Raw genomic sequence first — 230686 nt, 5'->3', positions numbered from 1 at the left:
TTGCTGCGCGCGCTCGCGAGTGACGCGATTCGCGGCGCGCTGCAGCGGCACTTCGGAGTACGGCTGGCCTTCCAGAACTGCCACCGCGTGGCGGTGTTCCCGCTGGACCCGTCCGTGGACGACAGGTTGGCCCGCTTCACCTCGATCCGCGGCCAACTCCTCAATCAGTCCCCGGAACTCCGGGACTGCTGAGGGCATGACGCACTACGGCTTGCCGCTCCAACCGCGGGAGGTGCATCAGTAAGCGGGGCGGCAAGCTTCCCGCAAGGGCCCTGGGTACGGCTCAGCCGAGGTGAGGCAGCACCTCGGCACCGAGTCGTCGTACGTTCTCCTCCGTCGCCGTGAGGTCGCCGGAGCCCTCGACGAGCAGGGCGAAGCGGGAGATGCCCGTGCGCTCGCTCGTCGCCGCGAGCCGGTCGGCGCACAGCCGCGGAGTCCCCACCGGGTGCAGCCCGCAGAGCAGTTCGGTGTACGCGAGCGGGTCCCGCATGGCGCGGGCGCGGCCGTCCACGGTCACATGGGCGTCGAGGCCCTGCTTCAGCCAGCCCGGCATCGCCTTGGTGAGCGCCTCCACGGCGTCGGTGCGCCGGTCCGCGATCTGGCAGACGCCGGCCGACACATGGGCCGCGCCGGCGATCTCCTCCGGCGAACGGCCCGCGGCCCGGGCGGACTTGCGCCACATCGCCACCATCTCGGCCTTCTCCTCGTCCCCGACGTGCATCCCGAGCAGCATCGACAGACCGCGCTCGGCCGCCAGCCGTACGCTCGCCGGTGAGGTGCAGGCGACGACGACCTCGGGGCCGGGCGTCTCGTCCAGATCCTCCGAGGGCCTCGGTACGACGGGGACCTCACGGAAGCTGAATCGTTCCCCCGACGCCGACACCGAGGGTTCGCGGAGCCAGCGCATGAGCAGATCGAGTGATTCCGGGAACCCCTTCTCGTACGCCTCGAGGCCGGTGCCGAAGACCTCCAGATCGACCCAGGGGCCGCCGCGGCCGACGCCCAGCGAGAAGCGTCCGCCGGAGGTCACATGCAGCAGGGCGGCCTGTTCGCCCAGGGCCACGGGATGGACGGTGGGCAGCACGCTGACCGCCGTACCGACACGGATCCGCCGGGTGCGTCCCAGCAGTAACGCGGCGAGGGTGACCGCCGACGGGCATGTCCCGTACGGCACGAAATGGTGCTCGGCCAGCCAGACCGCGTCCAGACCGGCGGCTTCGGCCGCCTCCGCCGTCCGAACCGTCCGGTGGAGCGCCTCCCCATGGCCCTGGCCGGGGAACTGGGCTCCCAGTACAAATGTTCCTACGTGCATCGCACTTCCTGCTTCCTCGGCTCCGACTCGGGAGCTCCCCCACCCGGCATAACCGTCTGACACGTGCCCAAGACACGGCCTTGCGGCGAGATTTGCGGATTGTCTGCAGAATGGTGCGGGCGGGGGGCGATCTGAGGTGTTTGGTGATGTACGCGTACCCCCGTGGGGCCCGCGTAGGCTGGACACCAAGCCTGCTCCCTGTATAGCCCTGTGAGGTGTCCCGTGTCCCCGCGTCGCAACCGTCCCAAGGGCGATGGCTCGTCGGGTTCGTCAGGCCGGAGCGCCGAGGACGACCGCTCGGACCGGTACGGCGGTTGGCAGTCCAGCGAGCGCTGGCAGGGCGAGGAGTGGAACGTGCGCCATGTGGCGGGCGCGAGCGCGGTGGGCAAGACCTACCGCTGCCCGGGCTGCGACCAGATGATCCCCTCCGGTGTGCCGCACGTGGTCGCCTGGCCCGAGCACTCGGGCGTGGACGAACGCCGGCACTGGCACAAGGCCTGCTGGAACGCGAAGGACCGCCGCACCACGCGGGTGCAGCGGTCCCGTAACGCGCCGAGATTCTGAACCCCCGGTAACCCAGGCCCTGGTTACACGTCCCGCTTCTCCAACAGGGCGTACGCGCCGACGAACGTGGCCGCGACCATGGTGAGCATGATCCACAGCGGGTCCCAGCCGGACGGGCCGGCCGAGCCGAGCTCCGCGTTGTAGAAGACGCCGAGCTGGCTCGGGATCGAGTAGTTGAGCAGGAACTCCTGCACGTCCCGCAGCGACTCGGCGAACATGAAGATCGCGATGACCAGCGGCGCGAGGAACAGGCCGAGCATGATGGTGATCGCGCCCGCCGAGTGCCGGATCAGCGAGCCGACGAGCAGCGACAGCAGTCCGAACAGCGCGAGGAAGAGGCTGACGCCGACCGTCGCCTTGAACCACTCCTCACCGGTGGGCGTCGCCGTGTTGCTGCCCTCCAGGATCGTCACCTGGACGAAGCCGACGAACGCGGTGGTCACCAAGGTCACGGTGAACGCCAGCACGAAGTACACGAGGGCCTTCGCGATCAGCACCCGGCCGCGGCTCGGGCACGCGGTCATCGTGGTCCGGATCATGCCGGTGCCGTACTCGGAGGCGGTGGTCAGCACGCCGAGCGTGATGAGGCAGACGCTGCCGAGCATCAGCCCGAACATACCGAGCCCCAGCGGGGATTGACCCTGCATGTTCATCTCCGTGGAGGAGGCGACGAGGGCGAACAGCAGACCGAGGCTGATCAGGAGGAGGACGTAGACGCCGAGCGTCCACATCGTCGAACGGACGGACTTGATCTTCGTCCACTCGGAGGCGATCGCGTGCCCGAGATGGGTGCGCACCACCGGGATCGGCGAGGTGTACGAAATACCCGGCGCCCCCTGCCAGTTGGGGGCGGGCGGCTGCTGCTGGGCGAGTGGCGGCTGGGGCGTGCTCATCGGGCGTCCTCGGACTTCGTCAGGTCGGCGGCGGGCGCGGGGGCGGAAGGAGCGGCGGGCTGCGCGGGGGCCTGGGGCACGGCCTGGGCGTACGGGTTCGGCTGCGGCTGACCGGGGGCCGGTGCGGCGGCGGGAGCCGGAGCCCCGTACGGACCGGTCGGCCGGCCCTGCGGCGGTGCGAAGGGCTGTCCGCCCTGCTGCGGGGCCGGCGGGGCGTACCAGCCGGGCTGGCCCTGCCCCGGCACCGGCATCGGCGGCTGCGCGCCGGGCGGCAGGGGCTGCTGGAGCCCGGCCTTCTGGTCGATGGTCGAGCGGTAGTCGACGGCGCCCTGCGTCATCCGCATGTACGCCTCCTCCAGCGAGGCCTGGTGCGGCGACAGCTCCCACAGCCGTACGTCGGCGCCGTGCGCGAGGTCGCTGATGCGGGGCAGCGGCAGACCGGTGACGCGCAGCGCGCCGTCCTGCTCGGGCAGCACCTGGCCCCCGGCCTCGGTCAGCGCGGCGGTCAGCTTCTCGCGCGCCTGCGGCTCGGTGTCCGGCGTCCGTACGCGTGCGAAGTCGGCGGAGTTCGCCGAGATGAAGTCCTTCACGCTCATGTCGGAGAGCAGTTGCCCGCGCCCGATCACGATGAGGTGGTCGGCGGTCAGCGCCATCTCGCTCATCAGGTGCGAGGACACGAAGACCGTACGGCCCTCCGCGGCGAGCGCCTTCATCAGGTTGCGCACCCAGAGGATGCCCTCGGGGTCGAGGCCGTTGACCGGCTCGTCGAAGAGCAGCACCTGGGGGTCGCCGAGCAGGGCGGCGGCGATACCGAGCCGCTGGCCCATGCCGAGCGAGAAGCCCTTGGAGCGCTTCTTCGCCACGTCCTGGAGACCGACGACGCCGAGCACCTCGTCCACCCGGCGGGCCGGGATGCCCGACAGCTGCGCCAGGGACAGCAGATGGTTCCGGGCGTGCCGGCCGCCGTGCACGGCCTTGGCGTCGAGCAGGGCACCGACCTGGCGGGCCGCGTTCGGCAGCTTGCGGTACGGGTAGCCGCCGATCGTCACCTGCCCGGAGGTGGGGTTGTCCAGGCCGAGGATCATGCGCATCGTCGTCGACTTGCCCGAGCCGTTGGGCCCGAGGAAACCGGTGACGGCCCCCGGCCGCACCTGGAAGGAAAGGTTGTACACGGCCGTCTTGGCGCCGTAGCGCTTGGTCAGGCCGACTGCCTCGATCATGCTCCGCACCCATCGAACGTTTCAGAACGTCTGCGTCTCAGGACGTCGGGGCGCACGCCCCCGTAAGGATTAGGAGCTTATCGGGGCGTTGACGGTTCCGCCCAAGGGAAAGTAAGAGCGCGCAGGTCACGCGTCACGCCTTTTCAGGACCAGATAACCGCCGAGCAGCGCCGCCACCACCCACAGCGTCATGATCGCGAGACCGCCCCAGGGACCGTACGGGGTGTCGTCGTCCACCGGGGTGACCACCTGCATGATCCTGCTGCCGGCCTGGTCGGGCAGATAACGCCCGATCTTCTCGGTGGCGTCGACATTCCCCAGGATGTTGGAGATCAGGAAGAAGAACGGCATCAGGATGCCCAGCGACAGCATCGGCGAACGCAGCATCGCGGCGACACCCATCGAGAACATCGCGATGAGGGTCATATAGAGCCCGCCGCCCATGACCGCGCGCAGCACGCCCGGATCGCCGATCTCGGCCCGGTGCTCGCCGAGCATCGCCTGCCCCAGGAAGAACGCCGCGAAGCTGGTCACCAGCCCGACCACGAAGGCGAGCGCGGTGGCCACCGCGATCTTGCCGAACAGAAAGGTGCCCCGCTGGGGCACAGCGGCCAGCGACGTACGGATCATGCCGGTGCTGTACTCGTTCGACACGACCAGCACTCCGAACACGATCATCGCCAGCTGACCCAGGCTCATCCCGGCGAAGCTGATGAATGTCGGGTCGAAGGAGAGCCTGTCCTCGGCGCTCAGACTGTCGAACTCCTGCTTCGACAGCAGGGAGATCAGCACACCGAGCGCGACCGTGACGACCACGACCAGCGACAGCGTCCACACCGTGGACGCCACCGACCGGATCTTGGTCCACTCGGACCGGACGACCTGGGCAGCGGCCATCCTCAGCCCTCCCTCTTCCAGCCGTCGCCCCACTCGTTCGGCGGTGTCTCCGCATGCGCGTGGTACTCCACCGACTCGGCCGTCAGCCGCATGAACGCCTCCTCCAGCGAGGCCTGCCGCGGACTCAGTTCATGCAGCACGATCTGGTGCCGCGCCGCCAGCTCCCCGATCCGCTCCGGCTTCCCGCCGTCCACCTCGAGAGCCCCGCCGCCCGTCTCGACGACGGTGACGCCGGCCTCGTACAGCACGTCGAACAGCCGCTCGCGCTGCGGGGTACGAATCCGTACGTACGACCGTGAGTTCCGCTGGATGAAGTCGGCCATGGAGGTGTCGGCGAGGAGCCGCCCTTGCCCGATGACGACGAGATGATCGGCGGTCAGTGCCATCTCGCTCATCAGATGGGACGAGACGAACACGGTCCGCCCCTGGGCGGCGAGGGACTTCATCACATTGCGGATCCAATGGATCCCTTCAGGATCCAGCCCGTTCACCGGCTCGTCGAACATCAGGATCCGCGGATCCCCGAGCAACGCCCCCGCGATACCGAGCCGCTGCCCCATCCCCAGCGAGAACCCCTTGGCCTTCTTACGGGCGACCGGTGTCAGCCCGACAGTGTCCAGCACCTCGTGCACCCGGGCCTTGGGGATTCCATTGCTCTGAGCGAGGCAGAGAAGGTGATTGAAGGCGCTACGCCCCCCGTGCACGGCCGTGGCATCTAGCAGGGCCCCGATGTACTTCAACGGGTCCCTCAGCCCGTCGTAATGCATCCCATCGATCCGCACGTCCCCGGCCGTGGGCCGGTCCAGCCCCAGAATCATCCGCATCGTCGTCGACTTACCGGCCCCGTTCGGCCCGAGAAACCCGGTGACGATCCCCGGCCGCACGGCAAAACTCAGCTCATTGACCGCCACCTTCTCGCCATACCGCTTGGTAAGCCCCTCGACCTCGATCATGCGGCCACGCTAGGACGGGGGCGGAGTGCCTGCCACCCGGGCCCCGAAGGGGCGCGGGGAACTGCGCGAGCGACCACGAACAACCCGCAGTCGCCGTACCGCAGATGTTCCGAGCTGTCAGGCACTCAAAATCCCACCCGAACACGCCGAAGGGCCCGCACCCCCCGAAGGAGACGCGGGCCCTGAACAACCCTTGGCTGGTGCCGTCAGGCGGTCGTGTTACCGGGACTGCTGGGCCGGGACGCCACGAGAGATCGGCTCGTCGTCCGTGGCCGGGGTGCCGGCGGCGGCCACAGCGGCACCCGTCAGCGTCGCCAGCATCTCGCGGACGTTGGTCAGCTGGGCGTTGATGGAGTCGCGGCGGTTCGTGAGAGCCGCCAGCTCCCGCTCGGATTCCGAGCGGATCCGGTCCGCCTTGGCGTTCGCGTCCGCGACGATGTCCTCGGCCTGACGCTGCGCGGTCTCCACCGTCTGGCGGGCACGGCGCTCGGCGTCGGTGCGCAGCTTCTCCGCCTCCAGACGGAGCTGCTCCGCCCGGTGCTCGATCTCGGCGAGCCGCTTCTCGGCCTTCTGCTGACGCGAGGCCAGGTCGCGCTCGGACTGCTCGCGCCGCTTGGCGAGGTTCGTCTCGAAGTCGGCGGCGGCCTGCGCGGCCTTCGCGCGGGTCTCCTCGAAGAGGGCGTCCGCCTCCTCGCGCTTGGACTGCGCGTCCTTCTGCGCCTCGGCACGCAGCTGGGACGCGTCGCTCTTGGCCTTCTCGACGATCCGGACGCCCTCGTCCTCGGCCTTGGCCTTGCGCTCCGCCGCGAACGACTCGGCGTCGTTGCGGACCTGCTGGGCCGCGGACTCGGCGAGCTCGCGGTGCTGCTCGGCCGCGCGCCGGGCCTCCTCGCGCAGGTCCTTCGCCTCCTCCTCGGCGAGACGGAGGATCTTCTCGACGCGGGCACCGAGACCGGCGTAGGACGGCTCGGCGTCGGTGACCGCGGCCTGGGCGTTCTGCGTCTCGAGGTGGAGCTCCTCGATGCGCTTTTCGAGAGCGGTGATGCGGGAGAGAGCGGAGTCACGGTCGGAGACGAGCTTGGAGATACGTTCGTCCACCTGAGCGCGGTCGTATCCACGCCGCACAAGCTCGAAGCCGTAGGGGGAAGTGTCGCTCATGGGGTTCCTGTCGAATGAGACCGGTGAGGTGATAGGTGGAATCCTAGGGGGCGAAGCGGCGTGTCATCGAGCAGATGCACGTTTGATCTGGAGAATGACACCCCTTTTGGTGGCCGACCATCGGAATTGTTGCCAGAAACTTTGCAACAAGGCCCTGGCAAGCACAGGAAGAACACAAATTGGTGTCCATTGGTGTCTCTGGTGCCTACGGCGGCGCGGAAGGTACCCGCGACGCCTCGACTCCGCTAGCTGTCTGACGACTTGCCACCCGAACGAGTCGCACCCGCGGCGGCACCCGCCTTGACTCCACCGTCCTTGCCGCTCGACGGGGCCTCAAAAGACTCCAACGCCTCCAGGACGTCCTGGACACGGGAAATCTCCGCATTGATGTCCTCGCGGCGACGGACCAGCACCTCGAGTTCGCGCTTGCCCTCCTCGACCGTACGGCGGGCTTCACGGATCGCCTCGGCCTTGAGTTCCTCCGCCTCGCGGATGAGCGTGGACTTCTTCTGCTCGGCCTCCTTGAGGAGACCCTCGGCCTTCTTCACCGCCGCGATACGGACCTTGCCGGCCTCGGAGTTGGCCTCGGAAACGATCTCCTTGGCCTTTGCCTGCGCCTTCTGAAGCTGTTCCTCGGCGGCCTTGATGAGCGCGTCGCAGCGGTCGCCGGTCGACCTCATCGTCTCGGCGGCCTCACGGCGGGCCCGCTCGTGCAGTGCCTCGATCTCGGACGTGATCCGGTCGCGCAGCTCCTCCGCCCGCTCCCTTATGGCAGTGGCGTCCCGGCGCGCGCCGACCAGCAGCTCGTCGGCGTCCGTACGGGCCTTCTCCACCGTGGAGTTGCCCTCGACGGTCGCCTCGGAGACCAGCCGGTCGGCCTCCTTGCGGGCCGCGCCGACCATGGAGTCGGCCTGCGCCTCGGCGTCCGCGGTGGTCTTCTGGGCCTGCGACTGAGCCTCGGTGAGGAGCTTGTCGGCCTCGGCCGTCGTCTCCGTGATGAGCTTGTCGACCTGCTCGGCGGCCTCGGAGCGCCGCTTGTTGGCGTCCTTGCGGGCCTCGTCGAGGGTGCGGTCGGCCTCCTCACGGGCGTGCGACATGAGCCGGTCGGCCTCGGCCTCCGCCTCGGCCCGGGCCCGCTCTGCGTCGGCTCGTACCCGCTCGGCGTGCTGCTGCGCGGAGCCCACCGTCTCGGCGGCCTCGGCGCGCAGCCGCTCGGCGTCGTCGGTGGCCTCGGCGATCAGCTGGTCGGCCTTGGCGACGGACTCGGCCCGTACCCGCTCGGCCTCCTCGTTGGTCTCCCGCGTCAGCCGCTCGGCCTCGGCCGTGACCTCGGTGATGAGGGTGTCGGCCTGGGTGGCCGCGTCCGACCGGATGCGGTTGGCGTCCTCGCGGGCCTCGGCCCGGGTGCGCGACGCGTCCTGGTCGGCCCGCGCGATGGTGTCCGACGCCTCCGTACGCACCCGCTGGGCGTGCTCGGCGACGTCCGAACGGATCCGGTCCGCCTCGGCGAGGGCCTCCGCGACGGTGCGCTCCGCGAGCGCCTTGGCGGCGTCCGCCTCGTCCCGGGCCTCCCGGCGTACCCGGTTGGCGTCCTCGGTGGCCCGCTCCCGCTCCGCGTAGGCGTCGGCGCGGACCCGGTCCGCCTCCTCCTCGGCCTCCCGGCGCGTACGCTCCGCCGCGTGATCGGCGGCGTTGCGCAGCCCGGCGATCTCCTCCTGGGCCTGCTCGTGCAGCCCGGCCACGGAGTCCCGTACCTGCTGGGCGTGGAGCTCGGCGGCCGACACCATCTCCATGGCGCGCCGCTCGGCCTCCTCGACCAGGCGTACGGCCTCGGCCTGGGCCTCCTCCACGCGTGTACGCGCCGAGGCCAGCAGCTCCTCGCTCTGCTCGCGGGCCCGCTGCCGCTCCTGGCCGGCCTCCTGCCGGGCGGCGCCGAGAAGCTCCTCGGCCTCGCGGCGGCGCCGGGCCGCCTCCTCCTGCGCGGCGGCCAGCGCCTGAGAGGCCTCCGTGGCGAGCCGCTCGGCCGCGGCCTGCGCCTCCGCCCGTACCCGGTCGGCGGTGTCCTGCGCCTCCGACTTCAGCCGCTCGGCTTCGGAAGCGGCCTCCGACCGCAGCCGTACGGCGATGGCCTCGCCCTCGGCGCGGGACGCGGACGCGTCGGACGCGGCCTCGTCGCGCAGCCGCTGGGCCTCGGCCTCGGCCTGCGCCTGGAGCGTACGAATACGCTCGGCGGCCTCGGAACGCAGCCGGTCGGTCTCCTCGGTGGCCTCGCGGCGGATCCGCTCGGCCTCCCCACGGGCGTCGGCGAGCGCCTCCTCGGCGGAGGCGAGCCGTGCCTCGGCCTCGGTCTGCAGCCGGGACAGCTCCTCGGCGGCCTCCGCCTTGCGGGCCTCGACGCCGCGCTCGGTCTCCTCGCGCAGCTCGCGGGCGGCCCGCTCGGCCTCGGCCTTCAGCTCGTCCGACTGCTCGATGACCTCGGCGCGGTGCCGCTCCGCCTCCTTGCGGGTGCGCTCCAGGGTCTCCTCGGCCTGACGGCGCAGCGTCGAAGCACGTTCGATGGCCTCCGTGCGGACCTTCTCGCTGTCCGCCGTGGCCGTCTGGCGCAGCTCGTCGGCGTCCGTGCGCGCCTTGGCGAGCAGTTCCTCGGCGGTCTTGGCGCCTTCCTCGATCTGCTGGACGGCCTCGCGCCGGGCCTCGGCGCGGATCCGCTCGCCCTCGGCGACCGCGTCGGCCCGCAGCTGCTCGGCCTCGCCGCGCAGCCGGCGCGCCTCCTCCTGCAGCTCGACCGTCTTGGCGCGGTACTCCTCGGTGTCGTCCTTCGCCGCGCCCTTGAGCTGCTCGGCGAGGTCGTGCGCCTCGGCGCGCAACCGGTCCGCCTCGGCCTCCGCCTCCGCGCGGATCCGCTCGGCCTCCTCAGCGGCGGCCTTGGTGGTGTTCCGGGCGTCCTCGGACGCTTTGTTCAGCACGTCCTCGGCGGTCTTGGCCGTCTTGGCGAGCTGGGAGGCGGACTCCTCGGCGGTGATCGAGCGGGCCTTCTCGGAGGCCTCGGCGACGATCTTCTCGGCCTCCGCCTTGGCGTCCGCGACGGCTTCCTCGGCGGCCGCCTTGGTGGCCTCGGCCTCCTTCGTGGCCTCCTCGACCAGCCGGGCGACCTGCTCTTTCGCCGTACGGGTGCGCTGCTCGTTGGTCGACTCGGCGCTGGAGAGGGCCTTGGCCGCGCTCTCCTTCGCCTCGGTGACCAGCTTCTCGGCCTCCGTGCGGGCCTCGCGCAGCGCCGCCTCGGCCTCCGCGATGCGCTGCTCGGCGGCCCGGCTCAGCTCGGAGGCCTGGCGGCGGGCGGCGTCGGACTCGGTGGCGGAGGAGGAGCGCAGCTGCTCGGCGTGCTCGGTGGCCTCCTGAGCCTGCGTCGACGCCGCGTTGAGCAGCCGCTCGGCCTCGGCGCGGGCCCGGCGCAGAATCTGGTCGGCCTCGCCGCGCGCCGCGTCGGCGTCGCTCTGGAGCCGCTGCCTGGCCTCATTGACGAGCCGCTCGGCCTCGGCGCGGGCGGCGGCCAGCGCCTGCTCGGCCTCGGCACGCGACTCGTCGACGAGCCGGCGGGCCTGCTGCTCGGAGCGGGCGCGCAGCTGCTCGGCCCACGCCACGTTCTCGTTGACGTGTGACTCGACGGTCTGACGGCGCTCGGACAGCTCCTGGTCGAGCTGCTGGCGGCGGGTGACGGCCTCCTGGTGCAGCTCCGCCTGGAGGCGCGCGGCCTGCTCGGCGTGCTCCTGGAGGATCCGCTGGGTCTGCGCCCGGGCCTGGCTCAGCTCCCGCTCGGCGTCGGCGCGCAGCTGGTCGGCCTGCATCTGGGCCTGGCGGAGCATCTGCTCGGCCTGGTACCCGAGGTCGCCGCCGTCGTAGGCGGGCCGGGACATGAGGGTGCGGCGCGCCTCGTGCAGCTTGGCGCGCAGCACCTCGACCTGGTAGCCGAGGTCCTCGGCGTGCTGGATCGCCTTTTCCCGCTCGGTCTTCAGCCGCTCCATCTCGGCCTCGAACCGAGAGAGGTGGTCGACGTCAGCCGCCGGCTCTCGCTCCTGGCGTTCGTAGCCCCGCACTGCGCGGTCCCATCCGTCCCCTGGTCGCAACCTTCTCCAAACGAGCTCCGTCCATCCGCCGAACGGGGCCCCCGGGGAATGGTGTCAGATCAACGGCGGAGCACGGGCTGCCGCCCTAACCCTCGTCCCCCGAAACCTGGACCCCGGCCCTAGGATCCTGTTCGTCGGAAGGCGGCAGGACCCCGGCCGCCCCCGTGAAGGCGACGGCCGACCCCAACCCTACCGGCCCATATGTACGGGGGTCAGTGCTCAGGTGACTCATCTGGCGCCGAAGTGACCAGTTCTGTCAGTACTCCATGGCAATCCTTGGGGTGCAGAAACGTGATCCGTGACCCCATGGAACCGCGTCGCGGCTCCTCGTACAGGACGCGTACGCCCTTGTCCTTGATCGCGGCCGCCTCGCCGTCGACGTCCGCCGTGCCGAAGGCGATGTGGTGGACCCCCTCGCCGTTCTTGGCGAGCCATTTCGCGACGGTGGAGTCCTCGCGGGTCGGCTCCAGGAGCTGGAGGTACGAGGCGCCGCCGTCGTCGGTACTGTTGATCTTGAGCATGGCCTCGCGTACGCCCTGCTCCTCGTTGACCTCGGAGTGGAACACCTCGAAGCCGTAGGTGGCCCGGTAGAACTCGACGGTCTTGTCGAGGTCGAAGCAGGCGATCCCGATGTGGTCGATTCGCGTCAGCATGGTTTTAGTGCAGCGCTCCTTAGGTGGTTACGCAACGTGCCAGCGATCACACTGACAGCCCGGTGACGGCACGGAGTGCCACTCAGTACATTCGAAGTAAACCCTCGTTCACTCCTCGGCTGTGCAAGCTGGAAGGGGATCGCACCTCATGACTGGAACGAACGGCAGGACCTCGGTGATCGTCGCGGGCGCCCGTACGCCCATGGGACGGTTGCTCGGTTCGCTGAAGTCCTTCTCCGGAGCCGACCTCGGCGGCTTCGCGATCAAGGCCGCCATCGACCGTGCGGGGATCGGTGGTGACCAGGTGCAGTACGTGATCATGGGCCAGGTGCTCCAGGCGGGTGCTGGACAGATTCCGGCCCGCCAGGCGGCGGTCAAGGCGGGCATCCCCATGAACGTCCCGGCGCTCACGATCAACAAGGTCTGTCTGTCGGGCCTCGACGCCATCGCGCTCGCCGACCAGCTGATCCGCGCCGGTGAGTTCGACGTGATCGTGGCCGGTGGTCAGGAGTCCATGACCAACGCCCCCCATCTGCTGCCGAAGTCCCGTGAGGGCTACAAGTACGGCGCGATCCAGATGCTCGACGCGATGGCGCACGACGGTCTGACGGATTCGTTCGAAGGCATCGCCATGGGCGAGTCCACCGAGAAGCACAACACGCGTCTCGGCATCCTGCGTCCGGAACAGGACGAGATCGCTGCCCTGTCCCACCAGCGGGCCGCCGCCGCCCAGAAGAACGGCATCTTCGACGCCGAGATCACCCCCGTGGAGATCCCGCAGCGCAAGGGCGAGCCGGTTGTTTTCAGCCAGGACGAAGGCATCCGGGGCGAGACGACCGCCGAGTCGCTGGGCAAGCTGCGGCCGGCGTTCGCCAAGGACGGCACGATCACGGCTGGTTCGGCCTCGCAGATCTCCGACGGCGCGGCGGCCGTGGTCGTGATGAGCAAGGAGAAGGCGGAGGAGCTGGGCCTCGCGTGGCTCGCCGAGATCGGCGCCCACGGGAACGTCGCCGGGCCGGACAACTCCTTGCAGTCGCAGCCGTCGAACGCGATCGAGCACGCCCTGAAGAAGGACGGTCTGGAGGTGGCGGACCTGGACCTGATCGAGATCAACGAGGCCTTCGCCGCGGTCGCCGTCCAGTCAATGAAGGACCTCGGGGTGACCCCCGAAAAGGTGAACGTCAATGGTGGAGCGATCGCCCTCGGTCACCCCATCGGCATGTCGGGCGCCCGACTCGTACTGCACCTCGCGCTGGAGCTGAAGCGGCGCGGCGGCGGTGTCGGCGCGGCCGCGCTGTGCGGTGGCGGTGGACAGGGTGACGCACTGATCGTGCGGGTACCCAAGGCCTGAGACCTTCACTTCTCAGGTGTACGTGGCATACGTGGTGTATGTGGCGCACATGACTACTCGTCTCCTCGGAACAGTCGAAACGGTCGAAACGGTCGGAACGGAGCTGTGATGCAGGACGTCCCCACGCTGGTGGCACAGGCCAGGGAAGGGCGGCCGCGTGCCGTCGCCCGGCTGATCTCCCTGGTGGAGGGGGCGTCCCCGCAGCTGCGCGAGGTCATGGCGGCGCTGGCCCCGCTGACGGGCGGGGCGTACGTGGTGGGCCTGACCGGCTCGCCGGGCGTCGGCAAGTCCACGTCCACCTCCGCGCTGGTGACGGCGTACCGGCGGGCCGGGAAGCGGGTCGGCGTCCTGGCCGTCGACCCGTCGTCGCCGTTCAGCGGGGGCGCCCTGCTCGGCGACCGGGTCCGGATGTCGGAGCACGCCTCCGATCCCGGCGTGTACATCCGTTCGATGGCGACGCGGGGGCACCTGGGTGGCCTCGCCTGGGCGGCCCCGCAGGCGATCCGCGTCCTGGACGCGGCGGGGTGTGATGTCGTGCTGGTCGAGACGGTCGGCGTCGGCCAGTCCGAGGTGGAGATCGCCTCCCAGGCGGACACGTCGGTGGTGCTGCTGGCGCCCGGCATGGGCGACGGCATCCAGGCGGCCAAGGCCGGGATCCTGGAGATCGGTGACGTGTACGTCGTCAACAAGGCCGACCGCGATGGCGCGGACGCGACCGCGCGCGAGCTGAACCACATGCTGGGGTTGGGCGAGTCCCGTGGCCCCGGCGACTGGCGGCCGCCGATCGTCAAGACGGTCGCGGCGCGGGCGGAGGGTATCGACGAGGTCGTCGAGGCGCTGGAGAAGCACCGGGCGTGGATGGAGGAGCGGGGGGTGCTCGCGGAGCGCCGCCGGGTCCGGGCGGCCCATGAGGTCGAGACCATCGCGGTCACGGCCCTACGCCAACGGATCGGCGACCTCCACGGCGACCGCCGGTTGAGTGCGCTGGCCGAGCGGATCGTCGCGGGGGAGTTGGACCCGTATCGGGCGGCGGACGAGCTGGTGGCGGGGCTGACACGGGGCTGAGCCCGGGGCGGGATTTCGCCCCCGCCGCCCCTACCCGTCCCATTCCCAGGGGCTGTGCCCCTTCGACCCCCCCCTGCGCGGGGGAGCTCGGGGGTTGGGGTGCGTTGGCGGGTGCGGGTCGTTCGTGGTTGCTCGCGCAGTTCCCCGCGCCCCTTGAAGACTGGGCCACACCCCGTGCTTTTGAGGGGCGCGGGGAACTGCGCGAGCAACCCCCACAAGCCGCACCACGAACTCACCGAGGGAGCACGGAGGTCAGTCGTCCGTGCGGTCGATGGTGACCTTGGCGTTGGTGAGGTTCACGCGCCAGTCGTTGGCGGTGCCGTCGGGGGCGGTGGTGTTGATCTCCCAGGCCTTGTTCTTGGCGTCCTCGTCGAGGTCGACGGAGGTCACGGTGCCCTTGGTGGCGGCGGCTTCGGCGGCCTCCGCGGCGGTTATGGAGCTGTCCTTGAGGGTGGCGCGGATCCGCTCGGTCTCGGCGGCGTCGTCACCGTCGTCGTCACGGTCGGCATGGGAGCCGAGGACCTTGCCGGTGCCGGGGTCGATCTGCACGCTGTGCCAGGCGCCGCCATTGGTCAGGATGTCGACGTCCCAGACCAGGTTCGTGCCCTCGTCGTCCAGGTCGGCGGAGACGGCCGTACCGGACTTGTGCTTCAGCGCGGCGTTTATGGCGTCGGCGGCCGTGACCTGCGCGGCCTTGGCCTCGGAGGAGTCCTCGGCCTTGTCGTCCGCGATCTCGACGTCGTCACGCTCGTTGTCGTCGTCCGACACCTGCACGCTGGACCGCTTCACCTGCGCCTCGTCGTCGCCCGAGGCCGCGAGGGCGATCGCGGTGCCGCCGCCGATGAGGGCCGCGGCCGCGACGGTGGCGATGACGATGTTGCGCTTCATGGGGTTCCTCCCGATTACAGGCGACTGCAAGTGACTGTTGGCTGTCGTGTGCTTTCGACGGGAACGAATCTGCCCGACCGACTCTGAAGCCGACCTGAAGCACCCTGAAGCCGTCTTCAGGTTCGGTTTGCCAAGCTGGGCGCATGCGCCTGTTGATCGTGGAGGATGAGAAGCGTCTCGCTGTGTCGCTGGCCAAAGGGCTGACGGCCGAGGGGTACGCCGTGGACGTCGTCCACAACGGGATCGACGGCCTGCACCGGGCGAGTGAGGGCGCGTACGACCTCGTGATCCTCGACATCATGCTGCCCGGCATGAACGGCTACCGCGTGTGCGCCGCCCTGCGCGCCGCCGGCCACGACGTGCCGATCCTGATGCTCACCGCCAAGGACGGCGAGTACGACGAGGCCGAGGGCCTCGACACGGGCGCCGACGACTATCTGACCAAGCCGTTCTCGTACGTCGTTCTCGTCGCCCGTGTGAAGGCCCTGCTCCGGCGGCGCGGCCCGGCCGGCGGCGCCTCTCCCGTGCATGTCGTCGGTGAGCTGAAGCTCGACACCGCCGCCCGGCGCGTCTTCCTCGCCGAGGACGAAGTAGCCCTCACCACCAAGGAGTTCTCCGTCCTGGAGCAACTCGTCGTGCGCGCCGGGGAGGTCGTGTCCAAGGCCGACATCCTGGAGCACGTCTGGGACTTCGCGTACGACGGCGACCCGAACATCGTCGAGGTCTACATCAGCACCCTGCGCCGCAAGCTCGGCGCCGCCCGCATCAAGACCGTACGCGGCGCCGGTTACCGGTGGGAGGCGCGCCCATGAGACGCCGCCTCTTCGGCTCCGTACGCGCGCGTGCCACCGTCGCCGCGACACTGGTCGTCGCCGTCGCCCTGGTCGCGGCGGGCACGGCTGTGGTGCTGTCGCTGCGGTTCAGCCTGATCGGCCAGGCGACCACCCGGGCGGAGGCCGAGGCCCGCACGGTCGCCGCGAAACTGGCCGAGGGAGTCGCCTACGCGGACCTGGACCTGGACGACGGCGAGGACAGCCCCGTCCAGGTACTGGACCAGCGCGGAAAGGTGGTCGCGGCCGGTGAGGACGTGGAGGCCATGAGCGTCACCGCAGACTCCCGCACCGGGAGGGGCGGGACCCCGGTCGGCGTCCAGGACGACGCCGACGACGAAGACGCCGACGACAAGGACGACGCGGAAGCGGACGCGGAGGCGGACGCGGACGCGGACGACACGCTCGCCGCCGGTGAGGTCGCCGAGGACGCGACGATCAGCCAGGGCACCGCCACCATCGACGGCGACACCGAGGACTACCGCTTCGCCGCACTCGGCCTGACGACACCCCACGACGTCACCCTGACCGTCTACGCGGGCGGTCCCCTCTCCGTCGAACAGGACGCGGTCCGTACCGCGTTGACGACGATGCTGGTGGGTTTCCCGCTGCTCCTGCTCACGGTCGGCGGAGCGACCTACGTCGTCACCGGCCGGGCCCTGCGCCCCGTGGAGGGCATCCGCTCCGAGATGGCGGCCATCACCGCCTCCGAGGACCTCTCCCGGCGCGTCCCCCAGCCGGACACGCACGACGAGGTCGCGCGCCTCGCGCGTACGACGAACGAGACGCTCGCCGCCCTGGAGACCTCCGTGGAACGCCAGCGCGCGTTCGTCGCCGACGCCTCGCACGAACTGCGCAGCCCCATCGCATCCCTGCGCACCCAGCTCGAAGTGGGCGCCGCGCATCCGGAGCTGCTGGACCTGGACGGAGCGGTCGAGGACACCGTACGACTGCAGTCCCTGGCGGCCGACCTGCTCCTCCTCGCCCGCCTGGACGCCGGCGAGCGCCCCCCGCCGGACGCGTACTTCGACCTGGCGAAGCTGGTGAGGCAGGAGACCACCGGCCGGGACGGCATGACGGTCGAGTCCGTCGACTCGATGGAGGTACGCGGATCTCGCGGTCAGATCGCCCGCGTACTCGCCAACCTGCTGGACAACGCCCAGAGGCACGCCCGGGATCGGGTCGCCGTCAGCCTGCGCACCGACGGCGACTGGACGGTCCTCCAGGTCGCGGACGACGGCTCCGGCGTCCCCGAACCCGACCGCGCCCGCATCTTCGAACGCTTCGTCCGCCTGGACGAGTCAAGAGCGAGAGACGAAGGCGGCGCGGGCCTGGGTCTGGCGATCGCCAGAGACATCGCCATACGCCACGGAGGCACGCTCACAGTCACCGATGCTCCGAGCGGAGGTGCACTCTTCGAACTAAGGCTCCCTCAGAAGAGTTAGGGGCGCGGGCCGTATCGACAGGCGGCTCCGCCGCGTGGGCGCGACAAGCCACAACGGCCCCGCAGCCAGAAAACGACCCGCAGCCCCCTACGACTTGCCTCTATGGCTCCGCAAGTGCTCCGCGATCGGCGTCAACGACTTGTGCAGTTCCTCCAAGGCCTCCGGCGGCAGCAGGTCGATGAAGTGCCGCCGCACGGAGGCGACATGATGTGGCGCCACCTTCTCCATCGTCTCCAGGCCGTGCTCCGTGAGCACGGCGAACAGCCCGCGCCGGTCGGACTCGCAGTTCTCGCGGCGTACCAGGTTCGCGTTCTCCATCCGCGTGATCTGGTGCGAGAGACGGCTCTTGGACTGGAGGGTCGCGGCGGCGAGGTCGCTCATCCGCATCCGCAGGCCCTCCGACTCGGAGAGGTTCACCAGGATCTCGTAGTCGTTCATTGTCAGGCCGAACGGCTGCAGATCCCTTTCGAGCTGGTGCGTCAACAGCCTGTTGACGTCCAGGTGGGTGCGCCAGGCGCACTGCTCCGCATGGGTCAGCCAGCGCGTGGCCGTTTCGGTCTCCATGAATGAAGTCTACCTAAAATGTTGAAAGGCGAACTAGTGAGGGTTTCGGGTATTACGGGTTACGGCATGACAACGCGCACACGTTCGATGTCACACTCCGCAGACTACCGCTCACAGCCCGAAGCGACGCTGGAGGTCGCCCAGCTGTCCGGGAAGGCGCGGTGCGCCGGCCGGCGGTCCGCCGTTGCCAGGTGCCCCGCCGCCACCGGGTACGCCCGGCTCGTGCGGCACCATGCCCGTGGCCTGCTCGGCCATGAGGGTCTCGGAGGACTGGAGCAGTACCGTACCCGCCCCGACGAACTCGAACTGGTGCTCTTCTCCGGAGGCGCCGCCGATGCCCGTCATCGCACGTAGACCGCCCATCAGGCCCGTCATGTACCCGTGGTCGTAGTGGTGGCACGGCGAGGGGCAGTCCGCCCAGCCGACCAGCGCCTGCGGGTCGACCCGGATGGGGGGTTCCATGAACACCACCGGGCCGTTCGAGGCGGCCACGAACTTGCCGGTGCCGATGAGGGTCAGGAAGCCCGGAACGATCGACTGCTTGAGTGCGAGACTTGGCTGAAAAGCGAGAAGGTTGCCTGAGCGAATGGTCAGGTTGCCGTCGTCCAAGTCATACGAATTGACGTCGAAGGCCCGGTCGGCGAGGAGCATCTTGCCCGAGCCCTCCGCCACGACCCAGTCGCTCGCGTGCAGAGGCGAATGAAACGACGTACGGACAAGACGGTCGAGACGGCCGTGCCCGATGCCGTTGAACTCCATCTGGCCGTAGTACGCGATCATCTTGCCCTTCTGCAGGAACCACTGGCTCCCCTTGAGCTCCACGCAGAAGGTGTAGCTGTTGACGTTGTCGTCGCTCGGCAACGTCATCGGGTCGAAGACGGTCGGCCCGGCGACCGGGGCCCCGTACATGCTCACAGCTTCTCCTCCGAGGCCTGGACGTACACCGCACCACTGCCGCTGAGCTCCAGCTGGAACGCCTCGCCGGAGCCGCGGCCCACCATGTCGCGCCAGCCGAGCGCGGTGGACAGCTTGTTGCGTACGTCGCCGTGGTGCGCCACGTACGCCTGGGGATCCACGTGGACCGGGCGCTGGGGGGTGATCGGGACCTCGATCACACCGCCGTGCGCCATGACCGCGACGGCGCCGTGGCCCTGGAGGGTGGTCGTGAACAGGCCCTGGCCCGTCACCTGGCCCCGGACCATGCCCATGACGCCGCCCTGCGAGCCCATGAACATCGTGCCCTGCTGGAGGGTGCCGTCGAAGGCCAGGAGACGGTCGGCCTCGACGTACAGCGTGTCGCCGGTCAGGTTGATCACCTGGATGTGGTGGCCGCCGTGCCCGAACAGGACGGTGCCGCTGCCCTCGACGGTCATCAGCGGCGTCGCCTCGCCGGCCACCCGGCGGCCGATCATCGAGGCGATACCGCCTTGGCCGCCCTGGATGTTGGGTGTGAAGGACACCTCGCCCTTGTAGGCGAGCATCGCGCCGCGCTGGCTGAACAGCCGCTGGCCGGGCACGACCGTCGCCTCGATCATCTTCGAGTTGATCTCACGGAAGGCCATGTCACACGTCTCCCGCCACCGTGTTGCGCTCACTCGGCTGGACGTACACGAGCCCGTCGCCCTCGAAGCGGATCTGGAACGCCTCACCGCCGCCCTCACCGAGGAACGTGCGGAACGTCACACCGGACTGGAAGGACTGCTGAAGATTCCCCTGGTGCGCGATGTATGCGCCCGGGTCCACCGTCAGCGGGTACTGCCGGCTCACCCGCAGCACCACCGCCGGGCCGTCGGACATGATCGCCGCCTGGCCGTGGCCCTCTATGGTCGTCGTGAACAGGCCGTTGCCCTGCGAGGCGCCGCGCAGCCCCGTGAAGCTCGTGCCCGTACGCAGCCCGGAGTCCGTCGCGAGCAGATTGCTCGACTCCACGTACAGCTTGTCCCCCTGAAGATTCACGAGGTTGATCTCCGAGGCCCGGTCCGCGAACCAGCACGTCCCCTGCCCCGTCACCTCCATCAACGTCATCTGCTCACCGGTCAGGCGCCGCGTCACCATGCCGCGCAGACCCTCACCGCCGCCGCTCAGCTTCTTGAACGACATCTGACCGTCGTACGCGACCATCGAGCCGTTCTTCGCCTTGACGGCGTCCCCGGTCATGTCGACGGCGAGCACCTTGCTGCCTTGAAGTCGGAACATTGCCACGAGGTGACGGTAACCGGCGGGAAGCCGAATGAGACAGATCTTTGAGACGGATCTCGACCCTGAGGGAACCCCTAGGGCATTCGGGAGGTTGACGGATGCCAGAATGAGGAGCGCTTGTGCTTCCCTTCACAAAGACCGGCCGACCCCCACCGAAGGTGACCCGTGGACACAAAGACCGCCTCCGCCCTACGCCGCCTGCGCCTCGTCTCCACCCCCGAGGCCGTCTCCTTCCTGCTCCTGCTGGTCTGCTCGGTGCTGAAGCGGACCACGGAGTTCAACGCGGTGCCGGCGATGGGCATGATCCACGGCATACTCTTCATCCTGTACGTGATCTTCTGGGCCGACGCCTGGAACCGCGCCAAGTGGGGCCTCAAGACCGCCGCGCTCTACTTCATCCTCTCCATCCTGCCCACCGGCGGCTTCTTCGCCGACCGCAAGCTGCGCCGCGAGGCCGAGAACGCGGTGATCGCCTCCCGCGCCCGCAAGGAAAGGGTCGTGGGAGCGTAGGCCTCCGGCGTCGCGAGGCGCGCTGAGGGCTCGGTCCAGTCGGATCTGTTGGCGGGTGCGGGTTGGTTGTGGTTGCTCCCGCAGTTCCCCGCGCCCCTTAAAAGCCAGGGGGCTCCCCCGCATCCCCGCCCCCTACGCGCTCAACCCTCCAACCGAACGGACGCTTTCAGGTCGACAGGTCCCCGGAATCGCCCTTTTGTGTAGGTATCGACTCGTTCGATCACTGGAGGGCGCTGTGCGGTCGGAGGGCTATGACTACGACACCCACAGCCGCTTGGCGGGGCCGCTCACGGAGCCGGCCGGGGCGGCGTACCGGGTGCAGTACGCCAAGCTCCTCTCGAAAGAACCGCACCGAATACGCGCCGTCCTGCTGATGACGTTCGCGCCGCTGCTCACGGGCGCGCTGCTCGTCTACCTCGTCTGGCCCACGCACTGGGTGGAGCGCGAGGGCGCGGACGAGTGGCTGGTGGGACTCGATGTCACGATGCTGATAGCCATCGGGCTGATCGAACTGTTCATGGTCGTCAATGTGGTGTCGATCGCCCACGCGACGATGGTCGCCCGCGATCCGGTACCCGTCGTCCCGGAACCCGGGACGCGGGTCGCCTTCCTCACCACGTACGTTCCGGGTAAAGAACCACTTCCCATGGTCCGGGCCACTCTTGAGGGCGCCACCCGGATCGAGCACAGCGGCCACCTCGACGTCTGGCTCCTCGACGAGGGCGACGACGAGCAGGCCAAGGCCCTCTGCGCGGAACTCGGCGTGCGGCACTTCACCCGCCACGGCATCCCCGAGTGGAACCGGCCCAAGGGCGTCCACAAGGCCCGTACGAAGCACGGGAACTACAACGCCTGGATCGCGATGCACGGCGACGCATACGAGTTCTTCGCCTCGGTCGACACCGATCACGTGCCGCTCCCCAACTTCCTGCAGCGGATGCTCGGGTACTTCCGCGACCCGGACGTCGCCTTCGTCGTCGGACCCCAGGTCTACGGGAACTACACGAACCCCGTCACCAAGGCCGCCGAATCGCAGCAGTTCCTCTTCCACGCCCTCATCCAGCGCGCGGGCAACCGCTACCGCGCCCCCATGTTCGTCGGCACGAACAACGTCGTACGCGTCGCCGCCGTCAAGCAGATCGGCGGGCTGCACGACTCGATCACCGAGGACATGGCCACCGGCTTCGAACTGCACCGGCGGCGGAACCCGAAGACGCGCCGGTACTGGCGGTCCGTGTACACCCCGGACGTGCTGGCCGTCGGCGAGGGCCCGGCCTCCTGGACGGACTTCTTCACCCAGCAGACGCGCTGGTCGCGCGGGACGTACGAGACACTCTTCAAGCAGTACTGGAGGGCGCCGTTCACGATGCCCTGGGGCCGCCTCTTCTCGTACACGCTGATGCTCGTCTACTACCCGATGACGGCCGTCAACTGGCTTCTCGGCATTGTCAGTTGTGTGCTGTTCCTGTGGTTCGGGGCGTCAGGGACGCAGGTCAGCGCCTCCGTGTGGCTGATGCTGTACAGCGACGCGGCCGCCCTTCAGGTGGGGCTGTATCTGTGGAACCGCCGGCACAACGTCTCGCCGCACGAACCGGAGGGGTCGGGCGGGCTCGCGGGCATGGCGATGTCGGCGCTCTCCGCGCCCATCTACCTGAGGTCCCTCGGGGCCGCGCTGCTCCGGCTGCCCTGCCGCTTCGTCGTCACCCCGAAGGGCGATGACGCGAGCCCCGACCGGCTGCTGACCTTCCGGATCCATCTGTTCTGGACGGTGGTGCTGGCGTCGTCGCTGACCGCGTCGTGGGTGCTCGACCACAGCCATGCGGCCATGCGCACCTGGGCGTTCCTCGCCATGGCGATATCGCTCGCGCCGGTCGTTGTGTGGGCCTGCACCCGCCACCGGGAACGCCGGGCGAGCGTCGTGTACCGGGCGGAACGGCCGGTGGCCGCGGCCCGCCTCGCCGACGGCAAGGAAGCCGCGCTCGCCACCCAGCCCACCCCCGCCCCCTCGGTCTCCGGCACCACGACAGGAGGCAACTAGGCCATGGCACCCCAGCCCTCGAACTCGAACACGACCTCGAAGTCGAAGAAGACCAAGAAGACCGTGCTCGGCATCGGCGGCGTCGTGCTGGTGGCCGGTCTCAACGCCCCCGCCGCGCTCGGCTTCGCGCAGGAGCGCTACTACGAGTGGAAGATCGCCCAGCCCGGCTACCGGGCCAGGTACGGTTCCTGGACCCAGGTCGACATCCCTAAGGAGTACCGCACCAACGCCATCCACGCGGCCCTGCTGCACACGGGCAAGGTGCTGATCGTCGCCGGGTCGGGCAACGAGCAGAAGAAGTTCGACAAGGGCTCCTTCGACACCGTCCTGTGGGACCCGGTGAAGAACACGTACAAGAGGATCCCCACCCCCGTGGACTTCTTCTGCGCCGGACACGCCCAACTCCCCGACGGCCGTCTCCTGGTGGCCGGCGGCACCGCCCGCTACGAACTGCTGGACGGCGAGGTCGAACGGGCCGGCGGCGGAATGCGGGTCAAGAACGAGAACCCCGACAAGGCGGTCACCCTCAAGAAGGGCACACGGTTCCGCTCACCCTCCGGCGTCGAGTACGTCAGCCGCTTCGACGTCACCGTCCCCAAGGCCAAGCGCACCTTCGACATCACCTACAACGCGGCCGGCGTCATGCAGCCCTGGAAGACCAAGGTCACCGCGAGCGAGGCCCGGGTCTTCGTCGAGGCCGTGAAGAAGGGCCCGAAGTCCGTGATGCCCAGACAGGCCCAGTACGAGATCGTCGGGCTCAAGGGCAAGGCCGCCGCCAACACATACGGCCTCTCCGAGAAGATCACCCTCGACAAGCAGGACTTCCAGGGGATCAGGGCCGCGTACGAGTTCGACCCGAAGGCCGAGAAGTACGTGCCGGTCGCCCCGATGGCGAAGGCCCGCTGGTACCCGACCCTCGTCGGGCTGGCGGACGGGCGGATCCTCGCCGTCTCCGGGCTCGACGACGTGGGGGTCGTCGACCCCGGCGACAACGAGATCTACGACCCGAGCACCAAGAAGTGGAAGCCCGGCCCGAAGCGGTACTTCCCCACGTACCCCGCCCTCTTCCTCACCAAGGGCGGCAAGCTCTTCTACCCCGCCTCGAACGCGGGCTACGGCCCCGCAAACGTCGGCCGCGAGCCCGGCCTGTGGGACCTGAAGACCAACAAGTTCGAGAAGGTGCCGGGGCTGACGGACCTCGACCAGACGGAGACCTCGGCGTCCGTGCTGCTGCCGCCCGCCCAGGACCAGAAGGTGATGATCCTCGGCGGCGGAGGCGTCGGCGAGTCCAAGAAGGCGACCTCACGCACCGCGGTGATCGACCTGAAGGCGAAGAACCCGGTCTTCAAGGACGGGCCCGACCTCCCACAAGGCATCCGCTACCTCAACAGTGTGCTCATGCCCGACGACACCGTCTTCACCTCCAACGGCTCCCGGGACTACCGCGGCCGCAGCGCCAGCAACATCCTCAAGGCCCAGTTCTACGACCCGCGGTCCAACTCCTTCCGCGGCGCCGCCGCCCCCAAGGTCGGCCGCAACTACCACTCCGAGGCCCTGCTCCTGCCCGACGGCCGCGTCGCCACCTTCGGCTCCGACCCGCTCTTCGACGACCAGCAGAACACCAAGCTGGGCCACTTCGAGCAGCGCATGGAGATCTTCACGCCGCCGCAGCTCCACAAGTACGGCAAGAAGCGCCCCGTCCTCGGCGACGGCCCCCAGGAGGTCGACGGCAAGGGCCGCGCCACCTTCGCCACCGCCCACCCCGAACGCGTCGCCAAGGCCCGTCTGATGCGCCCGAGCGCGGTCACCCACAGCACGGACGTCGAACAGCGGTCCATCGCCCTGGAAGTGACGAAGACCCGCGACTCCGTCACCGTCGACGTGCCGTCGGACCGGACCCTGGTCCCACCGGGCTGGTACATGCTGTTCGTGACGGACGCCGAGGGGACGCCGTCGAAGGCCAAGTGGATTCAGGTGAGGTGACCGTTCACGCCTTGCTGTTGCGGGCCAGGCCCAGCGCGTAGTCCGGCCACCACTGGCCCGCCGCCGGTCCGCCCCGGCACTCCCCGTCCGACTCGCCGGGCCGCTTGATCCACAGATACGCGTCGAGGGCCGGCTCGCCCGTGTCGGTGGTCGGCGGGGTGCCGAGGGCGCGGCCGGGCGGGTTGCACCAGGCGGTGCCGCGCTCGCCGTTCAGAGGGCCGTTGCCGTTGCGGCTGGTATCGACGACGAAGTGCTTGCCGCCGAGGGCGTCGGACAGCCGCAGGCCGTACGCCTTGGTCGTGGCGTCGGTCTGGAAGTTGGAGACGTTGAGGGAGAAGCCGTCGGCGTCGGCGACACCGGCGCGGCGCAGCGGCTCGACGAGCTTGCCGGGGTCGTTGATCCAGGCCGGGTTGCCGGCGTCGAGGTACACCTTGGTGTTCGGCTGCCGCTTGAGCCGGTCGATGGCCTCGCCGAGCAGCTGTTCGCGCTCGTCGTGGTACTCGCCGGGGGTGCAGCCGTCCACGATGTGCGCGACCGCGTCGGGTTCGAGGACGACCACGGCGTCGCTGTCGCCGAGGGCGCCCGCGAAGGCGTCGATCCAGTCCCGGTAGGCGGCCGAGTCGGGGGCGCCGCCGGCGGAGTGCTGGCCGCAGTCGCGGTGCGGGATGTTGTACGCGACGAAGACCGCCGTACGGTTCTCCCGCCCCGCCGCCCGGGTGGCCTCCTTGATCATCGGTACGGGGTCGTCCCCGGCGGGCCACAGCGCGGCGGGCCGGTCGGCGATCCGGCGCAGCAGCTCGGCGTCCTTCTCGCGGCCCTGGCGCTCCCAGGCGTCGATCTGCCGGGCGGCGGGACTGGACGGGTCGACCCAGAAGGGGGACCCGGAGGCGGGTCGTACGGCCTCCCCGGCCGGCTTCTCGGTGGCGCCGCCGATGACGGAGGCCTCGCCGGCCCCGGACGGGGACCCGGCGGAACAGCCCACCGCGAGTCCGAGTGCCGAGAGTGCCGCGAGGGTGTGGATCAGCCGGGACATGCCGCTCCCCTGTACTCCCTGGATGGTGACGTTCAGTAATGATTTATCACTAATCGTTCCATGCGGCGACAGATCGACTTGGCTACGACACCGGCGCGGAGCCGCGCGCGAGGACACCGCATGCCGACCGAAAGGCGAGACGGGGCTGACCGGCATGTGACCGGCCGGTAAGGTCGGTGCCGTGCCGAAGCCGCTCAGCCTCTCCTTCGATCCCATCTCTCGCGCCGACGAGCACTGGAAGCAGCGCTGGGGAAACGTCCCGTCCATGGCCGCGATCACCTCGATCATGCGCGCCCAGCAGATTCTGCTGGCGGAGGTCGACGCCGTCGTCAAGCCGTACGGGCTGACCTTCGCGCGCTACGAGGCCCTGGTGCTGCTCACCTTCTCCCAGAAGGGTGAGCTGCCGATGTCCAAGATCGGCGAGCGTCTGATGGTCCACCCCACGTCGGTCACGAACACGGTGGACCGCCTGGTGAAGTCCGGCCTGGTCGACAAACGCCCCAACCCCAACGACGGCCGCGGCACCCTCGCCTCCATCACCGACAAGGGCCGCGAAGTCTGCGACGCCGCCACCCGCGACCTCATGGCCATGGACTTCGGCCTCTCCGTCTACGACGCCGAGGAATGCGCCGAGATCTTCGCCATGCTCCGCCCGCTGAGAGTGGCGGCGGGGGACTTCGAGGAGAGCTGAGCGCTCGCCCAGGGGCGCTCGAAGATCGTTCAAAACCGGTGGTTACGCTCGTACGCATGAAAAAGAGCGTGCTGACCCGCTATCGCGTCCTGGCCTATGTCACCGGTGTTCTGCTGATTCTGCTGACCCTCGGCATGATCGGGAAGTACGTGCTCGACCTGGACGGGGCCGCGGACTTCACATACGTCGTCAGCCTCGCGCACGGCTGGCTGTACGTCCTCTACCTGGTCTTCGCCTTCGATCTCGGCTCCAAGGCGAAGTGGCGGGTCAAGAAGCAGCTGTGGGTGCTGCTGGCGGGCACCATCCCGACGGCAGCCTTCTTCGTGGAGCGCAAGGTCAGCCGCGAGGTGGAGGCGAAGATCGCGGACAGCTCGTTCGCGACCGCCAAGGCGTAGCGCCTACCGCCGTACGGACACGCGTGCGGCGGTCTGCCGTCGACATTTACTTGGACGTCCAAGTAAATTGGTGGCATGGACGCTGACGCCATCGAAGAGGGTCGCCGACGCTGGCAGGCCCGGTACGACGCCGCGCGGAAGCGCGAGGGGGACTTCACCACGCTGTCCGGGGATCCTGTGGAGCCGGTGTACGGGCCGCGGGCCGGGGATGTGTACGAGGGGTTCGAGCGGATCGGGTGGCCGGGGGAGTTTCCGTTCACGCGGGGGCTCTATCCGACCGGGTATCGGGGGCGGACGTGGACCATTCGGCAGTTCGCGGGCTTCGGGAACGCCGAGCAGACGAACGAGCGGTACAAGATGATCCTCGCCCAAGGGGGCGGGGGGCTGTCCGTCGCGTTCGACATGCCGACGCTCATGGGGCGGGACTCCGATGATCCCCGGTCCCTGGGGGAGGTCGGGCACTGTGGGGTGGCCATCGACTCCGCCGCCGACATGGAGGTCCTGTTCCGGGACATTCCGCTGGGGGACGTCACCACGTCCATGACGATCAGCGGGCCGGCTGTGCCTGTCTTCTGCATGTATCTCGTCGCCGCCGAGCGGCAGGGTGTCGATCCGGCCGTGCTGAACGGGACGCTGCAGACCGACATCTTCAAGGAGTACATCGCGCAGAAGGAATGGCTCTTCCAGCCCGAGCCGCATCTGCGGCTCATCGGCGATCTGATGGAGCACTGCGCGGCCGAGATCCCGGCGTACAAGCCGCTGTCCGTGTCCGGGTACCACATTCGGGAGGCGGGGGCCACGGCCGCGCAGGAGCTGGCGTACACGCTCGCGGACGGGTTCGGGTATCTGGAGCTGGGGCTCAGCCGTGGGCTGGACGTGGATGTGTTCGCGCCGGGGCTGTCCTTCTTCTTCGACGCGCATGTCGATTTCTTCGAGGAGATCGCCAAGTTCCGTGCGGCGCGCAGGATTTGGGCGCGGTGGATGCGGGATGTGTATGGGGCGCGCTCCGAGAAGGCGCAGTGGCTGCGGTTCCATACGCAGACCGCGGGTGTCTCACTGACCGCGCAGCAGCCGTACAACAACGTGGTGCGTACGGCGGTGGAGGCGCTCTCCGCGGTGCTCGGGGGGACCAACTCCCTGCACACCAACGCCCTGGACGAGACCCTCGCGCTGCCGAGTGAGCAGGCCGCCGAGATCGCGCTGCGTACGCAGCAGGTACTCATGGAGGAGACCGGGGTCGCCAATGTCGCGGATCCGCTGGGGGGTTCGTGGTACGTGGAGCAGTTGACCGATCGGATCGAGGCCGACGCGGAGAGGATCTTCGAGCAGATCAAGGAGCGGGGGCTGCGGGCGCATCCCGATGGGCGGCATCCGATCGGGCCTGTCACGTCCGGGATTCTGCGGGGGATCGAGGACGGGTGGTTCACCGGGGAGATCGCGGAGTCGGCGTTCCGGTATCAGCAGGCTCTGGAGAAGGGGTCGAAGCGGGTGGTGGGCGTGAATGTCCATCACGGGTCTGTGACCGGGGATCTGGAGATTCTTCGGGTGAGTCATGAGGTGGAGCGGGAGCAGGTGCGGGTGCTTGCGGGGCGGAAGGGTGGGCGGGACGACGCGGCTGTGCGCCGCGCGCTGGATGCCATGCTGGTTGCCGCGCGCGGTGGGGCCAACATGATCGGGCCGATGTTGGACGCGGTGCGGGCCGAGGCGACGTTGGGGGAGATTTGTGGGGTGTTGCGGGAGGAGTGGGGGGTGTATACGGAGCCGGCTGGGTTCTAGGGGTTGGGTCGGGGTGGTTGGGCGGGTGCGGGTGGGTCGTGGCTTGTCGCGCAGTTCCCCCCGCCCCTGAAGGGACGCGGCTCTAACGGGGCGATCCCTTCAAGCCCTCCAGCAACAGCGCCGTGAAGGCCTTTGCCCAGGCTTCGTCCGCTGGTTGTGTGCTGACCAATGTGCGGTGGACTACCGCGCCCGCTACTACGTCGAAGATCAGGTCGGCCGTGTGGGCGGCGGTGGTGGGGTTCTGTTCCGGGGGGAGTTCGCCTCGGGACTGGGCTCGGGTGCGGCCTTCCAGGACCAGGCGTTTTTGGCGGTCGACGATGGAGGTGCGGATGCGTTCGCGCAGGGCCTCGTCGCGGGTGGCTTCGGCTACGACCGCCATCAGGCCGCTTTTGGCTTCCGGGCGGGCCAGGATCGTCGCGAACTGGAGGACCACGCCCTCGATGTCGGCGGCCAGGCTGCCGCGGTCGGGGAGGCGGAGTTCGTCGAAGAGGGCGGCGACGGCGTCCACGACCAGTTCGTTCTTGCCCGCCCAGCGGCGGTAGAGGGTCGTTTTCGCGACTCCGGCCCGTGCCGCCACGTCGCCAAGTGTCAGCTTGGACCAGCCGAGTTCGACCAGGGCCTCGCGGGTCGCCGCCAGGATCGCGGTGTCCGCGGCGGCGCTGCGCGGGCGGCCGGTGGCGCGTGGGGCGGGGCTGCGGCTCTGCATCCGCCGACCATATCCGGCCGTTCCCGGGGGCTTCGGCATGTCTTGTGTGTTGCCGTGAGGCAGATCACCGGGGGGTGGGTATATAGGAGTCGCCAGTGCAGTTACGCTACGACACGTATCGAAAGGCTGTCGCTTTTCACGCGTGCGCTCTGAGGGGGGAGGATGTACTCATGCAGCCACGGAACATGTCCATGAGCGGAGTCGTCGACCTCGCCGCGGTGAAGGCGGCCCAGGAGGCCAAGGCGAAGGCGGAGCAGGCGCGCGCCGAAGCGGCCAGGCAGGGCGGGGGAGGGGCGGTCTCTCCGGCCGACCTGGTCATCGATGTCGATGAGGCCGGGTTCGAGAGCGAGGTTCTGCAGCGGTCCACCGAGGTGCCCGTCGTCATCGACTTCTGGGCCGAGTGGTGCCAGCCCTGCAAGCAGCTCAGCCCGGTGCTGGAGCGGCTGGCCGTCGAGTACAACGGCAAGTTCGTCCTCGCCAAGATCGATGTCGACGCCAACCAGATGTTGATGCAGCAGTTCGGGATCCAAGGGATTCCGGCGGTCTTCGCTGTGGTGGCCGGGCAGGCGCTGCCCCTCTTCCAGGGCGCCGCCCCCGAGCAGCAGATCCGCGCCACCCTCGACCAGCTCGTGCAGGTCGCCGAGCAGCGCTTCGGTCTCACCGGCCTCGTGGTGGACCCGGACGCCGAGCCCGGCGCCGCCACCGAGGAGGCCCCGCAGACCCCGGCGGGCCCCTACGACCACCTGCTCGAAGCCGCCGTACACGCGCTGGACGCGGGCGACTTCGGCGGTGCGGTGCAGGCGTACAAGAACGTGCTGATCGACGACCCGGGCAACAGCGAGGCCAAACTGGGCCTCGCGCAGGCCGAGTTGCTGCAGCGGGTGCAGGGCGCCGACCCGCAGGAGGTGCGCAAGGCGGCCGCCGAGAACCCCGCTGACGCCCAGGCACAGATCGCGGCGGCGGACCTCGACCTCGTCGGCGGACATGTGGACGACGCGTTCGGTCGACTCATCGACACGGTGCGGCGCACGGCCGGGGAGGACCGGGATGCCGTACGGCTGCGGCTGCTTGAGCTGTTCGAGGTGGTCGGGTCCGACGATCCGCGGGTGACCGCGGCGCGGCGGGCGTTGGCGCGGGCCCTGTTCTGATCGATCGTCATCGATCGCCATCGATCGCCCGCGCGCGACCCCGTGGGGCGGGGTTGTGCGCGCCCCGGCCCGAAGTGCCGTGGCGCGTGAGGCGTGGGTGAAAGATTTGCCGACACAGCGACACTGCGGCCGCGCTTTACCAAATCTTGGTAATCGCGGCCGCTGTTACTGGCAGTAAGAGAATGTCGTCATTCTGTCGGAGTCTGTCCGAGTGTTCACCGATGTGCCGCCTCACTCGGGGCCACCCTGGGTTGTTGACCGATGCCGATGGGTCGTTGTTCGGTTATCCGTCCGTTACTAGCCAGTAACGAACCCCCTTGCGGGGGCGGCGAGAATGCACCACGATCGGCGACGCTCGGTCCATTCCCGTACCCCGCCGGCCAGTCGGGTCAACGGGTTTTCTGGGTCCCCACCGAGTAGAGCCGGCGACAGTGGCGCCGGCTCTTGGACAGGGGGGTCTCTGCTCAACGGCAGAGCCTGTCCAGCAGGTTGTGCGTGATGCGTGTCAGGCGCGACCAGTGGTTGTCGCTCGGGGGTGATCGCCGGTGATTCGGGCGCTGTACGCGCCGTCGAGCGCGGGCGCTCTCCTTACCGAGGACGTAGCACTTCTCCCATCCCTGCCCGGCCGAGCCGCCGTTCCACGGGGCGAGCCGGTCAGGAGATGTACGTCCGAGAAGGAGGAAATATGGAGTCCCAGGTGCGTGGCGGGACCAGATGGAAGCGGTTCGCTGTGGTCATGGTGCCCAGCGTCGCCGCGACGGCAGCGATAGGTGTCGCCCTCGCGCAGGGTGCTCTCGCCGCGTCGTTCAGCGTGTCGGGCCAGTCGTTCAAGGTGACGGCTGACCGGCTCGACGGTACGGGCTTCTCGCAGTACGGGGCGCTCGACGAGGGCTACACCCTCAAGGGCGAGAAGACGATTCACCCCGTCGCCGTCTCCGCGTTCAAGAACGCGGAGATCTCCAACATGTGCCAGTCGGTCGTCACCCCGAACGTCCCGATCCTCGGTAGCGTCAGCCTCAAGCTGACCGCCGGTACCGGTGGCAAGAAGGTCGAGGCCGAGAACCTCTACATCGACGTCGAGGACCTCTCGGCGGATGCCACCTTCCGTGGCATCGACATCGGTGTGGCGGCCAAGGACGCCAACAAGGGTCCGGGCATGAAGGGCGGCAAGGAGCAGGCCAACCCCTACGGGTTCGCCCAGCAGGCCGACTCGGCCACGCTGACCGATGTGAAGCAGACGGCGTGGGCGACCACTGCCGGAACCTTCAAGCTGAGCAACTTGAAGATGTCGCTCCACAAGGGCGTCGTGGAGTGCTACTGAGCACTCCGTGGGCGGGCGAGGGGGCCCAGCTTCTTCGCCCGCCCGTCTTTCTCGCCGTGCGCGAACGCCGCGTACGCGAGTTCCGTACGTGAAATCAGTACGCGCGCCTCGTACGCGGCGTACGTGAACTTCTCACAGCAACACCGTTCCAGGGAGCTGTTGTCCATGAGCGCCGAGTCAACGGGGCAGAACGAAGACTATCTCCACGCCTTTCGGCGGCGCTTCCGCGACTGGAGGGGCAGTCGCCCCTTCTGGGCGGGCCTGTTGGTACTGCTCGGCGGTTTCCCGATCATGTACCTGCCGTACGCGAACCTGCAGATCGGTCATCTGACGCTCGCCATGGCGACGACCGGTGGTGCCGGATCCCTCATCATCGGCGTGCTGCTGGTGGTGCTCGGGGTCAGCCTGTGGTTCCAGCGGCACGTACGCACCTTCGCCGGTACCGCGGCGATCCTCCTGGCGCTGGTGTCGATCCCGGTCTCCAACCTCGGTGGCTTCGGTGTCGGCTTCCTGCTCTCGTTGGTCGGTGGCGCGATGGCCATCGCCTGGGCGCCGGGCCGCGAGGAGGCGGCGGTGCCGTCCACGTACAGCATGCCGACGCGCCAGGACACGGCTCCCCAGGCTGCGGCTCCCCAAGGCATGGCACAGCAAGGTCAGGTCGACCTCCACAAGGGCGACGCCCCGGAACCCGCCGCAGCGGGCTCGGTGAACGGGGCGGCGAACGGCGAGGGTGACGACCTGTCAGGTACCACCCCCACGAACGGGACGAACGGGAGGCACAGTGCCGGCTGACGAGGTGACCCACGGGACTTCGGTGGGAGAGTCCCGTGCGAGATCCGGACCGCGGCACGCGGCGCCCAAGAAGCCCCTTCTCACCCGGCTCAAGATGCCGGCGGGCAAGGCGATAGCCCTGGCGGCGATGCCGACGGCGGTCCTCATGGGTACGGGCTTCACGCCCACGCTCACGCTCGCCCGCGCCGAGGACCCGGCGTCGCAGAGCCTGACGGCCGACGAGTACAAGGACTGCGTGGAGGCCCTGGAGGCCGCCGAGGACGGCGACGACGCCACGGCCTCGCCCACGCCCTCCCCGTCCGCCTCGGAGAGCGACGGCACGGCGGACGACGGCACGGCGACGGACGATGACACGCCGACGGACTCGGACACGGGCTCCTCGGACGACTCGGCGTCGGACGACACGTCCTCCGACGGCTCCTCTTCGTCGGATTCAGGTTCCGGCGACAAGGAGACGTCCGACACGGGCGAGTCCACGACCGAGGACACCGCCGGGAAGGAGGCCGCGGGCGCCACGGCCACGCCGTCGCCGTCCGCCCCCGAGACCGGTGGCAACGTCCTGGACGACATCGGCACCGCGCTCGAGGACCTGTTCACGCCGGACGACAAGGAGACGTCGGCCGGCGCCACGCCCTCGGCCACGCCGTCCCCCTCGGCCACGGACGACACCTCCGGCTCGTCCGGGAACACGGACTCGTCCGACGCCTCCAAGGACGCGAAGGACACCGCCGACGACGCCGCGGACAAGGTCGAGGACACCGCGAAGGACGTCACCGACACCGCCGAGGACACGACCGACGACACGGCTGACGACACCGCCGACGACGAGACCGTGTCCCCGAGCCCGTCCCCGAGCGACGGGGTGAACGCGGAGGACTGCCCGGCCGCAACGGACGACGAGAGCGGCATCGAGCAGGGCATCCCGCCGCTGCCCGACGACCCGTGGTACCTGAACGCCAGCTCGCTGCTGCTGAAGGGCGCCTCCTACAAGGGCGTCGTCAAGGTGAAGACCGCCAACGGCTCGGTCAAGGAGGTCCTGAAGTACGTCGTCTCCGACGGCTCGGACATCGGCGACCTGCACCAGACGGTCGAGGACAAGCAGGCCGGCGTCACCTACCACGTGCAGGCCGGCAAGGGCACCACGTCCACCATCCGCGACGGCACGACGGTCATGTACACGGAGAGCATCTCCGGCAACCTGCTCGGCCTGATCCCGGTGACCTTCGACCCGAGGCACCCGCCGCCGCTGGACATCCCGCTGATCTACTTCACCAAGGTGAAGGTCGTCCAGGCGGGCCAGTTCGGCGGAACGCTGACCGTGCCGGGCATGCACCAGTTCATGACCGACTGAGCAGTCGCACAGGACCCGTTCGGGAGCCGCACAACACAGTGAGGGCGCCCCCTGTCCGCAGGGGGCGCCCTCACTGTCGTACGTACGGCCTGTAGGGCCTCGGCGTCGCGTCAGTCGCGTGCGCCGCCGCCCAGGTGGTGCACCCGGACCATGTTCGTGGTGCCCGGGACACCGGGGGGCGAACCGGCGGTGATGACGGCGATGTCGCCCACGTTGAAACGGTTGAGCTTGACCATCTCGTGGTCGACCAGGTCGACCATCTCGTCGGTGCTGTTCACGAACGGCACGACATGCGACTCGACACCCCAGCTGAGCGCCAGCTGGTTACGGGTGGATTCGTCGGTGGTGTAGGCGATGATCGGCTGCGACGCGCGATAGCGGGACAGCCGGCGGGCGGTGTCACCGGACTGCGTGAAGGCCACCAGGGCCCGGCCACCGAGGAAGTCGGCGATCTCGCAGGCGGCACGGGCGATCGAACCACCCTGCGTCCGCGGCTTCTTGCCCGGCACCAGCGGCTGGAGGCCCTTGGAGAGCAGTTCCTCCTCGGCCGCCGCGACGATCTTCGACATCGTACGGACCGTCTCCAGCGGGTACGCGCCCACGCTGGACTCCGCCGACAGCATGACCGCGTCCGCGCCGTCCAGGATCGCGTTGGCGACGTCGGACGCCTCGGCGCGCGTGGGGCGGGAGTTGGTGATCATCGACTCCATCATCTGGGTCGCCACGATCACCGGCTTGGCGTTGCGGCGGCACAGCTCGATGAGCCGCTTCTGCACCATGGGGACCTTCTCGAGCGGGTACTCGACGGCCAGGTCGCCACGGGCGACCATCACGCCGTCGAACGCCATCACGACGTCCTCCATGTTCTCGACCGCCTGCGGCTTCTCCACCTTGGCGATGACGGGGACCCGGCGGCCCACCTCGTCCATCACCTTGTGGACGTCCCGCACATCGCCCGCGTCCCGGACGAAGGAGAGCGCCACCAGGTCGCAGCCCATCCGCAGCGCGAACCGCAGGTCCTCGACGTCCTTCTCGGACAGCGCGGGCACGTTCACGGCCGCGCCGGGCAGGTTGATGCCCTTGTGGTCCGAGATGACACCGCCCTCGATGACCTCCGTGCGCACCCGCGGACCGTCGACCTCGAGGACCTTCAGCTCGACGTTGCCGTCGTTGATGAGGACCTGGTCGCCGGGGGCGACGTCACCGGGCAGCCCCTTGTACGTCGTACCGCAGATCTGCTTGTCGCCCGGCACGTCCTCGGCAGTGATGGTGAACTCGTCACCGCGCACCAGCTCCACCGGACCCTCGGCGAAGGTCTCCAGACGGATCTTCGGGCCCTGCAGGTCGGCGAGGACACCGATGGCCTTGCCGGTCTCGGCGCACGCGGCGCGGAGGCGGTCGTAGCGGCCCTGGTGCTCGGCGTGGCTGCCGTGGCTGAAATTGAAGCGGGCCACGTTCATGCCGGCCTCGATCAGCGCGACAAGCTGCTCATGGGAGTCGACCGCGGGGCCGAGAGTACAAACGATTTTCGAACGGCGCATGGGGCGATCCTATCGGTTTGTTTCGCTACGGAATATTCCGTCTGATGGAAAACACAAAAGGGCGGAATGCCGCTCAGTTGAGGGCCCGTGCGAACCCTCCCAGTTACCTATGGGTAGGCCTTTTCAGGCCTCCACGAGGGCGTATGTCTGTGTCGCGATCTCCAGTTCCTCGTCCGTCGGCACCACCGCGACCGCCACCCGAGCGCCGGCCGGTGAGATCAGCCGCGGCTCGTCACTCCGTACGGCGTTGAGCTCGTCGTCCACGGCCAGGCCCAGTTGCTCCAGGCCCGCCACGGCGGCCTTCCGCACGGGCGCCGAGTTCTCGCCGACCCCCGCTGTGAACGCGATCGCGTCCACCCGGCCGAGGACCGCGTAGTAGGCACCGATGTACTTCTTCAACCGGTGAATGTAGATGTCGAACGCCAGCTTCGCGCGTTCGTCGCCCTCGTCGATACGACGGCGTATTTCCCGCATGTCGTTGTCGCCGCACAGACCGATCAGACCGCTCTTCTTGTTGAGGAGAGTGTCGATCTCGTCCGTGGACATTCCGCCAACGCGCATCAAATGAAAGATGACGGCAGGGTCCATGTCACCGGACCGCGTACCCATCACCAGCCCCTCCAAAGGCGTCAGCCCCATCGAGGTGTCCACGCACTCCCCGCCGCGTACGGCGGAGGCGGACGCCCCGTTGCCGAGGTGCAGCACGATGACGTTCACGTCCTCCGGGGACCTGCCCAGCAGCTCGGCCGTCGCCCGGGAGACGTACGCGTGTGAGGTGCCGTGGAAGCCGTAGCGCCGGATGCGGTGCGTGTCGGCGGTCTCCACGTCGATCGCGTAGCGGGCGGCCGACTCCGGCATCGTCGTGTGGAAGGCCGTGTCGAAGACGGCGACCTGCGGGAGGTCGGGGCGCAGCGCCCGGGCCGTACGGATACCCGTCAGGTTGGCCGGGTTGTGCAGCGGCGCCACCGGGATCAGCCGCTCGATCTCGGCGAGCACGGCGTCGTTCACGACCGTGGGCTCGGTGAAGCTCTGCCCTCCGTGCACGACGCGGTGCCCGATGGCGGCCAGTTCGGGCGAGTCGAGGCCGAGCCCGTCCTTCGCCAGTTCCTCGGCGACGGCCTGGAGGGCGGCCGCGTGGTCGGCGATCGACTCCGTGCGCTCGCGGGAGGCGCCGCCGTCGTTGAGTGGGGTGTGCTTCAGCCGGGAGCTCTCCTCGCCGATCCGCTCGACCAGGCCCACGGCCAGCCGGCTGCTGTCGCGCATGTCGAGCAGCTGGTACTTCACCGAGGAGGAGCCGGAGTTGAGGACGAGGACGCGGGTGGCGGTCACGGTGTGCTTTCTGTAGGCGTTCACTGGGCAGCGGGCGGGGTGGTGGGCGTCTGGGCCTGGATCGCGGTGATGGCGACCGTGGTGACGATGTCCTGGACCAGGGCGCCGCGGGACAGGTCGTTGACCGGCTTGCGCAGCCCCTGGAGGACCGGCCCGACGGCGAGAGCGCCGGCCGAGCGCTGCACGGCCTTGTAGGTGTTGTTGCCGGTGTTGAGGTCCGGGAAGATCAACACGGTTGCCTGGCCGGCGACTTCGGAGTCGGGCAGCTTGGTGGCGGCGACACTCGGCTCGACGGCGGCGTCGTACTGGATCGGCCCCTCGATCTTCAGATCGGGCCGCCGGGACCGTACGATCTCCGTTGCCTCCCGCACCTTGTCGACGTCGGCGCCCGAGCCGGACGTACCGGTGGAGTACGACAGCATCGCGATCCGCGGCTCCACCCCGAACTGCCGGGCGGTGGCGGCGGACTGGATGGCGATGTCGGCGAGCTGCTCGGCGTTCGGGTCGGGGTTCACGGCGCAGTCGCCGTAGACGAGCACCTTGTCGGCGAGGCACATGAAGAAGACGGACGAGACGATGCCGGCGTCCGGCCTTGTCTTGATGATCTCGAAAGCGGGCCGGATGGTGGCGGCCGTGGAGTGCACCGACCCCGACACCATGCCGTCGGCGAGCCCCTCCTGGACCATGAGCGTGCCGAAGTAGTTCACGTCGGACACGACGTCGTACGCCAGCTCCATGCTCACGTTCTTGTGGGCCCGGTACTGGGCGTACTTCTCGGCGAAGGTGTCCCGGATCTCGGAGGTCTGCGGGTCGATGAGCTGACAGCCGCCGAGGTCGATGCCCAGGTCGGCGGCCTTCTTGCGGATCTGGTCGACGGGCCCGAGGAGCGTGAGGTCGCAGACACCCCGGCGCAGGAGCACCTCGGCCGCGTGCAGCACGCGCTCCTCGGTGCCCTCGGGGAGGACCACGCGGCGCCGGTCGGAGCGGGCCTGTTCGAGCAGGGTGTGCTCGAACATCATCGGCGTGATCCGGTCGCTGCTGGGCGCCGAGACCCGGGTGCGCAGCTCGGCCGTGTCGACGTACCGCTCGAAGAGCCCGAGCGCCGTCTCCGCCTTGCGCGGCGTCACCGCGCTCAACTTCCCCTCCATGGAGAAGAGTTCGGACGCGGTGAGGAAGGACCCGCTCTCGACGGCGACCACCGGGGTGCCGGGCGCGAGCCGGGCGGCGAGGGTGAGGACCTCGTCGCTGGGCCGCTCGTTGAGGGTGAGCAGCACACCGGCGATGGGCGGCGTGCCCGCGCTGTGAGCGGCGAGGGCCCCGACGACGAGGTCCGCCCGGTCGCCCGGGGTGACGACCAGACAGCCCGGGGTCAGGGCGTTGAGGAAGTTCGGCAGCATGGCCCCGCCGAAGACGAAGTTCAGCGCGTCACGCGCCAGCCCCGAGTCGTCGCCGAGAAGCACCTTGCCGCCGAGGGCGTGGGTGATCTGGGCGACGGTGGGCGCGGCGAGCGCGGGCTCGTCGGGCAGGACGTAGGAGGGGACGGGGAGCGGCAGCCGGGAGTCCTGGAGCCGCTCGGCTATCTCGGCCCGGTCGCCGGGCGCGACCCGGTTCACGACCATGGCGAGGACGTCGCAGCCGAGCCCCGCGTAGGCCCGGTACGCGTTGTGCGTCTCGGCGGCAACGGACTCGGCGGTCTGCTTCCGCCCGCCGACGACGGAGATGACGGAGGCGCCGAACTCGTTCGCGAGCCGGGCGTTGAGGGCCAGCTCGTCGGGGAACTGGGTGTCGGCGAAATCCGTACCCAGGACGAGGACGACGTCGTAGTCACGGGCGACGGCGTGGAACCGGTCGACGAGGGTCGAGACGAGCTCGTCGATACCGTGCTCGGCCTGGAGCGTGGACGCCTCGTGGTAGTCCATGCCGTACACGGTCGCCGGGTCCTGGGAGAGCCGATAACGGGCGCGCAGCAGTTCGAAGAGCCGGTCCGGGCCGTGGTGCAGCAGTGGCCGGAACACCCCCACCCGGTCGACCTGGCGGGTCAGGAGCTCCATGATCCCCAGCTCGACGACCTGACGGCCGTCGCCGCGGTCGATCCCGGTCACGTACACGCTGCGCGTCACGTGTGCTCTCCGTTTCGTGTGATGGTTGAGTTTGTGTGATTGCCGTGGGTGAAAATGACCGCTGCGGCGGACGGAAACCCTCTTGACAATACCCTTGTCGATGGATAAGGCGCCCGTCAGTTCGCGGCTCGGGCGGGTAGGTGCTACGGGCACGGCAGCCCCCTGTGAGCCGTGAAACAATCGGACTGGCTCACAAGTACCAGCACCGAGCACGACGATCAGGACGATCAGGAGACACAGGACGATGCGTATCGGAGTTCTGACCGCAGGCGGCGACTGTCCGGGCCTGAACGCGGTGATCCGGTCGGTCGTGCACCGAGCGGTCGCCCACTACGGCGACGAGGTCATCGGCTTCGAGGACGGCTACGCCGGTCTCCTCGACGGCCGCTACCGCAGCCTCGACCTGGAGTCCGTCAGCGGCATCCTCGCCCGCGGCGGCACGATCCTGGGCTCGTCACGTCTCCAGCGGGACCGCCTCCGCGAGGCCTGCGAGAACGCGCAGGACATGGCGCATCAGTTCGGCATCGACGTACTCATCCCCATCGGCGGCGAGGGCACGCTGACGGCCGCGCGGATGCTGAGCGACGCCGGTCTGCCGGTGGTCGGTGTCCCGAAGACGATCGACAACGACATCTCGTCGACGGACCGGACCTTCGGTTTCGACACGGCGGTCGGGGTCGCCACGGAGGCGATGGACCGTCTGAAGACGACCGCCGAGTCACACCAGCGCGTGATGGTGGTGGAGGTCATGGGCCGCCACGCCGGATGGATCGCGCTGGAGTCCGGGATGGCGGCGGGTGCGCACGGTATTTGCCTGCCGGAGCGTGCGTTCGACCCCGCTGACCTGGTGAAGATGGTCGAGGAGCGCTTCGCGAGGGGCAAGAAGTTCGCCGTTGTCTGTGTGGCCGAGGGCGCGCATCCCGCCGAGGGCACGATGGACTACGGCCACGGCGAGATCGACCAGTTCGGGCATGAGCGTTTCCAGGGCATCGGCGCCGCCCTCGCGTACGAGCTGGAGCGGCGCCTCGGCAAGGAGGCCAAGCCGGTCATTCTGGGCCACATCCAGCGGGGCGGCACCCCGACCGCGTACGACAGGGTGCTCGCCACGCGCTTCGGCTGGCACGCGGTCGAGGCCGCGCATCACGGGGAGTACGGGCGGATGACCGCGCTGCGCGGGACGGACATCGTGATGGTGCCGCTCGCGGAGGCGGTGACCGAGTTGAAGACGGTGCCGAAGGATCGGATGGATGAGGCGGAGTCGGTGTTCTAGGGGTTCATAGGGGTCCTAGGGGTCCTAGGGGTTCGTAGGGGTTCTGGGGCCCTAGGGGTTCGTAGGGGTTCTGGGGCTTCCTGGGACGAGCTAGTACGAAGTTCGCTGGACCAGTGTCCAGAAGTGGTCGACGATCCGGTCCAGGTACTCGCGGCCGGCGGTCGTTCGGTCCTGGTAGTCGGTGTGCATCTCCTGGAGGACGTCTTGCAGGAGGCGTTTGTCGAGGAGCAGGAGTTTCGCCGTCGGCCGTACGTATGCCTGCCAGCGTGTGGTGACCGCGTTGTGGAGCAGCTCGACCAACTTCGGCTCGCGTCCCGTGACGGCGACGAGGTCGGGGAGCGCGAGGTCGAGTACGTCGGCGAGGGCGGCGGACTGGCGGTCCGTGCCGCGCCATTCGTCGGTCTCCTCCATGCGCAGGTAGAGGGAGAGATCGATGCCGACCGCGTGCGCGACGTCCTCGGCGGCGAGCCCACGCGCCGCGCGGTGCTCTCGTAACGTCCGGGGTGTGCCGATGAGTTCATCCGGCGAGCACCACAACATGCCCGCGAGTGCGGTGAGTTCGAGGCTCGTCGGCGCCAACATGCCGTGTTCCCAGGCGTTGACCATGTCCGGGGTGACGTAGGGGAGCCCGTACGAGGTGCGCATCCCGTAGGCGACGTGCTCGGGTCCCATGCCGAGGGCCATACGGAGTTTTCGAGCTGCCGGGGCGTTGAAGGGCGGGGCGGCTGCCTGGGCGTCCGGCTGCGGGTGTGGGGGCGGGGGTGGGGGTGGGTGGGGGGTCGGGTGCTGGGGCTGCCGTTCATGGGCTGAGCGTCGGTGCACGCGCACAACGTAGGGGTGTGGGGCTGCGGTGACTACGGGCTGTTCAGCCATAATCACGGATTGTAGGAAACTACGGTTCCTGTGGCATGTGTTGTGGAAGTGGCCTGAGTGCGGATCCCTGGGGACCTCTGGGTAGAGGTGACCGTATGACGAAGCTGGACGGGCACATACGTGGGCGCCTTCTCGCGCCGAACTTCTGGCACTTGGCGACGGTCGGGCCGGACGGGGCGCCTCAGGTGTCACCCATGTGGGTGGACATCGAGAGGGATGGCGAGAGTGAGTACGTCATGGTCAACACGTCGGTGGGGCGCGTGAAGGAGGAGAACCTCCGGCGCAACCCGAGCGTCTCCCTGTCCCACATCGATTCCGGGAATCCGTACGACCGGGCCGAGATCCGGGGGCGGGTGGTGCGGTTCGTCGAGGGGGAGGAGGCGGAACGGGCCATGGATCGGCTGACGCGGAAGTACATCGGGGAGGAGCGGTATCCGTGGCTCCTGCCCGGGGAGCGGCGCCTGATGATTCTGATCGAGCCGGTGCGGGTGCGGAGGGTTGTGGGGGTGGAGCCGTTCCGGCCGGGGAAGCTGGGTTAGCGCGGGTGGTCAGAGCAGGTGGTCGGCCTTGCCTGCCTTGATGTCGCGGATGAGGGTGCGGAGGGCTTCGCGGGTGTCGGTGAGGTAGGTGTCCTCGTGGCCGGCTATGGCTATGTAGGCGTTGCCGGTGGGGTCGGTGCCGAGGCGGAAGCAGTTGTTGCCCTCGGAGCAGAAGGGTTCTTCCCAGGTGATGTCCGGCATGGCGGTTCCCTCTCGGGTTGTCGAGGTCAGAGCTGGCGGGCGATGGAGTGGATGAGGTCGCGTGAGTCCTGAGGGCTGAGCGTGCGGGCGTGCCACCACTCCATGTGCGATCGGTACTTGGCGAGCTGCGCCTCGGAGTGAGTGAACTCGCCGCCGTGCGCGGAGTCCAGTTGCACGGTGTCGAGTTGGGGCACGGCACCGTCGGCGTAGAGGACGGCGTGCCCGGCGCCGGGGAAGGCTCCGGCCTCGACGGGAAGGACGCGTACGTCGACGTTGTCGCGCTCGGAGGACTCGCACAGGTGGCCGAGCTGCTCGCGCATGGCCCGTCGGCCGCCGAACTGCATGCGCAGGGCCCACTCGTGGATGTATGCGGTGTAGCGCGGGGGCTCGGGCTGCTCACGGTCGAGCAGCTGTTGCCGCCGCAGGCGTTGTACGACGCGAAGTTCGACCTCTGACTTGGGCAGGGGCGGGAGCGCGGCGGTGAAGATGGCACGGGCGTACTCGCCGAGCTGGAGCAGCCCCGGGATGTGCACGGTCTGGTAGCTGCGCAGCCGCGCGGCGAACCACTCCAACTCGGCGACGTCCAGTAGTCCTTGGGGCAGCGTGCCCCGGTACTGCTGCCACCACCCCCGCTTCCGTGCGTCGGCCATGGCGACCAGGGCGTCGATGTATGCCTTGTCGGCGCAGTCGTAGTTGCTGGCCAGTATCCGGATGCGCTCGGGCGAGATGGCCCGGACGCCCGCCTCCATGTTGGACACCTTCGTCCGGTCCAGACCGAGCAGCCCGGCGGCGTACTCCGTGGTCTGCCCGGTGGCCAGCCGCATCCTGCGCAGCTCGGCCCCGAGACGCTTCTGACGTTCCGTCGGCGCGGGCCTTGTTGGCATGGGTCCCCTTCTGGTGGGTCGTCGGGGTCAGTTTGCACTGGGCGCGGGGTGATGGTCCAACTCCATGGAGGCAATGTGTGTGAGTAAGTGGCACACGTTCCCCTGCTTGCCCTACAGTCGGTGACCAGTTGCTCACGGCCTGCGTGGTGGGAAGGCGTAGCCGTGTCGTCGGCCTGAAATCGCCCTGCTGAAAAGGGAGTTGCCTATGTCCGCACAGCTTGCCGTCCTGAAGTGCCCCGTGTTCGGAGACGTTCCGGAGGTCGTGCCGCCGTCGCATCCCGAGGACCTGGACTATCGCCTCACCATGTCCCTCGGGCCGCTGTCGCCCGGGATCGCCAGGGCGTACACCCGGGTCGTGCTCCAGACGTACGGGATGCGGGACATCGTCGACCCAGCGGTTCAGGTGGTGGGTGAACTCGTCGCCTGCGCCTGGAAGTTCACGCCGGACACGGAGGCGTATCTGTCGCTGCGTTACCGCAACAGTGACTTGGAGGTGGTCCTCTACGACGGGCATCGGCGGCACGGCCATCCGAAGCTGGAGGCGGCTTGCGATGCGCGGAGGAGAGGTGCGCTGTGGGTGTTGGGGTGCGTGGTGCGGGCGTGTAAGGGGGAGTGGGGGTTTGGGGAGGCTCGGGAGCCTGGGGGTGGGACGCGGATGTGGGTGGTGCTGCCGAGGTGGGCGGCTCGGGGGTATTCGGAAGTGAGGTGAGGATGGGCGCTATTCGAGGTTCTCCGCGTCCGCGCGGGATTGCGCGGCTTGGTCCGGGGCGTTGGCGCGGGTGAACGCGTCGGCGGCCCGGAGATGGTGGGCGCGAGCTTCGGCGGTGCGGGCGGCCTCCTCGTGGGCGAGTGCCAGGTTGTGGAGCGTCTGGCCTGTCTCGTACCAGTCCTCGAACTCCTGGAAGATCTCCAGGGCCCTGCTGCACGCCTCGATTGCCTCCTCCCACTCCTCGTTTGGCAGAGCGCAGCCGAGGTTGTTCCAGGCCACGGCCTCGCCGTGGCGATCCTGGGTGACCCGGTACAGGTCGCGGGCGCGGGTGTGGCCTTTAATCGCCTCTTCCGTCCGGTCCGCCTTCTTTAGGGCGCTGCCGAGGTTGTTCCACGCATCGGCCTCGCCCTGGCGGTTCCCGGTGACTTGGTGCAGGTCGCGGGCGCGGGTGAGCGCGTTGATCGCTTCCTCCACCCGGTCCGCTTCCAGGAAGGCGTTGCCGAGGTTGTTCCACGCATCAGCCTCGCCGGGTCGGTCCTTGGCGGCCTGGCACAGATCGCGGTCGCAGGTGTGGGCGTCGATGGCTTCGTCCCTCCGGCCCACCTTGCGTAGGGCGATACCCAGGTTGTTCCATGCCATGGACTCGCCCAAGACATTCCCGGCACGGTGGGTGGCCTCCCGCGCGGCCCGCATGGTCGTGATCAAGTCGTCGAAGTACCGCCGCCAGTCGAGATACTGAGCCAGGCATCCGGCCAGCCGCACTGCTGTGTCCGTGAAGCGCTCCTCGCGCGCCCACAGCACAGCTGCCACCAGTCCCGCCCGCTCCCCGTCAAGCCACTCCAATGCCTCCTTCCGGCCCGTGAACCGTTCCGGTTCCACCGCCCCCGGCAGCCACCGCAACCGGTCATCAGCCGCATCCGCCCATCGGTAGTAGAACGTCAACACCCGCTCCCGCGCTGTCTCCCCCTCCTTCCGTAGACCCTGATCCCTTGCCACCACACTCACCGCGAACGCACGTACCAGGTCATGCAACTGCCACCGCAGCACCGAAGCCGACCCCTCCCCACTCTGGACCGGCGCTACCAAATGGGTGGCGGCCAAGTTCTCCAACAAAGACAGCGACGCGGCCTCCGTGCCCAGGTCGGCCAGGGCAGTCACCGCCTCCGTGGTTGTCTCCGAGCCGGGGGCGAGGGATAGCAGGCGCAGCAACCGGGCTTGGGCAGGTGGCAGTCGGCGGTACGAGGTCTCCAAGACAGGCCGGAGGACGAGTGAGCGGCCGTACAGGTCTGTGCCAGGACTGCCGTTGTCGAGCACGATGGTCGGGTCCTCGGCCTCCTTGATCTCGGCCACGAGTGAGGAGATGGAGCGGTGCCGACGCTGGCGGAGCATGGCGGCGGCGATTTGGAGAGCAAGCGGCAAGTGGCCGCAGAGGGCAGTGAGTTCGCGTAGGGAGTCCAGTTCGCGGGACGGGCGTTCGTCGCGTTCGTCAGCGTCGTGTAGAGCGCAGGTCACTAGGGCGACGGACTCGTCCGGCACGAGGGCTTCGAGGTCGATGATGCGTATGGGGAGGGCGTTCGGGCTGTCTCGGGAGGTGATCAGTACGCGGTGTTGGTCCGTGCCGGGCAGCAGGGGGAGGTACTGGGACGGGTCCGAGGCGTTGTCCAGGATCAGCAGCATGCGCTCGTGTCGCGCCGTGAGGAGCGTGCGGTACGCGTCGTATTGCCGTTCGGTCCTCTCCGGCAGGTCGGCGTCGCGTACACCAAGCGCGTCGAGCAGGGCCAGGACCGCCTGGTCCGCCGTAACCGGGTTGTCGTCGTAGCCGCGCAGGTCGACGAAGAGGGTGCCGCCGGGGAACCAGCCCTTCGCGCGGGCCTGGTGCGCCGCCTCCACAGCCAGCGCCGTCTTGCCGATGCCGCCCATGCCGGTGACGGCGGAGATGAGGAGGGGGAGCGCGGCCGTGTCGCCGTTCGGGGCGGGGGCGAGGCGGGGTAGCAGACGGTCCAGTTCTGCGGATCGGCCTGTGAAGCCGAGGGGGCGGGGTGGGAGGGTGCTGCTCGCTACTGGCACCGGGCCGTGGACCTGGTGGGCGTTACCGCACGTCCCGCCCGTCCGACTTGGCTGTGAAGGGCCCGTTGAACGTGCTGCCCCGGAAATCGAAGTGGTCTCCGCCGTAGACGGTGTTCTCGGTGCTGTTGTCGCTGCGAAAGGGACCCTCCCGAGGGTCGGAGGCCACCGTGGGCCTCGGCTCCAGCTCCCGCAGTACCGCCACGGCGGCCGCGGCGGCGTTCACGGCCGCCCGAGGCTGGGAGCCCTTGCCGTCCTCGGTGGTCTTGTCCGAGTTTGCCTTGTCGCTGATGCCCCGAATGATCAGGGCGCCTGCCTCGCCGGCGAGGTGGACGGCGTGGGCGACGCCCGAACTCTCCATCTCAATCGCAACGGCGTCGTTGTACGTGCGCTTGATGCGGGCGGTGAGTTCGGAGTCGGCGTCCGCCAGGACGACATCCCCAACCGCGATCGGCTTGAAGTGCGCCCTGCCGCGTAGCGCCTCCTTGGCCGCCTGTTCCAGGCGGTGCGAGGCGCGCCATGCCTCCGGGCGGTCCAGGAAACCGTCGGGGGTCTGCTTGCCGCCGTGGATGGCGTACACCTTGGTCGCGACGACGACGTCGCCGATCTCGATGTCGTCCTTGAGTCCGCCCGCGACCCCGACGAACAGCACCGCCTCGGGCTCCAGCCACGACAGCACGCGCTCCGTGAGCGTGGCCGCGGTGAGGGTGCCCTCGCCCATGTCGACCAGCGCGATGCGCCACGGAGTGCCGGGGAGCCTGCCCCGCCTGGCCCTCGTGCCGTAGCGCGGGTGGGTGAGCTTCTCGACGTCCGTGAGGTGGTCCAGTACGGCGCCGTATTCGAGCGACAGCGCGGTGAGGACCGCCACGGTGGGCATGGGGCGCGTGGTGGGTTTTGTCTCCGGCACGGTATTTACGGTACTGCCAAGTGGGTTGTTCCGGACCGGCGTTGGGTGGGGTCGTGCGGCGTACGGTAGGGGCATTGCCTGCGTGATGCTTGCGGGTGGTGGGTTCGGTGCGGGGGACGGCGGGCGAGATGACGACTAGGTATGGCGGGAACCACCTCGACTTCCAGGGCGGGGAGTTCAACGGTCCGTTCACAGTTAACGCGGGGTACCACGACCATGGGCCCGCGCCCACCGCGCTGGACGCCCTGCCCGCGCCGGCCGTGGGCTTCACCGGGCGCGAAGACGAATTGCGTACGCTGCTCGACGCGCTCGATCCCAGGGCCAGTAGCGAGCCAGAGATGGTCTTGGTGGCCGCTTTGTCCGGGCTCGGTGGCATCGGCAAGACCGCGCTCGCGGTGGAGGCAGCGCACGAGGCGTGTGGGAAGGGCTGGTTTCCGGGCGGGACGCTCTTCCTGGATCTGCATGGGTACGACGACGATCCGGTGAGCGGAGAGCAGGCGCTGGAGGCGTTGCTGCGGGCGTTGGGTGTGGAGCCGGAGCATATTCCGGTGCGGGCGGATGAGCGGGCGGCGCTCTACCGGTCGGTGCTGGCCGAGCGAGGGCGGGAGCGGGGTGCGGTGCTGATTTGTGCCGACAACGCGTCCTCACCGGAGCAGGTGCGGCCGTTGCTGCCGGGTGACGTACGGCATCGGTTGCTCGTCACCTCGCGCAGTAAGTTGCCCCAGCTGGGGGCGAGGCTGTTGCCGTTGGACGAGCTCACGCCGCAGGAGGCGTACGAGCTTCTCGAACGGGCTCTGCGGATCGCCGATCCGGCCGACAGTCGTGTCGTAGACGAGACCGGGCCGGCGGCCGAACTTGCTGCCTTCTGCGGGCATCTGCCGCTGGCCCTCCAGATCGCGGCGGCGTTGCTTGTGCTGGATCGGGATAAGCCTGTGGCCGAACTCGCTGCCGAACTCTCCGAGTTCCACGACCGTCTCGTCCACCTCGACGACGGCGAGCGCAGTGTCCGCGCCGCCTTCGACCTGTCATACCGGCGGCTGCCGCCCGACCAGGCTCGGCTGCTGCGGCTGCTTTCGCTTGCTCCGGGGGCCGAGGTGACCACCGAAGTCGTCACCGCCTTGACGGGGGCGGACACGCCGCCGATCCGCACGTTGGACGCGCTGGCCCGTGCGCACCTCGTCGAGCGGGGGAGTGGGCGTGGGCGGTGGCGGTTGCATGACTTGGTGCGGGCGTTCGGGGTGGGTGTGGTGGCGGGGGATGTGGGGTTGCGGGAGGAGGGGGAGGCTGCGCGGCAGCGGATGTTGGAGTTTTACTGCCGGTGGGCGGATGCGGCGGACGACCGGTTGCAGTGGCTGCCGGGGAAACCGGAGCCTGAGCGGTTCAGCGATCGGGAGGAGGCGTTGGCGTGGTTCGACGGGGAGCGGGCCGGGCTGGTGGCTGCGGTGTCGTGGGGGAAGGAGGAGCGGTTCGCGGACGCGGCGGGGAGGTTAGCCGCATGCCTGGGGGTGTATCTCCACTGGCGGCGGTACTTCGATGACTTGATCACGGTCTGCCGGGCTGCGCGGGAGACCGCCCACCACACCGGGGATAACGTCCGCGAGGCCATTGCGTGGAACAACCTCGGCGGCGCCCTGCAAGCGGCAGGCCTTGCGGAGGAGGCGATCGAGGCTCACACCCGCGCCCGCGACCTATACCAAGCCGTCGGGGACCGCCACCGGGAGGCCAGCGCGTGGAACAACCTTGGCGGGGCCTTGCGGGCGACGGGCCTTGTGGAGGAGGCGATCGAGGCTCACACCCGCGCCCGCGACCTATACCAAGCCGCCGGGGACCGTCGCAGCGAGGCCATCGCGTGGAACAACGTCGGGCGTGCCCTGGGACAGGCAGGCCTTGCGGAGGAGGCGATCGAGGCTCTCACCCGTGCCCGCGACCTATACCAAGCCGCCAGGCACCCCCACGCCGAGGCCGTGACGTGGAACAACCTCGGCACCGTCCTGCGGAACACGGGCCGGACGGAGGAAGCGATCGAGGCGCACGGCAGGGCTCTGGAGATCTACCAGCAGTTCGAGGACTGGTACCGCGCAGGCACCACCCTGCAAAACCTGGCCTTCGCTCATAAGGACGCGCACCGCCCCGCCGAAGCCCGCGCTCACTACCTCCAGGCCGCCGACGCCTACACCCGCGCCAACGCCCCCACCGAAGCAGCCGCCGCGCGCACTGCGGCGAATGAAATCCTCACCCCTTGACCGCCCCACCCAAAGCAAACCCCCCACCCAACCGCCTCGCCACCCCCACATACAACAAAATCACCGGCGTCGAATAAATAACCGAGAACGCCGCCAGCTGCCCATAAACCACCGTCCCCCGATTCCCGAAGAACTCATTGATGCTCACGGCCGCCGGCATCTGATCCGGTGTGAGCAGCAGCATGAACGGGACGAAGAAGTTCCCCCACATCATCACGAACGAGAAGACCGTCACCACCGCGACGCCCGGCCCCATCAGCGGCAGCACGACCCGCACCAGGGATTGAAACGACGACGCGCCGTCCGTCCACGCCGCCTCCTCCAACTCCTTCGGTACGCCGTCCATGAAGTTCTTCATCAGCCAAATAGCAAACGGCAGTTGGGACGCGGCGAAGAAGAAGATCGTGCCTTGCATGGTGTCGATCAAGTTCACCTGAACGAACAACGCGTACACCGGGACCATGATCGCCGTAATCGGCAGGCTCGTCGCGAAGAGGATCGTCAGGAGGAACGGGCGGTTGAGGCGGGAACGGAACCGTGAGAGCGGGTAGGCGGCGAGGGCCGCGCACGCCACCGTCAGAGCCGTTCCGCCGCCGCACAGCAGCAGGCTGTTCAGCAGGGGCGTGAAGGTGATGTCCGGTGTCAGGACGGCGTCGAAGTTGTCGAAGGTGAGGCCGTCAGGGAGCTTGACCCTCAGGTCCGCTTGCGCGTCCAGGGACGACAGGACCACCCACGCCAGCGGGAGTACGAACGCGGCCGCCACCACCAGCAGACCGGCGTCGGCGGCCAGGCGGTGGCGGACGGCCCGGCGGGAGGCGGGAGTTCGGGTTCTCGGGGGCAAAGGGGCGACAGGGGTCACAGGGGTCACGGGGGTCACGGGGGTCACAGGGGTCACAGGGGGTCACACCTCCGTTCGCAGCAGCCGTAGGTACAGGACCGAGAAGAGGGAGCCGACCACCAGGAGCAGCAGAGCAACCGCCGTGCCGTAGCCGATCATGCTTTTCTGGAAGGCCTCCTCGTACATGAAGAGAGGGAGGGTTTGGCTTTTGCCGCCGGGGCCGCCTCTTGTCATCACCCAGATCAGGCCGAAGACGGAGAGGGTCTGGAGGGTGATGAGCATCAGGTTGGTGCCGATGGAGCGGCGGATCATCGGGAGGGTGATGTGCCACATGCGGCGCCAGCCGCCCGCGCCGTCGACCTCCGCCGCTTCCGTGATTTCCTTCGGGATTTCGTTCAGGGCCGCCGAATAGACCAGCATCGAGAAGGCCGTTCCGCGCCAGACGTTCGCGAAGGACACCGCCAGTATCGGGAGCGTGTAGAGCCAGTTCTGGGTGGGGAGATGGAGCCAGTCCAGGATGGCGTTCAGGGTGCCTTCTCGGCGGAAGAAGGCGTAGAGGAGGAAACCTGCCACCACCTCCGGGAGTACCCAGGCTGTTACGACGATGCCGCCGACGAGCGTGCGGACGGGTTTTGAGGCGCGTTGCATGAGGGCGGCGAGGGCCAGGCCCAGGGTGTTCTGGCCGAGCAGGGCCGAGATGACCGTGAAGACGAGCGTCAGCCAGACCGCGTTGAGGAATGCCTCGTCGCCGAATGCCGTGCGGAAGTTCTCGAAGCCGATGAAGGAGTCCTCGGCCTGGCCGGTGAGTTGGAGGTCGGTGAAGGCGATGTAGGCGCAGTAGGCGATCGGGCCGGCGAGGAAAAGGAGAAGGAGGATGACGGCGGGGGTGAGGGGGAGGGCACGGGGGAGTGCTCGGGTGAGGGAGCGGGTGGACGAGCGGGCGCTCACCCTTCCGTCACCTGGTCGTCCGTCGCCGTCTTCAGGTCCTCGTCGTATTGCTTCGCCGCGTCCTCGACCGATACGTCACCCGTCGTTACGCCCTCCATGGCCTCCTGAATTGCCGTCGAGACCTTGGGATACGCCGGGTACGCGGGGCGGTAGTGCGTGCTCGGGACGAGGTCCGTGAAGAACTTGATTCCGGGTTGCGCCTTTACGTAGGCGGGGTCGGCCGCCACGTCCTTCCGCACCGCGATGCCGGAATTGGAGATGTACCACTTCTGGGCGTTCTCCTTCGTCTGCATCGCCTTGATGAACTCGAAGGCCAGGTCCGGGTTCGCCGACTTCGACGGGATCGCCCAGGTCCAGCCGCCGGACATGCTCACCTTGCCGGGGGCTTGGCCGTGTTGGGTGGGCATGTACGCGAGGCCGAGCTTCTCCGACCACTCCGGCCATTCGTGGCCGCTTCCCTCCAGCCAGTCCTGCGGGAGCCAGGAGCCGTCGAGGTTGATGGCGAGTTTGCCCTCGGGGAGGAGTTCGCCGCGGACTCGGGTGGCGATGTTCGGGTCCAGGGCGTCGGAGACTTCCGGGCCCAGTTTTTCCTTGAAGACCGTTTCCACGAACGTCAGGGCGTCCTTGAAGCCTTGGGTTCCGGTCTTCCACTTCTTGGACTTCTCGTCGTACAGGGGGTCGGAGGCGGAGGCGGATGCCGTCGCGGCTTCCGTGCCGTAGAGGAGCATTTCGAAGCCCTGCATGGTGGCGGCCTCACCTGCGGGTTTGCCCGTGTAGACGTTCAGGGGGATGACGCCGGGGACTTTCTCTTTGACCGTGCGGGCGGCGGTCAGGATGTCGTCCCATGTCTTCGGCTGCCAGTCTGCGGGCAGGCCGGCCTTCTCGAAGATCGCCTTGTCGAACCACAGGCCCCGGGTGTCCGTGCCGTCCGGAATGCCGTACGTCTTGCCGTCCTCGGCCTTCGCCGCCGTCTTGGCCGTGTCGATGAACTGGTCCCAGTCCTTCCAGTCGGCCAGGTAGTCGTCGAGGGGTTTCAGGTATCCGCTCGTGATGTCGGAGTTGATCAGGAACGTGTCCTCGTAGACCAGGTCGGGGGCCGTCTTGGGCGACCGGAGCATTTGCTGGACCTTTGTGTAGTACTCCGAGTCCGGGGCCTTGATCGGAACCAGTTCTATCTTCTTGCCCGGGTTCGCCTTCTCGAACTGCTTCTTGATGTCGGCGAGGAAGGTGTCCAGGACGCGGATCGAGTTGTCCGTGGACTGCTTGTAGGAGACCTTCACCGTGTCCGGGTCGCTGCCGGAGCCGCTGCCGCAGGCGGTGAGTGTGGTCGCCGCGGTGGCCGTGAGGGCGAGGAGGAGAGGGACGCGGGGGAGTCGGGTGATTCGGCGGGGGAGAGGTGCGGTGGGGCGCACGGGCACGACCTCCTGCTGGCTACGTCGCTGTGGCCTTGGGTGGTGCCCGGTGACGGTAAGGGCGGTGGTCTAGTCAGGTCAATGCATCTGCGGCTGCTTGGCCGAGGGTGGCTTCGGGCGGTCCCTGTCGGTACTCGGCAACTGGCAGATTTGTTCCGGCGACATGCCCTGAGCGCCGTGTGCTGCCGGGACAAATCTGCCAATCGGTGCCTGCTTTAAGGTACTTCCAGGGGACGTGCAGGGGACGTGCAGGGGATGGGGGGCACAGTGGCGCAGGAGCCGGACGGCGGCGACGTCAGTGTCGGGCAGTTGTTGCTCGCCGAATACCAGGTCGTCAAGGACGAGCAGAAGACCCGTATCGGCTTCCGGGACAACCTCCTCTACGTCACCCTCACCGTCGTCGCCGCCGTCATCGCCGCGACGGCCCAGGCCAAGCAGCCCGCCATGCTGCTCGCCCTCCCGCCCGTGTGTGTCGTGCTCGGCTGGACCTACCTCGTCAACGACGAGAAGATCTCCGCGATAGGGGCGTATGTGCGGGGCGATCTCGGGCCTCGGGTCGCTCAGATCGCCCAACTCCCGGCCGCCGACAAGGTCTTCGCCTGGGAGACCGCCCACCGTTCCGACGCCCGTCGTCGCTCCCGCAAGGCGATCCAGTGCGGTATCGATCTGCTCGCCTTCTGCGTCGTTCCGCTCGCGAGCCTCATCGTCTACTGGGCGAGCGGCAAGACCAGCCCCGGCCTCGTCGGTCTCTCCGTCGTCGAGGCGCTCACGGTTGTCGGGCTGGGCGTCCAAGTCGTCGTCTACGCTCGGCCGTTCAGCTGACCAAGCACGGTTATCCCGGCTGTCCCTTCACCCACCTGTACTGCAGCTCCGGCCGCCCCACCTGCCCGTACTGCGGACTCCGTGCCGCCCGCCCGGCGTCCACCAGGTGCTCCAGGTACCGCCGAGCCGTGATCCGTGAGATGCCGACCGCCTCGGCGATGCCCGCCGCCGTCAGGCCCTCGGCCGCGTCCCGCAGAGCCACCGTCACCCGCTCCAGCGTCGGCGCGCTCAAGCCCTTCGGCAACGCCGCCGGGCCGGGCGCCCGCAGCGTCGCCAGCGCCCGGTCCACCTCGTCCTGACCGCTCGCCTCGCCCGCCGCCGCGTGGAACTCGGCGTACCTCACCAGCCGGTCCCGTAGCGTCGCGAACGTGAACGGTTTCAGGACGTACTGGACGACGCCCAGTGAGACGCCCTCCCGGACGACGGTCAGGTCGCGGGCCGACGTCACCGCTATCACGTCCGCGTGGTAGCCGGCCGCGCGGAGGGAGCGGGCCAGTTGCAGGCCGTGGACGTCGGGGAGGTGGAGGTCCAGCAGCAGCAGGTCAACCGGGGTGCGGTCCAGGGCCCGGCGGGCTTCCGCGCCCGTGTGGGCCTTGCCCACCGCCGTGAAGCCGGGGACGCGGCCGACGTACATCATGTGGGCGTCGGCGGCGACCGGGTCGTCCTCCACGACCAGGACTCTGATGGGGTCCGACTGAGTCATGAGCGGTCGCCTCCAGGCGCGGCGGACGGAACAGCGGATCGATCTGTGGGCTGAGCAGCCGCCCCGGCGGAGTCATTTCCCGTACGCAACGGCAAACACACCTCGAACTCCGCCCCACCCCCGGCCGCCTCCGACACGGTCAGCGTGCCCTCATGGCGGCGTACGACCTGCCGGACGAGCGCGAGGCCCAGGCCCCGCCCGTTCGGGCCCGACGGCTTCGTCGTGAAGCCTCGTTCGAAGACCAACTCTGCGTGGGCGGGGTCCACGCCGGCGCCCGTGTCGGCGACCTTCAGGACGAGTACGGAGTCGTCGGTGTGCGCCATCACCGTCACCCGCGCCCCTACCGATCCTTGAGCCGCGTCCACCGCGTTGTCGATCAGGTTGCCGAGGACCGTCACCAGGTCCCTCGCCGGCAGGGACTCGGGGAGGAGCCCGTCGTCGATGCGGCTGTCGTCCGAGACCACCAGTTCCACGCCGCGCTCGTTCGCCTGGGCCGCCTTGCCCAGGAGCAGGGCGGCCAGGACCGGCTCGCTCACCGCTGCCACCACCTGGTCCGTCAGGGCTTGCGCCAGCTCCAGCTCCGCCGTCGCGAAGTCCACCGCCTCGTCCGCCCTGCCCAGTTCGATCAGGGAGACGACCGTGTGGAGGCGGTTCGCGGCCTCGTGGGCCTGGGAGCGGAGGGCTTGCGTGAAGCCTCGCTCGGAGTTCAGTTCACCCATCAGGGACTGGAGTTCCGTCACATCCCGCAGGGTGACCACCGTGCCGCGGCGCTGGCCGCCCGAGACCGGGGAGGTGTTGACCACCAGGACCCGTTCGGCGGTCAGGAGTACCTCGTCGACCCTGGGCTCGGACGACAGCAGCGCTCCCGTCAGAGGAGTGGGCAGGCCCAGGTCGGCCACGGACCGGCCGACCACCTCCTCCGTCACCCCGAGCAGCTCCCGCGCCCCGTCGTTGATCAACGCCACCCGGTACTGGCCGTCGAGCATCAGCAGGCCCTCGCGTACGGCGTGGAGGGCTGCCTGGTGATAGTCGTGCATGTTGCTGAGCTCGGCGGCGTTCATGTTGTGGGTGTGGCGGCGGAGGCGGGCGTTGACGACATACGTGCCGACGCCGCCCAGGGCGAGGGCGCCGGCGGCCACGCCGACCAGGGCCGTCAGCTGGTCCTGGACGCGGTCGCTGATCGCCTGGACCTTGATGCCGGCGCTGACGAGGCCGATGACCTCGCCGTTCTCCATGATCGGCGTGACCGCGCGGACGGAGGGGCCGAGGGTGCCCGTGTAGGTCTCGGTGATGGTGCGGCCCTGCTGCGCCGCCTCGATGTGGCCGACGAACTTCCGGCCTACCTGCTCGGGGGAAGGGTGCGTCCAGCGGATGCCGTGGTAGTTCATGATCGTCACGAAGTCGACGCCCGCGTGGTTCTGCACCTCGGTGGCGTACGGCTGGAGCCGCTTCGTCGGCTTGGGGGTGTGGATCGCCTCCCGTACGGAGGGGGAGTCGGCGACCGTGACGGCGACGGCCAGGGCCTGGCGGGTCGCCGCCTCCTCCGCCTGGCTGCGGTCGCTGACGTACGTGAACAGCGCGTACCCGGCGACGACGGCCGCGATCAGCACCGCCTGTACGGCGAAGAGCTGGCCGGCCAGGCTGCGGGGGCGGAGGAGGGGCGGGACGAGCATGCCAACAGTCTGCATCGGCGCGTCAGTGTGAACTAAATGAACGGAAGGGTGACCGCCCTCACACGGCGGGCCATAGTCACCTCATCGACATGGCCAGCACCTGGACATCGACAGGGAGTACGACTCCCGACGCGGGACCCCACACCCGAGCCGCCGGGAGCCCGTCTCTCACCCGCTGAGAGCCGGTTTTCCCACCCACCGGAGCCGGATCCCCACACCGGAGCCGGTTCCCAACCACTGGGAGCACGTCTCTCACCCACCGGGAGCTCCCCCAAGCTCCCGCCTCCGGAAGCCCTCGGCTTCCACCGCCGGGAGACCGGCTCCCACACCCCCCGGGAGTCCCCCACTCCCAGCGCCGGGAGCCCGGTCTCCCGTACGGGAGACCCCGAGCTCCCACCCGGGAGTCCGCTCCCAAACATGCACGGTCTCCCACCCCTGGGAGACCGTCTCCCGAATTCCCCCGGACGTGAGCCGCACGCCGGAACAGCGAGCCGACGACGTCGTCGACGAGGAGGGCAGCCGTGGCCAGCACCACAGATACGGCACCTACCGCACCCGCCAAGCGGGACCGCACCCACTACCTGTACATCGCCGTGATCGTGGCCGTGGCCCTCGGTATCGCCGTGGGTCTGATCGCCCCCGACTTCGCGGTCGAACTGAAGCCCATCGGTACCGGCTTCGTGAACCTGATCAAGATGATGATCTCGCCGATCATCTTCTGCACCATCGTGCTGGGCATCGGCTCCGTACGGAAGGCCGCGAAGGTAGGTGCGGTCGGTGGTATCGCACTCGGCTACTTCATGGTGATGTCGCTGGTCGCGCTCAGCATCGGCCTCGTCGTCGGCAACATCGTGGACCCGGGCACGGGTCTCGTGGTGAACGACGCGATCAAGGAGACCGGTCAGGCCCAGGTGTCGGACGAGGCGCTGCCGCCGGTCGAGTTCATCCTCTCCATCATCCCCACCACGATGGTCTCCGCCTTCACTGGGAAGGAGGTCCTGCAGACCCTGCTGGTCGCCCTGCTCGCCGGCTTCGCGCTGCAGTCCATGGGCTCGGCGGGCCAGCCGATCCTGCGCGGTATCGAGCACATCCAGCGGCTCGTCTTCCGCATCCTCGCCATGGTCATGTGGGCCGCCCCGATCGGTGCCTTCGGCGCCATCGCCGCCGTCACCGGTTCCGCGGGCCTCGACGCGCTGAAGAGCCTGGCCGTGCTGATGCTCGGCTTCTACGTCACCTGCTTCCTCTTCGTCTTCATCGTCCTCGCCGCGCTGCTGCGCCTGGTCGCGGGACTGAACATCCTCACGCTCTTCAAGTACCTGGGCCGTGAGTTCCTGCTGATCCTGTCCACCTCCTCCTCCGAGTCGGCGCTGCCGCGCCTCATCGCGAAGATGGAGCACATGGGCGTCAGCAAGCCCGTCGTCGGCATCACCGTCCCGACCGGCTACTCCTTCAACCTCGACGGCACCATGATCTACATGACCATGGCGTCCCTGTTCGTCGCCGACGCCATGGGTACGCCGATGTCGATCGGCGAGCAGATCCCGCTGCTGCTCTTCCTGCTGGTCGCCTCGAAGGGCGCGGCCGGTGTGACGGGTGCGGGTCTCGCCACCCTCGCCGGTGGCCTTCAGTCCCACAAGCCCGCCCTCGTGGACGGCGTCGGTCTCATCGTCGGCATCGACCGCTTCATGAGCGAGGCCCGCGCCCTCACCAACTTCGCGGGCAACGCCGTCGCCACCGTCCTGATCGGCACCTGGACGAAGGAGATCGACAAGGAGCGCGTCGAGCAGGTCCTCGCCGGCCAGATCCCGTTCGACGAGGCGACGCTCCAGGACGACCACGTCTCCGGCGCCCCTGCCGACGCCCCCGAGCAGGACGGGCAGAAGGAGCTGGCGAAGGCCTGAACCCCCGGGCCCTGAGCTCCGGACACGGCCTGGGGGGAACCCCCGGGCCGTGTCCGGTTCCACCGACTCCGGGCCGTGTCCGGGCCCGGTCGTCACTGACTCCGGGCGGCTGAGGCGCTCCCCCGTCGCTCAGCCGCCCGGTCGGCACAACCACAGAGCGATCAACTGCTCAGTCCCGCCACCACTCCGGTGGCCAGGGAGGAGGGCACGCCCGCCTCCTCCACTGTCGGCAGACCGTCGTTCACCGCTTCCGCCAGCGTGATCAGTATCTGCTCGTGCACACATGCCGGCGCCGGGGCCGACCGCGGTGAGGTGAAGACGCCCTCGTCCGACCGCGCTGCAGCAGCCGTATGCTCTCCCGGCGGACGGGGAAGCGAGCCGTTCCCGGATGCCCTGCACGGTGACCGCGTGCCGGGCGAGCACGACCAGCAGCCGGTAGCGGTCGGCGACGCCCCATACCGCCAGCACCGAGCAGGCCACCGCCTCCGCCGGATCCCCGACTCCCTCGCGGCCCGCCTCGTGCGGCCGCCACCTTCCCGCGTGCCGAACGCGCCAAGACGATCAGCCCTGTGGACCGCCACGGCCGGGCTCGCCATCGCCGTCGGCCGACTGGTGGCGATGGCGCTGCTGGAGAACCACGGCTGGTCGTCGACCCTCGTGGTTCGAGGGTGACGCCGGGATCGTCCTGGACCTTCGCCGGACGAATCCGGTGTCGCGTTCTTGATGCACGTGAACGAGAGCCCCGGCTGCGGACCGGAGGCCGCTGCGCGGTTCGCCCATGGCAAGGTTGGCCGGAGCGCGCGTCGTCCGGCTCACGTCCGGCTCACGTCCGGCCCAGGCGGGCCAGTACACGGCCGCTACCTCACTACACGAAGATTACTTCGCCGAAAAACCTCATCGCGATTCCCCGCGTGAGCGAATGTGGCGCCATCCAAAGTAGAGCACTCCCAGTGCTCCTCCAACAGCACCAGCGCCACACATAACTGTCGCCCATTGGGCCATGTCTCGTGTGATCCACAGCAAGCTCACTACGACCAGCGCTATGGAGAGCAGGAATCGCTCTCCATAGCTCGGGCCGCGGCGACCGGTTAGTCCCCGATGGCGCTGCACTTATATGTTACGCCCTTCATTTTGATGTCCCGGAACCCTACCTTCACCGTCACGTCAGCGGGGGCGATATCGCCACCGCCGCCACCGCCGCTGTTCTTTTTCCGGCAAGAATAACCGAGCGCCTCGAGCTTCTTGAGATCGCTCTTTGCCTGGTACTCCCTGTACGACTTGGTCATGGCTGCTCGTTTTTGCTCAGGCGTAGCGTTCTTCGCTTGCGAGTACAGGTAGCACCCGACGCTGGCGCCGATACCTACCACCGACGCTCCCTTGGCCAGTGCCTTGGTAAGGCCTGCCGCGCCGCTGCCGATCCCCATGACTGTGCAGATTTCATCAGCTCCGGCGCGAACGTCCGCCGGAGCTGCATATGCCGCCTGCGTGCCAATACCGAACATTGCGCCGGTCATGGCGAAGGCGATCGCGGTCGAAATCCCTTTGCTTCGTATGCTCACGAAGTCAATCCCCCATGTTCTGAAATTGCTTGGTCATTGCGAGGGTGACGCTATCAGTGAGGGTATGTGTATGCAATCGTATTTCGGTCGGATAGGGTTTTCCCTGACGAGGTCGACTCCGTGGAATCGGATGAATCCTATTCAATTCCACAGGCCGGGCATCTTGAGATGGCTGAGCGGGGCGGCCGGTCCCCGCGCGCGGCGATCAGCCGGGAGATCCGGTGCAACCGCTCGCCACCGACATCGCGTGGACGCGCGGGCGGGGCGAGGAGGCCAGCGGCCCCGTCGGGGCGCTGCTGCTCCTTTTGACGGGCCGGACGTACGCGGCGGTCCCGCACCTCCCCGGGCCTGTACCGGCCGGGAACTGAGTGGCCCCCTCGGCGGTCGTTGCCCTGACGTCGACGTCAAGGCATACCGTCGGCGTATGCGGATCGGAGAGCTGGCGGCGCGGGCCGGGACCACTACTCGGACGTTGCGGTACTACGAGGCGCGGGGGTTGTTGCCCGCGCGGCGGAGCGATGGGGGCACCTCCCGCTCGAGCGAAGCCGAGAGTGGGGGAGGGTATCGGTCGTACGACGAGGAGGGATCTGCGGCTGTTGCGGCAGATCCGGACGTTGCAGGACTTCGGGTTCGGCCTGGAGGAGACGCGGCCCTTGGTGGAGTGTCTGCGGGCCGGGCACCCGGAGGGTGACTCGTGCCCGGCGTCGCTCGCGGTCTATCGGCGCAAGTTGGTCGAGCTGGACGAGTTGATCGGGCAGCTGCAGTCCGTGCGGGCGCAGGTCGGGGCGCAGTTGGCGAGTGCGATGGGGGTCCCCCCGCTCGAGCGAAGTCGAGAGGGGGGAGGGCCCGGGAACAGCTGGCGGCCGGGGCGGAGGTTCCGGGTGGGCCGGAACCGGGGTGTGAACCGGGAGGGATCCACGGATGATCAGGGCAGCGGGTGTGGCCGAGGTGACCGACGCGGACTTCGCGGCGGAGGTGATCGGGGCGGAGCTGCCGGTGCTCGTGGAGTTCACCGCCGACTGGTGCCCGCCTTGCCGGCAGATGGGGCCGGTGCTGAGCGCTCTGGCCGCCGAGGAGGGCGAGCGGCTCAAGGTGGTGCAGCTGGACGTGGACACCAGTCCGATGACGACGAACGCGTACAAGGTGCTGTCCATGCCGACGTTCATGGTGTTCCGCGGCGGTGAGCCGGTGAAGGCGATGGTGGGGGCCTGGCCGAAGCGGAGGCTGTTGGAGGAGCTCGCCGAGGTTTTGTAATCCGCCCCCCGCTAACAAGAAATCCCCCGAGCAATTGCGCTCGGGGGATTTCCCTGCGTATATTTGATGGTTCGCGACTTCAAGGGGATTGAGTCGCGAGGAAGTTCAATGAGCACAGTATATCCGGGCGGGAGTGGAATTGTCAAACACCGACTTTCCAGATCGTGAAATGCGGCGTGAGCAGGAATTCGTCGACGGGTTGTACGCGCGTGTGGACGCGTTGCGCGGTGACGTCGAGACCTCCGTCACGGACGCGCTCGCCCAGGGCAACACGCCCATGCAGGCGCGGCTGGAGCGGGACATCCTGGTCGCCGAGCGCTCGGGGCTGCTGGCCGCGCTGAACGCCGTCGACGGCTCGCTGTGTTTCGGGCGGCTCGACCTCGCCGACGGGGCCGCGCATCACATCGGCCGGATCGGGCTGCGGGAGGACGACGCCGAGCGCACCCCGATCCTCATCGACTGGCGGGCCGACGTCGCCCGTCCCTTCTATCTGGCCACCGGCCACACCCCGATGGGGCTGCGCCGCCGTCGGCACATCACCACCTCGGGCCGCCGGGTCACCGCCCTGCACGACGAGATCCTCGACCTCGGCGACGAGACCCGCACCGGATACGAGGACCCCACCGGCGACGCCGTGCTGCTGGCCGCGCTCAACTCCGCCCGCACGGGCCGGATGGGCGACATCGTGCAGACCATCCAGGCCGAGCAGGACCGCATCATCCGCGCGCCACACCAGGGTGTGCTGGTCGTGGAGGGCGGCCCGGGCACCGGCAAGACGGCCGTCGCGCTGCACCGGGCCGCGTATCTGCTGTACGAGCAGCGGGAGTTGCTCGCCAAGCGCGCCGTCCTCATCGTCGGCCCCAACCCCGCCTTCCTCGGCTACATCGGCGAGGTGCTGCCCTCGCTGGGTGAGACGGGCGTGCTGCTCTCGACGGTCGGCGAGCTGTTCCCCGGCGTACGCGCCACTGCGACCGACACCCCGGAGGCCGCCCGGGTGAAGGGGCGCGCCGACATGGCCGAGGTGCTCGCCGCCGTCGTACGGGACCGGCAGGCGCTGCCCGACCCGGTGATCACGATCGAGCACGACCGGGAGGTCCTGATGCTCGACGACGACCTCGTACGGGTCGCCCGCGAGCGCACCCGCGAGGCGCGGCTCCCGCACAACGTGGCCCGCGAGCACTTCGAGGGCTACATCCTCAACACCCTCACCGACATGGTCGCCGAGCGCATCGGCACCGACCCCTATGACGGCTCCAATCTCCTCGACGCCTCCGACATCACCCAGATCCGCGACGAGCTGGCCGAGAACCCCGAGGTCTGGTCCGCGATCGACCAGTTGTGGCCGCGGATCACGCCGCGCCGGCTGATCGCCGACTTCCTCGCCGAGCCGGACGCGTATCTGCCTCAGGAGGACGCCGACGCCGTACGCCGTCCCGTCACGCGCGCGTGGACCGTCGCCGACGTGCCCCTCCTCGACGAGGCCGCCGAACTCCTTGGCGAGGACGACCGGCTCGCGCGGGCCCGAGTGGAACGGGAGCGGGAGACGCAGATCGCCTACGCGCAGGGCGTGCTGGACGTGTCGTACGCCTCCCGGACGTACGAGTTCGAGGACCGGGAGGGCAGTGATCCCGACGGCGACGGCTCCGAGGTGCTGTCCGCGCACGACATCATCGACGCCGAGCGGTTCGCCGAACGGCACGAGGAGGATGACCACCGCAGCGCGGCCGAGCGGGCGGCGGCCGACCGGACCTGGGCGTTCGGGCACATCATCGTCGACGAGGCACAGGAACTCTCGCCGATGGCCTGGCGGCTGCTGATGCGGCGCTCGCCGACCCGCTCGATGACCCTCGTCGGAGACCCGGCCCAGACGGCGGAGGCCGCGGGCGTCGGCTCGTGGGCCGACATCCTCGCCCCGTACGTCGAGGACCGCTGGGAGCACACCCGGCTCGGCGTCAACTACCGCACCCCCGCCGAGATCATGGAGGTCGCGGCCGGTGTCGTACGCGCCGAGGTGCCGGACTTCGAACCGCCGAGCTCGGTGCGGTCGACGGGCGTACGGCCCTGGGCACGGCACGCGGCCGCCCGGGAGCTGCCCGCCGAGGTCGCCAAGGCGGTAGCCGAACTCACCCCGGCCGAAGGGCGGCTCGCGGTCATCGCGCCGCGCGCACTGCACCGGGCGCTCGCCGCACGGCTGGACGGGGTGACGGCCGGGGCGGAGCCCGATCTGACCAGGACCGTCGTGCTCCTCGACCCCCGGCAGGCCAAGGGACTGGAGTTCGACTCGGTGCTCGTCGTCGAGCCGGGGCGCTTCGGTACGAGCGACCTGTACGTGGCGCTCACGCGGGCGACGCAGGCGCTGGGCGTCGTACACGCGGAGGGGCTGCCGCCGGCGTTGGGGGAGTCGTTGACGGTGACCTGATACCGAGTGCGGTGGGGAGCCGGCCGCGTCACCGTCACCACAGGTGCATCAGGGATCACCAAGCCGTAACAGTTCACGTCATCGTCACTGCTCGTGTATGTGTGATGCGGTATGCGTGTCGGTCATGGAAACTCATCCGTTCGCGGCCGCTCCGGCAGGCAGCCCCACGCTGGAATCACTGCCTGTCGAGCCGTTGCTGACCTCGGAGTTCGATGTGAACCCGGGCAGCGTCTACGAGCGACTGCGGAGTATGTACGGCCCGGTGGCGCCGGTGGGGCTGATGGGCGTGCCGGTGTGGCTGGTCCTCGACTACCGCGAGGTGCTGGAGGTCCTGCGCAACGACAGTGTCTGGCGGCGGGACGTACGGCACTGGCGGGCCCGGGCGGAGGGGCGACTGCCGCAGGACTGGCCGCTGCTCGCCGGGTACGAGGTCCGGCAGACCATGTTCTTCGACGACGACGAACACCGGCACGCCCGGCTGGCGTACCACTCGGCGATGCGGCCCTTCCAGGACGGGCACAGCCCCGAGGGGTGGGAGCTGCGGGCCGCCGTCGCGAAGTACGCCGACGAACTCATCGCCATGCTCGCGGCGGAGTCCGGCACGAGTGGCTTCGCCGATCTCGCGGCGCAGTACACCCGGCCGTTGCTCCTCATGGTCACGACCAAGCTGTTCGGGTGCCCCGTCGAACTGGGGGACGAGATGGTCATGGAAATGTGGCGGATGCTGGACGGCGGGCCGGACGCGGGCCCGGCGACCGAGCGGGCGCTGGGGGCCATGACCCGGCTGGCGGCGCATCGGCGCTTCCGTCCCGGGGAGGACCTGACCTCGTACATGCTGCTGGCCGACCCCTCGCTGAGCGATGAGCAGTTGGGCCGTGAGCTGTTCATGAACGCGGTCTATCTCAACGACATCACCGGGAACATGGTCTGCAACACCCTGCTGGAAGTGCTGCGCGGCAACGCGACCGTCCGGCGGAGTCTGTCGGCCGGGCAGATCGGCGAAACGGTCAACCGGGCGGCGCTGGTCAATCCGCCCACCGCCAACCTGTGCTTCCGGTTCGCGGCGCGTGATGTACGGCTGGGGAACTTCTGGATCAGGGGTGGGGACATCGTGTCGCCGTCCGTCGCGGCCGCGCACCGTGATCTGATCACCGCCGGGACCTCCCACCTCGTCGACTCCGCGGTCAGCACGCGGGCGCATCTCGCGTGGGGGGCCGGTCCGCATCAGTGTCCCAGTGCGGCGCGGGAGTTGGCGGGGACGATCGTGTCTACCGCGGTGGGGCGGGTGTTCGAGCACTTCGCCCGTGCGGAGCTCACTCTGCCGCTGGATCAGTTGCCCTGGCGGGCGGGGCCTGTGGTGCGTGGGCTGCGGCTGCTGCCGGTGCGGTATGAGTTGAGCGCGCATAGTCAGGCGGTGCGTGTGCCGCCCGCGCGGGGGAGCGATAACGCGGTGACCCCGGTCGCCCTCGCGGAGGCGGTGCCCTCGCGGCAGCCGAGTCGGTTGCTGGGGGCCTTGCGGAGGCTGATGTTCGGGGGGCGGAAGGCCGACTGACGGCTGCCGGGCACCTTTTCCGCCCCCGCCGCCCCTACCCGTCCCACCCCCAGGGGCGCTGCCCCTTCGACCCCGATCTGCGGCTGGGTGGGGGCTTGTCGCGCAGTTCCCCGCGCCCCTAAAAGGGGCGCGGGGAACTGCGCGAGCAACCACAAACAGCCCGCAGCCGCCAACCAACCCCATCTACCCGAGCTCTGATGCGGGGGTCGAAGGGGCGCAGCCCCTGGGGATGGGACGGGTAGGGGCGACGGGGGCGAGGAAACCTAGGCCGGGCGGAGCCAGGTCGTGGCCAGAGGGGGCAGGGTCAGGCGGATGCTGGCGGGGTGGGCGTGGTGGGGGTGGGGGTCCGGTTTTACCGTGTCGGGGGTGGTCACGTCGCTGCCTCCGTAGCGGGCGGCGTCCGTGTTGAGGATTTCCTGCCAGGCGGGGACGTCGTCGGGGACGCCGAGGCGGTAGTCCTGGCGGACGACGGGGCTGAAGTTGGAGACGGCGAGCAGAGGCGTGCCGTCGGCGTCGTAGCGGAGGAACGCCAGGATGTTGTCGTCCCCGGAGTCACCCGTGATCCATGAGAAGCCCGAGGGCTGGGTGTCCCGTTGCCAGAGGGCGGGGGTGCGGCGGTAGGTGGTGTTCAAGTCGCGGACCAGGTCGCGTACGCCCCGGTGGTCCGCCTCCGCACCGTACGCGGGATCGAGGAGCCACCAGTCCGGGCCGTGCGCCTCCGACCACTCCGCGCCCTGGGCGAACTCCTGGCCCATGAAGAGGAGTTGCTTGCCGGGGTGGGCCCACATGAAGCCCAGGTAGGCGCGGTGGTTGGCCCGCTGCTGCCACCAGTCGCCGGGCATCTTCGACACCAGGGACCGCTTACCGTGGACCACCTCGTCGTGGGAGATGGGCAGGACGTAGTTCTCGCTGTACGCGTACACCATCGAGAACGTCATCTCGTTGTGGTGGTACTTGCGGTGCACCGGCTCGCGCTGCATATAGCCCAGCGAGTCGTGCATCCAGCCCATGTTCCACTTCAGGCCGAAGCCCAGGCCCCCGAAGCCGCCCGGGCCCGCCACGTGCGTCGGGCGGGTCACGCCGTCCCAGGCCGTGGACTCCTCGGCGATCGTCACGACGCCCGGCACCCGCCGGTACACGGTCGCGTTCATCTCCTGCAGGAAGGCCACCGCGTCCAGGTTCTCCCGGCCGCCGTGCTCGTTCGGCGTCCACTGACCCGGCTCGCGCGAGTAGTCGAGGTAGAGCATGGAGGCCACGGCGTCCACCCTCAACCCGTCGATGTGGTACTCCTCGCACCAGTAAAGGGCGTTCGCCACAAGGAAGTTGCGCACCTCACGGCGCCCGTAGTCGAACTCCAGCGTTCCCCAGTCGGGGTGCGCGGCCCGCGCCGGGTCCTCGTGCTCGTACAGCGGACGCCCGTCGAACTCGGCCAGCGCCCAGTCGTCACGTGGGAAGTGGGCCGGCACCCAGTCCATGAGCACCCCGATCCCGGCCCGGTGCAGGGCGTCGATCAGGTACTTGAAGTCGTCGGGGGTGCCCAGACGGGCGGTGGGCGCGTAGAAGCCGGTGACCTGGTAGCCCCAGGAGCCGCCGAACGGGTGCTCGGCGACGGGCAGCAGTTCGACATGGGTGAAGCCGAGGTCGGAGACGTACGCCGGTAGCTGTTCGGCGAGTTGGCGGTAGGTCAGTCCCGGTCGCCAGGACGGCAGATGGACCTCGTAGACGGAGAACGGCGCCTCGTGCGCGGGGATCTCCGCCCGCCTCGTCATCCACTCCGCGTCGCCCCACTCGTACGTCGAGGTGTGGATGACGGAGGAGGTGTTGGGCGGAGCCTCCGTGCGGCGGGCCAGCGGGTCGGCCCGTAGGGTCTTCGAGCCGTCCGGCCGGGTGATCTCGAACTTGTACAGCTCGCCCTCGCCGATCCCGGGCACGAACAGCTCCCACACCCCGGACGAACCGAGCGCCCGCATCGGGAACCCGGAGCCGTCCCAGAAGTTGAAGGTCCCGGCCAGCCGTACGCCGCGCGCGTTCGGCGCCCACACGGTGAAGCGGGTGCCGGTCACCCCCTGGTGGGTCATCGGCTCGGCCCCGAGCGCCCGCCACAGCTCCTCGTGGCGCCCCTCGTTGATCAGATGCAGGTCCAGTTCCCCGAGCGCGGGCAGGAAACGGTACGCGTCCTCGGTCTCCTGCTCGCTCCCCTCGTACGAGATCAGCAGCCGGTACGACGCCGGCACCTCCCGCAACGGCAGCAACGCCGAGAAGAACCCGCCCCCGTCATCGTGCAACTCGGCCCGCAACGTCCCCACCACCACGCTCACCGCGAGCGCGTACGGCCGGAACGCCCGGAACACCACACCCCCGGGCGCCGGATGCGCCCCGAGCACGGCATGCGGCGCGTGATGCGTACCGGCAACGAGTCGCTCGCGATCATCGCCGTCCATGGCGGGGGAGAAGGCGGGTTCGGGGAGCGGTGACTCGTTGGCCGGGGGCTCGGGAACGGGCGGCTCGCCGCTTCGGGGTTGGGGAACCGTGCGCTCGGCGTCGGCCGGTGCCGGGACCACCGGGTCGGTTCCGGTCGTTCCGGAAGCAGGTGGGGCCGGTGGGGCCGGTGGGGCCGGTGGGGCCGGTGGGGCCGGTGGGACGGTCGGGGCCAGGGTCGCCTTCTCCGTCACCTTGCGCGGCTTCACCACCTTCGCCGTCTTCTTCGCGGCGGTCTTCTTGACCGTGCTCTTCTTGGCCACGGCCTTCTTGGCCACCGTCTTCTTGGTGGCCGCCGTCTTCGCCACGGTCTTCTCCGCGGCAGTCTTCTTGGCCACAGCCTTCTCCGCGGCAGCCTTCTTGGCAGGAGCCTTCTTGGCGGCGGCCTTCTTCACCGCGCCCGCGCCCTCGGCCACCTTCTTCGCCACGGCTTTGCCCGCTGTGGCTTTCTTCGCTGTTGCCGTGCCCCCGTCGGCCTTCTGCGCCGTCCTCGCCGTCTCGGCCGGCGTTGTCTTCTTCGCCGTTGTCTTCTTCGCCGTCGTCTTTTTCGCCGTCGCTTTCTTCGTCGCGGTTTTCGTCGCGGCCGTCTTCCTTGCGGCCGTCTTCTGCGCGGCCGTCTTCTTCGCCGGGGCGGGCCCCTCGGCGGCGGTGCTGCTGTTCTGCGTGCTGTCGTCGGACGGCGGGACGGGAGTCACAGGGACGGCCTCCTCGGCGGTACGGGGGATGTGCGACAGGTGGTCAGGGGATGTCGGTGCAGGGGTCGGTGGCGAGGCGGTGGACGGCGGCCAGCGGTACCGGTAGCCAGTCGGGGCGGTGACGGGCCTCGTAGACGACCTCGTACACCGCCTTGTCGGTCTCGTAGGCGCGCAGCAGTACGGGATCGGTGCGCGGATCGGTCCCGGCGACGTCCGCGTAGCCGGAGCAGTACGCGGCGCGGCAGGTGGAGGCCCAGTCGGTGGCGGGCGGTTGGAGGGAGTGGGCGGCGTAGTCGAAGGAGCGGAGCATCCCGGCGATGTCGCGGACGACGGGCTGCGGCATCCGGCGCTCGGCCAGCGGTTTCGACGGCTCGCCCTCGAAATCTATGAGCGACCACTCCCCGGAGGGGGAGCGCAGACACTGCCCGAGGTGCAGGTCGCCGTGGATGCGCTGGGCCGACCAGGTACGGCCCTCGGCGGCCAGGTCCGACAGCGCCTCGAACGCCGAGCGCAGGCCGGGCGCGTACGGACGGAGGGCGGGCACGGCCTGGGTGGCCGCCTCCAGCCGTTCCGTCATCCCCTCGACCAGCAGCTCCAGTTGGGGCCGCCCCAGCGTGGCCGTGGGCAGGGCCCGGGTCAGCGCGGTGTGCACCTCGGCGGTCGCCCGCCCCAGCGCCCGCGCCTCGGCGGCGAAGTCCTCGCCCTTGGCCAGCATGCTCAGCGCCAGCTCCCAGCCGTCCGCCGCGCCCTGGAGGAACGGTTGGAGCACCCCGAGGACATGCGTGCCGGGGTTGGCGTCCGAACCCAGGTCCGCCACCATCCAGGCCGCCGGCGCCGGCACCCGGGGGCACCCCTCGCGCGACAGCATCAGCGGCAGTTCGAGGTCGGGGTTGGCGCCGGACACGACTCGCCGGAACAGCTTGAGGATGAACGTATCGCCGTAGACGATCGAGGAGTTGGACTGTTCCGAGGTCACCAGACGCGGGACCAGGCCTTCCTGTATGTCGTGCCGCATGTCCCGTGAGAAGCGGAGATCGCCTATGCGCGTCTGCGACCGCAGGGCCTCCAGGAGCACGTCCGCGAGGCGCGGGTCGTGCAGCGCTTCGTACACCGTCCGCCCGGCCAGCGGCCCCTCGGCCACATGACCGATCAGGGCGGGTGCGAGCCGGGGCGGCAGGGCCGCGCGTACGCCGAGCAGAAGCTGGTAGCAGTCGCCGGGGCCGGGGTGGGCGGCGGCGCCCTGGGACGGCAGCAGCGGCTGGTGGGCGCGTACGAGGAGATGCAGCAGCCCCGCCTTCGCGCCGCTGCCCATCGGCAGCAGTTCCGTCCCCGCCACCAGACTGAACCCGGTGACGGGCCGCCCCTTCCCCGCGAACCAGCGCTGCCGCGGCAGCCACTCCCGCAGGAGCGGCTCCAGCGAGTGGAGCAGCCCGGGAGTCGGCTCCATGGCGGGCGGTGGAGCAGGACTTGTCGCAGTGGAGTGCGTGGCGGCTTCCGACATGGCGTCGCGTCCTTTCCCCGAGGGCGGGGGTTCCTGATTGCGTGCCCCGGGTGGGCCGGGAGAAACCGGCCCGGCCCACCCGGGGTTCCGGTGGGCTACACGGCGTCCTTCCGCAGGCGGAACCAGTAGAAGCCGTGGCCCGCGAGGGTGAGGAGATAGGGCAGCTCGCCGATGGCCGGGAAGCGCACGCCGCCGATGAGTTCGACGGGGTGGCGTCCTTCGTAGGCGCGCAGGTCGAGTTCGGTGGGCTGGGCGAAACGGGAGAAGTTGTTCACGCACAGCACCAGGTCGTCCTTGCACTCGCGGAGGAAGGCGAGGACGGCCGGGTTCGACGACGGGAGTTCGGTGTACGAGCCCAGGCCGAACGCCGGGTTCTGCTTGCGGATCTCGATCATGCGGCGGGTCCAGTGCAGCAGCGACGAGGGCGAGGACATCGACGCCTCGACGTTCGTCACCTGATAGCCGTAGACCGGGTCCATGATCGTCGGCAGGGACAGCCGTCCCGGATCGCAGGAGGAGAAGCCGGCGTTGCGGTCCGGGGTCCACTGCATGGGGGTGCGTACGGCGTCGCGGTCGCCGAGCCAGATGTTGTCGCCCATGCCGATCTCGTCGCCGTAGTAGAGGATCGGCGAGCCGGGAAGGGAGAGCAGGAGAGCCGTGAAGAGTTCGATCTGGTTGCGGTCGTTGTCGAGGAGTGGGGCGAGGCGGCGGCGGATGCCGATGTTGGCGCGCATACGCCGCAGGGGCCGTGTCTTTCAGGGGCGCGGGGCTGTATCGATATGCGGCTCCGCCGCGGGGCGCGACCAGCCACAACCCACCCGCACCCGCCCTACAACCCCACCCCCCGAGCTCTCCCGCGGCTCACTCACCCCGCACCCGCAGAATCACCTTGTTCACCGCCCACAAGCCGACCCCGATGGCCAAGAGAACCCCGGCACGGATGTACACGTCGGCCGGGCGGTCGGCGAGGGGGCTGGCCAGGGTCAGGGCCGTTACCGCGCCGAGGATCGGCAACACCGTCGGCGTCCGGAAGTGGGCGTGGTCGACGCGGTCCCGGCGCAGGACGAGGACCGCGATGTTGACGACGGCGAAGACGCAGAGAAGGAGGAACGCGGTGGTGTCGCCGAGGCCCTCGATCTCGCCGGTGGAGACCAGGCCGATGGCGAGGATGGTGACGAAGACGATGCCGACGACGGGGGTGCGGCGGCGGGGGAGCACGCGGGCCATGCCACGCGGCAGGATGCGCTCGTTGGCCATGCCGTAGCAGAGCCGCGAGGCCATCATGATGTTGATGAGCGCGGAGTTGGTGACCGCGAAGAGGGCGATGAGGGCGAAGAGCTTGTGCGGGAAGTCCACCCCGCCGGCCTTCACCACTTCGAGGAGCGGCCCGCTGGAACCCTCCAGGGTCCTGTGGTCGACGAGGAGGGACGAGACCAGGGCGACCAGGACGTAGATCGTGCCGGTCACCGCCACGCCGATGAAGATCGCGCGGGGGAACGTCCTGACGGGGTCCTTCGTCTCCTCGGCCATGTTCACCGAGTCCTCGAAGCCGACGAAGGCGAAGAAGCCGAGGGCCGTGGCGCCCAGGACGCTGGTGATCAGCGCGTACCCCGTGCCGCTCGCCTCGAACTCGGTGAGCCGGGACGGCTCCCCGTCGCCGCTGAGGACCGCCCACGCCCCGATCGCGAGGATGATCACCAGGCCGGTCAGCTCGACAAGGGTCAGGACCACGTTCGTCTTGACCGACTCGGAGACACCCCGCAGGTTCAGCGCGGCGAGCAGCACGATGAAGGAGATGGCGATGAGGGTGGGCGGCAGCGCGTCGTTCGTCAGCTCGCTCAGGTAGTCGCCGCTGAAGGCCCGTGCCGCGGCGCTCGCCGACGACAGGCCCGAGCACATCACCATGAAGGCGACGATGAACGTCAGGAACGGCAGCTTGAAGGCCTTCTGGGTGTAGAGGGCCGCCCCGGCCGCCTTCGGGTACTTGCCGACCAGTTCCACGTACGAGGCCGCCGTCAGGATCGCCACGACGAAGCCGATGACGAAGGGGAGCCACAGGGCTCCGCCGACCTTCCCGGCGACCTTGCCCGTCGTCGCGTAGATACCGGTGCCGAGGATGTCGCCGATCACGAAGAGGATCAGCAGCTTGGGGCCGAGCACGCGTTTGAGGCCGGTCTCCTCGGCGGGCGTCGGCGCTCCGGCGGTCGTTTCGGTGGTGGACATCAGAACCTCCCCCGATCGGTGATCCGACGGTGATCCGTCCGGGGGAGTTCTGCCCGGTCCCGGTCCGTGGATGCGTGGGCAACCGATTCTCAGAGCTTCACCAGAGGTTCGGAGGCACGGGCACGGCTCATGAGGCGCGGGAGGGGCTCGCGGGGCTCATGTGGTGCGTCGCAGGGCGCGGCGATCACGTGGTGCGTAGGGGGCGGGGCTCATGTGGTGCGTAGGGGGCGGGGCTCATGTGGTGCGCAGGGTCCGCTTGGCGAGTTCGTACGCCGGGAGCATCGCCTCGTGTTCGGCCGTGTCGAAGCCGCCGAGATGGACGACGACGGGGCCCGCGGGGGTGACGGCGATGAAGGCCCGCTCCTTCTTGGTCTCCTCCAGGACCTCGCTGGTGTAGAGGTACTGGACCTCGGCGCCGGAGACGTCGGAGTCCGAGGAGAAGTCGCTGTACCGCGCCTTGCTCGTGTTGCCCTCGGCCGCCACGAACTCCTTGAGCAGCGCCTCCGCGTCCTTCTCTGTCGCTCCGGCCTCGCCGGTCCAGACGCGGATGAAGCCGATGTTCCCGGCGGGCTTGGCGTCGATCTCGCACGCGGCGGTGAAGGGGCCCTGGTGGAGCAGACCTTCGGCCAGCTCCTCGGCGATCTCGTTCCCGCTCTCCACGGGCGCGGTATCGATGGCCTCCGGCTTCCACTTCGCGGCCGTGTCGAACGTGACCGGCAGTTCGCAGGCGGAACCGGCCGGGCCGACGGTGCCGCCGCTCTCGACGGCCTCGGTCGCTTCGGCCTGCCTGGCCGACTCGGAGGCGTTCACCGAGGGCGAGGACTCCGCGTCGCCCACCGTCGATTCCGAGCAGCCCGTCAGCAGCCCGGCCAGCAGGACCACCTGGGCCGGCACCCACCCTCTCACCGCTCTTCGCACAGCCGCCGTCTCCCTCTCTCCGTTCCGGCGGGACACGGTAGCGGAGGACCGGCCGAGGGTGATCGTACGGTTGTGCGGTTGCGGGCGGCGCCCCCGAGATGGGGGTGCGCCGCCCGATGGACGTCAGACCTCCAGTTCCGCCTCGATCTTCTTCAACTGGTGCCTGGCCATGGCCAGGTTGGCCCGCTTGGAGTCGAGGACCAGGTAGAGGAAGAGGCCGTTGCCGCCGCGGCCGGTGAGCAGCCGGAGCAGGTGGTACTGGTCGGACAGGGTGATCAGGATGTCCTCGATCTCGCCCTTGAGGCCGAGGTGTTCCATGGTGCGCAGTTTGGCGCGTACGACATCGGTGTTGCCGGCGGCGGCGACGGTGAGGTCGAAGCTCTTGCTGCCGCCGATCGTGCCCAGTGCCATGCCGCTGGTGTAGTCGACGAGGGCGGCGCCGGTCGCGCCCTCGATGGACGCGAGGGCCTCTTTCAACGCGGTCTCGGTGTTGGCCATGGTGTGCTGTTTCCTCTCAACTCTCACTGGTGGTACGTGCGTTGGCGTTGGGTGTGGTTCGTGGTGCGGTGCGGGGGGTGGGGGGACGGGGAGTGCGGCGGGGTGGGGTGGACCTGACCGTGGCCTTGGCCGGGGTCAGGGCCGTGGGGGTGGACATGGTGGTCGCCGAGCGGTCGGCGGGGCGTGGTGCCGCGGCCACGAGTTCGCCGATGCGGTGGCCGGCGCGGCGGCCCTCCAGGTGCAGTCGGCCCACGTTGACGCGGTCCTGGGCCAGCAGCGTCAGCACGGCGGAGGGGCCCGCCGCGTACGTCGCCACGTAGCCGTGTTCGCCACGCAGGAGCAGCTCGCGGAGGTCGCCGCTGCCGGTCGCGTCGGTCATGCGTACGGCGACACCCAGCGCGGCGGCGGTGAGGGCCGCCACGCTCTCCGCTTCCACGCCCGGGGTGTCGTGGGCGAGGACGAGCCCGTCCACGCTGGCCGCGAGCGCGCCGGTCAACTGGGGTATACGGGTCCTCAACCGGTGCAGTTCGTCCAGGACTTCGGCCTCCGCGGCCATGAGCGGTCTCCTCTCGGCGGGACGCTCCCGCTGCCGCTCAAAGGGCCTCCAGCGCATCCCTGAGCCTTTGCAGTAGGGCGATGTCGGGGTCGGTGACGGTGAGCGGCCAATGGTGGGTGGGGGCTGGTGCTTCGTCGCCGGGTGCGGGTTCGGCGGTATTCGATGGCGCGGTCGATATCAGCCCCGCTGCCGCCAAGCGGCGTATGTCCACCAGGGTGTGGAAGGTGGGGCGGCCCAGGGTCAGGGAGATGTCGGCTGCCGTGCGGAAGCCGTTGACCTGGCCGAGTACGGCTTCCTGGCGGGCCGGGACCGGTGGGACGGCGAGGCCGACCGTTCTGATCAGCGGGGCGTCGTCCGTCGCCGGGTCGGGCCAGATGCGGTGCAGCAGGTCGCGGCGGCGCAGCGCCTCACGCTCCACCGTGGCCACCGGCACCGGGCGGATCGGCCCGAGCCAGTGGGCGGCCCCGTACCGGAAGCTGGCCGGAGCGCTGCTCGGGCCGAGCACGAAGTACGCGGCGTCGAACAACGCCCCCGAGTGGCACAGCTCCAGCGCGCCGCGGGCGACCCGGCCGCTGTCGACGAGGAACCGCCCGACCCGCAGCCCGGCCCCGGCCGTGTCGACCGCCTCGCGCCAGCCCTCGGAGTCGAGGATGCCGCCGGTGGTGAGCAGCACGTCGAGGCCCGGGGACCGGGGGCTCTCGGCGTGCACGACCTCGCCGTCGGACAGATACAGCGAGCCGCACTCCCGCAGGAGTACGCCGGTGGCACGCTCGGCGGCGAGCCGCTTCAGCATGGGCGAGACGGCGTGGCGTGCCTGGGCCCCACGCATGGGCAGCTGGGGCGCGGGTGTGGTGATCACGCTCATGTCAGCACCAGCCGTCCCGCCATCTCGCCGAGCCGGATCCGGGCCAGCGCGAGGTTGCCGTCGGTACGGGCCAGCCACAGATGCAGGAACACACTGCTGTCGAACGTCGTCCGCACGAACCGCAGCACGTGGTACGTGTCCCGGTTGCTGACGATCAGGTCCTCGACCGGCAGGCCGGCCCCGGACCAGTCGGAACCCTCCTCCGGCGCGAACGCCCGGTGCTCCGCCGCGAGCCGGGCCAGTTCCGCGGCCTCGGCCGCCGTCGTCTCATGGTCACCGCCGGGTGCCTCCCCGACCGTGCCCAGTGCCAGTCCGCTGGTCCAGTCGACCACCGCGGCGCCCAGGGCACCGGGCAGCCTCATGGCCTCCACCAGACACTCGTCGATTCCGGGCACCGTGGCTCCCCTCCTGCCTGCGGTTCGGCTGAGTGACACAGACGCTACGCAACGTGTGCGCGAGGAGTGAGGAATCTGGCATTTTCCAGCGGAACATGCCGACGCATGACTAAGGTGGGTCGACTTGACTGGTTTTCAGGCGGGTTGAGGCCCGCATAAAGTGCCGACGCGCTGAGGTGGGGATATGCGGTCGAACCGCATGGCGGCGGTCGGACGCGACGCCGACCCTCACCCATTCTGGGGGGCTTGAGGGGCGCGCAAATGAGAGCGCTTGGCACTCCCGAGTGCCCCCATCACCTAGGGACGCGGGGAACTGCGCGACAAGCCACGAACAACACACAGGCCGCCACGCGACAGTCCCCCCGAGCTCTGAGGCGCCCGTCAAAGCCCCAGAAGCCCCGACATCTCCCCTCCGCCCGCCTCCGCCACGATCTCCTCCGCGGTCTGCGGCGCCCGTACCATCGCGAACCGCATCTCCCCCTCGCCGGGGGCGTACCCATAAATCCCGGGCCGAGGCAGAGAGTTGTACGCATAGTGATGCGCGAAGTAGTACGCGCCGGTGTCCAACGCGGCCGCGTAATCCCCCGGCTCGAACAGCGGCAACGCCCGCTCCTCCGCCAGCAGATCCCCCGCGAAGCAGGCGGGCCCGGCCACGTCCTGCACCACCGGCGGCCCCTCCTTGGCGCGCCCCTTCCCGTCGTACGCGACGATCCGCAGCGGCCACGACCCCGGCGCGTACACCGTCCGCGTCGCCACCTGCACGCCCGCGTGGGTGACCGCGATGGGCCGTCCGCCGGAGCGCTTCGTGTACTCCACCCGCGCGAGAACCGTCCCGTGCTTCGCGAGCAACGACCGCCCGAACTCGGTGACCAGCCCGTACCGCCCGTCGAACAGCCCCGGCACCGCCTCCGCCAGCAGCCCCGCGTACTGCGCGTACGTCGGTGTCGCCGCCTCCGACGCGAAGTTCACCGGCAGCCCGCCGCCGATGTCGATCGTGTCGATCTGTTGCCGCCCGATCCGCCGGTTGATCTCCTCGGCCAGCTCGTACGTCTCGGTGATCCCCCGCGTCATCAGTGAGAGCGGCATGCCCTGCGAGCCGGTGTGCGCGTGCAGCCGGCTCAGCCAGGGCCGGTCCAGATACGCCCGTACGACCCACTCCCGGGCGCCCTCGTCCCGTAGCGCGATCCCGAACTTCGACGTGGCCGTCGCCGTGGACAGCGCGTCGATCGTGCCGCCGCCGACCTGCGGGTTCACCCGGATGCCGAGCGGGGAGCGGGTGGTGGCCGACCGTACGAGCGCGTCGATGCGGTCCAGCTCCTGCGGATTGTCCGCGTTGACCGCGATACCCAGCGCCAGCGCCTCCCGCAGCTCGGCCGGGGTCTTGGCGGGGGAGTCGAGCACCGTCTGTTTCGGTGACACCCCGGCCGCCCGCGCCAGGGCCAGCTCCCCGGCGCTCGCCACCTCCGCGCCGATCCCCGCCTCGCGCAGCAGCCGCAGTACCGGTACCAGCGGCGTCGCCTTCACCGCGAACGCGTGCAGTACGGGCGTGCCGGGCGCCGTCACCGCGTCGAACGCCCTCCGCAACGCCGCCGCCGAGGCCCGGATCCCGGTGACGTCCAGCAGGCCGACGACCGGGCTGCCGGGGCCGACCAGCCCCTGCTCCACGGCCGCCCGCACGGCGTCGTCCCGCCGGGTGGCGCGGCCCTCGTCGGTGTCGAACAACCGGTCTCCCATCTCGTCCCCCGTGGTCGTGTCGTTCCCAAAGCCGGTACGGCCAGTGTGTCCAGCCAAACACCCGAGGCGCGCCGTCGCGGGCCGTACGGCCGTATTGACTAGCTCTATTCATCAAGTCAGGATGTGAATAGTTGCTGTAAAGCGAGGAGGCAGACCCGTGTCAGGACCCCGCCCCGTCCAAGCGCCGCGCGGTACGGAACTGAGTGCCCTGGGCTGGCAGCAGGAAGCCGCCCTGCGCATGCTGCAGAACAACCTCGATCCCGAGGTCGCCGAGCACCCCGACAAGCTCGTCGTCTACGGCGGCACGGGCAAGGCCGCCCGTGACTGGCGCTCCTTCGACGCGATGGTCCGTACGCTGCGGACGCTGAAGCAGGACGAGACGATGCTGGTCCAGTCGGGCCGGCCGGTCGGTGTCATGCAGACCCACGAGTGGGCCCCGCGCGTCCTCATCGCCAACTCCAACCTCGTCGGCGACTGGGCGAACTGGGAGGAGTTCCGCCGCCTGGAACAGCTCGGCCTCACCATGTACGGGCAGATGACCGCCGGCTCCTGGATCTACATCGGCACCCAGGGCATCCTCCAGGGCACGTACGAGACGTTCGCCGCCGTCGCCGCCAAGAAGTTCGACGGCACACTCGCCGGGACGATCACCCTCACCGCCGGCCTCGGCGGCATGGGCGGCGCCCAGCCGCTCGCCGTGACGATGAACGACGGTGTCGCGATCTGCGTCGACTGCGACCCGCGGGCGATCGAGCGCCGTATCGAGCACCGGTACCTCGATGTGAAGGCCGACTCGCTGGACCACGCCCTCCAGCTGGCGGTGGAGGCGCGTGACGCCCGCCGTCCGCTCTCCATCGGCGTCCTCGGCAACGCCGCCGAACTCGTCCCGCAGCTCCTCGCGATGGGCGCCCCCATCGACATCGTCACCGACCAGACCTCCGCCCACGACCCGCTGTCGTACCTGCCGTTGGGGGTGGACTTCGACGACATGGCGTCCTACGCGGCGAAGGACCCCGCCGGGTTCACCACCCGGGCCCGGGAGTCCATGGCCAAGCACGTCGAGGCCATGGTCGGCTTCCTGGACGCCGGTGCCGAGGTCTTCGACTACGGCAACTCCATCCGGGGCGAGGCCCAACTCGCCGGATACGAGCGGGCGTTCGCTTTCCCCGGCTTCGTCCCGGCATACATCCGGCCGCTGTTCTGCGAAGGCAAGGGGCCCTTCAGGTGGGCGGCCCTTTCCGGCGACCCCGCCGACATCGCCAAGACCGACCGGGCGATCCTCGACCTCTTCCCCGAGAACGAATCCCTTCACCGGTGGATCAAGATGGCCGGCGAGCGGGTGCACTTCCAGGGGCTTCCGGCGCGTATCTGCTGGCTCGGGTACGGGGAGCGGGACAAGGCGGGCGAGCGGTTCAACGACATGGTGGCTAGCGGTGAGCTGGCCGCGCCGCTGGCGATCGGGCGCGACCACCTCGACTGCGGGTCCGTCGCCTCTCCCTACCGTGAGACCGAGGCCATGCTCGACGGCTCCGACGCGATCGCCGACTGGCCGCTGCTGAACGCGATGGTCAACGTGGCGTCGGGGGCGTCCTGGGTCTCCCTCCACCATGGGGGTGGCGTGGGCATGGGGCGGTCCATCCACGCCGGTCAGGTGACTGTCGCCGACGGCACGAAGCTGGGCGGGGAGAAGATCCGGCGGGTGCTCACCAATGACCCCGGGATGGGTGTGATCCGGCATGTCGACGCCGGGTACGACATCGCGGAGTCCGTGGCCGACGAGCGGGGGGTTCGGGTGCCGATGCGTGAAGGTGACCCGGCGTGACCCAGGACGGCAACTCTCCGGTGAGGGGCGACGTCTCGTCGCCGACTGCGGGCCCGGCTGTGCCCACCCTCCCCCACCCTCAACTTCGTTCGAGCGGGGGGACCCCCATCGCCCCGCGGAACGACTGCCCACAGCCTGAAGAACGGGGCGATGGTTCTGGCGGTGCCTCCTTTCATGAGATGTGGCGGGAGCTTCGGCCCGTAGGGCGGCACCCCGAATCCGGTGGTTATCGGCGGTTCGCCTGGACCGGGGCCGATGCCGAGTGTCGGGCCTGGTTCGAGCAGCAGGCCCGGAGCCGGGGGCTGGGCTATGAGGTGGACCGGAACGGGAATCAGTGGGCCTGGCTCGGGGATCCGGAGCAAGGGGATGCGGTTGTCACCGGGTCGCACCTCGACTCCGTTCCCGATGGCGGTGCCTTTGACGGGCCCCTCGGTGTCGTGTCCTCCTTCGCCGCGGTTGATGAACTGCGGGCCAGGGGTGCCCGGCTCGACAAGCCGCTCGCCGTCGTCAACTTCGGGGATGAGGAAGGCGCGCGGTTCGGGCTGGCCTGCGTGGGCTCGCGGCTCAGCGCCGGGCGGCTCACCGTCGAGCAGGCGTGGCGGCTGACCGACGGGGACGGGGTGACGCTGCCGCAGGCCATGGAGGCCGCCGGTTACGACCCGGAGGGCATCGGGGCCGACCCGGAGCGACTCGCGCGGATCGGCGCGTTCGTCGAGCTGCACGTCGAGCAGGGGCGGGCGCTGGATCTGTCCGGGGACGCAGTCGGGATCGCCAGTGCCATCTGGCCGCACGGGCGGTGGCGGTTCGACTTCCGGGGTGAGGCGAACCACGCCGGAACGACCCGGCTCGTCGACCGGCGGGACCCCATGCTGTCGTACGCGGAGACCGTCCTCGCGGCCCGGCGCGAGGCGAGGCTCGCCGGGGCCGTCGCCACCTTCGGCAAGATCTCCGTCGAGCCGAACGGCGTCAACGCCATACCCTCCCTCGTCCGCGGCTGGCTCGACTCCCGCGCCGAGGACCAGGAGACGCTGGACGTCGTTGTCGGCGCCATCGAGGAAGCGGCCCGTGAGCATGCCCGGGCCAACGGGGTCGAACTCGATGTCGTCCGCGAGTCCTTCACCCCCGTCGTCGAGTTCGAGCACGCCCTGCGGGACGAGATCGCCCGCATCCTGGGCCGGGAAGCCGACCTGAAGGTGCCGGTTCTCGGGACCGGGGCCGGACACGACGCCGGGATCCTCTCCGGACGCGTCCCGACCGCCATGCTGTTCGTGCGCAACCCCACGGGCGTCTCGCACTCCCCGGCCGAGCACGCCGCAGAGGACGACTGCCTGGCCGGGGTGACCGCGCTCGCCGACGTACTGGAAGGGCTGGCCCGCAGGTGACGGAGACGACCTACTGGCTCGAACACGCCTGGCTCGGCACGCATGTCGAGCCAGGCGTGACCCTGACTGTGGCCACCGAGGGCAGCGACCACGCCGGCCGCATCACCGCCGTGCACACCGACACCCCCACCCCGCCGCCCGGCGCGGAAGTCCTGCGCGGGCTCACGATCCCCGGACTCGCCAACGCCCACAGTCACGCCTTCCACCGGGCCCTGCGCGGCACCGTCCAGGTCGGCTCCGGCACCTTCTGGACCTGGCGCGAGGTCATGTACCAGGTCGCGGACCGGCTGACCCCGGACACGTACCACGCCCTCGCCCGCGCGGTGTACGCCGAGATGGCCCTCGCCGGCATCACCTCCGTAGGCGAGTTCCACTATGTGCACCACGCCCCCGGCGGCACCCCCTACGCCGACCCCAACGCCATGGGTGAGGCGCTCATCGAGGCCGCCGCCGAGGCCGGGATCCGGATCACCCTCCTCGACACGGCCTACCTCTCCGCCGGCTTCGGACCGGCACCCGATCAGCACCAGGCGCCCAACCACCACCAGCTCCGCTTCTCCGACGGCACGGCGGAGGCGTGGGCGGAACGCTGTTCAGTTCTCAAGGACCGGGATCACGCGCGGATCGGTGCGGCCGTCCACTCCGTACGGGCCGTGCCAGCCGGGCAGTTGGCGACGGTGGCGCGGTGGGCTCAGGAGCGGCGGGCCCCGCTGCATGTGCACCTCTCGGAGCAGACGGCGGAGAACGACGCCTGCCAGGCGGCACATGGCTGCACACCCACCCAACTCCTCGCCGAACACGGGGTGTTGGGGCCGAAGACGACGGGCGTGCACAACACCCACCTCACCGACACCGACATCGCCCTCCTCGGCGACAGCGGCACCGGCACCTGTATGTGCCCCACCACCGAACGCGACCTCGCCGACGGCATCGGTCCCGCCGTAGCCCTGCAACGGGCGGGCTCGCCGCTCTGCCTCGGCTCCGACAGCCACGCCGTCGTCGACCTCCTCGAAGAGGCGCGCGCGATGGAGCTGAACGAGCGGCTGCGCACCCGTACACGGGGTCACTGGCCGGCGGCGGCCCTTCTGCGGGCGGCCTCGGCCGACGGCCACGCGGCCCTCGGCTGGGACGAGGCGGGCACGCTGGAACCGGGCGCGCTCGCCGACTTCACGACGATCGCGCTCGACTCGGTCAGGACGGCAGGCCCGCTTCCACGGCTCGGCGCGGAGACGGCTGTATTCGCCGCGTCGGCAGCAGACGTGCGCCATACGGTCGTGGGCGGTCGACACGTCGTATGGGACGGGGCGCACGCCCTCGTACCGGATGTGCCGAAAGCCCTCGCGGACGCCGTCGCGGCACTGCGCGGATGACCTCACCCCTGTCGCCCCCCGACCCGGACCCGGACCCGGACCCGGACCCGGACCCGGACCCGGATCCCGCCCCCACCGCCGACCAGGCCACCAAGGACGCCATGAGCAGCCCGACGACCGTCAGCCCCGCCAACTCCGCGAGCACCGCCAGCACGCTCATCACCAACATCGCTGCCCTGGTCACGAACGACCCCTCCCTCGGCGACAGATCCCCCCTCGGACTGATCCAGGACGCGGCCGTCGTCATCGACGGTGAACGCATCGCGTGGACCGGTGATCAAAGCAAAGCACCCGCCACTGACAATCGGGTCGACGCCGGTGGCCGGGCGGTGATCCCGGGCTTCGTGGACTCCCACTCCCACCTCGTCTTCGCGGGCGACCGGACCGCCGAGTTCAACGCCCGCATGTCCGGCCGCCCTTACAGCGCCGGCGGCATCCGCACCACGGTCGCCGCCACCCGTGCCGCGAGCGACGACGAACTGGAGGCGAACCTCACCCGTTACCTCCGCGAGGCCCTCCGCCAGGGCACCACCACCTTCGAGACGAAGTCCGGCTACGGCCTGACCGTCGAGGACGAGGCCCGGGCTCTGCGCATCGCCGCCCGGCACACGGACGAGGTGACCTACCTCGGCGCCCACATCGTGTCCCCCGACTACACCGACGACCCCGCCGCCTACGTGGCCCTGGTCACCGGCGAGATGCTCGACGCCTGTGCCCCGTACGCCCGTTGGGTCGACGTCTTCTGTGAGAAGGGCGCCTTCGACGGCGACCAGGCCCGCGCGATCCTCACGGCCGGCAAGGCGAAGGGCCTGCACCCGCGCGTTCACGCCAACCAGCTGTCGTACGGGCCGGGCGTGCAACTCGCCGTCGAGCTGGACGCCGCGAGCGCGGACCACTGCACCCACCTCACCGACGCCGACGTGGAGGCCCTCGCCGGCAGTCGTACGGTCGCCACGCTGCTGCCCGGCGCAGAGTTCTCCACCCGCGCCGAGTGGCCGAACGCCCGCCGGTTGCTCGACGCGGGCGTGACCGTCGCCCTCTCGACCGACTGCAATCCGGGGTCGTCCTTCACCTCGTCCGTCCCGTTCTGCGTCGCGCTCGCGGTGCGGGACATGGGGATGACCCCGGACGAGGCGGTCTGGTCGGCGACGGCCGGGGGCGCGCGGGCGCTCCGCCGCGACGACATCGGCCGCCTCACGCCGGGCGCGTACGCCGACCTGCTGCTCCTGGACGCGCCCAGCCACGTCCATCTCGCCTACCGGCCGGGAGTTCCCCTGGTCACGGGCGTGTGGCGGCGCGGGGCGCGCGTGGTCTGATCAGGGGAACCTGGAGCTCCAGGGGATCCAGGGGATCCAGGAGATCAGGGCGCTCCGGCGCGCCACCGCTGGCCCGCGTGCCCGGTCGCCTCGGCCAGGAAGACCGAGCCCAGCTTGTCCGGTGTCACCGCGTGGTCCGGGGCGATGGCCGGGCGGATCTGCCCCTGGGAGTCGACCGTGAACCGGAGGTTCTTGCCGTTCTCGTCGTCGAGCGAGTCGCACTCCCACACGCCCACGCCGTCGTCGGTCGCCCCACGGCTGTCGAGGCACAGGTCGGGGTCGGCGAAGGACTGGAGGGCGTTCCGGTGCGAGTCGACGCGCCAGCGCTGGGTGTCACGGGAGGAGCAGGTGGCGGTGACGACGTCGGTACCGTTCTCCAGCTCACCCCGGATGTCCAGGCACAGGCCCGTGGCGATGTTCACCACCTGGGCGTAGGCGCCGTTCAGCGGGGGCCCCGACGGCAGCGCCGGGGTCCGGCGGTCGGTGTTCGACGGGCTCGGACTCTTCGTCGCCTTGGGCGGCTTCGTGGGCTTCGGGGACTCCGAAGGGCGCTCGCCGCTCGAAGCGGACGGGGAAGGGGACGGAGTCGGGCTCGACGGGACCGGTGACGTCACGCTCCCCGGCGGCGGGTTCGTCGGCGTACCGACGGAATCGGCCGCGTCAGGGGAGGAGGAGCCGCCCGAGTACACCAGGAAGACCAGCAGCGGCGCCAGGGCCACCCCCAGGACCACCGAACTCACGACGAGTCGGCGGGAAGCCGGCCGGGCCCTCGCGCCCGCCCCCGCGTCCGTAGTACGCGCATCCGCCGTCCTCGGATCCGGCGTCCCTATCTCCGTCGTCGTAGCCGTAGCCGTAGCCGTGGCCGTATCCGCCCCGGCCTCCGACCAGTTGGTGATCGTGGCCGTCACCGGTTCCGCCGCCCCGGCTGCCGTCGCGGGCGCGGCCGCCGTCTCCGCCGTCGTCCCCCATGGACGACGGCGAGGCGTATCCGCCGCCTCCCCGCGCGCGTACGCCGTACCGCCCCACGGCAGCAGCCCCTCCGCCAGGGTCGCGCGCGGGGCGTCCCGCAGGGTGCACAGCTCCTCGTACGCGCCGGTGCAGTGCGGGCAGTGCGCCATGTGGGACTGCAGATCCGTGCTGTGACGGGGCGTGTCCGGGCGTACGGACTCCTCGATCAGCCGGCGGAAGTCCTGGCAGCGCGGGTCCTCGGAGGCGGAGAGGCGGACCTTGAGACAGGCCTGGCGCAGAAGGTGGAGCGCGGGCTGCTGCTTGTACGCCACCTCGTCGGGGACGAGACCGAGGAACAGGGCCGTACGGTCGTCGGGTTCACGCTCCACGACGCCGTACCAGATGAGGCCCTGGGCACGGGGCGGCAGGGACTCGAACGCCGCGAGCAGGGGCGGCACCGGGCCGTCGGGGCCGGCCGTGCGCAGGGTGTGGAGCAGGGTCGAATCGAGGCCGGTCGCGTGGTCGTCCCGGGCCCAGGCGGCGGCCGACCGGCCGGCCAGGAGCAGCAGTTGGTGCCGCCACGGGACGCTCGGCTCCCTGCCGCGCGCCGTCTCCCGGGTCGCGAGGGAGAACACCTGCGCCGCCAACTGCAGGGCTGCGGACTCGCTCGCCGCGCACAGGCGTGCGTAGGCGAGGAGCGACGGGTGGTGACGTTCGCGGAGTTCGCGCAGGGCCGGGTACGCGAGGGGCGTATCGGCGCGTAACAGCGTGGTGAGGCGCGCGTCGGACGCGTCCGCGCACGCGGTGCCGGACGCGCCGCCCGTGCCGCCGCCCGTGCCGGCACCCGTGCCGTCATCGGTGCCGGCACCGGTGTCGGCGTCGGGGCGCTCGCCATGAGCCCGAGCCATCCTCGTGCCTCCTCGTACCCCCGTGTCCGCCCGTCGGCCTCCTTGCGTACCGAACAGTCTGGTGGTTGACCATAGTGAAGGAAGGTGACTCGTGAGAAAAAGTGTTCCCCGCGGTAAGGGAACGGCGGAATGACGGGACCGGAATCGACTCGGCCGGATACCGAAGGAGCGTTACAACTCCCCCCGTATCCGGCCGGGTCGGGTCACAGTGGCCCTGTGGTCACTCCTCGACCGTCAGCCCCTTGCGTAGCCGTACCAACGTCCGTGACAGCAGCCGGGAGACGTGCATCTGGGAGATACCCAGTTCGTCCCCGATCTCGGACTGCGTCATATTGGCGACGAACCGCAGGGAGAGGATCTTCCGGTCGCGCGACGGCAGTTCGGCGATCAGCGGCTTCAGGGACTCGACGTACTCGATGCCTTCGATCCCGTGGTCCTCGTAGCCGATCCGGTCCGCCAGCGCGCCTTCGGAGTCGTCCTCCTCCGGTTGGGCGTCGAGCGACGAGGCCGTGTACGCGTTCGACGCGGCCATCCCCTCGACGACCTCGTCGTTCGTGAGGCCGAGGCGCTCCGCCAACTCTCCCACTGTCGGAGCGCGGTCGAGCTTCTGGGCGAGTTCGTCACCGGCCTTGGCCAGGTCGAGCCGGAGTTCCTGAAGGCGGCGCGGGACCCGCACGGACCAACTCGTGTCGCGGAAGAAACGCTTGATCTCGCCGACGATCGTCGGCATCGCGAAGGTGGGGAACTCGACGCCCCGGCTCAGTTCGAAGCGGTCGATCGCCTTGATCAGGCCGATCGTGCCGACCTGGATGATGTCCTCCATCGGCTCGCTGCGGGAGCGGAAGCGGGAGGCGGCGAACTTGACCAGAGCGAGGTTGAGTTCGACCAGGGTGTTGCGGACGTACGAGTACTCGTGGGTGCCTTCTTCGAGGGACTCCAGCCGCTCGAAGAGCGTCTTGGACAAGGCCCGGGCATCCACCGGCCCCACCTCGTCGTACGGGGGGATCTCCGGGAGCCCGGCGAGCGCGTCGCCCTGATCGTGGGCGAGGTCGTCCAGCGTGTCTTCCGGAGAGGGTGCCGACGTCGCCCTCTGGGTATGCGATTCGTCGAGCCGGGGTGACATGATGTCCTCCATCGTTCTCGGCGTATGGCCGCCGATGCCAATTCGTGCACTGCGGTGTGCGGCGCCTCCAAAGCCGGCCGTGTCGATTGGTGTCCCTACTAGCCCTACCCGGTTTCCCGAGGCCGTCGCAAGTGCCTACTGTGGCGAAATGTCCATCTGCGGGCGATTGTTCGGGTGTTGAAGGGTGTGGAGAAGGCGTAGTGTTCGAGGGCGAGTCAGCAGCCACGACGGGTCGGGAGAGAGACGGCATGGACCGTGGGACGGTCGGCAGCGCACAGTCGGGCCGACTACGGGTCGAGGTGTGGGAAGAGGGCGCCAGCGCCGTCGTGACCCCGGCGGGTGAGCTCGATCACCACACCGCCGATCTGTTGCGTGAGCCACTCGAGGGCTGCCTGGACAAAGGATTCACGCGCCTGGTCGTGGACTGCTCGCGGCTGGAGTTCTGCGACTCCACCGGGCTCAACGTCCTGCTGGGTGTCCGGCTGAAGGCGGATGCCGCGGGCGGCGGGGTCCATCTGGCGGCGATGCTGCCGGCTGTCGCCCGGGTCTTCGCGATCACCGGGGCGGACGCGGTCTTCACCGTCCACGACACGCTCGACGCGGCGCTGGCCGAGTAGACCGTGTGAGTCGCGCCACGGGGTCGGCGGACAGTCGCGACGGACCGCTGCGACGGATCGCTGCGACGGATCGCCGTGGCGGGCAGATCGATCCGAACGCACCGCTGCGACGGATCGCCGCGAGGGGCAGATCGATCCGAACGCACCGCCTCCGGCGAACCGCGTCCCGGACCGCACGTCCCTCCGTGGCCAGTGGGTTACCCGCGTCACAGGTTCTGTGCCGAAAACGTGGGTGTTCTGACGGTTCGCTCGGGCAGGAGACATCCTGAACGGGTCGGTAGTCGCGGCGGAAGCGCGGAAGTACGGATGGCACTACGGATGACAGCACGGAACGGCACGTGCCGCGGGACTTTGTCCCGCACCCTTGATGAGTCCTGAATCGTGAACTGGTGAATCGGTGAGGTGAAGCGCTGATGAGCACCACCCGGCCTTTCTCGCCGGGCGACCGCGGCCCGGAACCGGGTGCCGGCGGCGCTTCCGGGGCGCCCGAAGAGGACCCGTCGGCGCCCTCCGCCGGTGCCGCAACGGGCGGCAGGTCCCGACGGCTCGGCTTCGACGGCGAGAGTGGGGTGGTGCCGCTCGCCCGTGACTTCACCCGCCAGGCGCTCCACGCGTGGGGGTGGTTGCCCGCGGCCACCGCCGATCAGCGGGCCGCGGCGGAGGATGTGCTGCTGGTGGTCTCCGAGTTGGTCACCAACGCGTGTCTCCATGCCGAGGGCCCGGCCGAGTTGTGGATCGGGTGCGACAACAAGGTGCTGCGGATCGAGGTGTCCGACCGGGGGGCGGGGTATCCGGCGCCGCGGACGCCGCATCGGGCGGGGCGGCCGGGTGGGCATGGGATGTTCATCGTGCAGCGGCTTTGTCTTGACTGGGGGGTTGTACGGACTCCCGGTACTGCCGGGAAGACTGTTTGGGCGGAGTTGGGGGCGCCGGCGTAGGCGCTCCGCTGGGAGAACCGGGTACCGCCGTGGGTTCGCGGGCCGTCGTCGGGCTGTCAGTCGATTGTGGTTGCTCGCGCCCACGCGGCGGAGCCGCATATGGATACAGCCCCACGCCTCTTCGGGGCGCTGCACATCGCCACATTTCCAACACGCCCTTTGTCTTCCTTCTCCAAGACCCCCGGCGTACCTTGAGCGGCCGATCTGATGTTCCGTCAGAATGTGGGGTGCCGAGGTGTCGTACCGGACGTACCAGAAACGAACCGCCGCGCTCGCGTCTCTCGCGGCCCTGGCCGGCTCGGCGGTGCTGATGGCCGCCCCGGTGGCCCATGCCGAGGTCGTGGACGTCGAGTACAACTGCAAGACGCCGATCGGTGACAAGTCCGCCGTGTCGCCCATCGACATCAAGGGTGTCAAGGAAGGCGGCGGCTACAAGATCACCATGTCCTGGCAGAAGGGCGTCTCGTCCAGCCCGGTCGAACTGGGCAAGGGCGCGATGAGTCCGAGTGCCACGATCAAGCTGAGCGGCGCCGAGAGCGGCACGCTCACGGTGACGGGGCCGGCCAACCAGGAGGCGATTCCGGCCAACACCCCGATCAGGATCAACGATCTGAGCGGGACGTACACCCCGAAGGAGTCCGGCAAGGTCGACTTCACCGCGGGTGTGCTCACTATCAAGGCCCTCGGCACGGTGACGACCTGCACGCCCGGCAACAACCCCGGCCCGTCCCTGAGCCTCGACGTCACGGCGGCGGAGGGCGGGAGCGCGACGGGCGGCGGAACGGGCGGCTCGGCCTCGGGCGGCTCGGCCTCGGGCGGTACGGACGGTGCAGGCGGCGAGCTTCCGCAGACCGGTCCCCTGGACTCGGCGGTCGCCCTCGGCACGCTCGGCGGCACGGTGCTGCTCGCGGGCACGGCGGGCGTGTTGTGGGTGACCCGCAGGAACCAGGCCGTACGTCGCTGAGCTGGGTGTCGAGGTGACGGGAGCGGTGACGTGGTGAAGGGACGGATGTCCGGGCCGGCGGTGGTGTGCGCGCTCGTGGCCGCCGTGCTGTTCGCCGTGCTGCCCGTCGTGCCGTTCACGGGCGCACCCGCCCTGGCGGCGGAGAAGCCCACCGTGACGCTGTCCAAGTCGCAGGCCGGGACCGGCGGTTCCATCACCGTGACCGGCAGCGGATGGCGGTCCGAGGCGCTGCTCATGATCCTGATCTGCGGTCAGGCCGAGCCGTCGCGGGGCGTGCCCGGGGGCACCGACTCCTGTGCCAACGCCGACGGCCGGGCCGTGACCGCCGACGACAAGGGCGACTTCAGCCGGAAGCTGCCGGTGGCCGAGCCGCCGGTGCCCTGTCCTTGTGTCGTGCACGTCGCCACCATCACCGGCGAGAAGGCGGAGGCGTTCGCCGTCTTCCAGGTCGCCGGGCACTCGGTGGAGCCGTTGCCCCAGGAGGCGACCGGCGGGCGGCTGTCGGTCCTGACGGACACCCGGTTGAACGGTTCGAGTGGGCTGCTGACCTGGTTCGGGGCGCCGCCCGCCCGCGAACTGGTCTTCACCGTCGGCAACGTCGGCAGCTCACCCGTCGAGGACCCGGTCTTCCAAGTCGGCACCTCCCACGGGGTGTTCGCCCCGCAGTGGCAGGAATACCAGTGGAACGGCACGATCCAGCCGGGCCGCAAGGCACGCATCACCCTGCCGGTGGAACTCGCCGCCGGGGCCCACGGCGACTACAGCGTCTCCCTCACCTACGGCGGCAAGGTCCTCGCCGAACAGCCCTGGGGCGTGGGCCGACCCTGGGGCGTCACCCTCTTCTGGCTGATGCTCTGTGTGGTCGTACCGGCCGCGCTGTTCCGCATCGGCATGGCGGTGGTGGACCGGGTACGGCCGACACGTACGACGCCGCCCCGCCGTGGCGGCCGACGGCTCACCGAACTCGCCTTCCGCCTCCCCCTGTTGGGCACGTCCAACGGCGCCCACTCCCGCACGACACCCAGTGCGAACGCTTCTACGACCCCGACCCTGCCGTGGTTCACGCCGGACACCGATCCGGGGGCGACGGCGACGGGGCCGGTCTCCGCACCGCAACACCCACAAGAGGGACACCCAGCGACTCCAACGACTCCAACGACTCCGACGACTGAGACGGGTCAGACGACCGAGACGGGTCAGACGACTGAGACGGGTCAGACGACTGAGACGAGTCAGACGACTGAGACGAGTCAGACGATCGAGACGAGTCAGACGAGTCGGACCAGGAAGGGAAGTGCGTGAGAACCGTGAGAGCACAGCGAAGAGCGAGTGCCCTCGGGGTCGCGTTGCTGCTCGGCGGGGCCGGGACCCTGCTCGGCGCGACCGCGGTGCCGGCGTACGCGGTGGAGGTGGCGTTCGCGACGAAGTGCGTGCCGCCGGCGGCCTCGGGGCTGCCGCCCGTCGAGGGGACCACCAAGGTGGAGATCACCGCCCCGGACACGGCGAAGGTCGGCGACGAGGTCGAGGTGGTGTGGAAGTTCGTCCAGGCCGCCTCCAAGAACCCCGACCTCATCGACCTGCCCGCCAACTCCGTCCAGCCGAGCGGCACACTCAAGGCCGCCGGGGCACAGACCGCCGACATCGCCATGCTGGGGCCGCGCGAGAACCCCGCCATCCCCAAGGGCGGCGCCATGGTGCTGTCCACCATGAAGGGCACCCTGAAGCTGACGACGCCCGGCGCGGTGACGCTGACGCCGGACGCGTACACCATCGACGTCTTCACCACCAAGACCGAGTGCGCGCCGACCGCTGCGGTGACTGCCGCGGCCACCATCAACGTGACCGCGAGCGACGGCAGTTCGGGCGGTGGCGCGGGTGGCGCGGGCGGCGCGGGCGGTGCCGGTGGTTCGAACAGTACGGGCGGGAACTCGACGGGCGGGAACAGCCAGGGCGGGACAACCACGGGCACGAACTCCGGAGGTACGAACTCCGGAGGTACGAACACCGGCGGTACGAACACCGGCGGTACGAACTCCGGAGGCGCGGACGGCGGCACCGACACCGGCGGTGGTGGCGACGACAGCGGCGGTGGTGGCGACGACAGCGGCGGCGGATCGGGCGGCGGCGGGCAGACCGACTTCCCCGGCAAGGAGGTCCAGGTCCCGTACGACTGCAAGACGCCCATCGGCGACAAGAGTGTGACCTCGCCGGTGCAGATCGACGCGAAGAAGGACGGGGAGAGCTACGACCTCACCGTCCAGTTCAAGAAGTCGGTGATGGACAGCCCGGCCAACATTCCCAAGGACTCGGTGAAGCCCTCCATGGAGGTCGTCCTCGGCGGTGCCGACAAGGGGTCGGTCCAGGTCGTGGGCCCGACCAACGCCGAGGACATCAAGGCGGGCGACCCCATGGAGATCCCCGACCTCACCGGCACCTACAAGCCGGGCGCAACGGGTGAGTCCACGCTGGCCCCGGGTGTCCTGACCATCACCGCACTCGGCACGACCACGACATGCACCCCGGCCGAGTCGCTGGTCTCCCTCACCCTCGACACCACCGAGCAGCCGGGCGGCGCCTCGGGCGGTTCGTCGTCGTCAGGGTCGGCCGGGTCGTCCGGCACCGCCGCCGGTACGCCGGGTACGTCGAGCACCGGCTCCGGCGGCACCACCGGAGGTCTCGCGGACACGGGCTCGGACGGCAGGGGCACGCTCAAGGCCCTGGCCCTCTTCGCGGGCACGACGGCCCTGCTGGGCGGCGCGATCTTCACCTTCATGCCGCGCCCTCGTCGGGGCTGAGCGGCTGAGTATCAATTGGCAGCTATGTCTCAGCGGCACGCCTCAAACAGGGCGTGCCGCTGAGACATAGCTGCCAATCGCTACGTGCCTACTGGTCGTGAGCCGTCCTTAGGTGCGCCCGCAGCATGACGGTTCCGTCGGACACCGCGCTGTAGTCGAACTCGGCCCGTGCGGCCTCCCGCTTCGCGGTGATCTTCTGGCAGGCCGCGCAATCGCTCAGAGGGACGGGCTGGCTGTTCACGTCGTACGGCGACGACGTCTTCGGACGCGTCGGCTCAGTCATGCCGCCCACTCCACGAGCGCCGCCTCCATCGCACGCAGCATCGCGGGGGTCGGCCGGGGCCAGCCACCGGGCGGGGTCCAGGGGGAGGAGACGGTACGGGTGCGGCGGGGGAGACGGGGGAGGGGGGTCGTGTTCATGAGGCCAACTCCTGGGTCTGTTGGGTCACTGGTCCTTGACATACGCCTGCGCAGAGCGAAGTCACTGAACTACGGTGCGTGTTCAGTGGTACGAGCATGCCGGGTGCGCGCGGCGGAAACAGCGCTGAGGAGCGCAAATGCAACACCCGGCCCGCCAAATGCAACAAATGCAACAGCCGCCGAAGGAGGCGCAGGGGTGCCGCAGCGAAGGACGGTCACGGGCCGCAGCCAGGAGCCGCGCAAGCGATTCGCGGAAGAGGTACGGGCGTTGCGCGAGCGCAGCGGGCAGAGCCTGCGGGAGCTTGCGGAGCAAGTGGGCTGGGACGCTTCGCAGTTCAGCAGGCTGGAGAACGGGCTCACGCTCGGCGGTCCGGAGATCGTCGAGGCGTTGGATCAGCACTACGGGACGCCAGGGCTGTTGCTGACGTTGTGGGAGCTGGCAGTGGCGGATCCGACGCAGTTCAAGGAGCAGTACCGGCAGTACATGTTGTTGGAGGCCGAGGCGGTGAGCCTGTGGCACTATGCCGTGGCCGTCCTGCCTGGGGTGCTCCAACATGAGTACTACGCACGTGAGTTGCTCAGGGCGGGTGGGCTGGACGGGGGCGAACTCGATGCACAGGTCGAGGCGCGGATGGGGCGCCGCGAGCTGCTGTTGGCGGACACCACACGTCGGTTTCGCACGGTCCTGTCCGAGGTGGTGCTGCACAGCCCGCTGAGCGACCCCGAGGAGTGGCGGGGGCAACTGGAGCACCTGCTGATGATGGGGCACCGCGTGAACGTCACCGTCCAGGTGCTGCCGCTATCAGCGGGGCTCCACGGGCTGTCGAACACCGACACGATGTTCCTGCGGGGTGTCGACGGCCGGACCGTGGCGTGGGTGGAGACCGGGTACTCGGGCGAACTTGTCCAGGAAACGACAGCGGTCGAACAACTGCAGCTCCGATACGATTTGGTACGTGACTCGGCACTGTCCCCGGATGAGTCGCGGCAGTTCATCGAGCGGATGCTGAAGGAGGCGTCGTGAGAGCTGTGGACCTGAGCCGTGCGTCGTGGCGTAAGAGCAGCTACAGCAACCAGGACGGCGGCCAGTGCATCGAGGTCTCCGATGACTTCCTCACCACCGCCCCCTGGCGCAAGAGCAGCTACAGCAACACCGACGGCGGCCAGTGCCTCGAAGTAGCCGCCCCCCTCCCCATCCCTCTCGTCCCCGTCCGCGACTCCAAGAACCCCACCGGCCCCGCCCTCATACTCCCGGCGGCGGCCTGGCGAGCCTTCGTCACAGCCGTACGTCACGACGAACTGCACGCGGCCTGACGCCTACGGCTCAGTCGTCCTCATCATCATCGACGGGCTCGGGTTCGCGGATGTAGGCGAGGTCGAGAACGTAGCGTTCGGTGACGGGGCAGTTGTTCCAGGCCTCGGTGAGGTAGTCCTCGGGAGAGTCGTCGGTGAGCTGGTCGAGGGTGGCCCAGTAGTAGTCGTAGGCTGCCTGCCGATTGATCCACCAAGCGTGGCCCTCGTACACGCCCGGCCGGGGCAGAGTGACGTCGTCGTCGGCGGGGCCGCGATCGAGCTGGCCGATGACGAGGGTGCCGGTCTCGGACTCGATGCTGACCGGAACGTGGCCTTCTGCGTCGGCGGGTGGGGGCGGGGCCGTGTCCCAGATGCGGATGGTCACCTGCACGCCCATGTCGGGTTGCAGGCTGAGGAGATACAGGTGGTAGCCGTTGCCGGCCACGACCTGCGCATGCGCGGCGTCCAGAGCCGCATCGTCGACGAGGTAGGCGTCGGCGTCGTACACCTCCAGCACGCGACGGCCGGGAGTGGCCGTGACGTTGTGCTCGGCGAGAAGAACCATGACCGGTGGGCACCTTCCTGCTGGTTGGCCTGCGCTTCCGGGCTGGGTGGGATGCCTGGTCCGGATGGTGGAGTGGTGCGGGTTTTATGGTTCCGTGGAGGGTTGGTCAGTGGGCGCGTGGGGGTGGTGTACGCCACGTCCCGGCCGGCTGGTGGGCGGCTTGGGCTGGGCGGACCGAGGCGAACACAGTGGCGAGCTGGTCGTGGAGAGACGCTGCGCAGGGGTGGGCATCGTGGCGCGGTGTGATCGTGTAGATGCCGCGGGCCGGGGGATTCACCAGGCCGACGGTGGTGACATCGGCCCGCAGTGCGCGCGTCAGCGCTCCGGGGATCAGCGCGATGGCGTGACCGGTGGCGACCAGGGCCAGCTTGCCGGGCAGATCGGCCGCGGTGAGGTCGATGCGGGCGCTGACTCCGGCGCGGGCGGCGTGCTGGCGCAGGAGCGCCGCCGAGCCGTCGTTGTCCTCGACCCAGGTCTGGTCGGCCAGCGCCTCAACGCGCACCGGCCCGCGCCCGGCCTGCGGATGGCCGGAGGGCAGTACGACGACCATCTCGTCCAGCCCGAGGAACCTCCGGTCGACCCCCGGGGCGACGGTCAGCCCCGGCGGAGCGTCGGTGACGACGGCGATGTCGAGATCGCCGGCGATCACGCGGCCGTGCAACTGTGCGCTCAGAGCCGGGAGCAGGCTCCATCGGATGGAACCGGCCTGTTCCAGCAGGCCCCGGACGGCCTCAGGGACGATCCCCGCGGCGAGAGACGGCGTCGCTCCGATGGCCAGGGGTCGATCACACACTCCGTCGCGCACGTCTCGTACAGCGCGAACGGCGCGGTCGGCCTCGTTGAGCGTGGCCAGGGCATGGCGCCGGAACACCTCACCGGCCGGTGTCGGGCGCACACCCCGCGCATGGCGCTCCACCAGAGGCACGCCGAACTGCCGCTCCAGCCCGGCGATCTGCCGGGAAACCGCCGACTGCGTGTGATTGAGCTCGGCTGCCGCCGCCGACAGCGATCCGACCCGGCACACGGTCACGAAGGCCCGCCACACAGTCAGATCCATGGCGGCAGTATGCCCAGTCGGTATGCGAGTCGCGCAGGGCGGGCATGCGAAATCTGCGCTTGTCGCATCCATCGCGGTGCACCACTGTGGCGCGCATGACCACACCCCACACGATCGCCGTCCTCGGCCTGGGACGCATGGGCAGCGCGATGGCGACACGACTGGCTGCCCAGGACTGGGACGTCGTCGGCTGGACCCGCTCAGGGCGTACATCAGGCACCGTCAAGCTGACCGACGACCCGAACGAGGCCGTGGCCCAGGCCGACCTCGTACTCCTGGCACTGTTCGACGGCCCGGCCTGCCAGCAGGTCCTCGACGACGTCCGTGACGCGCTGCGAACGGACACGATCGTGCTCAACACCAGCACCATCGCCCCCGCCGAAGCATCGAGGCTGGCCCGGCAACTCGGCCAGTCCTACGTCCACGCGCCGCTGCTCGGCTCGGTGCCGTCCGTTGCCGCCGGAGCCCTGCAGATCCTCGCCGCCGCCGACCAGAACGCACTCGACCGAGTCCGACCGGTTCTGGAAACGCTGGGCACCGTCCGGCCCGTGGACGACGCCTCCACCGCCGCCGCACTCAAGCTGATCGCCAACAACAGCCTCGCCGGAGCCGTCCTCGCGCTGCGTGACTCACTGCGGCAAGGCGACGCGCTCGGCCTGCCCCGTGCCCAGGTACTGGACGTCCTCGAACTCGGCCAGCTCGGCGGGTTGGTGGCCCGCAAGCGACCCTTCCTCCTCGGCGAGTCGCCCGCTGCCACGGCCGAATTCACGATCGATGCGCTGACCAAGGACATGGCTTTGCTGGCCGCCGTGTCGGACACCCCCTTGCGCAGCGCGGCCGGCGTGGCCGACACTCCTGCCGCTCCCGAGGCCGATATCGCCATCGCCGCCACGGTCTCCGCCGTGGAGGACACCGTGCTCGAACCGCTCCGCGCCTACATCCGCGGACACGCCACCGGCGATCCCACCCACTTCCGCGACGCGTTCCTTGCCACCGCCCACATCGAAGGGATCCGGGACGGCGCATTCGTCTCCTGGCGCCTGGACGAGTACTGCGCTCTCTTCCAGGGCCGGCCGGCACCGGACGAACCGATCCGTTCGCGCCGTATCGACGCGATCGACGTCCACGGCAACGTCGCGACCGCGACCATGACGCTCTCGCACGGCGCGGACACGTTCACCGACATCTTCCTGTTGGTCCGCGCCGACGACAGCTGGCGCATCGCCAACAAGGCCTACCACCGGCACTCCTGAGCCACTGCTCAGTCGCCGGGCAGTCTCAGTGGACGTCGCCCGTGAGGGCCCTGACTTTCCTGCGGTACATGTGGACCGCGAAACCCGCGAGGACGGCGAGGGTGGCCTCGACGGCGACCATGCCGGTGCCGCTGAGGTCGAAACCACCGACGGCGGAGTTGGAGAGCAGCCCCGTGACCGAGTCGCCCGCTGTGACCGCGAGGAACCACACGCCCATCATCTGGCTGGCGTACTTGGCGGGAGCCATCTTCGTCGTCACCGACAGACCGACCGGCGACAGGCACAGCTCACCCACGGTCTGGATGAAGTAGATGCCCACCAGCCACATGGGGCCGGCCAGGGTGCCGTCCGCCGCCATCTGCAACGGGATCAGGAAGAAGAAGAACGAGACGCCGATGAGCACCAGCGCCATCGCGAACTTCACGGCGGTGCTTGGCTCCTTGCCCTTGCGGTTCAGCCACAGCCAGAGCCAGGCGAAGACCGGGGCCAGCGCCATGATGAACAGCGGGTTCAGCGACTGGTACCAGGAGGTCGGGAACTCGAAGCCGAGCAGCGAGCCCGCCACCTTCTCCTTGTTCGAGCCGAACGCCTGGACGGTGGACGCGCCCTGGTCGTAGATCATCCAGAACACGGCGGCGGCGACGAAGAACCAGATGTAGCCCGTCATCTTCGACTGCTCGGCGGTCGTCAGCTCCTTGTCCCGCTTGATGCGCAGCAGCACACCGGCCGGGACGATCAGACCGATGACCGTGAGCGGGATCATCGCCCAGTTCAGGGTGAAGTGGCCGGTCAGGCCCACGGCGCCGTAGAAGACGACGGCGACCGACAGCCAGAGCAGGCCCTTGCGCAGCCACGAGGCGCGCTCCTCGGCGGCGAGCGGCTTGGGGACGAGGTCGCTCTTCGGGCTCAGGGTCCGGGTGCCGGCGAGGAAGGCCGCGAGACCGATGGCCATGCCGACGGCGGCCAGACCGAAGCCGAGGTGCCAGTTGACCTCCTGGCCGACGGTGCCGATGGCCAGCGGGGCGAAGAAGGCACCCGCGTTGATGCCCATGTAGAAGATCGTGAAGCCGCCGTCGCGCCGCGGGTCCTCCGGGCCGTCGTACAGGTGGCCCACCATGGTGGAGATGTTGGCCTTCAGCAGACCGGAACCGGCCGCGACCAGCGCGAGTCCCGCGAAGAACGGGGCCTGACCGCCGGGCAGCGCCAGCACCAGATGCCCGCACATGATCGTGACCGCGGCGATCGTCACCGTCTTGCGGGGGCCCCAGACGCGGTCGCCGAGCCAGCCGCCGGGCATCGCCAGCAGGTACACCATCGCCGAGTAGACGGCGACGATCGTGGTGGTGGTGGCCAGGTCCATGGCCAGGCCGCCGCCCATGCTCCCCTTGCCGGCGTCGGGGCCGCCGGCGAGCAGGTAGACGGTGAGCAGGGCCTTCATGCCGTAATAGGAGAACCTCTCCCACATCTCGGTCATGAAGAGAGTGGCCAGTCCGCGGGGGTGGCCGAAGAAGGTGGGCTCGGCGCCGGGGGTTCCCCCGCCGGCCGAGTCCTTCGTCAGGCTGGACGCCATGGTCGTTCCTTGCAGGTCGGGACGCTGCACGTGGGGGTGCGCGCCCGGTGGTGGGGGCGGGGCAGTCGGCACCGGGCTGTCTACGCGCGTTGACGCGGCAGTGCGTCTCGCGGACTCGGGGCCCGGCCGGTGATACACCATACGCCAGAACGCTTAAGCGGATGGAGAGGATTGAGGTGTGAATCACAGGTAAGAAGGGGACTGCGATCGCACATTCGAAGGCCATTCGTGGGATCGCATTGCCTGGCTGTGCAGGAATTCCTCTGGATCTTCACCAGTCCCGCTCCGGAGCGCCGCCGAATTCGATCATGCCCGGTGGAGGTAAGAAAAGCGCCGGAGAACGGTGTGAAGCGTGCTTGCCGATCACCCTCCACCTGCGGTTCTCGGCGGACTACCATCACTGCATGACCCGTGTACTGCTCGCCGAGGACGACGCGTCCATCTCGGAGCCGCTGGCTCGCGCACTGCGCCGGGAGGGGTACGAGGTGGAGGTCCGCGAGGACGGCCCCACCGCGCTGGACGCCGGAATGCAGGGTGGTGTCGACCTGGTCGTCCTGGACCTGGGGCTGCCCGGTATGGACGGCCTGGAGGTGGCCCGCCGACTGCGTGCCGAGGGCCACACCATCCCGATCCTCATCCTGACCGCGCGCGCCGACGAGGTGGACACCGTCGTCGGCCTCGACGCGGGCGCCGACGACTACGTCACCAAGCCCTTCCGGCTGGCCGAGCTGCTGGCCCGCGTCCGGGCCCTGCTCCGGCGCGGCGCCGCCGAGCCCCAGCAGCCGCCCGCCACGCACGGCGTCCGCATCGACGTCGAGTCCCACCGCGCCTGGATGGGCGAGGAGGAACTCCAGCTCACGGCCAAGGAGTTCGACCTCCTGCGGGTGCTGGTGCGCGACGCGGGCCGGGTCGTCACCCGCGACCAGCTGATGCGCGAGGTCTGGGACACGACGTGGTGGTCGTCGACGAAGACCTTGGACATGCACATCTCCTGGCTCCGCAAGAAACTGGGCGACGACGCGGCGAACCCCCGCTACATCGCGACGGTACGAGGAGTGGGCTTCCGCTTCGAGAAGAACTGAGGCGCGGCCGGGGGCGGCGAACGGTCTTGGCTGCGGGCAGTCGCGCCGCTGAGGCGGCTGCCCACCCTGTCGTCATGGCTACGGGCAATCGTGCCGCTGGGGCGATAGGGGCACCTCCCGCTCATGGGGCACCTCCCGCTCATGGGGCACCTCCCGCTCGAGCGAAGCCGAGAGTGGGGGAGAAGCCGAGAGTGGGGGAGGGTGGGCGCAGCGGCACCCTGCACGCGCCGGTAAGCGGTACCCACCCCCGCCCGACCCCGACCGCCGGGTGCCGCACAATCGAAGGTCCAGGAACACCCCGCCCGCCCGGAGGGCAACCGTGCGTCGCCGCCTCATCCAGTCCACCCTCGCCGTGGTCCTCGTCGTCATCGCGGTCTTCGGCGTCTCCCTCGTCATCGTCGAGACCCGCACGATCAGCAACAGCGCCCAGAAACAGGTCGAATCCGAAGCGGTGCAGCTGGCGAGCATCGTGGACAGCCGCATCATCGGCGACGAGCGCATCACGGCCAAGGTCCTCCGCGACCAGGTCGGCGACGAGCGCTACGCCCGGATCGAGATCCCCGGCCAGCCCCCGATCGAGATCGGCGAGAAGCCCACCGGCGACGTCATCCGCCACCGAGCCAAGGGCGAGAAGAACGAGATCGTCACGGTCGAGGAGTCCCGCTCGGCGGTGAGCCGCGAAGTCGGCCGTACGCTGCTGATCATCGCGGCGGTCGCCCTGCTCGCCGTCGTCGCCGCCGTCCTCCTCGCCGTACGCCAGGCCAACCGCCTCGCCTCCCCCCTCACCGACCTCGCCGAGACCGCCGAACGCCTCGGCTCCGGCGACCCGCGCCCCCGCCACAAGCGGTACGGCGTCCCGGAGCTGGACCGGGTCGCGGATGTGCTGGACTCCTCCGCCGAGCGCATCGGCCGCATGCTGACCGCCGAGCGGCGCCTCGCGGCGGACGCCTCCCATCAGCTGCGTACGCCGTTGACCGCGCTGTCCATGCGGCTGGAGGAGATCACCCTCACCGACGATCCGGCCACGGTGAAGGAGGAGGCGCACATCGCGCTGACCCAGGTGGAACGGCTGACGGACGTCGTGGAGCGGCTCCTCACCAACTCCCGTGATCCGCGCAACGGTTCGGCCGTCTCCTTCGAGCTCGACGAGGTCATCAAGCAGCAACTGGAGGAGTGGCGCCCGGCCTACCGCAGCGCCGGCCGGGCCGTCGTCAGCTCCGGCAAGCGGCACCTTCAGGCCGTGGGCACGCCGGGCGCGGTGGCGCAGGTGCTGGCCGCGTTGATCGAGAACTCGCTCATGCACGGTGGCGGCACGGTGGCGTTGCGTACGCGCGTGACCGGGAACCAGGCGGTGATCGAGGTCACCGACGAGGGGCCCGGCGTTCCCGCCGACCTCGGGGCGCGGATCTTCGAGCGGGCGATCAGCGGGCGCAACTCCACGGGGATCGGTCTCGCCGTCGCCCGCGACCTCGCGGAGGCCGACGGGGGCCGCCTGGAGATGCTCCAGGCGAAGCCGCCGGTGTTCGCGTTGTTCCTGTCGCGCACGCCGAAGATGCCGTCGGGCGTGGAGGAACGGCCGGTTCGCTGAGGGTTCGCGGCCTCAGGCCCTGTCGTCGAACTCCCGTCTGCCGCGCGACGCCATGCACGCTCCCCCCTCTCGACTTCTCCCCCACTCTCGGCTTCGCTCGAGCGGGAGGGGCCCCATGAGCGGGAGGGCCCCCACCGCCGCACCGGGCGAAAGCCCAAGTACATCCAGTGCATCTACGGGGCCTTCCGCCCGGCACGCTGAGAGCACGCACCTACGCGGACATCAGCCGCTGCCGCGGCGGGCGCGAGGCCGCCCTCCGGACGACGACGGGAGTTTGACGACAGGACCTAGCGTCTAGCGGGGCGGTCGCTTCACCGCACCCCCGGTAAGGGCAGGCGGATGGGCGGCCCCCGCTTCGAGGAACGATTCGGCGCTGGCGACCGCCGCTCGCGCGGGCAGCGCGCGGAACACCCATGTGCGATACGACCAGAACCGGAAGAGGGTCGCGATGCCGATGCCGAGGAACTTGAAGATGTTGCTCTGCAACGGGCTGTCCCAGTCGAAGCCGTACGTCGCCGTGTACAGCACGCCGTTCTCGATCACCAGGCCGACCGCGCTGAACAGCAGGAAGAGGGTCATCTCCTTCGTACGGCCGCTCTTGTCGCGGTCCCGGTACGTGAAGTAGCGGAAGCCGACGTAGTTGAAGGCGATGGCGACGACCGTGGCGATGACGCTGGCCCGCACGACCTGGAGGTCGGTGGTGTGCCGTACGAGGTTGAACACGGCGAGATTCACCAGCAGCCCCGCACCGCCAACCGCCCCGAACTTGACGACCTCACGTACGAACTGGTCGATCCGTCGGCGCAGGACGCCGCGGGGCTTCGCATGAGGCCCCGAGGTGGTACTTCCCATCGTGTGCGGCCCCCGTCGCTCGGTCCGGTCTGTTATGTCCGAAATGGATGGATCGTCGGTCGAAAATCACTGGTTCAGCCATGCTAACCAGCACCCCTTGGCAATGCCTGTGGGGCAGCTCACAGCCCGCGCCCAGGGCGCAAAAGGCAGGGGAAATCGGACGCCCGGGAGTGGCCGATTCCGTGGCCGATACCCTGGGGGTGTGACGTTCCCGGTAGTCGGCATGGTCGGCGGGGGTCAGCTCGCTCGTATGACACACGAGGCGGGCATCCCGCTCGGCATCAGGTTCAAGCTTCTCAGTGACACCCCTCAGGATTCCGCGGCGCAGGTGGTGAGCGATGTCGTCATCGGCGACTATCGCGACCTCGACACGCTCCGCGAGTTCGCGCAGGGCTGCGACGTGATCACCTTTGATCACGAACACGTACCCACCGAGCATCTACGGGCCCTGGAGGCGGACGGCATCCCCGTACGCCCGGGCCCGGACGCTCTGCAGCACGCCCAGGACAAGGGCGTGATGCGGGCGAAGCTCGACGCGATCGGCGTCCCGTGCCCCCGGCACCGGATCGTCGCCGATCCGGCGGATGTGGCGGCCTTCGCCGCCGAGGGGCTTCCTGAAGGGGCCGAGGATGACGGTTTTCCGGTCATCCTCAAGACCGTCCGCGGCGGCTACGACGGCAAGGGCGTGTGGGTCGTCCGCTCGGTCGAGGACGCCGCCGAACCGTTCCGCGCCGGCGTCCCCGTCCTCGCCGAGGAGAAGGTCGACTTCGTACGGGAGTTGGCCGCGAACGTCGTACGGTCGCCGCACGGTCAGGCCGTCGCGTACCCGGTCGTCGAGTCGCAGCAGGTGAACGGCGTCTGTGACACGGTCATCGCACCCGCCCCCGACCTGGACGAGGCGCTCGCCCTCCGGGCCGAGGAGATGGCCCTGCGGATCGCGAAGGAACTGGACGTCGTCGGCCATCTCGCCGTCGAACTCTTCCAGACGCGCGACGGACGCATCCTCGTCAACGAGTTGGCGATGCGCCCCCACAACTCGGGCCACTGGACCCAGGACGGCGCGATCACCAGCCAGTTCGCCAACCATGTACGGGCCGTCCTCGACCTGCCGCTGGGCGACCCGCGCCCGCGTGCGCCGTGGACCGTCATGGTCAACGTCCTCGGCGGTGACTACCCCGACATGTACTCGGCCTACCTGCACTGCATGGCCCGCGACCCCCGGCTCAAGATCCACATGTACGGCAAGGACGTGAAGCCCGGCCGCAAGGTCGGCCACGTCAACACCTACGGCGACGACCTCGACGACGCGCTGGACCGCGCCCGTCACGCCGCCGGATACCTGAGAGGCACGATCACCGAATGAGCCCTGTCGTAGGCATTGTCATGGGGTCGGACTCCGACTGGCCCGTCATGGAGGCCGCCGCTCAGGCCCTCGACGAGTTCGAGATCGAGTTCGAGGTCGATGTCGTCTCCGCGCACCGGATGCCGCGCGAGATGGTCGCGTACGGCGAGGAGGCCGCGGACCGGGGGATCAAGGTGATCATCGCGGGTGCGGGCGGCGCCGCCCATCTGCCCGGAATGCTCGCCTCCGTCACCCCGCTCCCGGTCATCGGCGTCCCCGTGCCGCTGAAGTACCTCGACGGCATGGACTCCCTGCTGTCGATCGTGCAGATGCCGGCCGGTGTGCCCGTCGCGACCGTCTCCGTCGCCGGCGCCCGCAACGCCGGTCTGCTCGCCGCCCGCATCCTGGCCACCCAGGACGAGGAACTTCTCGGCCGTATGCGGGAGTTCCAACAGGAGCTGAACGACCAGGCCACCGAGAAGGGCAAGCGCCTGCGCGCCAAGGTCGAGGGCTCCGACAGCGGCTTCGGCTTCGGGAAGTAGACGCAGCTCCGCCTTCGGGAAGTAGACGTGGCACCGCCTTCGGGAAGTGGACGTGACGGAATGACGGGGACGACCGGGACGATGGGCACCATGGGGGAGACGGGTATGACATCACTGGACCGGGCGCGGGAACTGCTGCGGGAGTTCCCCGTCGCCGACGGGCACAACGACCTGCCCTGGGCGCTGCGCGAGCAGGTCCGCTACGACCTGGACGCCCGCGACATCGCCACCGACCAGAGCGCCCATCTGCACACCGACCTGGCCCGGCTGCGCGCGGGCGGCGTCGGGGCGCAGTTCTGGTCGGTGTACGTGCCCTCACATGCAGCAGCCCGGCCGGGGGCCGTGCCCGCGACCCTCGAACAGATCGACTGCGTACGGCAGTTGATCGACCGCTATCCGGCGGCGCTGCGGGCCGCGCTGACCGCCGCCGACATGGAGGCGGCCCGCGCCGAGGGCCGCGTCGCCTCCCTGATGGGAGCCGAGGGCGGCCACTCCATCGACAACTCCCTCGCCACCCTGCGGGCGTTGTACGCGCTGGGCGTCCGCTACATGACGCTCACCCACAACGACAACATCGCCTGGGCGGACTCGGCGACCGACGACCCGGCGGTCGGCGGCCTCACGGCCTTCGGCCGCGCGGTCGTCAGGGAGATGAACCGCGAGGGCATGCTCGTCGACCTCTCCCATGTGGCGGCGACGACGATGCGCGACGCGCTCGACACCTCCGTCGCCCCGGTGATCTTCTCCCACTCCTCGTCGAGGGCCGTCTGCGACCATCCCCGCAACATCCCGGACGACGTCCTGGAACGCCTCCCCGCGAACGGGGGAGTGGCGATGGTGACCTTCGTGCCGAAGTTCGTGCTCCAGGCCGCCGTCGACTGGACGGCCGCCGCCGACGAGAACCTGCGCGCCCACGGCTTGCACCACCTCGACACCACCCCCGAGGCCATGGCGATCCACCGCGCCTTCGAGGAGCGGAACCCACGCCCGATCGCCACGGTGTCCACGGTCGCGGACCATCTCGACCACATGCGCGAGGTCGCCGGCATCGACCACCTCGGCATCGGCGGCGACTACGACGGCACGGCCTTCACCCCGGACGGCCTCGACGACGTCTCCGGCTACCCGAACCTGATCGCCGAACTCCTCGACCGCGGCTGGTCCCGGACCGACCTGACCAAGCTGACCTGGCAGAACGCTGTACGTGTGCTGGGCGCGGCCGAGGACGTGGCCAGTGACCTGCGGTCCCGTACGGCCCCGTCGAACGCGACGCTGGAGCAGCTCGACGGGTGACACCCGGGCCGGTTACCCCGAACGCCCCACCCACCAGGAAGGCGGGCGGCCGCCGTGCCACGGTGACGGTAACTGCGTTCACCGACCGGCTACGGAGGTCCGCCATGGCAGACCTGCAGGACGAACTCGAAGCGACAGCGGCAGCGGGCGCGCTCGACTCGCCGCCCCGCGCCGAGGCGCCCCAGGCCGCCCCCGAAGGGCTGGAGGACCTGAAGGACCTGAAGGACCTGGAGGTCCTGGAGGATGAGCAGGACCTGGAGGACCCGGACGGGCTGGCGGAGGCGCACGACTTCCTCGCCGCCCACCCCGTGGCCGACGGTTACAGCGGACTGCCCTGGGTGCTGCGCCATTTCCCCTCGTACGACCTCGAACTGGGCGAGGGCGGCGTGGACACCGATGTGCCGCGGATGCGCAAGGGCCACATCGGCGCGCTGTTCTGGTCGCTGCACCTGTCGGACGGGCTGACGGGCGAGCGCGCCGTCGGCGCCACCCTCGAACAGCTGGACCTGGTCCGGACGGTGGTCCACGCCCACCCCGAGGGCCTGCGGCTCGTGCACAGCGCGGGGGAGACCACCGACGCCCGTAACTGCGGCCGCGTCGCCATTCTGCTCGGCCCGGCCGGGGCCCCCTCCCTCGGCGACTCCCTCGGCATCCTCCGCGCCCTGCACGCCCTCGGCGTGAAGGCCGTCACCCTCGCCGGCGCCTCCTGGGCGGGCGAGGCCGGGCTGAGCCGGTTCGGCGAGGAAGTGGTCCGCGAGATGAACCGCGTCGGCGTCCTCGCCGACGTCTCCGGCGCCTCCGAGCGCACCATCCGCCGGGCCCTGGCGGTCTCGCGCTCCCCTGTCCTCTGCACCCGCTCGGCGGCCCAGGCCCTGCGCCCCCACCCCATGAACCTCCCCGACGACCTTCTCGCCGCACTCGGCGAGGCCCACGGCCTGTGCATGGTCCCGCTCACCGCCGAACAGATCGGCCCGTCCATCGGCGACGTCGCCGACCACCTCGACCACGTCCGGGCGATCGCCGGCCCCGAGTGCGTGGGCCTCTCCGGCACGTACGACTCCGGCGCGGCCCACCCCCAGAACCTGGCCGACGCCTCCTGCTACCCCCGCCTGGTGGCCGAGCTGCTGCACAGAGGCTGGTCCCAGGACGACCTGGCCCTCCTGACCTGGGGCAACGTCCAACGAGTCCTTCGCACGGCCGACTTCACGGCCAGAGCCGCCCAGGACCGCAGAGAGGCCTCGACGGCGAAGATCGCAGACCTGGACGGCCGAGCAGGGGGATCACCGGGAATCTCCGTCAGAAGCGCCTAGCACCGGCAGAGGCAGAACGGATGCCCCGCCGGGTCCGCGTACACCCGGAAGCTCCGCTCACGATCCTCCACCTCCAACGGCCGCGCCCCCAACGCCAGCACCTCCTTCTCCGCGGCATCGATGTCCTCCACGGTCAGATCCAGATGAAACTGCTGCGAGTGGTCCGGCGCGGGCCACTCCGGCGGCACAAACCCCGGCGCGGCCTGGAACGCCAACGAGACCCCACCCCCCGGCAGCTTCAGATCGACCCAGTCCGCATCCTCGACGACCGTCCCCCCGAGCACCCCGGCATAGAACCCGGCGAGCGCGACCGGGTCGGGACAGTCCAGTACGACGACATCCAGCTTGGCGATGGCCATGGCCTTCTCTCCTCAGCTGCGAGATTCGGTTACCTGTGCAAGCGGGTAATCGGTAACGGTTACTCCATGCTGCCGCACAGGGGGTAACATCGCAAGCATGAGCGAGAGAGCGCCCGCCCCCGGTGGCCTGGCCCTCATCGAGAGCCTGGTGAACACGCTGGACCTGGAGTCGGGCACCGACGCCCTGGAGACACCGGAAGGCCGGGCGCGTCTCGACCTCGCGGAGGGTGAGGACCTGTCCGGCATACGGGAGCTGCGCGAATCCCTACGGGTGGCACTGCTGGCCCACGCCGGCCACCCACCGCACCGCCCGGTGACCCCGCTCGGCGCACTCCTGACCGCCGCGCCCCTCGTCGTCGCGATCTCCGCCGAGGACGGCTCGGCGTCCCTGCGCCCCGCCACCGACCCGGCCCCACTGGTCTCCCGTGTGGCGGCGGCCGTGGCCGAGGCCCTCGCCGCCGGCACCTGGCAACGACTCAAGGCCTGCGAGGCCGCCGACTGCCACTGGGCGTACTACGACCGCAGCCCGGCCGGCCGCGGCCGCTGGTGCTCGATGCAGGTGTGCGGGGCACGCGCGAAGATGCGCAGATACCGCGCGAAGTGACCGCGTACTGATCGCTAAGCCACGAAGCGCGGGCCATGAAGCGCGAAGCTGTGAAGCGCGAAGCTGTGAAGCGCGGGCCATGAAGCGCGAAGCTGTGAAGCGCGAAGCCATGAACCGCGAAGCCATGAACCGCGAAGCTGTGAAGAAGGCGCTTCGCGCCCCACCCGCCACCCAGACCATGGACAATAGGAGAAGACGCCGTTCCGGCCGACTGAGCCTCGGCCGGAACGGCGTCACCTTCATGCCCGGCCCCGTGGGCCCCTACGCCGTAGGCCGCCCCATCGCCCGGTACGTCCACCCGGCCTTGCGCCACAGCGCCGGGTCCAGCGCGTTGCGGCCGTCCAGCAGCAGCCGCTTCGACGCCACCTCGCCCAGCGCCGCCGGGTCCAGCTCGCGGAACTCGCGCCACTCGGTCAGATGCAGCACGATGTCGGCGCCCCGTACGGCGTCGAGCGCGGTCTCGGCGTACCCGAGGGTCGGGAAGACCCGCCGGGCGTTGTCCATGCCCTTGGGGTCGTACACCGTGACCTGGCCGCCCTGGAGGTGGATCTGCCCGGCGACGTTCAGGGCGGGTGAGTCGCGTACGTCGTCCGAGTCGGGCTTGAAGGTGGCGCCGAGGACGGCCACGCGCTTGCCCAGGAAGGGGCCGCCGCCCAGCGCCTGTCGCGCCAGTTCGACCATCTGCCCGCGCTGGCGCATGTTGATGGAGTCGATCTCGCGCAGGAACGTCAGTGCCTGGTCGGCCCCCAGCTCACCGGCGCGCGCCATGAACGCCCGGATGTCCTTCGGCAGACAGCCGCCGCCGAAGCCGATGCCGGCCCGCAGGAACTTCTTGCCGATCCGGTCGTCGTGCCCGATGGCCTCCGCCAGCTTGGCGACATCGCCCCCGGAGGCCTCGCACATCTCGGCCATGGCGTTGATGAACGAGATCTTGGTGGCGAGGAAGGAGTTCGCGGAGGTCTTCACCAGCTCGGCGGTCGGGAAGTCGGTGACGACGAAGGGCGAGCCCTCGGCGATGGGTGTGGCGTACACCTCCCGCAACAGCTTCTCGGCGCGCTCACTCCTCACCCCCACCACGATCCGGTCGGGGTGCAGTGTGTCGTTCACGGCGAAGCCCTCGCGCAGGAACTCCGGGTTCCAGGCCAGCTCGGCGTCCTCCCCGACGGGCGCGTGCTCGGCGAGGTAGGCGGCCAGCCGGTCGGCGGATCCGACGGGCACGGTGGACTTGCCGACGACCAGCGCCGGGCCCGTCAGATGCGGGGCGAGCGCGGCGAAGGCGGCGTCGACGTACGACATGTCGCAGGCGTACTCGCCGTGCCGCTGCGGGGTGTTCACGCACACGAAGTGGATGTCACCGAAGGCCGCGACCTCGGCGTAGTCGGTCGTGAAGCGCAACCGCCCGGTGGACCCCTCGATCCCGGCGACATGCCTGCGCAACAGCTCCTCGAGCCCCGGCTCGTACATCGGGACCTCGGCCCTGCGGAGCATGTCGATCTTCTCTTCGACGACATCGAGCCCGAGCACCTCGAAACCCAGCTCGGCCATGGCGGCGGCGTGCGTGGCGCCGAGATAGCCGGTACCGATCACAGTGATCTTGAGGGCCATGGAGTGCTCCTGGGATATGCGGCCGTGAGTGCGCTGCACGAGCATAGTCGGGGCGTGTTCGGCCCCCTCACAGGGCAGTTTCTCCTTGTCGTTCTTCCTGTCGCCAAGCTCACGTATCACTCGCGTGCGCGGGCCCCTAAACTTTGCGTTACTTAACGGTAGTTAGCGTCAGGAGCGTGAGAGACCGTGGCCGGATCGGCTGATTTCGACCTGTACCGCCCGTCCGAGGAGCACGACATGCTCCGCGACGCGATCCGTTCCCTCACCGAGGCGAAGATCGCCCCGTACGCCGCCGCGGTGGACGAGGAGGCCCGCTTCCCCAGGGAGGCGCTTCAGGCGCTGGTCGCGAACGACCTGCACGCCGTCCACGTACCCGAGGAGTACGGCGGCGCCGGTGCCGACGCGCTCGCCACGGTCATCGTGATCGAGGAGGTGGCCCGCGCCTGCGTTTCCTCCTCCCTCATCCCGGCCGTCAACAAGCTCGGCTCGCTCCCGGTGATCCTCTCCGGCTCCGAGGAGCTGAAGAAGAAGTACCTGGGCCCGCTCGCCAAGGGCGACGCGATGTTCTCGTACTGCCTCTCCGAGCCGGACGCGGGCTCCGACGCGGCCGGCATGAAGACGAAGGCGGTCCGCGACGGCGACCACTGGATCCTCAACGGCGTGAAGCGCTGGATCACCAACGCCGGCGAGTCCGAGTACTACACGGTCATGGCGGTCACCGACCCCGAGAAGCGCAGCAAGGGCATCTCCGCCTTCGTCGTCGAGAAGTCCGACGAGGGCGTCTCCTTCGGCGCCCCGGAGAAGAAGCTCGGCATCAAGGGCTCCCCGACCCGCGAGGTCTACCTCGACAACGTCCGCATCCCCGCCGACCGCATGATCGGCGAGGAGGGCACGGGCTTCGCCACCGCGATGAAGACCCTGGACCACACCCGCATCACCATCGCCGCCCAGGCCCTCGGCGTCGCCCAGGGCGCCCTCGACTACGCCAAGGGCTACGTCCAGGAACGCAAGCAGTTCGGCAAGCCGATCGCCGACTTCCAGGGCATCCAGTTCATGCTCGCCGACATGGCCATGAAGGTCACCGCCGCCCGCGCCCTGACCTACCAGGCCGCCGCCGCCTCCGAGCGCGGCGACAGCGACCTCACCTTCCAGGGCGCCGCCGCCAAGTGCTTCGCCTCCGACATCGCCATGGAGGTCACCACGGACGCCGTCCAACTCCTCGGCGGCTACGGCTACACCCGCGACTACCCGGTCGAACGCATGATGCGCGACGCCAAGATCACCCAGATATACGAGGGCACCAACCAGGTCCAGCGCATCGTCATGGCCCGCAACCTGCCGTAAGGCGCGCCTTCCCGGGCCGACCGTGGCCCTCCGTCCTCGCCGGCGGAGGGCCACGCGTGTTTCCCGGCGACGGTCGTTGCCCAACTGCGCCCCTTTACCGCGTAGACCGGGGTCTTGTCACATCTCGGGACGGGTCCCGGCGCCCTGGCCTACTGTCTGTGCTCCTCGGTCACGCGTCGGATGCGTGTGAACTCACGGGGTATGGAGGCAGTTCGTTCCGACGAGCGTCAACTCACCCCGTGTGCCGCCAGGTTGCGTAAGGGGGTGGGGCATGCCTACGGGTGCCCTGATGGACCGCCAAGAGGTCGCTCAGAGCATCGAGGACCTGGCCGAACGGTCGGCGCTCGGGACCCGGAAGGAAGAGCTGACCGCCCTCGCGGACGCGCTTCGGGCCCAGGACGCCTCCGCGCTCGAACCCTGGTCCGAACTCGATCTCCTCGCCGCCTACGCGCGACCGGAGAGCCTCCACGCGGCCCAGGACCAGGTGGCGGAGCACAAGGCCTGGGTCTATGCCGAAGGCGTGCTCGGTTCGCTGGTCTTCGTGCCGCTGCTCCTCACCTGGTACGGCCTGACCCAGGCCTCCAGCGCGTACGAAGCGCTGACGGGAGCGGACCCGAAAGCCGCCTCCCGGCCGTTCCTGCAACTCTGGCAGTCAGGTTTCGAGGGGCACCTCACCGGCGCCTTCACCTTCGGCCACGTGGCGATGAGCGCCACGGCGGCCATCGCGCTGCTCTTCACCCTGATCCTCGTGCACGGTCTGCGCCGGTCCGCCGTGACCCACCGGGAGGAAGCCGCGGAGCGGGCCTGCGAAGAGCTGATGGCGCAGCTCGTACCGGCACTGACCTGTGCCCAGCTGGTGGTCAACCAGCAGCGGCACGCCTCACCGCAGCGCTTCGCCGCCGAGCTGTCCTCGGCGGCCTCGACCCTCAACAAGCTGGGCAGCAACGCCCTTCGCCTCCAGAAGGACCTGACGTCGGCGGCATCGGTCGTGGGCGATGCGCTGGAGGCGGCAGAGCGACGGCTGGCCGGGGTGGACACCTCCATCCGGCCCCTGGAGGCCGCGGCGGGCCGCATCGAGGCCGCCGTCAGCGACAGCGGAGTGCAGGTCCGCAAGGCGCTCGACGACGTCCGCGACGCCAGCAGCGGGGTGCGGCTCGCCGTGGAGGGCGCCGGCGGCCGCGTCGAGGAGTCGGTCACCGTACTGGCCGCGGCCCAGCGCGCCCACACCACGGGCATGGAGGTCGCCTCCGACGTTTCCGCCCAACTGCTGGGCAGGATCGGCGAGATCACCGAGGACACGGCCCGTGCGGTCGAGGAGTCCCAGCAGGCGGTGCGCGAGCTGGGTGCCCACACGGAGGCGTTGCGCGCGGCGGCCGAGGGATTCGCGCGCCTCGCCGACGCACTGCGGACGGACCCGTCGGTGCGACTGGTGCGGGTGACCGACGTCCAGGACCAGGACCAGGACCAGGTCCAGGACCATCAGGACCCCGGACAGCCGACCCCCGCGGACCGGAGCCCCGAGACCCCGCAACCGCCTACGGCGCTCCCGGTCGAGGCCCGACCCCGCGGGAAGGGACTGTGGGGGCTGTGGGGATGAAACGGGCGACGAGTCCGAAGGGCCGCCGGAGGTTCGAGCCGCTGCACCTGGCGGGGTGGCTGTTCGCGGACATGCTGCTCGTCCTCGCCCTGGTGGCCATGGGCGACCAGGCCGATCCGCTCGCCGCGAAGCCCGACAGACCCTCGGCCTCGCCCTCGCCGTCCCCATCGCCCTCGGCGACGCCCAAGAAGCCCAAGCCCAAGCCCAAGCCCAAGGGCCCGCGGGCCGTCGTGCGGACGCCGGTCAAGGTGGCCATCAACGCCAGAGCCGGGGACAAGGACGCCATTCTGCGCGGCCTGCGCAGGGTGACGGAACGGTACGCGGGGCGGCAGGCCGCCTTCGTGCTGACCTTCGGCCGCCACCCCGACCCGGGGGGCGGAGGGGCCTACGCGCACGACGTCAACGCCCTGCTGGAGAAGGCCCGTCCGGACATGTTCCGCGGCGCCACCACACGCGACTTCTGGAAGGGCGGAGCCTCCTCGGGCCACGCCGACATCGAGATCTACTTCTACACCTACTGAGCCACGTCCCGGAGGTACCGACCTTGCAGATCCTGCCCTTCTACCTGCTCTGTGACGAGTCGGGGTCGATGATCGGCGAGTCGATCGATGCCATCAACCGCGCTCTCCCGGACCTTCACCACGAGATCAGCACCAACCCCACCGTCGCCGACAAGACGCGCTTCTGCCTCATCGGGTTCTCGGACACAGCCACCGTGCTGCAGCCGCTCGTCGACCTCAGCGACATCGACGAGGTGCCGGCGCTGGCGGCCGGCGGGCTCACCTCCTACGGTGACGCGTTCCGCACACTGCTGCGCTGCGTCGAGGCCGACGTGGCCGCGCTCAAGGCGGAGGGCCACGAGGTGTACCGCCCGGTGGTCTTCTTCCTGTCCGACGGCATCCCCACCGACGAGGACTGGGAGCAGGCGTACAAGGAGCTCACCGAGTCCCGGTTCTGCCCCAAGATCATCTCCTTCGGCATCGGCGAGGCGCAGGAGGCCACGATCGCGCACGTCGCGAACTTCCGGGCGTTCATGCAGAAGGACAGCGCGGTGTCACCGGCCCAGGCGCTGCGCGAGTTCGCGTCCAGCCTCACACGGTCGATCGTCCGCTCGGCCGGGAGCATCGCGGCGGACGGCGGCGACGGGTTCACCCTGGCCGTGGACGACACCGTGCCGGGGTTCTCCACCGTTTCCCTCGACAAGCTGTGAGGCCGTACCGATGGGAGAGGACAGAAACGCCGCACGCATGAACGCCGGACCGTCCCACGCCGCCCTGGAGCCGTCCCACGCCGCCCTGGAGCCGTCCGATCCGCTGGAGGAGACGTGGCGGACCGTCGACCAGGTCTTCTCCGAACCCCTGCAGCGGCCCGCCCCACCCGCCACCACCGTCACCGAGGCCACGCCGCCGTCTCCACCCCCATCGGACGGCACCGCGCCGCACATCCCTGTTCTCGGCGTCCCGCGGCACTCCGGCCCGAAGCCGCCCCTGTATCCGGCGGAACCCCGTCGCATCCCGGCGGTCCGCCGTGACCCGACCGCGGCCCTGATCCCGGACATCGTGGTGGACGGGGCCGCCTATGGCTCCCTGACCGTGCGAGCCGCCTCCGTACGCGGCGACTCGCACCGCTACCAGAGCGAGCCGCGCCAGGACTCCCTCGCGCTGACCCGCATCGGAGAGCCCGGCCGTGACGAACTGCTGCTGCTCGCCGTGGCGGACGGCGTGGGGTCGGCCGCCCGTTCCCACGTGGGCTCACAGGAGGCCTGCCGGCTGGCCGCGCTGCACCTCGACGCCGCCTCCGCCGAGCTCACCGAGGCGCTCCGCGCGGGCGACCAGGGCCGCTTCGCCTCGCTGGTGGAGACCCAGATGCAGCGAGTCGGAACGCTCCTGACCCACCACGCCCACGAGCGGGGAGACGATCCGGCCGCGTACGCCACCACCCTGCGCTGCCTGCTCGTACCCCAGGACCCGGAGATCCGCACCCGCGGATTCCTGGCCGTCGGCGACGGCGGCACCGCGCTGCTGCGCGCCGCGGAGTGGCACCTGGCCCTGACGGATCCGGAGCAGGGTGACGACGGGATGATCGACACCCGCACCGCGGCGTTGCCGCACGACCACGGCGTACGCGCGCGCCTCCTCGGCCCGGCCCTCCCCGGCGACGTACTCGTCCTGTGCACCGACGGCCTGTCCGCACCGCTCGCCGGGGACGGCGGGATGCGCGACTTCCTGCGCTCCGCCTGGGGCTCCGGGACCGCGCCCGCGCCGGCCGACTTCCTGTGGCAGCTGCAGTACCGGGTGAAGTCGTACGACGACGACCGCACCGCGGTCGTCCTGTGGGAGGGCACGCCATGAGCCCCGTCGACGGAGCCGATGTCACCCTGCACACCCTGGCCCTGGGTGACCGCATCGGCGACGGCGGCCAGGGCGAGGTCTTCGACGTCACCGGACCGGGACGGCTGCTGTACAAGAGCTACCGCGAGCCGCACAAGGTCGACGGCAAGGAACTCGCCGCTCTCGTCGCCCTCCGCCAGGGCCTCGCCCCCGCCGACCGGGACCGTCTGGACCGGGAGACCGCCTGGCCGCTGTGCCGGGTCGTGGACGGCGGCCGGGTGACCGGCTTCCTCATGCACCGTGCGCCGGACAGCATGACGTGGCGGACCTCGCGCGGCGACACCCGGCTGAACGAGCTGTCGTACCTGCTCCGGGCCCCCAAAGCCGCATGGCAGGCCGTCGCGCAGCCGACACCGGCGGAACGCCACGCCCTGGTCGTGGCCGCCGTGGAGCTGTTCCAGTGGCTGCACGCGCTGGGCCTGGTCGTGGGTGACGTGTCACAGGCGAACGTGCTGTGGACCGTACGGCCGGGGCCCGCCGTACACCTCCTGGACTGCGACGGCGTACGGCTCGTGGGACGGCCGCCGGTCCTGGAGCAGGCGGACACACCGGACTGGCACGACCCGCTGGCCGTGCCCGGGACGGTCACCGTCGACAGCGACCGCTACAAGGTGGCCCTGCTGGTGGGCCGTGTGCTGAGTCAGGACGCGTACAGTGCCCCCGGCCGGCGGCTGGAACCGCTGCCCGGTGTGCTCGACGACCGGCGCGAGCACGCGGTCAGGGCTCTGTGGGACCAGGCGGCCGAGCCGCGTGGTGGCAGACCGCACCTCGGTCAGTGGCGTATCGCACTGGCCGGCCGCGAGACGATCAGGCTCGCCGCCGCCGAGCCGGCCGTGAGGCCGCCCGTGGACCGCACGAAGGTCGACGGCCCGCGCAGACGCGGGCGGATCAGTCTGCGGGACTGACCCCCCCGTGAGGGATATGTCATGGATTGCTCGGGTCCGTCCCATGGCGCGGAGCGCCGGGCAGGCGTAGGACGGAAGTGCACGGGGCCCGCCCGGGTCCCCCGCTCCCACCATCTCCAGGAGGAGCCATGAAGCAGCAGGCCGGAACGATGACCGCGATGAGCAAGGAGATGCAGGACTGCGTCGACACCTGCATGACGTGCCACAGCGTGTGCGAGGAGACCATGAGCTCCTGCATGCAGGCCGGCGGCCAGGACCGGATGCAGATCATGCGCGCGCTGATGGACTGCGCCGAGATGACCCGCATGTGCGCGGACATGATGATGCGGCGCTCGCCGCTGTCCACCGAGATGTGCGCGATGTGCGCCCGCGCCTGTGACATGTGTGCCGAGGCGTGTATGGCCATGCCGGACGACCAGCAGATGACGCGCTGCGCCGAGGCGTGTCGCCGCTGCTCCGAGACGTGCCGGTCGATGGCGGGCGCGACCGCCTGACCACGCCGCCGCACGACGGAGGGGCACCCCCCAGGGGATGCCCCTCTCTCAGGTGGTCCGGGTCAGTTGCCCGACACCGTCACCGTCTCGTCGTTCTTCAACTGCTCCACCAGCTGCTTCACCTTCGTGGTGTCCCACTGGAGGTTGCCGTTGGCGGAGTTGCCCGAGATCGGGATGTTCATGGACTTGCCGTCGCCGCCCGTCACGCCCTTCATCGCCCAGAACATGTCGGCCAGGTCGTACAGGCTCATGTCCTTGTCGACGATCAGGGTGTCCAGACCCGCGCTCATCGTCGGGTACAGCTTGAACGGGTTCAGCACCGTGCTCGGCGTCGCCGTCTGGTTGGCGAGGGCCGCGAGGAACTTCTGCTGGTTCTTCGTACGGTCCAGGTCGCTGCCCGCGAGGGCGTAGCGGGTCCGGACGAAGGCGAGGGCCTGCTCGCCGTTCAGGGTCTGCGGGCCCGCCTCGAAGTTGGCACCGGACTTGGTGTCCTTCATGCCGCCCTTGGGGATCTCGATCTCCACGCCGCCGACCGCGTCGACGATGTTCGCGAAGCCCGCGAAGCCGATCTCGACGTAGTGGTCGATGTGCAGGCCCGTGTTGGCCTCGACGGTGCGGACCAGCAGCTCCGGGCCGTCCTCCGCGTACGCCGCGTTCAGCTTCACCTGGCGGCCGGTGCCCGGGAAGGTCTTGCCGGACTCGGAGCCGACGAAGGTCGGGATCTCGACGTTCGAGTCACGGGGGAGGGATATGAGGGTGGGCCCGTTGGAGCCGGTGTGCAGGATCATCATCGAGTCCGTGCGCTTGCCGTCGGCGGACCCGGTGTGGAGTTCCTTCTTCTGCTCGTCGGACAGACCCTCACGGCTGTCGGAGCCGACGATCAGGTAGTTGGTGCCCTCGCCCGCCTCAGGTCGTTCGATGACCTTGGAGAGGTCGACCTCACGGTTCAGCTTGGAGTCGGCCCAGAAGTACGTGCCTATCGTCGTCGCCAGCAGGACGACGGTGGCCGTGATCGCCGTCACCTTGATACGGCGGCGCCAGTCCGGCGCGGGGCGGTCACCGCGGCCGCCGTGGCCACCGGGGGCGCCCGGGCCGCCGGCGCCGTACACCTGGCCGGTGTTGTAGTCGCTGTTGTGGCCGCCGCCGTACTGGTCGGGGCCGTTGCCGTAACCGTCACCGTACGGGTCGTTGTACGAGTCGCCGTACGACGGCTGTTGTGGCACGCCGCCCTGCGGGGGTGCCGACGGGCCGCGACGGACCTGGCGCATCACGCGCGCCCCGTCGGGCTGTGCGCTCGCGCTTCCGTGTCCGTAGCCGCCGCGGTTGTTGCCGGACCATCCCTCGGGCCAATCGTTCATGCGCCCCAGTGTGCAGTGCCGAGCTGTGTTGTTTACAAGGGCCGATGAAAAACAAAGGCAGGGCTGTTGCCAAGCTGACACAAATCGCACGCATGTGTAGAGGGCCGGGCACCCCGCAGGTCGGAGGTGCTCGCTATCGAACACTTGCCCAGTGCTCCACCCTTCAGGGTCGAGGTGCAGGGCATCCTGCCGGTAGTGACACGGAGGGACGCGGCGGCATGGCTAAGATCGCTTTGTCCGACAACGGAGTTGTGCTACCGCCGGACGGGCGGGAAGTCAGGCCTGCGGAGGCCGTGTAAGACCGACTCTCACCGGTCGGCGGTGGCCTGTGAAACAGGAACCCGCGGTGGTACCGCGTAGCGGTACGGACCGGAATCTCCTGCCCTCGGGCAGGAGAGGACGTCAAGGGGCGCACGACACCTCGTCGCCCCTCAGTACTTTGGCCTCCTCCCGCTGGGGATCCTCCACCCGTACCTTCCGCACCTGCTTGAAGTCCTTGCCCGCGATGACCTTCATGGTGGGGCCCTGGCCGCGCACCGTGCGGAGTTCCGCGCCGGGGAGGGCGGTGGCCAGGGACTTCGCCGAACGGTCCCAGCGGGGGTCGTAGAGGACGACGGTGCGGCGAACGTCACTTCGGGGGGCGTTCACGGGGGTCTTCGTGGTGCGGAAGCCGGTGGCCGCCAGCTGTCTGTCCATCGTCCTGCCGAGGCCGGCCACCGTCGTGCCGTTCGCCACCTGGACGCGGATCTGCTGGGGGGCCACGTCGACCGGGGCGTACTTGACGCGGCTCTTGTACGGGGCGAGGGGGCGGTCGTCGCGGAGAGCCCTGAAGATGCGGGCGGACTTGGTGCCGTCCCACTTGAGCGTCGAGCCGATGCCCTTCACGGGGTAGCCCATGCGATCGATGGGGACGGTGGTGAACTCGGAGGAGGCGGCGGTGAGGTTGCGCAGGGCGCGGCCGAGGTCGATCAGCTCGCCGGTGCCGAACCCCTTGTCGGCGCGGACGGAGCCGAGGACGGCCCGGGTGATGTCGCGGAACTTCATGGGGTTCAACAGCACCCCGGAGGACGTCGCCTGGGACATCAGGGACGCCATGAAGCGTTGCTGGCGCTTCATGCGGCCGAGGTCGGAGGAGCCGTCGGTGTGGCGGGAGCGGACGTACTGGAGGGCCTGGCCGCCGTCGAGTTCATGGGTGCCGACGGGGAGGTCGAGGCCGGTGTAGGAGTCCTTCAGTGGCTCGGCGGTGCAGATTTCGACGCCGCCGAGGACGTCCACGGTCCGCATGAAGCTGGTGAAGTCGACCTCCACATAGTGGTCGATCTTCACCTTGGTCATGTGCTCGACCGTGCGCACGGTGAGCTGCGGGCCGCCCTCCGCGTAGGCCGCGTTCAGCTTGATCGGGTGGGCCGGGTGGGCCTTCCCGGTGGTGTGGTCGGTGTGCGCGGGGGCCTCGGCGTACGAGTCGCGCGGCAGGCTCACGATGCTGGCCCGCTCACGGTCCTCCGCGATGTGGACGATCATCATCGTGTCCGTGCAGTGACAGGGGGCGCCGCCGAGGCGGTACTTGCGGCGCTCCTCCTCGCTGATCCGGTCTCGGCTGTCGGTGCCGACCAGCAGGACGTTCATGCCGTGGCCCGCCTCGGGGCGGTTCTTCATGTCCTTGAAGGGGTCGACCCGGTCGATCTCGCCGTCCAGGCGCGTGACCACCGCGTGCCCGATGCCCGCGGCGGCCAGCACCACCACCGACAGCGTGGTCGCCGCCCGCATGGCCCAGCTCGTCCTGCGTGGACGTACGGGCGGTCGGGGCTGCTGGGGCCGGGCGGGGTGGCGGGGCGGTGTGGGCACGGGAGATACCTCCGCGAGACCGGTCAGGGGAGTGGGGGATCCGTGAGCACCGTAGGCCCATACGATCTGCGGCCCGTCCCGGCGACCGGGCGGCGCGCGTCGGTGTCCCCCGTTCGCGGTAACGTGAGCCCCCTATGAACGCCAAGCCCGACGTGCAGCTCCCCGCCGTGTCCGTCATCATGCCCGTCCTCAACGAGGAGCGGCATCTGCGCGGCGCCGTCCAAGCGATCCTCGCGCAGGAGTACGCCGGTGAGATGGAGGTCGTGATCGCCCTCGGTCCGTCCACGGACCGCACGGACGAGATCGCGGCCCAGCTTGTCTCGGAAGACCTGCGCGTACACACCGTGCCCAACCCCACCGGTCGTACGCCCGCCGCGCTCAACGCCGCGATCAAGGCCTCCCGCCACCCGATCGTCGTCCGCGTCGACGGCCACGGGATGCTCTCGCCGAACTACATCGCCACCGCCGTACGGCTCCTGGAGGAGACCGGCGCGCAGAACGTCGGCGGGATCATGCACGCCGAGGGCGAGAACGACTGGGAGCACGCCGTCGCCGCCGCCATGACCTCGAAGATCGGGGTGGGGAACGCGGCGTTCCACACGGGTGGTGAGGCCGGTCCGGCCGAGACGGTCTACCTCGGCGTCTTCCGGCGCGAAGCCCTTGAACAGCAGGGCGGCTACAACGTGGAGTTCATCCGCGCCCAGGACTGGGAGCTGAACTTCCGGATCCGTGAGGCGGGCGGCCTCATCTGGTTCTCGCCCGAGCTGCGGGTGTCGTACCGGCCGCGGCCCAGCGTGAAGGCGCTCGCCAAGCAGTACAAGGACTACGGCCGTTGGCGCCACGTCGTCGCCCGCTACCACGAGGGCTCCATCAACCTGCGCTACCTCGCCCCGCCGACCGCGGTGTGCGCGATCGTGGCCGGGCTGCTGGTGGGCAGCCTGCTGACCCCGCTGGGTTTCGTCATCCCCGGCGGCTACCTCGCGGCGATCGTCGCGGGCTCGATACCGGCGGGCAAGGGGCTGCCGCTCAAGGCCCGCCTCCAGATCCCCGTCGCCCTCGCCACGATGCACATGTCCTGGGGCTTCGGCTTCCTCACCAGCCCCAAGTCGCTGGCGAAGAAGGTCATCGCCTCGCGCCGCCCCGCGGTGCTCATGGAGAGCTGAGCGCGAAGGACGTACGAGTCGGGCCCCTCTCGATCACGAGAGGGGCCCGATTCATGTACGGCTTCACGGCTTCCACGGCTTCTACCGCTTCCACGGCTACTACGGCTTCCGGGACGGCGGCTACCAGGTGAAGTCCGGGTCGACCTCCATACAGGCCTTCTTGTTCGCACCGTTCAGGACGTCCGCCGACTCCGGAGTCGTGTCGTCCGCCTTCTCGGCTGCGGCGGCCTTGTACTCCGTTCCCTCCCGCCAGTCGGCACCCACGACCAGCGTGACCCCGCTGACATTCGTGGACCTCTCCACCTGGCTCAGCGGGATGCCGAGGGCCTCGGCGACCGCCTGGGCGTCGCCTTCCAACTCGGCGCTCGGGTAGCGCACGACCGTCTTGTCCTCGGCGGTCGCGGTGGTCGCGTCGGACGAGGCCTTGGCGAAGCCCTCCTCGACGAGCAGCCCGGAGATGGTGCTCGCGCGCCCGCTCACCGGACCGAGCGTGGACGTCATGGTGCCGTTCTGCACGAGAACGCCGATCTCGCCCTTCTCCGCGGCCGGGTCGTGGGAGGTCTCGTCCGCGGTCGGCGCCGACGTCTTCTTCTTGTCCTTGCCGTCGAGCGCGATGTCCTCGCGCACCAGCCGGAACAGCTTCTCCGCGTCACCTTCCTTGGGCACCACACGCGCGCCCACATAGGTGTACGGCATCGTCGTCATCGTGATCCGGGCCGGCTCGACCTTGCGCAGCTCCGTGCTGAGGTCGTACAGCCTCGTCACCGTGCCGAGGCCCTCGTCGACGGTGAGCGCCTGCGTGGCCTCCTCGGCGAGCATGCGCAGCTTGTTCGGGTTGGTGATCGTGGCGTTCTCGCGCAGCTCGCGGACCATCGCGTTCATGTACATGTGCTGCGCCTTGGCGCGCGCGATGTCGCTGCCGTCCTCGAAGCCGTACCGGGTGCGCAGCCACTGCAGGGCCTGCTTGCCCTGGATGTACGTGGTGCCCTTCTCCAGCTTCAGCCCCGAGCCCTTGCCCGTGCTGGTGTGCGAGTAGATGTTGTCGGTCACACACACCGGCACGCCGCCGATCGCGTCGGCCATCGACACCACACCCGCGAAGTCGACCATCATGAAGTGGTCGATGTGGATCCCGGTCAGCTCCTGCCAGGTGGCGACCGTGCAGCCGGGGCCGCCGCGGCCCAGCGACTCGTTCGTCATGACCCGGCCGTGCGACGCCTCGTACACCTCACCGGTGTCGGGGTCCGTGCACTTGGGGATCTCCAGCAGGGTGTCGCGGGGCATGCTGATCACCGACATGTTGGAGCGGTCGGCCGACAGGTGCAGCAGCATCTGGACATCGGCGAGCGGGGTGGAGCCGAAGGTCTCCTTGGCGCCGCCGAGTTCCTGGTTCTCCTTGGTGTCCCGCGCGTCGGAGCCGATGAGGAGGATGTTCAGCGGGGTCTGACCGAAGGCGTTGGGGGTCGGCTCGGCGATCTTCGTGTCGCCGAGGTTCAGCTTCTCCTTCTTGATGTTGCTGTTGAGGTGCTCGTAGTAGAGATAGCCGGCCGCCGCCGTGCCGAGTATCACGACCGCCAGAACCATCGCCGACCAGCGCAGAACCCGCCGGCGGCGAGGCCGGCCGGGGGCACCGGCGCGCTTGTGCCCATCGCCGTCCCCGTCGCCGCCTTTTTTGTCGCCCTTCTCGTCGCCGTCCCGCCCGTGCTGCTCCGGGATTCTGGCGCCCGCGCCCTCGTCGTCGTTCGAGCCGCCCTCCCGGCCCGGACCCGCCTCGTCGGACGCGGACTCTTCGACGCGCGGCTGCCCCCCGTCCCCGCGCACGTCGCTCCGTACCATCTCCCTGCCCCTCCTCACCCTGCCGTGCCGACGGGACCGTCCCCGCCTCCTGTTGGACCTTCGAGACCCCAACTGGGATGTACTCATGTCCTGTTGAACTCGCCCCGTGTCCCGGTCGGCTGACATCCGCTGACATCCGCTGACATCCGCCACGGGCGCGCACCGGACCGGGCGGGCGCTTCCCGCGCCCGCCCGGTACCTCACTTCACTACTGCGTGCGTCCTGTCAGACGCGGTACGACCCCGTCAGGTCAGCACCCAGCCGTCAACTGGCGCACTTTTCCTTGTCCGCGGTGCTCTTGTCGACGTCCAGGTTCGCCGCCGACGATCCGCTCAGCGACACACCGGCGCCCTTGAAGTCCTTGCCCAGGGTCAGCACCATCGCGGACACCCCCTGGGAGGTCTCCTCGCTGTTGCCCTCGCCGGGCTTCAGCGCGGACGCGGACAGCCCCATCAGGTCGGCCAGCTTGCGCGCCTGGTCGGCCTGGTCGGGGTCGTACGCGAGGGTCGTCTTCGACAACGTCTTGTCGGCGTTGCCGAGCTGGCTCGACTTGGTCACGCCGACATCATTCTGCAGCCAGTTGAGCGTCTCCTGTGCGCTGCCCGCGGGTGCGCCACCGTTGTAGACGTTGACCCGCACCTCGGAGGCGTCGGCGCGCGTGCCCTTGAGCTTCGCTGCCTGCTTCTGCTTGGCCTGCTTCTTCACCTCGGTGAGGGAGATGTCGTTCTTGATGGTCTCGAAGAGCTGCTCGGCCTTGCCCGGCGTGGGCAGCACGGTCGCGCCGTCGGTGTTGTCGACCACCGGCACCGTCGTGAACGAGATGTTCTTCGTCTTGACCTTGCCGACCTCCTGGCCGAGCGAGGCCAGCTTCTTGATGTCGGAGATCTGGTCGTCGACGGACAGTGCGCTGGTGGCCGCCTCCGCGAGGTTCAGCACCTTCGTCGGGTCAGTGAGCGTGTCCTCGGACTTCATCTGGCGGATCATCGAGCTGAGGAACTGCTGCTGCAGCTCGATCCGGCTCAGGTCGCTGCCGAAGCCCACGCTGTAGCGGGTGCGCAGGAACGCCAGCGCCTGCTCGCCCTCGATGGTGTGCTTGCCCTTGGAGAGGTTCAGCTTGGACTTGCTGTCCTTGATGGGCTTCGCCAGACAGACCTCGACACCGCCGATGGCCGTGGAGAGCGTCTTCACCGCGTTGAAGTCCGCCACCATGAAGTGGTCGAGCTTGATCCCGGTCAGCTCGGTGACGGTCCGCATCGTGCAGCTCGGCGTACGGTCGTCCTGGCCGAGGCTCGTGTTGAACCGCACGTCGTCCGTGCCCTTGATGATCTTCGTGGAGCCGTCCTCCTGCTTGGTGGGACAGTCCGGGATGTCCACGACCATGTCGCGCGGGATGCTCATCGCGGTCGCGTTCGTACGGTCCTTGGAGACGTGCAGCAGGATCGTGGTGTCCGCGTGGCCGACGCTGCCGGAGTCGCCGTACTTCTCGTTGCCCTCACCGGTGCGCTTGTCGGTGCCGATCACCAGGAGGTTGATCGCGCGGTCCTTGCTGAAGCCGCCGGTGCCTGCCCCGTCGTTCGAGATCTTGTTGATGTTGCTGTTGAGGTGCTGGTAGTAGAGGTAGCCCGCCGCGCTCACCCCGACCAGCAGGAACGCCAGCGTGCCGCCGGTCCACACCAGTATGCGTTTGCCTGTGGACTTCTTGGGCTTCGTACGGCCCCGGCCGCCGCGCCGGCCCGGCAGCGGCTCCTCCTCCGCCGGGGCGCCCCGCCGACGGCGCGGCCCGGGGACCACGTCGGGGACGTCCCGGGTGCCCGGAAGCGTCGCGGCGCGAGCGGGCCGTCCTGCCGCTCTCGCGCCCGCCGTCGCGGGAGTGGCACTGCGCGGCCTCGGCACCCCCGATTGCGCTGCGGAAGGGGTCAGTCGCAGTTCGTATTCACCGGTGTTCGGGTTGAGTACCCACTGGTCTGCGGGGTCGATGTCGTCCGCCCGCCCACGGCCTTGCGCGTCCACGGTTGTCTATTCCTCCGTCGGGGCCACGCGGCGTCTTCCCCCTCAAAAGACGCTCGGGTCTCGCTGCAAGTGGTGCGTGACCGGGAAGGCCTGACACACCGGAGCGTTCACACTAGCCGCACGATCAGGCGTCAAGCGACGGCGGTGGCAAATTCCACATCCCTACAACTGGGCAATCTGCCCATTTCCTAGAGCATTTGTTCCTTGTGTTGACGTGCGCTTTACCTGCGGAGGCCCGCCTCGCTCATCCACAGGCATCATCGGCGGCCGTACTTCCGCGAAAAGTGGGCATCGGATCGGGAGTGACGGACGACATGAGAGAGGGCCCTCCCGCGAGCGCCTCCGATTGCCCCTCCGTCATCCCTTCCGCCATCCCCTCGGGCAGTTCCCGTGCCACCGCGACCGGGGCGTCGGAACGCAACCGGTCGAAAAGCATCTGCGCCGCCGGCTCCACGAGTTCATCCCGATTCACGTCATGTGTATACGACTTCCGGGGGACAGTAAGGAATTGCACCTTTTCCATGGGTATCGTGCGCATTCCACGTACGAGGTCGTAGAGCCCCCGCAGACTCGCCAGCCCCGGGTCCGTGGTGAGCGACGACGTGGCCGCGTCGAGCACCGGGTACAGCTTCACCGGGTTCAGCAGTACGTCGTTGCCGCGCACCTTCGTGGCCAGCGCCGCCAGGAACCGCTGCTGCCGGTCCATCCGCTCGGTGTCGCTGCCGTCGCCCAGTGACTTCCGGGCCCGTACATATCCGAGCGCCTGCTCGCCGTCGAGTTTCACCTTGCCCGCCGGCAGCCGCAGTTTTGCCGCCTTGTCGTGGATCGGCTCCGCCAGGCACACCTCCACGCCGTTCACGGCGTCGACCATCTCCTTGAAACCGCCGAAGTCCACGACCACGTGGTGATCGACGCGGATGTCGGTCAGTTTCTCGACCGTGCGGACGGTGCAGGCCGAACCCCCGTTCTGGAAGGCGCGGTTGAACATCGTGAACACGGGCTCGGTCCGGCTCCCGTCCGCCCGCCGGCAACTCGGCACGTCGACCATCAGATCCCGCGGCAACGACACGGCGGTCGCGCTCCGCCGATCGGCGGCCAGATGCAACAGGATGGTCGTGTCCGACCGTTCGGTACCGGAATCCCGCCCGTACTTGGCGTTCTCGTCGCCCGACCGCGAGTCCGACCCGATCAACAGGATGTTCTGGGCGTCCCGCACCAACGCCGTCGGCCGCTCCCGCTCGAACCGCGCCAGCTCGTCCGCCGCCGCCGTGTCCGACGTGATGTTCCCGTCCAGCTTCTCGTACGCGACCCACCCGACCCCCGCCGCCCCCACGACGAAGGTCACCACCCCCAATGCCGTCCACCACACCCACCGCCGCCGGCGACGACGTATGAGCCCGTGCCCGGTGGGAGAAGCTCCCGCACCGGGTCCGAGCACACGCGTCCTGCCTCCGACGTCGTCCACTTCCGGCCACCCCTCACGGCGTACGAGCGAGTCGTGCGTACGAGCGGGTCGTGCGTACGAGCGGGTCGTGCTCTTACGACGATGGCGCGGAGGGGGGCTGGGGGGTGGGTGGGGGTAGGCCGAATGGGGGACGCCCCGTAAGGGGCGCGGGGCAGCATCGATATGCGGCTCCGCCGCGTGGGCGAGAGCAACCACAACACAGCCGCAGTCGCCTTACGGCCTCACCCCTACTGCCTCACCGCGCGACAGCCGAAACCCGCTCACTCTCGATCCGCTTGGCCAGCGCATCCTCACCCAGCAGCCCAAGGTTCCGACACAACACCACGGACCCCCCGGTCGCGAGCGGCCCGTACAACCCCGCGGCCACCCCCTCCCACGTGTCGTACCCCAGCCCCGACAACAACCGCGACCCCGGCCCGGTCAGCCCGAGGCTGCCCGCCTCGTCCCGGGCCCGCTCGACAACCTCCGCCCCGCTGAACTCCCGCCCGGCCACGATCAGCGCGGCCCCCTCGGGATCGACCGGCGCGTACGGAACGAACCGGTCCCCCTGTGACGGCACCTCGACGGCGTAGTCGACGAACCCCGCCGGAGTCTGCGGGAACCGCCCCCCGAGCGGCCGCAACGCGAGAGCGACCCGCTCTCCGGAACACGCCCGCGCCGCCTCCAGCGTGTCCGGTCCACTCACCACGATGTCGGCGGCACCGGGATCCCCGGCGACATCGGCGACTACCCCCACCGAGGAACACGCGAGCAGCCACACCGCCGTCTGCCAGTGGGCGGGCAGCAGCAGCGCGACCCGGTCACCCGGCTCCGCGGACAGCTCGCCCTGGAGCAGATTCGCGGTCTTGGCCACCCAATTGGCGAAGGTGGCCACGGACAATTCGACACGTTCTCCCGTGGCGTCGTCGTAGAAGGTCACCAGAGGGCGCGCGGGATCCGCGGCGAGCGCGGATCGCAGCAGGTCGGCAGGGGTGCGGTCGGTGGCGTTCACCCGCGTAAGCGTACGCGGGGACGGGCCGCGGGCGGGCCCCCGGGCGGGCCGGACGGGCCACCGGTTCGGCGGAGCTGAGTCGACGCTTCGTCAATTCCGCGATGGACAGATATGTATGACTATGCCCAAGATCAGCCGTATGCGTAGTTCTCGATTCCTCGCTTCCTCGATCGGCGTCACCTGCGCGGCGGCCCTCGCCCTCCCGACGGCCCTGCCCGCCACGGCATCGGCGGCGCCCCAGGCATCCTCAGCGTCCTTGGCGTCCTCAGCGGACACGACCACAGAAAGAGCGATCACACCCGCACGAGCACCCGCCCTTCGGCCCGCTGCCCCGGCTCCGGCCCCCGCGTCCGGCAGCACCCAGTCGCTCCCCCTCGTCCCGCTCGGCTCCGAGCGCGGCTTCGACGGCTCAGCCGTCGAGCAGGGGCTCGGACGCCGGGACGTACGCTCGTTCTCGCTGGTCGGCATCGTCTGGGACGACCCGGACACCGAACTGCAGGGCCGCGTCCAGGTCCGTACGCGGGCGAAGGGCACCGCCCGCTGGTCCGGCTGGCAGGACGTCGAGACGCACAACCACGAGCACGCCGCCGACCCGGACACCGTCGAACGGGCCTCGGGCCGGGTGCGCGGCTCGACGGCCCCGCTGTGGGTCGGCGCATCGGACGGGGTCGAGGTGCGCGTACGCGCCGAGACCCCGGGCCGTACGGCCGCGCCCGGTGTCCAGCTGCTCCCGGACGGCCTACGCCTGGAACTGGTCGACCCCGGCTCCGGTAACCCGGAGGCCGCTGTCACGCAGGGCGCCGCGGGACCGGGCGCCGACACCCCGCCCATCGGCGCCCCCGTGGATGCCCCGCGGCTGGGCACGCTGACCGCCGAGGGGGCCGCCGCCTCCGCCGTCAACGCCGATCTCGCGCCGCTCGGCGCCACGGCGATCCCCGCACTGTCGCGCAAGGAGACGGAGGAGCAGCTGACGGCCCTGGAGCCGGGCGCGAAGCCGTACATCGGTCCGCGCCCGCGGATCGTCACGCGCCGCGGCTGGGGCGCCGACGAGAAGCTGCGTGAGCGCGAGTTCCTCTACACGAAGGGAGTCAAGGCGGCCTTCGTGCACCACACGGCCTCGGGCAACAACTACCGCTGTGCGGAGGCACCCACCGTCATCCGCAGTATCTACCGCTACCACGTGGTGAGCAGCGGCTGGCGCGACATCGGCTACAACTTCCTCATCGACAAGTGCGGAAACATCTACGAAGGCCGCGCGGGTGGTGTGGCGAAGCCCGTCATGGGTGCCCACACCCTCGGTTTCAACACCAACAGCATGGGGATCGCGGTTCTCGGCAGTTTCGGCTCCGCCAAGCCGCCCAAGGCGGCGGTGACGGCGATCTCTCAACTAACCGCCTGGAAACTCGGTCTTTACCGGGCGAACCCGAATGGCAAGACATACCTCACTTCCGGTGGTGGCAATCTCTACCCAAAGGGTAAGAAGGTACGACTGAACGTGATCTCCGGCCACCGGGACGGGTTCGCGACCGAGTGCCCGGGGGGGCGCCTTTACGGAAAGCTCGGCGCGGCACGCTCGGCGGCCGCCCGCTACCAAGGGCGGTAGCGCGGCGGCAGGTTGAAGGGGGGAACCGGGGCTTCGGCACCCGGGAGGAAACCGGTGACCGACCGGAGGCCATCTCACACTGTGACAGGCCGAGGGTACGCCCGCCGTGCCCTCGACGGACACCACCACTGACAGACGAAGTGTCAGGTCAGTGGCCATCCGCACGGCCACAAAGGCGCCATGGAACGGTCTGCATACACTGGCCGGCCGAATGACAGTTCGGCCGGTCCTGGCAGGAAGCAGAGACGACAGGTGACAGAAGCGATCCTCCTGGTCGGCGGCAGAGGCACCCGACTGCGTCCGCTCACGGTGCACACTCCGAAGCCCATGGTCCCGGCGGCCGGAGTCCCCTTTCTCACACACCAACTGGCCCGGGCGAAGGCGGCGGGAGTCGACCACATAGTCCTCGCCACCTCCTACCTCGCCGAGGTCTTCGAACCCCACTTCGGCGACGGCTCGGCCCTCGGCCTTCACCTCGAGTACGTCACCGAGGAGGAGCCCCTGGGCACGGGCGGCGCGATACGCAACGCCGCCTCGCACCTCCACTCCGCCCCCGAGGACCCCGTCCTGGTCTTCAACGGCGACATCCTGACCGGCCTCGACATCCGCCGCCTGGTCCACACCCACGAGACCACCGGCGCGGACGTCTCCCTCCACCTCACCCAGGTGACCGACCCGCGCGCGTACGGCCTGGTCCCGACGGACGAGACGGGCAAGGTCCTGGCCTTCCTGGAGAAACCCCAGACCCCCGAGGAGATCGTCACCGACCAGATCAACGCGGGGGCGTACGTCTTCCGCCGCTCGGTCATCGACACGATCCCCGCGGGCCGCCCGGTCTCGGTCGAACGCGAGACGTTCCCGGACCTGTTGGCGGCAGGTGCCCACCTCCAAGGCATGGTCGACTCGACGTACTGGCTGGACCTGGGCACCCCCGCGGCCTTCGTACGAGGCTCCGCGGACCTGGTGCTGGGCCGGGCCCCGTCCCCCGCCGTCCCCGGCCGCTGCGGCGACCGCCTCATCCTCCCCACCGCCCGGGTCGCGGGCGACGCCAAGCTGACCGGCGGCACGGTGGTCGGCGAGGGCGCCTTCGTCGGCGAGGGCGCACGCGTCTCGGGAAGTACGGTCCTCGCGGGCGCCGTCGTCGAACCCGGCGCCGTCATCACCGACTCCCTCATCGGCGCCCGCGCCCGCATCGGCGAACGCTCCATCCTCACCGGCACGGTCGTCGGCGACGGCGCGATCATCGGCGCCGACAACGAACTCCGCACCGGCGTCCGAGTCTGGTGCGACGCCCAAATCCCCACGGGAGCGCTCCGCTTCTCGTCGGACCAGTAACGCGAGAGCTCGGGGGTGGCGGTCGTGGGGCGACTGCGGCTGGTTCGTGGCTGTTCGCGCAGTTCCCCGCGCCCCTGAAGGGGCGCGGGGAACTGCGCGAACAACCCCCACTCGCCCACACCCACCTACCAACCCCCACCCACCCGAGCTCGAAGGCGAAACGGGGTGGAAGGGGCAGCGCCCCTGGATGGGGGAGGGACGGGTAGGGGCGGCGGGGCGAAAACCCCACAGGCGCCATCTCTACAGGCGCCCGATATCCACGCGAGGCATCCGCGGAGCGCGCCGCGCCGGCACCCGCCCCGACAACAAGATCAACCGAGCCGCCCGATGCCGCTGCCCCGCATACGGCTCCAACAACGACAACATCACCGAGTCATCCGCATCCCGATCCCCGGCCAGCGCATACCCCACGATCCCCGGCAGATGCAGATCCCCCACAGTCACCGCATCCGCCGCCCCATGACTCCGCTGCACAGTCTCCGCCGAGGTCCACGGCCCCACCCCCGACACCAACTCCAACCGAGCCCGCGCCTCCTCCGGCGACATCTCCACGGCCTCCTCCAGCCGCCCCGCCACCCGAACCGCCCGCAGAATCGTCGACGCCCGCTTGTTGTCGACCCCGGCCCGGTGCCACTCCCACGACGGAACCAACGCCCACTCCCGGGCCGCGGGCATCACGAACATCCCCGAAGGCGCCGGCCCCGGTGCCGGCTCCCCGTACTTCCGCACGAGCAGCCGCCAAGCCCGATACGCCTCACCCGTGGTGACCTTCTGCTCCAACACGGACGGAATCAACGACTCCAACACCAGCCCGGTCCGCGTCAACCGCAACCCGGGCCGCCGCCGCCAGGCCATGGCGACGACCCGATGCCGAGGCACGAAGACCTCGGGTTCATCCAGTGCCCCGAGCAACGAGGGAAGCCGGTCAAGCAGCCACTCGGCCCCCGCCCCCCAGGCCTCCCCCTCGATCACCCCACTCCGCGCCACAACCCGCAACGTCCCGGCCCCGACGGGCGTACGACAGGCCCGCCACACGGCCCCATCAGCCGTCACCCGAAACGTGGGATCCCCGGCCCCCCGCCGCAGCGGCCCAAGCACCAGCCCAAGATCGAGCGGCCCTTCCGGCACCCACTCCCGCCGCACCCCGGCCGCGACCGCCTGCCGAGGCACCCCACCCCGCACAGTCGTGCGAGTGGGTCGAGGAGTAAAACGTCCGGCCACGAGTGAGGTCCTAGGAGTAGCGATGCAGTGCCTTATGAGAGTAGAGGCACATTGATGCTTCTAAGGGGCGCGCGGCTGTACCGATATGCGGCTCCGCCGCGTGGGCGCGAGCAACCACAACCCACCCGCAGTCGCGCACCGAACACAAACCACCCCCGAACCGTAGGCGCGACGGCCCCCCGACCACCGTCACCGAACCTCGATGAACGCCCCCGCCTCCCGCCCCGCCCTGGCCGGAGGCTCTGCCGCCGCATGCCCCACCGCAACCGCCCCCATCGGATCCCACCCCTCCGGCAGCGCAAGAACCTCCCGCACGACATCCCGGCAGAACATCGTCGACGACACCCACGCGGACCCGAGCCGCTCCCCGGCCAGCGCGACGAGCAGGTTCTGCACCCCGGCCCCGGCGGCGACCACGAACATCTCCCGCTCCGCACCGTCCCGTCGCGCGTCCCCGTACGTGTGCGCCCCGTCCATCACCAGACACGGCACGACGAGATACGGCGCGTTGCGCAGCACATCCCCCCGCCGCACCCGCTTCGCGATGGACTCCTCGCTCTTGCCGTCCCGCCGCAGATCCGCGATCCATGCGTCCCGCATGGCGTCGAGCAGCCGTACCCGCGACTCCTCGGACTCCAGCAGCACGAACCGCCACGGCGTGGTGTGATGCGGCGCCGGCGCGGTCACGGCGGCGGCGACGGCTCGCCGCACGGCGCCCGGGTCGACCGGCTCGTCGGTGAACGCCCGCACCGTACGCCGCTGGGTCACCGCCAGCCGTACGGCCTCGGAGGTGCCCAGCCGGAACATGTCGTCCCTGGCCCCTCGCACCAAGGCCTTCGTCCCCTCCCCACCGTCATCGGCCACGACATGCCCCAGCCCCCGCACGACGGCGACCGGCAGCCCGGCGGCCTTCCCCTTCACCAGGTCACCCGCGGCGGCGAGCTCGTCGGCGGTCGCCACGACGGTCGCGCTGAGCGGATTGCCGTACGCGTCCGTCCCGCCCCGCAGATCGTCGAGCACACGCACGCCCGCCGCCCCGATGGCGACATCGGTCAGCCCGGCCCGCCAGGGCCGCCCGAAGGTGTCGGTGACGACGACCCCGACGTCGACCCCGAGCGCGTCCCTGATGCCGTCCCGGATCGCCCGCGCGGAGGCGTCGGGGTCCTCGGGCAGCAACAGCACGGTCCCGGAAGGGGTGTTGGAGGCGTCGACCCCGGCGGCGGCCATGACCAGCCCCTGCCGGTTCTCGACGATCCGCAGCGCCCCGCGCCGCGCCACGACCCGTACGGTCTCGGCGTCGATGGCGGCCTCCCGGTCGACTGCCTCCACGAGCCGCCCCTCGGCCTTGGACACGATCTTCGAGGTGACGAGCAGTACGTCCCCGTCGGCGAGGCCCGGCTCGGCCGCGGCGATCAGCTTCGCGAGGTCATCACCCTCCTGCACCTCGGGCACACCGGTCGGCGCCCAGACCCGGTAGCCGGGCCCCGCGAGCCCGTCTCCCACGCTCGTGCCGCTCACGCTCCCCGTACCTCCTCCGCCAGGCCCAGCGCCTCGCGGGCCATGGCCGCCGTGGCGTCCAGGTCCGTCATCATCAGCGGTACGGCCCGGCACCGTATCCCCGCGTTCTCGACGCGCTCCACGATGCCCGCGTCCACGGTGTCGACGAGCCAGCCGTCGAGCAGCCCGGATCCGTAGTGCTCGGCGACCGCGGCGGCGGTGGACTCGACGCCGACGGCGGCGAGGACCTTGTCGGCCATGCCCCGCACGGGCGCGTCCCCGACGATGGGGGAGAGGCCGACGACGGGCACCCCGGCCTCGGCGATCGCCTCCCGGATGCCGGGCACGGCGAGGATGGTGCCGACGGAGACGACGGGGTTGGACGGCGGGAAGAGGATCACGTCCGCCTCGGCGATGGCCTCCAGGACCCCGGGCGCGGGCTTCGCCTGCTCGGCGCCGACCGGCACGATCGCCTCGGCCGGCACGGAGGCCCGCAGCCGCACCCAGTACTCCTGGAAGTGGATCGCCTTGCGCTCCCCGTCCACCTCGACGGCGACATGGGTCTCGACGCGGTCGTCGGTCATCGGAATGAGCCGGACACCGGGCTTCCACCGGTCGCACAGCGCCTCGGTGACCGCGCTCAGCGGATAACCGGCGCCGATCATCTGGGTCCGCACGATGTGGGTTGCGAAGTCCCGGTCGCCGAGCCCGAACCACTCGGGCCCGACGCCGTACGCCGCGAGCTCCTCCTTGAGATGGAAGGTCTCGTCGGCCCGGCCCCAGCCCTGCTCCTCGTTGATGCCGCCGCCGAGCGTGTACATCACCGTGTCGAGGTCCGGGCAGACCTTCAGGCCGAAGAGATGGATGTCGTCCCCGGTGTTGCCGATGACCGTGATGTCCGCCTCCGGCGCGGCCTGCTTCAGACCGCGCAGAAACCGGGCACCGCCGATGCCACCTGCCAGAACCACAATGCGCATGGGAGCAAGTCTGGCAGGCGGGTACGACAACGGTCCGCCCGACCGCGACTACGGCCGGTTCTCACCCGGTTACGGCCACGGTCTCCCGCGCGCAGGTCTTCGTGTGTATCGGCATGTCCGTCAGGCCGGGGTAGTAGACGTGCAGGCTTATGGCCGGTTCCAGCGTGTCGTTGACGACATCGTGCACGTAACCCGGCGCGAAGACCCGCTGCGACCCGGCGCCCAACGCGCGCGTGCCCCGCTCGCTGTGTTCCGTCAGGGTGCCCTCCAGGACCGTCAGCACCCCCGACGAGCCCCCGTGGTCGTGCCGGCCCGTGCCCTGCCCCGGCACCCAGGACAGCAGCCACACCTCGTACCCCGGGCCGGTCCGCAGCCGGTGGTACCAGCGAGTCGTCGCGTCGTACTCGACGAGGTGCTCCCACTGGGAGCGGTCCTCGGCGATGGAGCGCGCCAGCCCGGCGAACTCGGCCACGGTGACCGGGTGTTGGCGCGGTGCCTGGAGGAGGTGCGGTACTTCGAGGATGTCGCCGGCGATCTGCAGGTCGCTGTCGCTGTTCATGGGGTGAGGGGTTCCTCGGCGGAGAGTGCGTGGGCGATGGCTGGGTGTCGCATGGGAACAGCAGCCGAGCCGAGAGAGGCTCAGTGGCAGCCGGAGCGCGTGGGGCTCAACAGCTGTGACAGCAACAGCTACAGCGAGCGCGGGCAGCACCGTGGGACCCGGCGGTGCGGGTCGAGGTGAGTGCCAAGTTCGCGAGCATGCCCACAAGGACATCGGTTCACACCTCCGCTGTCAACTTCACGCCGGTATGTGGATGCCGCTTCACCTCTTCCGGTGCATCCGCGCGGTGAAAGGTTTGTGCAGGGGGAGCCGGGGAGACATGGCGCACAACCGGGCACGCCCGGAGCGAGTCGGCTGCGAACGAGTCGGAACGAGATCGAACTCCTGGGCGTCTTCTTCCGTAAGGGAGGGAGACCCCGCCGCGGAACTTCGGAACTCCCGTCCGCCGTAAAGCTGCTGTCAGGTTTATGCCGATTTGAACACTTTCCGCATAGCCTTGGTTCCGCAGAGTGAATAAGGGGCCCAATAGCAGATCTCGGCTTGACTCGCCCGTAGCAGCACACTTGTAATTTCACTCGTGTCGTTCAGCCGAAATCGGTAACGGCCGCACGACGGGGACGCGAAAGACGGACGAGGGGCGCACATGACCGAGCTCGTGCAGCAACTGCTGGTCGACGACGCGGACGAGGAACTCGGCTGGCAGGAGCGCGCGCTGTGCGCCCAGACCGATCCCGAGTCCTTCTTCCCCGAGAAGGGCGGCTCGACCCGCGAGGCCAAGAAGGTCTGCCTCGCCTGCGAGGTCCGCTCCGAGTGCCTTGAATACGCCCTCGCCAACGACGAGCGGTTCGGCATCTGGGGCGGCCTGTCCGAGCGCGAGCGCCGCCGCCTCAAGAAGGCGGCCGTCTGAAGCCCCGTCCCGGAACGGTCGAACAGGAACAACCCAACATGTACGGCCCGTCGCAGGTGGGTTATCCACAGGCGGCGGGCCGCTGTTCTGCTCAGCCGTTAGTGTGGGCCCTCGTCCGAGACGTCCCGCTGTCCCCGCCGGACACAGACGTCCACCGCAGTCCATCGAACCGGGGCCCGTACCTCGATGTCCGTGCACAGCCACACCACAGCTCACCACGACGCTGCCACTCCTGAGTTCCCACGTCATGTGGTGACCGCGGTCCTCGTCGCGCACGACGGCGCCCGCTGGCTGCCCGACGCGCTCGCCGGGCTGCTCGGCCAGGAGCGCCCCGTCCAGAGCGCCATGGCCGCCGACACCGGCAGCGCGGACGACTCCGCCCAGCTCCTCGCCGACGCCCTCGGCCCCGACCGCGTCCTGCACCTCGCCCGACGCACCGGTTTCGGCCAGGCCGTGGAAGAGGCCAACCGCACCGCGGGCGTGCTCACCCAGGACGACCTGGCGTACCTCAGACGCCCCAGCGGCTGGGACCCCGTCACCCGCACCTGGCGCGACGACGCGTACGACATGCCGGAACTCCCACACGGCGAACCGGTCCAGTGGCTGTGGCTGCTCCACGACGACTGCGCCCCCGACCCCGACGCCCTCGCCCAGCTGCTGCGGGTCGTGGAGAACGAGCGTGAGCTCGGCCGCGACGACGTGGCCGTCGTCGGCCCCAAACTGCGCGGCTGGTACGACCGCCGCCAGCTGCTGGAGGTCGGCGTCACCATCGCCAACTCCGGCCGCCGCTGGACCGGCCTGGACCGCCGCGAACAGGACCAGGGCCAGCACGACCACGTCAAGCCCAGCCTCGCCGTCTCCACCGCCGGCATGCTGATCCGCCGCGACGTCTTCGAGGAGCTCGGCGGCTTCGACCGCCGACTGCCGCTGATGCGCGACGACGTCGACCTGTGCTGGCGCGCCACCGCCGCCGGGCACCGCGTCCTCGTCGCCCCCGAAGCGGTCGTACGGCACGCCGAGGCGTCCTCCCGCGAGCGCCGCACCGTCGACTGCGTGGGCCGCAACGCGGCCTCCCCGCACATGGTCGACAAGGCGGGCGCCGTCTACACCCTCCTGGTCAACTCCCGTACGGCACAGCTGCCCTGGGTGCTGCTGCGCGTCGTCCTCGGCACGCTTCTGAGAACCGTCGCCTATCTCGTCGGCAAGGTCCCCGGACAGGCCGTCGACGAGATCCGCGGTCTGCTGAGCGTGCTGCTGCGGCCCGAGCGGATCATCGCCGGGCGGCGCAGAAGAGGTGCCCCGCAGCTCGACAAGGGTGAGCTGAGGGCGCTGTTCCCGCCGCCCGGCGCGACCGTCCGGGCCACCGTCGAGCAGGCCGCGGGCGATCTGTTCGGCCGCTCCGACACCGAGACCTCCTCGGCCGGACGCCACGGCGGCGCCGTCGAGTCCGGGCCCGGCGACGAGGACGCCGACTTCCTTCAAGTCGAGCAGTTCGCCCGGCTCAAGCGCATCGCCCGCAAGCCCGGCCCGGTGCTCTTCGCCCTCCTGCTCCTCGCCTCGCTCGTCGCCTGCCGTGAACTGCTCGGCGGCGGCGCGCTCACGGGCGGCGCCCTGCTGCCCGCCCCCGCCGACTCAGCCGAGCTGTGGTCGCGCTACCTGGACGCCTGGCACCCGGTCGGTGCCGGCGGCGCCGAGGCCGCGCCGCCGTACCTGGCGATCGTCGCCATGCTCGCCTCCCTGCTGCTCGGCTCCACCGGACTCGCGGTCACCGTGCTCCTCGTGGCCTCCGTGCCCCTGGCCGGATTCACCGCGTACTTCGCCTCCCGGCCCCTGGTCCCGTCCCGGCTGCTGCGCGCGTGGGCGGCCGTCGTCTACGCCTTCCTGCCCGCCGTCACCGGCGCACTCGCGGGCGGGCGCATCGGCACCGCCGTCCTCGCGATCCTGCTGCCCCTGATCGCCCGCGCGGGCGCCGCCGCAGGAGGGCTCACGAACAGCACGGGGGCGCGCGGCAGCTGGCGCGCCACCTGGGCGTACGCGCTGCTGCTGACGATCACCACCGCGTTCACCCCGATCGTGTGGCCCATCGCGCTGATCCTCGGCCTCGCCCTGCTCGCCGTGCGCCGCCGCGAGATCACCGCCTACGGACCGCGCTTTCTCGCCCAGTTGGGCACCCCGCTGCTGATCCTCGCCCCCTGGTCGCTGACGCTGCTGCCGTTCGGCTTCTTCCAGGAAGCCGGCATGGAGTACGGCGCGAGCACCGCCTCCGCGACCGATCTGCTCGGCATCAGCCCCGGAGGGCCCGGCACGGTCGGCGGCCTGACGCTCATCGGCGTCGTCCTCGCCGCGCTCGCCGCCCTGCTGCGCTCGGAACGTCAGTTGGGAATCCGGACCGCCTGGACGACCGCCCTGGTGGCCCTCGTCTTCGCCGTCCTCTCAAACGGCTCCACCTGGGCCGGCCCCGCGACCCTCGTCTACGGCATCGCCCTCCTCGCCGCCGCCACCCTGGGCGCCGACGGGGCACGCGCGCGCGTGGCCGAGCAGAGCTTCGGCTGGCGCCAGCCGGTGGCCGCGCTCATCGCACTCGCCGCCGCCGTCGGCCCGCTGCTCGCCGCCGCCGGCTGGATGATCGGCGGCGCCGACGGCCCCCTGGAGCGCCGCGACCCCGTCCAGGTGCCCGCGTTCGTCGCCGAGGAGAGCGGCACCCGCGACCAGGCCCGCACCCTGGTCCTCGACAGCCCCTCCACCGCCGAGGTCCACTACACCCTGGTCCGCGGCTCCGGCGCCCGCCTCGGCGACGCCGAACTGACCGCGGCCGCCGGCGAGAACGACAAACTCGACAAGGTCGTCGCCAACCTCGTCGCGGGCTCCGGCGCCGACCAGGCCGACGAACTCGGCGGCTTCGCCGTGCGCTACGTCCTCGTCCGCCAGGGCGCGCCCCGCGAGGTCAGCCGCGTCCTGGACGCCACACCCGGCCTGAGCCGACTCAGCCAGCAGGACGGCAGCGCCCTGTGGCGCGTGGACCGCCAGGTCGCCCGTGTCACCATCGAGGCCTCCTCCGGCAACCCGCAGGCCGTCGCCGCGGGCCCCGTCGACGTGCACACCACCATCAAGGGAGGCACGTCGGGCCGCGTGCTGCGCCTCGCCGACACCGCCGACGAGTCCTGGACCGCCACCCTGGACGGCAAACCGCTCACCCCCACCACGGTCGACGGCTGGGCCCAGGGCTTCCAACTGCCCGTCGACGGCGGCAGGCTGGACGTCACCTACGACGCCCCGGTGAGCCACACCGGCTGGCTGTGGGCGCAGGGCTCGCTCGCTGTCGTCCTCGTCGTCCTCGCCCTGCCCGGCCGCCGCCGGGACGTCGACGACGACCTCCCCGACGAGCAGCCTGTCGCCGTGCCCGTCCAGGATGTCACCGGCGACGGCCGCCGCGCCCGCCGTCTGCGCGCCCAGGCGGAGGCCGAGGTCGAACAGTCCGCCGACGCCACCACACCTCCTCCTTCGGAGGAGGCCCTCGCCCCCACCGCCGTCCCGCAGCAGCAGCCGTACGCCGACTGGGAGACCCCGAGCCACGCGGGCGTCGGCGCGGCCGAATACGGCCAGTACGACCAGCAGTACCAGGCCACCCAGCAGTACCCGCCGGGCACGTACGACCAGCAGCACTACCAGGCCGACCCCTACCAGGGCGCCCAGTACGACCCGTACGCCTCCTACGGAGGCAACAACGCCTCGTACGACCAGACGTACACCCAGGGCTACGATGCGACGTACGACCCGTCGCACGGCACCGGCGCCGACAGTGAGCGCCCCGACGGGAGCCAGCAGTGAACCGCACGACCCTGTCCCTCATCGCCGGCACGACCGCCCTCGCCGCCGTCACCGGCTTCGCCGCGCTCACCGCGCCCGACACCTCAAGCGGCGACACCCCCACCGAGTCGGCAGCCCAACTGCCCGTGGCGCGCACGAGTCTGCTCTGCCCTCAGCCGAGCGCCTCGGACGTCGCGGAGACCGCGTACACGTCCTTCACAGCCGTCACCAAGGGCACCGCGAGCGACGGGAGCGCCGAACTGACGGCGGCGGGCGCGGAGTCGACCGAACCGTCGGAATCCCCGAATCCCTCGGAGTCCGCGGATTCTTCGGACACGAACGAGGACAAGGGCGAGGACAAGGGCGAGGACAAGGCGGCTGAAGAGACCGAGAAGACCGGCAAGCCGGTGTTCGAAGTCAAGGAAGCCGGCAGACCCGCCACCGGCAGCGCCGACGGCGGCGACGCGCCCGCGCTGCTCGGCACGGCCCAGGGGAAGTTCGCCCCGGGCTGGACCGTCCAGGAGACCACCGAGGTCACCGCCGGCACCGGCCGCGGCCTGCTCGGCGTCAACTGCACGGCCCCGGACACGGAGTTCTGGTTCCCGGGTGCCAGTACGGCCGCCGACCGCACGGACTACGTCCACCTCACCAACCCGGACGACTCGGCGGCCGTCGTCGACATCGAGCTCTACGGCAAGGACGGCGCCCTGGAGTCCACGGTGGGCGAGGGCATCACGGTGCAGCCCCGCTCCAGCGAACCGGTTCTGCTGTCGACGCTCGCGACGGAGAAGGAGACCGGCCTCACGGTCCACGTCAGCGTCCGCAGCGGCCGGGTCGCCGCTGCTGTCCAGGCCCTCGACAAGAAGCTGGGCGGCGACTGGCTCGCCGCCGCCACCGACCCGGCGGGCAGCCTGGTCCTCCCGGGCATCCCGAAGGACGCCACCTCCGTACAACTCGTCGCCTTCACCCCCGGCGAAACCGACGCCGACCTGAAGCTGCGGCTCGCCTCCCCCACGGGCCCGATCACCCCCGCGGGCAACGAGACCCTGCACGTCAAGGCGGGCATGACCGCCACCGCCGACCTCGGCGACGTCACCCGCGGCGAAGCCGGCTCCCTCCTCCTGACCCCCACGGACGAGTCGATCCCGATCGTGGCCGCCCTCCGCGTCGTCCGCGGCAAGGGCGACAACCAGGAAACGGCCTTCATCCCGGCGACCCGCCCCGTGGGCACCCGCGCAACAGCCGCCGACAACCGGGCCAAGGGCACGACCCTGTCCCTCACGGCTCCCACCAGCACGGCAAAAGTGAAGGTCACGGCATCGGCGGGCAGCACGGCGGGCGAGCCCGTGACAAAAACGTTCACGATCAAGGCGGGCACGACCCAGAACGTGGAAATGCCGGCCCCCACCGCCCTGAAGGGCATCTACGCCCTCACCATCGAGCCCATCTCCGGCGGCCCGGTCTACGCCTCCCGAACCCTGGAAGCCAAACAAGGCACGCTCCCCGCCTTCACCATCCAAACGCTCCCGGACGACAGAGGCACAGTGGCGGTCCCAGAAGCAGACCAGAACCTGTCGGTACTGCAGGCCCAGTAAGGGGCGCGGGGCTGTATCGATGTGCGGCTCCGCCGCGTGGGCGCGATCAACCCCCACTCACCCGCACCCGCGAAACACCCCACCACCCGAGCTCTGAGGCGTGACGGGGTCGAAGGGGCATCGCCCTGGGGACGGGACGGGACAGGACGGGTAGGGGCGGGTAGGGGCGGCGGGGGCGAAACCCTCCCCGGCCACCCCCGGCGGGTTCAGTCCTCCCCGTACCGAGGATCCACAGTCTCCGGATTCAGCCCCAACAACTCCGCCACCTGCTCCACCACCACCTCATGGACAAGCGCAGCCCGCTCATCCCGCCCCTTGGTCCGAATCTCGACCGGCCGCCGATACACGACAACCCGAGCCGCCCGCCCCTCCCGCGCAGGCACGATCCCCCCGAGCGGCACAGCCTCGTCGTTCCACGCCACATCTCCCGGCCCATCCAGCCGCGGCACCTCGAGCACCAGAAAGTCGACGTCCACCAGCTGCGGCCACCGCCGCTCCAGCCGCTCCACGGAGTCCTGCACAAGATCCGCGAACACTTCCGCGCGACTCGCCGCGAGCGGCACCTGAGGCGGCGCGATGGGCCCACGCATCCCCCTGCCGTGCCGATCTCGACGGCGGGGCCCGGGTGCGGAGGCGGTGCGGGGCGGTACGAGGTTGTCCATCACCTGGGAAGCGTAATCCCCAGGAGGTTCCCACGCCCGGCTCCACACTCCCGACCGGCGCGCGCCCGGCGTGCCCGCCCCGCACCGCTGACCTGCCGTGTCCGACGCCCTGTCCAACCGGCTCGCCGCACACCCGCCCCACGGCCCCCGCCGTAGGCAGTACGGCATGTCGCCAGATGACCATTCCAGCCAAGGTTGGGCTCGATTCCGCATCTCTCCGAGACCGACGAACTCACACTAATTGACCTGGTTTGTGTGGAAAGTTGACCGAACCGGAGATCGTTCGACATCCCGGACGACGAGTTACTCGCAGGTCAGCGCGGTGGGTTCAGAGGGGCGTGTGGGGCGTTTCACAGCACGACACGGTGGAGTGAGCTGATGGAGAGTCGTCGCGGCCCGCTCAAGAGTGCGGTACCGTCCAACCTCGTGAGCCCTGTACGTCGCTGTTCGCGCACCGCTTGCGGCCGTCCCGCCGTCGCGACACTGACGTACGTCTACGCCGACTCGACCGCGGTCCTCGGCCCCCTCGCCACCTACGCCGAACCCCACTGCTACGACCTGTGCGCCGAGCACTCCGAGCGCCTCACCGCCCCGCGCGGCTGGGAGGTCGTACGCCTGCTGGACGGCTCGGCTCCGGCGCGCCCCAGCGGTGACGACCTGGAAGCGCTTGCGAACGCCGTACGTGAGGCGGCCCGCCCTCAGCAGCGCGCCGCGGAGGCCGGCGGCGGCAGCGCCCGCACGGCGGACCCGATGGAGGTCGCTCGCCGAGGCCACCTCCGGGTACTGCGCTCACCCGACAACTGACGCCCCGCGCGGGGTGGTTGCCGTCCGCGCTTCTCCGTGGCTGTTTCCTTCCTCGTCGCCCTGGTCGGTGACGCACGCCTGTTGGCGCGATGTTGTTGCGGACACGACCATTCCGGGTACCCGTGAGAAACCGCTTTCCGCATCGCGGAATCCGGGGAGGTGCCCGTGTGCGTCCAGGTACTGGAACCCGTGGCCGGCTCGCTCAGCCTGTCCGCCCTCGTCGCGACCCTGCCCCTCGTCATCGTCCTGATCCTGCTCGGCGGCGTGCGTCTGAAGGCGCACCTCGCGGGGCTGATCGGCCTTCTGGCGGCCGTTCTCGTCGCCTGGCTCGCCTGCGGCATGCCACTCGGTCAGACGCTCTCCAGCGCCGCCCAGGGGGCCGTGTTCGGCCTCTTCCCGATCATGTGGATCGTCGTCAACGCCCTGTGGGTGTACCGGATGACCGTCCACACCCGGCACTTCGACATCCTGCGCCGCTCCTTCGGACGGCTCTCCGACGACCCACGCATCCAGGCACTCGTCGTCGCGTTCTGCTTCGGCGCGCTCCTGGAGGCCCTCGCCGGCTTCGGCGCACCGGTCGCCATCTGCGCGGTCATGCTCGTCGCCCTCGGCTTCGAACCGGTGAAGGCCGCCGTGGTCGCCCTGGTCGCCAACACCGCGCCCGTCGCCTTCGGCGCCATGGGCACACCCGTCGTGACGCTCGCCCAGGTCACCGAACTCCCCCTGGACACCGTCGCGTCCGTGGTCGGCCGCCAGACACCGCTGCTCGCACTCGTCGTGCCGCTCGTCCTCGTCGCCCTGGTCGACGGACGGCGCGGGCTGCGCGAGACCTGGGTGCCCGCCGTGGTGTGCGGATTCGCCTTCGCCGTCGGCCAGTTCGTCGCCTCCAACTACGTCTCCGCCAACTCGCCGACATCGGCGCCGCCTTGCTCGGCGCCGGCGCCCTCGTCCAAGGCGAAAGGCCGCCGTGCGATCAGGTAGGGTGCCTGCCGTGCGTTGCGAGAACCAAGCGCGCACACGGTGACGATCGGGAACCAAGACGGCACTGCCGAGCTTTGCTCAACAAACCGGGCAGGTTCCGTCCCGGCTGGTGTTGAGGGAGTAAGACCTTTCAGACCGCTGGTCTGTGGGCTTCCTGAGCCAGGAATCCCCTTGTCTTGGGTGGGGGAGGGTCCAACTGGCCGATCGTGTCCATCGGCGGCACTTTGGTGCTGCTCCCTGGCCTCTGCACGGCGCTCGTACTGAGGGTCCACGCGCGCGTGGACCCTCAGGGAGTGGGCCGCGACGGTCCACGAACTTCGGTTCGCGATCCTCACCGTGACCTCCGTCCTGGCCCTCGCCTACGTCATGAACCCTTCCGGACAGGCCGCCACCATCGGCCACTTCGTGGCGGCCGCCGGCGCCGGGCTCGCCTTCCTGTCCCCGGTCCTCGGCTGGTTCGGCGTCGCGGTCTCCGGCTCCGACACCTCCGCCAACGCCCTCTTCGGGGCCCTCCAGGTGAGCGCGGCCCGCGAGTCGGGCCTGTCACCCGAACTGCTCGCCGCCGCCAACAGCTCCGGCGGCGTCCTAGGCAAGATGATCTCCCCGCAGAACCTGACCATCGCCTGCGCGGCCGTAGGCCTCTCCGGCCGCGAGGGCGACCTGCTGCGCAAGGTGCTGCCATGGAGTCTCGGGCTGTTGCTGGTGATGTGCCTGATCGTGGTGGGACAGAGCGCACCCGTCCTGGAGTGGATGCTTCCGTGAGCGGCTCCCGCGAAGCTTTGCGGTGTCCTCGGAGGCCGCACAGCTGATTGTCACTTCGGGCGGGTAGTTTGGGGTGACCAGTGAGGACTTCAGGAGGGTTGGCCGTGACTGCTGATCTGTCGACGATCGTCAAGGCGTACGACGTACGCGGGGTGGTCCCGGACCAGTGGGACGAATCCCTGGCCGAACTCTTCGGGGCGGCCTTCGCCCAGGTGACCGGCGCGGACGCCATCGTGATCGGGCACGACATGCGGCCCTCCTCGCCCGGCCTGTCGCGTGCCTTCGCGCGCGGGGCGGCGGCCCGCGGGGTGGACGTCACCGAGATCGGCCTGTGCTCGACGGACCAGCTGTACTACGCGTCGGGCGCGCTGAACCTGCCCGGCGCGATGTTCACGGCCTCCCACAACCCCGCCCAGTACAACGGCATCAAGATGTGCCGCGCGGGCGCCGCCCCCGTCGGCCAGGACACGGGCCTCGCCGAGATCCGCGAACTGGTCGAGGGCTGGAGCGAGTCGGGCGCCCCCGAGCCGGCCGCGACGCCGGGAACGATCACCCAGCGGGACACGTTGGAGGATTACGCGGCGCACCTCCGCGGCCTCGTCGACCTGACCTCCATCCGTCCCCTGAAGGTCGTCGTCGACGCGGGCAACGGCATGGGCGGCCACACGGTGCCCACGGTCTTCGCCGGCCTGCCGCTGGACCTGGTCCCCATGTACTTCGAGCTGGACGGCACCTTCCCGAACCACGAGGCCAACCCCCTCGACCCGGCGAACATCGTCGACCTCCAGAAGCGCGTCCGCGAGGAGGGCGCCGACCTCGGCATCGCCTTCGACGGCGACGCCGACCGCTGCTTCGTCGTCGACCAGCAGGGCAACCCGGTCTCCCCGTCCGCGATCACCGCCCTGGTCGCCTCCCGAGAGCTCGCCAAGCACGGCGGCAAGGGCACGATCATCCACAACCTGATCACCTCCTGGTCCGTCCCCGAGGTGGTGAAGGAGAACGGCGGCACGCCGGTACGCACCCGCGTCGGCCACTCCTTCATCAAGGCCGAGATGGCCAGGACCGGCGCGATCTTCGGCGGCGAGCACTCCGCCCACTACTACTTCGCCGACTTCTGGAACGCCGACACGGGCATGCTGGCCGCCCTCCACGTCCTCGCCGCCCTCGGCGGCCAGGACGGCCCCCTCTCCGGCCTCGTCGCCCAGTACGACCGCTACGCCGGCTCGGGCGAGATCAACTCCACGGTCGCCGACCAGGCAGGCCGCCTGGAGGCGATCAAGGCGGCGTACCAGGACCGGGAGGGCGTGGAGCTGGACGACCTGGACGGCCTCACCGTCTCGTCCGCCGACTGGTGGTTCAACGTCCGCCCGTCCAACACGGAACCCCTCCTCCGCCTGAACGCGGAGGCCCGCGACGAAACGACGATGGCAAAGGTCCGGGACGAGGTACTGGCGATCATCAGGGGCTGAACCAGGACGGGGCTTGAGAGCAGAAGGGGCCCGCTCCCCTGAAGGGCCGCAGGCCCTGTAAGGGGCGCGGGGCTGTATCGATGTGCGGCTCCGCCGCGTGGGCGCGATCAACCCCCACTCACCCGCACCCGCGAAACAACCTCACAACCCGAGCTCTGAGGCGTGGCGGGGGCGAAGGGGCGGCAGCCCTTGGATGGGGGTCCCCCCGCTCGAGCGAAGCCGAGAGTGGGGGAGGGACGGGTAAGGGCGGCGGGGGCGAAACCATCCCGCGCCCGCCCACCCCCAAAGGCCCAGTCCAACCCCGGCGCCAACCCCCGCACGGCGGTACTCTGACCAGGCCGCACCGCACCGCACAACCCCGCCCCGAAGGGACCCCGACATGCCGCTCGAAGCCGGCCTCCTGGAGATCCTCGCCTGTCCGGCGTGCCACGCCCCCCTCACCGAGGAGGACACCGAGCTGACCTGCACGAGTCAGGACTGCGGCCTCGCCTACCCCATCCGGGACGGCATCCCCGTACTCCTCGTCGACGAGGCCCGCCGCCCGGCGTAACCCACGCGCGGAAGGCCCACGCACGGCGTAACCACGTACAGGCGCAGACAAACGCCCAGCACGGGTACAGGTACGGATAGGGAAAACCCGGCGAAACGGGCAACCCGGCGATCGGAGGCTGCCGCCCATGCTCGACGACTCGCTGCTAGACACCCCCGACGCCCTGTCGGAGGCAGACCGCCGCGGCCTGCTCCGCGGCGCCGCCGAGGCCGGCGCCCGGGTCCGCACGGCCATCCGCCTCGGCACCGAGGCCGGCATCCCCGACCTGAAACCCGACGGCCGCCCCCGCGCCCTGCTGATCGCGGGCCCCGGCATGGCCTCGGCGGGCGTCGCCGACCTGCTGGGCGCCCTCGCGGGCTCCAGCTGCCCCCTCACCCGCCTCCACCCCACCGGCGTGGCCCCCGCCGCGGGCGCCCTGCGCTGGGACCTCCCCGGCTGGGCCGGCCCGGTCGACCTCCTCCTGATCGCCACCGCCGACGGCACCGAACCCGGCCTCGCGATCCTCGTCGAGCAGGCCTACCGCCGAGGCTGCACGGTCGTCGCCGTCGCCCCGCCCCACACCCCCGTGGCCGAGGCACTGGCAAGCGCCCACGGCCTCTTCGTACCGATGGCGACCGCCCCGTACGAGCAAGAAGTACCCCTCGGCGCCTCCGCCCCCGGCATCCTGTGGGCCCTGCTCACCCCGATGCTCGCCCTCCTGGACCGCACCGGCCTGGTCACCGCCCCGCCGGACGCCCTGCACAAGGTCGCCGACCGCCTCGACCAGGTCGCCGAGCGCTGCGGCCCGGCCATCGCCACCTACAGCAACCCCGCCAAGACGCTCGCCGCCGAGCTCGCCGACGCGCTCCCGCTGCTCTGGACCGAAGGGCAGGCCGCAGGCCCCGTGGGCCGCCGCTTCGCCTCCGCGCTCGCCGAACTGGCCGGCCGCCCCGCCCTCGCCGCCCAGCTCCCCGAAGCCCTCGCCTCGCACACCGTGCTGCTGTCCGGCCCCCTCGCCGCGAGCGCCGACCCCGACGACTTCTTCCGGGACCGCGTGGAGGAGCTGCCCGCCCTGCACGCACGCGTGGTGCTCCTCCGCGACAGCCCGTCCAACGGCCTGAGCGCGGTCCCGGCAGCCCGCGAACTCGCCCTCGGCCACGACACCGCGATCAGCGAGCTGGAACCCGAGGAGGGCAGCGACCTGGAGACCCTCGCGGAGATGATCGCCATCACGGATTTCGCCGCCGTTTACCTGTCGCTCGCTTCCGGAGCCTGATCTTTACCGAGGCCCGATCCTGACCGGAGCCCCGACCCTCGAACGGAGCCCCGACCCCGACCAGGGGTCCCGCCCGGCTCCCCACATACGGAGAAACGCACACCATGGACCGCCTCGACAACACCATCCGCCCCTACGCCTGGGGCTCGACCACCGCCATCCCACACCTCCTCGGCGTGGCACCCACCGGCGAGCCGCAGGCGGAGATGTGGATGGGAGCCCACCCCGGCGCCCCCTCGCGCACCGAACGCGGGCCCCTCACCGAGGTGATCGACGAGGCACCGGAACGTGAGCTGGGATCTCAAACGGTCGCCAAGTTCGGCCCCCGACTCCCCTTCCTCCTGAAGATCCTCGCCGCCGGCGCCCCCCTCTCCCTCCAGGTCCACCCCGACCTCGAACAGGCCAGGGAGGGCTACGAGGACGAGGAGCGTCGCGGCGTCCCGATCGACGCGGGCCACCGCAACTACAAGGACGCCAACCACAAGCCCGAACTCATCTGCGCCCTCACCGAGTTCGACGGCCTCTGTGGCTTCCGCGACCCACTCAACTCCGCCGACCTGCTCGCCGCCCTCGACGTCGACTCCCTCAAGCCGTACGTCGACCTCCTGCACGCCCACCCCGAAGAGGCCGCCCTGCGCGAGGTGTTGACGGCCGTCCTGAGCGCCGACCCGGAAGAGATGGCCCGGACGGTCACCGAGGCCGCGGCCGCCTGCGCCCGCCTCGGCGGCGACCACGCCCCGTACGCCGACCTCGCCCACCACTACCCGGGCGACCCCGGCGTCATCGCCGCCATGCTGCTCAACCACGTCCGCCTCCAGCCCGGCGAGGCCCTGTACCTCGGCGCCGGCATCCCGCACGCGTACCTCAACGGCCTCGGCGTCGAGATCATGGCCAACTCCGACAACGTCCTGCGCTGCGGCCTCACCCCCAAGCACGTCGACGTCCCCGAACTCCTGCGCATCGTCCGCTTCGAGGCGACCGACGCCGGCGTCCTGCGCCCCGAGGCCACCCCCGACGGCGAGGAGATCTACGAGACCCCCATCGACGAGTTCCGCCTCTCCCGCTACGTCCTCCCCGAGGCCACCGCCCCGCACGACCTCACCCGTGCCACCCCACAGATCCTGCTCTGCACGGCCGGTTCCGTACACGCCGGCGAACACACGCTCGCCCCCGGCGAGTCCGTCTTCGTACCGGCGGGCGAAAAAGCCGAGGCGACCGGCCCGGGCACCGTGTTCCGCGCCACCGTCATCGCCTGAACACCGCCTCAACCAGGGGCAGACGCCGCCCGATCCGCAACCGGTCGGCACCTCATCCACAGCCTGTCGCACCCACACCGGACCGGGCTGCAACAATGCCCCCTGCAAAAGGCGGGCAAAGCCCGGCCGGTGACGGACAGCCGCGTGGGCCGAAGCACATGCCCACGCCCAGGACACATGCGTAGGCGAAGGGACACCCCGAACACATGAGCGCGTCAGGCGGCACCAAGGCGATCGTGGCGGCACTCGCCGCCAACCTCGCGATCGCGGCAGCGAAGTTCGTGGCATTCCTCTTCAGCCACTCGTCGTCGATGCTCGCCGAGTCCGTGCACTCGCTCGCCGACTCCGGCAACCAGGCCCTGCTCCTCCTCGGCGGCAAGAAGGCCCAGCGCGAGGCAACCCCCCAACACCCCTTCGGCTACGGCCGCGAGCGCTACATCTACGCCTTCCTCGTCTCCATCGTCCTCTTCTCGGTCGGCGGCATGTTCGCCCTCTACGAGGGCTACGAGAAGATCAAGCACCCACACGAGATCGAGGCCTGGTACTGGCCGGTCGGCGTCCTCGTCTTCGCGATCATCGCCGAGACGTTCTCCTTCCGCACCGCCATCAAGGAATCCAACGTCCTGCGCGGCAAGAAGTCCTGGACGGAGTTCGTCCGCCACGCCAAGGCTCCCGAGCTGCCCGTCGTCCTCCTCGAAGACCTCGGCGCCCTCGTCGGCCTGATCCTCGCCCTCGGCGGTGTCGGCCTCGCCCTCATCACCGGCGACGGCGTCTGGGACGGCATCGGCACCCTCTGCATCGGCGTCCTGCTCATCCTCATCGCGATCGTCCTCGCCGCCGAGACCAAGTCCCTGCTCCTCGGCGAGGCCGCAGGCTCCGAAGACGTCGAGAAGATCGCGGCGGCCGTCGTCGACGGCGACACCGTCACCCGCGTCATCCACATGCGCACCCTCCACCTCGGCCCCGAGGAACTCCTCGTCGCCGCCAAGATCGCCGTCCAGCACGACAACACCGCCACCGAGATTGCGAACGCCATCAACGCCGCCGAGGCCCGCATCCGCGAAGCCGTCCCCATCGCCCGCGTCATCTACCTCGAACCCGACATCTACAGCGAGGCCGAGGCGGCCAAGGGCCCCGACCGCGACGCCACCCCCGGTGGCCCGACCCCCACCGCCGACCACTGACCACCGCCACACCCGGGCCGCGTTCGGCTTGATCTGTACGGAGGCGGACTGGGGCCGCGAGGGCCGACCGGTGTAGCTTGGGACGGAGCCAGACGTCGCTGCTGATGGCGGTCGGGCGGTCCCAACGAGGACCGACCGAGGGAGAGAGGGCCTCCGACGGACTGCGCTGCGCGCACGCGGGCATGCCTGTGTCCTCTTCGGCACCCCTGTGTCCGCCGCCGCGCAGACCAGCCCTACCCACCCTCGACCCGACACCGAGGAGCAGCTCGCAATGACGACTGTCGAGAACCGACAGGACTTCAAGGTCGCCGACCTCTCCCTGGCCGACTTCGGCCGCAAGGAGATCACCCTCGCCGAGCACGAGATGCCCGGCCTGATGGCGATCCGCAAGGAGTACGCCGAGGCACAGCCCCTCGCCGGCGCCCGCGTCACCGGCTCCCTGCACATGACCGTGCAGACCGCCGTCCTCATCGAGACCCTGGTCGCCCTCGGCGCCGAGGTCCGCTGGGCCTCCTGCAACATCTTCTCCACCCAGGACCACGCCGCCGCCGCCATCGCCGTCGGCCCCAACGGCACTGTCGACAACCCGCAGGGCGTCCCGGTCTTCGCCTGGAAGGGCGAGACCCTGGAGGAGTACTGGTGGTGCACGGAGCAGGCGCTGACCTGGCCGAACAGCCCCACCGGCGGCCCCAACATGATCCTCGACGACGGCGGTGACGCCACCCTCCTCGTCCACAAGGGCGTCGAGTACGAGAAGGCCGGCAAGGTCCCCGCCGTCGACACCGCCGAGAACGACGAGCACCGCGTCATCCTCGAACTCCTGAACCGCACCATCACCGACGGCTCCCAGAAGTGGACCCAGCTCGCCTCGGAGATCCGCGGCGTCACCGAGGAGACCACCACCGGCGTCCACCGCCTGTACGAGATGCAGCGCGACGGCGACCTCGCGCAGCACGGTGTTGCGGTGAGTGAAGAGCCGCTCGGCGGTGCGCGTGGTGCTGCATTGCTCACGGAGGTAGGTGTCCAGGGGCTGGCGGGCCTTGCAGGAGTGACAGCGGCGTCACGATCGCCGCGCCGACACCCTGCACGGCGCGGGCGGCGATCAGCTCGCTCATGCCCGGAGCCAGCGCGGCGGCGGCCGAAGCTGCGGTGAAGATCCCGAGTCCGAGGACGAACAGTCTGCGGCGCCCGAAACGGTCTCCCAGAGAGGCACCGAACATCAGCAGCACCGCGAAAGTGAGGGTGTAGGCGCTCACCGTCCATTCGAGGTCTTCGATGGTGTTATGTGACCTGTACGGGTGTCTCAGACCTAGGGTGTCTCAGGCAGCGCTTCTTTGACGGGACTGGCCTTGGAGAACATCGGTACAGCCTTGGTGCTGAGATTGATCATGGTTCTGAGCTGAGATGGCCCACTGCGGACACCGAGTAGACGGTCTCGGCGTGACCGCCAACATCTCCGCGTGTGCGGAGACCTCACGCGGCTGTGCCCCCGGAAGAAGCCGCTTGGGTTCCACCGGTCGCCCGGTCGGCGGAACCCGCCTGTCATGGGCTGGGAGCAGGCGGTAAGGGACGGTGTCGGTGGTACTACTTGGTGCCGACTGCGCGCAGTGTGGCGAGCATCAGTGCCCGGGTGACGGTGACGATGTCGCTGACGTGGATCTGTTCCTGCGGGCCGTGCGCGAGGCGTACATCGCCGGGGCCGTACTGCAGCGTGGGGATACCCGTCCCCGAGTACAACCGCAGATCGCTGCCGTAGGGGGCGCCTCGCTCCGGCGGTCACGGGCCGCCGGTGACGTCGGCGTGCGCGTCGCCTACCAGGGCTGCGAGCTGGTGTCCGGCGGGCAGCCGTCCGCTGGCGAACTGGCCTCCGGGCCACGTCACCGTGGCGGGGTGAGAGCGCAGCCACGGGTCGTCCGCGCAGGCTTCGGCCACGCACGCCTCCAGTTCGGTGCGCGCCTGGGCCGGATCCTCGCCCAGCTGGACACCCAGTCTTCCCTCGGCCACCAGCAGGTCGGGCACGCTGCTGGCCCAGTCGCCGGCCCGGACGGTGCCCACGGACAGCGGGTAGGCAATGGGGCATTCGGTCATCAGGGGGTCTGTGCCGGTGTTGCGGCGGGCTTCGAGACGGGCGAGCGCGCGGTGGATGGGCAGGTATGCGTCGATGGCGCTCATGCCCGCGTACCGGGTGCTGCCGTGGGTGGCGCGGCCGGGTACCTTGATGCGGAAAGTCAGGGCGCCGGCGTTCGCGGTCATGAGGGTGCCGCTGGTCGGTTCCGTGATGATGCAGGCGGCACCGGTGTGGCCTCGTTCGAGGGTGCCGAACGCTCCTAGCCCTCCGTCCTCCTCGCTGACGACGAAGTGCGTGGCCACTTGGCCGCGCAGCTTCGCGTCCACGCTGCGTATCGCGGCCAGGGCTGCGAGGATCGCCACCACGCCGGCCTTCATGTCGCACGCTCCCCGGCCATGCACCACGTCTGCGCCGGCCCGAGGACGGAAGGGGTCTCCCTCCCATTGCGCCAAGTCCCCGGGAGGGACGACGTCGACATGGCCCTGAACAACCAGGATCGGCCCGTCGCCCTGCTGCTGCGTGCCTCCCACCAGGCCCCATGCCTCCGTGCGCGGGGCTTCGCCGCCCGGGAAGCGGGGGTGCGCACGCAGCTCGGGCAGGTTCATGGACCACAGGTCGACATCGAGATCCAACCGCTCCAGGTGCCGGGCCAGGATGTGCTGCAGCTCGGACTCCGCGGCACTCTGGCTTTACGATCGTACAGTCGCCTCTCCTGTCAGGATGGGTGTCCGGCCACTGCCAGCCGCAGCGCGAGGTGGGTCTCCAGGGTCCGTTCGGCGGCCGTCCGTCCCAGCAGTTCCTCGGCCCGGCGCAGCCGGTAGACCACCGTGTTGCGGTGGACGTGCAGCGCCTCGGCGGCCCGCACGAGGCTGCTGCCCCGGTCGAGGTAGGCGAGCAGGGTGGCGCGCAGGTCGGCCGTGGCGCGGTCAGGGGCGGCGAGGGCGCCCAGCTCCTCCGTGACGAACCAGGCGGCGCGTTCGGAGTCGGTGGATGAAAGGGAGATCAGGGCCACCTCGTCGTAACGGGTCACCGGCTCGGATGGGTGGGACCGAAGGGCCGCGCGCCGGGCGTCGAGCGCGGCGAGGTGTGTGCGCCGGAAACCGGCCGGGCCGCGGGCGCTGCGGCCGACCGCGAGCCGGACGCCGGTAGCGCCGTCGACGCACGCCATGGTCAGCGCGCCGGCGTCCAGCGGGCGGGGCGAAGTGGCCCACGCCCAGAGCGTGGTGGCGTCCGCCTCGACACTGAGCAGGTCGGCGGCATGCAGCGCCACGGCGGCGGAATGCAGGCCTTTTTCGAGCAGGTGCCGGGCGTCCTCGGGGCGCGCACCGGCCCGGGACGCCGGCTTTCCGAGCCAGGCCACCAGGCCCAGGTGGTGAGCCGTCAGGTCCTTCTCCAGGACCCGGCCGGCCGCGGCGGCGTCCACGCTCTCGCCGTCCAGCAGCGAGCGGATCACACCCCGCTGGTCGGCCAGCCTGCGGGCGAGGAGCCGCCGGCTCTGGCCGAGGTGCTCGACGGTGATCGCGTCGGTCGTCTTGTCGAAGAAGGCATTGACCACTTCGGTCAGTTCCCGTGTCACCGGCGCGCGACGCGAGGCCGGCAGCAGGGCCTCGGCCTCGTCCAGCAGGGCCCCCGTGCACACCCGCCGTACGATCCGCAGCCCTTCGACGATCCTCTCGTAGGAGATCCCCTCTCCCGCCAGGTAGGCGGTGATGGCCACCTCGCCCGCGTTGAGCGAGAAGGTCCTGGCCCGGCCGCCGAGGGTCAGCAGGAGTTCCAGCACCATGTTCTCGATCGCGGGCGCCAGCCGGGAGGCGAGCGGCATGCGCCGCTCCTCGGGAATGTTCGGGAGCACCTCGCCCATCGCCTGGCGGGCCAGTGCCACCGCCCACCGGACCGGTGCGGGTCCGAGCTCCGCCACCACCGGCTCGGTCACCGCCGCGTCGCAGGCAGGCTCGTCGCCCGGTGGTGCGGACAACCCGAGGACGAGCCCCGACAGGAATTGCGCTTTGGCCACCAACACAGTCGTGATTGTACGAAACATACACGGGCCTTCGCGTTTTTGGATTCCCGGCCCAGTGACCGGGCCGGTACCCGGCTCGACGATCGGGAGCGCACCGCAGACGTACGGAAGGCATCCCCCTGATGACGAGCACCGAACCGCAGCGCCCCACCGCCGGGGCCGGCTCCCAGCAGCCAGGCAACCAGTTCCTGAAGGGGCCGTTCGCCCCGGTTGACCAGGAGATCACCGTTCATGACCTGAAGGTGACGGGCACGATCCCGGCCGAGCTGAACGGCCGCCTGCTGAGGGTCGGCCCCAATCCGATCGACCCCGAGGACCCGGTGACGTACAACTGGTTCTCCGGCAACGGCATGGTGCACGGGGTCCGGCTCCGGGACGGTCGTGCCGAGTGGTACCGCAATCGCTTTGTACGCGACGACCAGGTCACCGCCAGCCGCGGCTGGCCGAAGACCCCCGGCCCGGAGGCCCCCGCCCCGGGCCCGGCCTATGTGGTGCGGCAGACGGCCAACACCAACGTCCTCTCCCAGGGCGGCCACACGTTCGCGTTCATGGAGGGCGGACAGCTCCCCTATGAGCTGACGTACGAGCTGGAGACGATCGCCCGCTCCAACTTCGAGAACACGTGGAACGGCGCCTGGACCGGTCACCCGCACCGCGACGCCACCACCGGCGAACTGCACGGTGTGGCCTACCGCTGGGACTGGAACTTCGCCCAGTACGTGGTGCTGGACATCGCCGGCCGGGTCCGCAGGACGGTGGACGTGCCGCTCGAAGGCCGTCCGATCATCCACGACATGGCGCTCAGCTCGCGCTACTGCGTCTTCTACAACGGCCCCGTCCAGGCCCATCCGGGCATGCTGGAGAAGGGCTACGACTTCCCCTACGCGTGGGACTTCGACCACCGTCCGGCCTGGGCCCTGCTGCCCCGGGAGGGCAGCGCCGACCAGGTCGTGTGGTGCGAGACGGAACCGGCCGCCGTCTTCCACATCCTCGGCGCCTTCGACCTGCCGGACGGACGGGTCGCGGTCGACGTGTGCAGCAACGAGCGTCTCTTCCACACCGACCCCACCGGTCCCACAGACACACCGTCCCGACTGGACCGCTACTTCCTCGACCCGGCCACCGGTCGCTGCACGGTCAGGCGGCTCGACGACACCCCGCAGGAGATGCCCCGCCTGGACGAGCGGCTCATCGGTGTGGGTGAACACCGCTACGGCTACTTCTCCTCGCGCGCCAAAAACGCCGACAGTGCCCTGCTCAAACAGGACCTGCTGCGCGGCACCTCCGAGTCGTACACCTACGGACCCGGCCGCTTCGGCATGGAGGCCGTCTTCGTGCCGCGGACCGCCGACTCGGCGGAGGACGACGGCTGGCTGATGACCTACGTCTCCGACCTCGCCAACGGCAACGCCGAGGTCCTGATCCTGCACTCCCAGGACCTGTCGGGCGGCCCGGTCGCCCGCATCCACATCCCGCAGCGCGTACCGCTGGGCTTCCACGGCAACTGGGTGCCCGACGAGGACCTGGAGGGCAAGTGACCACCCGTCATGAGGCGGTCATCCGGAGCACGCCCGCCGAGGTGACCCCGGAGCTGATCCAGGGCATGTGGGCATTGTTCGCGCGAGACCACCGGGAACGCGGCTACGAGGCACCGGTGGTCGTCACCGACGAGTCGTACGGCACTCATCCGAGGCAGCGGCTCGACGTCCATCGGGCGTTCGAGCCGCCGGCCGGCGCGCCGGTGCTGCTGTTCGCGCCCGGCGGCGGCTTCGTCGCCGGGGACAAGGACACCGCCGGTTTCCCGTTCTACCGCCATATCGGCCGCTGGGCGGCGGACCGCGGGCTCGTCGCCGTGACCATGAACTACCGGCTCGCCCCGGAGCACCGATGGCCCGCCGGGGCGCAGGACGTCGCCGACGCGGTGGCCTGGGTGCGGGCGAACATCGCGGAGCACGGGGGCGATCCGGAGCGGATCGTGCTCGTCGGGCACTCTGCGGGAGCCGCCCACGTGGCCGGATACCTGGCCTGCCACGGCGGTACGCGACCCCGGGTGGCCGCGGCCGGCCTGCTGTCGGGCATCTACGACCTGCGTGAGCTCCGGCAGAACGAACTGCTGCGCTCCTACTACGGCTCCGATCCCGCGGAACTCCCCGCCCGCGAGGCGCTGCCCGGGCTGCGTGACTGCGCCATCCCGCTGCTGGCCTGTGTGGCCGAGCTCGACCCCCCGGACTTCCATGCCCAGGCCGAGGCGGTACGGGACTTCGTCTCCTCCTTCGTGCACGTCACGGGCCACAACCACATCTCCGAGATCGTCGCCCTCGGCGTCGACGACGCCCCGCTCGGCGAGCCGCTGCTGCGGTTCATCGAGGAATACGCCGTGAGGAGCACCGCATGAGCGCGACCCGCGCATCCGTCCTGGTCGGCGGCGAGGAGGTCACCACCGGGTTCGCGCCGGTGCTCAATCCGGCGCGGATCAGCGAGGTCGTCGGCGAGTTCGCCCTGGGCGGGGCCGGGGAGATCGACCTCGCGGCCCGCGCGGCGGCGTCCGCCTTCCCCGGCTGGGCCGCGCTGAGCCCGGCCGAGCGTGCCGCGTACCTGGTGAAGGCCGCCGACGCGCTGGAGGCCGAGGTTCCCGAGCTGGCCGCGCTGCTCACCCGCGAGGTGGGCAAGGTGCTGCACGAGTCGTACGGCGACGCGGGCGGCGCGCCCCGGCTGCTGCGGTACTTCGCGGGGCTGGCCGAGGACATCGCCGCCGCCGAGGAACCGGCCGAACTCCCTTGGCCGGGCCGCGCGGTGACCCGGCATGTGCCGATGGGCCCGGTCGGGGTCATCGCGCCGTGGAACACCCCGGTGTTCCTGGCGTTCATGTCGATCGGCCCGGCCCTGATGGCGGGCAACCCGGTGATCGTCAAGCCGCCGGAGGAGGCTCCGCTGGCCCTGAGCCGGGCCGTCGCGGTACTCGCCGACGCCCTCCCGTCCGGAGTCGTCGGCCGCGTACCCGGGCTCGGCCCGGACGCGGGTGCCGCGCTGTCCGAACATCCCGCCGTGCGGCGGCTGATGTTCACCGGCTCGGTCGCGACCGGGTCCCGAGTGCTGGCGTCCGCCGCGCCGACCATCAAGAACGTCACGCTCGAACTCGGCGGAAACGACCCGGCGTTGGTTCTGCATGACGCGGTCATCGACGAGACGATGCTCCGCGAGCTGGTCGCCGGCGTGTTCGGCCTCAGCGGGCAGATCTGCTACAACGTTAAGCGGATCTACGTCCACCGCAGCCGCCTCGCCGAATTCACCGACGGGTTCACGGAGTTGGTCTCGCGGATCCGGGTGGGCGAGGGCAGCGACCCCCGGGCCACCATCGGGCCGGTCACCACCCGTGCCCAGTACCACCGCGTGCTCGCCCTGCGCGACGCCACCGCGGCCGCCGGCGCCAAGGTCACCGTCGTCGGCGAGCAGTTGGACCCCTTCGGCTGGAACGAGGGCTACTTCATCCTCCCGAGCGTCGTCACGGACATCGCTCCCGACGCGCCGCTGGTCACCGAGGAGCAGTTCGGGCCCATCGTGCCGATCCTGCCCTTCGACGACGAGGAGGAAGCCGTCCGGCTGGCCAACTCGACCGACTACGGCCTGGCCGCGTCCGTCTGGTCCGCCGACACCGACCGCGCCTGGGCACTGGCCCGCCGCCTGGAGGCCGGGACCGCCTTCGTCAACGTCCACCGCGTAGGCGCCTCGCCGATGTCCGTGCCGTTCGGCGGCATCAAGCACAGCGGCATCGGCCGCACCCACGGCCTGACCTCCGTCCTGGAGTGCATGGAACAGCAGGCCGTGGTCACCTACGACGACCCGTCGCTGCTGCCCGGCACCGACCACTGGAACACCCTGCTGCGCGCCGCGGAAGGAGCCGACGACCATGCCTGACTACGCACGCATCGCCACCGAGGAGGCGTTCGCTCCGCCGGAACTCCTCGATCTGTGGCGGGACATGATCAAGCGGAACGATCACGGCGACCCGGGATTCGACAGCCTGATGGGCTTCTACGTCAACCACCGAAGCGCACGCACCGACTTCATCCTCGAACGCCTCCCCGACCTCGGCGAGCGACGGCTGGCCGACATGGACGCCGCGGGCGTCGACCGCCAGGTCATCTCGCTCACCTCCCCCGGCACGCAGATCCTGCCGCGGTCCGAGGCGGTCGCCATCGCCGAACTCGCCAACAACCGGCTCGCCGAGGCGATCCGCAGCCACCCCGACCGCTTCAGCGGCCTCACCGCCGTCGCCCCACAGGACCCGGAGCACGCCGCCCGCGAGATCGAACGCGGCCATCGTGACCTGGGGCTGAAGGGCGTCATCATCAACTCGCACACCCGAGGCGAGTACTTGGACGACCCCAAGTTCTGGCCCATCTTCGAGGCGGCCGAGGCCCACGACACCCCGATCTACCTCCACCCCAACACGCCTTCCCCCGCGATGATCGGGCCACTGCTGGAAGCGGGTCTGGACGGCGCGATCTACGGCTTCGCCGTCGAGACCGGCATGCACCTGCTGCGCATCATCACTTCCGGCGTCTTCGACCGCTTCCCACGCCTCAAGATCGTCGTCGGACACCTCGGCGAAGCCCTTCCGTTCTGGCTCTACCGCCTGGACTACATGCACGAGGCCACCGTCCGCGCCAAGCGCTACCCCGTCATCAAGCCCCTCCAGCGCAAGGTCAGCGACTACCTGCGGGAGAACGTCTGGGTCACCACCAGCGGCATGCCCTGGGCCCCCGCGATCATGTTCTGCCGCGAAGTCCTCGGAGCCGGCCGGGTGCTGTACGCCATGGACTACCCGTACCAGTACGCCCCGGACGAGGTCACCGCCCAGGACGACCTCCCGCTCGGCACCGCCGGGCTGAAGGCCTTCTTCCAGACCACCGCCGAGAATCTCTTCCAGCTCCGCTGAGCCCAGAACGCCCAGAGCCCGCACCAATCCCAAGGGACGACATGAAATACACCGTCAGCAGCATGCGCACTCCACCGGAGGGCTACGCCTGGAGCCGGTTCGGACAGCCCGAGTACACCGACTGGCTCGACGAGAGCATGTCCTGGAAGGACGCCTGCTACATCGGGGACTGGTCGTTCCTGTGGCAGCACCGGATCACCGGCCCCGACGCGCTCACCATGCTCGGCGACATCACCGTCAACACCCTCGCGAACTTCGCCCTCGGCCAGTCCAAGCACGCCATCCACACCAACCAGGACGGCAAGGTCATCCACGAGGGCATCCTCACCCGCTTCGGCGACGAGGAGTTCATGCTGCACGGCCGCGGTGGCTTCTGGGTCCGCAACTACCTGGGCACGACCGACTACGACGTCAAGGTGGAGCGGGACGACTGGTTCATCCTCCAGGTCTCCGGCCCCAATTCGGTGAAGCTCCTCGAAAAGGTCTCGGGCTCATCGAACCTGCGCGAGACCAAGTTCATGTGGGTCAACTCCCTGAAGATCGCCGACCACGAGTTGTACGCGCTGCGGCAAGGCATGGCCGGGGAAATCGGCTTCGAGCTCCAGGGCCCCATGGCCGCCAAGCAGGACGTCTACGACGCCATCCTCGAGGCCGGCCAGGAGTTCGGGATCCGCAAGCTCGGTGCCCGCGCCACCATGATCAACCACCTGGAGGCGTGCTTCCCGACCATCGCCACCGACTACATCCCTGCCATCTTCGACGAGGACATGAAGAGCTACCGCGAGTTCTTCACCTCCTCCATGCCGTCCTTCGCGCAGCCGGCCTACATCGCCGGTTCCTACGACGGCGCCGAGATCAGCGACTACTACCGCAGCCCGGTGGAGCTGGGCTGGGCCCGCAACATCAACTTCGACCACGACTTCCTGGGCCGCGAGGCGCTGGAGGCGGAGAAGGCCGCGCCCCGGCGCGTCATGCGGACCCTGGTGTGGAACGGCAACGACGTGGCGGACGTCTTCGCGTCGATGTTCCGACCGGGCGAGCACTACCCGTTCATGGACATGCCCCGTGACCAGCGCGGCTTCATGTGGGCGGACAAGGTCACCGCCGGCGACGACCTCGTTGGGATCGCCACCTCCCGCGGCTACAGCTACTACTACCGGCAAATGCTCTCGCTATGCACTGTCGACGTCGCGCACAGCGAGCCGGGCACCCAGGTCACCGTCCACTGGGGAGAGCCCGGCGGACCGCAGAAGGCGATCCGGGCGACCGTCGCCGCCGCGCCCTACAAGCCCGACCGGCGCCGCGCCGACCTGCATCAAGCGTGACCCCGGAAAGGAACGGCGACCGTCATGTCCACCGCTTTCACTCTAAAGTTCGCCTGCGACGACCGGCCCGGCATCGTCAGCCGGGTCACCACGGGCCTCGCCGCGATCGGCTGCAACATCCAGGAGGCCAGCCACTTCAACGATCAGCTCACCGGCCGGTTCTTCTGCCGACTCGCCTTCACCGTCCCGGCCGGAGTGACCGAAACCACCGTCCGGGAGAACGTCTCCGACGGTCTCACCCAGCTGGCAGCCACTTGGTCGGTGACCGGGGACCGGTCCCGTATGCGGGTCCTCATCATGGCCTCGAAGCTCGATCACTGCCTCGCGGACCTGCTCTACCGGTGGCGTATCGGCGAGTTGCCGATGGATGTGGTCGGCGTGGTGTCCAACCATCCCCGCGAGGTCTACCAGCACATCGACCTGTCCGACGTCCCGTTCCATCACCTGCCGGTGACCAAGGAGAACAAGCCGGAGCAGGAAGCCAAACTGCTCGCGATCGTCGACGAGTATGAGGTCGACCTCGTGGTCCTCGCCCGCTACATGCAGATCCTGTCGGACGAGCTGTCCGCCAGCCTGGCAGGCCGCTGCATCAACATCCACCACTCGTTCCTGCCGGGCTTCAAGGGCGCCAAGCCCTACCACCAGGCGTACGAGCGCGGGGTGAAGCTGATCGGGGCGACAGCGCACTACGTCACCGGCGACCTAGATGAGGGCCCGATCATCGCCCAGGACGTCGAGCCCGTCACCCACCGGGACACGCCCGAGCAACTGGTCCGCAAGGGGCGGGACATCGAGCGGCGCGTGCTGGCCAGGGCTGTCCGCCATCATCTGGAGAGCCGAGTGCTCCTCAACGGACGTACGACCGTGGTCTTTCCGGACTGACGGTTCCGTTGCGGGCGCCGCCTGGAGCAGCGCCCGCAACAGTCCGTCCTGGCCTCCGAGCAACGGCAACGCGGTGCAGCCGTGCTCCTGGCAGAGGCGGTGGAAGGTCTCCTCCGTGCGACGTCGGCGACCATCCGCCTCGGGACGACATCGCCTTGCTGCTGGCCCGCACGGGCGCGGTGCCGCCGGAGAACGTCGCGACGTGGGAGTTCCCCGCGGACCCGGCCGTCGTGGCCGACGCCCGTGATGCGACCGCCTGCCAGCTCGCATCGTAGTGCGGGACACCGGGAGCATCCGAGCGAAACTGACGACTGCTGCGACGGTGACGACGACGTGCATCACCATCAAAGGCGGCACCCCAGGAGGCGCCGAGCCCGACGCGTCGAGAACTCCGGGGCTCCGCCATCGTGACGTTGCAGGTGAGGCGGGTGGCGTATTCACGCAGATCGCGGGCGGCTGCCGACGCTCTCGATCATCGGTCGTAAGTTGATCTCGAGGTGCGTCAGTACGAGGAGCGCGCGCAGGAGGTCGGTGGCGCGGGCGGGGTCGGTGCCGAGCTTGGTGAGCGTGTGACTCGCCTTGACGTCGGCGAAGCTGTGCTCGACGGGAGCGCGACCGGCGGCCAGGAGCCGGTTGGCGTCCTTCTGACCGTCGGTGAGCTTGCGCGCGCGGGTGGCCTTGTAGGCGGTGACGACGACCGGGGCGTCGGTGTTGTCGTCCAGGTCGAGGAAGCCGAGGTCGGGCAGGGCGCCGAGGCCAGCGGCCCGCAGGTGTTTGAGGATGGGGTCGAGGCGAGCGGCGGTGATGTCGTGGGTGTGTCCGGGGCGGGCCGCGAAGATCCAGTTCAGGCGGCCCTGCTCGTCGGTCAGCGCGAGGAAGTGCAGGCCGTGACGTCGGTGTTTTCCCGAGTAGTTGGGCCGGTTGTCGCGTCCGCTGCCGCGCACGGTGGCCACCAGGGTGCCGTCAATCAGGACAACCTCGCCGCCCCGCTTGGCGCTCGGGCAGTCGCCTATCAACCGGTTCGGACAGTCGGGACACCGAGGCCTTGGCGAACTCGGCGAGCACACTCACGGTGCAAGTCATCCGCGATATCCCGGTCCTCTAGAGCAGGCGGCAGACGGTGTCCGTGAAGTAGGGAGTGAAGCGGGTCATGACGTCAGGGTCGTGGCCGGCCACGACCCTGACGCCCTGCTGTTCCAGCTCCCGGATGCGGTCGTAGGCCCGGTACATCGCGGGCACGTCGGCCACGATCCCGAAGGGACGGTCCCGTTCGTACTCCTCGTACGTGTGGATCGCGTCGGAAGCCAGCGCCACGGTGCCGCCCGCCCCGCGCACCAGGACGACGAGCTGACCGGGAGTGTGTCCGCCGACCTCCAAAAGCTCGACGCCCGGAGCCAGTTGATACGTCTCCTCGACGAGGGTCAGCCTGCCCGTCGTGCGCAGACTCGAGAGATGGCGGAGTTCCGCGGTCTCCGTGGGGATCGCGAAGTGCCCCCGGACCGCGAACGGCCCCTGCCAGAACTCGTGTTCGCGGCGGCTCATCACCACCTCGGCGGAGGGGAAGCGGGCGAGGTTGCCGATGTGGTCGTAGTGGGCATGCGTCACGACCACCGTGCGCACCGTCGACGCGTCCACGCCGAGTCGGCCCAGCAGTTCCATCGGATCGGCCAGGACCTCGCGTCCCCGACGCCTGCCTACCTCGGGGGCGAAGCCGGTGTCGACCACGATGGTTCCGGCGGGGCCACGGATTACCCAGAAGTAGTAGTCCATCGTGACGTCGTCGTCGGGCTCGCCGTATCCGGCGTAGTTCAGGTAGAAGGCGCTCCGCCGCAGCCTGTGACGGCCGAAGCGGACGGCGAAGGCCTCCCAGGAGTCAGTCACCGACGTGCGAGGCGGCGCGGATGCTGACACCGTGACGTGCCTCCAGCGGGCGGACGATCTCTGTGTGGTCGGCATCGGGCGCCAGTTCGGCAGCCAGTTCGCGCCAGCGTGCCTGCACCGCCTCGGCGAGCGGCAGCTCGACGGCCAGGTCCTTGCCGAGCAGAGTGGCGATTCCGACGTCCTTCGCCATGAGCGCCGCGGTGAAGCCGGAGTCGAAGGTCCCGGTCAGCACGAACTTGGGAAACTTGGCCTCGGTGGAGCCGCTGCGACCACTCGCCGAGTTGACTACGGCGAGTGCGGTGGCCGGGTCCATGCCGAAGCGTGTCGCGACGGTCATGGCCTCTGCGGTGATGAGCATGCTGCACGCCGACATCAGGTTGTTCAGCGCCTTGATGGCGTGTCCGGCACCGACTGGGCCGACGTGCACGATCGACGAACCGAGCGGTTCGAGGAGCGGCCGGACCCGCTCGTACTGCTCCGCCGTCCCACCCACCATGAGGGTCAGCGTGCCGGCCACGGCACCGCCGACGCCGCCGGAGACCGGCGCGTCGACGAGTTCGATGCCCGACTCGGCCAGACGCGGGGCGAGTCGGCGTGTGCGGCCCGGCTCGGAGGAGCTCATGTCGATGATCCGCCTGCAGCGGGCGCCGGACCGCACGGCGGCGGCGATGCGCTCAGCGACCTGGTCCACGATGTCGCTGTTGGGCAGCATCAGGATGATGTCCTCGGCCGCGTCCGCCAGTTCGTCGACCGACGCCACCGGGGTCAGTCCGTCCGCCGCGAGAGCGACCCGGAGCCGTTCGTCGACGTCGTAGCCGTGGACGGCGTAGCCGGCCGAGACCAGGCGTCGGGCCATCGGGGCGCCCATCTTGCCGAGTCCGGCAAGGGCGGCGGCCCGCGTCTTCTCGGGCAACTCACTCATCTCCCAGCTCCGCGATGACCTGCTGCGCGGCGCGCGAGGCCTCCAGCGCGGCCGGGACCCCGCAGTAGATGGCCGCCTGGAGCAGCACTTCCTGGATCTGCTCCACGGCGCAGCCGTTGTTGAGCGCTCCGCGTACGTGCAGCCGCAGTTCGTCGGGCTTGCCCAGCGCCGTCAGCATCCCGATGTTGAGCAGGCTCCGGGTGGCCGGTTCGAGGCCGGGACGAGTCCAGACCGCTCCCCAGCAGTACTCGGTGACGAGGTCCTGGAGCGGCCGGCTGAAGGGGCTCGCGTTGGCGCGCGAGCGGTTGACGTGCTCGTCGCCGAGCACTTGACGCCGCATGGCGTCACCCGCGGCCAGCCGATCGGTCGTATCCATGTGAGCAGTCACGCCAGTGCCTTCCGGTCAGCGGTTCGATGGCAGCACGATAACCGAGATCTGGACTGAAAGCAGATAGCAGCTGTCAGACAAAGCGCGAAAGATGTCACCTAGCGGCTGTCGGACAGCTGTGGACCTCACGTATCCTCGGCGCATGACCGACATGCAGGTGCAACGACATGCCCCCATCCGCGAGCAGGTCGCGAACATCCTGCGGGACGCCATCGTCGATCAGCGGCTGACACCCGGGCAGCTGCTCGTCGAACGCGAGCTGTGCGAGATGACCTCGGCCAGCCGCGCCTCGGTGCGCGAGGCTCTACGGCAGTTGCAGGCCGAAGGGCTGGTCGAGTCGCACAACGGCCGCGGTACCAGCGTCACGGTCATCTCCACCGCGACCGCCCGGCACGTCTATCAGGTGCGGTCATCCCTCGAGGGACTGGCCGCCCGGCTCTTCGCCGAGCACGCGAGCGACCAGGACCGGGCCGCCTTCCGGGCGGCCGTCACCGAGCTGGCCGAGGAGACCGCGAAGGGTGCGGACGCCGCCGCTCTCCTGAAGGCCAAGTCCAGGGCGTACGACGTGTTGTTCCGGGGTTGCGGCAATCCCGTCCTGCACCAGACCGTGCAGACGCTCCAGCATCGCGTGACCCGGCTGAGGGCGCTGACTCTCGCCCAGGAAGGCCGGGCGGAGCGCAGCGCGGACGAGGTGACCGCGATCGCGGACGCCGTCGACGCACGCGACGGAGAGGCGGCCCAGGCCGCCGCCATGACTCATGTCGAGGAGGCCGCGCGCGTCATGCTCGCGGCCGCCGAGGGCCCGCCTTCGCACTGAGTCCGGAGCGGGGCCCTGTCGTGGCCCCTTGCACCCACCCATTGTCTGACAGCTGCTAGCTGTTCTATACATAGCCGAACGCATGAATCGTGAAGAAGGGTGCACCACATGACTTTCACAGTGGCGGGAATGCGCACTCCGCCGACGACCTACGCATGGAGCCGCTTCGGCGCCCCCGAGTACACCGACTGGCTCGACGAGTCGATGTCGTGGAAGGAGACCTGCTACATCGGCGACTGGTCGTTCCTGTGGCAGCACCGGATCAGCGGACCGGACGCGATCAGGCTGCTGGCGGACACCTCGGTGAACAGTTTCTCCGTGTTCCATCAGGGGCAGTCGAAGCACGCCATCCACACGAACCGCGACGGCAAGGTCATCCACGAGGGGATCGTCACCAAGTTCGGCGACGACGACTACGTCATGCACGGCCGCGGTGGCTTCTGGGTGAATTACCAGCTGTCCAAGGGTGGGTACGACGCGAAGATCACCCAGGAGGACTGGTTCATCTTCCAAGTGTCGGGTCCCAACGCGGTACGGGTGCTCGACCGGCTGGCCGGGGAGAACCAACTCCGGGACACCAAGTACATGCATGTCACCCCGCTCAGGATCGCGGGACACGACATTTGGGCCCTGCGCCAGGGCATGGCCGGGGAAATCGGTTTCGAGCTCCAGGGGCCCCGCGAATTCGGCGACAAGGTGCATGCCGCGGTAATGGAGGCGGGGCAGGAATTCGGTATTCGGCGGCTGGGCGCCCGCGTCACGATGATCAATCACCTGGAGGCCTGTTTTCCCACGATCGCCACGGATTACATTCCGGCGATCTTCGACGAGGACATGGCCGAGTACCTGGAAATCTTCCGGAGTTCGATGCCCGCTTACGCGCAGCCGGCATATATCGCGGGGAGTTTCGACGGCAGAGACATTTCGGAGTACTACCGCAGTCCTGTAGAGCTCGGCTGGGGCAGGAACATCAAGTTCGACCACGACTTCCTGGGGCGGGCCGCGCTCGAACCGGAGAAGGCGCAGCCGAGACGGGTCATACGCACGCTCGAATGGGACGCGGAGGACATCGAGGACGTCTATGCGTCACTGTTCCGGCCCGGCGCCAACTACCCGTTCATGGACATGCCCCGGGACCAGCGCGGGTTCATGTGGGCGGACAAAGTGACAGCAGACGGCGACCTCGTCGGCGTGGCCACCTCACGCGGTTACAGCTACTACTTCCGCAAGATGCTCTCGCTGGCCACGATCGAGGTGGCGCACGCGGACATCGGCACCTCGCTCACCGTGCACTGGGGCAATCCGGAGGGACCTCAGAAGCCCATCCGCGCCACCGTCGCACCGGCTCCCTACAAGCAGGACCGGAGCCGGATCGATCTGCATTCCGCCTGAGCCCAGACAGCCATTGCGCCGCCAAGGCCCACCCTGCCCCGGGTGGGCCTTCGTCGTTGCGTCCGTCCGCCGTACCCGTCCGCGCCGCGGAAACGCGGCGGAAACAGGTAGCCGGATCAGGTAGTTCCCCGCGTTTACCCACCGGACCCCGCGCGGCAGGCTGCGACCACTTCGGAAAGAGGTGCTCATGCCTGGACTCACCGGCTCAGCCGCCGTGGCCGACCCGCGCTTCCGCTCGTGCGAGCGCGCGCTGTTCGGTCACCCAGGCGGCGATCTGGGCACGCGAGGTGAAACCCAGCTTGCCCAGGATGCGCTGGACGTGGCCTTCGGCGGTCCGGGTCGAGATGACCAGCGCGGCCGCGATGTGCTTGTTGCCCTGGCCGTCGGCCACCAGTTGCGCCACTTCCCACTCCCGCTTCGACAGCGCCTCCGGAACGTCCGGGGCGGAGACAGGGGCGCCTGCGGGCATACGGCGTCCGCCGGCGACGACCTCGGCCGCCTGAACCAGCGTCAGCGCCCTTCCCTCCTCGATCAGTTCGACGAAAGCGGCCCCGCCCAGCGCGTCGCGGACGTCGTCGACGCAGCCGCGCCGCAGTTCGTCGAGGACCGTGAACGCGGGGAAGCGGTGGGTCTCGGCGGCACCCATGAGGAGCGCGGCTTCCTTGTGGCGTCCCGTCGAGGCGAAGTACAGCGCGGCACTCTGCACACAGGAGCCCATGCCGAAACGGTCGTCGAACCGGCAGGCCAGCCGTGCACTGTGCTTCTGGGCGAGACGCGCGCTGAGGAAGCTGCCGTGCTGCCACTCGGCCAGTGCCGTCGTCCACTGGATGTAGCCGAAACCCCAGTTCTCGCTCGAGGCTGCGGGCATGGCGAGGAACTCCTCGCAGTACCCTCGGCCACGCTCCCAGTCGCCGTTCAGCGTCCAGGCCATGCCGAGCAGGCACAGCGTCTTGCCGGTGCTCATCCTGCTTCCGGACACCCGGAACGCGTCGAGCGCGAGGTCGAGCTTTGCGCAGGCGGTGGCGAGGTCGCGCTGGTGGATAGCCAGGAGCCCTTCGACGAACCGCAGATTTCCTGTGACGGAGGGGTCCGCGAGCTCGGCCGCCGTCGCGTTCGACGCTGCCAGCAGATCGTCGGCGCTGTCGCCACTCATGACGGCGAGATACGCGGCGACCGTGAGGGCCAGCGCGCGGCCGGGCGTCGGCTCGGACGGTGCGATGCCCAGACCTCGTTCCAGCCATGCGCGCCCCTCGGCGACCAGGCCGGTCATCACCCAGTGGTACCAGAGGGCCGCGGCCAGCCGGAACCCGTCCTGCGCCCGCTGCTTGTCCTCGAAGCAGTAGTCGAGCGCCGCGCGGATATTGGCGTGGTTGCCGCGGACCTGGCCGATCCAGTCCTGAGAGCGCTCGGTCAGCAGACCGTCGGAGGCCTGGCTCGCGAGCCAGAGGCACCACTGCACATGGCGTCCGCGCAGCCGGTCCCACTCTCCCGGCTCTCCCGCCCCGGTCACCCGTTGCAGCGCGTACTCGCGCAGCAGACGGGGGAGCCGATACCACGACCCGCCGGTCCGCTCCTCACGGACGAGCACCGACTTGTCGATCAGGCCGGCCACGAGGTCGAGCACCCGCTCGTCGGAGATGACCTCGTCGGTGCACACGTGCTCGACCGCGGGGAGGCCGAACCGGCCGGTGAAGACCGTGAGTCGTTCCCACAGCAGCTGTTCCTCGGACGAGCACAGCGCATAGCTCGACTCGACCAGCGCCTGCAGCGTCCGCTGCCGCTGCGGAGCGCCCCGCTTGGCGGAGACCAGCACGCGGTAGGCGTCGTGGAGACGGCCGTCGAGTTCGTCGAGCGCCAGGACGTCGAGGCGATCTGCGGCGAACTCGATCGCCATGGGCAATCCGTCAAGGCGTCGGCAGATGCGTGCGATTGTAGCCAGCCGGGCGTCCGAGTCGACGACGTCGGCCCGCACGGCGGCAGCGCGTTCCACGAAGAGCGCCACCGCGTCGTATCCCATGAGTGCGGTGGCCTCGGCTTCCGGCTCGTCCGCGGGCGGGACCGGCAGCGGGCCGACGGCCACCACGGCCTCACCCTCGACGTGGAACGGCCGGCGGCTGGTGCTGAGCACCTTGAGGCCGGGCGCGGCACGCAACAAGCCGGCGACGAGCCTCGCGCACGCGTCGACCACGCCGTCGCACCCGTCGAGCAGCAGCAACGCCTGCTTGGCACGGAAGTGGTCGGCCAGCCGGGCCTCCAGGGGGGCGCCGCCGTCGTCACGCAGCCCGAGGCCGAGCAGCACGGTGGACGGCAGGAGGGCACCGTCGGCGAGATCGTCGAGCTCGATGAGCCATGCCCCGTCGGCGAAGGAGCCGGACACCTCTGCGGCGACCCGACGGGCCAGCCGCGTCTTTCCGACACCCCCGGTGCCGGTCACCGTGACCGCGCGAAAGCGTTCCAGCGTTTTTTTCAGAGTGGGCAGCTCCGCCCGGCGGCCGACGAAACTCGTCACCTCGGCGGGCAGATTGCCTCGTTGCAGTCGTGCCACAGCCGCACCCTAACGAATTGTTGCGGACAGATGAAGAGCCGCAGACAAAAGAATCCGCCTCTCCGCGGCAACCTCGGTTACCCGGTTCACAGGAAAGGCCGGCGGACGCCATGAATTTCCGTGGCCCGAAGGGTTTGCCGATCACCGATCGATGTCTGGTGATGGGAATCGTCAACACCACGCCGGATTCCTTTTCCGACGGAGGCGACTGTCTCGACCCGGCGCGAGCCGTCGAGAGGGGACTCGCGCTCGTCGCCGCGGGCGCGGACATCGTCGACGTGGGCGGTGAGTCGACCAGACCGGCCGCACGGCGCGTCCCCGAGTCGGTGGAGCTGGAGCGCGTCCTGCCGGTCGTGCGCGGCCTCGCCGCGTCCGGCGCCGTGGTCAGCGTCGACGCCATGCCCGCGCGGGTCGCGGCCGCAGCGGTCGAGGCGGGCGCCTCGCTCGTCAACGACGTGAGCGGTGGGCTCGCGGACCCTGACATGGCACCCGTCGTCGCCGAGGCGGACGTGCCGTATGTCGCGACGCGCTGGCGCGGACACAGCACACATATGCAGAAGCAAGCGCACTACGACGACGTCGTGGCGGAGGTGATGGCTGAACTCGGCGGACGCCTCGCCGTCCTCGTCGACGCGGGGGTCCACCCCGACCGCGTGGTGCTCGACCCGGGCCTCGGCTTCGCCAAGACCGCCGAGCACAACTGGGAGATCCTCCGCCGCCTGGACGAGGTGCGGACGCTGGGACGTCCACTGCTGGTCGGCGCGTCTCGGAAGTCCTTTCTCGGCGCACTGCTCGCGCGCGACGGCACACCGCCGCCGCCTGTCGAACGCGACCGGGCCACGGCCGCGGTGTCCACCCAGGCCGCGGCGTCCGGCGTCTGGTGCGTCCGGGTGCACGACGTCGCCTCGACAGCGGACGCGGTCCGGGTGGCGCGACAGTTCACACATTTCCCCTCCGCACATACCCACAGCACATCCCTGAGAAAGGCACTGACATGACGACGGTTCCCGACGGTACGACCCTGGCCGCGCTCGACAAGGCGCTCGCCGCCTTCACCGCCGAACTCGGCGACGCCGCCGTGATCAGTGAACCCTCGGCTCTGCGCGAGTTTCGCGACCCCTACACCTACCGGGAGTCCGACGAGTTCGACGCCTCGGCCGCGCTGCTGCCCACCAGTACCGAGCAGGTGCAGGCCGTCGTCCGGATCGCCAATGAGCACGGGGTGCCGCTGTCGACGTTCAGCCAGGGCCGTAACAACACCTACGGCGGCCCGGCCCCGCGGCTGCGCGGCAGCGTGCTGGTGAACCTGCGGCAGATGAACAAGATCCTAGAGATCAACCACGATCTCGCCTACGCGGTCGTCCAGCCGGGCGTGCGCTGGCAGGACCTGTTCGACGGTCTGCAGAAGGACGGCGGCGACCTGTGGACCTCCATCCCGGACCTGGGATGGGGTAGCGTCATCGGCAACTCCCTAGAGTACGGCATCGGTTACACGCCGTTCGGCGACCACGCGCGCAACCTCTGCGGCCTCGAGGTGGTCCTGCCCGACGGGTCCCTGCTGCGCACCGGCATGGGCGCGATGGAGGGCAACCCGGCCCGGTACACCTACCCGCACAGCTACGGCCCCTCCTTCGGCGGGTTGTTCCAGCAGTCCAACCTCGGCATCGTCACCAGCGCGGGCTGGTCGCTCATGCGCCGCCCCGAGACCTACGCGGCCTGCTGGGCCCGCTTCCACGGCTACGAGACCCTCGGCAAGGTCGTCGACGCGCTGCGCGGGCTCATGCTCGACCGCACGATCGAGAACCTGCCGATGCTCAACCGCGGTGTGGAGATCGACGAGAGCGGCAACTTCTTCCTCGACCCCGACAGCGACGGCTGGTCGGCGCGCTTCGCCCTGTACGGCCGGACGGCGATGGTCGACGCCCAGTTCGCGGTGATCGAGGAGACGCTGCGTGCGATACCGGGGGTGGAGGTCGTCCGCCGCACCTTCGACGCCACGGACCTTGCCGGGCCCGCGAACCACGACGAGGGAGTCCAGCGCGGCATCCCGGACATGGACCTGCTCGACCCGAAGATGCTGCCCTACGGCGAGGTGACGGGCCACCTCGACTTCTCGCCGGTCGGCCCGTGCCAGGGCGACGCGGTGGTCCGCGCGGAGAAGCTCATCCGCTCCCTCTACGCCCGGCACGGCCACACCTACGTCAACGGCCTGTACCTCACCCCCCGCAGCGCGCTGCACATCAGCACCACCTTCTTCGACCCCCGCGACGAGGAGCAGACCCGCGGCGTCTACGAGGGGTACACCGACCTGGTCAAGGAGCTGGCCGCGATCGGCTACGCGCCGTACCGCACCAACCTCCAGCACATGGATCTTGTGGCGGAGCAGTTCGCGTTCGGCGACCACGCCCAGCGCAGGCTGGCCGAGACGATCAAGGACGCCATGGACCCGAACGGGATCCTCGCGCCCGGCAAGTCCGGGATCTGGCCGAGTCGGCTGCGCGACCGCGCCTGAATCACCGCGCGCGACCGCGCCCGAACCACCCTCATCGACAGTCAAGGAGGACCGTCATGTCCGTCGACGTAACCGAAACCGACGCCAAGGTCACCCGGCCGGCGCCGGACGCCGGCTTCCCGCAGTCCGCTTCGCCGACCCAGGACCTGGGGCGACTGCTCATCCGCTGCCCGGACCGGCCCGGGGTGGTGTCCGCCGTCAGCACCTTCCTCACGGGGGCGGGCGCGAACATCGTGTCGCTGGACCAGTACTCCACGGAGCCGGTCGGCGGCATGTTCCTGCAGCGCACCGCCTTTCGTCTGCCCGGGTTGAGCGCCGCCTGCGCCGAGTTCGAGCGGGAGTTCGGCGAGACGGTGGCGGCCGATTTCGGGATGGACTTCCGGCTGACGGAGGCGTCGAAGCCGAAGCGGGTCGCGATCATGGTGTCGAAGACCGATCACTGCGTCCTGGACCTGCTGTGGCGCAACCGGCGCGGCGAGCTCGACATGACCGTGGCGATGGTGATCAGCAACCATCCCGACCTCGCCGACGAGATCCGCCCGTTCGGTGTGCCGTTCATCCACACCCCGGCCACCCGCGACAACCGCGCTGAGGCCGAGCAGCGCCAGCTCGAACTCCTCAAGGGCAACGTCGACCTGGTCGTCCTCGCCCGCTACATGCAGATCATCACCCCGACCTTCCTCTCGGAGGTCGGAGCGCCCCTGATCAACATCCACCACTCCTTCCTGCCCGCCTTCATCGGCGCGGCCCCCTACAGGCGGGCTAAGGAGCGGGGCGTGAAGCTCGTCGGGGCAACCGCGCACTATGTGACCGAGGACCTCGACGAGGGCCCGATCATCGACCAGGACGTCGTACGGGTCAGCCATCAGCACACCACCGCCGACCTCGTGCGCCTGGGTGCCGACGTGGAGCGGGCGGTGCTGTCGCGCGCGGTGCGCTGGCACTGCGATGACCGCATCGTCCGGCACGAGAACCAGACCATCGTCTTCTGAAGCCCGCTGGGAGATACGACAGTGACAAAGCCGTCCACCGACGTTCTGGTCGTCGGCGCGGGTCCGGTGGGCCTACTCACCGCACTCGGGCTCGCCCAGGCGGGACTGAACGTGACCGTGCTCGAACGCGACTCCGCCATCGGCGACTCGCCGCGGGCCATGACCTATCTGTGGTTCGTCCTCGACGGACTGGCCGAACTCGGAGTCCTTCCCGACATGGAGCGCGAAGGCGTGCGCTCCCTCGACGGGCTGACCCTGCGAGTGCTGCGCACCGGCGAAGTCATCGAGTGGGGCAAGGTCTCGCTGGAGGAGACCACCGGGCGCCCGTACAACAACATCCACCTGGGCCAGGACCGGCTCGGCGAGATCACCCTGCGCCACCTTGAGAAACAGCCCGGTGTCTCGGTCCACTGGAACACCGCCGTCACCGGACTCACCCAGAACGACGACGGGGTCCGCGTCACCGCCGACGGCCCGGACGGGCCCGTCGAGTACACCGCCTCCTGGGTGGTCGGCACCGACGGCGCGAGCAGCACCGTCCGCAAGTCCCTGGGCCTTGGCTTCGACGGCATCACGTGGCCGGAGCGGTTCGTGGCGACCAACGTCCGCTACCCGTTCGACGCGTACGGGTTCAACGACGCCAACATGGTCGTCGATCCGCGGTACGGCGCGGTTGTCGCGAAGATCGACGACGAGGGCCTGTGGCGGGTGACGTACGCCGAGGACGCCGACCTGCCTGCCGAGCAGGTCCTGGAGCGGATGACCGCCTGGTTCGATGCCTTCCTGCCCGGCTCCAAGGATTTCGAGCTGGTGCATCACTCGCCCTACCGGCTGCACCAGCGGTCCGCCGAGCGGTACCGGGTCGGCCGGGTGCTGCTGGCCGGGGACGCCGCGCACGCCACCAACCCGACCGGCGGCCTGGGCCTGACCTGCGGCCTGCTCGACCTGTACGTGTTGTACCCGGCGCTGGCTGCCGTCGTCCGCGGGGAAGCTCCTGCCGACGTGCTCGACCGCTACGCCGAGGACCGGCGGCAGAAGTTCCTGGACATCGCCTCGCCCATGGCCAGCCAGTTCAAGCGGCTCGTCTACCACTCGACGGATCCGGCGAAACTCGACTCGGACCTGGCCGGGCCGCGCTCCGTCGCGGGTGATCCGGAGAAGGTCCGCGCCGCCCAGCTCGGCATGGCACAGCTGCGCTCCCCGCAGCTCGTTCCGGTGGAGGCGTCATGAGCCGGGGCTTTCGCTGGGTGGGAGGCAGCCGCACCGACACCCCCATGGGCAGAGGACTCAGCGGCGCGATGTACGTCGAGTGGGAGAAGCCGGAGGGGCCCGGCAGCTCCACCCCGGTCGTGCTCGTCCACGGCGGTGGCGGTCAGGGCACCGACTGGCTCGGCACCCCGGACAGTCGCCCCGGATGGGCCCCGCTGCTGGTCGAGCGGGGCCGGTCGGTGTACGTCGTCGACCGGCCCGGATACGGGCGCGCGGCAGGCACCGCCCCGGAAGGCGAGAAATGCGGACCCGCGCCGACGCTGGAGATGACGGCGGGGATCTTCGCCGCCGGCGCCGACCCCCGGCACACCCAGTGGCCGGGGCCGGGCGGGCCCGACGACCCCGCGGTCGTCAATCTCGCGGCGAGTTCTGCGAGCGTCCCGCTGGACCAGGCAGCCGCCCAGCAGCGGGACGGCGACCGGTTGATCGAACTGCTGGAGAGCATCGGCCCCGCCGTGCTGATCACCCACTCCCTGGGGGCACCGGCCGGCTGGCTGGCCGCCGCCGCCCGCCCGGACCTGGTCGAGGCCGTGGTGGCCCTCGAACCGCCGGGACCGCCCTTCCTGAACGCGCCGCAGATGGGCCTGTCCCTGGACTGGGGACTCACCTCCGCTCCCCTCCCCTACGAACCGGCCGTGAGCGCTCCGCAGGAGTTGCGCGAGGGGTCGACATGGACCGTTCCGGGGCTGCGGGGGCTGCCGGTGGCCGTCGTCGAGGCCGAGGCCTCGCCGCTGGGAGGGGGCGCGGGGGCCGTCGCGGACTACCTGCGCCAGGTGGGAGCGCGCGCCGACCACATCCGGCTCGCCGACCACGACGTGCGCGGCAACGGCCACGGCATGGTCCTCGAACTCAACAACCACGACATCCTCGACGTCGTCCTGCGGTGGCTGGACTCCGTCGGTCTTTCCTCATGAAAGGCGCTCCCATGCAGACCGCACAGCAGGACATGGCCGGACGGGTCGCCCTGGTCACCGGGGGAGGCGGCGGCATCGGCCGCGCCACCGCCCACGCCTTCGCCCGCCGCGGGGCACGGGTGGCCGTGCTCGACATCAACGGCGACCTGGTCGCGCAGACACTCAAGGAGATCAAGGCGATCGGCGGTTCCGCCGAGGTGTTCATCGTCGACGTGTCCGACGCGGAGTCCGTCGAGAGCGCCGTGGGCGCCGTGGTCGACCGCTTCGGCCGACTGGACTTCGCGCACAACAACGCCGGTGTGGAAGGCGAGGTGACCCGCCTCGCCGACGTCACCGAAGCCGACTGGAACCGTGTCATCGGCATCAACCTGACCGGCGTCTGGCTGTGCTTGCGCGCCGAGATCAAGGCCATGAGCGGCAAGGGCGGCGCGATCGTCAACACGGCCTCCGCGTCCGGGCTGGTGGCGCGTCCGGGCGGCCTGTCGACCTACGTTGCCAGCAAGCACGGTGTCGTCGGCCTGACCAAGGCCGCGGCGGTGGACTACGCCGCCGACGGCATCCGTGTCAACGCGGTCCTCCCGGGCCCGATCGCCACACCGTTCACCGAGGACCTGCCCCAGGAGATCAAGGACCAGCTCCTGTCCCTGACGCCGATCCGCCGGTTCGCGCAGCCCGAGGAGATCGCCGAGTCGGTGGTGTGGCTGTGCAGCAACGCCGCCTCGTACTTGGCGGGCGCGGCCCTCGCGGTGGACGGCGGCGTCGTCGCCTTCTGACCGATCCCCCTTCGGAACCCAGCACGGCAGGAGGACGAATGAAATTCGCCATCGGATTCGCGACCATCGGAGCGTCGATGGAGCCGGGCGGGCTGGCAAGCCTCGCACGGACCGCGGAGGAACTCGGCTACGAGTCGATCTGGTCCGTGGAACATCCAGCCATCCCGGAGAACTACACCTCCGTCTACCCCTACAGCCCGACGGGCCGGATCGAGGCACCGTCGGAGGCTCCTCTCCCCGACCCCTTCACCCCGCTCGCGTACGCGGCAGCGGTCACCACGCGGCTGCGGCTGGCCACCGGGGTCTGCATCCTTCCGCAGCACCACCCGATCCAACTCGCCAAGATCTGCGGCACACTCGACACGCTCTCCCAGGGACGCCTGATGCTCGGCGTCGGGGTCGGGTGGCTGCGTGAGGAGTACCAGGCCCTCGACCGTGACTTCGACAACCGCGCGGCACGGGCGCGGGAGTCCGTGGCGGCGATGCGCTCGCTGTGGAGCGAGTCACCCAGCGAGTTCCACGGCCGGTTCTTCGACTGGCCGCCGATCTACTCCTCCCCGAAGCCGGTGCAGAAGGGCGGGGTCCCGATCCACGTGGGCGGCCACACCGAACTGGCCGCCAAGCGCGCCGCCCGCTACGGCAACGGGTTCTTCCCCGCCGTCCCCGGACCGGAGGCCATGGCGCCCCTGCTGGAGACGATGCGGGCCGAGTGCGACAAGCTCGGACGCGACTACGACGAGATCGAGATCAGCGCCGGCGCCACCCAGAACCTCACCGCCGACGTCGTACGCGGATACGAGGAACTCGGCGTCTCGCGCGTGTTCGTGGTTCCGAACGGCTCCTCCCAGGAAGAGGTGCGCGACGGGCTGGTCCGCTACGCCGAGACGGTCATGGCGGAGGTCGGCGCCGAGCAACCCGAGGCGGTGGCGTCATGAAACTCGAGGAACTGGCCGACCGTCTCGAGATCATCGAGCTCTACGGCCGCTACGTGCACGCCGCGGACGCCAAGCGGGCCGACCTGCTCGACGAGGTGTTCCTGCCGGACTGCGTGATCGACTACACCGACGCCGGTCTGCCCGCCCCCTTCACCTGGGAGCAGGGCAGGGACGGTGGGTTCCTGACCGGCGAAGGCTTCGACCACGTCTTCCACATCTCGGTCAACCAGGTCATCGACTTCGAGGACGACGAGCGGACGATCTCGCACGTCAAGGCCAAGACGATCAACCCGTGGGCACGTCGCAACGACCAGGGCGAGGTCCGGGCCTTCCAGGTCCAGGGCTGGCACACCGACGTCCTGGTGAAGACCGGGAAGGGCTGGCGTTTCCAAAAGCGGCGGTGGACCACTGAGTGGGTCAGCGGCTGGTTCGGCGACGAGCTGCGCGTCTTCCGCGCCGCCGCAGAGATGATGGACTGAGATGGCCACCGCATCGGCGAGCAGCGCCGAACAGCTGCCCCGCGAACAGGCTTGGGTCATCCAGAAACCCTCGGTGGGCCACTACACGCCGGACTGCCTGCGCCTGGAGGAGCGGCCGCAGCGCCCCCTGGAAGAGGGCGAGATCCGGGTGGGCACCGTGTACCTCTCGCTCGATCCCTCGTACCTCACGCAGTTGCGCCTGGGTGACGCGGCGTACGTCGTGCCCCTCGACGTCGGCGACGTGATGAAGGGCGTCGTCCTGGGTGTCGTCGAGGAGACGCGCGCACCGGACTTCGCGCCCGGCGACGTCGTCTCCGCGCTGGCGGACTGGTCGACGCATCCGGTCCTCACGACCGGTGCCGGAGGGCCGATTCCGCCGACCAGGATCGAGCGGCAGCCCGGGGTGCCGCTGAGTGCCCACCTGACCGTCTTCTCCCACATCGGCCTGGTGGCGATGATCGGGATGGGTGAGATCGCCAAGCCGGAGGCGGGCGAGACGGTCCTGGTCTCGGCTGCCGCCGGGGCGGTGGGGACGATCGCGGCACAGATCGCCCAGGCCTACGGCTGCCGGGTGATCGGGATCGCCGGCGGCGAGGAGAAGTGCCGGTTCCTGCTCGACGACCTCGGGCTCGACGGTGCCATCGACTACCGCTCGGAGAGTGTGGACGAGGCACTGGGCTGACTGTGCCCCGAGGGTGTCGACGTGTACTTCGACAACGTCGGGGGCGAGATGCTCGACACCGTCCTACTCCACCTCGCGAAGCGGGCGCGCGTGCTGCTGTGCGGGGAGATGTCGCAGTACGACCTTCCCGATCCGTCCCAGCACTACGGGCTGAAGAACACGTTCCGCCTCGTGCTGGCCAGTGCCCGGATGGAGGGCTTCATCCCGCCGGACCACGTCGACCGCTACGAGGCGATCTTCGGTGAGCTGGGTCGGCTGTTCATGACCGGGGCCGTCCGGCACCGTCCGCACGTCGTGGCCGGCATGGAGCAGGTGGCGTCCGCGCTGCAGCTGCTCCTCACCGGCGGCAACCAGGGCAAGCTCATGGTTCAGGTGTCGGACGACCCGTGGGATGGCGTCTCCGGCTGACTTGGCGCGAACACAAGTTGCGCACTGAGGCGCCGCTGACCAACGGAGAGATGACCCGGGTGGTCAGCGGCGCCTCTACCTGTCCGTCACACGGGTGTGTCCGGCACACGGGTTCGGCGGCCGCGGTCACAGACTGCCGGGAACGGAACCGCGCCACGCGCGTTCGAGAAGGGCGCGCACCGCCGTCTCCTCCACGGGGGCCGGATTGGCGTAGGGGGAGGCCAGCACGCCGCGGGCCACGTCGTCGAGGGCGTCGTGGCGCAGTCCGAGATCGCGCAGCCGGGTCGGTGCCGCCATGGTCACGGCGAGCTCGTGCAGCGCGAGACCTGCCTCCGCGCCCGGCCTGCCCAGGGCCGTTGCGACCACGTCCGCGGCCTGCGGGGCGGCGCCGGCGTTGTAGGCGAGCACGTGCGGCAGCACGACTGTGTGCGCCGAGGCGTGCGACAGGCCGAGCCCACCGAGTACATGACACAGCTTGTGGTGCAGGGACATCGTGGTCGAGTCCAGGGCGGCCCCGGACAGCCACGCTCCGCGAAGGGCCTCCGACCGGGCCTCTGGATCGGTCGCGAGTCGTGGCAGGGCACCGATGATCCGCCGTACCGCCTCCCCCGCAACCAGGTCGGTCATGGGCGTGCGGTCCGGGGCGTAGAGCGCTTCCACCGCGTGCGCGAGGGCATTGAAGGCCGAGGGGACCGCCAGTACGGCCGGGAACGTGGCGAACAGGGCCGGGTCGTACAGGACGGTGCGCGGCGCGACCACGGGGTCGCGGCCGGTGCGCTTGACGCCGTCCCGGGATATGCCCCACACCCGGGTCATCTCAGAGCCCGAGTACGTCGTCGGAACGGCCACGATCGGGATGCCCAGGGTGAGCGCGACGGCCTTGGCCAGGCCGACCGCCGAGCCGCCGCCCACGGCCACGAGTCCGTCGGCCTCCGCGTCGGCACACTGGGCCCGCACCGCCTCGGCCTGCTCCACGGGAACGTGCATACGCGCGTCCTCGACGGCGGTCACCAGCCGGGAACTGAGAACGTCCGCCGTGCGCCCGGCATAGCGGGGGCCGGCGATTGCCGCCACCCTGGTCAGTCCGAGCCGGTCCGTCTCGGCCGCGAGCTCGTCGAGCGCGCCGTCACGGAAGACCACCCGGCCCGCTCGCTGCTCGTGGACGAACCCGTCCTTCGGGAGGTCAGGCACCCTCATCCCTCCTCGGGTCGCAGGGCGATCTCGACATGCGCGTGCCGGAACGGCACGGGGAGGTCGTGCGCGGCGGCCAACTCGCCTCCGCTCACCTCCTCGAAGTCCAGCACCAGACTCTCTTTGACCCCGAACACCGCGTCGGAGTCCAGGTAGTCGGAGCCCGCGACGAACACATGGGTGGTCAGCGGCTGGTGGCCCTCGGCGCCGACGATGAAGTGGATGTGCGCCGGCCGGTAGGGATGCCGGGCAGTGGCTTCGAGCAGCTGCCCGACCGGGCCGTCGTCGGGGATCGGGTAAGCCGCGGGCAGGATCGTCCGGAAGTGGAACCTGCCCTGCTCGTCGCAGGTGAACAGGCCGCGCAGATTGCGCTCCGGGACCTCGCCGGGACGCTGGACGTCGTAGAACCCCTTCTCATCCGCCTGCCACACGTCGATGAGCGCCCCTCCGAGCGGGCGGCCGTCGGGGCCGAGGACCTGGCCGGTGACCAGGGTGGGTTCGCCGCCCTCGGCGAGGGAGATGGAGTCGCCGAGGGCGCGCGGCGGGGAGTCGACCATGTGGAACGGGCCGAGCACCGTCGACTCGGTCGTCGTCGGGCCGGGGCCTGCGTGGTCGAGGGAGTCGACGAGCATCGACATGCCGAGGACGTCGGAGAGCAGCTGGAACTCCTGCCGTACGTCGGTGCAGGCGTGGCCGGTCCGGGTCAGGAAGTCGATCGCGGTGTCCAGTTCCGCCTGAGTGAGGTCGACTTCCTTCGCGAAGGCATGCAGGTGCTCGACCAGTGCGGTGATCACCGTACGCAGTCGTGCATCCGGCGTGTCGCTGAAGGCCTGGGTCACGACCTCGGCGGATCGCTCTGCGGAGAACAGCGGGCGGCTACGGGGCGCTGGGGGCACGATGTCAGTCCCTCGGGTGTGCGGCGGTCGCGGCCGCCAGGGTGTTGGACAGCAGCATGGCGATGGTCATCGGGCCGACTCCGCCGGGCACGGGGGTCAGCAGGCCAGCGACCTCGGCGACGGCCGGTGCGTCCACGTCGCCGATCAGACCGTCGGGGGCGCGGTGGATGCCGACGTCGATCACGGTGGTGCCCGGGGCGACCGCATCGGCGCCGATGATCCCCGGCTTGCCGGCGGCCACCACGAGGACGTCGGCCGACCGGCACATCCCCACAAGATCGCGGGTGCGCGAGTGACACACGGTGACCGTGGCGTTCCGCTGCTGGAGCAGCTGTGCCATGGGCTGCCCCACGAGCACCGACCGGCCCACGACCACGGCGTGGGTTCCCTCCAGGGGAACGTCGTACGCGTCGAGGATCCGCATCACGCCGGCCGGGGTGCAGGGGCGCAGGCCTGGGCGCCCCTGGGCCAGAAGGCCGGCGCTCGTCGTGGTCAGGCCGTCGACGTCCTTGGCCGCCGGGATGCGCTCGACCAGTGTCGGTGCGTCCAGGTGCGCCGGGAGCGGCAGCTGGAGCAGGATGCCGGAGACGGCCGGGTCCGCCGCCAACTCGTCGATGAGCGCTGTGACTTCGGCCTGCTCGGCAGTGGCGGGAAGACGGCGGTGCAGGTCGAGCATGCCCGCCTCGACGCACAGCCGACGCTTGTTGCGGACGTACACCTCCGATGCCGGGTCGTCGCCCACGAGCACGGTGGCGAGTCCGGGCGTCGTACCGCCCGCGGCCCGGAACGCCGCCACTCCCTTCGCGACCTCTTCGCTCACCTGGCGGGCCAGGGCGGTGCCGTCGAGTCTTCCTGCAGTCATGCGTCGTCCTTCGAAGTGGCCCCGCGTCGGTCTGCCCAGCGGCCCGCAAAAGATGTCTGACAGCTGACAGCCGACGATTGTCTGCCGTCGCACGCTAACCGACGCCTGCGTCCCGCGGCGGGCCTCGTACCTGGAGCAGGTACCGCTAACGCGTAGTTCTGCCCTATCTGGCGGTCCTGGGCCGGGCGCAGCATCCACAGGACTTCTCCGCAGGACTTCATCCAGGGAGAGGGAGCCGTTCACCGGTGCCGACCACAGCGTCGTACCGCACCGAGCCAGAGAGGTTCGACATGGCCGAGATGCCGCAGAGCAAGACCTTTCCCCACACCCCGTTCGTGCCGTACGACCCCATCGTCCAGTTCCACGAGACGGCGGCCTGGTGCTTCGGCGGCGACGCGGAGGCGTGGGAGTACACGGGCTGGCGGGACGAGGTGCTGGCCGCGACGACGACCGTGTCGCTGCACGGCCACCTGAACCCCTCGCCGACGCTGCGGCTGACCGGACCGGACGCGCTGGCCTTCCTGTCCAGTGTGTGCGTCAACAGCCTCGCCACCTTCCGGGTGGGCGCGTCCCGGCACGCGATCATGACGGACGAGCAGGGCCGGGTCGCCGCGCACGGGATGCTGCTGCGGCTGGCCGAGGACGACTTCGTCACGTACTGGCTCTCGCCCTACCTGGGCTACCGGCTGGCGCAGCGCCCCGACCTCGATGTGACCGCCGAGGACCTCACGGGCCGGGTCTTCCTCTTCCAGCTCAGCGGCCCGCGTTCGCTGGAGGTGCTGGAGGGCGCCGCCGAGGAGAACCTGCACGACATCAAGTTCCTCCGGCACCGCCTGGCGACGATCGCCGACGCGGAGGTCCGGGTCATCCGGATTGGCATGTCGGGCACCCTCGCCTACGAGGTGCACGGTCCGGTGGAACACGCCATCCCCGTGTACGAGGCGCTGATGGCGGCCGGCGAGGAGTACGGGATCCGCAAGATGGGCGTGCAGGCCTACATGTGCCAGCACACCCAAGGCGGCTTCGGGCAGATGTACTACCACTTCCCGCTGCCCTGGGGCGAGGACGAGAACCTCCAGGCGTTCTTCGCAGGCCTCGGCTTCCCGCCGATCGGCAAGGACCTGCGGCTGCACGGCAGCGCGGGTAAGGACCTGGACCGCCGGTACCGGACCCCGTACGAGCTGGGCTGGGGGCACATGGTCAAGTTCGACCACGACTTCATCGGGTGCGAGGCGCTGGCGCGGGAGGCCGCGGCGGCGGCCAGGACCATGGTCACCCTGGTCTGGAACCCCGAGGACATCGCCGATGTGTACCAGTCGCAGTTCCGCAAGGGCGCGGAGCACCCGTACATGAACATGCCCAATCACTTCATGTACGAGGTCGGCGACCGCGAGCACCAGCAGAGCCTGTGGGCGGACCGCGTCCTGGTGGGCGGGCGGGACGTCGGCACGTCGTCCGGCCGGTGCTTCAGCGTGCACTCCGGCGAGATGCTCTCGCTCGCCACGGTGGAGACCGCCGTCGCCGACGAGGGCACCGAGGTCGTCGTGCTGTGGGGCGATCCCGGCACCCGCCAGAAGGAAATCCGGGCCACCGTCGCCCGCTTCCCGTACCTCGTCGATCCGGTCCGCAACGAGAAGTTCGACGTGTCGACGATCCCGAGCAAGTACGAGCCGGCGGCGGCCGCCGCGGGCGAAACGCGTACTGCCAACGCGTAGTTCTGCGCTACGGCGCCATGCGGCAGGAATTCGAGGATCACCTCACCACCGGGTAATGACGGAAGGAAGACGATGAAGTCGTTGCGGGGCAAGGTCGCCGTCGTGACAGGAGCCGCGAGCGGTGTGGGCCTGGGCCTGGCCGAGAGGTTCGCGAAGGAGGGGATGAAGGTCGTCCTCGCCGATGTCGAGGACACGCCCCTGCAGGAGGCCGTCGAGCGGATCCGTGCCCGGGGCAGCGAGGCGATCGCGGTCCGTACGGACGTGCGCTTTGAGGAGGAGGTCCAGCGGCTGGCCGACGCGGCCGTGGAGGCGTTCGGCGGCGTGCACGTCCTGTGCAACAACGCGGGCGTCGAGACCGGCGCCGAGTTCTCCGCCATCGCGGCGGAGAGCTGGAAGTGGGTCCTGGACGTCAACCTCTGGGGCGTCATCCACGGCTGCCGGGTCTTCCTGCCCCTGCTGCGGCAGCAGGAGGAGGCGCACATCGTCAACACCGGTTCCGGTGCCTCCTTCTCGGCCCAGCTGCCGACCTTCGCCCCGTACATCACGTCGAAGTTCGCCGTCCTCGGTCTGAGCGAGAGCCTCGACATGGAGCTGCGGGCCAACAACGAATCCGTGCGGGTGTCGTTCCTCGCGCCGATCGCCAAGACCCGGATGCCGGAGGCGGAGCGCAACCGGCCCGAGAACGTTCCCTCCAGCGAGGGAGACGCGCTGCGCGGCAAGGTGCTGGACACGATTCGCGCGGTCACCGCCCAGATCGGGCTGGAGCCCGCGGAGTTCGCCGAGCTGGTCGTGGACGCTCTTCACGAGAACCGGTTCTTCGTCGTCGTACGCCCTGAGGACTCCGTAGCAGCGCTGGAGCAGCGCATCGCATGGCTGAAGGGCGGCCCGGCACCCGAGCAGGCCAGGCCGTGACCATCGACAAACTGCGCCTGCGGGTACGGGACCGCTTCGCCGCCTCGTCGACGGTGGCCGGGATCGTGCTGGAGCACCCGGAGGACGCCGCGTTGCCGGCCTGGGCTCCCGGCGCTCACCTGACGCTGCATCTGCCGACCGGTCTGGAACGCCAGTACTCGCTGTGCGGAGACCCGTCCGACCCCACCACGTACCGCCTCGGCGTGCTCCTCGAACCGGCCGGGCGCGGCGGGTCGGCCTGGGTGCACGAGCACCTGCACCTCGGTGAGCACATCACCGTCAGCGGGCCGCGCAACAACTTCGAGCTGGTCCCGGCCGCCCGCCACCACTTCATGGCGGGCGGCGTCGGGATCACACCGATCCTGCCGATGGTGCGGGAGTGCGTGGAGCGCGGAACGGACTGGCGGCTCACCTATCTGGGCCGGTCCCGTGAATCGATGGCGTTCCTCGACGAGTTGGGCCTGTTCGACGGGCATGTGCGTGTGCACGTCGACGAGGAGTCCGGCGTCGCCGACATCGAAAAGCTCCTCGACGGCGTCGACGAGGACTGTCTCATGTACGCCTGTGGGCCGGAAGGCCTGCTGCGGGCCGTGGAGGCCGCCATGACCTCTCGGCCGGCGGGGAGCCTGCGCGTCGAACGGTTCGCGCCCCGGGAGCCCGGCCCCTCCGTCGACCGGCCCTTCACCGTGACCTTCGCGAGCTCCGGGATCACGGCGGAGGTGCCCGCCGACGCGTCGATCCTCGACGTGGCCGAGCGGCACGGGCTGCCCGTCGACTACTCGTGCCGCGAGGGCACGTGCGGCACCTGCGAGACGGCGATCCTCCGCGGTCGGGCGGACCACCGGGATTCGGTGCTGTCGGCTGAGGAGAAGGGAATCGGCGAGACGATGCTGATCTGCGTCTCCAGGGCCCTGACCGCCGAGATCGCACTCGATCTCTAGTTCCGGAACTTGTGAGGAGAACACCCACCGATGGGCCAGACAGGTTTCGCCCAGGACCGCCTAGACCACTTCTGCGAGGTCGTCGAACGTGATGTGCGGTCAGGGCTCTACTACGGCGGCGCCTTCCGCATCGCGCGGGGCGGGGAGACCGCCCTGGACGTCGCGATCGGCCACGGCGATGCCGACGGCACCGTCCCGGTCCGCACGGACTCCGTCTTCTCAGTGTTCTCGGTGACGAAGGCGTTCATCAATGTCCTCGTGCTACGGGCCGTCGAGCGGGGCCAGTTCGGGCTGACCACCAAGATGGTCGACCTGGTGCCCGAGTTCGCCGGCCCGCCCCGGGACCGGGCCACGATCCTGCACTTCCTCACTCACACCACCGGCATGCCGGGTGTCTGGGAGCCGAAGGCCGGGCAGCCCTGGGACCGTCTGGACGAGACGTTCGCCGCCGTGTGCGAGCTGATCCACGGCACCAGCGAGCCCGGCACCCGGTGCGACTACGCGCCCATGGCCAACCACGCCCTGCTCGCCACGGCCCTGGTCCGCACCGACCCGCAGCAACGCTCCATCACCGAGATCCTGCACCAGGACCTCTTCGAGCCGCTGGACATGCGCGACACGACTCTGGGCATCCGCCCCGAGTCCCGGGCCCGGCACCTCGTCCCCGACACGCGCGGCACCGTCCCGATCAAGGTGCTGTCCCACGAGAACGACGACGAGTTCGGGCTCTTCACCGCGGAGCGCAACGAGTGCACCTGGGCGGGCGCCTCTTCCACCTCGGGCGACCTGTTCCGTCTCGCCGAGATGCTGCGGGGCGAGGGCGCCCTCGGGGAGGCGCGCATCCTCTCCCCCCGGACCGTGCGCATGGCCCGTCGGGTGTGGACCGGGGACCTGCCCAACGAGCTGTACAAGGCGGTCGCCCTGCGCGCGGGCTACCCGCCGCCCCCGGCCAACATGGGCCTGGGCTTCAACGTCCGCGGCTCCGAGCTCGTCAACCACCAGCTCGGCACGCTCACTTCGCCGGAGACCTTCGGCAACTACGGTGCGGGCAGCATGGTCTTCTGGATCGATCCCGAGCTGGACATCACGTTCGTCGGCCTGACCGCCGGTCTGCTGCCCCAGGCCCGCAACATCGAACGCTTCGAACGACTCGCCGACATCGTCGTCGGCGCCGCCCTGTGACCCGGGAGCCACCGATGACCCTCACCGACGTGCCCTGGATCACCGCGGGCACCACCGATCTGCGCGAACTGGAAAAGGCCCGCGTCAAGAGTTGGATCGCGCGCAGCGACCGGGGTTACGAGGTGCTCAGGTACGGCCCCGGCCTGGGCGTCCTGGAGCACCCGTCCCTCCTCAAGGGCCCCTCGTTCCTGAAGCGGCTCGACGACCTGGGCATCGTCGACGGTGAGCTCCGCAGGTTCTGGAACCAGGTCGTCACCACCACCGAGGGCGATCAGCGCAAGCGGATGCGGGTGCCGCTGGCGAAACTCCTGCGGCCGATGCAGATCTCGAAGCTCAAGGACACCGTCCGGCAGACCGTCCACGACATCCTCGACGAGGTCGACGACCCCACCGACGTCGCTCTGCTCGACGCGCTCGCGTGGAAGATCCCCTCCCGCCTCTACTGCCACCTGGTCTCGGCCCCCGTCGAGCTGGCCCCGACGGTGGCCCGGCTCTCGGACAGCGTGCTCGGCCCGCTACTCAACAACGAACTCGACCGCAGGCAGGAGTTCATCGACGCCACCTGGGAGGCGATCGCTCTCGCCCGTGACCACATCGGGGCCCGGCGCCAGGACCTCGGGGACGACTTCACCTCGGCGATGATCAGGCAGGAGGAGGCCGGTGATCTGACCGAGGAGGAGGTCCACGCAGAAGCGGTGGCCATCCTGACGGCCAGCATCGACAACACGGTCCACCAGATCGGCATCACCTTCGGCAAGCTCCTCGAAGAGCCCTCCCGCTGGCAGGACGTCGTCGCCGATCCGGCGAAGATCCCCGCCGCCACCGAAGAGGCCATCCGACTGCGCCCGCGCTTCAACACGATCTTCCGGCTCGCCGCCGAGGACGTGGAGATCGACGGGTTCCCGATCGAAGCCGGCGCTTGGGTGTACGTGTCGGTCCGCGCCTCGCAACGGGACCCCGAGGTGTTCAACGACCCCGGGACCTGGCGCCTGGACCGTCCGACCGTGCGGCAGATGATGTTCGGCGCCGGCCCTTACAACTGCCTGGGCCAACACCTGGCGCGCCTGGAGATCAACGAAGCGGTGCTGGCCGTTGCCCAGCGCTTCCCGGGACTACGGCTCACCGAGGACTTCACGACCCGGGAGAACAACGCGGTTACGGAGGTCACACGTCTCCAGGTCTCGCTCGTCTGACTCCCCTCTCCGTCAAAGATCTCCTCAAGGAAACGATCAATGACCATCACTTCCAAGGTCGCCGTGGTGACCGGTGCCGGACGCGGGATCGGCCGAGCCGTCGCCGCTCGGCTGTCCAAGGACGGCTTCCACGTCGTCGCGGCGGACCTCGACGCACAGGGCGCGCACGACTGCGCCGAAAGGGTACGGGATTCGGGCGGACAGGCCGAGGCCCTGGCCCTGGACGTCACCGACCGCACCGCCGTCCGGGCCGCGTTCGCCGACATCCACCAGCGCCTGGGACGTATCGACGCGCTGGTCAACAACGCCATGTGGATCAAGTACGCACCCCTCGTCGACTTCGACGAGGACGCCGTCGACGCGATGTTCGGCATCGGGGTGAAGTCCTCGATCTGGACCATGCAGGCCGCCATCCCCGTCATGAAGGCACAGGGCGGCGGAGCGATCGTCAACCTGTCCTCCCCAGCCGCCATACGCAGTGTTCCCGGCGGCGCCCTGTACTCGGCGGTCAAGGGCGCGGTCACCAGCCTGACCCTGCAGTCGGCGGGCGAACTGGGCCGGGACGGGATACGGGTCAACGCCGTCATGCCCGGCTCCGTGCCCACCGAGGGAGCCAGGGCCGTGGTCGACGACTCCGGGTTCGAACTCCGCAAGACCCGCACACCGGTGGGCCGCCTCGGCCGCCCCGAGGACATCGCCGCCGCCATCGCGTTCATCGTCTCCCCCGACGCCGACTTCGTCACCGGGCACGTGCTGGCGGCGGACGGCGGATTCAGCGTCACCTGAGCCAGGCGTCAACGGTGACGCCCACGAAGAAAGCAGATACTCATGAAGACTCATGCCTGGGTTGTCGCGGAAGCTTCCGTGGGCAAGTACGACCCCAAGTGCCTGCGCTGGGAGGAACGCGAAGTGCCTGAGCTGGCCGACGGTCAAGTCCTGGTCAGAACCACCCTGCTCTCCATCGACCCCACCTCCCGCAACTGGCTCAAGCTCGACCCCGAAACGACGCTCATCCCGATCGGCGTGGGCGACGTCATGATCGGCGCGGCCGTGGGAGAGGTGGTCGCATCACGCGTCGCGGGGTTCGAGCGGGGTGACCTGGTCAGCGGTCTGTGGGGCTGGGCGCGGTACTCCCTCGCCGACCCCCGGTACATCCAGCGCCACGACCGGGACGAACGCATCCCCGAAGAGGCGTATCTGTCCGTCTTCTCCCACGTCGGCCGGGCGGCCGCGATCGGCCTCGTCGAGATCGGCCGGCTCAAGCCCTCGGACACGGTCGTCGTCTCCGCGGCGGCGGGGGCGACCGGGTCGCTCGCAGTGCAGATCGCCAAGGCGAGGGGCTGCCGGGTCATCGGCATCGCCGGCGGGGAGCGCAAGTGCCGCCAGATCGTGGAGGAGTTCGGAGCCGACGACGCCATCGACTACCGGACGGCGGACGTGCGAGCGGCTATCGCCGAGAAGTGCCCGCAGGGTGTGGATCTCTTCTTCGACAACGTCGGCGGCCCGATCCTCGACGCTGTTCTGGCGAACATGGCGTGGAACTGCCGGATCGTCGTCTGCGGCGCGATGTCGCAGTACGACCTCTCGGGCCCCGAAGCGGCGTACGGCCTCACCAACGTCCCGCTCCTGCTGTACAAGTGCGCCCGCATGGAGGGCTACGTGGCCGCCGCGTACGCCGACCGCTACGAGGAGTTCGACGCCGTCCTGCGCACTCTGTACCTCGACGGTTCCCTCACCGCCCGCTCTCACATGATCCAGGGCTTGGAGAACGCACCGGACTCGATCTCTCTGCTGCTTGACGGCAGCAATGAGGGAAAGCTCATGGTGAAGGTCTAAAAGCCCACCGCGGCGGGGCCAGTCCGCTGTCCCCGCCGCCTGGTTGCTACGGCTCATCTCCGGCTCACCCGCCCCAGTAACCCTGCCAGACGGTCAGCGCTCTGCGGCGTTTCGGTGGCGCCCTCCCTTCTTGGCATTGCCGAAGCGGACCCGCAAGGTCTCGAGGAGCTACCGATAGGTGGGCGTCATCGTTCTACGCCCGCCGAGCGAAGCGCGACGTTGGTGACGAACTTTGCGATCGAGTCGTTCACGACCGCCTCTGCCTCGTCCATGATGAAGTGCCCGGCATCGCGAATGAGAACGGCTCGGAAGTCCGCGATGCGACCGGCAAGATCGTCCAGGTATGGCGTGGAGGTCTCGTCGCTGCGAACACGACGCATCGGGGTTGCGGCGTCGACGTAGGTCGCCTGCAGGGCGAGTACGGGAACGGTCGGCCCGATGCGGTCGATGGCAGCGTCGAACTGGTTGAGTCCCAGTGCTCGATGGCCTGACCGTAGCTCATGAACTCCGGGGCGGGCGTGCGGTCCATTTCCGCGAGCATCTTGGCGCGGCCCTTCGCGTCCGGGTCGGTGTGCAAGGCAGCGAAGGCGCTGCGCAGGAAGCCCTTGAACTGCTCGTCCGTAAGATCAGACACGTCAGTGAGATCGGCCATCCTGCTCCCATCGAGGAGAACGACCCCGAGCGTGCGATCCGGCCGGTCTGCAGCTATCTGCAGCGCAACGCGGGAACCGAGGCTGTGACCGGCCACAACGACATCTCTGAGGTCGAGCGTGTCGATGAGGTCCTCGATGTCACGCGCCGACTGGTCGACGCTGAAGTCCACATACTCGCCTGAGGATTCGCCATGACAGCGCTGATGCGCGGCGATCACGGTGAACCGATCGCTCAGCCTCGTCTCCCGAGCCGTCGTCGTCGCCACCGGCATCACCGAAGACGGCAATCGCGAGGTCCTAGGGCGGCCTCCGACTACCTCAGTGATGAGGACTATGACCAGCTCGCTGATGACTGGGCCGAGAAGACAAGAACCGCTCCTACCTGAAGATATGAGGGCCGGGCCCCCTTCCGTGCTAAGCCCGGTGGATTCTGTATCCGGGTCCCATGCGAACTCGGGAAGGAGGCCCGGGAGCCGACCAAGGCGGTGGGATCAACGTCAACAGGAAGCCGTCAGCCGGTCCTGCTTTGCCAGGGCGGTGTGCGGCGAGTTGTGCCCGCACAGGTACACGTGCTCGGCAAGGCGTAGGGGAAAGGGATCAAGTGCCGGGGGCGGTCCGCGCGTGCCGTGCCGGATCGATCGGGTGTGGCACACGTCAGTTGTTCGAGGGTACGTACTTCCCGGGCACGCCGGTGGCGCGGCGCATGAAGGCGTCGAAGGTGCGATTGGGCAGCGTGTTGTGCAGGAAGATCATGGGCTTGGCGCCGAAGCCGACGGCGTAACGCGTCTTGGGCCGGCGTGCCCGGACGGACTTGACGATGGCCTTGGCGATCAAGTCCGGCGACGACATGCGGCGTTCGTTGGCCTCCGAACTGAGCGAGTCGGCCACGGCGTTGGCCTGCGGGGCGTACGGGCCGGTGCCGGAGACGGCGCGGGCCTTCTGCGCGGCGATGCCGCCCCACTCGGACTTGACCCCGCCCGGTTCGATCACCACGACGTCGATCCCGAAGGGCTTGAGCTCCATGCGCAGGCAGTCGCTGAGCGCTTCCAGCGCGTACTTCGTGGCGTGGTACCAGGCTCCCAGTGAGGTGCACATGCGGCCACCCACCGAGGTGATGTTGACGATGGTCCCCGAGCGCTGCGCCCGCATGTGCGGCAGGACCAGCTGGGTCAGGCGCGCCGCGCCGAACACGTTGACCTCGAACTGTTCCCTGGCCTCCTGCAGGGGGACGTCCTCGACGGCGCCGTAGGAACCGTAGCCGGCGTTGTTGACGAGGACGTCGAGCCGGCCGGTGTCGGCGATGAGCTTCTCGACGCCTTCCCGCATGGAAGTGTCGTCGGTGACGTCCATGGCCAGCAGCCGGATCCCCTGCTCGGCCAGGTGTTGCATGCGCTGCACACGCCGCGCCGCGCCGTAGACGGTGTAGCCGGCCTCGCGCAGCCTGAGTGCGGTGGCCTCGCCGATCCCCGACGAAGCTCCGGTGACGAGTGCGACCTTGCGGGTCATGGTGGTGATCCTTTCGGTGGACGTGACCTTTCGCTGTGAACGCTAGAAGTGGATCTGCGGCCTGGCACTAGCGTGGCGCGCCAACTCACTTGCGTATGACGCCAGCTTTCGGTGGCGGGCTTGGCGAGAGGAATGGCGCCATCTGCTGGTGACAGGCATGCCGGTGGCCGTTACTCTCCCGTCGTGAGCACCGGACGATTCACCCTGGATCCCAGCATCAAAGCCCTGCTGAAGGACCTCGGCGTGTCATCGACCCGGGTGCTCCGGCGCGCCCGGCTGCCTGCCGACCTGTTCGGCCGCGGCCCGGTCGACCTCCCCGTCGAGGAGTACTTCCGGCTGTGGGAGGCACTCGAGGCCGAGAGTGGCGATCCGGACCTGGCTGTCGCGATCGGCCGGTCGATCTCGGTCGAGATGTTCAACCCGCCGATCTTCGCCGCCCTGTGCAGCCCCGACCTGCGGACCGCAGCGGAGCGCATCGCCCTCTACAAGCCCCTCATCGGGCCCCTGCACCTGCGGCTCGACAACGGCGACGAAGGCTTGACGATCAGCTTCCGGTGGCCGCCGGACACGCCCCCGCCGCCCCAGCTGGCCGCCGCCGAGATGGTGTTCTGGGTCGCTCTGGCCCGGATCGCGACCCGCCACGACGTCCGGCCGGTCCGGGCCGTCGATCCCTGGCTGCCTGCCGAGCACGCCGGCCTGGACGACTACCTCGGCGTAGAAGTCCACAAGGGACAGACGCACGCGATCACCTTCGCGCCCGCCGACGCGAACCGCCCGTTCCTCACCGAGAACGAGCAACTCTGGCGGTTCTTCGCCCCGGAACTCCGCCGTCGCCTGTCCGACCTGCAGGCGACGGCCAGCGTCGCCGAGCGGGTGCGGGCCGCGCTGCACGAAACACTTCCTGCCGGCGGAAGCTCCATGACCGCGGTCACCCGTCACCTCGCCGTCAGCAACCGCACCCTGCAACGACAACTGCAGCTCGAAGGAACCAGCTTCCAGGAAATCCTCGCCACGACCCGCGAAAACCTGGCCCGCCACTACCTCGGCAACAGCACCATGCGCATCGCCGAAATCGCCTACCTACTCGGCTACGACGACACCAACTCCTTCTACCGCGCCTTCCGCACCTGGACCGGAACCACCCCCGACGCCCTCCGGACCGCAGCCGTCGCCGGAGTCTGAACGGGCCGTCGCGGGACCTCGACCGGCTCGCTCATGCGGCCCATCGGATCGCGAGCGACGAGATGGCGGCGGAGTCATCAACGAGTACAGGCACGCCGCGTGAGGTGCCGCGATGACTTATCGAGCGGCGCATGATCGGGCGACCTCGTCCACCTTCCGGGAGCAGGGTGCCGACCTGGCCTGTCACTCCGCGGGGCTCGGAACCTCCGGTACCGGGAGCAGGCGTCGCAGCAAGGACTCCTCCAGTTCGATCAGGATGGCCTCATTGCCGGCGGCGGAACTCGGCAGGGTGCGCCACAGAACGAGCTGACCGTGCAGGGCGGTCCACAGGTGGACACCCAGGTCCTGCGCCTCGGCCCGACGGCCGGGGACCACTTCGGCGAGGTAGGCGTGGTCGGTGGTCGGTGGCCGGTCGGGCTCGTACTCCAGACTGAACATCAGCCGGTAGCGGCCGACCCGCCGGCCTCGCTCATCACGACGGCCAGTGCGTGGTAGGTGACGTCGAGCACTGTGGTCACCAGTTCGGCCTTGTTCTTGAAGTGCCGGTAGACGCTGGGTGCGGAAATGCCGACCTCGCGGGCGCCTCCCCCGCAGGGAGAGCGCTTCCTCGCAACCCCGGGCTGGTCAGGGCTGGAACCCCTCCCTGGTCGGGGCTGGTTCCCGCGGCACAAGCCAAGGCGGTTGCGGGCGACCTACCACCGCACCCGCGGTGTTCGGCACCTGCTCGGTGTGCTGGATCTGGCTACCGGGAAGATCCACTACCGGATCCGTGATCGTAAGCGGCGTCAGGAGTTCCTCGGGTTGTTGAAGTCGCTGCGAGTCCGCTGGCCCGACGACAAGCTCTACGTCATCGCCAACAACTTCTCGGCCGATGTCCGGGACTGGGCCGCAACTCATGACGTGGAACTGGTGTTAACGACTCCCGATGCACCTGGGGGCGGGGAGACCGAGTGCGGCGGCCTCGTCGCGAACGGCGACGAACTCGTCGCGCAGGAGGCGCGCGTGTCGTTCGGCAATGCTGTGGTCGAGCTGGCTCATGAATCCCTCGGGTCGGCGGCGCAGTGCGTCGAGCCTCGCACGCGAGCGACACGCGGTCAACTATCTAGTTGATTTCAATCAACTAGATAGTTGTGGTCGCGCTCGAGCGGCCTTATGGTCGCCGCACAGGCTCGATCGTGCGACGTGCCCGACCTCGAAGTCACCTGTGCTTTTGTCAGCGACGACAAGAAAGAGTGATCATGGGGATCATCGATGAACTGAAGGGTCCGTGGGACCTGGTCGTGGTGGGACACGGTTTCGCCGGTCTGTCCGCCGCGCGCGCCGCCCTCGAGGACGCGGCAGCCGAGGGGCGGTCGCTCCGGGTCGCCGTGCTCGAGCGTGCCGCCGCGGCGGACCGCGGCGGCTCGACGGCGTGGACGCACGCGTACCTGCGACTCACCGGCGACGGAGAGCTGGACCCGTCGTGGCAGCGGAACGTGCGGGAGAACGCCGGTGCCCGCGCCAACGAGGACTACATCGAGGCGTTCGGCAGCAACGTGCCCACCACGCTGCGGTGGCTGCGCGAGGCGGGGGTGCAGACCCCGAGCTCGCCGAGCCCCTTCTCGCCGTCGGGTCACAGCTGGAACATCGAGGGCGGCGGCCGGGCGGTCATCGAGGCGTACGTGCCCCGAATCACCGCCGCGGGCGGTTCGTTCTTCTACGAGACGACCGCGCGCGAGCTCGTCGTGGCCGAAGACGGCTCGATCGCCGGTCTCGTCGTGACGGCCCTCAACGGCGCCATCGTCACGATGGAGTCCCGCGCCGTCGTGCTGGCGTGCGGCGGATTCGAGGGCAACCCGGAGATGCTGACCCGCTACCTTCCCAATGCACACCAGCTCACGACGGTGTCGCCGGGAACCGACAACAACCGCGGCGACGGCATCCGGATGGCGGTCGGGGCGGGAGCGGACACGGCCGGACAGTTCGACGGTGCGCACATCGAGCCGTGCGACCCGCGGGTCACCGGTCCGGAACCGCTCGTGGGTGCGTGGTACTACGGCATCCTCGTCGACGGCGACGGCCGTCGGTTCATGGACGAGGCTTGCCAGGGGTACGACCTGCAGTTCGACCGGGTGGCCAACGAGATCTTCCGCAAGCAGATCGGCACCGCGTACGCCATCATCGACGTCGGCGCCCAGCGCACCGTGCCCTGGGCGACCGCGATGAACGACGGCGCGGCGGAACCCGTCGTGGCCGAGACGATCGCGGAGCTCGCGACGCAGCTGGGCATCGACGCCGCCGCCCTCACGCAGACGGTGGAGGAGTTCAACGCGGCGGTCGAGGGGAACATCATCAACCCGTTCATGCCCCTGGACGGCATCGGCACGCGCGGCCTGTCGCCGGCCAAGAGCAACTTCGCCGCGCCTCTCACCGAGGGGCCCTACTCGGCGTGGCCGATCGCCCCGCGCATCTGCTTCACCTACGGGGGGCTCCGCGTCGACGGCTCGAGCCGCGTGCTCACCCCGGCGGGCAAGCCGGTCCCCGGCCTGTACGCGGCGGGGGAGATCGCCGGCATCTTCTACAACGAGTACCCCGCGGGCAGCTCGGGCCTGCGGTCGATGACCTTCGGGCGCCTCGCGGGCAAAGCGGTCGTCAGTGACGCCGCCGTCGCGCTGACGGTCTGAGCCGTCGCGCGAGGGGTCGGGTGCGAAAGCGCCCGGCCCCTCGTCTTTCCGCGGCTCGCGCCGCACCGCTATCCCCGGGTCGCCGCGTTGCGCGCCGCCCGGTCTCTGTCAAGGATGACTCCCGGCGGCATCGTGACCACGCCGGCCCCGATGAGCGACAGGCCGAAACCTCCGACGCTCTGGGGCCTCTCGAGCAGCTGCGGATGGACGATGCTCGAGGCGAAGAGCGAGAACCCGACCGCGAACGAGGTCAGATCGGTCACGACCCACCCGGCCAGCACCATCAGCGCCGCCGCGGATGTGAGGAAGGTGGCCGGCGAGGTCCAGCCCCACGTGGCCCCGTAGGACAGCAGCACCAGGAGCGCACTGGTGACGAGGGCCAACCCCGCCGCGTCCAGGGCGTCGAACCGTCCGCCGCTGCGCCGCGCGCTCTCGGGGACGGCCGCCACCACGAGCGCCGCGAAACCGCGGTCGCCCCGAACGTCCAGCGCCAGCCGGCGAGCTGATTGACGATCGCGCTGATCGGCAGTCCGAGGACGCCTCCGACGCCGAGCGTCGCGCTCATCAGAGCGATCGAGGTGTCGAGGCGGCGCGCGGGAACGGTGTCGCGGAGGATGGAGATCCCCGCCGGGATGATGTGCCGGTCGCCGCCCCCTGCAGTCCGCGGCCGAGGGCGAGCATCCACAGCGCTTGCGCGCCCGCCAACACGACCGAGCCGAGGGCCAGCAGCGCGAGGAGCGCGAGCTCGACGCGGCGTTTGCCGATCGTGTCGGCCAGCCGCCCCGAGATCGGGGTGAGGACCGCCGCGACGAGGAGCGTCGCCGTGACGGCCCACGCGGTCTCTTCGCGTCCCGACGCGAAGAGGTCGAGCAGGTGCGCCTGGATGGGGGTGATCGCGGTGAAGGCGAACGACGATCCGAGGCCCGCCACGGCGAGCACGGCGACCACCCTTCCCGGGTGCGGGTGATGGTCATCCGCTCGGCGCGCATCGAACGGCTCGTCCACGGTGGCTCCTCTCTGTCGGCGTCGGCCGCGCGCGACCCGGCTTGGCGGGTGCGACCGCCGAGCAGGTCCTTGAGGGCGCGTCCTCGACGATCGACCACCGCGAGACTCGACGGTGTCGAATGACGGCCCTAGTATGAAGAAATCAACTAAGCGGTTGAAGTGGCCGTGGTGGCCCTCGCCGCACCGAAGAAAGGCCGGTCGATGACGACTTCACCCGCCACCGCCCCGACCCGCTTCCCGGAGATGGACCCGGAACGGCGATACGGAATGATCATCGACGGTCGCAGCATGCAGGCCGCCGACGGCGCCGTCTTCCGCTGCTTCGACCCGTACGAGGAAACCGAGTGGGGCTACGTCCCGGAAGCGTCGGCGCACGACGTCGACCGCGCCGTCGCGGCTGCCCGTGCCGCCCAACCCGCGTGGGCGGAGACCTCCCCGTTCCAGCGCCTCGCGCTGTTCCAGCGCTGGGCGGCTCTCGTGCGCGAGCATGTGGCGGAGATCGCGCGCATCCAGGTGCACGAGAACGGCAAGACGCTGACCGAGATGACCCTGGCGATGGGCTCGATCGCCAACGCGATCGAGTTCTGCGCGCACTACGCCACGACGCTCCACGGCGACACCGTGACCCCGATGATGCCGGGGCACCGGGCGTGGACGACGAAGGTGCCCGTCGGCGTCGTCGCGGCGATCACCCCGTGGAACAACCCCATCGGTCTGCTCGGGTGGAAGCTGTTCCCGGCCCTGGCGGTCGGCAACGCGGTGATCGTGAAGCCGAGCGAGGTCACTCCGGTCTCGACGATCCGGCTCGTCGAACTCGCCGTCGAGGCGGGCTTCCCCCCGGGCGTCATCAGTGTCGTCACCGGCGCTGGCGCGGCGGGCGCGGCGCTCGTCGAGCACGAGGGGATCGACAAGATCGCCTTCACCGGCTCGACCGCGACCGGTCGCCGGATCGCGCAGGCCGCCGCCGGCCGTCTCGTTCGCACGACCCTCGAGCTGGGCGGCAAGGGGGCCAACATCGTCTTCGCGGATGCCGACCTGGATCGCGCCGTCGAGGGTATCGTCGTCGGCCTCACCGCGGGGACCGGTCAGGCCTGCAACGCGGGCTCGCGCGTCCTCGTCCACGAAGACGTCAAGGACGAGGTGCTCGAGCGGCTCACGAAGGCCCTCGCGGCGCTACCCATCGGCGACCCGCTCGACCCCGGCACAGCCATCGGGCCGATCGCGTCGCGCCCTCAGTACGCGAAGGTGTGCGGCTACCTTGACGTCGCCGAGTCGGAGTCCACGACGCGGCTCGTCGCCGGTGGGCGCCGCGGAGCGGAGCCGTTCGGTATCGCCCGGGGGCTCTTCGTGGAACCCACGCTGTACGAGACCCCCGACGAGCAGTCGCGCCTGCGGCGGGAGGAGATCTTCGGCCCCGTCGGTTCGCTCATCACCTTCGCCACCGATGACGAGGCCGTGCGCATCGCGAACGAAAGCGAGTACGGCCTCGTGGGCGGACTGTGGACCACGGACGTGGACCGCGCGCGCCGCGTGTCGGAGCGACTCGACGTCGGCGTCGTGTGGATCAACACCTGGCGCGCCTTCAGCGGGAACGTGCCTTTCGGCGGCCGCAAGAACAGCGGCGTCGGTCATGAGATGGGCCTCGACCTGTTCGACGAGTACACCCACATCAAGGCCTACTGGCTGGGACCGGAGGGGCGCTGATCCTCTGACGTGCGCGCCAGCAGCGCGGCGATGACCTGATCGACCCCGTCGGCGACCGCGGGGTCGTCGGGCTCGAGCCCCGTCACGAGCTTGGTGATCTGGGGGAAGGCGGCCGGGCCCAGCGAGGCGAAGATCAGCAGCAGCGAGGCGAAGCGCGCATCGACGTCGGCGGGGAACGCGCCGCTCTGCTGCGCGTGCTCCAGCACTTCCCGCTGATTGTCGTACGCGGCCTTGCGGATGTCTTCGCGATGCACCGGACTGTCGCGGTTCTCCCAGTACTCCAGGCCTTCCCAGGCCAAGAGGCGCCGCCAGGTGATGCCGTCGCGCGCCTGCCCGGCGCGCAGGCGGATCATGTCGTCGAGGGTGCCCTCGCGCATCGCCGCCCAAACGGGGCGGTACGTGTCGACGAGCCGATCGAGGACGGCGTCGTACAGGCCCGACTTCGACGAGAAGTAGTAGTAGATCAGCTGCTTGTTCGCGTTGGCGCGCGCAGCGATCGAGTCGATGCGTACCGCCGCGAACCCCTTCGAGGAGAACTCCTCCACGGCCACGTCCAGGATGCGCTCGCGCGCGGAGGCGTTTTCCGATTCGGTGGACGCACGTGTCGAAGAAGAAGACATGGGGTCATTCAACCATCGGGTTGGACGGGTCCGCGTCGCCAGCGGCCTCGTCGTTGCGGAACTTTCGCTCGTCCAGTATGTTTCAACTATCTAGTTGATTGAATCAAGGATGATCATGACTGAAGCTCCCTTGTCTGCACAGACGCAGAATCCCGACGAGCCGCTGGTGCGCATCGACGACCACGACGGGTACGCCGTGCTGACCCTGAACCGCCCGGCCAAGCGCAACGCGATGAGCCGCGAGGCGGTGCGACAGCTGCGCGAAGCCCTGGCCGTGGTCCGGGACAAGCAGGCCGTCGTCCTGACGGGTGCCGGCCCGGCCTTCTGCGCCGGAGTCGACCTCAGTGAGCAGACGGGAGACGGGTTCTCCTCGCGCTCCAGCCAGCAGACGCACTACTGGACCGAGGTGCAAGCCGACATCCGCTCGCATCCCGCGATCTTCATCGCCGCCGTCAACGGCTACGCCCTCGGCGGAGGATCGACGCTCATCCACAGCTGCGACCTCGCCATCGCGGCGGAATCGGCGCAGATCGGCGCACCAGAGATGGGCTTCGGAGGATTTCCCTCTCACGCCGGCCCGGCGGCGGTGAAGCGGCTCGCGCCCAAGCACGCGGCACAGATCATCCTGCTGGCGCGCCGGGTCGACGCCTACGAGGCCCTTCGCATGGCGATCGTCAACAAGGTCGTGCCCGACGACCAGCTGCTGGCCGAGGCCACGGACTGGGCCAAGCAGCTCGCGACGTTCAACCCGGTGGCGCTGGACTGGGGCAAGCGCACCATCCAGGCGATGGAGAACCTTTCGTGGGACGACGCGATCGCCTACACCGAGATGACGGGTCGCATCGTCAGCGGGCAGACGCCGGCCACCCACGACGGCATCGCAGCGTTCCTGCGCGGTCACCGGGGAGTGGGGCAGGGAGCGTGAGCACCGCCGACTCGACGCGTGTCACCGGGCTGCTCCCGGCCTCTACGCGTGTCGTCGAGCTGGGGGAGACGTTCTCGACGGCTCTCGCCGGGCGCTTCCTCGAGCGACTGGGCGCCCACGTGACGCGCGTGGTGCCCACCGGCGAGGAGGCCGAACTCGACACTCTCGGGCCGCGGCTCGGCGACGATGAGCACGGCCCGTCGGCGGCCGGAGTCTGGTTGCGTCAGAACAAGGACACCATCGACCTTGATCCGCGCGCGCCCGAGGCGCGCGCTCGCCTCGACGACCTGCTGGACGACGCTGACGTCGTGCTCATCGCCGGGACTACCTCGCGGTGGAGCGAGAAAGGGATCGACCTCGACGACGTGCGTCGCCGGGCCAGTAGGGCCGTCATCGGCCATGTGACGGCGTGGGGCGATGACGGACCGCGCACGCACCTGCGCTCGAACGAACTCCTCCTGCAGGCAGCGGGCGGCTTCATGAACCTCGTCGGCTCGGCGAGCCGCGAGCCGGTGCGCCTGGGCAGTCACCCCCTGCAGGCCACGGCGGGACTGCTCGTCCTGGACGGCGTGATGATCGGACTCTTCCACCGTCAGTCGACCGGCCAGGCCACGTCGTTCGAGACGTCGGAGTTCGAAGCGGCGGCGCACCTGGAGTGGAAGATCGCCAGCACCTTTCAGACCGGCCGGCCCATCGAACGGCGGGGCGACGAAGGCGGGGGGCCGCTGGTCGCGCGCACGCGCGACGGGTACTTCGGCTTGTTCTTCACCCCCCGCGACTGGGACGGCGTGAAGGAGATGCTGGGCGACCCGCGCCTCGGCGATCCCCGTTTCGCGACCCCCCGTTCTCGAGCGCTCCACGAGAGAGAGCTCAAAGAGCTCGTCGAGGAGACCACCCTTCCGATGTCGAAGAAAGAGCTGTACGCCCGCGCACAGGCGAGGAGCATCCCGTCGGGGTACGTCGCGACGATGTCGGATCTGCTGGATTCTCCCCAGTACCGCGCGCGCGACTTCTTCCAGTGGGTCGAGGTGCCCGGGGTGGGAACGGGGGAGATCCCGGACGCCCCGTGGGTGGTTCGGACCATCGACGATCTCGACGAGGAGGATGCCGTATGAGCGGGCTGTTGCAGGGGCTGAAGGTCGCCGACCTCTCGATCGTCACCGCGGGAGCGGCGGCCACGCAGGTGCTCGCCGACTTCGGAGCGGACGTCGTGAAGATCGAGAGCGGGAACCGGCCGGATCTCTACCGGCTGGGCTTCACCCGCGACAAGGGCGGCTCGAGCGACCTCGCCTTCCCCCCTTTCCGCGTCGCCAACCGCAACAAGCGGGGCCTTGCGGTGGACCTGAAGACCGAGGAGGGGCACGAGATCGCCCGCCGGCTCATCAGTCGCAGTGATGTCGTGGTCGAGAACTTCCGCCGGGGAGCGATCGAGCGGCTCGGGTTGGGATTCGCCGACCTGGTCGCTCTGCGCCCCGACATCGTTCTCGTCTCGATCTCCAGCCAGGGCGCCACCGGCCCCAATCGGGGCTTCACCTCGTTCGGCACGACCCTGGACTCCCTCGGTGGCATCCAATCGCTCAGCGGATACGACGCGAACACCCCGACGTGGTCGAGTGGCCGGATCAACTATCCCGACCAGACGGCCAACTCCCTCGCCCCCGCGGTGATCCTGGCGGCCGTGATGGCCGCCCGGGCCGACGGTCGAGCCCGGTGGGTCGACATGTCGCAGCGTGAGACCGTGACCAGCCTGCTCGGAGACCACATCCTCGCCACGTCGCTCGGCGCCCCGAACCCGCAGCCCGACGCCAACAATGCTCCGGGCGCACCGGGATGGCTCTCGCGCTGCCTCGGCGACGACCAGTGGGTCGCGGTCTCGCTGGAGACCCGCGAGGACCGTTCGCGCCTGCACGCGGTCGTCGGTGACGCCGACGAGGGCGACGACGAGGCGCTGCGCCGTGCCACGGATGCGTGGGCCGCCGGACGCACCCGGGAGGAGGCCGCCGCGGAACTGCAGGCGGCGGGCCTGGCGGCCGCAGCGGTCGTCAGCGGTCACGAACTGCTCGCGGATCCCGACCTGCACGAGCGGGGCTGGTGGCAGACAGTCGAGCTCGCCGAGGGGGGAACCGAGAGGCAACGCGGACCGGTCGTGCGCTTCGCCGCGAACGACCCGCTCATCCGGAGGCGTGCCCCCCACGTCGGCGAGCACACCGCCGAGGTGCTCGCCGAGCTCGAGTACACCGCGGACGAGATCGATGCGCTGCTCGCGCGGGGCATCGTGTCGGCACCGCAGACGACGACAACACCGAACTGAGAGACGAAGACACGGTGGAAGACATCCGCGGCAAGGTCGCGATCGTCGGAGTGGGACACTCCGATCAGGGCACATTCCCGGGAAAGAGCGCCGAACGGCTGTCGATCGAGGCCATCACGGCCGCGCTGGCCGACGCGGGCATCACGCGGGAGCAGGTCGACGGCCTCATCACGTGCAAGTCCATCCAGGGCGGGAACGCGGACGTTTCCGTCGGGCCGCTGTTCGGAATGAGTCCGAAGTACGCCCAGACGCTCGACTACGGCACGTGCAACTTCTCGCTGCACCTGGCGGTACAGGCGATCCTCACCGGGCTGGCCGAGACGATCGTCCTGGTCTACGGCGCCAACGCTCGCTCGTCGAAGGTCAACTTCGCCGCCCCCACGCCGTCTCTCGAGGGGGCATCGGGCTTCGTGCACATCGCCGGGCAGGCAGGCATGGCGCTGCAGCGCCACAAGGCGCTCTACGGGACGACGGACGAGGAGTTCGGCTGGTTCGCCGTATCGGAACGCGAGTGGGCGCAGCGCAATCCCCTGGCGATCTTCCGCGATCCGCTCACGATCGAGGACTACCTGGCCAAGCCGTATCTCGTCGAGCCGCTGCGGCGCGAAGACGTCACGATGATCTCCGACGGCGGGGTCGCGCTGATCGTCACCAGCGCCGAGCGAGCAAAGGACTACCCGAACAAGCCGGTGTACATCCTCGGGATGGCCGAGGGGACGGAAATCATCGGTGATCGCTTCGCCGACTTCCCCTCCCGGCCCAACATCGGGGGCACCGCCGCCCGCATCTGGCAGAACACCGGGTTCACTCCGTCGGACATCGACATCCTCTACATCCAGAACCCCACCGCCGTGTGGAACCTGCAGATGGTCGAGTACTACGGATTCGCGCCGGTCGGCGAGGGCGGGCGCTGGGTGGCCGAGGGGCACACCCGGCCCGGGGGAGACATGCCGCTCAACACCAACGGCGGGCAGCTCTCCGAGAGCTACATGTGGGGCTGGCTCCACATGGTCGAAGCAGTTCGCCAACTGCGCGGGACGGTCGACCCCGACCGCCAGGTGCCCCACCCCGAACTCGCCCTCTACTGCTCCACCATGGCGTTCTTCAAGAGCGCCGCCTCGATCATCGGGACTTCGCAATGACCTACGCACCGACCTCGAACGCGACGCCGCAGAACCTTCCGGACGTCACCGACCCCGCCACCGCCGCCTTCTGGGAGGCGGCACGCGAGCACCGGCTCCTGGCGCAGAAATGCGACGCGTGCGGCGACCTGCGCTATCCGGCGACCGAGATCTGCCCCCGGTGCTGGTCGGACTCGCAGTCGTGGGTGCCGATCGCGCCGACCGGCGAGCTCTACAGCTACGTCGTCTACCACCGCGCGCTCGACCCGTCGATGAAGGACGAGATCCCCTACGTCGTCGGACGCGTGCTCACCGATGACGGCGTGGTCTTCACGGTCCGTCTTGACGTCGAGCCCGACGAGGCGCGAGTGGGGATGCGACTGGTGGCGTCGTGGAACGACGTCACCGATGCCGTGACCCTCCTCCGATTCGCGGCACCGTGACATGTCCGTCATGACAGCGCCTGGCGGCACGCTCGACTGGATCGAGCGGAACCTCGCCGTGCCGGCCCGCGAGCACCGGGTCGCTGTGGGCGGCGCTCAGATCGCCTACTGCGCATGGGGTCCGCAAGATGATGCGGACGGAATCCTGCTCGTGCACGGCGGGCTGGCACACGCGCGGTGGTGGGACCACATCGGGCCGACTCTCACCGGCTCCCGGGTGGTGGCCATCGACCTCTCCGGCAACGGCGACAGCACGCACCGCGACGCCTATGCGATCGACGGGTGGGCCGACGAGGTGGCGGCCGTCGCGCGAGCCGCCGGGCTCCGCCGCACCGTGCTGGTCGGGCACAGCATGGGCGGTGTTGTCGGCGTCGCGGCGGCCATACGCCATCCGCGGCTGTTCCGGATGGTCGTGACGGTCGACACCCGCTTCAACGATGCCGGTTGGCCGGGGCGCGACAAGCCCAGTCCGCGCTTCGATTCGGCAGAAGAGGGCATCGCCCGATTCTCGACTGGCCATTCGCGCACCGACGCGCCCCTCCCCGAGGTGCTGCGCCGCCATCTCGCGCAGACGTCCCTCCGGCGCGAGGGCGACGGGTGGCGGTGGAAACGTTCCGATCGCCTGTGGATCGAGAACGCGTCGCTGCGCGACCTCCTCCGCCGGCTCGTTGTGCCCCTCGCCATCATCCGGACCGACGGGGGAGTGCTCGACGCGGATGCCGCGGCCGAGATGCGGGACCTCACCCCGGCTCCATCCGCGGAAGCCGTCATCGCGGTATCCGGTCACAACCCGTTCCTGGATCAGCCGGTGGCCTTCGTCGCGGTGCTGCAGGCCCTGATGACCACTTGGCTGCCCGCGATCGAGCAGCTGGAACCGCAGAACACTTCCCGTCCCCACAGAGAAATCGGATGATCATGTCCCGTACCTTCCCCGAAACCCACCGCCTGCTGAGCCACTTGTGGAGCGCTCTGGGCGGCGACGCCGAGCTCACGAGCAACGTCACCTTCACCGGCGAGGGGGCCATGCCCTCGCCCTTCGCGTTGACCGATCTCGCGGGCGCGTCCAACGCCCTTGTCGCCACCGCCGTGGGCGAACTCCTCGGCGAGGTGGGTGAGCCGCACCCCGCGATCGAGGTCGACCGCCACATCGCCAGCGGCTGGTTCCGCCTGCCCCTCGGGCCCTCGCAGCCGCTGGGCGAACCGCTCATCGTCCCCATGCCGGCGAACCTCGACTTCTTCACCGAACTGCCCACGGCCGACGACCGGTGGCTGCGTCTGCACGGCATTTTCCCCTCGGCCCGCGCGCGGATCGTCAAGGCCCTCGGTGTCGCCGACGACATCGACGCCGTCGCGGCCGTCGTGAAGGCGGCCCCGGCCGACGAGATCGAGCAGCGGCTCGTCGACGGCAACGCCATCGTCGCCGCGAGCCGGACGCCCGAAGAGTGGCTCGAGACGCCGGCGGGGCGCGCGGTCGACGCCGAGCCGCTGGCGGCGTACACCGAGCACCCGGCGTCGGGTTCCACGTGGCGGCCCACTCCGGGCCGGCCCCTGGCGGGGATCAAGGTCCTCGACATGACCCGTGTGATCGCGGGCCCGGTGGGAACGCGGTGGCTTGCCGCGCTCGGCGCGGAGGTGCTGCGCATCGAGCGGCCCGGCTCCGACGAGGCCATCAGCCACGGGGGCCGCGGCGCAGAGATGGTGCTCGGCAAGCGCTGGGCCTTCCTCGACATCAAGACGCCCGAGGGCCTGGAGCAGTTCAAGCGTCTGCTCGCCGAAGCCGACGTCTTCGTCCACGGCTACCGGCCCGGGGCGATCGACGCGATCATCAGCGAGGAGGTGCGGCGCGCGATCAAGCCCGACCTCGTCGAGGTGGCCGTGCGTGCCTACGGCTGGACGGGCCCGTGGGCCCTGCGCCGCGGCTTCGACACCGTGGTGCAGTTCAGCGTCGGGCTGGCGAACGAGACGCAGCGGTGGGCGCTGGAAGACCCCGAGACGCGCGTGCCGATCTCGGTGAACGGGCTGATGGTCGACGCCTCGCGTCCCCGGCACACCACGGTCGAGGGGCTCGATTTCACCACGGGCCACATGATGGCCGCTGCGGCGATTCGCGGCCTGACCACGCGCGCCCGCACGGGCGCCGGATCGACGTGGAAGTTCTCGCTGGCGCGAACGGCCTCGCTGGTCATCAAGGACGCACGGTCGACGGCGGATCCGGGCCCGGCCATCCAGATCCCCATCGACGGGCCGTGGGAGGACCGCATCTACGCGGGTCCGTTCGGCCCGGTCAAGCGGCTCGTGTTCCCGGTGCGGATCGAGGGGACTCCCCTGTTCTGGGAGCGCCCGGCCGAGCGCGTGGGCTCCGCGACACCGAATTGGGCCTTCTGAACCGGGCACGCGATGCAGGAGGGGATGCCATGAGCATCACGTCATCACCGGTCCGGCGCCCTCTCGAGCAGTAGTCGAAGCTGAGGAACGTCCTGCACGGGATCCGTGGGAAGGCAGTCGTCGCTGCGCAGTCCGGAGAACAGCCAGGTCAGCGTGAGCGCCGAACCAAGTCCATTAAGGCAGTAGCTGCCGACGGGGTCACCAGGTAGGTCAGCGGCTTGCAGGTTCAGCCCAGCCCAGCTCGGCCCACACCTCGTCGGCGATCCCCCTGGGGTCGGCGCCGATCAGCGCGGCGACGCGGCGCGGCACTGCCAGCGCGCGGGCCGGGTCGAACCGGCGGGGAATCCACTCCCACTCCTGCAGATCGCGGAAGATTGCGCGGACGGCCATCAGGTTGTGGGACTTGGTGCGCGGAGAGATCGGTTTGCCGGCACGGCCGCGCAAGTGGTCGCGCCGCTGCACGTAGTCACCGACGCTCATGCGGCCCACCGCCGCGACCCAGGCGGCGCAGGTCGCCCACGTCCACTGCGCCGGTTCGTGGATCTCTGGGTGCTCGGCGGCCGGCTAGCGGCCTGCCTTGGCCACGACTGTGCGGATGATCGAGCGGACCTTGGGCGTCAGCGTCGAGGTGTCGTGTCAGCGCTGGATCCAATCCGCCCAGGCAGGATCGGTGCCCGCAATGGCGGGAGCAGGGTTGAAACCCGGCCGCGTGGGCACGGGACCTGTCCCGGACTCCTCTCCGCAGCGATCGACGCCTCAGGCCACGTGTCCGGGAATCCGGCCGGGCCCCTGGATCCCTCGCGCTCGACTGATCGCATGGCGCGATCAGTCGCTTGCGCAACCTGCTCGGTGTTCCCGATTGCGGTAACCAACTAGTTGATTTACTGTGTGCACGAGGTCTACACCGACCTCCCGTCGCCTCAAGGAGGATGCGATGTCGACGACCGCTCAGGCCCTTCTGCCTGATCTGGCCGACCCCGCAAGTTTTCAGGATGCGGTGCCGTTCGGCGCCTTCGACTACATGCGAAGCCAGCCTGGCTTCTACTGGCAGGATGCATCGATCGGCGTCGCGAACGGTGGCTTCTGGGCCGTCACGCGGTTCCAGGACATTCTCGACATCGAAGCGCGGCCCGACCTCTTCAGCTCCGTCCCGGGCGCGGCTTGGCCGGGCACCAACCTGCCTGCCGATCCGCAGCTCAACCCCACCATCGACCTGTTGATGCACATGGACCCGCCCCGCCACAGCTCGGTGCGTCGCGTCGCGGCGAAGGCGTTCGGTCCCCGGGTCGTGAAGAACTTCGACCCGTGGGTCCGCGAGATCGTGGTCGAGACGCTGGATCGCATCGGCACGCTCACGTCCTTCGACTACATCACGGAGGTCGCTCAAGTCGTTCCGGCCCTGGTGATCGCGCAGATCCAGGGGGTGCCGCGTGAGCAGCGGCAGTGGATCGTCGATCGCACGCTCGACGCGTTCGCTGCACAGGGGACGGGTGACCTCGCCCAGACGGCAGAAGCGATCGAGAAGACGATGGCGTACTACCGCGAGGAGCTCATCCCTCTGAAGCTCAGGGAGCCGCAGGACGACATGACGACCGTGATCGCCCACGCGATCGAGCGAGGCGACGTCACGATCGGCGAGGGCCACAGCTTTCTGAACCTGCTGCAGGGCGCCGGCTTCGAGACGACGCACACGTTGATCGGTCAATCGATGCGGATGCTCCTCGAGGATCCGGAGGTCGCGGAGAGGACGGTGCGTGGCATCGACGAACTGGGCCCCGACAAGGTAGTCGACGAGTTCCTGCGCATTATCACGCCAGCCATGTTCATGTCACGGACGGCGAGCGAGGACACCGTGGTCGGCGGCCAGGAGGTGCGCAAGAACGACCTCCTCAACCTGTACTTCATCGCGGCGAACCGTGATGAAACGGTGTTCGATCGCCCCGATGAGTTCGACCCGTGGCGCACGGAGACGGCATCGCTGACGTTCGGTTCGGGAACACATCGCTGTATCGGCAACGCGCTCGCGAAGCTGGAGTTGCGGATCCTTTTCGAGGAGATGTCGAAACGCGGGTTCTCGCTCAGGCTGGACGGTGAGCCGCAACGCGGCCGGTCCGTCTTCATCAATCAGATCCGCTCCCTTCCGGTGGCCTGGGCATGAGCGCGGTGGAGACGAGCCTGGACGGCCAGACGGCTCTCGTGACCGGAGCCGCCACCGGCGTCGGCAAGGCCATTGCGACAGAGTTGGCGCGCCGTGGAGCGCTCGTGGTCGTGAGCGACATCGATGACGACGGCGGACGGAAGGTGGCCGCGGACATCAACGGGTCCGGTGGACGTGCAACGTACGTCCACGCCGACGTGACGTCGACCACCGACCTGGCGGGCGTGCTGAAGGCGGCCGGAGTAGCCCAGGACGGCCTCAATATCGTGGTGGCCAACGTCATGGGGGGAGGCGCTTCCGGCTCGATCTGGGAGACGGACCCGGAGACCGCCCGACGCACGTTCGACATCATGGTGTTCGGTGTCTACAACGTGATCCGCACATTCGCGCCGGCTCTGATCGGCACGTCCCGTTCCGGGTCCCCGGCCCGCCTCCTGGTCGTGGGGTCCGAGCACTCACTCGGCGTGCCGCCGCATGTCTTCCCCGCCAGCGTTTATACGACGGCGAAGTATGCGTCGCTCGGGCTGGTGGATACGGCCCGGCGCGACTTCGCCGACTCGGGGGTCTCAGTGACTCTGCTCGCCCCGAGCTGGGTGAGGACCGAGAAGCTGGTCGAGCTGATCCGCTCATCGCGAGAACTCGCCGAAGCCATCGAGCCGAACGCTCAGAACGCCGACGAGGTCGCCCGGCAAGCGGTTGACGGCCTGATGAAAGGCGACTACATCACCGCCACCAACCCCGGGACCCGGGAGTTCGCTCTCGAGCACGCGCGTCAGGTCATGGCGTCGGTCCAAACGTTGCCCGTCGTCGGTCCTTCCGACGATGCGTCTGTGCATGACGGCACCGGTGATACCGCGCAGTGTCCTGTCGCCGGGCACATGTGACGTCCTGACGGCACCGATAGGGAAGTAGCGAAATGCCCGAAGTTACCTTCACGCAGCCCAGCGGGGAACGCATCACCGTCTCAGCCGATGTGGGCCGAAGCTTGATGAAAGTGGCGGTCGAGAATCTCGTACCTGGCATCGTCGGTGAGTGCGGAGGAGACCTGTCCTGCGCTACGTGTCACGTCTTCGTCGACGTTCCGTGGGTGGCGAAGCTGCCCCCGATGACGGCGGAAGAGGAACAGATGCTCGACGTGACCGCGGAGGAGCCGACTGCCGCCAGCAGGCTCTGCTGCCAGATCACCTTGACGGAGGACCTGGACGGCTTGTCGCTCCACGTCCCCGAGACGCAGCGATGACCGCCGACAGCGACCTCCTGATCATCGGCGGGGGGCAGGCTGCCGGAGAGTTGGCCGCCGCCCTGCGATCTCGCGATTGGGGTGGCAGCATCGCCATCGTCGGGGAGGAGGACCACGTCCCCTATACCCGACCGCCGCTGTCGAAGGCATACCTCCGAGGGGAGGTCGAAGCGGCCGACCTCTACCTGCGCCGGCCCGATTTCTACGATCGCCACGGTATCGCCGTCTCGGCCGGTGTCGCCGTGGCCGACGTCGACCTCGAGGCTCAGACCGTGACCCTCGACGACGGACGTGTCCGGACCTGGCGGAAGCTGGTCTTCGCGACCGGCGGCCGACCGCGACGGCTGCCGGACTCCATCCTGCGATCGGCGCCCAACGTTCACTACATCCGCACGCTGGCCGACGTCGACAGGCTGAAGGCGGTGCGAACGGACGGCGCGTCCTTCGTGGTCGTCGGCGGGGGCTATGTCGGACTCGAGATCGCATCGGTGCTCCGCTCCCTCGACGCTCAGGTGACGCTTGTCGAGGCTGCAGATCGACTGTTGGGCCGGGTCACATCGCCCGTCGTGTCGGAATTCTTCCGGCGCCTCCATCGCGACCGAGGCGTCGACGTTCGCGTCGGCACGGCGGTCGTCGAGTACCAGTACTCCGACGCCGGGAACGTGATCGGAGCCGTCCTGAGTGACGGCTCGCGGATCGCCGTGGACCAGCTCCTCGTGGGAATCGGAATAGTTCCCAACGACGAGTTGGCGGCGCGCGCCGGGATCGACGTGGACGGTGGCATCCTGGTCGACCGCTTCTGCCGGACCAGCGCGAACGACGTGTTCGCGGTCGGCGACGTCGCGAAGGTCACCGATCTCGACGGCGAACCGCCGAGGAGACTGGAATCGATGCCGAACGCGGTCTCGCACGCCCGCGTCCTCGCCGATTACCTCTCAGGTGTGGAGCAGCCGGCCGTCGACCCGCCCTGGTTCTGGAGCGACCAGTACGATATCAAGCTTCAGTCCGCCGGCCTCGTCGTCCCGGACGACGAGCTGGTCATCCGGGGCAACCCCGACGAGCGCAGGTTCTCGGTTTTGTACCTGTGCGATGGAGTCGTCACAGCCGTAGACGCGATCGGCTCGCCTGCCGACTACGCGGCGGCGCGGAAACTCATCGCGCAGCGCGTCCCGGTGGACGCCGGCATCGCCGCGGATCCGGGCCGCCGCCTTCTCGAGGCTGCGCTGGCGAGTGCCGGCACCACGGACTGAGGGTACAGCCGAGCCGACCGTTGAGACCAGTTCTCATGCCGACCAGGGCTGACGGGTCGGGGAGGCTTCTCCCTGACCCGTCACTTATGCCGGCGTGGCAATACCGAGCACACTCAGCACGAGGCCGAGCACGCCGAGGACGAGTACCACGGCGTCCGCCCTGACACCCGGATTGCGCTGAACACTCCCGTTGTCGGCGTACACCTGAACGTGGCCCGGCAAGATTTCCGTGAAGCAGGCGCATGCCACCGTGCGCCGGTGACGCTCCGTCACACATAGCGGCGTCGGAGCAGGGCCATGAGGATGACACGGTGGCGGAGCAGCGGGACTCCCGCGCGTCCGGCCATGATCCGCTTCTGGAGCTTCAGATCGGTGATGCGGCCTTCATCGACGCCGGAGTTGAACCGGGTGGTGATGCCCTGCACGACTGCGGCTGGTGCTCGCGGATGGCTTTGGCCAGGCTGGCCAGGGCCGGGATATCACGCCACAACTGATCCCCACCATGCCCGACTCGAGTGCCGCACCAACGCGCAGCGCCCGTTCCAGATCACGGGTGTAAATCTCGGCACGCTCGCGAGCCGGGGTGGCGGCCCACTCGGGCTGCGCCTTCGCTGCGGCATCCAGCGTGCGGACGCCATCGGCGGAGCCGGCCGGTTGAGTCGGCCTGGAGCGCGGTGCCAGTGTTGCCACCGGCCCGTTTCTCCAGGCCGCTCGCCGAACCCGGCGTACCCGTTACCGAGTACCGGGCTCTCCACAGTTCCTGCCGTGGGCTGTTCGTCAGGCGGTCGTCCAGGGGGTGGGAATTGTGTCGCCCCGGTAGCGGTATCGCGTGATCGCGGGTGTCCGCGCCGGGTTGATCAGTTCCACCCCGTCCACCGCGATCGGCAGCCAGGACCCGTTGGGGCCGAGGAGCCATCTGCGGATGTCCTTCCACGACCAGCGGTGCAGCGTCTTCAACCACATGATCACTCGATGCCAGAGGAAGATCCCCAACATCCGGAACGTGTGTTTCGCGACGGCGTGCCGGAAGTAGTTGGTCCAGCCGTGCACGATCTGGTTGAGCCGGATCAGCACGTCTGCGGGACTGGCCTGTGATGTCCTGCGGGTCAGGGCACGGATCTTGTCCTTCGCCGAGCGGATGGGCCGCGCGGCGACGAAGAAGTAGACGTACCACTTGTCGGTTCCCCGCTTGCGTTTCCACTGGATGCGGAAGCCGAGGAAGCCGAGGAAGTCGAACCCGTCCTCCATGTGCACGATCCGGGTTTTGGCTGGCGCCAGCCGCAGCCCCAGGGGTTCGAGCACGGAGGTCACTTCGTCCTGGAGTGCGCGGGCGTCGTCGGCGGAGCCGTGCACCAAGATCGCGAAATCGTCCGCGTAGCGGACGGTTCGCCAGTTGGGCAGGCCGTGGCGACGACGCTTCTTGCGTGGGTACTGGCCATCCATCCGCCCGCCGGGCTTCCAGTCGCGGTGCAGGTGCTCGTCGAGCGCCGACAGCGCGATGTTGAAGATCAGCGGGGAGAGGATGCCGCCTTGCGGGGTGCCGGTGTGGGTGTCCCTTCGTCGGCCGTCCTCAGTGAGGATGCCCGACTTCAAGAACGCCTTTACCAGCGCCAGGACGCGCTTGTCTTTGACCCGTGCCCGCACCGCGTCCATGACGGTGCAGTGTGAGACGTTGTCAAAGGCGCCGCCTCGATGTCGGCGTCCAGCACCCATCGGTAGCCCTTGGTGCCGAACCGCTGGATCTCGGCGATCGCGTCCTGGGCCCGCCTCTTGGGCCGGAACCCGTAGGAGACCGGCAGGAAGTCGGCCTCGAATATGGGCTCCAGCACCAGCTTCAGCGCGGCCTGAGCGGTCCGGTCAGCCACGGAAGGAGTCCCGAGGCTTCTGACCTTCCCGGACCCGCCTGGCTTGGGGATCTTGCGTTCCCTCACCGGAAGCGGCCGAAACGATCCGGACTTCAGATCCGCGCGCAAAGCCTCCAGGAACCCGGGCGCTCCCGGAGCCGACTCGACATCGGCGACCGTCAGGCCGTCCACGCCGGCGGTCCGGGAACCCTGGTTGAGAGGGGGCCACGGCGGCCTCGTTCAGTACCTGGCCATCGGCCGGATCGAACACCGGAAATGTGCGTCCGTCGATGGCCGGCACCTGTTCACCACCGACCTACAGCCCGGTCGGAGCCGATGCGATGACTGTGTCCCTGTCGGGCATATCTTCTTCTCCTAGTCGGATGATCACCGAATGGATGGTGTTGTGGTGCGCGGCCCGGCGGGGCAGCGGCGGAGGACTCAGATGATTCCGTTGCGGACCAAGGTGTTCGCCGCTTCGAGTTTGGTGATCTCCTCGGTGGTGAGTTCGAGTTCGAGACCGGCGACGGCGTCGTCGATATGGCGTTCCTTGGTGGCACCCACAATCGGCGCGGCCACCGGGGATTTATTCGCCACCCAGGACACCGCGATCTGCGCCATCGGCACCCCGCGAGCCTCGGCGACTTCCCGTACAGCGGTCACGACCCGCTTGTGCGATTCCTCGTCACGGGTATACAGCTGTGGAGACAGTGTGTCGTTGGCTTCACGCCCGGACCCTTCCGCGCCCCACGGCCGGGTGAGCCGTCCGCGTGCGAGCGGGCTCCAGGGCAGAATTCCCATGCCTGTGGCTTCGGCATAGGGCGCGACCTCGCGTTCCAGCTCCCGCGCCAGCAAGTTGTAGTGCAGCTGATTCGACACGAACTGGGTCCACCCGTGTCGGTCTGCCGCGTTCTGCATGAGCGCGAGCTGCCACATCAGGAGATTGCATGCGCCGATATAGCGGGCTTTGCCAGCCTTGACCACGTCGTGCAGTGCTTCCATCGTCTCTTCGATCGGTGTGTTCGGATCGAAAGCATGGATCTGATAAAGGTCGACGTAGTCGGTACCGAGGCGGCGCAGCGAGGCGTCGATCTCGTGCATGATGGCGACCCGGCTCAGGCCGGAGCCGTTGCGAGACGGGCGCTGATGCCCGTACACCTTCGTCGCGATCTGGAACTCTTCGCGTGGACCCAACTCTCTGGTCAGCGTGCCCAGGATTTCCTCACTTGTGCCGCTGGAATATACGTTGGAGGTGTCGAAGGTCGTGATACCCGCCTCGTAGGCGCGGCGGACGAACGGACGGGCCTCATCGAGGCCGATGGTCCACGACGGGTAGCCCTGCTCGGGGTCACCGTAGGTCATCATGCCCAGGATGAGGCCGCTCATCTCCAGGCCGCTCTTGCCCAGTCGGACAGTTTTCACCTGTGATTCCTTTCATGTGCGTTCAGTTCGTGTGGATTCGGTTGCTCGGGATCGGCTGCCACTGCCGTGCGCCCTGCTTGTCACGGATGATGCGACCGCCCTGGGTCCCCGGGAAGTGTGCGCCGAGACCGATAGCTCCGGTACGTTCCATCTCCTGCGCGAGCCGGTCGCGGGCCCTGGCCGCCGCGGCGCGATCTTCGTCCAGGCGGTCGGTCCACCCATCCTCGACCAGGAGTGCGGGGTGATGCGCGGTGTCCCCCAGCAGCAATACTCGTGCTTCGCCGGTCTCGATCTCGCCGACGCAGTTGCCGGGCGTGTGACCGGCGAACAGCCGCAGCGCGACCGAATCCGCGATCTCCGTTCGCTCCCCCTCGGCCAGGTCGAGGAGGTCGGAAACGGCACGGATGGTATCGGTCACCCGGGCCGTGGCAGGGTTGCTGCCGGGATCAGCACGCATCCAGTCGTAATCAGCGCGGTGGCAGTGGTGCCGGGCGTGAGTGAAGATCGGTTCACCCGCAGGAGCGACCCAGCCGACGTGGTCCAAGTGCAGGTGGGTGAGCACGACATCGGTGATCTGCTCGGGTGTGACGCCAAGATCGGCGAGCGAGTCGAACAGCTTTCCACGCGTTTCGACGATATCGATGTTCGGTCCCAGTCCCGCGTCGACCAGGATCGTCCGGTCTCCCGAACGCAGCAGGAAACCGCCCATCGGCATGATCCAGCCCGCACCGTCGAACCACGGTGGCGCGGTCTGCCAATCCTGGCCCGCGCTGGGCGGCGGGTCGAAGAATTCGCCCGGCGGTACGGGATGCTGAGCATCGAGTACGGGATCGATGCTGGTAACGACCACAAGGTCCTCCTCGGCGTTGTGTGGCGTGCACCGTGGGCGCCGGCTGTCGGCGGTGCAGCGGCGACGGCACAGCCTTCGACGGCCTCATCGGTTCGCAGGTCGCCCCGCGGTGACGTCGTCGCGGTTTTGTCGGGTGCAGTGCTGCGGGACCTCCGTGCCCGCGACGAGGGGTGGAGCCGGATGAGGGGGCTCAGAAGGTGAAGACGGTTCGCAGGCCGGTGCCCGACTTCAGGTCGGCGATGGCCTCGTTGATCTCGGCCAGGGGACGACGCCGGGTGATGAGCTCGTCGAGCTTGAGGGTCCCCTCGAGGTACTCGCGCACCAGTACGGGGAAGTCGCGGGCCGAGTAGCCGCTGCCCATCAGCGAGCCGGTGATCACCTTCTCCTGGAGGATGATGTCGGCGATGTTGTCGAGGGCGAGTGCGGAGGAGCCGGGTGCCATGCCCAGGAGGACCGCGGTTCCGCCCGGGCGGGTCGCGGAGACGGCCTGCGCCATGCAGTCCGTCAGACCGGTGCTCTCGAACGTGAAGTGGGCGCCGAAGGGGCCGGTGACGGCGCGGACGGCGTCGGGTACCTGGACGTGGCGGGCGTCGATGACGTGGGTCGCGCCGAACGCGGTCGCGGCCGCCAGCTTCTCCTCACTGACATCGACCGCGATCACGCTGCCGGCACCCGCCCGTCGTGCCGCCTGGACGATGTTCAGGCCCACTCCGCCGCAGCCGAGGACCGCGACGTGGTCGCCGGGCCGTACCGTGACCCGGTTGCGGACGGCACCCACTCCCGTGGAGACCGCGCAGCCGATGAGGCACGCGAGGTCCAGCGGCATGGCCTGGTCGATGGTGATGGCGCATTCCGCGGGCACGATCGTCTCCTCGGTGAACGTGCCGAGGGGGCCGAAGGGGGTCACCGGGGTGCCGTCGACCGACAGGGCGGGGCCGTTCCCCGTGCGCGGGTCCGCCAGCTGAAGGCTCCGCAGACACAACGAGGGATGACCGTTCGTACAGAACTCGCACGTGCCGTCGTGCCCCGTGGCGGAGAGGATCACGTGGTCGCCGACGGAGGGGCCACAGACGCCCGGGCCGACCTCGGTCACCACGCCGGCGCCCTCGTGTCCGGCGACCGCCGGTGGCGGCATGGTCATGCTGGTGACGCCGCCGTACAGGGCCTGCACGTCCGTGTGGCACAGGCCGGCGGCGGCCATCCGGACACGGACTTCTCCAGGGCCTGGCGGCCGGACGTCGACCTCGATGAACTCGATGGGGCCGTCGGCCTTCAACTGCACGGCTGCCCTGGTCATGTCTGTTTCCTTTCGTGCTGCTGATGTTGCTGGTGATCTCGTCGGCTGGGGTGCCGCGCTCCCGGCAGCGCGGGAGCGCGGCGGGTGCGTTCAGGGCCGCAGAATGGTCTTGACGAAGTCGCGTGCCATGAACGACTGGTAGGTCTCGGCGGCGGCGGACAGGGGGGCTTCCTGGTCGATGACGATGCCCGGCTCGATCCTCCCCGCGGTGATCATGGTGGTGAGGTTGTCGTTGGCCGCGTACGGGTTGCCGGTGACCGGCACGATGGTCACCTGGCGTCCGAACAGGTTCTGCGCGGTGACCGGCAGGTCGCCGTCGAGCAGGACACCGACGAGACCGACGGTGCCGCCGAGAGCCACACACGCCAGGGCGGTGCTGATCGCCGGGATGGCGCCGACGGCGTCGATGGCCACGTCGACGCCGTTCCCACCGGTCAGTTCGAGAACGCGCTCGGCGGCACCCTCACCGCCGGGCACCGGCACCGCGCCGAGCTTCTCCGCCTGTTTCAGGCGACGCTGGTCCAGGTCCACGAGGTAGACGGCGGCCGCGCCGCGGGCGAGGGCCAGTTGCGCGATGAGGAGGCCGACCGGGCCGGAGCCGACGACGCCCACGGTCGCACCGCTCTGGAAGCCGGTCTTGACGAGCGCCTCCCAGGCGGTGGGGAGGATGTCGGTGAGGACGAGCGCGTCCTGGTCGGACACGGAGGCGTCGAGTTCGCTGAGTGTGAAGTCGGCGCGCGGGACGCGGACGTATTCGGCCTGGCCTCCGTCGAGGATGCCTCCGCCGAAGAGCCGGTATTCGGCGCACCGGGGCTGGTTCGCGGTGCGGCAGGGTTTGCACCGTCCGCAGGCGACGAACATCTTCGACAGCACTCGCTGCCCCTCGGTCACATGGTGTACCTGGGTGCCCGTCTCGACGACGGTGCCCATGAACTCGTGCCCCAGCGTGAGGGTGGGCGGCAGGAACGGGTGCCGGACGAAGTGCAGATCCGTCCCGCACACGGCGGCCGCGGTCACCTTGACGATCACGTCATCGGGTTCCACGACAGTGGGCTTGGGAGCATCTGTCACTTCGACGGTGCCATTGCCCTGGGTGACGACAGCGAGCATTCCTGGGTCCTCTCCTGGACGCACGTCCGTCTTTGGCCGTGCGCATCAATTCGTCAGGCGGAGGTGGTGCCGGCGCTCGTGGAGCGCAGGGCGTGTTCGATGTAGGACAGTTCCATCACGTGCTCGGCCGTCTTCCAGTACAGGTCGAGCATTCCGGGGCGCGGCGTCGTGAACGACGACGGTGCCCAGGCGCCGTCGTGGCGCTGGCGCTGTACGAACCACTCGCCCATCCGGACCGTCCAGGGGAGGTGGCCGCCGTCCGGGTCGGCCGTGAGCATGGCGGCGGCGCCCCAGCCGAACTTGCAGATCTGCACCGACGTCGAATCGTCGTACTGCTCCTCGGTGCCGCCTGTGGTGAGGGCGAGGTACTGACGGCCCAGCCGGAGCGCGGAGGCGTCGCCGGTCTGTTGTGCGTATCCGGCGAGGAAGGCGGCGGCGATGCCGGGGTGGAAGTACGCCTGCCGGGGCGCCCGGAAGTCGACCACGCGCAGGAAGGCCGTCTCGTCCGGGAAGTGGGTGACCAGGGTGTCGCCGCGGCGGCTGGTGAACAGCCGGTGAGGCAGGTCGGGCTGGTCGGCGAGGTTGCGATGCAGCCACCGGTGGACGCCGTCGGCGGTGTGACGGTCACCGGTGACCAGCGCGGAGAAGCCCAGTTGGGCGGTCTTGAGGTTGTCCTCCAGGGGGTCCTGCGCGAAGTCGCGAAGGTCGTAGGCTCCGCCGGTGTCGGGGTTTTGGAAGCGCGCGAGCGTGGTGTTGATCGCGGTCGCGGTGTCGTAACGGCCGAGCAGCCAGGAGGCGATCGCGAGGGGGGAGAGGTGGTAGACGGGGCTGGTGCCGCCGGGGGCGTCGAAGGGGCCGGGGCGGAGGTCGCCTTCGTCGGTGAGGGCCTCGCGTTCGGCCCAACCCATCATCGCGGCGGCGGCGTCCGGGGCTCCGCCGACGCACAGGGCCCAGGGGGCGCGCCACCACGAGTTGGCGGTCTCGGCGCCTTCGGGGCGGCCGTCGTCGGCAATGCGGTCGCGCAGCCAGGCCACCCCTTTGGCCCGTGCCTGGCTGATCCGGGTCAGCAGGTCGGGGGTGGGTTCGGTCGGCCAGGGGGTCGTTTCCGTGTCTGACGCGAGGGTCGTCATGGTGTCTTCTCCAGGGCGGTTGTGGAGGAAGGAGTGAGGCGGAGGGTCAGGTCGTCGAATGGTTCGTCCACGGGGTAGACCCCGTTGAAGAGGTCGGATCCCTGAGCAGTCAGCCGGACGTGCGTGCCGAGGCAGGGGCCGGTGCGGTCCGTCGGATCGGCGGTCCGCAGGTGGAGGGTGGTCAGGGGGATGCGGTCGGGTGACTGGCCGGGAGGTGCCGCGATGGTCAGGGTTCCCACGCCGCCGGTGACGGACAGCCAGGGGTCGGCGATGCGGAGGAAGAGCAGCCCGTGGTGGGCGGCGAAGCGTACGTCTCCCCGGAACTTCAGCAGGCCGGTGACCGTGTCGGCGTTGAACGCCGACGCATCGTCCGGGCTGAAGAGGAACATGTGCTCGTCGACGACCGAGGCGCCGTCGGTGACCGAGCAGCGGCCCTCTGGAGAGCGGGCGATGTAGCGCAGGAACGGGACTTTGACGCTCCATCGCAGTCCGGGCAGGGCGGCCGGGCCAGCGGTCATGCCACTGCCTGCCGGGGATCGTCGGCGATGAGCTTCTTCAACGGCACCGTGGTGTCAGTGGCCGCTTCGGGCGGGATGGTCCGGCCCGCGGCCAAGGCGGAGCGTACGGCGAGGAAGTCGGCCGGCCGGTTGACGAAGTCGCCGGCGACCAGATGTCCGCCGCGGTAGTAGAGGACGGCGAACTTCTCCGTGTCCGGCTCGCCGCGTACGACGTACCGGTCATGGCCGGTCGACAGGCCCGCGACCTGGAGTTTGAGGTCGTACTGGTCGGACCAGAACCAGGGCACGGCCCCGTAGGGAACTGGCCTGTCGGCGAGCAGGGCGGCGGCGGTCTTCGCCTGTTCTACGGCGGTGTTCACCGACTCGAAGCGGATCCGGACCGGGCCGTCGGGGAGGTCCACCGGCGGGGGGCAGGCGACGCAGTCGCCCGCGGCGACCGTGGTGCCGTCGGAGGTGAGGCCGTACTCGTTGACGACGATGCCGTTGTCGACGGTCAGTCCGAGCTGCTCGGCGAGTTCGGTGCGGGGCACGGCGCCGATCCCGACGACCACCAGATCGGCCGTCAGCACGCTGCCGTCGGGGAGTTCGGCGCCACGGACGCGCCCGTGACCGTCGTCCAGGAGGCGTACGGGCGGCGCTCCGAGGTGCACCCGCACCCCGCGCCGGATGTGGGCATCGAGAAAGAACTCGCTGGTCGGGACCCCTACGGCACGTTCGAGCAGGCGGTTGTCGGCGAGGGTGACGGTGACCTCGCAGCCGAGCTCGCGGGCAGTGGCCGCGACTTCGAGTCCGATGAAGCCACCGCCGATGACCAGGACGTCGACCGCCTCTGCCAGGGCCGCACGCAGGGCGAGCGCGTCGTCGGCGTCCCGGAGATAGTGGACGCCGGCCAGATCGGCGCCGGGGACGGGCAGTCGGCGCGGGCGGGCGCCCACGGTGAGCGCGAGCCGGTCGAACGCGAAGCTACGGCCGGAGTGCGCGTACGCGACCCCCGCACCGCCGTCGCCCCGGTCGACCCGGATGATGCGTTCCCCGAGCACCAGCCGGATGCCCTGGTCGGCGTAGAACGCCTCCGAACGCAGTGCGATCGCGTCGGGCGACGTCTCCGCGTGGAGGAGGGTCTTGGAGAGCGGTGGACGCTGGTAGGGCGCGTGCCGTTCGGCGCCGACCACGGTGATCGGGGCTGAGTAGCCGTACTCACGGAGGGAACAGGCCAGCTGGATGCCGGCCTGACAGGCACCCACCACGAGCACGCCGGTGTCGCGCGGGGCGACGGCGGTGCTGTTCATGAGGTGCTACTCCTGGGCTTCCGGGGTGGTGACGCGCAGATCGCCGAGCTCATCGGAGAGCTTGATCTGGCAGGACAGCCGGGAGTTGGGGCAGCGGTCGACGACCGTGCCGTCGAGCATCTCGTCCTCCAGGCCGCTGACCGGTTCCAGGCGATCCAGGTCGGCTTCGTCCACGAAGACGTGACAGGTGGCGCAGGACAGGACGCCGCCGCATTCGCCGGTGATACCGGGGACGCCGTTGCGGACTGCGGTCTGCATCACCGAGTCGCCGACCAGGCCGTCGACGACGCGGGCCTCACCGGCGTCGGACACATAAGTGACCTTGGGCATGTTCGTCACACCTCCGTCGGGGTCGAAGTGGGAGTGAAGGTCGCGGGGACCGAGATGTAGCCGTGCGCGCCCCCGATGCTCGGGTAGCCGACCACGGCGTCCGGGTCGATGCGCAGGCCGGGCAGCCGGGTGAGGATCGTCTCCAGCATGGCGTCGAGTTCGGCCTTGGCCAGGGGCGAGCCGAGGCAGCGGTGGTGTCCGGTGCTGAAGGAGACGTGGTCGCGCGCGTTGTCCCGCTCCAGGTCGAGCCGGTCAGGGTCGGGGAACTTCAGCGGGTCGCGGTTGGCGCCGGCCAGCCACATGTAGACGCTCTCCCCACGGGCGATCGGCTGCCCGAGGATCTCGGTGTCCCGTACGGCGGTACGGGCGATGCCGGTCCCCGGTGGCCAGAACCGCAGGAACTCCTCGATGGCGTTCTTCCGGTACGCGGCGTCCGTGCGCACCCGCTCCGCCTGGTCCGGGTGCTGGGTGAGATGGATCAGCGCACTTGCGGTCGCGGCGGTAGTGGTGTCGAAGCCGCCGAAGACCAGCGCGTTCACCATGCTCTCGGCCACCTCGAGACCGAGCGGTTCGCCCCGCACCGTACCGGTGGCCAGGGCCGAGAGGACGTCACCGGCCGGGGTCTGGCCGCGTGCGGCCAGCATGTCGCGGAAACGGCCCCGGAGCCGTGCCTGTGCCTCGTGCGGGTAGCGGGGATCGTCCGGCAGCAGGTACACACCCTCGTGCGCGGCGTAGGCGGCGTCGTGCCAGTCGTCGGGGTCGTATCCGAGGACGTAGAGCGTGGTGCGTGCCGTGGTGGGGATGATCACGTCGTCGATCAGCTCGGCGTGCCCTTGCCCTGCCACCTTGTCGAGGGCCTCGTCGAGGTACTGCCGGGCGACGGGGGCCCACTGGCGCAGGGCTTTCGGGGTGAAGAACGGCGCTTCGATGCGGCGGCGTTCGGTGTGCAGCGGCGGGTCGGACTCCCCGAGGTGCAGCCGGTAGGGCATCTGGGGGATGAGCTGGCCCTTGCCGCCGTTCTCGGTGCCGGTCAGGTCGTTGACGGAGGTGAAGGTCTCCCAGTCGGAGCCGATGCGCTGCACCTCCTCCCAGGAGGCCACCACCCAGTAGCCGCCGTGGTGTTCGGTCCAGGCGACGGGGCTGCCGGTGGCGTGGAACCGGGCGGCGAGTTGCTTCCAGGTGTCGCGGTAGGCGGGCGAGTGGTGGTCGAAGTCGATGACCGGCCTGCCGGTGGCCGACCGTCGGACGAGGTCGTGGGTGACACTCATGTCGTACGGGCCTTTCTTCGCGGGAGCGGCATCAGGACTGGTCGGCGGAGGCAGCTTGGGCGATGACCTCGTCGAGGATCGGGACGATGGCGTCGCCGAACCCGATTGGGTCGTCGCAGGGGGCGAAGTGCCCGAGTCCGGCGGCCTTGATGAACCTGGCGCCGGGGATGAACTTCTCGACGGCCGGGCCGCCGTTGACGTCGTCGTCGCTGGCCGGGTCGTACTCGCCGGTGACGACGTAGACGGGCTTCGCGTGGGCGTCGATCTTGTGCCCGTTCTCCTTGAGGTCGTGCTCGAAGGCGAAGTAGTCGTTGTCGCCCGCGTAGATGCCGGGGAACGCCGAGCGGTAGATCCAGTACGTCTCGTGCGCGTTCGGCTCGGGTGCCTGGGGCGCGGTCGCACCGAAGTTGAGCGCGGGGGCGTAGCTGTCGGCGATCGACGGGGTACGGAACATGTCGTTGGAGAAGCCGTCGAACAGCGGCGGGTTGCCGTACCAACCGTTGAGGGAGATGAACGCGCCGAAGCGGTCGCCGCGTTCGGCCGCGAGGTCGAGGGCGAGCTGGCCGCCGACCGAGCAGCCCATGAAGTACGGGTTGTCCAGGCCCAGGGTGTCGGCGATCGCGACCACCCAGTTGATCAGGCCGTCGCGGCCGGGGCGGTAGGTCTCCTCCCACCAGCGCACCCCGATCGGAGGCAGCGACTTGCCGTGGTAGGGCAGGTCGTAGGCGTACATCGTGAAGCGTTCCTGCATCCGCGGGTCGGCCAGCAGGTGCCGGTACTGGCGGCCGTCGGCGCCTGCGGTCGCCTGCAGCAGCAGCGGGATCGGGCCGTGGCCGGAGGTCTCGTAGTAGATCCGTGCCTCCCGGCCGTTCGCGGAGACGTAGACGTACCGTCCGACGGCGTTGTCCGTCTCACGGAAGGGGTCCTGGAAGGGTTTGCGGACCGGCGCGCCGGCCACCGTCTCGCGCACCACCTGGTACAGGCGGGACCAGCCGCTCTGCCAGGGGGCGACGGTGCCGACGAAGTCGCCGACGAGGCTCAGACCGCGGACCAGGCCGGCGGTGAAGCTCTCGTAGCCGACCGGGGGGACAGCAGCGGAGAACGCGGTCGACCAGAACTCGGCCGGCGCGGAGAAGGTCACATCGGCGGCGAGGTCCGCGTGCACGTCCTCGGCCCTGGCGGGGACACCGTCCTCGACCACCAGGTCGAACGCCCCCTCGGGCAGATCGAACCGGACGCGGCCGGAGTAGGTGCGCAGCTTGTAGGCCAGTTCCTTGTCGGAACCGGCCGCCGCGAGGATCTTCTGTCGATCGATGAGGGCAGTCATGGGAGCCCGCTTCCTTGCGTGCCGGGAGGGGAGAGAAGCGGCCGACGGGCCATGCCGTACGGCCATCCATTTCGTGTCACACTGTGACTCGAAACTCGTGTCACCGTATGACACGAGCTTGGGTGTGGCAAGAGGTGGGGAAACGTGATGGAAATCAATGGCGGTCGAACGCCTGAACAGTCGCCTGTCGCCGGGTTCGCTAGCCTGGCCCGGTGAGGGACGAGAGCTGGGCCACCGGAGCGAGCGCCGCGCTGCTCGCCGCCGCACAAGGAGTCGCGGCGGTCACCGAGGAGCGGCGCGGTACGACCCTGCGCGACACCAGGAGCATCGCGCGCAGGCTCGGCACGAGCGCAGTCGCGCTCTTCGCCCAACGGGGCTTCGACGACGTGAAGGTCAGCGAGATCGCGGCGCACGCGGGGGTCACGTCACGGACGTTCTTCCGGTACTTCCCGTCGAAGGAAACCGTGCTCCTCGACATCTGGGACCAGACGAACGCGCGTCTCATGGAGTTGATCGAGACGGTGGGGCAACCCGAGGCCGAGGTGCTGCCGACGCTCACCGAAGCCGTCGTGACCTGGTGTCGCGAGTACGGGGACCTCTTCCCCGCCCTCGCTCCGATGACCGAGCAGTCCGAGACCCTCATGGCGGCTGTCAACCTCCGCACTGTCGTCTGGGAGGACCATCTCGCGGACGCGCTGCGTGTGCGGTACCCGGAACTCGACGAGATGGACGCCAAGGTGTGGAGTTCCACGACGATGGCCCTGCTCCGCCTCTTCCAACGCACCGCCCCCGCCCACGGCCTCAGTTACGCGGAGGCCGCCCAGGACGTCTTCCACCGGCTCGCCGCCCTGACGTCAAGGGGCTCGTCGCATCGGATGACAGCCGGCTCCCGTCGCCCCAGCGACATCGCCTGACGCCTCGACTCCGGGCTCAGCCCTCTGCCCAGTGACGGTCGAGGGGCTCGTTCAAGAACTGCAGGGCCTGCTCGCGCAGCCGAGCCAGATCCTCCGCCGTGCCCTGGGGAAGAGCCGCCCAGCGGTGATGGGCGGCGCGCAGTGCCGTGCCGACCGCGCCGACGGCGAGAAAGGGGCGCAAGTCGGTGTCCGGGTCGACACCCTCGCGCTCGGCGAGCTTGCGCGCAAGACGGTCCTCGATCGACAGGACGCGCTGGAAGCAGGCGGCCAGCAGCGGCGGGGAGTTCTCCAGCAGCCACACGATGCGCGTCAGCACTCTGAGCTCGACCGATCACACACATGCTCGTGGCGTTCATCGACGAGCACAGGGGCCGCATCGGCGGCGTCGAGCCGATCTGCCGCGTGCTGACCGCACACGAATGCTGGATCGCCCCGTCCACATGAACGCCCACAAGCGCCAGGCGACGTCGGCCGCCCGCACTGGCCGCGACAGCGACCGCGAGTCAAGACCGCAGCACCGAAGTCGCTTCTGGTGATGGCCGATCGGCTCGGCGTCCTTGGCCATTCGGCGGAGGTGGTTCGGAAGCTTGGCAGAGGCGTCAGGGGGTCCGGACCGGCGACGTTGGGCGCATGACTCAGATCGAGATCTCGCACGAAACGCCACCTCCGCGGCACGGGGCATCGGCTGAGCCCGCGGGCGTGGTCGAGCAGGGGCCGTCGGTGGGGCGGTTGGTCGGGGTGGACGTGGCCCGCGCGCTGGCGGTGTTCGGCATGTTCGCGGTCCACGTCGCCCCACCTGCCGAGGACGTGGGTGGCTTCGGCGGCTGGTTGCTGGAACTGACTGAGGGCCGGTCGTCGATCCTGTTCGCCACCCTGGCCGGGTTCTCGCTGATGCTGATCGCCGGCCGCCGGGAGCCGAAGACCGGCCTGGCCGGCCGGCAGGCGAAGGTCCGGATCGTGATCCGGGCTGTGGTCCTGCTGGCACTGGGCACCGCGCTGACGATGCTCAAGACCGGGATCCTGGTGATTCTCGCCTTCTACGGGGTGTACTTCCTGCTGGCCCTGCCCCTGATACGACTGCGGGCCAGGACCCTCGCGATCATCGCGGCCGTGCTCGCGGTCGTCGGGCCGCAGGCGGCGTTCGGCCTGAAGTGGCTGATGGGGGAGTCGACGGCGAAGAGCATCGACGCGTACGACCCGATCGCCCGGCTCGGCGGCGACGGACTGCTGGGCCTGCTGCTCCACGGTTATTACCCCGCGATCACCTGGATGCCGTTCGTGATCGCCGGCATGGCACTGGCCAGGCTCGACCTGGCCGCCGGCGCGGTGCAACGGCGGCTGGCCGCGCTCGGCGCCGCGCTGATGGCGCTCGGATACGGCACCGCCTGGCTGACGGCAAGGCTGTACCCGCCCATTCAGGCGGACAAGGCCGCTCTGAAGGAAGCCTTCGCGAACCTGGATCCGAAGTCCGTCGAATCCCTGCGACCGGGATCGCCGGCCTTCGACTACATCCACAACAAGGTCACGGACAGCTCGAACATAGCCTCGTCGCTGCTGGGAGCCGAGCCGCACAGCGGTACGACCTTCGAGATCACCGGCGGCCTCGGCGTGGCGATCACCGTGCTCGTCTGCGCGACCGTGGCCATGGCCCGGTTGGCGTGGCTGCGCCGGCTGGCGAGCCCGCTCATCGCCGTGGGCACCATGTCCCTGACGCTCTACGTCGCCCACGTCGCCGCCTACGCCATGCTGCCCGAGGACGCCACCAACACCCTGGTGCCGCTGTTCGGGTTCATCGCCGGGGCGATCCTGTTCGCCACCGTCTGGTCGCGCTTCTTCAGCCGCGGACCGCTGGAGTACCTGCTCAACAGCACCACCAAACTGGCGAAGTTCGTCCGGTGAGACGCGGCGTGTCAGGGCACGTTCACCCTTCGCCCGAACGAGGTCGGCCCTGGCTGAGCCCGGATACGATGACCACGGCCCCCGTCCTCGGGTACGGTCGGCGCCGATCACGGGCTACCGGTCATCACCGCTGCACTGCTGTGGCTGGTGACCCCGGCCGGCGTGGCCCGGACGCGGCTGCGCTCATCGGTCGGGCGACCGCCCGGCTCGGCGGTCACCGCCGTCGTCGTGGAGGTGTCGTGGCTGGTTGGGCGAAACTCGCCGAGGTCGTCACCGCCGGGGCGGTGACGACCTGGCAGCACCTGGCACGACAGGGCAGGTTGCTGTTGGCGTGGTGGTTGTTCCTGCCCGCCACGGCGATCGTCACGGCCGTCATCAACGTGCCCGGGCAGCCCGCAACAGCGATCGGCCTGCTGGCCGCCGCTGTTGCCCTGCTGTGCCGGTTCACCTGGCCGATCACCTCGCTGCTGGCCGGGACCGGCGTCGCGGCAGTGGCGTTGATCTTGCAGAGCACGACCCTGTTGGCTTTTATCTGGCCGGTGAGCGTGATGCTCGCCTATGCGGTGGGCCGCCAGGTCCCGGACCCCCGCCTCGCCGTGGCCGCCTTGGCGCTCGCCACCGGCGTGCAATCCGCGGCCAGCCTCGTCGAGCTCGCCGGGCTGACGGTTGACCTCCAGGATGTCGGCGTCATCGTCGTCATCAATGTGCTGCTGGTGGTCCTGCCGGGCGCCATCGGCATGCGGCAGGGGGAACGAGCCCTGGCCATGGATGCCCTGCACGAACGCAACGCCCTGCTGGAACGCGCCAACCTGCTCGGCGAATCGCAGGCCCGCATGCAGGAAAGGGCCCGCATCGCCGGCGAGATGCACGATCTCCTCGGGCACCGGCTCAGCCTGATCGTCCTGTACGCCGGGGCCCTGGAGATGCGCACCCGCACCGCGGCCCCCGAGATCAACGAGCAGGCCGACCTGCTGCGGACCACCTCCCGGACCGCACTCGACGAGCTTCGCACCGTGCTGGGCATCCTGCGCCTCGACGGCGCCGAACCACCGGACGGCACCGAATCGGTGGCCGGCACGCGCGAGGATGTCACCAACCTGGTCGCCGAAGCCCAGAATGCGGGCCTGCCCCTCACCCTGTCCTGGCGCGGCGACGACCTCACCGACGCCGACATCGGCATCCGCCGAGCGGTCAACCGCATCGTGCGCGAAGCCCTCACCAACGTGCACAAACACGCCCCGGGTGCGCCCACGCGGCTGACCGTCACCATCGACACCGAAAAACTCACCATCAGCGTCCGCAACGTCGCACGCCCGCCCGCCGTCCCGCCGCCCAGCAGCGGCCTGGGACTGGCCGGCCTGCGCGAACGCGCCCGCCTGGCCGGCGGCGACCTCACCGCCGGCACAGACCCGCTCACCGGCAACCACGCCCTCACCGCCACCCTCCCCCTGCGCCACAACAGCCCCGGCACTACGAGCCCAACCATCGATCAACCCGCCCCGGCCGACGCGCAGATGCTCCCCTCCCGTACCGGGGCCGAAAACGGGCCCCACCACCACGCATCACGAAGGAAGACCAAGACGGCCTTCATCGCCCTCGCTGGAGCCGCCGTCGCGGTCTGCGGCGGCCTCGGCTTCAGCGTCTACGACTACTTCCAGTCCGCCGTCTCGCCGCACACCTACCGGCAGATCAAGATCGGCGACACCCAGCACAGAGTGCGCGAGCTGACCGGCGGCGACAACATGACCGCCCGCACAGCGGGCCAGGCAGAGCAATCGGCGGCGCCGGCCGGCACTTCGTGCGAGTACGCGCTGGCCGAGGGCTTCGGGCACGTGTTCCGGTTCTGCTTCACACACGGCAAGCTCGCACAGAAGGACGAGCTTGGGAGGTCGTAGGCGGAACCCGGCAAGCCGACGCTTCGCGTGGGCACGACGAGGCGGATCAGGAACGGCTGCTTGGCGGAAGAACTCCGGCATCATGCGCCAGGATCGCCGCCTGAACCCGGTTGGTGCAGCCAAGGACGGAGAGGATGCGACTGACGTGAGACTTGGCGGTGCCTTCACTCATCAGCAGTGCCTTGGCGATCTCAGCGTTCGAGCAGCCCTCACGCAGCAGGCACAGCACGTCGCGCTCGCGGTCGGTCAGAGCCGCCACGCGGCGCCGCGCCTCGTCGGCCTGGCTCACGTCGCGGTTGACGTGGCGATCGATCAACTGCCTGGTGACCCGGGGCGACAGGACGGGCTCACCGGCGGCCGCCACCCGGACAGCCCTGATCAGGTCGTCGGGCGGGGTGTCCTTGAGCAGAAACCCCGCAGCGCCGCAGCGCAGCGCCCGGGTGACGTACTCCTCCTCACCGAAGGTGGTCAGCATGACCACGCTCGTCCGCGGCGCCACCGTTCTTATCTCGGCGGCCGCGGCCAGCCCGTCGACGCCGGGCATGCGAATGTCGAGCAGTGCCACGTCAACGAGGTGCTTGCGAGCGAGCTCGACGGCCCCGGCACCGTTGTCCGCCTCGGCCACGATCTCGATGTCATCGGCGACGTCGAGCACGAACCGGATCCCGGCGCGGATCAACGCCTCGTCGTCGGCCAACAGCACCCGAATCACCCTGCCACCCCACTCAGTCAGCCGCGACGTCCCTGACGGCCAACGCGCGAGCCGACTCCGGTCAGCACGCGGCGAGTCCCGCGGACGTTGGCGCCTCAATTATCAACGGACGGCATGGCGGCGCACCCCGAACGGCAACGTGCGGCGTTTCAGGCTGGTCTGACGGTAATTTCCCCGCCCCGGGTCACGGTCAGCCCGGGTGGCTGATGCCGAGTCGGTCACCCGGAACGTGATGATTGCCCCCGTAGCGGCGTGCGGCCGCCGGTGGTGGCCGAACCGGCGGAATCGGCGGCTGGTGAAGATGACTGCTGCCGCTGGCGGCAGGGACGGTGCGGGTCGAACGCTGTCAGGCAGCCAGCAGATAGCGCACCGCTGTCTCTACCAGATCGGCGATGAAGGCGTCGCCTCGACGGGTACCGGCCTGGCGAATCCCGGATCGTTTGCGACACGGATGACCGACGCGGCGAAGACGGTGCTGAAGCAGTGGCGAACCGCGGTCTCGATGCCGGGGAGCGTGATGGCTTCCGCCGCCCTCAGGACCACGTCGGCGAAGCCGTCCCCCAGCTCCTGACTGTAACGAGAATCTTGGCGCCGACTCCGGATGCGACGCGGAGAGCAGGACGACGGCCCGTAGGAACTCCTCGTGGCGAAAAACGCCGACCGTTTCGGCCACTGCCGCGCGGACGAGTTAGGCCGCGGGCAGGTCTGCCCACCGGCTGGTGTCGGCGAATACCCGCCGGTCACCGGGCACTTCCCCGACGGCACCACAGCGCAGCACGACGTGCTGGTCGGCGCCGACGGCATCGACTCGCTGGTCCGACGCACGCTGTGGGGCCCCAAGCAGGAGCATCGGCTGCACATCTTCGGTGGATTCACCTTCACAGACGTCCCGGCACCGAACCGAGCATGAGTGCTCCGACACACAGAAGGACCGTGCAGTCTGGAGCAGTGGTCCAACAGGCGGGCCACAGTCGTGGGCGAGGCCGAGCACACCCGACCTCGCCGTACGCCGCAATGCGGAGCCGGTCCGTCCATCGAGGACGGCTACTTCCTCGGCCGCGCGCTGCGTGGCGTCGACCTCACCGACCTCACCGCCCCACAGCGCGCCTCGCAAAGCTACGAGGACCCACGCAAAGCCCCACTCCTCGGCACCACTGCAGCCGATCCGGGACTTCCGGTCGAGACCGAGCAGGGCCAGGTGAGTGCCGTCGCCCGGCCGCCAGCCTCGGTCAGTTGCCGGGGGCGCGCTGGACGGTGTGCGGTGCCCGCACGCCGTCCAGGACCCTGGCCTCGGGTGTGGCGGAGGTGCCGCCCGAGGTGGCGCGGGCGAACGCGGCGGCGCCGCCGAGAAGCGGGACGCGAACCGACGTACGGGCCAGGTCCAGGGTGAGCGTGGGGGTGGTGGACGGCGGGTCGATGAGGTTCTTGTCCGTGCGGCCACCGAACTCCTCCGGCCGCAACCGCCGGTGCACGAACCACTTCTGGAACCAGACCGCTTTCAGGGCGCGGGTGGCGACCTCGGTGACGAGCGAGAGGATGTGCGGGCCGCCGTACGTCCCGAAGCCGATCTGGTTGCGGGAGAAGTTGTACGGGTTGCCGGGATCCGCCGGCGCGTTCATGCCCAGCAGGATGAGGGCGGCGTTGAGGTACGCCTCGTACAGCGCGTCGAAGTGCACGTAGTGCGCCAGGTCCCGCGGCGTCTGGATGTAGCGTCGGGTGGCGAAGTCGCGCTCGTCCGGCTCGGGTTCGGAGCCGTTCTGCACCTCCAGCCAGTCACCCCAGGTGGTCAGGTGGTCGACCGGGCGGACCAGGGTGTCCTGCCGCTGCGGGATCAGCAGCGTGCCGTACGGGATGTCCTTGAGCAGGAACTGCGAGACGTACGGCCCCACCAGGTCGCCCCGGGTGCCGCCACGGAAGATGGTCTGCGCGGTGACCTGGCCGTTCTGCTTGGGCGCCCGCTACCTGGACCTCGCGGACCGTGGGCCCGGCTGCGCCATACGACTGGACAGCGGCGACCTCGGGGATCTCGCGGTGCGGGCACGGTCGATCCTCAACGACGCGGGCCTGCCGGGGGTGCGGATCGTCGTCAGCGGTGGTCTCGACGAGTACGCCGTCGACGAACTGGTGCGCTCCGGGGCGCCGATCGACACGCCGCGTCCCCTACGCCGTCGGCACCCGCGTCGGGGTGGCGGCCGACGCGCCGTATCTGGACTCCGCGTACAAAATGGTGGAGTACGACGGGCGCGCGGTGATGAAACTGTCGTCGGCCGAGGTGACGGCCCCCGGTGCCAAACAGGTGTTCCGTCGGCCCGGCTGTTGCCGACGTGATCGGCCTCGCCGACGAACAGCCACCGGACGATTGCTTTCCGTTGCTGGAGACGGTGATGCGGAACGGGCGACGCGGGGAAGGCCGCCCACGCGCAGAGCGCCGGTCGCGTCCCGTGCCTCGTCCTCGGAACGGCTGAACGGCTGAACGGCTGAACGGCTGAACGGCTCACCGCACAGGTCCGGCACCGCGTCGAGGAACTGGTCGCGGCGCATCGGCCCGGGCAGGGATGAGGAGGAAAGCGATGCTGCACACGTTTGGAATGGAAGGTTCGCCTCCATCCCTTGAACAACCTCGCGCGGCAGCTGACGAGAGCCGCCGAGCGTGACATCGAGGGCGTGGGAGCCCCGCGGCCGAGCACACCTCGGGCCGTCGGGTGCCTCATGTGATCCCCCGTGAGGCCGGAACAGCGTGCGAAGCCCGAGCCCATGACGGAACCGAGGAGGGAACGCACATGACACATCCCGCACGACACGGCACCGCCGCGTTGCCCGCCGCTCCGCGCGAGCTGGACGACCTGCGCACGCGGGTGGACCAGCTGATGCACGCCCGCTTCACCAGCGACACGGCGCGTCGAGATCACCGCTGAGCCCGGCAACCCGCGCGAAGGGCCGGCGGTAGGCCTCCGTCGGCTCGACGTCGTCGGCCACGGGCATGGGTTCGTGGCATCGGACACAGGACAATCATGAGAAAGGGGCGGCCACCATGCGAGCTCACCTCGGCGACCAGCTCGTCGTCGAAAGCACGACGTCCGGCGCCACTCGGCGGGACGGCGAGATCGTCGGACTCCACCACGAGGACGGAACACCGCCCTACGACGTGCGCTGGTCGGACACGAACGAGGTGACACTCGTGTTCCCCGGCCCCGACGCCCACGTCAACCATCTCGAACCCACACCCCCCCGAACGGCCCACGGATCCTCCTCCCGCGAGGCGGGCGGGGGACAGGCCGCTGCCGAACGGGCCCCGGCGACGGATGGGACCGGTCCCGGTGACATCGGCCGACGTGTGATCGCCGAACGGCAGAGGCAGGGACTCAGCCGTGAGGAGACAGCCCGCCGCGCCCGGATGTCGCCCGGCTACCTGGCGTATCTGGAGGAGTATCCCGCCGACCCGAGCGAGGCCGCTCTCATCAACCTGGCCGACGCCCTGGGCACCACCGTCACCGCTCTGCGCGGAGGAGGGGTCGACCTGCCGCCCGGCCAGGGGCAGGCGCTGCCGCATCCGCGGCTGAGGGACCTCGGAGCGGACGAATGCCGCGCGTTGCTGTCCACGCACGGCGTGGGACGCGTCGCGGTGACGGCGCCCGACGGCCGCCCGGCGGTCGTCCCGGTCAACTACGAGGTCGTCGACGACACCATCGCCTTCCGGACCGCCCCCGACTCTCTGCCCGCGGCGGCCGTCGGAACGGAAGTCGCTTTCGAGGTCGATCACGTGGACGAGGCGCTGAGCCAGGGCTGGAGCGTGCTCGCCGTCGGCCCCGCGAGCATCGTCACGGAAGCAGACGCCGTGCGCCGCCTCACCGAGCTGGCCCACACGACGCCCTGGCCGGGCGGCGCACGCGACATGTGGGTGTCGATCCGGGCCGCGAGCCTGACCGGTCGTCGGATCACGGCGGCAGATCAGTGAATCACCGCCGGACCGGTCAGGCGGTGGTCCACGAGGGTCGTCCACCGCCTGACCGGTCCGGCGGTGATTCTCCGTACGAGTTCCGGGTCACCCGTTCCCCGAGACGAGTTCCGGGTCACCCGTTCCCCGAGGGGTCTGGGCCGGGGCCTTCGCCGCCGAGCCTGGAGTGGACGTCCACCACGCCCTCCACTGCGCGGACCAGACGCTCGGCGACCCAGCCCAGCGCGGGGTCCCGGACCTTTCCGCGAAGGGTGACGACCCCGTCGTGCACGGACACATGGATCGTGTGGCTGAGCGCGGGGAAGAGGTAGGCCACCACGGTGCGGCGCACTTCCTCCTCGATGTCCTCGTCCGACCGTAGAAAGACCTTCAACAGGTCTCCACGGCTGACGACGCCGACCAGCCGTCCTTCGTCATCGATCACCGGCAGACGCTTGACCCGTTTCACGGCCATGATCCGGGCCGCCTGCCCGAGGGTGACGTCCGGGTGCACCACGATCGCGGGCGCGCTCATCACCTCCTGCGCGGTCACCGCCCCCGCCTTGGCAAGGTCGGACATGCGCTGGAGCTGCTCGGCACGGGTGAGGTCGCGGTCCCGGAACTCCTCCTTGGGCAGCAGGTCGGCCTCGGAGACCACACCGACGACCCGACCGTCGCCCTCCACCACCGGCACGGCACTGACATGCCGGTCCGTCATGGCCCGCACGATGTCCTTGAACCGTGTGTCGCGCCGGACGGCCACTGCCGGGAGTGTCATCACGTCACTGACGATGTGGGGGGTGTCGGGCATGGCCACGGGTCCTTGGGATCAGAGGGCTTGAGATCACTGGAGGTCATGGCGCCTTGGAGGGCGGTCGGCAGTACGTCTCCAGCATCACCGGGCCTTGGGCCACCGCAACCCGGCCCGGCCGCCGGTCCGTGTCGCGGTGGTCGACGGGTGGTGCGACGGTGTTCCCAACGAGTCTCGGCGGCAGGCGCACGGGAAGGCGGCAATGGCGATGGAACTCCCGCTGGTCGTGGGCGTCGACGGATCCGACTCCAGCCTGCTGGCGGTCGACTGGGCGGTGGACGAATCCGCACGGCACGGACTGCCGCTGCGGCTGGTGCACGCCTCCCGCTGGGAACGCTACGAACGGGCCCTGCCGTCCTTCATCACCGGTCGTCCCGCCGGGGACGTGATGGCGGAGTACATCGTCGCCTCCTGCGCGGAGCGTGCCAAGCTCCGCGACTCCGGGGTGAAGGTGTCGGGCGAGGTGCTGCCCGACGACGCCGTGTCGGCCCTGCTGCGGACGGCGGCCGACGCGTTCGCCCTGGTCGTGGGAGAGCGCGGGCGGGGCGAGCTGTCCGGGCTGCTCCTGGGGTCGGTGAGCCTCGCGGTGACGGCACGCGCCGGGTGCCCGGTCGTCGTGGTCCGGGGCGCGGAACCCAATGTCAGGGGGTCCCTCGGCAGGGTCGTGGTGGGTGTGGGCGACGGGCCCGAAGGCACGGGCGCCGTCCGGTTCGCCCTCCGTGAGGCCGAGACACGCGGTTGTGCCCTGACCGCCGTACGGGCATGGCGCAGTCCGGCCCATGAGCACATGGACCGTCCCCTGACTGCGGACCACACCGATCAGGGGCTTCAGGAGCGGGCCTCGGCCCACCTCGACGAGACGCTGCGCGAAGCCGTACGGGAACACCCCGGCGTCGAGATCCGGCGCCGGCCGGTCGAGGGGCCCGCGCACCGTGTCCTGCTCGACGCCTCGGTGGACGCCGACCTGATCGTCGTCGGAGCCATGCGTCGCCAGGGTCATTTCGGTCTCCAGCTCGGCCGGGTCGCCCACACCCTGCTGCACCACTCCGCGTGCCCGGTCGCCGTCGTCCCACAGCGGGTCTGAGGGGCACCGATGAGGTCCGGGCCTTGGAAGCCGGCACAAGGGCGCAGGCCTGTCGACGACTCCCTCCGGCTCGCCGGAGACGCGGTGTCGGCGACATGAGGGGAAGCGCATGAAGTGGCTGGTCTCCCTTGTCGGCGCCGGGCTCGTCATGGTCACCCTGCGGGACCTGTTCCACACGATCTGGCACCCGACCCGCCACGGCGGCCTGAGCCGCCTCGTGATGACCGCCCTGTGGCGGCGGCCCGGCGCTTCCGCGCCCGCCGACGGGTGGTCGGTCTCGTCGGACCGCTCGCCATGGTCACCGTCGTGGGCATGTGGGCCGTCACCGTCGTCCTCGGCTGGGCGGTCGTCTACTGGCCCCATATGCCCGGGGCCTTCACCTTCGCGGCCGGGTCCGAGACGGCGCAGGAGCCGGCGCTGCTGGATTCCGTGTACCTGTCGCTCGTCACCGTGGCCACCCTGGGGTTGGGCGACATCGCCCCCGGCGAGGGCTGGCTCCGCCTGGTCTCGCCGCTCGAAGCCCTCGTCGGTTTCGCCCTCCTGACGGCCACGGTCTCCTGGGTACTGGAGATCTACCCGGCGCTGGCCCGCAGGCGAGTGCTGGCGATCCGGCTGGCGCCGCTGCGCGACGCGGATCCGACGGTGCGTCAGCTGGACAGCACCGCCGGGGCACTGTTGCTGGACGGCCTCGCCAGTGACGTCGCAGGTGTCCGTATCGACTTCACCCAGTACTCCGAGGCGTACTACTTCCACGACGGAGAGGACCACTCCTCGCTGGCGGCCATGGTCGG

General features: G+C 69.7%; 205 protein-coding genes and 11 pseudogenes (1 of these 216 only partly in view). 119 read left to right on the top strand and 97 right to left on the bottom strand.

Annotation, left to right across the window (positions count from 1 at the left end; translation table 11 throughout):
* A protein-coding gene (locus CES90_RS31725; RefSeq protein WP_149828745.1) for an SCO5389 family protein crosses the window boundary here: on the top strand, positions 1-192 show its 3' portion. The gene continues 201 nt to the left of window position 1, outside the view; only the last 192 of its 393 coding nucleotides appear in the window; its start codon lies beyond the left edge, outside the window; the stop codon is at positions 190-192.
* A gap of 91 nt (positions 193-283) precedes the next feature.
* On the opposite strand, the gene CES90_RS31720 is transcribed toward CES90_RS31725, so the two are convergent.
* A complete protein-coding gene (locus tag CES90_RS31720; protein WP_189785849.1) occupies positions 284-1312 on the bottom strand; it encodes an LLM class flavin-dependent oxidoreductase in 1029 nt (342 codons plus the stop codon).
* Positions 1313-1534: 222 nt separating this feature from the next.
* Here CES90_RS31720 and CES90_RS31715 point away from each other — a divergent pair, with 222 nt between their 5' ends.
* Positions 1535-1876, top strand: coding sequence for an ATP/GTP-binding protein (locus CES90_RS31715; protein WP_189785848.1), 342 nt, complete (start codon positions 1535-1537; stop codon positions 1874-1876).
* 23 nt (positions 1877-1899) lie between these two features.
* Here CES90_RS31715 and CES90_RS31710 read toward each other — a convergent pair whose 3' ends face one another.
* The 7 genes from CES90_RS31710 to mce form a co-directional block, all read right to left on the bottom strand.
* On the bottom strand, positions 1900-2769 hold the full coding sequence (locus CES90_RS31710; RefSeq protein ID WP_189785847.1) for an ABC transporter permease subunit: 870 nt from the start codon (positions 2767-2769) through the stop codon (positions 1900-1902).
* Positions 2766-3989 (bottom strand): ABC transporter ATP-binding protein, encoded by a 1224-nt coding sequence (locus tag CES90_RS31705; RefSeq protein WP_189785846.1) that lies wholly within the window; start codon positions 3987-3989, stop codon positions 2766-2768. The genes CES90_RS31710 and CES90_RS31705 overlap by 4 nt, the downstream gene beginning before the upstream one ends.
* 126 nt (positions 3990-4115) lie before the next feature.
* Positions 4116-4886 (bottom strand): ABC transporter permease, encoded by a 771-nt coding sequence (locus CES90_RS31700; protein ID WP_189785845.1) that lies wholly within the window; start codon positions 4884-4886, stop codon positions 4116-4118.
* A gap of 2 nt (positions 4887-4888) precedes the next feature.
* Positions 4889-5839 (bottom strand): ABC transporter ATP-binding protein, encoded by a 951-nt coding sequence (locus tag CES90_RS31695; protein WP_189785844.1) that lies wholly within the window; start codon positions 5837-5839, stop codon positions 4889-4891.
* A gap of 219 nt (positions 5840-6058) precedes the next feature.
* The gene (locus tag CES90_RS31690; RefSeq protein WP_189785843.1) at positions 6059-6997 is read right to left on the bottom strand and encodes a coiled-coil domain-containing protein; all 939 of its coding nucleotides are present in this window, start codon (positions 6995-6997) and stop codon (positions 6059-6061) included.
* Between the two features lie 245 nt (positions 6998-7242).
* Complete coding sequence (gene scy / locus CES90_RS31685; protein WP_189785842.1) at positions 7243-11091, bottom strand: polarized growth protein Scy; 3849 nt, start codon at positions 11089-11091, stop codon at positions 7243-7245.
* A 242-nt stretch (positions 11092-11333) separates the two neighbouring features.
* Positions 11334-11774 carry a methylmalonyl-CoA epimerase gene (mce, locus tag CES90_RS31680; RefSeq protein ID WP_189785841.1) on the bottom strand — a complete coding sequence of 147 codons (441 nt, stop codon included), beginning with the start codon at positions 11772-11774 and terminating at the stop codon, positions 11334-11336.
* Between the two features lie 148 nt (positions 11775-11922).
* Here mce and CES90_RS31675 point away from each other — a divergent pair, with 148 nt between their 5' ends.
* Both CES90_RS31675 and meaB read left to right on the top strand, forming a co-directional pair.
* Positions 11923-13125: an acetyl-CoA C-acetyltransferase gene (locus tag CES90_RS31675; protein ID WP_189785840.1), complete on the top strand. Its 1203-nt coding sequence runs from the start codon at positions 11923-11925 to the stop codon at positions 13123-13125.
* A gap of 108 nt (positions 13126-13233) precedes the next feature.
* Positions 13234-14190 carry a methylmalonyl Co-A mutase-associated GTPase MeaB gene (meaB, locus tag CES90_RS31670; protein WP_189785839.1) on the top strand — a complete coding sequence of 319 codons (957 nt, stop codon included), beginning with the start codon at positions 13234-13236 and terminating at the stop codon, positions 14188-14190.
* 252 nt (positions 14191-14442) lie between these two features.
* Here meaB and CES90_RS31665 read toward each other — a convergent pair whose 3' ends face one another.
* Complete coding sequence (locus tag CES90_RS31665) at positions 14443-15078, bottom strand: PepSY domain-containing protein (protein ID WP_189785838.1); 636 nt, start codon at positions 15076-15078, stop codon at positions 14443-14445.
* A gap of 143 nt (positions 15079-15221) precedes the next feature.
* Between CES90_RS31665 and CES90_RS31660 the strand changes: the two genes are divergently transcribed.
* Entirely contained in the window at positions 15222-15890 is a 669-nt protein-coding gene (locus CES90_RS31660; protein WP_189785837.1) for a response regulator transcription factor, read from the top strand.
* Positions 15887-17353, top strand: coding sequence for a sensor histidine kinase (locus CES90_RS31655; RefSeq protein ID WP_189785836.1), 1467 nt, complete (start codon positions 15887-15889; stop codon positions 17351-17353). Before CES90_RS31660 ends, CES90_RS31655 begins: the two co-directional genes overlap by 4 nt.
* A gap of 87 nt (positions 17354-17440) precedes the next feature.
* Here the strand turns inward: CES90_RS31655 and CES90_RS31650 are convergent, their stop codons facing one another.
* The 4 genes from CES90_RS31650 to CES90_RS31635 form a co-directional block, all read right to left on the bottom strand.
* Positions 17441-17917 (bottom strand): MarR family winged helix-turn-helix transcriptional regulator, encoded by a 477-nt coding sequence (locus CES90_RS31650; protein ID WP_189785835.1) that lies wholly within the window; start codon positions 17915-17917, stop codon positions 17441-17443.
* Between the two features lie 111 nt (positions 17918-18028).
* On the bottom strand, positions 18029-18826 hold the full coding sequence (locus tag CES90_RS31645; protein ID WP_189785866.1) for an AIM24 family protein: 798 nt from the start codon (positions 18824-18826) through the stop codon (positions 18029-18031).
* A 2-nt stretch (positions 18827-18828) separates the two neighbouring features.
* On the bottom strand, positions 18829-19479 hold the full coding sequence (locus tag CES90_RS31640) for an AIM24 family protein (protein ID WP_149828759.1): 651 nt from the start codon (positions 19477-19479) through the stop codon (positions 18829-18831).
* Position 19480: 1 nt separating this feature from the next.
* On the bottom strand, positions 19481-20113 hold the full coding sequence (locus CES90_RS31635; RefSeq protein WP_189785865.1) for an AIM24 family protein: 633 nt from the start codon (positions 20111-20113) through the stop codon (positions 19481-19483).
* Positions 20114-20281: 168 nt separating this feature from the next.
* On the opposite strand from CES90_RS31635, the gene CES90_RS31630 reads away from it, so the two are divergent.
* The 3 genes from CES90_RS31630 (at position 20282) to glxA (ending at position 24647) form a co-directional block, all read left to right on the top strand.
* On the top strand, positions 20282-20626 hold the full coding sequence (locus CES90_RS31630) for a DUF3817 domain-containing protein (protein WP_189785834.1): 345 nt from the start codon (positions 20282-20284) through the stop codon (positions 20624-20626).
* Between the two features lie 235 nt (positions 20627-20861).
* Entirely contained in the window at positions 20862-22664 is a 1803-nt protein-coding gene (locus CES90_RS31625; protein WP_189785833.1) for a glycosyltransferase family 2 protein, read from the top strand.
* A 3-nt stretch (positions 22665-22667) separates the two neighbouring features.
* Positions 22668-24647 (top strand): radical copper oxidase GlxA, encoded by a 1980-nt coding sequence (gene glxA / locus CES90_RS31620; RefSeq protein ID WP_189785832.1) that lies wholly within the window; start codon positions 22668-22670, stop codon positions 24645-24647.
* A 4-nt stretch (positions 24648-24651) separates the two neighbouring features.
* Here the strand turns inward: glxA and CES90_RS31615 are convergent, their stop codons facing one another.
* A complete protein-coding gene (locus CES90_RS31615; RefSeq protein WP_189785831.1) occupies positions 24652-25680 on the bottom strand; it encodes a glycoside hydrolase family 6 protein in 1029 nt (342 codons plus the stop codon).
* Between the two features lie 181 nt (positions 25681-25861).
* Here CES90_RS31615 and CES90_RS31610 point away from each other — a divergent pair, with 181 nt between their 5' ends.
* From CES90_RS31610 to CES90_RS31600, 3 genes are all read left to right on the top strand, one after another.
* Positions 25862-26371 carry a MarR family winged helix-turn-helix transcriptional regulator gene (locus tag CES90_RS31610; RefSeq protein ID WP_149828772.1) on the top strand — a complete coding sequence of 170 codons (510 nt, stop codon included), beginning with the start codon at positions 25862-25864 and terminating at the stop codon, positions 26369-26371.
* Between the two features lie 56 nt (positions 26372-26427).
* Positions 26428-26766 carry a DUF3817 domain-containing protein gene (locus tag CES90_RS31605; protein WP_189785830.1) on the top strand — a complete coding sequence of 113 codons (339 nt, stop codon included), beginning with the start codon at positions 26428-26430 and terminating at the stop codon, positions 26764-26766.
* A gap of 75 nt (positions 26767-26841) precedes the next feature.
* Positions 26842-28542, top strand: a complete 1701-nt coding sequence (locus CES90_RS31600) for an acyl-CoA mutase large subunit family protein (protein ID WP_189785829.1) — start codon at positions 26842-26844, stop codon at positions 28540-28542.
* A gap of 82 nt (positions 28543-28624) precedes the next feature.
* On the opposite strand, the gene CES90_RS31595 is transcribed toward CES90_RS31600, so the two are convergent.
* A complete protein-coding gene (locus CES90_RS31595; protein WP_189785828.1) occupies positions 28625-29248 on the bottom strand; it encodes a TetR/AcrR family transcriptional regulator in 624 nt (207 codons plus the stop codon).
* A 170-nt stretch (positions 29249-29418) separates the two neighbouring features.
* Between CES90_RS31595 and CES90_RS31590 the strand changes: the two genes are divergently transcribed.
* The gene (locus tag CES90_RS31590; RefSeq protein WP_189785827.1) at positions 29419-30396 is read left to right on the top strand and encodes a tetratricopeptide repeat protein; all 978 of its coding nucleotides are present in this window, start codon (positions 29419-29421) and stop codon (positions 30394-30396) included.
* Positions 30397-31081: 685 nt separating this feature from the next.
* Positions 31082-31717, top strand: coding sequence for a DUF6230 family protein (locus CES90_RS31585; protein ID WP_189785826.1), 636 nt, complete (start codon positions 31082-31084; stop codon positions 31715-31717).
* Here the strand turns inward: CES90_RS31585 and CES90_RS31580 are convergent.
* A complete protein-coding gene (locus tag CES90_RS31580) occupies positions 31711-31884 on the bottom strand; it encodes a hypothetical protein (RefSeq protein ID WP_189785825.1) in 174 nt (57 codons plus the stop codon). The genes CES90_RS31585 and CES90_RS31580 overlap by 7 nt on opposite strands.
* Between CES90_RS31580 and CES90_RS31575 the strand changes: the two genes are divergently transcribed.
* On the top strand, positions 31883-32509 hold the full coding sequence (locus CES90_RS31575) for a DUF6114 domain-containing protein (protein WP_189785824.1): 627 nt from the start codon (positions 31883-31885) through the stop codon (positions 32507-32509). The genes CES90_RS31580 and CES90_RS31575 overlap by 2 nt on opposite strands.
* A complete protein-coding gene (locus CES90_RS31570) occupies positions 32499-33860 on the top strand; it encodes a hypothetical protein (RefSeq protein WP_189785823.1) in 1362 nt (453 codons plus the stop codon). Before CES90_RS31575 ends, CES90_RS31570 begins: the two co-directional genes overlap by 11 nt.
* A 110-nt stretch (positions 33861-33970) precedes the next feature.
* Here CES90_RS31570 and pyk read toward each other — a convergent pair whose 3' ends face one another.
* From pyk to pta, 3 genes are all read right to left on the bottom strand, one after another.
* On the bottom strand, positions 33971-35401 hold the full coding sequence (gene pyk, locus CES90_RS31565; RefSeq protein WP_189785822.1) for a pyruvate kinase: 1431 nt from the start codon (positions 35399-35401) through the stop codon (positions 33971-33973).
* A 123-nt stretch (positions 35402-35524) separates the two neighbouring features.
* On the bottom strand, positions 35525-36730 hold the full coding sequence (locus tag CES90_RS31560; protein WP_189785821.1) for an acetate kinase: 1206 nt from the start codon (positions 36728-36730) through the stop codon (positions 35525-35527).
* Between the two features lie 20 nt (positions 36731-36750).
* A complete protein-coding gene (gene pta, locus CES90_RS31555) occupies positions 36751-38850 on the bottom strand; it encodes a phosphate acetyltransferase (RefSeq protein WP_189785820.1) in 2100 nt (699 codons plus the stop codon).
* 244 nt (positions 38851-39094) lie between these two features.
* Between pta and CES90_RS31550 the strand changes: the two genes are divergently transcribed.
* Positions 39095-40120: an ATP-dependent 6-phosphofructokinase gene (locus CES90_RS31550; protein ID WP_189785819.1), complete on the top strand. Its 1026-nt coding sequence runs from the start codon at positions 39095-39097 to the stop codon at positions 40118-40120.
* 90 nt (positions 40121-40210) lie between these two features.
* Here CES90_RS31550 and CES90_RS31545 read toward each other — a convergent pair whose 3' ends face one another.
* A complete protein-coding gene (locus CES90_RS31545) occupies positions 40211-40993 on the bottom strand; it encodes a helix-turn-helix domain-containing protein (RefSeq protein ID WP_189785818.1) in 783 nt (260 codons plus the stop codon).
* 95 nt (positions 40994-41088) lie between these two features.
* On the opposite strand from CES90_RS31545, the gene CES90_RS31540 reads away from it, so the two are divergent.
* The gene (locus CES90_RS31540; RefSeq protein WP_189785817.1) at positions 41089-41532 is read left to right on the top strand and encodes a PPOX class F420-dependent oxidoreductase; all 444 of its coding nucleotides are present in this window, start codon (positions 41089-41091) and stop codon (positions 41530-41532) included.
* Positions 41533-41541: 9 nt separating this feature from the next.
* On the opposite strand, the gene CES90_RS31535 is transcribed toward CES90_RS31540, so the two are convergent.
* Complete coding sequence (locus CES90_RS31535; RefSeq protein WP_189785816.1) at positions 41542-41733, bottom strand: hypothetical protein; 192 nt, start codon at positions 41731-41733, stop codon at positions 41542-41544.
* A 26-nt stretch (positions 41734-41759) separates the two neighbouring features.
* Positions 41760-42617 carry a helix-turn-helix domain-containing protein gene (locus CES90_RS31530; RefSeq protein ID WP_189785815.1) on the bottom strand — a complete coding sequence of 286 codons (858 nt, stop codon included), beginning with the start codon at positions 42615-42617 and terminating at the stop codon, positions 41760-41762.
* Between the two features lie 205 nt (positions 42618-42822).
* Here CES90_RS31530 and CES90_RS31525 point away from each other — a divergent pair, with 205 nt between their 5' ends.
* Positions 42823-43326: an ATP-binding protein gene (locus CES90_RS31525; RefSeq protein WP_189785814.1), complete on the top strand. Its 504-nt coding sequence runs from the start codon at positions 42823-42825 to the stop codon at positions 43324-43326.
* A 9-nt stretch (positions 43327-43335) separates the two neighbouring features.
* On the opposite strand, the gene CES90_RS31520 is transcribed toward CES90_RS31525, so the two are convergent.
* Together CES90_RS31520 and CES90_RS31515 are read right to left on the bottom strand one after the other, a co-directional pair.
* Entirely contained in the window at positions 43336-45246 is a 1911-nt protein-coding gene (locus tag CES90_RS31520; protein WP_229914156.1) for a tetratricopeptide repeat protein, read from the bottom strand.
* 169 nt (positions 45247-45415) lie between these two features.
* Positions 45416-46297 carry a 5'-methylthioadenosine/S-adenosylhomocysteine nucleosidase family protein gene (locus tag CES90_RS31515; protein ID WP_373313516.1) on the bottom strand — a complete coding sequence of 294 codons (882 nt, stop codon included), beginning with the start codon at positions 46295-46297 and terminating at the stop codon, positions 45416-45418.
* Positions 46298-46425: 128 nt separating this feature from the next.
* Here CES90_RS31515 and CES90_RS31510 point away from each other — a divergent pair, with 128 nt between their 5' ends.
* On the top strand, positions 46426-48540 hold the full coding sequence (locus tag CES90_RS31510) for a tetratricopeptide repeat protein (RefSeq protein WP_189785812.1): 2115 nt from the start codon (positions 46426-46428) through the stop codon (positions 48538-48540).
* On the opposite strand, the gene CES90_RS31505 is transcribed toward CES90_RS31510, so the two are convergent.
* Genes CES90_RS31505 through CES90_RS31495 form a run of 3 tightly spaced genes read right to left on the bottom strand, consistent with a single transcriptional unit; the run spans position 48530 to position 51738 of the window.
* The gene (locus CES90_RS31505) at positions 48530-49381 is read right to left on the bottom strand and encodes a carbohydrate ABC transporter permease (protein ID WP_189785863.1); all 852 of its coding nucleotides are present in this window, start codon (positions 49379-49381) and stop codon (positions 48530-48532) included. The genes CES90_RS31510 and CES90_RS31505 overlap by 11 nt on opposite strands.
* A 60-nt stretch (positions 49382-49441) precedes the next feature.
* Complete coding sequence (locus tag CES90_RS31500) at positions 49442-50326, bottom strand: carbohydrate ABC transporter permease (protein WP_189785811.1); 885 nt, start codon at positions 50324-50326, stop codon at positions 49442-49444.
* Positions 50323-51738, bottom strand: a complete 1416-nt coding sequence (locus tag CES90_RS31495; protein WP_373313515.1) for an extracellular solute-binding protein — start codon at positions 51736-51738, stop codon at positions 50323-50325. The genes CES90_RS31500 and CES90_RS31495 overlap by 4 nt, the downstream gene beginning before the upstream one ends.
* A gap of 255 nt (positions 51739-51993) precedes the next feature.
* Here CES90_RS31495 and CES90_RS31490 point away from each other — a divergent pair, with 255 nt between their 5' ends.
* On the top strand, positions 51994-52560 hold the full coding sequence (locus CES90_RS31490; protein ID WP_189785810.1) for a hypothetical protein: 567 nt from the start codon (positions 51994-51996) through the stop codon (positions 52558-52560).
* A gap of 10 nt (positions 52561-52570) precedes the next feature.
* Here the strand turns inward: CES90_RS31490 and CES90_RS31485 are convergent, their stop codons facing one another.
* Together CES90_RS31485 and CES90_RS31480 are read right to left on the bottom strand one after the other, a co-directional pair.
* Positions 52571-53263, bottom strand: a complete 693-nt coding sequence (locus tag CES90_RS31485) for a response regulator (RefSeq protein WP_189785809.1) — start codon at positions 53261-53263, stop codon at positions 52571-52573.
* A complete protein-coding gene (locus CES90_RS31480) occupies positions 53260-54936 on the bottom strand; it encodes an ATP-binding protein (RefSeq protein WP_189785808.1) in 1677 nt (558 codons plus the stop codon). Before CES90_RS31480 ends, CES90_RS31485 begins: the two co-directional genes overlap by 4 nt.
* 521 nt (positions 54937-55457) lie before the next feature.
* On the opposite strand from CES90_RS31480, the gene CES90_RS31475 reads away from it, so the two are divergent.
* Positions 55458-56837, top strand: coding sequence for a cation:dicarboxylate symporter family transporter (locus tag CES90_RS31475; protein ID WP_189785807.1), 1380 nt, complete (start codon positions 55458-55460; stop codon positions 56835-56837).
* A 408-nt stretch (positions 56838-57245) separates the two neighbouring features.
* Complete coding sequence (locus tag CES90_RS52080; RefSeq protein WP_189785867.1) at positions 57246-57509, top strand: hypothetical protein; 264 nt, start codon at positions 57246-57248, stop codon at positions 57507-57509.
* A 416-nt stretch (positions 57510-57925) separates the two neighbouring features.
* Here the strand turns inward: CES90_RS52080 and CES90_RS31465 are convergent, their stop codons facing one another.
* On the bottom strand, positions 57926-58396 hold the full coding sequence (locus tag CES90_RS31465; RefSeq protein ID WP_229914154.1) for a hypothetical protein: 471 nt from the start codon (positions 58394-58396) through the stop codon (positions 57926-57928).
* A 221-nt stretch (positions 58397-58617) separates the two neighbouring features.
* Here CES90_RS31465 and CES90_RS31460 point away from each other — a divergent pair, with 221 nt between their 5' ends.
* From CES90_RS31460 to CES90_RS31440, 5 genes and pseudogenes are all read left to right on the top strand, one after another.
* Complete coding sequence (locus tag CES90_RS31460; protein ID WP_189785806.1) at positions 58618-58764, top strand: hypothetical protein; 147 nt, start codon at positions 58618-58620, stop codon at positions 58762-58764.
* A 56-nt stretch (positions 58765-58820) separates the two neighbouring features.
* Positions 58821-59321, top strand: a pseudogene (locus tag CES90_RS31455) (MerR family transcriptional regulator).
* A 14-nt stretch (positions 59322-59335) separates the two neighbouring features.
* On the top strand, positions 59336-59650 hold the full coding sequence (locus CES90_RS31450; protein ID WP_189785860.1) for a thioredoxin family protein: 315 nt from the start codon (positions 59336-59338) through the stop codon (positions 59648-59650).
* 169 nt (positions 59651-59819) lie between these two features.
* The gene (locus CES90_RS31445) at positions 59820-62069 is read left to right on the top strand and encodes a HelD family protein (protein WP_189785805.1); all 2250 of its coding nucleotides are present in this window, start codon (positions 59820-59822) and stop codon (positions 62067-62069) included.
* Between the two features lie 124 nt (positions 62070-62193).
* Positions 62194-63621: a cytochrome P450 gene (locus tag CES90_RS31440; RefSeq protein ID WP_189785804.1), complete on the top strand. Its 1428-nt coding sequence runs from the start codon at positions 62194-62196 to the stop codon at positions 63619-63621.
* Between the two features lie 263 nt (positions 63622-63884).
* On the opposite strand, the gene glgB is transcribed toward CES90_RS31440, so the two are convergent.
* The 10 genes and pseudogenes from glgB to CES90_RS31390 form a co-directional block, all read right to left on the bottom strand.
* The gene (glgB, locus tag CES90_RS31435) at positions 63885-66794 is read right to left on the bottom strand and encodes a 1,4-alpha-glucan branching enzyme (protein ID WP_189785803.1); all 2910 of its coding nucleotides are present in this window, start codon (positions 66792-66794) and stop codon (positions 63885-63887) included.
* Positions 66795-66837: 43 nt separating this feature from the next.
* Entirely contained in the window at positions 66838-68295 is a 1458-nt protein-coding gene (locus CES90_RS31430; RefSeq protein WP_189785802.1) for a maltokinase N-terminal cap-like domain-containing protein, read from the bottom strand.
* A gap of 95 nt (positions 68296-68390) precedes the next feature.
* Positions 68391-69032: pseudogene (locus CES90_RS31425) on the bottom strand (alpha-glucosidase C-terminal domain-containing protein); the annotation flags it as partial.
* A 124-nt stretch (positions 69033-69156) separates the two neighbouring features.
* A complete protein-coding gene (locus CES90_RS31420) occupies positions 69157-70518 on the bottom strand; it encodes an APC family permease (RefSeq protein ID WP_189782740.1) in 1362 nt (453 codons plus the stop codon).
* Positions 70519-70752: 234 nt separating this feature from the next.
* Positions 70753-71412, bottom strand: a complete 660-nt coding sequence (locus CES90_RS31415) for a lipoprotein (protein WP_229913783.1) — start codon at positions 71410-71412, stop codon at positions 70753-70755.
* A gap of 147 nt (positions 71413-71559) precedes the next feature.
* On the bottom strand, positions 71560-71934 hold the full coding sequence (locus CES90_RS31410) for a roadblock/LC7 domain-containing protein (protein WP_189782738.1): 375 nt from the start codon (positions 71932-71934) through the stop codon (positions 71560-71562).
* A 16-nt stretch (positions 71935-71950) separates the two neighbouring features.
* On the bottom strand, positions 71951-72490 hold the full coding sequence (locus tag CES90_RS31405) for a roadblock/LC7 domain-containing protein (RefSeq protein ID WP_189782737.1): 540 nt from the start codon (positions 72488-72490) through the stop codon (positions 71951-71953).
* Between the two features lie 37 nt (positions 72491-72527).
* Positions 72528-73355, bottom strand: a complete 828-nt coding sequence (locus tag CES90_RS31400) for a hypothetical protein (RefSeq protein WP_373313324.1) — start codon at positions 73353-73355, stop codon at positions 72528-72530.
* Positions 73352-73750: a hypothetical protein gene (locus CES90_RS31395; RefSeq protein ID WP_189782736.1), complete on the bottom strand. Its 399-nt coding sequence runs from the start codon at positions 73748-73750 to the stop codon at positions 73352-73354. The genes CES90_RS31400 and CES90_RS31395 overlap by 4 nt, the downstream gene beginning before the upstream one ends.
* Positions 73751-74131: 381 nt before the next feature.
* Entirely contained in the window at positions 74132-75484 is a 1353-nt protein-coding gene (locus CES90_RS31390) for a type III PLP-dependent enzyme domain-containing protein (protein ID WP_189782735.1), read from the bottom strand.
* Positions 75485-75641: 157 nt separating this feature from the next.
* Between CES90_RS31390 and hutU the strand changes: the two genes are divergently transcribed.
* The 4 genes from hutU (at position 75642) to hutI (ending at position 81374) form a co-directional block, all read left to right on the top strand.
* A complete protein-coding gene (gene hutU, locus CES90_RS31385; RefSeq protein ID WP_189782734.1) occupies positions 75642-77306 on the top strand; it encodes a urocanate hydratase in 1665 nt (554 codons plus the stop codon).
* A gap of 179 nt (positions 77307-77485) precedes the next feature.
* Positions 77486-78688, top strand: a complete 1203-nt coding sequence (locus CES90_RS31380; protein ID WP_189782733.1) for an allantoate amidohydrolase — start codon at positions 77486-77488, stop codon at positions 78686-78688.
* Positions 78685-80058, top strand: coding sequence for a formimidoylglutamate deiminase (locus tag CES90_RS31375; RefSeq protein WP_189782732.1), 1374 nt, complete (start codon positions 78685-78687; stop codon positions 80056-80058). The genes CES90_RS31380 and CES90_RS31375 overlap by 4 nt, the downstream gene beginning before the upstream one ends.
* A complete protein-coding gene (hutI, locus tag CES90_RS31370) occupies positions 80055-81374 on the top strand; it encodes an imidazolonepropionase (RefSeq protein ID WP_189782731.1) in 1320 nt (439 codons plus the stop codon). Before CES90_RS31375 ends, hutI begins: the two co-directional genes overlap by 4 nt.
* A gap of 44 nt (positions 81375-81418) precedes the next feature.
* Here hutI and CES90_RS31365 read toward each other — a convergent pair whose 3' ends face one another.
* Entirely contained in the window at positions 81419-83230 is a 1812-nt protein-coding gene (locus CES90_RS31365; protein ID WP_189782730.1) for an RICIN domain-containing protein, read from the bottom strand.
* 220 nt (positions 83231-83450) lie between these two features.
* Entirely contained in the window at positions 83451-84353 is a 903-nt protein-coding gene (locus CES90_RS31360; protein ID WP_189782729.1) for an RNA polymerase sigma factor SigF, read from the bottom strand.
* Between the two features lie 248 nt (positions 84354-84601).
* On the opposite strand from CES90_RS31360, the gene CES90_RS31355 reads away from it, so the two are divergent.
* The 5 genes from CES90_RS31355 to CES90_RS31335 all read left to right on the top strand — a co-directional run bounded on the left by CES90_RS31355 (position 84602) and on the right by CES90_RS31335 (position 89667).
* Positions 84602-84970 carry an STAS domain-containing protein gene (locus tag CES90_RS31355; protein WP_189782728.1) on the top strand — a complete coding sequence of 123 codons (369 nt, stop codon included), beginning with the start codon at positions 84602-84604 and terminating at the stop codon, positions 84968-84970.
* Positions 84971-85383: 413 nt separating this feature from the next.
* A complete protein-coding gene (locus CES90_RS31350) occupies positions 85384-85908 on the top strand; it encodes an ATP-binding protein (protein ID WP_189782727.1) in 525 nt (174 codons plus the stop codon).
* A gap of 220 nt (positions 85909-86128) precedes the next feature.
* Positions 86129-86872: an LPXTG cell wall anchor domain-containing protein gene (locus tag CES90_RS31345; RefSeq protein ID WP_189782726.1), complete on the top strand. Its 744-nt coding sequence runs from the start codon at positions 86129-86131 to the stop codon at positions 86870-86872.
* Between the two features lie 45 nt (positions 86873-86917).
* Entirely contained in the window at positions 86918-88174 is a 1257-nt protein-coding gene (locus CES90_RS31340) for a hypothetical protein (RefSeq protein WP_229913797.1), read from the top strand.
* Between the two features lie 5 nt (positions 88175-88179).
* Positions 88180-89667 (top strand): hypothetical protein, encoded by a 1488-nt coding sequence (locus tag CES90_RS31335; RefSeq protein ID WP_189782907.1) that lies wholly within the window; start codon positions 88180-88182, stop codon positions 89665-89667.
* Positions 89668-89755: 88 nt separating this feature from the next.
* Here CES90_RS31335 and CES90_RS31330 read toward each other — a convergent pair whose 3' ends face one another.
* Both CES90_RS31330 and CES90_RS31325 read right to left on the bottom strand, forming a co-directional pair.
* Positions 89756-89950, bottom strand: a complete 195-nt coding sequence (locus CES90_RS31330) for a hypothetical protein (RefSeq protein ID WP_189782725.1) — start codon at positions 89948-89950, stop codon at positions 89756-89758.
* The gene (locus tag CES90_RS31325; RefSeq protein WP_189782724.1) at positions 89947-90087 is read right to left on the bottom strand and encodes a hypothetical protein; all 141 of its coding nucleotides are present in this window, start codon (positions 90085-90087) and stop codon (positions 89947-89949) included. The genes CES90_RS31330 and CES90_RS31325 overlap by 4 nt, the downstream gene beginning before the upstream one ends.
* A 196-nt stretch (positions 90088-90283) precedes the next feature.
* On the opposite strand from CES90_RS31325, the gene CES90_RS31320 reads away from it, so the two are divergent.
* Together CES90_RS31320 and CES90_RS31315 are read left to right on the top strand one after the other, a co-directional pair.
* Positions 90284-91111: a helix-turn-helix domain-containing protein gene (locus CES90_RS31320; RefSeq protein WP_189782723.1), complete on the top strand. Its 828-nt coding sequence runs from the start codon at positions 90284-90286 to the stop codon at positions 91109-91111.
* A complete protein-coding gene (locus CES90_RS31315) occupies positions 91108-91401 on the top strand; it encodes a DUF397 domain-containing protein (protein ID WP_189782722.1) in 294 nt (97 codons plus the stop codon). The genes CES90_RS31320 and CES90_RS31315 overlap by 4 nt, the downstream gene beginning before the upstream one ends.
* Positions 91402-91411: 10 nt before the next feature.
* On the opposite strand, the gene CES90_RS31310 is transcribed toward CES90_RS31315, so the two are convergent.
* Both CES90_RS31310 and CES90_RS31305 read right to left on the bottom strand, forming a co-directional pair.
* On the bottom strand, positions 91412-91945 hold the full coding sequence (locus tag CES90_RS31310; RefSeq protein ID WP_189782721.1) for a hypothetical protein: 534 nt from the start codon (positions 91943-91945) through the stop codon (positions 91412-91414).
* A 106-nt stretch (positions 91946-92051) separates the two neighbouring features.
* A complete protein-coding gene (locus CES90_RS31305; protein WP_189782720.1) occupies positions 92052-93002 on the bottom strand; it encodes a LysR family transcriptional regulator in 951 nt (316 codons plus the stop codon).
* A gap of 95 nt (positions 93003-93097) precedes the next feature.
* Between CES90_RS31305 and CES90_RS31300 the strand changes: the two genes are divergently transcribed.
* Positions 93098-94255 carry a nuclear transport factor 2 family protein gene (locus CES90_RS31300; RefSeq protein ID WP_189782719.1) on the top strand — a complete coding sequence of 386 codons (1158 nt, stop codon included), beginning with the start codon at positions 93098-93100 and terminating at the stop codon, positions 94253-94255.
* A gap of 25 nt (positions 94256-94280) precedes the next feature.
* Here CES90_RS31300 and CES90_RS31295 read toward each other — a convergent pair whose 3' ends face one another.
* Entirely contained in the window at positions 94281-95825 is a 1545-nt protein-coding gene (locus tag CES90_RS31295; protein ID WP_189782718.1) for a peptide MFS transporter, read from the bottom strand.
* Positions 95826-96229: 404 nt separating this feature from the next.
* On the opposite strand from CES90_RS31295, the gene CES90_RS31290 reads away from it, so the two are divergent.
* Together CES90_RS31290 and CES90_RS31285 are read left to right on the top strand one after the other, a co-directional pair.
* Positions 96230-96907, top strand: coding sequence for a response regulator transcription factor (locus CES90_RS31290; protein ID WP_189782717.1), 678 nt, complete (start codon positions 96230-96232; stop codon positions 96905-96907).
* Positions 96908-97226: 319 nt separating this feature from the next.
* Positions 97227-98495, top strand: coding sequence for an ATP-binding protein (locus CES90_RS31285; protein ID WP_189782716.1), 1269 nt, complete (start codon positions 97227-97229; stop codon positions 98493-98495).
* A gap of 294 nt (positions 98496-98789) precedes the next feature.
* Here CES90_RS31285 and CES90_RS31280 read toward each other — a convergent pair whose 3' ends face one another.
* Positions 98790-99347 carry a GtrA family protein gene (locus tag CES90_RS31280; RefSeq protein ID WP_189782715.1) on the bottom strand — a complete coding sequence of 186 codons (558 nt, stop codon included), beginning with the start codon at positions 99345-99347 and terminating at the stop codon, positions 98790-98792.
* Between the two features lie 202 nt (positions 99348-99549).
* Between CES90_RS31280 and CES90_RS31275 the strand changes: the two genes are divergently transcribed.
* The 4 genes from CES90_RS31275 to CES90_RS31260 all read left to right on the top strand — a co-directional run bounded on the left by CES90_RS31275 (position 99550) and on the right by CES90_RS31260 (position 103834).
* Complete coding sequence (locus CES90_RS31275) at positions 99550-100710, top strand: 5-(carboxyamino)imidazole ribonucleotide synthase (RefSeq protein ID WP_189782714.1); 1161 nt, start codon at positions 99550-99552, stop codon at positions 100708-100710.
* Positions 100707-101231 carry a 5-(carboxyamino)imidazole ribonucleotide mutase gene (gene purE, locus CES90_RS31270; RefSeq protein WP_189782713.1) on the top strand — a complete coding sequence of 175 codons (525 nt, stop codon included), beginning with the start codon at positions 100707-100709 and terminating at the stop codon, positions 101229-101231. Before CES90_RS31275 ends, purE begins: the two co-directional genes overlap by 4 nt.
* 105 nt (positions 101232-101336) lie before the next feature.
* Complete coding sequence (locus tag CES90_RS31265) at positions 101337-102524, top strand: dipeptidase (protein WP_189782712.1); 1188 nt, start codon at positions 101337-101339, stop codon at positions 102522-102524.
* Positions 102525-102628: 104 nt separating this feature from the next.
* On the top strand, positions 102629-103834 hold the full coding sequence (locus CES90_RS31260; protein ID WP_189782711.1) for a dipeptidase: 1206 nt from the start codon (positions 102629-102631) through the stop codon (positions 103832-103834).
* Here the strand turns inward: CES90_RS31260 and CES90_RS31255 are convergent.
* Positions 103831-104193, bottom strand: coding sequence for a VOC family protein (locus CES90_RS31255; protein WP_189782710.1), 363 nt, complete (start codon positions 104191-104193; stop codon positions 103831-103833). The two genes, CES90_RS31260 and CES90_RS31255, sit on opposite strands and share 4 nt — an antisense overlap.
* A 97-nt stretch (positions 104194-104290) precedes the next feature.
* Here CES90_RS31255 and CES90_RS31250 point away from each other — a divergent pair, with 97 nt between their 5' ends.
* Positions 104291-104797 carry a CGNR zinc finger domain-containing protein gene (locus CES90_RS31250; RefSeq protein ID WP_189782709.1) on the top strand — a complete coding sequence of 169 codons (507 nt, stop codon included), beginning with the start codon at positions 104291-104293 and terminating at the stop codon, positions 104795-104797.
* A gap of 261 nt (positions 104798-105058) precedes the next feature.
* Here the strand turns inward: CES90_RS31250 and CES90_RS31245 are convergent, their stop codons facing one another.
* Complete coding sequence (locus CES90_RS31245; RefSeq protein ID WP_189782708.1) at positions 105059-106402, bottom strand: UDP-glucose dehydrogenase family protein; 1344 nt, start codon at positions 106400-106402, stop codon at positions 105059-105061.
* A gap of 186 nt (positions 106403-106588) precedes the next feature.
* On the opposite strand from CES90_RS31245, the gene CES90_RS31240 reads away from it, so the two are divergent.
* From CES90_RS31240 to CES90_RS31210, 7 genes are all read left to right on the top strand, one after another.
* Entirely contained in the window at positions 106589-107746 is a 1158-nt protein-coding gene (locus CES90_RS31240; RefSeq protein WP_268257018.1) for an acyl-CoA dehydrogenase family protein, read from the top strand.
* 271 nt (positions 107747-108017) lie between these two features.
* Entirely contained in the window at positions 108018-109343 is a 1326-nt protein-coding gene (locus tag CES90_RS31235; protein ID WP_189782707.1) for a methyl-accepting chemotaxis protein, read from the top strand.
* On the top strand, positions 109340-109864 hold the full coding sequence (locus CES90_RS31230) for a hypothetical protein (RefSeq protein ID WP_189782706.1): 525 nt from the start codon (positions 109340-109342) through the stop codon (positions 109862-109864). The genes CES90_RS31235 and CES90_RS31230 overlap by 4 nt, the downstream gene beginning before the upstream one ends.
* 23 nt (positions 109865-109887) lie before the next feature.
* Complete coding sequence (locus CES90_RS31225) at positions 109888-110553, top strand: vWA domain-containing protein (protein ID WP_189782705.1); 666 nt, start codon at positions 109888-109890, stop codon at positions 110551-110553.
* A gap of 10 nt (positions 110554-110563) precedes the next feature.
* On the top strand, positions 110564-111694 hold the full coding sequence (locus tag CES90_RS31220) for a protein phosphatase 2C domain-containing protein (RefSeq protein ID WP_189782704.1): 1131 nt from the start codon (positions 110564-110566) through the stop codon (positions 111692-111694).
* Positions 111691-112638, top strand: coding sequence for a hypothetical protein (locus CES90_RS31215; protein WP_189782703.1), 948 nt, complete (start codon positions 111691-111693; stop codon positions 112636-112638). Before CES90_RS31220 ends, CES90_RS31215 begins: the two co-directional genes overlap by 4 nt.
* Positions 112639-112766: 128 nt before the next feature.
* A complete protein-coding gene (locus CES90_RS31210) occupies positions 112767-113132 on the top strand; it encodes a four-helix bundle copper-binding protein (protein WP_189782702.1) in 366 nt (121 codons plus the stop codon).
* 62 nt (positions 113133-113194) lie between these two features.
* Here the strand turns inward: CES90_RS31210 and CES90_RS31205 are convergent, their stop codons facing one another.
* Both CES90_RS31205 and CES90_RS31200 read right to left on the bottom strand, forming a co-directional pair.
* The gene (locus CES90_RS31205; protein ID WP_189782701.1) at positions 113195-114490 is read right to left on the bottom strand and encodes an LCP family protein; all 1296 of its coding nucleotides are present in this window, start codon (positions 114488-114490) and stop codon (positions 113195-113197) included.
* Between the two features lie 402 nt (positions 114491-114892).
* A complete protein-coding gene (locus CES90_RS31200) occupies positions 114893-116335 on the bottom strand; it encodes an LCP family protein (RefSeq protein ID WP_444545335.1) in 1443 nt (480 codons plus the stop codon).
* Between the two features lie 134 nt (positions 116336-116469).
* Here CES90_RS31200 and CES90_RS31195 point away from each other — a divergent pair, with 134 nt between their 5' ends.
* A complete protein-coding gene (locus tag CES90_RS31195; RefSeq protein WP_189782700.1) occupies positions 116470-117498 on the top strand; it encodes a glycosyltransferase family 2 protein in 1029 nt (342 codons plus the stop codon).
* A 120-nt stretch (positions 117499-117618) separates the two neighbouring features.
* Here the strand turns inward: CES90_RS31195 and CES90_RS31190 are convergent, their stop codons facing one another.
* The 4 genes from CES90_RS31190 to CES90_RS31175 all read right to left on the bottom strand — a co-directional run bounded on the left by CES90_RS31190 (position 117619) and on the right by CES90_RS31175 (position 123800).
* Positions 117619-119334, bottom strand: coding sequence for an LCP family protein (locus tag CES90_RS31190; RefSeq protein ID WP_189782699.1), 1716 nt, complete (start codon positions 119332-119334; stop codon positions 117619-117621).
* 264 nt (positions 119335-119598) lie between these two features.
* Entirely contained in the window at positions 119599-121344 is a 1746-nt protein-coding gene (locus CES90_RS31185; protein ID WP_189782698.1) for an LCP family protein, read from the bottom strand.
* Positions 121345-121588: 244 nt separating this feature from the next.
* Complete coding sequence (locus CES90_RS31180; protein WP_189782697.1) at positions 121589-122809, bottom strand: LCP family protein; 1221 nt, start codon at positions 122807-122809, stop codon at positions 121589-121591.
* Between the two features lie 235 nt (positions 122810-123044).
* Positions 123045-123800, bottom strand: a complete 756-nt coding sequence (locus CES90_RS31175; RefSeq protein ID WP_189782696.1) for a TIGR03089 family protein — start codon at positions 123798-123800, stop codon at positions 123045-123047.
* A gap of 121 nt (positions 123801-123921) precedes the next feature.
* On the opposite strand from CES90_RS31175, the gene CES90_RS31170 reads away from it, so the two are divergent.
* The gene (locus CES90_RS31170) at positions 123922-125403 is read left to right on the top strand and encodes a peptidoglycan recognition protein family protein (protein WP_189782904.1); all 1482 of its coding nucleotides are present in this window, start codon (positions 123922-123924) and stop codon (positions 125401-125403) included.
* 252 nt (positions 125404-125655) lie between these two features.
* Positions 125656-126738: a mannose-1-phosphate guanylyltransferase gene (gene manB, locus CES90_RS31165; RefSeq protein ID WP_189782695.1), complete on the top strand. Its 1083-nt coding sequence runs from the start codon at positions 125656-125658 to the stop codon at positions 126736-126738.
* Between the two features lie 240 nt (positions 126739-126978).
* Here manB and CES90_RS31160 read toward each other — a convergent pair whose 3' ends face one another.
* The 4 genes from CES90_RS31160 to CES90_RS31145 form a co-directional block, all read right to left on the bottom strand.
* Complete coding sequence (locus CES90_RS31160; RefSeq protein WP_189782694.1) at positions 126979-127959, bottom strand: DNA-3-methyladenine glycosylase family protein; 981 nt, start codon at positions 127957-127959, stop codon at positions 126979-126981.
* A gap of 189 nt (positions 127960-128148) precedes the next feature.
* Positions 128149-129477 (bottom strand): coenzyme F420-0:L-glutamate ligase, encoded by a 1329-nt coding sequence (locus tag CES90_RS31155; RefSeq protein ID WP_189782693.1) that lies wholly within the window; start codon positions 129475-129477, stop codon positions 128149-128151.
* Positions 129474-130433, bottom strand: a complete 960-nt coding sequence (gene cofD / locus CES90_RS31150) for a 2-phospho-L-lactate transferase (protein ID WP_189782692.1) — start codon at positions 130431-130433, stop codon at positions 129474-129476. Before cofD ends, CES90_RS31155 begins: the two co-directional genes overlap by 4 nt.
* Positions 130434-130494: 61 nt before the next feature.
* A complete protein-coding gene (locus tag CES90_RS31145) occupies positions 130495-130992 on the bottom strand; it encodes a cysteine dioxygenase (RefSeq protein WP_189782691.1) in 498 nt (165 codons plus the stop codon).
* A 643-nt stretch (positions 130993-131635) separates the two neighbouring features.
* Between CES90_RS31145 and CES90_RS31140 the strand changes: the two genes are divergently transcribed.
* The 3 genes from CES90_RS31140 to CES90_RS31130 all read left to right on the top strand — a co-directional run bounded on the left by CES90_RS31140 (position 131636) and on the right by CES90_RS31130 (position 137301).
* A complete protein-coding gene (locus tag CES90_RS31140) occupies positions 131636-131899 on the top strand; it encodes a WhiB family transcriptional regulator (protein WP_003975777.1) in 264 nt (87 codons plus the stop codon).
* A 186-nt stretch (positions 131900-132085) separates the two neighbouring features.
* Positions 132086-135727, top strand: coding sequence for a glycosyltransferase family 2 protein (locus CES90_RS31135; RefSeq protein ID WP_189782690.1), 3642 nt, complete (start codon positions 132086-132088; stop codon positions 135725-135727).
* Complete coding sequence (locus tag CES90_RS31130) at positions 135724-137301, top strand: DUF5719 family protein (RefSeq protein ID WP_189782689.1); 1578 nt, start codon at positions 135724-135726, stop codon at positions 137299-137301. Before CES90_RS31135 ends, CES90_RS31130 begins: the two co-directional genes overlap by 4 nt.
* Positions 137302-137507: 206 nt before the next feature.
* On the opposite strand, the gene CES90_RS31125 is transcribed toward CES90_RS31130, so the two are convergent.
* Positions 137508-137963, bottom strand: coding sequence for a metallopeptidase family protein (locus tag CES90_RS31125; RefSeq protein ID WP_189782903.1), 456 nt, complete (start codon positions 137961-137963; stop codon positions 137508-137510).
* 378 nt (positions 137964-138341) lie between these two features.
* Between CES90_RS31125 and CES90_RS31120 the strand changes: the two genes are divergently transcribed.
* From CES90_RS31120 to CES90_RS31085, 9 genes and pseudogenes are all read left to right on the top strand, one after another.
* Positions 138342-138767, top strand: a complete 426-nt coding sequence (locus CES90_RS31120; RefSeq protein WP_149828978.1) for a DUF3499 domain-containing protein — start codon at positions 138342-138344, stop codon at positions 138765-138767.
* A 165-nt stretch (positions 138768-138932) separates the two neighbouring features.
* Positions 138933-139717 (top strand): annotated as a pseudogene (locus CES90_RS52075) (L-lactate permease); the annotation flags it as partial.
* Between the two features lie 219 nt (positions 139718-139936).
* Positions 139937-140510 (top strand): annotated as a pseudogene (locus CES90_RS52070) (L-lactate permease); the annotation flags it as partial.
* A gap of 104 nt (positions 140511-140614) precedes the next feature.
* The gene (locus tag CES90_RS31110) at positions 140615-141979 is read left to right on the top strand and encodes a phosphomannomutase/phosphoglucomutase (protein WP_189782688.1); all 1365 of its coding nucleotides are present in this window, start codon (positions 140615-140617) and stop codon (positions 141977-141979) included.
* A 379-nt stretch (positions 141980-142358) separates the two neighbouring features.
* Positions 142359-142529, top strand: a complete 171-nt coding sequence (locus tag CES90_RS31105; RefSeq protein ID WP_005485663.1) for a Trm112 family protein — start codon at positions 142359-142361, stop codon at positions 142527-142529.
* 127 nt (positions 142530-142656) lie between these two features.
* Positions 142657-143784, top strand: coding sequence for an SIS domain-containing protein (locus tag CES90_RS31100; protein WP_189782687.1), 1128 nt, complete (start codon positions 142657-142659; stop codon positions 143782-143784).
* Between the two features lie 104 nt (positions 143785-143888).
* Positions 143889-145040 (top strand): mannose-6-phosphate isomerase, class I, encoded by a 1152-nt coding sequence (gene manA / locus CES90_RS31095; RefSeq protein ID WP_189782686.1) that lies wholly within the window; start codon positions 143889-143891, stop codon positions 145038-145040.
* 206 nt (positions 145041-145246) lie between these two features.
* On the top strand, positions 145247-146224 hold the full coding sequence (locus CES90_RS31090; RefSeq protein WP_189782685.1) for a cation diffusion facilitator family transporter: 978 nt from the start codon (positions 145247-145249) through the stop codon (positions 146222-146224).
* Positions 146225-146495: 271 nt separating this feature from the next.
* A pseudogene (locus CES90_RS31085) lies at positions 146496-147197 on the top strand (adenosylhomocysteinase); the annotation flags it as partial.
* 73 nt (positions 147198-147270) lie between these two features.
* Here the strand turns inward: CES90_RS31085 and CES90_RS31080 are convergent.
* From CES90_RS31080 to CES90_RS31070, 3 genes and pseudogenes are all read right to left on the bottom strand, one after another.
* Positions 147271-147501: pseudogene (locus CES90_RS31080) on the bottom strand (MFS transporter); the annotation flags it as partial.
* A gap of 307 nt (positions 147502-147808) precedes the next feature.
* Positions 147809-148975, bottom strand: a pseudogene (locus tag CES90_RS31075) (ArgE/DapE family deacylase); the annotation flags it as partial.
* A 32-nt stretch (positions 148976-149007) separates the two neighbouring features.
* On the bottom strand, positions 149008-150306 hold the full coding sequence (locus CES90_RS31070; RefSeq protein ID WP_189786282.1) for a PucR family transcriptional regulator: 1299 nt from the start codon (positions 150304-150306) through the stop codon (positions 149008-149010).
* A 128-nt stretch (positions 150307-150434) separates the two neighbouring features.
* On the opposite strand from CES90_RS31070, the gene CES90_RS31065 reads away from it, so the two are divergent.
* The 6 genes from CES90_RS31065 (at position 150435) to purU (CES90_RS31040) (ending at position 157458) form a co-directional block, all read left to right on the top strand.
* Positions 150435-151850, top strand: coding sequence for a carotenoid oxygenase family protein (locus tag CES90_RS31065; RefSeq protein WP_099970528.1), 1416 nt, complete (start codon positions 150435-150437; stop codon positions 151848-151850).
* Positions 151847-152707 (top strand): alpha/beta hydrolase, encoded by an 861-nt coding sequence (locus CES90_RS31060; protein ID WP_189786281.1) that lies wholly within the window; start codon positions 151847-151849, stop codon positions 152705-152707. Before CES90_RS31065 ends, CES90_RS31060 begins: the two co-directional genes overlap by 4 nt.
* The gene (locus CES90_RS31055; protein ID WP_189786280.1) at positions 152704-154227 is read left to right on the top strand and encodes an aldehyde dehydrogenase family protein; all 1524 of its coding nucleotides are present in this window, start codon (positions 152704-152706) and stop codon (positions 154225-154227) included. The genes CES90_RS31060 and CES90_RS31055 overlap by 4 nt, the downstream gene beginning before the upstream one ends.
* Positions 154220-155251 carry an amidohydrolase family protein gene (locus CES90_RS31050; protein WP_189786279.1) on the top strand — a complete coding sequence of 344 codons (1032 nt, stop codon included), beginning with the start codon at positions 154220-154222 and terminating at the stop codon, positions 155249-155251. Before CES90_RS31055 ends, CES90_RS31050 begins: the two co-directional genes overlap by 8 nt.
* 62 nt (positions 155252-155313) lie before the next feature.
* Positions 155314-156576, top strand: coding sequence for an aminomethyl transferase family protein (locus CES90_RS31045; RefSeq protein WP_189786278.1), 1263 nt, complete (start codon positions 155314-155316; stop codon positions 156574-156576).
* Between the two features lie 24 nt (positions 156577-156600).
* On the top strand, positions 156601-157458 hold the full coding sequence (gene purU / locus CES90_RS31040; RefSeq protein ID WP_189786277.1) for a formyltetrahydrofolate deformylase: 858 nt from the start codon (positions 156601-156603) through the stop codon (positions 157456-157458).
* A 437-nt stretch (positions 157459-157895) separates the two neighbouring features.
* Here purU (CES90_RS31040) and CES90_RS31035 read toward each other — a convergent pair whose 3' ends face one another.
* From CES90_RS31035 to CES90_RS31020, 4 genes are read right to left on the bottom strand one after another with little or no spacing between them, the layout of a single operon-like run.
* The gene (locus CES90_RS31035) at positions 157896-158525 is read right to left on the bottom strand and encodes a transposase family protein (protein ID WP_268257044.1); all 630 of its coding nucleotides are present in this window, start codon (positions 158523-158525) and stop codon (positions 157896-157898) included.
* Positions 158526-158559: 34 nt separating this feature from the next.
* On the bottom strand, positions 158560-159339 hold the full coding sequence (locus CES90_RS31030; protein WP_189786275.1) for an N-acyl homoserine lactonase family protein: 780 nt from the start codon (positions 159337-159339) through the stop codon (positions 158560-158562).
* Positions 159332-160261 carry an NAD(P)-dependent oxidoreductase gene (locus CES90_RS31025; protein WP_189786274.1) on the bottom strand — a complete coding sequence of 310 codons (930 nt, stop codon included), beginning with the start codon at positions 160259-160261 and terminating at the stop codon, positions 159332-159334. Before CES90_RS31025 ends, CES90_RS31030 begins: the two co-directional genes overlap by 8 nt.
* Positions 160254-160637 carry a carboxymuconolactone decarboxylase family protein gene (locus CES90_RS31020; protein ID WP_189786273.1) on the bottom strand — a complete coding sequence of 128 codons (384 nt, stop codon included), beginning with the start codon at positions 160635-160637 and terminating at the stop codon, positions 160254-160256. Before CES90_RS31020 ends, CES90_RS31025 begins: the two co-directional genes overlap by 8 nt.
* Positions 160638-160791: 154 nt before the next feature.
* Between CES90_RS31020 and CES90_RS31015 the strand changes: the two genes are divergently transcribed.
* Positions 160792-161466, top strand: coding sequence for a GntR family transcriptional regulator (locus CES90_RS31015; protein WP_189786272.1), 675 nt, complete (start codon positions 160792-160794; stop codon positions 161464-161466).
* A 108-nt stretch (positions 161467-161574) separates the two neighbouring features.
* Positions 161575-162858, top strand: a complete 1284-nt coding sequence (locus CES90_RS31010; protein WP_208921468.1) for an aminomethyltransferase family protein — start codon at positions 161575-161577, stop codon at positions 162856-162858.
* A 205-nt stretch (positions 162859-163063) separates the two neighbouring features.
* Here the strand turns inward: CES90_RS31010 and CES90_RS31005 are convergent, their stop codons facing one another.
* Entirely contained in the window at positions 163064-165403 is a 2340-nt protein-coding gene (locus CES90_RS31005) for an ATP-binding protein (protein WP_189786271.1), read from the bottom strand.
* A gap of 161 nt (positions 165404-165564) precedes the next feature.
* Between CES90_RS31005 and folP the strand changes: the two genes are divergently transcribed.
* The 10 genes from folP to CES90_RS30955 are packed head-to-tail and all read left to right on the top strand — an operon-like array spanning position 165565 to position 174367.
* Positions 165565-166401 (top strand): dihydropteroate synthase, encoded by an 837-nt coding sequence (gene folP, locus CES90_RS31000; RefSeq protein ID WP_308437904.1) that lies wholly within the window; start codon positions 165565-165567, stop codon positions 166399-166401.
* The gene (locus CES90_RS30995) at positions 166398-167915 is read left to right on the top strand and encodes an FAD-binding oxidoreductase (protein WP_189786269.1); all 1518 of its coding nucleotides are present in this window, start codon (positions 166398-166400) and stop codon (positions 167913-167915) included. Before folP ends, CES90_RS30995 begins: the two co-directional genes overlap by 4 nt.
* A 56-nt stretch (positions 167916-167971) precedes the next feature.
* Entirely contained in the window at positions 167972-168907 is a 936-nt protein-coding gene (gene purU, locus CES90_RS30990) for a formyltetrahydrofolate deformylase (protein ID WP_189786268.1), read from the top strand.
* A 21-nt stretch (positions 168908-168928) separates the two neighbouring features.
* Entirely contained in the window at positions 168929-170137 is a 1209-nt protein-coding gene (locus CES90_RS30985; RefSeq protein ID WP_189786267.1) for an FAD-dependent oxidoreductase, read from the top strand.
* Entirely contained in the window at positions 170134-171090 is a 957-nt protein-coding gene (locus CES90_RS30980) for an alpha/beta fold hydrolase (RefSeq protein WP_189786266.1), read from the top strand. The genes CES90_RS30985 and CES90_RS30980 overlap by 4 nt, the downstream gene beginning before the upstream one ends.
* A gap of 11 nt (positions 171091-171101) precedes the next feature.
* Positions 171102-171863: an SDR family NAD(P)-dependent oxidoreductase gene (locus CES90_RS30975; RefSeq protein WP_229914205.1), complete on the top strand. Its 762-nt coding sequence runs from the start codon at positions 171102-171104 to the stop codon at positions 171861-171863.
* Between the two features lie 38 nt (positions 171864-171901).
* Complete coding sequence (locus tag CES90_RS30970) at positions 171902-172798, top strand: LLM class F420-dependent oxidoreductase (RefSeq protein ID WP_046915469.1); 897 nt, start codon at positions 171902-171904, stop codon at positions 172796-172798.
* The gene (locus CES90_RS30965) at positions 172795-173277 is read left to right on the top strand and encodes a nuclear transport factor 2 family protein (RefSeq protein ID WP_189786265.1); all 483 of its coding nucleotides are present in this window, start codon (positions 172795-172797) and stop codon (positions 173275-173277) included. Before CES90_RS30970 ends, CES90_RS30965 begins: the two co-directional genes overlap by 4 nt.
* Before the next feature lies 1 nt (position 173278).
* Positions 173279-173959: an MDR family NADP-dependent oxidoreductase gene (locus CES90_RS30960; protein WP_189786264.1), complete on the top strand. Its 681-nt coding sequence runs from the start codon at positions 173279-173281 to the stop codon at positions 173957-173959.
* Entirely contained in the window at positions 173960-174367 is a 408-nt protein-coding gene (locus CES90_RS30955) for a zinc-binding dehydrogenase (protein ID WP_268257045.1), read from the top strand.
* A gap of 126 nt (positions 174368-174493) precedes the next feature.
* Here CES90_RS30955 and CES90_RS30950 read toward each other — a convergent pair whose 3' ends face one another.
* From CES90_RS30950 to folD, 3 genes are read right to left on the bottom strand one after another with little or no spacing between them, the layout of a single operon-like run.
* Positions 174494-175558 carry a maleylacetate reductase gene (locus CES90_RS30950; RefSeq protein WP_229914204.1) on the bottom strand — a complete coding sequence of 355 codons (1065 nt, stop codon included), beginning with the start codon at positions 175556-175558 and terminating at the stop codon, positions 174494-174496.
* A 2-nt stretch (positions 175559-175560) separates the two neighbouring features.
* Positions 175561-176454: a dioxygenase family protein gene (locus tag CES90_RS30945; protein ID WP_373313534.1), complete on the bottom strand. Its 894-nt coding sequence runs from the start codon at positions 176452-176454 to the stop codon at positions 175561-175563.
* Between the two features lie 4 nt (positions 176455-176458).
* Positions 176459-177316: a bifunctional methylenetetrahydrofolate dehydrogenase/methenyltetrahydrofolate cyclohydrolase FolD gene (folD, locus tag CES90_RS30940; protein WP_189786261.1), complete on the bottom strand. Its 858-nt coding sequence runs from the start codon at positions 177314-177316 to the stop codon at positions 176459-176461.
* Between the two features lie 245 nt (positions 177317-177561).
* Between folD and CES90_RS30935 the strand changes: the two genes are divergently transcribed.
* The 7 genes from CES90_RS30935 (at position 177562) to CES90_RS30905 (ending at position 185095) form a co-directional block, all read left to right on the top strand.
* Positions 177562-179031, top strand: coding sequence for an aminomethyl transferase family protein (locus tag CES90_RS30935; protein WP_189786260.1), 1470 nt, complete (start codon positions 177562-177564; stop codon positions 179029-179031).
* Between the two features lie 72 nt (positions 179032-179103).
* Complete coding sequence (locus tag CES90_RS30930) at positions 179104-179943, top strand: SDR family NAD(P)-dependent oxidoreductase (protein ID WP_046915464.1); 840 nt, start codon at positions 179104-179106, stop codon at positions 179941-179943.
* Positions 179901-180884, top strand: coding sequence for a PDR/VanB family oxidoreductase (locus CES90_RS30925; RefSeq protein WP_189786259.1), 984 nt, complete (start codon positions 179901-179903; stop codon positions 180882-180884). Before CES90_RS30930 ends, CES90_RS30925 begins: the two co-directional genes overlap by 43 nt.
* A 30-nt stretch (positions 180885-180914) precedes the next feature.
* Positions 180915-182066: a serine hydrolase domain-containing protein gene (locus tag CES90_RS30920; RefSeq protein WP_189786258.1), complete on the top strand. Its 1152-nt coding sequence runs from the start codon at positions 180915-180917 to the stop codon at positions 182064-182066.
* 14 nt (positions 182067-182080) lie between these two features.
* Positions 182081-183259, top strand: a complete 1179-nt coding sequence (locus CES90_RS30915; RefSeq protein ID WP_189786257.1) for a cytochrome P450 — start codon at positions 182081-182083, stop codon at positions 183257-183259.
* A 39-nt stretch (positions 183260-183298) separates the two neighbouring features.
* Positions 183299-184045 (top strand): SDR family NAD(P)-dependent oxidoreductase, encoded by a 747-nt coding sequence (locus CES90_RS30910; RefSeq protein WP_046915462.1) that lies wholly within the window; start codon positions 183299-183301, stop codon positions 184043-184045.
* Positions 184046-184087: 42 nt separating this feature from the next.
* On the top strand, positions 184088-185095 hold the full coding sequence (locus CES90_RS30905) for an NADP-dependent oxidoreductase (RefSeq protein WP_063778526.1): 1008 nt from the start codon (positions 184088-184090) through the stop codon (positions 185093-185095).
* Between the two features lie 247 nt (positions 185096-185342).
* Here CES90_RS30905 and CES90_RS30900 read toward each other — a convergent pair whose 3' ends face one another.
* The gene (locus CES90_RS30900; protein WP_189786256.1) at positions 185343-186014 is read right to left on the bottom strand and encodes an alpha/beta fold hydrolase; all 672 of its coding nucleotides are present in this window, start codon (positions 186012-186014) and stop codon (positions 185343-185345) included.
* Between the two features lie 388 nt (positions 186015-186402).
* Complete coding sequence (locus CES90_RS30895) at positions 186403-187254, bottom strand: oxidoreductase (protein WP_189786255.1); 852 nt, start codon at positions 187252-187254, stop codon at positions 186403-186405.
* Between the two features lie 183 nt (positions 187255-187437).
* Here CES90_RS30895 and CES90_RS30890 point away from each other — a divergent pair, with 183 nt between their 5' ends.
* On the top strand, positions 187438-188436 hold the full coding sequence (locus CES90_RS30890) for an AraC family transcriptional regulator (RefSeq protein ID WP_208921467.1): 999 nt from the start codon (positions 187438-187440) through the stop codon (positions 188434-188436).
* 183 nt (positions 188437-188619) lie between these two features.
* On the opposite strand, the gene CES90_RS50085 is transcribed toward CES90_RS30890, so the two are convergent.
* Both CES90_RS50085 and CES90_RS50080 read right to left on the bottom strand, forming a co-directional pair.
* Positions 188620-188874 (bottom strand): hypothetical protein, encoded by a 255-nt coding sequence (locus tag CES90_RS50085; RefSeq protein ID WP_229914203.1) that lies wholly within the window; start codon positions 188872-188874, stop codon positions 188620-188622.
* On the bottom strand, positions 188874-189107 hold the full coding sequence (locus CES90_RS50080) for a TetR/AcrR family transcriptional regulator (protein ID WP_229914202.1): 234 nt from the start codon (positions 189105-189107) through the stop codon (positions 188874-188876). Before CES90_RS50080 ends, CES90_RS50085 begins: the two co-directional genes overlap by 1 nt.
* 10 nt (positions 189108-189117) lie before the next feature.
* Here CES90_RS50080 and CES90_RS30880 point away from each other — a divergent pair, with 10 nt between their 5' ends.
* Positions 189118-189546 carry a hypothetical protein gene (locus CES90_RS30880; RefSeq protein ID WP_229914201.1) on the top strand — a complete coding sequence of 143 codons (429 nt, stop codon included), beginning with the start codon at positions 189118-189120 and terminating at the stop codon, positions 189544-189546.
* A gap of 128 nt (positions 189547-189674) precedes the next feature.
* Positions 189675-191099 carry an FAD-binding protein gene (locus CES90_RS30875; protein ID WP_189786252.1) on the top strand — a complete coding sequence of 475 codons (1425 nt, stop codon included), beginning with the start codon at positions 189675-189677 and terminating at the stop codon, positions 191097-191099.
* 68 nt (positions 191100-191167) lie between these two features.
* Here CES90_RS30875 and CES90_RS30870 read toward each other — a convergent pair whose 3' ends face one another.
* Entirely contained in the window at positions 191168-191551 is a 384-nt protein-coding gene (locus CES90_RS30870) for a hypothetical protein (protein ID WP_189786292.1), read from the bottom strand.
* A 71-nt stretch (positions 191552-191622) separates the two neighbouring features.
* Positions 191623-192029, bottom strand: a pseudogene (locus CES90_RS30865) (MFS transporter); the annotation flags it as partial.
* A gap of 276 nt (positions 192030-192305) precedes the next feature.
* On the opposite strand from CES90_RS30865, the gene CES90_RS30860 reads away from it, so the two are divergent.
* Positions 192306-193808 (top strand): aldehyde dehydrogenase family protein, encoded by a 1503-nt coding sequence (locus tag CES90_RS30860; RefSeq protein WP_189786250.1) that lies wholly within the window; start codon positions 192306-192308, stop codon positions 193806-193808.
* Here CES90_RS30860 and CES90_RS30855 read toward each other — a convergent pair.
* A complete protein-coding gene (locus tag CES90_RS30855; protein ID WP_208921466.1) occupies positions 193781-194359 on the bottom strand; it encodes a TetR/AcrR family transcriptional regulator in 579 nt (192 codons plus the stop codon). The two genes, CES90_RS30860 and CES90_RS30855, sit on opposite strands and share 28 nt — an antisense overlap.
* Positions 194360-194543: 184 nt before the next feature.
* On the opposite strand from CES90_RS30855, the gene CES90_RS30850 reads away from it, so the two are divergent.
* Genes CES90_RS30850 through CES90_RS30820 form a run of 7 tightly spaced genes read left to right on the top strand, consistent with a single transcriptional unit; the run spans position 194544 to position 201613 of the window.
* A complete protein-coding gene (locus tag CES90_RS30850; protein WP_189786248.1) occupies positions 194544-195353 on the top strand; it encodes an enoyl-CoA hydratase/isomerase family protein in 810 nt (269 codons plus the stop codon).
* Positions 195350-196468, top strand: coding sequence for a CoA transferase (locus CES90_RS30845; protein ID WP_189786247.1), 1119 nt, complete (start codon positions 195350-195352; stop codon positions 196466-196468). The genes CES90_RS30850 and CES90_RS30845 overlap by 4 nt, the downstream gene beginning before the upstream one ends.
* Complete coding sequence (locus tag CES90_RS30840) at positions 196465-197664, top strand: CaiB/BaiF CoA transferase family protein (RefSeq protein ID WP_189786246.1); 1200 nt, start codon at positions 196465-196467, stop codon at positions 197662-197664. Before CES90_RS30845 ends, CES90_RS30840 begins: the two co-directional genes overlap by 4 nt.
* A 14-nt stretch (positions 197665-197678) precedes the next feature.
* On the top strand, positions 197679-198806 hold the full coding sequence (locus CES90_RS30835) for a thiolase family protein (protein WP_189786245.1): 1128 nt from the start codon (positions 197679-197681) through the stop codon (positions 198804-198806).
* A complete protein-coding gene (locus CES90_RS30830) occupies positions 198803-199228 on the top strand; it encodes a Zn-ribbon domain-containing OB-fold protein (protein ID WP_189786244.1) in 426 nt (141 codons plus the stop codon). The genes CES90_RS30835 and CES90_RS30830 overlap by 4 nt, the downstream gene beginning before the upstream one ends.
* Before the next feature lies 1 nt (position 199229).
* Positions 199230-200141 (top strand): alpha/beta fold hydrolase, encoded by a 912-nt coding sequence (locus CES90_RS30825; RefSeq protein WP_189786243.1) that lies wholly within the window; start codon positions 199230-199232, stop codon positions 200139-200141.
* A gap of 2 nt (positions 200142-200143) precedes the next feature.
* Entirely contained in the window at positions 200144-201613 is a 1470-nt protein-coding gene (locus CES90_RS30820; RefSeq protein WP_189786242.1) for a CoA transferase, read from the top strand.
* 210 nt (positions 201614-201823) lie between these two features.
* Here CES90_RS30820 and CES90_RS30815 read toward each other — a convergent pair whose 3' ends face one another.
* Entirely contained in the window at positions 201824-202093 is a 270-nt protein-coding gene (locus tag CES90_RS30815; protein ID WP_189786241.1) for a hypothetical protein, read from the bottom strand.
* Between the two features lie 454 nt (positions 202094-202547).
* On the opposite strand from CES90_RS30815, the gene CES90_RS30810 reads away from it, so the two are divergent.
* Genes CES90_RS30810 through CES90_RS30795 form a run of 4 tightly spaced genes read left to right on the top strand, consistent with a single transcriptional unit; the run spans position 202548 to position 206261 of the window.
* A complete protein-coding gene (locus CES90_RS30810) occupies positions 202548-203771 on the top strand; it encodes a cytochrome P450 (RefSeq protein WP_189786240.1) in 1224 nt (407 codons plus the stop codon).
* Complete coding sequence (locus tag CES90_RS30805; RefSeq protein WP_189786239.1) at positions 203768-204655, top strand: SDR family NAD(P)-dependent oxidoreductase; 888 nt, start codon at positions 203768-203770, stop codon at positions 204653-204655. The genes CES90_RS30810 and CES90_RS30805 overlap by 4 nt, the downstream gene beginning before the upstream one ends.
* A 32-nt stretch (positions 204656-204687) precedes the next feature.
* A complete protein-coding gene (locus CES90_RS30800) occupies positions 204688-205011 on the top strand; it encodes a 2Fe-2S iron-sulfur cluster-binding protein (protein WP_055711282.1) in 324 nt (107 codons plus the stop codon).
* Complete coding sequence (locus tag CES90_RS30795) at positions 205008-206261, top strand: NAD(P)/FAD-dependent oxidoreductase (protein ID WP_189786238.1); 1254 nt, start codon at positions 205008-205010, stop codon at positions 206259-206261. The genes CES90_RS30800 and CES90_RS30795 overlap by 4 nt, the downstream gene beginning before the upstream one ends.
* Before the next feature lie 269 nt (positions 206262-206530).
* Here the strand turns inward: CES90_RS30795 and CES90_RS30790 are convergent, their stop codons facing one another.
* The 13 genes from CES90_RS30790 to CES90_RS30735 form a co-directional block, all read right to left on the bottom strand.
* A complete protein-coding gene (locus CES90_RS30790; RefSeq protein WP_225966546.1) occupies positions 206531-206686 on the bottom strand; it encodes a hypothetical protein in 156 nt (51 codons plus the stop codon).
* Positions 206687-207038: 352 nt separating this feature from the next.
* Positions 207039-207914 carry a reverse transcriptase domain-containing protein gene (locus CES90_RS51365; protein WP_268257043.1) on the bottom strand — a complete coding sequence of 292 codons (876 nt, stop codon included), beginning with the start codon at positions 207912-207914 and terminating at the stop codon, positions 207039-207041.
* Positions 207863-208126 (bottom strand): hypothetical protein, encoded by a 264-nt coding sequence (locus CES90_RS51360; protein ID WP_268257042.1) that lies wholly within the window; start codon positions 208124-208126, stop codon positions 207863-207865. The genes CES90_RS51365 and CES90_RS51360 overlap by 52 nt, the downstream gene beginning before the upstream one ends.
* A 420-nt stretch (positions 208127-208546) precedes the next feature.
* Entirely contained in the window at positions 208547-209527 is a 981-nt protein-coding gene (locus tag CES90_RS30780; RefSeq protein ID WP_189786237.1) for an aldo/keto reductase, read from the bottom strand.
* A 22-nt stretch (positions 209528-209549) separates the two neighbouring features.
* On the bottom strand, positions 209550-210377 hold the full coding sequence (locus CES90_RS30775) for an MBL fold metallo-hydrolase (RefSeq protein WP_050399403.1): 828 nt from the start codon (positions 210375-210377) through the stop codon (positions 209550-209552).
* 190 nt (positions 210378-210567) lie between these two features.
* Positions 210568-211674 carry a Zn-dependent alcohol dehydrogenase gene (locus CES90_RS30770; RefSeq protein WP_189786236.1) on the bottom strand — a complete coding sequence of 369 codons (1107 nt, stop codon included), beginning with the start codon at positions 211672-211674 and terminating at the stop codon, positions 210568-210570.
* Positions 211675-211764: 90 nt separating this feature from the next.
* Positions 211765-212784 carry an alcohol dehydrogenase catalytic domain-containing protein gene (locus CES90_RS30765; protein WP_189786235.1) on the bottom strand — a complete coding sequence of 340 codons (1020 nt, stop codon included), beginning with the start codon at positions 212782-212784 and terminating at the stop codon, positions 211765-211767.
* Between the two features lie 53 nt (positions 212785-212837).
* The gene (locus tag CES90_RS30760; RefSeq protein ID WP_189786234.1) at positions 212838-213914 is read right to left on the bottom strand and encodes a hypothetical protein; all 1077 of its coding nucleotides are present in this window, start codon (positions 213912-213914) and stop codon (positions 212838-212840) included.
* A complete protein-coding gene (locus CES90_RS30755) occupies positions 213911-214432 on the bottom strand; it encodes an HtaA domain-containing protein (RefSeq protein WP_189786233.1) in 522 nt (173 codons plus the stop codon). The genes CES90_RS30760 and CES90_RS30755 overlap by 4 nt, the downstream gene beginning before the upstream one ends.
* Positions 214429-215721 (bottom strand): NAD(P)/FAD-dependent oxidoreductase, encoded by a 1293-nt coding sequence (locus tag CES90_RS30750; RefSeq protein WP_189786232.1) that lies wholly within the window; start codon positions 215719-215721, stop codon positions 214429-214431. Before CES90_RS30750 ends, CES90_RS30755 begins: the two co-directional genes overlap by 4 nt.
* Positions 215722-215727: 6 nt before the next feature.
* On the bottom strand, positions 215728-216051 hold the full coding sequence (locus CES90_RS30745) for a 2Fe-2S iron-sulfur cluster-binding protein (protein ID WP_189786231.1): 324 nt from the start codon (positions 216049-216051) through the stop codon (positions 215728-215730).
* A 5-nt stretch (positions 216052-216056) separates the two neighbouring features.
* Positions 216057-217319: a cytochrome P450 gene (locus CES90_RS30740; protein WP_189786230.1), complete on the bottom strand. Its 1263-nt coding sequence runs from the start codon at positions 217317-217319 to the stop codon at positions 216057-216059.
* 31 nt (positions 217320-217350) lie between these two features.
* A complete protein-coding gene (locus tag CES90_RS30735; RefSeq protein WP_189786229.1) occupies positions 217351-218646 on the bottom strand; it encodes an alpha/beta fold hydrolase in 1296 nt (431 codons plus the stop codon).
* A 212-nt stretch (positions 218647-218858) separates the two neighbouring features.
* On the opposite strand from CES90_RS30735, the gene CES90_RS30730 reads away from it, so the two are divergent.
* Positions 218859-219560, top strand: coding sequence for a TetR/AcrR family transcriptional regulator (locus CES90_RS30730; protein ID WP_229914200.1), 702 nt, complete (start codon positions 218859-218861; stop codon positions 219558-219560).
* A 16-nt stretch (positions 219561-219576) separates the two neighbouring features.
* On the opposite strand, the gene CES90_RS30725 is transcribed toward CES90_RS30730, so the two are convergent.
* Complete coding sequence (locus CES90_RS30725) at positions 219577-219876, bottom strand: acyl-CoA-like ligand-binding transcription factor (RefSeq protein ID WP_189786228.1); 300 nt, start codon at positions 219874-219876, stop codon at positions 219577-219579.
* A gap of 314 nt (positions 219877-220190) precedes the next feature.
* Here CES90_RS30725 and CES90_RS30720 point away from each other — a divergent pair, with 314 nt between their 5' ends.
* Together CES90_RS30720 and CES90_RS30715 are read left to right on the top strand one after the other, a co-directional pair.
* The gene (locus tag CES90_RS30720; RefSeq protein WP_189786227.1) at positions 220191-221459 is read left to right on the top strand and encodes a DUF418 domain-containing protein; all 1269 of its coding nucleotides are present in this window, start codon (positions 220191-220193) and stop codon (positions 221457-221459) included.
* A 239-nt stretch (positions 221460-221698) separates the two neighbouring features.
* Positions 221699-223354 (top strand): sensor histidine kinase, encoded by a 1656-nt coding sequence (locus CES90_RS30715; protein ID WP_229914199.1) that lies wholly within the window; start codon positions 221699-221701, stop codon positions 223352-223354.
* 46 nt (positions 223355-223400) lie between these two features.
* Here CES90_RS30715 and CES90_RS30710 read toward each other — a convergent pair whose 3' ends face one another.
* Complete coding sequence (locus tag CES90_RS30710; protein ID WP_189786225.1) at positions 223401-224066, bottom strand: response regulator; 666 nt, start codon at positions 224064-224066, stop codon at positions 223401-223403.
* A 199-nt stretch (positions 224067-224265) separates the two neighbouring features.
* Here CES90_RS30710 and CES90_RS30705 point away from each other — a divergent pair, with 199 nt between their 5' ends.
* Positions 224266-224637 carry a hypothetical protein gene (locus tag CES90_RS30705; RefSeq protein WP_189786224.1) on the top strand — a complete coding sequence of 124 codons (372 nt, stop codon included), beginning with the start codon at positions 224266-224268 and terminating at the stop codon, positions 224635-224637.
* A 72-nt stretch (positions 224638-224709) separates the two neighbouring features.
* Complete coding sequence (locus tag CES90_RS30700; protein WP_208921464.1) at positions 224710-224976, top strand: hypothetical protein; 267 nt, start codon at positions 224710-224712, stop codon at positions 224974-224976.
* Positions 224977-225295: 319 nt separating this feature from the next.
* Here CES90_RS30700 and CES90_RS30695 read toward each other — a convergent pair.
* A pseudogene (locus tag CES90_RS30695) lies at positions 225296-225499 on the bottom strand (Xaa-Pro dipeptidyl-peptidase); the annotation flags it as partial.
* Positions 225500-226019: 520 nt separating this feature from the next.
* On the opposite strand from CES90_RS30695, the pseudogene CES90_RS30690 reads away from it, so the two are divergent.
* The 3 genes and pseudogenes from CES90_RS30690 to CES90_RS30685 all read left to right on the top strand — a co-directional run.
* Positions 226020-226468 (top strand): annotated as a pseudogene (locus CES90_RS30690) (nicotinate phosphoribosyltransferase); the annotation flags it as partial.
* Between the two features lie 378 nt (positions 226469-226846).
* A complete protein-coding gene (locus CES90_RS51355; protein WP_268257059.1) occupies positions 226847-226981 on the top strand; it encodes a hypothetical protein in 135 nt (44 codons plus the stop codon).
* Between the two features lie 116 nt (positions 226982-227097).
* A complete protein-coding gene (locus tag CES90_RS30685) occupies positions 227098-228021 on the top strand; it encodes a DUF1918 domain-containing protein (protein ID WP_189787216.1) in 924 nt (307 codons plus the stop codon).
* Positions 228022-228136: 115 nt separating this feature from the next.
* Here the strand turns inward: CES90_RS30685 and CES90_RS30680 are convergent, their stop codons facing one another.
* A complete protein-coding gene (locus tag CES90_RS30680; RefSeq protein WP_189787215.1) occupies positions 228137-228811 on the bottom strand; it encodes a CBS domain-containing protein in 675 nt (224 codons plus the stop codon).
* Between the two features lie 208 nt (positions 228812-229019).
* On the opposite strand from CES90_RS30680, the gene CES90_RS30675 reads away from it, so the two are divergent.
* The gene (locus CES90_RS30675; protein ID WP_189787223.1) at positions 229020-229895 is read left to right on the top strand and encodes a universal stress protein; all 876 of its coding nucleotides are present in this window, start codon (positions 229020-229022) and stop codon (positions 229893-229895) included.
* A 294-nt stretch (positions 229896-230189) separates the two neighbouring features.
* Positions 230190-230399, top strand: a pseudogene (locus CES90_RS50065) (ion channel); the annotation flags it as partial.
* Positions 230400-230686: the final 287 nt, after the last annotated feature.

The sequence above is a fragment of the Streptomyces capitiformicae genome (assembly GCF_002214185.1).
Taxonomy (GTDB): Bacteria; Actinomycetota; Actinomycetes; order Streptomycetales; family Streptomycetaceae; genus Streptomyces; species Streptomyces capitiformicae.
Note: the sequence above shows the minus strand (reverse complement) of the source record. Positions and strands in the feature narration are given on the sequence as shown.

Excerpts from the sequence above, each read along its gene's own strand:
- CES90_RS31720 (WP_189785849.1), bottom strand. The coding sequence starts at position 1,312 with ATGCACGTAGGAACATTTGTACTGGGAGCCCAGTTCCCCGGCCAGGGC.
- CES90_RS31710 (WP_189785847.1), bottom strand. The coding sequence starts at position 2,769 with ATGAGCACGCCCCAGCCGCCACTCGCCCAGCAGCAGCCGCCCGCCCCC.
- CES90_RS31705 (WP_189785846.1), bottom strand. The coding sequence starts at position 3,989 with ATGATCGAGGCAGTCGGCCTGACCAAGCGCTACGGCGCCAAGACGGCC.
- CES90_RS31700 (WP_189785845.1), bottom strand. The coding sequence starts at position 4,886 with ATGGCCGCTGCCCAGGTCGTCCGGTCCGAGTGGACCAAGATCCGGTCG.
- CES90_RS31695 (WP_189785844.1), bottom strand. The coding sequence starts at position 5,839 with ATGATCGAGGTCGAGGGGCTTACCAAGCGGTATGGCGAGAAGGTGGCG.
- CES90_RS31690 (WP_189785843.1), bottom strand. The coding sequence starts at position 6,997 with ATGAGCGACACTTCCCCCTACGGCTTCGAGCTTGTGCGGCGTGGATAC.
- mce (WP_189785841.1), bottom strand. The coding sequence starts at position 11,774 with ATGCTGACGCGAATCGACCACATCGGGATCGCCTGCTTCGACCTCGAC.
- CES90_RS31675 (WP_189785840.1), top strand. The coding sequence starts at position 11,923 with ATGACTGGAACGAACGGCAGGACCTCGGTGATCGTCGCGGGCGCCCGT.
- meaB (WP_189785839.1), top strand. The coding sequence starts at position 13,234 with ATGCAGGACGTCCCCACGCTGGTGGCACAGGCCAGGGAAGGGCGGCCG.
- CES90_RS31665 (WP_189785838.1), bottom strand. The coding sequence starts at position 15,078 with ATGAAGCGCAACATCGTCATCGCCACCGTCGCGGCCGCGGCCCTCATC.
- CES90_RS31660 (WP_189785837.1), top strand. The coding sequence starts at position 15,222 with ATGCGCCTGTTGATCGTGGAGGATGAGAAGCGTCTCGCTGTGTCGCTG.
- CES90_RS31655 (WP_189785836.1), top strand. The coding sequence starts at position 15,887 with ATGAGACGCCGCCTCTTCGGCTCCGTACGCGCGCGTGCCACCGTCGCC.
- CES90_RS31650 (WP_189785835.1), bottom strand. The coding sequence starts at position 17,917 with ATGGAGACCGAAACGGCCACGCGCTGGCTGACCCATGCGGAGCAGTGC.
- CES90_RS31645 (WP_189785866.1), bottom strand. The coding sequence starts at position 18,826 with ATGTACGGGGCCCCGGTCGCCGGGCCGACCGTCTTCGACCCGATGACG.
- CES90_RS31640 (WP_149828759.1), bottom strand. The coding sequence starts at position 19,479 with ATGGCCTTCCGTGAGATCAACTCGAAGATGATCGAGGCGACGGTCGTG.
- CES90_RS31635 (WP_189785865.1), bottom strand. The coding sequence starts at position 20,113 with ATGTTCCGACTTCAAGGCAGCAAGGTGCTCGCCGTCGACATGACCGGG.
- glxA (WP_189785832.1), top strand. The coding sequence starts at position 22,668 with ATGGCACCCCAGCCCTCGAACTCGAACACGACCTCGAAGTCGAAGAAG.
- CES90_RS31615 (WP_189785831.1), bottom strand. The coding sequence starts at position 25,680 with ATGTCCCGGCTGATCCACACCCTCGCGGCACTCTCGGCACTCGGACTC.
- CES90_RS31605 (WP_189785830.1), top strand. The coding sequence starts at position 26,428 with ATGAAAAAGAGCGTGCTGACCCGCTATCGCGTCCTGGCCTATGTCACC.
- CES90_RS31600 (WP_189785829.1), top strand. The coding sequence starts at position 26,842 with ATGGACGCTGACGCCATCGAAGAGGGTCGCCGACGCTGGCAGGCCCGG.
- CES90_RS31595 (WP_189785828.1), bottom strand. The coding sequence starts at position 29,248 with ATGCAGAGCCGCAGCCCCGCCCCACGCGCCACCGGCCGCCCGCGCAGC.
- CES90_RS31590 (WP_189785827.1), top strand. The coding sequence starts at position 29,419 with ATGCAGCCACGGAACATGTCCATGAGCGGAGTCGTCGACCTCGCCGCG.
- CES90_RS31585 (WP_189785826.1), top strand. The coding sequence starts at position 31,082 with ATGGAGTCCCAGGTGCGTGGCGGGACCAGATGGAAGCGGTTCGCTGTG.
- CES90_RS31575 (WP_189785824.1), top strand. The coding sequence starts at position 31,883 with ATGAGCGCCGAGTCAACGGGGCAGAACGAAGACTATCTCCACGCCTTT.
- CES90_RS31580 (WP_189785825.1), bottom strand. The coding sequence starts at position 31,884 with ATGGACAACAGCTCCCTGGAACGGTGTTGCTGTGAGAAGTTCACGTAC.
- pyk (WP_189785822.1), bottom strand. The coding sequence starts at position 35,401 with ATGCGCCGTTCGAAAATCGTTTGTACTCTCGGCCCCGCGGTCGACTCC.
- CES90_RS31550 (WP_189785819.1), top strand. The coding sequence starts at position 39,095 with ATGCGTATCGGAGTTCTGACCGCAGGCGGCGACTGTCCGGGCCTGAAC.
- CES90_RS31545 (WP_189785818.1), bottom strand. The coding sequence starts at position 40,993 with ATGGCTGAACAGCCCGTAGTCACCGCAGCCCCACACCCCTACGTTGTG.
- CES90_RS31540 (WP_189785817.1), top strand. The coding sequence starts at position 41,089 with ATGACGAAGCTGGACGGGCACATACGTGGGCGCCTTCTCGCGCCGAAC.
- CES90_RS31535 (WP_189785816.1), bottom strand. The coding sequence starts at position 41,733 with ATGCCGGACATCACCTGGGAAGAACCCTTCTGCTCCGAGGGCAACAAC.
- CES90_RS31530 (WP_189785815.1), bottom strand. The coding sequence starts at position 42,617 with ATGCCAACAAGGCCCGCGCCGACGGAACGTCAGAAGCGTCTCGGGGCC.
- CES90_RS31525 (WP_189785814.1), top strand. The coding sequence starts at position 42,823 with ATGTCCGCACAGCTTGCCGTCCTGAAGTGCCCCGTGTTCGGAGACGTT.
- CES90_RS31520 (WP_229914156.1), bottom strand. The coding sequence starts at position 45,246 with ATGGGCGGCATCGGCAAGACGGCGCTGGCTGTGGAGGCGGCGCACCAG.
- CES90_RS31510 (WP_189785812.1), top strand. The coding sequence starts at position 46,426 with ATGACGACTAGGTATGGCGGGAACCACCTCGACTTCCAGGGCGGGGAG.
- CES90_RS31490 (WP_189785810.1), top strand. The coding sequence starts at position 51,994 with ATGGGGGGCACAGTGGCGCAGGAGCCGGACGGCGGCGACGTCAGTGTC.
- CES90_RS31485 (WP_189785809.1), bottom strand. The coding sequence starts at position 53,263 with ATGACTCAGTCGGACCCCATCAGAGTCCTGGTCGTGGAGGACGACCCG.
- CES90_RS31480 (WP_189785808.1), bottom strand. The coding sequence starts at position 54,936 with ATGCTCGTCCCGCCCCTCCTCCGCCCCCGCAGCCTGGCCGGCCAGCTC.
- CES90_RS31445 (WP_189785805.1), top strand. The coding sequence starts at position 59,820 with ATGCGGCGTGAGCAGGAATTCGTCGACGGGTTGTACGCGCGTGTGGAC.
- CES90_RS31440 (WP_189785804.1), top strand. The coding sequence starts at position 62,194 with ATGGAAACTCATCCGTTCGCGGCCGCTCCGGCAGGCAGCCCCACGCTG.
- CES90_RS31430 (WP_189785802.1), bottom strand. The coding sequence starts at position 68,295 with ATGTCGGAAGCCGCCACGCACTCCACTGCGACAAGTCCTGCTCCACCG.
- CES90_RS31420 (WP_189782740.1), bottom strand. The coding sequence starts at position 70,518 with ATGTCCACCACCGAAACGACCGCCGGAGCGCCGACGCCCGCCGAGGAG.
- CES90_RS31410 (WP_189782738.1), bottom strand. The coding sequence starts at position 71,934 with ATGGCCAACACCGAGACCGCGTTGAAAGAGGCCCTCGCGTCCATCGAG.
- CES90_RS31405 (WP_189782737.1), bottom strand. The coding sequence starts at position 72,490 with ATGGCCGCGGAGGCCGAAGTCCTGGACGAACTGCACCGGTTGAGGACC.
- CES90_RS31400 (WP_373313324.1), bottom strand. The coding sequence starts at position 73,355 with ATGAGCGTGATCACCACACCCGCGCCCCAGCTGCCCATGCGTGGGGCC.
- CES90_RS31390 (WP_189782735.1), bottom strand. The coding sequence starts at position 75,484 with ATGGGAGACCGGTTGTTCGACACCGACGAGGGCCGCGCCACCCGGCGG.
- CES90_RS31380 (WP_189782733.1), top strand. The coding sequence starts at position 77,486 with ATGTGGCGGGAGCTTCGGCCCGTAGGGCGGCACCCCGAATCCGGTGGT.
- hutI (WP_189782731.1), top strand. The coding sequence starts at position 80,055 with ATGACCTCACCCCTGTCGCCCCCCGACCCGGACCCGGACCCGGACCCG.
- CES90_RS31365 (WP_189782730.1), bottom strand. The coding sequence starts at position 83,230 with ATGGCTCGGGCTCATGGCGAGCGCCCCGACGCCGACACCGGTGCCGGC.
- CES90_RS31360 (WP_189782729.1), bottom strand. The coding sequence starts at position 84,353 with ATGTCACCCCGGCTCGACGAATCGCATACCCAGAGGGCGACGTCGGCA.
- CES90_RS31355 (WP_189782728.1), top strand. The coding sequence starts at position 84,602 with ATGGACCGTGGGACGGTCGGCAGCGCACAGTCGGGCCGACTACGGGTC.
- CES90_RS31350 (WP_189782727.1), top strand. The coding sequence starts at position 85,384 with ATGAGCACCACCCGGCCTTTCTCGCCGGGCGACCGCGGCCCGGAACCG.
- CES90_RS31345 (WP_189782726.1), top strand. The coding sequence starts at position 86,129 with ATGTGGGGTGCCGAGGTGTCGTACCGGACGTACCAGAAACGAACCGCC.
- CES90_RS31340 (WP_229913797.1), top strand. The coding sequence starts at position 86,918 with ATGTCCGGGCCGGCGGTGGTGTGCGCGCTCGTGGCCGCCGTGCTGTTC.
- CES90_RS31330 (WP_189782725.1), bottom strand. The coding sequence starts at position 89,950 with ATGACTGAGCCGACGCGTCCGAAGACGTCGTCGCCGTACGACGTGAAC.
- CES90_RS31325 (WP_189782724.1), bottom strand. The coding sequence starts at position 90,087 with ATGAACACGACCCCCCTCCCCCGTCTCCCCCGCCGCACCCGTACCGTC.
- CES90_RS31310 (WP_189782721.1), bottom strand. The coding sequence starts at position 91,945 with ATGGTTCTTCTCGCCGAGCACAACGTCACGGCCACTCCCGGCCGTCGC.
- CES90_RS31305 (WP_189782720.1), bottom strand. The coding sequence starts at position 93,002 with ATGGATCTGACTGTGTGGCGGGCCTTCGTGACCGTGTGCCGGGTCGGA.
- CES90_RS31300 (WP_189782719.1), top strand. The coding sequence starts at position 93,098 with ATGACCACACCCCACACGATCGCCGTCCTCGGCCTGGGACGCATGGGC.
- CES90_RS31295 (WP_189782718.1), bottom strand. The coding sequence starts at position 95,825 with ATGGCGTCCAGCCTGACGAAGGACTCGGCCGGCGGGGGAACCCCCGGC.
- CES90_RS31290 (WP_189782717.1), top strand. The coding sequence starts at position 96,230 with ATGACCCGTGTACTGCTCGCCGAGGACGACGCGTCCATCTCGGAGCCG.
- CES90_RS31280 (WP_189782715.1), bottom strand. The coding sequence starts at position 99,347 with ATGGGAAGTACCACCTCGGGGCCTCATGCGAAGCCCCGCGGCGTCCTG.
- purE (WP_189782713.1), top strand. The coding sequence starts at position 100,707 with ATGAGCCCTGTCGTAGGCATTGTCATGGGGTCGGACTCCGACTGGCCC.
- CES90_RS31265 (WP_189782712.1), top strand. The coding sequence starts at position 101,337 with ATGACATCACTGGACCGGGCGCGGGAACTGCTGCGGGAGTTCCCCGTC.
- CES90_RS31260 (WP_189782711.1), top strand. The coding sequence starts at position 102,629 with ATGGCAGACCTGCAGGACGAACTCGAAGCGACAGCGGCAGCGGGCGCG.
- CES90_RS31255 (WP_189782710.1), bottom strand. The coding sequence starts at position 104,193 with ATGGCCATCGCCAAGCTGGATGTCGTCGTACTGGACTGTCCCGACCCG.
- CES90_RS31250 (WP_189782709.1), top strand. The coding sequence starts at position 104,291 with ATGAGCGAGAGAGCGCCCGCCCCCGGTGGCCTGGCCCTCATCGAGAGC.
- CES90_RS31245 (WP_189782708.1), bottom strand. The coding sequence starts at position 106,402 with ATGGCCCTCAAGATCACTGTGATCGGTACCGGCTATCTCGGCGCCACG.
- CES90_RS31235 (WP_189782707.1), top strand. The coding sequence starts at position 108,018 with ATGCCTACGGGTGCCCTGATGGACCGCCAAGAGGTCGCTCAGAGCATC.
- CES90_RS31230 (WP_189782706.1), top strand. The coding sequence starts at position 109,340 with ATGAAACGGGCGACGAGTCCGAAGGGCCGCCGGAGGTTCGAGCCGCTG.
- CES90_RS31220 (WP_189782704.1), top strand. The coding sequence starts at position 110,564 with ATGGGAGAGGACAGAAACGCCGCACGCATGAACGCCGGACCGTCCCAC.
- CES90_RS31215 (WP_189782703.1), top strand. The coding sequence starts at position 111,691 with ATGAGCCCCGTCGACGGAGCCGATGTCACCCTGCACACCCTGGCCCTG.
- CES90_RS31210 (WP_189782702.1), top strand. The coding sequence starts at position 112,767 with ATGAAGCAGCAGGCCGGAACGATGACCGCGATGAGCAAGGAGATGCAG.
- CES90_RS31205 (WP_189782701.1), bottom strand. The coding sequence starts at position 114,490 with ATGAACGATTGGCCCGAGGGATGGTCCGGCAACAACCGCGGCGGCTAC.
- CES90_RS31195 (WP_189782700.1), top strand. The coding sequence starts at position 116,470 with ATGAACGCCAAGCCCGACGTGCAGCTCCCCGCCGTGTCCGTCATCATG.
- CES90_RS31190 (WP_189782699.1), bottom strand. The coding sequence starts at position 119,334 with ATGGTACGGAGCGACGTGCGCGGGGACGGGGGGCAGCCGCGCGTCGAA.
- CES90_RS31170 (WP_189782904.1), top strand. The coding sequence starts at position 123,922 with ATGCCCAAGATCAGCCGTATGCGTAGTTCTCGATTCCTCGCTTCCTCG.
- cofD (WP_189782692.1), bottom strand. The coding sequence starts at position 130,433 with ATGCGCATTGTGGTTCTGGCAGGTGGCATCGGCGGTGCCCGGTTTCTG.
- CES90_RS31145 (WP_189782691.1), bottom strand. The coding sequence starts at position 130,992 with ATGAACAGCGACAGCGACCTGCAGATCGCCGGCGACATCCTCGAAGTA.
- CES90_RS31140 (WP_003975777.1), top strand. The coding sequence starts at position 131,636 with ATGACCGAGCTCGTGCAGCAACTGCTGGTCGACGACGCGGACGAGGAA.
- CES90_RS31135 (WP_189782690.1), top strand. The coding sequence starts at position 132,086 with ATGTCCGTGCACAGCCACACCACAGCTCACCACGACGCTGCCACTCCT.
- CES90_RS31125 (WP_189782903.1), bottom strand. The coding sequence starts at position 137,963 with ATGGACAACCTCGTACCGCCCCGCACCGCCTCCGCACCCGGGCCCCGC.
- CES90_RS31120 (WP_149828978.1), top strand. The coding sequence starts at position 138,342 with ATGGAGAGTCGTCGCGGCCCGCTCAAGAGTGCGGTACCGTCCAACCTC.
- CES90_RS31105 (WP_005485663.1), top strand. The coding sequence starts at position 142,359 with ATGCCGCTCGAAGCCGGCCTCCTGGAGATCCTCGCCTGTCCGGCGTGC.
- CES90_RS31100 (WP_189782687.1), top strand. The coding sequence starts at position 142,657 with ATGCTCGACGACTCGCTGCTAGACACCCCCGACGCCCTGTCGGAGGCA.
- manA (WP_189782686.1), top strand. The coding sequence starts at position 143,889 with ATGGACCGCCTCGACAACACCATCCGCCCCTACGCCTGGGGCTCGACC.
- CES90_RS31090 (WP_189782685.1), top strand. The coding sequence starts at position 145,247 with ATGAGCGCGTCAGGCGGCACCAAGGCGATCGTGGCGGCACTCGCCGCC.
- CES90_RS31065 (WP_099970528.1), top strand. The coding sequence starts at position 150,435 with ATGACGAGCACCGAACCGCAGCGCCCCACCGCCGGGGCCGGCTCCCAG.
- CES90_RS31055 (WP_189786280.1), top strand. The coding sequence starts at position 152,704 with ATGAGCGCGACCCGCGCATCCGTCCTGGTCGGCGGCGAGGAGGTCACC.
- CES90_RS31050 (WP_189786279.1), top strand. The coding sequence starts at position 154,220 with ATGCCTGACTACGCACGCATCGCCACCGAGGAGGCGTTCGCTCCGCCG.
- CES90_RS31045 (WP_189786278.1), top strand. The coding sequence starts at position 155,314 with ATGCGCACTCCACCGGAGGGCTACGCCTGGAGCCGGTTCGGACAGCCC.
- purU (WP_189786277.1), top strand. The coding sequence starts at position 156,601 with ATGTCCACCGCTTTCACTCTAAAGTTCGCCTGCGACGACCGGCCCGGC.
- CES90_RS31025 (WP_189786274.1), bottom strand. The coding sequence starts at position 160,261 with ATGAGTGAGTTGCCCGAGAAGACGCGGGCCGCCGCCCTTGCCGGACTC.
- CES90_RS31020 (WP_189786273.1), bottom strand. The coding sequence starts at position 160,637 with ATGGATACGACCGATCGGCTGGCCGCGGGTGACGCCATGCGGCGTCAA.
- CES90_RS31015 (WP_189786272.1), top strand. The coding sequence starts at position 160,792 with ATGACCGACATGCAGGTGCAACGACATGCCCCCATCCGCGAGCAGGTC.
- CES90_RS31010 (WP_208921468.1), top strand. The coding sequence starts at position 161,575 with ATGACTTTCACAGTGGCGGGAATGCGCACTCCGCCGACGACCTACGCA.
- folP (WP_308437904.1), top strand. The coding sequence starts at position 165,565 with ATGGGAATCGTCAACACCACGCCGGATTCCTTTTCCGACGGAGGCGAC.
- CES90_RS30995 (WP_189786269.1), top strand. The coding sequence starts at position 166,398 with ATGACGACGGTTCCCGACGGTACGACCCTGGCCGCGCTCGACAAGGCG.
- purU (WP_189786268.1), top strand. The coding sequence starts at position 167,972 with ATGTCCGTCGACGTAACCGAAACCGACGCCAAGGTCACCCGGCCGGCG.
- CES90_RS30980 (WP_189786266.1), top strand. The coding sequence starts at position 170,134 with ATGAGCCGGGGCTTTCGCTGGGTGGGAGGCAGCCGCACCGACACCCCC.
- CES90_RS30975 (WP_229914205.1), top strand. The coding sequence starts at position 171,102 with ATGCAGACCGCACAGCAGGACATGGCCGGACGGGTCGCCCTGGTCACC.
- CES90_RS30970 (WP_046915469.1), top strand. The coding sequence starts at position 171,902 with ATGAAATTCGCCATCGGATTCGCGACCATCGGAGCGTCGATGGAGCCG.
- CES90_RS30965 (WP_189786265.1), top strand. The coding sequence starts at position 172,795 with ATGAAACTCGAGGAACTGGCCGACCGTCTCGAGATCATCGAGCTCTAC.
- CES90_RS30960 (WP_189786264.1), top strand. The coding sequence starts at position 173,279 with ATGGCCACCGCATCGGCGAGCAGCGCCGAACAGCTGCCCCGCGAACAG.
- folD (WP_189786261.1), bottom strand. The coding sequence starts at position 177,316 with ATGACTGCAGGAAGACTCGACGGCACCGCCCTGGCCCGCCAGGTGAGC.
- CES90_RS30930 (WP_046915464.1), top strand. The coding sequence starts at position 179,104 with ATGAAGTCGTTGCGGGGCAAGGTCGCCGTCGTGACAGGAGCCGCGAGC.
- CES90_RS30925 (WP_189786259.1), top strand. The coding sequence starts at position 179,901 with ATGGCTGAAGGGCGGCCCGGCACCCGAGCAGGCCAGGCCGTGACCATC.
- CES90_RS30920 (WP_189786258.1), top strand. The coding sequence starts at position 180,915 with ATGGGCCAGACAGGTTTCGCCCAGGACCGCCTAGACCACTTCTGCGAG.
- CES90_RS30915 (WP_189786257.1), top strand. The coding sequence starts at position 182,081 with ATGACCCTCACCGACGTGCCCTGGATCACCGCGGGCACCACCGATCTG.
- CES90_RS30910 (WP_046915462.1), top strand. The coding sequence starts at position 183,299 with ATGACCATCACTTCCAAGGTCGCCGTGGTGACCGGTGCCGGACGCGGG.
- CES90_RS30905 (WP_063778526.1), top strand. The coding sequence starts at position 184,088 with ATGAAGACTCATGCCTGGGTTGTCGCGGAAGCTTCCGTGGGCAAGTAC.
- CES90_RS30895 (WP_189786255.1), bottom strand. The coding sequence starts at position 187,254 with ATGACCCGCAAGGTCGCACTCGTCACCGGAGCTTCGTCGGGGATCGGC.
- CES90_RS50085 (WP_229914203.1), bottom strand. The coding sequence starts at position 188,874 with ATGTTCAGTCTGGAGTACGAGCCCGACCGGCCACCGACCACCGACCAC.
- CES90_RS30875 (WP_189786252.1), top strand. The coding sequence starts at position 189,675 with ATGGGGATCATCGATGAACTGAAGGGTCCGTGGGACCTGGTCGTGGTG.
- CES90_RS30860 (WP_189786250.1), top strand. The coding sequence starts at position 192,306 with ATGACGACTTCACCCGCCACCGCCCCGACCCGCTTCCCGGAGATGGAC.
- CES90_RS30850 (WP_189786248.1), top strand. The coding sequence starts at position 194,544 with ATGACTGAAGCTCCCTTGTCTGCACAGACGCAGAATCCCGACGAGCCG.
- CES90_RS30840 (WP_189786246.1), top strand. The coding sequence starts at position 196,465 with ATGAGCGGGCTGTTGCAGGGGCTGAAGGTCGCCGACCTCTCGATCGTC.
- CES90_RS30830 (WP_189786244.1), top strand. The coding sequence starts at position 198,803 with ATGACCTACGCACCGACCTCGAACGCGACGCCGCAGAACCTTCCGGAC.
- CES90_RS30825 (WP_189786243.1), top strand. The coding sequence starts at position 199,230 with ATGTCCGTCATGACAGCGCCTGGCGGCACGCTCGACTGGATCGAGCGG.
- CES90_RS30820 (WP_189786242.1), top strand. The coding sequence starts at position 200,144 with ATGTCCCGTACCTTCCCCGAAACCCACCGCCTGCTGAGCCACTTGTGG.
- CES90_RS30815 (WP_189786241.1), bottom strand. The coding sequence starts at position 202,093 with ATGAGCGTCGGTGACTACGTGCAGCGGCGCGACCACTTGCGCGGCCGT.
- CES90_RS30810 (WP_189786240.1), top strand. The coding sequence starts at position 202,548 with ATGTCGACGACCGCTCAGGCCCTTCTGCCTGATCTGGCCGACCCCGCA.
- CES90_RS30805 (WP_189786239.1), top strand. The coding sequence starts at position 203,768 with ATGAGCGCGGTGGAGACGAGCCTGGACGGCCAGACGGCTCTCGTGACC.
- CES90_RS30800 (WP_055711282.1), top strand. The coding sequence starts at position 204,688 with ATGCCCGAAGTTACCTTCACGCAGCCCAGCGGGGAACGCATCACCGTC.
- CES90_RS30795 (WP_189786238.1), top strand. The coding sequence starts at position 205,008 with ATGACCGCCGACAGCGACCTCCTGATCATCGGCGGGGGGCAGGCTGCC.
- CES90_RS51365 (WP_268257043.1), bottom strand. The coding sequence starts at position 207,914 with ATGGACGCGGTGCGGGCACGGGTCAAAGACAAGCGCGTCCTGGCGCTG.
- CES90_RS30770 (WP_189786236.1), bottom strand. The coding sequence starts at position 211,674 with ATGACCAGGGCAGCCGTGCAGTTGAAGGCCGACGGCCCCATCGAGTTC.
- CES90_RS30765 (WP_189786235.1), bottom strand. The coding sequence starts at position 212,784 with ATGCTCGCTGTCGTCACCCAGGGCAATGGCACCGTCGAAGTGACAGAT.
- CES90_RS30760 (WP_189786234.1), bottom strand. The coding sequence starts at position 213,914 with ATGACGACCCTCGCGTCAGACACGGAAACGACCCCCTGGCCGACCGAA.
- CES90_RS30755 (WP_189786233.1), bottom strand. The coding sequence starts at position 214,432 with ATGACCGCTGGCCCGGCCGCCCTGCCCGGACTGCGATGGAGCGTCAAA.
- CES90_RS30750 (WP_189786232.1), bottom strand. The coding sequence starts at position 215,721 with ATGAACAGCACCGCCGTCGCCCCGCGCGACACCGGCGTGCTCGTGGTG.
- CES90_RS30745 (WP_189786231.1), bottom strand. The coding sequence starts at position 216,051 with ATGCCCAAGGTCACTTATGTGTCCGACGCCGGTGAGGCCCGCGTCGTC.
- CES90_RS30740 (WP_189786230.1), bottom strand. The coding sequence starts at position 217,319 with ATGAGTGTCACCCACGACCTCGTCCGACGGTCGGCCACCGGCAGGCCG.
- CES90_RS30735 (WP_189786229.1), bottom strand. The coding sequence starts at position 218,646 with ATGACTGCCCTCATCGATCGACAGAAGATCCTCGCGGCGGCCGGTTCC.
- CES90_RS30720 (WP_189786227.1), top strand. The coding sequence starts at position 220,191 with ATGACTCAGATCGAGATCTCGCACGAAACGCCACCTCCGCGGCACGGG.
- CES90_RS51355 (WP_268257059.1), top strand. The coding sequence starts at position 226,847 with ATGACACATCCCGCACGACACGGCACCGCCGCGTTGCCCGCCGCTCCG.
- CES90_RS30685 (WP_189787216.1), top strand. The coding sequence starts at position 227,098 with ATGCGAGCTCACCTCGGCGACCAGCTCGTCGTCGAAAGCACGACGTCC.
- CES90_RS30680 (WP_189787215.1), bottom strand. The coding sequence starts at position 228,811 with ATGCCCGACACCCCCCACATCGTCAGTGACGTGATGACACTCCCGGCA.
- CES90_RS30675 (WP_189787223.1), top strand. The coding sequence starts at position 229,020 with ATGGAACTCCCGCTGGTCGTGGGCGTCGACGGATCCGACTCCAGCCTG.